Source organism: Anaerolineales bacterium, assembly GCA_019637755.1.
GTDB lineage: Bacteria > Chloroflexota > Anaerolineae > Anaerolineales > UBA11579 > JAMCZK01.
In genome coordinates this window covers 1-225895 of sequence record JAHBVC010000001.1, presented here as the reverse complement: position 1 = coordinate 225895, position 225895 = coordinate 1, and the positions used below count along the sequence as shown (strand labels likewise).

Below are 225895 nucleotides of genomic sequence, written 5' to 3'. Positions count from 1 at the left end.
GACTCCAAGCGACACACCGACGCTTACGCCCAGCGAAACGCCGACGCTGACGCCCAGCGACACGCCGACGCTGACGCCAAGCGAAACACCGACGCTGACGCCAAGCGACACGCCGACGCTGACGCCAAGCGAAACACCTACGCTGCCCGCGGCGGCCGAATTCGCCAATGCGGTGGTGAGCAGCGCCGGCACGGTGAGCAATCCGGCAGGTGCGCTGGGGGCGCCTGAGGGCCAATGTGCTAGTTTGCTCGGCACGGTGCTGTTGGATGCCACCCTGACCCTGGATATGGGCGCTGGCGAAGAAGGGCAAGGCAACCTACGCGTCTATTACCAGGGCGATGTGCTCGGCATAGGCGCGGCCTTGCTGCCCAGCGTAGAGTTTTTGGATGCGGCGCAAAACGTCTTGGCCACTGCGCCGGCGCCGCTGCTGCAATTGGTGCTGGGTGATACGCAGGCCACCTACACCTATCCCGCCGCGCCCAGCCCGTACCGCTATGTACGTCTGCGCTCCGGCTTGCTCAGCCTGCTGTGTGTGGACGCGGTGGAAGCGCTGGCCTACATCGCCCCCACGGCAACGGCTTCGCTTACGCTCTCACCGACCGCTTCGCTGACCCCCAGCCCCACGCTCACGCTAACCGCTTCGCCAACGGCCAGCCTTTCGCCGACGGCCAGCCCCTCGCCAACGGCCAGCCCCTCGCCGACGGCTACGGCCAGCGCCACGCTCACCCTGGCGCCCAGCGCTACCAGCAATCCCATTGACGTACATGCTGATTTTGTATCTAGCACGGCCGGGGTGGTGAGCAACGCCGCAGGTGCGCTCGGCGCGCCAGACGGCCAATGCGCCAGTTTGCTCGGCACGCTGTTGCTCGATGCGACGCTGACTTTGGATATGGGCGTGGGCGAGGAAGGGCAGGCAGATCTGCGCGTCTATTACCAGGGCGATGTGCTCGGGATTGGCGCAGCCCTGCTGCCCAGCGTGGAGTTTTTGGATGCGGCGCAAAACGTCTTGGCCACTGCGCCAGCGCCGCTGCTGCAATTGGTGCTGGGTGATACGCAGGCCACCTAGCCTATCCCGCCGCGCCCAGCCCGTACCGCTATGTACGTCTGCGCTCCGGCTTGCTCAGCCTGCTGTGTGTGGACGCGGTGGAAGCGCTGGCGGCGGCTGGCCCCACCGCCAGCGCCGCGCCCAGCAGCACGCTGGCCAGCACGGCTACGCATGCCGCCAGTGCCACCCCGCTGCTCAGCGCTAGCCCCAGCAGCACGAGCCTGTCCGGGCCGAGTGCCACGCCCACTGCTACGCTCAGCTCGATCCTGCTTTCCGCCTCAGCGGCGCCGCTTAACACAGCCACGCCCGTGCCGCGCCAACCCACGCTGACGCCAAACGCGTTCACTGCTACGCCCAGCACAACCGCGCTGCCCGGCGAGGGCGCGGCTACCCCCTCAGCGGCGATCGTGGTGGGCGCCCAGGCGGCGGCGCCTACCGCGATCAGTTTCCGCTTTCAGCAAGCCCGCGTGGGCCTGGCCAGTGCCAGCAGCGGCGGTTGGTTGGGCTATCTGCCCTGGCTGCTGCTCTCGCTGGTGGCGTTGGGCGCCCCAGGCTGGCTGATCGTAGCCACACCGGCGCGCTTGCGGGTCAGCCCGGTGCTGGCCAGCGAAGAGCAGGGGCTGCGCCGTCTGCAGGCGCTGGGCTTGGCGACGCGGCAGCGCCTGGCGCTGCGCATCAAGCCGCGCGGCTCGATGGGGCGCGCCGCAGCCCAGTTTGTGCGCGGCGAAAGCGATGTGCTGCTGGGCAGCCTGCACGACATTATCGATCTGGCTGAGAGCGGTACCGAGCTGCGCATCATCTATGTGCACGCTTGCTCGCCGGGGGCGCTGCGCCTGGCGCACGGCTTGCGCGTGATGGCGGTGACGCCGCAGACACTGGCAACGCGGGCGGCGCACTGCGAGCGGCTAGTGCGCGCCTGGAGCCAACTGGTCGAGCAGCCCGCGCCCGCGCACAACCTAGCGGACGAGGCGGATTGTGTCTTGCTGGGCCGCAAAGCCAACCGGGCCTTGCTGCTGGAGCAGGGCGGGGCGCGCATGCAGCGCCTGATCGCAGATGCGCTTGGGCGCCCCGTCAAGCTGGGAGATGTGCGCCGCCTGTGCGCCTACGAGCGGCTGCAGCGCGGCGCATCCTTGCCAATCTAAAAGCGAGGACTTAATGCTGTGGGCTCCCGTAAACTGCCTGTCCATCAATTTCGAGGTAAAGCAAGGCCTCGGTCGAATAAGAAAATTGGGCCGTAAAGTTACTGCGGATCATGGCCCCAAAACCATTCTGCGCGTCTACGTAGGATTGCACTGTGACAACGTCTCGCTTGCGGCCAAATCCCCACTGATCTATGGCGAACAAGCCGCTAGGGAACTCTGCAGTGGATGGGGAACGCAATGCCTGCTTGACATACTGCTCGGTGAGGTACATAAAAGTAGCTTGCTCAGTGATATCGAGGGTGTAGTTCTTGATATTGTCCAGCGGCCCACCAGCGTCAGCATCGTAGAAAACCGTGTTCACGTTGCTGATGCCAAACACTTTGTTTTGCCAGAAAGTAACGGAGAAGCTATTCGTGTAGCCAAAATCGGCAGAATAAGCTAGAAGGCCATCTCGATCCATAACAAATTCTAGGCTTGAAATCCGATCAAACCCAACACTTTTAATCGCTTCAAACGCGTCGCTAGCCTCCTCCTCGCTCAGCCCAACCACATCCATCAGGATGGATAGATTGCGATCCACTGGGGTGCTACTGGGTTCCAGTGAAGGGGTCAAGGAAGGCGCTACTATCTGCGCATTCTTGGCTTCTTGATCCTGTTCATTTTCTCCGGATTGCGAAATTACAAACAGGCACATGCACATTGCGCTTAAGAGAACAAACCCAATGGCAATTTTTCGCCAGCGCGGCAGACCCTTCTTAGGCACCGTACGGTCTTTAGTGTCTACGATTTGAGTTTCTTCTGCCAGAGGAGCAGGCAAATCACGCCCGCAGTGTTTGCACACGATCGCTGCGTCTTGGATCTCTTCTGCACAAAATGGGCAGTTTTTCATATCTTGGCCTCCCGCCTGCTACTGATAATTATTCTGAATGATTATATGGCGAAAAGATAAAACTATTGTTTCACATTCTTCTCATGCCAGATGACAAGCTGTTTGCGATTGAGCACATCAACCCCCAGAAGTGATCGGAGCAGCGCCTCGTAGCTCATACCTGCTCACGTACACGCTGTCAGCTAATCCCCGCCTGGCCCATGCGCGCCGCTTATGCGCCTACGAGCGGCTGCAGCGCGGCGTGCGGGATACTATCTAAAACTATCGAAACGGCCCGGCTCGCTTTGAGTTGGGTGGCCCTTCTGCTATAATCAGCTTGTACCAAAAATCACATTTATACGGGAATACTGCATGGCCAAGGATATTCGCTTTGGAACAGACGGTTGGCGCGGGGTGATTGCCAAGGACTATACATTTGATGCGGTGCAACGGGCCGCACAAGGCTACGCCAGCTACATCAAAAATCATGGCCTGACCGCCAAAGGGGTGGTGGTGGGGTATGACAAGCGCTTTCACTCCGAGAACTTTGCCGCGGCCGTGGCCGAGGTGCTGGCGGGCAATGGCATCAAAGCCTGGCTGACGCAGGAAGCCACGCCAACCCCGGTGATCGCCTATGCTGTGCTGACTCAGCAGGCGGGCGGGGCGATCAACATCACTGCCTCGCACAACCCGCCGACGGACAATGGCTTTAAAGTACGCGACGAAAACGGCGGCGCCATCGATCCTGAAGGTCTGGCGGAGATCGAAGAGGCCATTCCGGATACCGCGGCCGGCGTAACCCGTATAGACTTTGACGATGCCAAAGCGCAGGGCTTGATCGAGCTCTTTGATGCGGCGCCGAAATACATTGAGCACCTGCACGATCTGATCGATCTGCAACCGATCAAGGATGCGGGCTTCACCGTGATGGTGGATACGATGTGGGGCAACGGCGCGGGCTGGTTCCCGCGTCTGCTGGCCGGCGGCAAAACCCGCGTGATCGAAATTCACAACCAGCGCAACCCGATCTACCCTGAGATGCTGCGCCCTGAGCCGATCCAGCCGAATGTGGATGCTGGCCTGGCCGCCACGCTGGCCAACCAGGCGGATGTGTTGCTGATCACGGATGGCGACGCCGACCGCATGGGCCTGGGCGACGAGAAGGGCCAGTTCATTGATCAACTGCGCGCCTATGGCTTGTTAGCGTACTACCTGCTGGAAGTACGCGGCCAGCGCGGCCCGATCGTCAAGACGCTCTCCACCACTACGATGTTGAACAAGCTGGGCAAGCTCTACGATGTGCCCGTGTACGACACCGGCGTGGGCTTCAAGTATGTGGCGCCCAAGATGATGGAAGTAGACGCCATGATCGGCGGGGAAGAGTCGGGCGGGTATGCATTCCGCGGCAACGTGCCGGAGCGTGATGGCATTCTGGCCGGTTTGTACATCCTCGACTTGATGGTCAAGCTGAAAAAGAAACCCACCGAGTTGATCGATTGGCTGTTTGCTAAGGTGGGTGCGCACTATTACGACCGCATCGATAGCCTGTTTGAGGGCGATCGGGCGGCGCGCGAAGCGCTGATCCTGGCCGCCAAGCCGCAGACCATCGGTGGCTTGGGCGTGACCAGCCTGGATACGACCGATGGCTTCAAGTTCAATTTGGAAGATGGCGGCTGGCTGCTGATCCGCTTCTCCGGCACAGAGCCAAAGATCCGCGTGTACTGTGAAACCACGCACGCCGATAAAGTACAAGCCATCCTGCAGGACGGTTTAAAGGTAGCGGGCATACAATAGTTTCCGGAGCATTGCATCCAGGAACGAGGTTTTGCCATGCAAGGATTTTTGGGTACTGCTAATTGGCCACCACTGGTGAGCCTGTATCGCGTGTTATTGGCGCTGGGGATCGGCATGTTTGTGGGCCTGGAGCGCGAATGGCGCGGCAAGGAAGCCGGCTTGCGCACCTTCGGCTTCGCCGCCTTGCTGGGGGCCTTGGGCGGGCTGCTGGGCGAAGCCTATGCCATCGTCAGCATCTGCTTGCTGGGTATTTTGGTCTTCATTCTTAACTGGCAGTCGCTCAAAACGCATAACAACACGGTACTGACGACTTCGATCGCGCTGCTGGTTACCGGCGTGATCGGCGTGTTGTGTGGCGTGGGCCACACGGTCACGCCGGCCGCGGTGGGCGTGATCGCGGCAGGCCTGCTGGCCTGGAAGGAGCGCCTGGCGGTCTTCAGCCACAACCTCACCGCTGAGGAAGTGCGCTCGGGGATCTTGCTGGCCATTTTAGCTTTCGTCATCTATCCCTTGTTGCCCGCCACCCCGGTGGACCGTTGGGGTTTGGTGGTGCCCAAGACGGAGTTCGTCACCGTCATCATCATCGCCTTGATCGGGCTGATCAACTACATCCTGATGAAGATCTTTGGCCCGCGCGGGATGGAATTGACCGCCTTCTTCGGCGGGCTGGTGAACAGCCGCAAAGTGATCGTGGAATTGACCACGCGCTTGCAATCGATGGGTGATGCGTTGTTGCCCTCCGTGTACCGCGGCATTATTTTGGCCACGGGCTCGATGTTGTTGCGCAACGTCATCATCGTGGGCCTCTTCGCGCCGGATGCCTTGCTCTACAGCATCGTGCCCTTTGCGCTGATGCTGGCCTGCAGCCTGCTCCTGTGGCTGCGCGCTCCCGCGCAACCACAGGCACAGACTAACGAAGCGGCCCCCCTGGCGCTCGAATCGCCGTTTCGCCTCTCGGCGGCGCTGACCTTCGGCCTGACTTTTATGTTCTTGAACATTGCCGGTGCGCTGATGCAGCGCTATTTCGGCTCGCAGAGCTTTTATTTTGTCAGCGTCTTGGGTGGCTTGCTCTCCAGCGGGTCGAGCATTGCGTCTGCGACTACGCTGATGAACCATCACGAGCTGCCGCTGATCGTGGGCGTCACCGGGGTGATCCTCTCGAGCTTGACGAGCATCCTCATCAACATCCCGTTGATTCGTTCCATTACCAAAGAGCCGGCCTTTAAGCGCAAAACCTTTCTCTCGTTGGTTTTGATCGCGCTGGCTGGCTTGGTGGGCGTGGTGATCAATCAACTCTTCTTGCATGCGGTGTAGCGAGACGCGATGACGCTGGTGGATACGCACTGTCACTTGGATCTGGACGCCTTCGACGCGGACCGTGCGGAGGTGTTGGCGCGCGCCGAGCAAGAGGGTGTCACCACGTTGCTGATCCCCAGCATTGAGCTGAGTAGCGCGGACGGCGTGCTGGCGTTGGCGGCTGCGCACACCGGCGTGTACGCCGCAGTAGGCATGCACCCTAACAGCAGCACGCAGTGGGATGATGCCAGCGGGGCGCAGTTGCGCCAACTGGCGCAGCATGCCAAGGTGCGCGCCATCGGCGAGATTGGGTTGGATCACTACTGGGATGATGCGCCGCACGATGTGCAGCGAAAAGTCTTGCAAGCTCAGTTAGAATTGGCAGCGGAGATGGAATTGCCGGTGATCGTTCACAACCGTGAAGCCAGCGAAGAGTTGCTGGCTATTTTGCTTGAATGGCAGGCTGGGTTGGCCGCGGCGCACAGCCCGCTGGCGGCGCGGCCCGGCGTGCTGCATTCTTTCTCCGGCGATCAGGCAATGGCCGAACGCGCCCTGGCGGCGGGCTTCTTCCTCGGTTTCACTGGCCCGCTTACCTTCAAGAACGCCGCCGCGGTGCAGGCCATCGCACAACACACCCCGCTGGAGCAGATCCTGATAGAGACCGACAGCCCGTACCTCTCGCCGCACCCGCGGCGCGGCCAGCGCAACGAGCCGGCGCGTGTGCGCCTGGTGGCGGAGAAGCTGGCCGAGTTGAAGGGCTTGCCCTTCGCTGAGGTTGCCGCCGCCACTAGCGCCAACGCCCAGCGTTTATTCCGTTTTGAGGCACCGCAATGACCATGCTGGATTTTCACGCACAGGTACAAACTCAATTGCCGGAGGTGGAGGAGCGCATGCGCCGCGTGGCGGATGGCTACCACCCCGAGCTGGGCCATGCCCTGGAGCAGTTGCTCGGCTCGGGCGGCAAGCGGGTGCGCCCCACGGTGACGCTGTTGGTGGCCGGCATGCTGGATGCGCCGCACGCGCACGCCGTGACCGTGGCCGCGGCGGTGGAGATGTTGCACACCGCCACCCTGGTGCACGATGACCTCATCGACGGGGCGACGCTGCGCCGCGGTGAGCCGACGCTCAACGCGCTATGGAACTCGGCCGCCACTATTTTGGCGGGCGATTTTCTGTTCTCACAGGCGGCCTGGTTGGGCGCGCAGGCCGAATCGGTAGACGTGATGCAGATGTTCGCCAAGACGCTTTCCATCATCGTCAACGGTGAGGTCAATCAGATCTTTACGCGCAACACCTTCCCGACCCGCGCCGAGTACGACCAGCGCATCTATGCCAAGACGGCCTCGATGTTCGAGCTGGCCGCTAAAGCGCCGGCGCACCTGGCGGGCGTTTTCCCGCAGTATGGTGAGCTGCTCAATACCTATGGCAATAGCATCGGCATGGCCTTCCAGGTGGTGGATGATGTGCTCGACTTCTCGTCAGACGAGGACACGCTGGGCAAGCCGGCCGCCAGCGATCTGCGGCATGGCTTGGTAACACTGCCTACGCTGTATTATCTGGACATGCAGCCCGGCGACGCACGCGTGGCGCAACTGCTGCAAGGCGATAGCCTGCAGGAGACGGAGATCGATACACTGATCGCCGATATTCGCAGCAGCGGCGCGCTGCAACAAGCCAATGAGGAGGCGCATCGCTATGTGCGCCTGGCGCAGGACGCGCTGCAAAGCATGCCGGCCTGTGCCGAGCGCGACGGCCTGGCCGATCTGGCTGAATACGTCGTCGAGCGCTTGCATTAGCCCACACGGCAAGAATATAAAAAGACCGGCCCCTTGGCCGGTCTTTTTTGTTGGGGCATGACAAAAGGGCCAGGATTTGTGACTTTCTCGGGACATATGTATCTAGTGGGACGGCGCGGGGGCGCATACAGTAGGGGCGTAAAGGAGAATCGCCATGAACCTACCTAAAGTTGCCGAATGGATGACCACCGAACTGATCACCGTCGCGCCGGGGACGCCCTTGCCTGAGGCTGTGGCCCTGATGCGCACCAATCACATCCGCCGCTTGCCAGTGGTGGACGATGGCCGTCTCGTGGGGATTGTTACCTACGGGGATCTGCGTGAGGCCAGCCCCTCTGATGCCACCGGCCTGAGCGTGCATGAGATTTCGTATCTGCTCAACAAACTGGGCGTGGATAAGCTGATGACGCCCAAGCCCTACACCGTTGCGCCGGATACCGCACTGACCGAGGCAGCACGCCTGATGCTGCAACACAAGATCGGCGCACTGCCGGTGGTGGATCACGGAGAGTTGGTGGGCCTGATCACGGAATCCGACATCTTCCGGGCCTTCATGCGCCTGTTCGAAGAGGACAAAGTGGCGGTGGCCGCCGTTTAGCGGGCGTTGGCCTTGTGCTGGCAAAACGCGCAAGGCCGCGCCTCTGCGGCCAGGATGGCCTGGTCGCTGCTCCAAAACAGGTTCTGCTCACCGATCTCCGCCAGCAGGCCGCCGCGCACCAGCATGGCGTGCACATTCTTGTGCACGCCGGCGAACATCAGCGTGCCGCCATGCTGGCGGATGCGCGCGTTAAGGCTGCGGATGGCCTCGATGCCGGCCGTATCCATCAGCGGTACGCCGCGCATCGAAAGGATCAGCGCATGGGTGGGGCCGAGCTTGCTAAAGGCTTCATTGAAGGTGCCGGTGGCGGCGAAGAATAGCGGCCCGGTGACGAAAGCTACCTGCATGTGCTCGCAGGCGCGCTGGCTTTGCAGGCCGCGCTGGCGCAAGCGTTCCGGGTCTACCGGGCTGATCTCGACTTCAAGGCTGGCAATGCGGTTCAGGAAGATGCCGCCCGCCACCAGCGAGCCGATCAGGATCGCCTGGGTCAGATCGAGGCTGATCGTCGCCAGCATCGTGATCAGAAATGCGCCGATATCCGTTTTGAAGCGATGGCTGAACATGAAGCGAATGGCGTGCCATTCGTTCATGCGCCAGGCGGTCACCATCAGCACGCCAGCCAGTGCAGCCAGCGGGATGCGCGCCATCAGCGGCGCCAGCAGGAACATGGAGAGCAGCAAGCCCAGGGCGTGGATGATGCTGGTGAGGCGTGTTTGCCCGCCAGATTTGATGCCCACGCTGGAGCGGGCGATGGCGGCGGTGGCCGGCACGCCGCCAAAGAAGGGGATGAGCATATTACCGATGCCTTGGCCGATCAGCTCTTGATTGGCCTGCAAACGGATCCCGGTCATGTTGGCGGCAACCGCGCCGCACAGTAGGGACTCCACCGCGCCGAGGGCGGTGATGGTAAGCGTGGGCGGCAGCAATGCCGGCAGCTCGCTCCAATCGAAGCTGAGCGGGTTAAAACGCTCAGCCAGCAGCAGGGTCTGCGGGATGGCGCCGATCTGCTCGGCCTGCCAGCCCGTCAGCACGGCCACCAGCGTGGCAGCGATGATGCCCAGCAACGAAGCCGGCACCACCCGATCCCATTTCTTGGGCCACAGCAGCATCAAGCCGATCACGACCAGCGCCAGGGCGATGACTTGCCAGTTGGGGCTGAAGCCGCCGTTGAAGTAACCGAGCAACTTCTGCAGGGCGGTTTCTTTTTCAGGCGTGTGCACGCCGAGAAAATTATCAATTTGGCCGATGAAGATGATCAGGGCGATGCCGGAGGTGAAGCCGGTGATGACGGACGAAGGGATGAAGGCGATAAAGCGGCCCAGCTTGAGCACGCCGATGAGCAACAAGAGCAGGCCGGAGAGCAGCCCGGCGGCCCAGATGCCGTCCAAGCCATAGCGGCCCACGAGCACGATCAGCACGGCGCTCATTGCCCCGGTGGGGCCACTGATCTGGTAGGGCGCGCCGGAGAGCGCGCCGATCACCAGGCCAGCCAGGATGGCGGTCACCAGGCCAGCGGCTGCGGTGGCGCCAGAGGCCACGCCGAAGGCCAACGCCAGCGGCAAGGCCACTGCGGCGACGGTGATCCCGGCCAAGAGGTCTTGACGGAACTTAGTTAGGGTGTAACCGGAGAATTCGGAACGATACAGCTGAGCTAAGTTACGCCGTGGCATAATCGCAAGAGGCTGCACTATACCACGATTGCAAGGAGTGTTTGCATGCCCGCTTATGTTGCGTTGCTACGCGGCATTGCCCCGGCCAACCCGAACATGCACAACGTCAACTTGCGCGGCGTGCTGGAGCAATTGGGTTTCGAAAACGTGCGCAGCGTCCTCAGCAGCGGCAACCTGGTGTTCGAAGCGACGGGGCGCCCGGCGCTGGCGCAGTGGGAACAGCGCATGGAAGCTGCCTGGCCGCGCCAATTGGGCTTTGAAGCCAGCACGATCATCAAGAGCCAGACGCAGGTAGAAGCCTTGCTGGCCGCACAGCCGTTTGGCAAGGCGGTGCATAGTACGCGCAGCTACCTAGTGGTGACCTGTATCAAGCCTGCGCCCGCGGCCTTGGATCTGCAGCTACCTCACCAGCCTGCAGGGCAGCCATTTGAGCTGGTGTATTACGCCGATGGCATGCTGTGCAGCATTGTGGATGCATCCAAGCCCAATGGCGCCTTCAGCTATTGGCTGGAACGGCGCTATGGCAAAGCGGTCACTACGCGCACCGCGCAAACGCTGGCGCGTATTCTGCAAAAGATGGCCTGAGCGCGCCGCTACCAGCGCTCCCAGTGCACCAGCTCCTCAAAATCTTTGCGCCCACGCAGCAACTTGCTGAGGCGCAGCTTTTCTTTCTGCGCCGGATAGCCAAACGAAATCGCCATGAGCACTTGCCATTCGGGGGGCACGCCCAGCAGAGCGGCGGCTTCCTCTCCTGCGTAGATCGTGGCCAGGCAGGAGCCTACGCCGAGTTCGGTGGCGGTGAGTTGCATATAGGCCGCGGCTTGCCCGGCATCGAATAGTGCCCCGTAGAAGACATCCGGCGGCGGGGTCAGGATCAGCACGCCCAGCGCGGCCCCGGCCAGGTGCCCGGCAAACTGGCCGAGCTTGCTGAGTTGTTGCAGCGTCTGGCGCTGGCGAATGGCGAGGAAGCGCCAGGCCTGACGATTCTTCGAAGACTGCGCCCGGCGCCCGGCGCGCAGGATCGCCAGCACCACCTCTTCGGGGAGGGGCTCGGCGGTGAAGTCACGGATGGCGCGTTTGCGCCGGATGGCGGTGGATACGTTCATCGGCTCTCCTTAGTGAGTGGCAAGCTGCGGTAAGACCTGGGCGGCTAGCGCTTCCAGCCCGGCAATATCGTCCTGATCGAGCCATTGCAGCATGACCTGTTGGCAGCCAGCGGCAGCCAGTGTGCCCAGTTGCTCGACCAGGGCGTTGGCCTCGCCGACCAGTGCGCCGCGGGCGCGCCACTCCTCCAGGCTGCGGCCGCTGGCGGCCAGCCTGCTGGCCAATTCGGCCGAGGAGCGGCCAAACAGGCCGCGGGTCATCAGGCTGCGCTTGACGGCCTGCGGCGGGCGGCCGAGGGCCGCCAGGTAGCCATCCAGCAGCGGCATGCGTTCGGCGTAAGCCGCGGCGCTAAGGCCAACGCCGTTCCATTCGCTGGCATAGCGGGCGGCCAATTGCAGCGTGCGCTGCTTGCCGTTGCCGCCCACCAGGAGCGGCGGGCCACCTGGGCGCTGCGGGCGCGGTAGCAGCACAGCCTGCTGAAGTTGGTAGAAGGTGCCGGCAAAATCCAGCGGCGCTGCGTTGTGCAGCAGGCTGTGGATGACGTGCAAGCCTTCTTCGAAGCGTTGCATGCGGGCCGGCAGCTCGAGCAGCTCGAGGCCGAACATTTCGTGCTCGCGTACTTGCCAACCGGCGCCGAGGCCGAGCACCAGGCGCCCGCCGCTGAGATCATCCACGGCGGCGGCGATGCGAGCGGTCATGCTGGGGTGGCGGAAGGAGAGCGGCGAGACCAGCGGGCCGAAGTGGATGCGCTGCGTGTGGCTGGCCAGGCAGGTCAGCGAAGTCCACAGCTCGAGCGAATCTTTTTCGGGCGGGTCCATGTTCGTGTAATGGTCACTACGGTAGAGGCCGGCGAAGCCAAAGTCTTCGGCGGCGGCCGCCAGGCGTTGCCAGCGCGGCCAGGTAAGCCCGTCTTGGCCTTCGATCATGATGGAGAGTTGCATAGTGGCTCCTTATGATTATTTAACCGTAGATGTATGAAAGTTAGTCGAAATAGTTAGTTAGTCAATTAATTAATCGATTAATCGATTAGTCGATTAGTCAGTTAGTCGATTAGTCGATTAGTCGATTAGTCAATTAGTCAATTAGTCAGTTAGTCGATTAGTCGATTAGTCGATTAGTTGTTTAGTCGGTTTTATCTGCGTTCATCCGCGTTCATCTGCGGCTAAATATCCAGATGACTATATGACTAGTCAACTACTCAACTAGTCGCCTATTCTCGCGCGGCGGCCACCACGGCGCGCCAGTCTTCCCTTTCGGGGGTGGGTGCGGGGCCGAGCGCATCGCTGATCTCCTCGCCTAGCAGGGCTTGCGCCACCGCCAGGCTGCAGGCGGCCGCGGCGGGCAAGTCGTAGCCTCCTTCGAGGATCACGGCCAGCTTGCCGCCGCAATGCGCTGTGGCCCATTGGCGCAGTGCGGCCACGGCGCGGCCATAGCCGGCGGCGCTGACTTGCAGGTTGGCCAGCGGGTCGCGCCAATGGGCATCGAAGCCAAAACTCACCAGCAACATCTCCGGTTGATATGCATCCAGCAGGGCGGGGAACAGCTCACCATACACCGCGGCGAAGGCCGCGTCACCGCTGCCGGGCGGCAGGGGTAGGTTGGCGGTAAGCCCGGCGCCGGGGCCTTCGCCGCGCTCGTCCAGGTGGCCGCTGCCCGGCCATAGCGGTGCTTGATGGCTGCTGCAGAAGAGCACATCCGCGCGGGCGTAGAAAATATCCTGCGTGCCGTTGCCGTGGTGTACATCCATATCCAGAATTGCCAGGCGCCGGGCACCGCCGTGCTGCAGGAGATATTCGGCGGCCAGGGCGATATTGTTCAGCAAGCAGAAGCCCATCGGCTGCTGGCGGGTGGCATGGTGGCCGGGCGGGCGGCTGAGGGCAAAGCCCGTGTGCGCCTCGCCGCGCCACACCGCGCCCGCTACTGCCAGCGCGCCGCCGGCGGCGGCTTGTGCCAGCGGCCAACTGTGCGGCGTGGTGTAGGTGTCGGCATCCAGCGCGCGGCCGGCCTGGGCGTGCATCTGGATGGCTTGCAACATCGCCGGGCTGTGCACGCGCTCCAGCAGGCCAGCGGGCAGCGGCGCAGCGGGGAGTGGCGCTTGCCACAGGCCGTGCTGCTGCAGGGCCTGGCGAATTGTGTCCACGCGCTCGGGGCGTTCGGGGTGAGCGGCCTGGGCGTGGGCGCTATGGCCTTCGGGATAGTAGTAGGCGATGGGCGCGGTCATTGCGCTGGATTATAGAGGGCTATCGCCGCTGATTGCGGCCAGTGGGCGTTTGTGATCGCCGGCTCAAGCGTCGCCCCACAGGCGGTCAAGTGGGATGGCTTGCGCTAGAATTGATAGCACTCCCATAAGTAAGGAGCATCGCCATGCCAGAAGATAATGCACCTGAAGCGAAGAGCAAGAAAGCTGCCGCAGGCGCCCGCGCCATTTGGTCCGGGGCGATTGCCTTCGGCTTGATCAACATCCCGGTCAAATTGTTCTCAGCCACGCGCGAGAACGAGCTGTCATTCAACCAATTGCGCAAGAGCGACCATTCGCGCATTAAGTATCTGCGCGTGGCAGCCGCCGACGGCCAGGAAGTACCCTACGACCAGATTGTCAAAGGCTTTGAGGTTGAAGACGGGCGCTACGTGGTGATTGAAGACGAAGACATCAAGAACGCCAGCCCCAAGAAGACTCAAAGTATTGAAATCCTCGCCTTTGCCAACGAAGACGAGATCGACAGTGTGTATTTTGATAAGCCCTATTACCTGGGGCCGGATAAGAACGCGGCGCGGGCTTACAGCTTGCTACGCGAGGCACTGAAGCAATCCAAAAAAGTCGCTGTGGCCAAATTCATCCTGCGCACCAAGGAGAACCTGGCGATCCTCAAGCCGGAGGGTGATGTACTGATCTTGAACCAGATCCGTTACCAATCCGAGGTGCGCGAGGCGGAGGGCCTCAACCTGCCGGGAGCCGATGAAGTCAAGGCGAGCGAACTGGACCTGGCGCTCAGTCTGGTGAACCAGCTCACCCAGCCGTTCAAGCCGGAGCAATACGAAGACACGTTTACGGCCGAGATCCGGCGCATCATTGACCAGAAGGCTGAGGGTCTGACGCCTGAGGTGGTGGGCGCCGCGCCCGAGCAGACCAAGGATGATGACCTGCTGGCCTCGTTGCGTGCCAGCATCGAAGCCAGCAAAGCTCGCGTTGACGCATAGCGAGGCGAGGCGTGGCTGACCCGCAGCAGCGCTTACAGGAATACCGCGACAAGCGCGATTTTAGCAAGACCAGCGAACCTGCGCCCGCTGCCGCCGCCGCTGCGCAGGCCGCGGAACTCGGCCCGCACCAGGCGCGCTTCTGCATCCAAAAGCATGATGCCACGCGCCTGCACTATGACGTGCGCCTTGAGATCGACGGCGTATTGGTCTCGTGGGCCGTGCCGCAAGGCCCGGCGCACGACCCGGTGGTAAAACGCCTGGCGGTGCGCACCGAAGACCACCCGATGGAGTATCTGGATTTTGAAGGCGTGATTCCCAAGGGGGAGTATGGCGCCGGTCCGATCATCCTGTGGGATCAGGGAACCTATACCAATATCCGCGGCACCAAGCGCAAGCCCTTCACGATGAAAGAGTCGCTGGAGGCTGGCCTGGTTGAGGTGCGCTTCGATGGGGAGAAGCTCAAGGGCGAATTTGCGCTGGTGCGCACGCGTTACGAAGGCAAACAGGAAAACTGGCTGATGGTGAAGATGAAAGATGCCTTTGCCAACCCGGCCTATGACATCGTCAACGAGCGCCCGCTTTCGGTCAAGAGTGGCAAGAGCATCGAGGAGTTGAAAGAAGAAGGCAGCCGGGCGCAGTTGCCCGCGGCGCTGCGCAGGCTGCCGCCGGAGGCGCTTAGCAAGCTGAGCCTGGCCGAGTTCCCCGGCTGGCAGGAGCCGATGCTGGCCACGCCGGAAGAGCGCCCGGTGGAGCGCGCTGGCTGGATCTACGAACCCAAGCTGGATGGGCAACGGGTAATCGTTTACCGTAAAGGCCAACAGGTGCAGCTGCTCTCGCGCAACAAGCTGATCATCACCGAGCAGTATCCTGAATTGGCCGGCGCGCTGCGCCAACACGGCCAAGGTGACTTTGTGGCCGATGCGGAGATCGTCTCCTTTGAAAATGGCCGCCCCAGCTTTGAGCAGATGCAAAAGCGGATGCACATCCAAAAGCCTAGCGCCGAGCTGCTGCAAGAGGCGCCGGTGTTCATGTATTTGTTTGATGTGACTTATTGCGCCGGCTACGACACCACGCGCCTCAGCCAACTAGAGCGCAAGGACGTGCTGCGCGGCCTGGTGCAGTATGCTGACCCGCTGCGCTATCTGGAGCATCAGGAGCAGGGCGGGCTTGAGCTGTTCCAGCAGGCCTGCGCCAGCGGGCAAGAAGGCGTGATTGCCAAGGATGGCAATGCCAGCTACCAGCGCGGCCGCTCCAAGAGCTGGCTGAAGTGGAAGTGCGTGCGCCAGCAAGAATTTGTGATCGGCGGTTTTACCGAACCGCAGGCCGGCATGCGCGGCTTTGGCGCGCTGCTGGTGGGCTACTACCCGGAGGGGCAAGACAAACTGCAATTTGTGGGTGGGGTAGGCACCGGCTTCTCGGATGAGGCGATCCGCGCCATCCGCCAGCAATTGGATGCGCTGACCAGTGAAGAGTGCCCCTTCCTGCCGGATGATTTGTTGCCGCGCCAAGCTGTGCGCTGGGTGGCGCCTGAGCTGGTGGCCCAGGTGGGTTTTGGGGAATGGACGCGGCTGGATAAGATTCGCCACCCGCGCTTTTTGGGCTTGCGACCGGATAAGGCGGCCCGCCATGTGGTGCGCGAGGCTAGCGCGGCCAGCCCGGCACCGCCGCCGCTGACGGTGCCAGCCTCTGGCGGGCGGGCGGATGGCGAAGAGATGCGCCAGGTGGATGGGCACAAGATCAAGGTCACCAACCCGGGCAAGTTGCTCTTCCCGCAAATTCGTAAGACGCAGGTGATCGATTATTACGAGCAGATCGCCCCGGTGATGCTGCCGCATGTGCAGAACCGCCCGATCAGCATGCAGCGCTTTCCCGATGGCATTCGAGTGCAAGGCTTTTTTCATAAGGAAGCGCCGGAGTACTTTCCCAAGTTCATAAGTTTGGTGGAAGTGCGCACCAGTGCCAGCGCCGCCGAAACGCAGCTACAAGTGATGATCAACAACGCTGCCACGCTGGTGTATCTGGCGCAACTGGCCTCGTTCGTGATCCATATCTGGACCAGCCAGGCGCCGCAGCTGGAGCAGCCCGATAAGATCGTCTTCGACCTGGATCCTTCCACGGATGACAGTTGGGACGCGGTGGTGAGCGGGGCCAAGGATCTGCGCGGCCTGCTGGCGGATATGCAGTTACCCTCCTTCGTGATGACCACTGGTTCGCGCGGCCTGCATGTGGTGGTGCCGATCCAGCCAGAGCATCCCTTTGATACGGTGCTGCTGTTCGCCAAGACGGTGTGCACCACGCTGGAGCGGCGCGATGCGAAGTTCACCACGCAGATTCGTAAGGACAAGCGTAAAGGGCGGATCTTTTTGGATTATCTGCGCAACCGCTACGCCCAAACCGGGATTGCGCCATATTCGCTACGCGCCCGCCCCGAGGCGCCGCTGGCGATGCCACTACTGTGGGAAGAGTTGGACGATGCCGCGCTGCGCGCCGATCATTTCACCTTGGCCAATATCATGGCGCGCCTGGCCGACGGCGGCGACCGCTGGGCAGGCTTCTTCGCGGCACGCCAGCCGCTGCCCGATTTTGCCTTGATCGAGCAAGTGCTCAAAGCCTGACATCTTGATTAGAATCGTGCCATGACGGCACTTGATGAAACCCTTGCTATTCCTTGTTCACTAGAGTCTGAACAGGCGGGAGAAAGCCTGGCCGGCACTGCGCCGCGCGCCCAGGTGTGGTTCGCGCTGGAGTATCGCGAGCGGTGGGAGCACAAGGCCTGGGAGCAAAGCTCGATCGACGCCGCTATACGCCAGGCGGTGGACGCGCAGTTGGCCGGTATTGCGGGAGCGCGTCTGCTGTTGATCAAGCAGAAGGACCGCGCAGCTCACCTGCGTTTTTTTGCCGCCGTGCTGGGAGAACAGCCGGCACTGTATACGTTTGAACTCTCCAGTTATGCGGAGTTGGCCGAGCTGGATCTGACGGCGATCGTCGCCGGGGCGCCGCAGTATGCGGCCCAGCGCAGCCAGCAGCCGCTGCTGCTGGTGTGCACCAATGGCCAGCGGGACGCCTGCTGCGTGCTGCACGGCATCGGCGTCTACAATCGCTTGCAGCGCGAGTTTGGCGATGCGGTGTGGGAGAGCAGCCACCTGGGCGGTCACCGTTACGCGGCGAATCTGCTGGCGCTGCCCAGCGGCCGCGCCTATGGCCGCCTGCGTGCAGACAATGCGCTCGCAGTGGGGGCGGCGGTGATGGCCGGGGCGCTGCCGCTGGCTTATTGCCGCGGCTACACCGCCTGGGAGCCGGCGGCGCAAGCGGCGGAGCTGTTGCTGCGCCAGCGTTTGCAGCTGAGCACGGCGGTGGGGCCGCGCTTGCTGGCAGGCGCCGCGCTGGATGAGGCGCGCTGGCAGGGCGAGTTCGCTTTGGCGGATGGCAGCCGGCATCGTGTCAGCGTAGTGCGGGAGCTTGGCGCGCCGGTGCACGCTTCGTGCGGGGACGCGAAGACTACGCCTACGGTGGAGTTTCGGCTTGTTTAGCCGCAGATAACGCGGAAAGCTTAACCACAAAGACATAAAGAAACCTAATCCTTTAATCGCTAATCCCTAATCTCATTCGTCAGTGCAACTTCGCTGCAAAGGTGCTTAGGCTTGTTTGGCCGCAGATAAACGCGGATAGGCGCAGATAAAAGCTTGGCCACAAAGGCGCAAAGAGCACAAGGAAACCCAATCCTTTAATCGCTAATTCCTAATCCCTAATCCCTAATCGCATTCGTCAGCGCAGCACACTGCTCGCGAAGATGGCTTTTAAACCTCTGTGTTTATCTGTGTTCATCTGTGGTTAAATTTGCCTTATGAAATCACTCCTCCAAAAACTCAACATCCAAGACATTAACCCCGGCGCGTCCTACGGCAGCGATCATTGGATCGAAGACAAGAACGGCGCCGAACTGATCTCCTACAATCCGGCCACCGGCGAACCGATCGCCAAGATCATCCAGGCTACGCAGGCCTCGTATGACCAGGTGGTCGGTGCCTCGCAGGCAGCCTTCGAGAGCTGGCGCAACGTGCCGGCGCCCAAGCGTGGCCAACTGGTGCGCGATCTGGGCGAAGCCGTGCGCGAGCTCAAGGAGCCGCTGGGCGAGCTGGTCTCACTGGAGATGGGCAAGATCCGCGCCGAGGGTTTGGGTGAAGTGCAGGAGATGATCGACATCTGCGAATTTGCCCTGGGCCTCAGCCGCCAGCTCTATGGCCTCACCATGCACAGTGAGCGCCCCAGCCACCGCATGTATGAGCAGTGGCACCCGCTCGGCCCGGTGGGCGTGATCTCGGCGTTCAACTTCCCCATCGCGGTCTGGTCGTGGAACTCTACGCTGGCCAGCGTGTGCGGCGATACGGTGATCTGGAAGCCCTCGGAACTGGCGCCGCTCAGCGCGATTGCCATGCAGCACATTTGCAACCGCGTCATGGCCGACCATGGCCTGCAGGCGATTTTCAGCCTGGTGGTCGGCACCGGCCAGGAAGTGGGTGAGCGCATGATCAATGATCCGCGCCTGCCGCTGATCTCGTTCACGGGCTCCACCAAGGTGGGCCGCCACGTCAATCAGACGGTGGCCGGGCGCTTTGGCAAGACCCTGCTGGAGTTGGGCGGCAACAATGCCATCATTGTGGCGGAGGATGCCAATTTGGATCTGGCCGTGCGCGGGATTTTGTTCGGCGCAGTGGGTACGGCGGGGCAGCGTTGCACGAGCACGCGCCGCATCATTGCCCACAAGAGCGTGGTGGACGCGCTGACCGAACGCCTGGTGAAGGCGTATGGCCAGGTGAACATCGGCAACCCGTTGGAAGAAGACACGTTGATGGGCCCACTGGTCACCGAGGTGGCCGTGGAGAAGATGGAAGATGCACTGGCGCGTGCGCAGAACGAAGGCGGCCAGGTGCTCACCGGCGGCAAGCGCATTGATGGGCCGGGTAACTTCGTGCAGCCCACGATCGTGCGCATGCCGGCGCAAACCGGCGTAGTGCTGGAGGAAACCTTCGCACCGATCCTGTATATCCTCGACTATGAAACCGTGGATGAGGCGCTGCGCATGCACAACGATGTGCCGCAGGGGCTGAGCAGCGCTATCTTCACCGATAGTATGCAGACGATGGAGCGCTTCCTCTCGGCGGGCGGCAGCGACTGCGGCATTGCCAACGTCAACATCGGCACCTCCGGTGCCGAGATCGGCGGTGCCTTCGGCGGAGAGAAGGAAACCGGCGGCGGGCGCGAAAGCGGCTCGGATGCCTGGCGCGCCTACATGCGCCGCCAGACGAATACAATAAATTGGGGCAAGGAACTGCCGCTGGCGCAGGGCATCAAGTTTGGTGACTGATCGTTCGTAACGATCCGCAAATAGATAAAAAAGCCAGGCGCACCGCATGCGCCTGGCTTTTTGTGTTATTGCGATTTGTGTAACGCTGAGCGCGGCGGGCGCCCCTCATCCTTGTGTTTCTAGCTTGCTCATTAGCAAATTGTTCAAGGCTTCGCGTGCCGCGGGCAGGGCGCGCAGCGCATCCCAATTTTCAACGAATTCCTTGGCGGAGGGCTTGTCGATGATGGCGCGGAAGGGATCGCCCACCACCAGATCGCCTTTGACGCGGGCGGCACGCCAGTGCGGCTCCAGCTCAGCCGCCAGGGCGGCATAGCTGCTTTGCAGCCGTGCTTGGGCTTCAAAGAAGCGCGCCTGCTGCGCCACGGTGAGCGACTTCTGCTGGTAGATCTCGATCACCAGCGCGGTCAACAGGTCCCAGTCTGCCGCGAATGCATGCAACTGTGGATCGTTGAGCTGTCTGAGCAGGCTTTGGGTGACGGGGTTCATCTTGCAGTCAGTTTAACCACAGATAAACACAGATAAAGCTCTCTATCTAAGTGCAACTAAGATTGGAGATTCCTTTGTGTACTTTTCTGTGCCTTTATGGTTAGGTAGTTCTAGTTTTATCCGTGTTTATCTGCGTTCATCTGTGGTTAAAAAAACTGAGGCGCGCATTATAATGCCGCCTTGTGACCAACTCCTACATCCTTGCCGGCGATCTTGGCGCCACCAAAACCAATCTGGCGCTCTTCGATGCCAGTGACCTGCAGGCCGGGGCGCAGGCTGAGGCCAGCTACCTGAACGCAGACCATGCGGATCTGCCGGCGATCTTGCGCAAATACCTGGCTGACAAGGACGCGCAGGCCATCCACACAGCCTGCCTTGGCGTGGCTGGCCCGGTGATCAACAATCATGTGCGCATGGTCAACCTGGATTGGGAAGTGGATGCTGCGGCGCTGTGCGCTGAGTTTAGTTGGCAGGCGGCCTGGCTGATCAATGATCTGAAGGCGTTGGCCAACGCCGTACCGCTGCTGCAGCCGCATGAAGTGCAGACCTTGCAAGCCGGCGTGCCCGAACCCGGGGGCACGATCGCTGTGATCGCCCCGGGCACCGGCCTGGGGATTGGCTATCTCACCTCGGCGGGCGGGCAGTACCGCGCCTATGCCACCGAGGGTGGCCACGCCAGCTTTGCACCGGAGACTGTGCTGCAGCAGGAGCTGCTGGCCTGGCTGCGGCCGCGGCTGGGCCAGGTGGCGGTGGAGCATGTCTGCGCCGGGGTGGGGTTGCCCAACATCTATGCCTTCCTGAAGGCCAGCGGCCATGCCCCCGAGCCCGAGTGGCTGCGGGCGGAGCTGGACCGCCAGGGTGATGACAACAATGTGATCATTGTGCAGCATGCGCTGGCGCAGACCGCCGGCGCCGAAATTTGCGCGCTGACCTTGCAACTGTTCGTAGAAATTCTTGGGGCCACCGCCGGCAACCTGGCGCTGGGCCTGGGCGCCACCGCGGGCGTGTATCTGGGCGGCGGCATCCCGCCGCGCATCCAGGCCGCGTTGGGCCGCTATCGCTTCATGGATTTCTTTCTGGGCAAGACGGGCTACGAGGACTACTTGGCGCGCTTCCCGGTGCAATTGATCCTTGACCCGGCAGTGGCCTTGCTGGGTGCGGCGGCTTACGCGCAACAGCAACAAGCCGCCTGAGGCCGCGCGGCCCGGCAAAACGGGGGAATAGTTCCTAAGCTTGCCCTAATCTGGGTCAAACATTTCATTAATACGCCCCATGCTAGAATGACTCCTAAGTAGTTGTTTCACTCCCATACGCCAACTAAGCCTAAAACTGCATATCAGTTTGCCTGGGCTGTACCTTGCCTTGGGTGGTTTGTGGTGTGTTATTTCTCGTGATGCTGCGTTATCTGGGGCACACGGGTGTAAGGATTTGACGGTAAGCCAACTCTGAATACACGGAGGCAGAGTATCGAATGAGTACAAATACGATCGAAGCATTTGAAAACGAAGAACTCACTCTAAACGAAGATGAGGCTCTGGAGCGCCTGATTCGCCTAGGCCGCAAACAGGGCTTTGTAAGTATTGATAACGTCTTGCAGGTAGTGCCGGGCGAACAGCGCCAATCGGAGCACCTGGAAGAGATCTTTGAAGCGCTGCTCAACGAGGGCATCCCGCTGGTGGAGGATGAGGAATCCGAGGGCGCCGAGCTGCTGGATCACGACGAGGAGATCGAGGACGACGAGCCAGCCAAGACGCGCAGCAAGATCTACGCGCCGGATGATCCGCTGGCCGAGGCCGAGACGGGCGACCTGGTGCGCCTGTACTTCAACGAAGCCGCCAGCGTACCGCTGCTGACCGCCGCCGAAGAGGTGGACCTGGCCAAGAAGATGGAGCGCGGCAACAAAGCGCGCACCCAACTGGCCAAGCCCGGCCTGAGCGCGGCCAAACGGGCCGAGCTGCAAGAGGCGGTGGAGGTGGGCTGGAACGCCCGCCAGCACATCATTGTGGCTAACAGCCGCCTGGTGATCAGCATTGCCAAGAAGAACATGAACCGCGGTCTGCCGCTGATCGACCTGATCCAGGAGGGCAATATCGGCTTGATGCGGGCGGCCAAGAAGTTTGACTACCGCCGCGGCTTCAAGTTCAGTACCTACGCCACCTGGTGGATCCGCCAGGCGATCACGCGGGCGATCTCGAACAAATCGCGCACCATTCGCATTCCCGCCCACATGGGCGACAAGATTGCCAAGATGATGCGCATGAAGAACACGTTGAAGCAGGAGCTGAAGCGTGAAGCCACGCTGGCCGAGCTGGCCGAGGCGCTGGAAGTCAGCGCCGAGGAGATCGAGCTGATCACCACTGCCGGCTACCAGCCGCATTCGCTGGAAACGCCGATCGGCAGCGATGAGGATTCGGTGTTGGGCGAGTTGATCGAAGACGAGACCGCGCCTTCACCGGAGGAGAGCACCGCCCAGAGCCTGCTGGAGCAGGACTTGGCGCGCACCATCGATGAGACCCTGCCGCTGCGCGAAGCGCGCATCCTGCGCCTGCGCTTTGGCCTGGATGATGGTAAGGTGCACAGCCTGAGCGATGTGGGCCGCAAGCTGGGCGTTACGCGTGAGCGCGTGCGCCAGATTGAAGCCCAGGCGCTACGCAAGCTGCGTGATCCGCGGGTGCGTTCGCGCTTGAAGGATTACGTTAACTAAACTGACCCTGAGGTTCAAAAAGAGCGCTGTTCAGTGATGAACAGCGCTCTTTTTTTGTGTAGTAGCTGCCGGTTAGCGCTGGCGCTTTTGGTAACGCACCATCACCGGCGAGGGCTTGCTGGAGCCGCCGCGGTTGACGCCGATCTGCTCGAAGGGGGTTACCAACTCCAGATCATAGGCGCGGAACAGCAGGGCGACGATGATGGCCATCTCAGTGCGGGCAAAGTTCATGCCGGTGCACTTGTGCAGCCCGCCGCCGAAAGTCAGCAGTTCGAAGCCGCGGCCTTCGCCTTTTTCGGAGAAGCGCGTGGGGTCGTAGCGATACGGATCACTGAAGAATTCGGGTAGGAAATGCGCCGCGGCGGTTGAGGTCATGGCGAACCAGCCCGCCGGGATACGGTAGCCGTCCAGCTCGATATCTTGCTTGACCTCGCGGATCAGCGTCTCGGCCGAGGGGCGCAGGCGCCCGGTCTCCTGCACGGCGGCGTTGATGCGCTTGATCTCGCGCATGTGCACATGGTTGACTTCGTCGCTGTCACCCAGCACGCGATCGATCTCTTCGCGCACCTGGGCCTGGTAGGCCTTGTTCTCGATCAGGTGAATGACCGACCAGGCGCTCTGCCCGGCGGTGGTTTCGTGGCCGGCAAACAGCAGCGCCGAGAAGAAACTGGCCACAATGTCATCTGGCAGCGGGGCGCCGGAGCCATCCGGCTGATCGAGGAAGTATTGGAAGCCATCGGGCTTGGGGTTGGCGCGGCGCGCATCGATCAGCGGTTGCAGGATGGCGCGCATCTTTTTCTTGGCCTGATCGCGACGGTAGAACTTAGGCAACGGCAGCTTGTAGAGTAGCGGGTCGAGCGAGGCGCTCAGTGCATCGTACTGATCCCAAAAGCCGCTGGCTTCGAGGTGCTCATGTACCTCATCGCCCAGGAAGCAGCGCCCGGCCACCTCTTTCACCAGGTGGGTCATGGCTTCGGTGAGCTCGATCTCGCCGCGTTCACCCAGGCCAGCGAGCCAGTGTGTGATGGTGCGGCTCATGATCGGCAGGTAGCTGGTCATCTGATCGCGCGTGAACAGGCTGTGCAGGATCGGGCGCTGGCGCATGTAGGTTTCGTGCGGCGCCAGGAAGGCAATGCGCCCGAAGATGGCCGCCAGGAACTGGTAGGGCTTCTCCATATCCAGCTCTTTATCCGTGCTCTTGAAGAAGAAGGATTGTTCCTGCGGGCCGACCAGGATGGCCATCGGCTGGCCGAGCAGCTTTATGCCGAAGACGCTGCCGTGCTGCTGGTAGCCACGACGGAAGAAATTCTCGGGGTCACGGTAAAACTCCAACGCGTGGCCGAGGTAGGGCAGGCCGCCTTTGAGCATCGGCGGAGTGGGCAATGGCGAAGGGGTGGAGGATACGGTTTCCGTATTGATCATGCGGCCAGTATACGCCACTTGTGAAGCTTATCACTTTAACATTGGGTTAAGAGTGCCGAGCGGTTATTTGAGCTCCAGCATCACCGGGCAGTGGTCAGAGCCGGTAACCTCGCTAAAGATCGTAACGTCCTTAACCCTTTTGAGCAGGGGCTGCGAGACGAGGAAGTAATCCAGGCGCCAGCCGATGTTGTTGAGGCGTGCGCTGGGGAAGCGCGCCGTCCACCAACTGAACTGCTGCTTATCGGGATACAGGTGGCGAAAGCTATCCACCAGCCCGGCCTCAAAGTAGCTACCCAGCATGGCGCGCTCCTCGGGCATGAAGCCGGAGGTTTTTTGGTTGTCCTTGGGGCGGGCCAGGTCAATTTCGGCGTAGGCGGTGTTGAAATCGCCGGTCAGGATCAGGTTCTCACCCGCTTTGTGCAGCTTCTTGATGTGCTTGAGCAGCGCTTCGTAAAACTCCAGCTTGAACGTGACGCGCTGCATGCCGGTGGTGCCACTGGGGAAGTAGACGTTGAGCAGGGTGAAATCATCGAAGCGGGTCTGGATCACGCGGCCTTCAACATCGAACTTCGGTACGCCGAAGCCGATGATGTCTTCTTTGCTGTGCTTCGATACCATGGTGGCTACGCCACTGTAGCCGGGGCGCTCCGCGGGGTTCCAGGCGACGGTGTAGCCTTTGAACGTTTCCATCTGCGCGTCGCTGAGCTGCTCGGGCTTGCTCTTGATCTCTTGCAGGCAGATCACATCTGGCTTTTGCTTATGGATCCAGGCCCAGCTATCTTTTTTGAGGTGGGCGCGCAGGCCATTGACGTTCCAGCTGATCAGTTTCATAGGTAGATTGTAATGGGTTTGGCAAGCAGAGGATAGAGAGCGGAGATTCCGAAATCTCTATTCTCAAATCTCGTTCCTGCGTTCTCCCAGTCTTATATAATGCGCACATGCCTAACATTATTCAAGCCGTACGCGGTACGCAAGACTATTATCCCGAAGAGATGGCGGTGCGCTCCTGGCTGTATGCCAAGATGCGCCAGGTGTCGGAATCGTTCGGCTATCAAGAATACGATGGCCCGTTTTTGGAGCGCTTTGAGCTGTATGCGGCTAAATCCGGCGCCGAGTTGGTGGAGAAGCAGTCCTACGTGTTTGAGGACCGCGGCGGCGAGCGCATCACCTTGCGCCCGGAGCTGACCCCTACGCTGGCGCGCATGGTGGCCAGCCGCCAACGCCAACTGACCTATCCGCTGCGCTGGTGGTCGTTTGGCCCGTTTTGGCGTTACGAGAAACCGCAGAAGGGGCGCACGCGCGAATTCTTCCAGTGGAACATTGACATGGTGGGCGAGGATTCGCCTGAAGCTGACGCTGAGCTGGCTACCATCGCTGCCAGCTTCCTCAAGACGATCGGCCTGGGCAGCGGAGAAGCGCAGATTCTGGTCAACAATCGCCAGTTGATGCAAGCGGAGTTGGAAACGCTGGGGATCGCCGGTGCGTTGCGCAGCGAAGTGTTTGGACTGATCGACCGCCGCGACAAGCTGAGTGCGGAAGCCTGGCAAACACGCGGCAAAGAGCTGGGCCTGGATGCGGCGCAATTGCTGGGGGTTGAGAAGCTGTTGGCCAATGCTGCGCTGTGGCAAAAATCTGAATCGTTGCAGCGCTTCTTCCGTGCGGTTGAGGCGCAGGGCGTAGCGGAGTACGTGCGCTATGCCCCGCACATCATCCGCGGGCTGGATTATTACACTGGCACGGTGCTGGAAGCCTGGGACACCGCCGGGGAGTTCCGCGCCATCTTTGGCGGCGGGCGCTACAACGACTTGGTCAACGCGGTGGGCGGCGAGCCGCTGCCGGCAGTGGGCTTCGCCGTGGGCAACGTGGTGATCAGCCTGCTGTTGCAGGCGCTGGGCCACGCGCCAGATCTGAGCGGGCGGGCGCCGATCTACGTGACCGTGTTTGACGAAGCGGGGCTGGCGGAGGCCCTGGCGCTGGGCGCCGAGCTGCGCCAGGCCGGGCTGCGCGTCACCAGCCATTTGCAAGCCGATAAGTTGCAGAAGCAATTCAAGCAAGCCGACCGCAGCGGCGCCAAGCTGGTGCTGGTGCAAGGGCCGGATGAACAGGCGCAAGGCGTGGTGAGCGTTAAGGATCTGCGTAACGGCGAGCAACACAGCGTGCCGCGTGTGGGGCTGGTGGAGATGTTGCGCGGTGCGCTGAAGTAGCGCGTTCAGGTAGCCTTCGTGATAAAATAGCGCCTTCTTGGTGGATGTAGCTCAATCGGCAGAGCACCGCACTGTGGATGCGGTGGTTGCGGGTTCAAGTCCCGTCATCCACCCCAGTAAGAATGAAATCGGCCCTAGGGGCCGATTTTTGTTTGCCTAAGCGGGTGCTGACGGCCGCGTTTGTGCGCGGCCGCTTCAGTACATTTGTTGATTGACGCTGAGTGGGGAACTGGATAACGTATTTGCAACACACGCGGCCATCGCACTGGCCCGATATAGTACCTGACTGTGAATGGAGTCTGGGATTAACGATAAATCCGTTCTGGGTAGGATAGGCATTCTTTTAACAACCTTCACGGTTGTAGTTGTCATTGCTTTGCTTGGCAGAGGTTATGTGCTGAGGCCTGCTAGCCCTACGTCTTTGCCGCAGCCACCCGCTGGCCGCGAACTGGATGCAACGCACAGCGCGGCTGGCTACACTGCCGAAGTGAATGGCGTCGCCATTGAGGCCTCCAACTGGCGTAGGGAGAACGGTGCGGTGCTGGTGGATATTTGCTTTGCGCGAATCTCTGAGGACGATTGGAACCTGAGCCGTAGCTAACTTAGTATTGGTGGTAGCACGATCCAGGCCAGCTATTGGGCGTTGCTCGAGTACCGCTACGATGAGAGCGGTAAAGCTGCGCAGCGCTGTGACGCGGTGAGCTTTCCGTATGCCGTTTCTGCCGCGCCTGGGGAAGTGCGCGTGACCGTGCCGCGCCTGGAAACTTCGCGTAGCGAGAATATCGATTGCCCTGCGGCGCGCAGCAAGCTACAAGGCACGGGGATCGAGATCGAGTGCTACCAGATGGAAAATTCAGGCGGCTATGCGATCGTAGCGCAACCCGAAGGCATGCCGCTCGAAGAGGCGCAACGCTTGGCAAATGATGCCTTTGTCGGTGTTCTTGTGGGGCCGTGGGTTTTGTACGGGGAGTTGAATTAGCGCCGCGGCCGCTGCTTGATATCGACGGGGGCAAGCAGCAGGGTGCGGCCATCCTTGCCTACGCTCTCCAGGGCGCCCATTTTGCGCAGACAGTAACTCATGCGCGTGCTTTGCCATAGGGGAATGTTGCGCGCCGCGGCCAATTGCTTGTGGGTAAAAGGCGTAGCCAGCTCCTTGGGGATCAGGCGCTGAAAATCCTTCAGATCACGAAAGCGGTGGCTGCCGGTGACTTCTAGCAGGCGGCGATCGGCGATGCTCCAATGCTTGCGCGTCCAACTGCCGCGCCCGTCATCGCGCCAGATCTCCTCTTGCTGGGTGAAGACGGCCATGCAACTGAAATTGGGGTGGCTGACAAACTGGGGGATATAGAGCAGCTCGTCGAATAAGTTTTCAATGCGCCCGTGCTTGGGCGATTTGCGCCGGCTGAGCAGCTTGCCGCGTTTGTTTTCGCGCACGATCCATTTGGCCTCGGCAATTGGGTGCACCAGCACCACTTTGTGCTTCTCGAGCAGGCGCGCGAGCTTGGTTTTGAGCGCACTGAAGTTAGCGGTCTGGATCTCGATCAGCAAGCGGCCGCGCACAATATCGATCTGGTAGCCATCCATGCGTTGCTCGAAGGCATCGCCGGGCTGGGCCAGCCAGCGCTTCAGTCCAGCGTGCAGGCTTTGCTCGGTGAGCGTGCCGATGTGGGTACCCGGCTGCATCATGGCTGCGGCTTACCTTTGCGCGGCGCCAAGCCGCTGGCGCGGGTGAGGCTGGTGGCGCCAAAGCGCGCCTGCACGCTTTTGAGTGCGGCATCCAGGCGTTCCTGCTTCTCATGCTCCTTCGGGTCCCAATCCCAGAGCTTGGGCTGGAAGCTGGGCGGCGCCAGGTTGCTGGCGCGCACACCCAGCAGGCGCACTTTGCGGCCGGGCTTCCAGTGGGCCAGCCACAGTTTACGGGCAGCCTGCTCGATCAGGCTGGCATCGTCGGTAGGCTCGGGCAGGGTCAGTTGGCGGCTGATCTTTGTGAAATCTGGCCAACGGATCTTGATCGCCACGGTGTTGCATTGTAGATTTTGTTTGCGCAACTGCTTGCTGATCGAGAGACTGTGTTCGTGCAGCACCGCCAGCAGTTCGCTTTCAAGATTGGTATCACGGGCGAAAGTTTCTTCGTGGCTGATCGATTTGGTTTCGTGGCTGACGTGCACCGGGCTATCGTCAATGCCTTGGGCGCGGAAATGCAAAGAGGAGCCGGTTTGGCCGAACAGGCGCAGCATCTCATGCAGCGGATAGCGGGCGATATCGCCAACCGTGTGCATGCCGAGACGTGCCAGGCGCTCGGCGGTTTTGGGGCCGATGCCCCACAGCGCGTCGCTGGGCAGCGGCGCCAGGAAGGCGGCTTCCTCGCCGGGCGGCACCACCTGGATGGCAAAGGGATAGTTGCCAGTTTTCATGCTGGCCTTGCCAACGTTAGTGGCTACCTTGGCCACCAGTTTGTTGCTGGCCACACCCAGCGAGGAGGGTAGGTGCAAATGATCGCGAATTTGGGCCTGCAATTGGCGGGCGTAGACGATGCCAGGCTGCGGCAGGTGGCTGATATCAATGAAGGCTTCATCGATGGAGATAGGCTGTACGCTATCCGAATAGCTGCCGAGGACATCCATCACTTTGCCGGAGAGATCGCTGTAATCACGGAAGTGGTGGCGCACCACGATCAGTTGGGGGCACAGGCGCAGGGCGCGGGCCATCGGCATGGCGGAGTGAATGCCGAACTTGCGTGCCGCATAGGAGCATGAGGCTACAACGCCGCGCCCCTCGGGGCTGCCGCCCACGGCGAAGGGCTTGCCACGCAGCGTGGGGTCGCGCAGCTCTTCCACGGCGCAGAAGAACGCATCCAGGTCAAGGTGGATGATGGTGCGTTGCGGGGGGAGCGTCTCAGCGTGCATACGGCTGGATTGCGTATAGCCACTTAGGGAGAGCTTAGATGGCACCGCTGTCTTTAAGCGCAGTGATGGCTTCTTCCGCCAGGCCAAGCTCATCGTGCAGGATGGTGGTGGTGTGTTCGCCGAGCGCGGGCGGAGGATAGCGCAGCTGCATCGGGCTGGTGGGCACTTTCAGCGGTGAGGCCAGCAGATCGATAGGCTCGCCGCTGGTAAGCGCAGTGTGCCAGACCATCTCGCGGGCGAGCACCTGTGGATCCTGAAAGACCTGGTCGATCGTGTTGATTGGCCCAGCGGGGATGCCCGCTTCGGCGCACAGCGCCAGCCACGCGGCCACGGGGCGGGTAGCGAACAGCTCTTCCAAGAGGGCAATCAGCGCCTGGCGGTGCTCAACGCGCTGGGGGTTGCTGGCAAAGCGCGGGTCTGTGGCCAATTCTGGGCGGCGGGCGGCAGCGCAGAATTTTTGCCACTGGCCGTCATTGCCGCTGGCAAAGGCAAAGTAGCCATCGCTGGCTTTGAACGATTGGTAGGGCACGATGTTGGGATGGCCGTTGCCGTAGCGTTTGGGCGGCTGGCCGGAGATGAGATAGTTGCTGGCTACGTAGGAAAGCGTGCCCACTTGGGCATCGAACAGCGCAATATCGATGCGCTGCCCGGTTTTTTGGCGTTCGCGTGCGAAAAGCGCGGCGGTAATCGCATTGCACGCATAAATGCCAGAGAGCAGATCGGCGATGGCCAAGCCCACGCGCACCGGCTCGCCATCGGCCGGGCCGGTGATGCTCATCAGGCCGCCGCGGGCCTGGGCCATGAAGTCGTAGCCGGGCTGGGTGCTATCCGGCCCGGTGTAGCCGTAGCCGCTGATCGTGCAGTAGATGATGTCGGGGCGTAGGGCCTGCAGGGCGGCGTAGCTGAGCCCCAGGCGTTCCAGGGTGCCGGGCTTGAAATTCTCCACGAGCACGTCGCAGGTGGCGATGAGCTGGCGCAGGATGGCCAGGCCTTCGGCATGCTTCAGGTTCAGGGTCAGGCTGCGCTTGTTGCGATTGGCGGAGATGAAATAGGCCGACATGCCGCTGGCGGTGAAGGGCGGGCCCCATTGGCGGGTATCGTCGCCTTTATCGGGCGCCTCTACTTTGATGACATCCGCCCCCATGTCACCGAGCAGCATGGTGCAGTAGGGGCCAGCCAGCACACGGGTGAGATCGAGGATGCGGATGCCTTGTAGCAGGCCGGGTGTAGGTGAGGTCATGGCCCCATTATAGGTCAAATATTCTATGATTTTGGCGCGTAGCTTTTGGCGAATCTGTGGGTTGTAAATCTGCAGTATGTCGGACTTCTTTATCGAAAAGGAGGTGCCTGGGGGCGTTTTGCATACTGTCTTTCCTACCCGCAATCCCGCTTTTATTTTTTAGTCGATGAGGAGAGTATATGGCTGCTAATCAACGTATGGGCTACCTGCCCAATGAAACCCCACCTGTGGGGCAACTTATTCTTTTAGGTTTCCAGCACGTCCTCACCATGTTTCCGGCCACCGTTTTGGTGGCTGCTTTGTGTGGCTTCCACGTCAACACCGTCTTGTTCGCTTCCGGCGTTTCCACCATCGTGGCGCTGATCCTGTCGAAGATGGGCATCGGCAAGTTCATTCCGCTGTTCTATGGCTCCAGCTTCAGCTACATCGCCGCCTACGTGGCTGTGGTGAGCGCGATGACCGGCGCGGCGCCGGAGTTCGGCGTTGCTGCGCCCGATGCAGTGATCGGCACGATGCAGGCCGGCATCATTGTTACCGGTTTGCTCAACATCGTCATCGGTTTCATCATCCGCGCCCTCGGCAAGAGTGCGCTGGATAAGGTGTTGCCTCCGGTGGTGACGGGCTCTGTGGCCGCCATCATCGGTTTCGGTCTCGCCTTCGCTGCGCTGGATATGGCTTCTGCTAACTGGGGCGTCTCCATCGCGACACTGGTGCTTACCATCCTGTTCTCGGTCTATCTGCAGAACCGGGGCTTCCTGGGCATGCTGCCCGTGTTGCTCGGTGCAGTTGCCGGTATGCTGATCTCTGGCTTGATTGCGCCCGGCTCAGTGAACTTCGGTGGCGTGGCGGCAGCTCCGCTGTTTGATATGCCGCACCTGACCGCTCCCATTTTCAGTGGCGCGTTCGTGGCTACAGCGGTGTTTAGCATTGCTATCATGGCGATCGCTACCATTCCTGAATCCACGGCTCACCTGTATCAGATCAGCCTATATGTGGACCGCTTCGCGGCGGAGCGCAAGGCCAAGCCCTACGAGTTGGACAAGAACATTGGCTTCAACCTGGTGTTGGACGGTGTGGGCGATGCCATCAACGGTTTGTTTGGCGCTACCGCGGGTACCAACTATGGCGAGAACAACTCGCTGATGGCGATTACGCGCAACTACTCCGGCCCGGCCTTGATCGCCGCGGGTGTGCTGTCGATCCTGCTGGCCTTCGTCGGCAAGCTGGCTGCGCTGGTGAGCGCGGTGCCCCTGGCGGTGAGTGGTGGCCTGGCCATCTACCTGTTCGGTGTGATTGGTATGCAAGGCATCGCCCTGATGCAGGAGCACAAGGTCAGCATGTTTGACCCGCGCAACCTGGCCGTAGGCGCCACCATCATGGTGGTGGGTATCGGCGGCAACATCGGCTATGCGGGTGGTTTCCTGCCCATTCCGTTCCTGCAGGGAATCTTCCCCAGCGGCCTGCCCGCCATCGCCACTGCGGCGGTGCTCGGCATCCTGTTGAATGCAGTGTTCCTCATCTTCGCTCCTGAGGGGGAGAGCAAGGTCGCGGCTAGCAAGGCTACCGCAGTCAAGAAAGCGGCTGGTAAGAAGACGGCTGCCAAGAAGACGGCGGCGAAGAAAACGGCTCGCCGCTAAGCTGAGTGACTAGCAAGAAAAAAAGAGCAGCGCATCGCGCTGCTCTTTTTTTTTGCAGGTATTTTCCATAGATGAAAACTAACTGCTGTTTTAACCGCGGATAAACGCAGATGAACGCTGATAACTACAAACCTTCATTCCGACGAGGGCAAAGCCCGAGGAGGAATCCTTTAGGCCATTCTAAAAAACCTTTGTTTTGCCCTAAATGATTCCTCCCTGGTTGCATTCGGTCGGAATGACGGGGGGTGCCAGGGCTATCCGCGTTCATCGCTTGTATCAGCGGCTCAATAATCTGTGTTCATCTGTGGATTCTTAACCAGCTCGCGCTGAAGAAATTCCGTAAAGCTACTCGGTGCACGCCCTAGCAAGCTTTGCAGCGTGAAGCTGCTGGCGGCGAAGCCGTGTGCATCGTAATAGGCGAACATTGCACTCAGCGTGTCACGCGCATAGCTGGGCAGCTGCGCGTTGCTGGCCTGCCAGTTAGCCAGCGCTTGCTGCGCCGCGGCTACCGGGCGGCCGATGTGGAGCGCGGTCTGTGCGGCCATATCGGCTGAGCTCAGTACCTGTGGCCCGGCAAGCGGGTAGATGGCGCCGTGGTGGCCGGCTTCTAGCAGCACGCGGGCAGCCACGCTGGCTACGTCGTTCAAATCAACGGGAGTGAACTGTGCATCCACAGAGTAAGGCACGCGGTACTCGCCCTGCGTGCGCATGGCGGGCAAATAGGGCAGTACGTTCTGCATGTAACTGGCGGGCTGCAGGATGGTGAAATCCAAGCCTGATTGAATCAGCGCTTCTTCCACGCGCAACTTTTGCCAGTGATGCGGCATGGCGGCTATCTGCGGATACAGCACGGAGTGATATACAAAGCGGCGCAGGCCTGCGGCTTTGGCCGCCGCAATCCATGCGGCAGTGAGCGCGACTTCATCCGGGTACATGTTGGGTGCAATGAAGTACAGCGCGTCTACACCAGCCAGGGCAGCTTGCATAGCGGCAGGGTCGGCCATGTCCGCCTGCACTACTTCGTCTGCAGGCATGTCCACCTCGCGGCGTACGAGCGCCCGCGTGGCTGCGCCTTTGGTCTGCAAGGCGGCCAGGACGGCACGGCCGGTCTTGCTGTTGGCTCCGGTCACCAAGATCATGCTGTGCCACCCTGCTGCAGCACAGCCATGAAGCCTGCCAGCGCATCAGCGCCGGAGGTGTGCCCGGTGGGCAGGATGCGCAGCGCAGCAGCTTGCAGGGCTGCGCCATCGCTGCTGGCGATGGCGGCTATCAGCTGGTGCCAAGGCTGGGCCGCTTCGCCACGTGCTCCCGCAGCCAGCCAGGCCGCTGACAGGGCATGCGTGCGTTCAATCGCCACGTCTGCCATGCCCTCGGCCAGTTCGCTGGCCGCCGAGGCCGGCTGAGTGGCCCACAGCCCGTACATGGAGCCCAGCAGCAGGTCATCACCGGCGGGGGTCAGCCCGGGGCCAACGCCGGCCAGCTTGCGTGCCGCAGCCTGTATCCTGTTGGCATCTTGGCTGCGGATACCTTCAAGCAACTGGGGAATGTTCTGCTCGGCAAGCTGTTGAATGCGCACAGGCAAAGTAGAGGTGCCTGCATCCAATAATACGATGCGAGCCAGGCTATCTTCAGGCGCATACTGCTGCAACAACAGGCTGAGCTCGCCCGCTGCATGCGCCACGGTGTCTGGCATCGTGTGTAGCGCCGCCCACGCAGGCACAGGGTGCCATTGTGGGGCCGAGTCAGCATCAATCAGCCAATCGTCCAGCCACAAGCCGTTTTCAAACACCAGCAGGCGCGATTCGGCCTGAGTCCCTTGTGGAAAGTCTTCGAGCACGATGGAAAATGGGCCATCGCCAATGCGCGCATCCACCAGGGAGAGCACCTGCGCGTCTTGATTGACCAAGTTCACCACGGCCTCAAAGGCATACAGCACGCGTGCCTCCTGCGTGCTGTGCAGCCAGTGCTGGGCTGCGGGCGCAATCGAACGCGCCCGCAGTCTACGGTCAGCGTTCATTCGTGAAGCAGCACCCCGTGGCTAATCACATGTACTGGGGCGCGGTGGTAGCGCAGCGCCTCGCGCACAGTGGGAGTGTCCAGCACTACCAGATGTGCAGGCGCGCCGACCTTGAGTTCAAAATCCTGCAGGCCGATGGCTTTGGCAGCCTCAGTGGTCACCAGGCTGTACAGCGTTTCCATCTCAGCGCGTGAGGTCATCCACAGCAGGTGCGAAGCCAGGAAGGCCACCTCGAGCATGTTGTTGTGTCCGTAGGGATAGTACGCATCGGAAATATCATCCTGCCCGATGCACACGTAGGCATTCTCTTCCAGCAGCTCACGCACCCGGGCGTGCAGCGGGCCGGTTTGCGGGTCGCTGACTACATACATGCGCGCCTGCTTGAGCAAGGCAATCACTTTTTGCAAATAGGGCACAGGGTACAACGCCATGGCACGTGCGTGGTGGGCCAGGGCGCGGCCCTGCCAGCCCTGCTTGATGGCGGCCAGCGCCATCATCTCCAGCGTGCGCAAGCCAGCATCGCCGGCATCATCCACCAGCATGGAGACAGGTTTGTCAAACTCCTTGGCGATGGCGAACATGGCATCCACGTGCTGTTGCGCATCTGCATCCGTGAATTCAATCCACGGGATACCGCCCACGACGTCTGCGCCCAGTTTCATGGCTTCGCGAATGAGCTCCTCGGTGCCTGGCTCGCGCGCCACACCATCCTGCGGGAAGGCAACGACTTGCACGTCTACGATGCCCTTGAATTCGTCGCGCGCTTTGAGCAGCGCCTGCACGCCAATCAGCTTGGCTTTGCTGTCCACATCCGCAAAGGCACGGATGTGCGTGTTGCCGTTCTTGGTGGCCAATCTCAGCGCTTTGCGGACATTGGGAAGAATCCAACTCTCGTCGTACTCGGCTTTGACGCGGCTGGCCAGCTCGATGGCGTTCATCGCCTTGCCCATGCCGGCGCCCTGGTAGCTCTGCAGTGCCAGTTCATCCATGCGGTCCAGCGTGTATACCTTGTCGAGATGCAGATGGGCATTCACAAACGATTCGGTAACCAGGTTGCCGCCAGCATCCAGCTGAGTATCGGCGCTGCCCGTGATGACCTTATCAATGGCCGCTATGCGCCCGTCTTGGATCAAGATGGATACGGTTTCACCGGCGGGCTTGTTGCGCAGCTGCGCGTTGGAGATCAGGATCGAAGTGGCCATGCGCCTCCTGGTGCGAAAAACCAGCAACCACAACCCAGTAACCCAAGCGGGTTACTGGGTTGTGGCGTTCTTGTGCTCATCCGCCAGTTGCCACAGGCGCAGCGGGCTGAGCGGGATCTCGCGGATCTCAAAGCCGGGCATGTTCAGCGCATCTTCCAGCGCCTGTGCGACCAGCGGGCCTACCGGAATGGCGCCAGCTTCGCCCGCGCCCTTCACGCCCATGGGATTGAGCGGCGATGGGGTGGTGGTGTGGTCAGTGTCCATGCGTGGCACATCCTGCGCAGCAGGCAGCAAGTAATCCATGAACGAGGCGTTGAGTATCTGGCCCATGTCATCGAACACAAGCTGCTCGTAGAAGGCATTGCCCAGGCCTTGTGCCACACCGCCATGAATTTGACCGTCGAGGATGAGCGGGTTGATAACCTCGCCACAGTCATGTACTACGGCGTATTTCTGGATATCAATCACCATTGTGTCCGGGTCAACTTCCACAATCATGGCGTGCACACCGTAGGCGGTGGTGCCCATCTCCGGGCCAAAGTAGTCGGTAGCCTCGAGCCCGGGCTCGGTGCCGGGTTTGACCGCGCCTCTCATCGGGTTCGCCTTCTGCGCCAGCACGCCCAGCGGGATGGCGGTTTCCGGTGCGCCTAGGATCTGTACCTTGCCGTCTACCAACTCTAGCTTGTCAGGCGTGACTTCACCTTCGAACTCTTCTACTGCTTTGGCAAGAATCTTCTCGCGCACGCGCAGGGCGGCGGCGTGGATGGCATTGCCTGCCACCACCGCACCACGGCTGGCGAAGGTGCCCACGCCCCAGTGGAACTGGTCGGTATCGCCCGTTACCAGGTCAATCTGGTTGACCGGTACGCCGAGCTGCTCGGCCACAATCTGGGCGTAGCTGGTGTAGTGCCCCTGGCCCTGCGTGCCGATGCCGGTGGCCACACTGACGCGGCCGTTGGCCTGCACCTGGATGCGCGCCCCCTCATACGGGCCAATGCCGGTGCCTTCCACATAGCACACGATGCCCAGCCCGAGCTTCTTGCCAGCCTTCTCGGCGGCGGGCTTCAGCTCGCTATAAAACTTATCGTATTCAATCATCTTGAGCGCCTTATCCAACACCGGCTCGTAGTTGCCGCTGTCGTAGGTCAGCTCGCTGAAATCCTGATAGATGATTTGGTGCTTGACAGGAAAATCTTCGGGCGGGATGAGGTTCTTGCGCCGGATGGCTACTTTGTCCAGCCCCAGCTCTTTGGCCGCCGCGTCCAGCAGACGTTCCATCACAAACACGCCATGTTGGCGGCCTGCGCCACGGTAAGGGCTGACGATGGGCTTGTTGGTGAATACCGCGGTGAACTCGCTGTAATAATCCGGCACCTTGTACATATTGAGCAGGGTGCACTGCGTGTTGATAGGTACAGTCAACCCATACGGGTCGTAGGCGCCGTTGTCATGCCAGAAGACGTCTTTGACACCCACGATGGTGCCATCGTTCATGATGGCCAGCTCCGCTTCGTGGTGTTGCCCACGCTCCTGCGTGGTGGAGTAGAAATTCTCGGCGCGGTCTTCAATCCACTTCACCGGAATATTCAACTGCATGCTGATCCACGGCAGCAGCATCTCCTCCGGGTAGAACATCAAAATCTTGGGCCCAAAGCCGCCACCGATGAACGGCGCAATCAGGCGCACCTGATGCTCTGAGAGGCCGAGCATGCCGGCGATGCCGTTGCGGATGATGACGGGCGCCTGGGTGGTATCCCACATGGTGAGCTTGCCGGCCTTGGCATCCCACGCCGCTACGATGCCGCGGTTTTCCATCGCCGCCGCCGTACCGCGGTCATAGAAGAACTCACGCTTGATGATATGGTCAGCCTTGGCTTTGGCCTTCTCGTAGTTGCCTTTTTCCTGCACTACGTGAGCGGCGATGTTGTTCTCAAGGTCATCATGAATCAGCGCCGCGCCAGCTTCCAACGCTTTGCGCGGGTCAATGTGCACGGGCAGCGCTTCGTAATCCACCAGCACCAGCCCGGCGGCGTCTTCAGCAATGTAGCGCGTCTCAGCCACGATGCATACGATGACTTCGCCCACATGGCGCACCTTGTCCTTGGCCAGGATGGGGTGCATGCGTTCGTTGAGGTAGGCGTTCTTGATGGGTGGCAGGCCAACGTTGAGCACGCCGGTGCGCCAGAAGCTACCCAAGTCTTCGGCCGTGTACACGGCGATGACGCCGGGCAGGGCGCGTGCCGCGGTTGCATCAATGGATTTGATGCGCGCATGCGCGTACGGGCTGCGCACAAAAGCGATGTGCGCCATGCCCGGCAAATCTACATCATCAACGAAGAGCGCCCGCCCGGTGAGCAGGCGGGGGTCTTCGTTGCGTTTTATGCGTTGGCCGAAGTACCGCGTGGTCATACTACTCTTGGGTGAAAGCCACGGCGCGGCAGAAGGCAGCCTCGCCACCCTGGAACTTCCACGGGAAGGCGCCCAGGATCAGGCGCTTGTTGTGCAACGCCGGGTTGCCAATCTCGCCACCCAGGTTCTCCACATGGAAGCAGTCATGCGGGAACAGCGCATTGTGGGTGAGCTGGTAAGCCTCAGCAGGGAACATTTCGTCCACCTTCTCAGAGCCGCCTAGTTTCTTCTCCACGAGTTTGCGCACCTTGGCCCAGTGCTCCAAACCACCTTTGCCGAGGAAGCGGCCAATGGGCAGGTTCATGGGGTGGTCAGTGGAAATCATGTCCACGCCCCACAGGTGAATTTTCTTGTCCAGCAGCCACTCACAGATGCTGTGGTGCGGGCCGGGGTGGCGCTGGATGTAACGCTCTTCGTCACCCTCTGGGCTGAAGAAGGAATACTTGTGCCAGCCCGTGTGGATGAAGAGAATATCTCCGTTCTTGACCTCGGCGGTCTTCTCGATCATCTCGGGCGTGAACACATCCAGGTCGTCCAGCTGGCTGCTCAGATCCACAATCACGCCTTCGCCATACAGCCAATCCAGCGGCAACTGGTCAATCGTCTTGCCGTTGGTGACAAAGTGGCGCGGCGCATCCAAGTGGGTGCCCATATGATTGCTGGTCATGATGTACTGCGCGTTCACGCCGTGCTCGGCCTTGCGCTTGATGTACTTGACTTCAAACGGGGGGTAGAACGGCCAGAACGAGGCGTCTTGGTTGAGGGGCTGGGACAAGTCGTGGATTTTCATAAGTTCTCCTTAGTTTTTTAGCAGTCTGATAGTTGCTTAGTCATCTGGTCAATTGGTCGACCAACAGACTAGATGACTTGCTGGCTCTTTAAAGTTTGTAGCGCTCCGCGTACGCCACCAACGCATCTTCAAAAATCTTCATCGGCGGGCGTACCAAACCAGCGCCCACCTGGCCCACGCCCGCTTCGCGGTGGGCGATGCCGGTGTTGACGCGCGGCGTGATACCCAGCTCAACCACCTTGCGGATGTCGATACCGGTCGGCGTGCCGCGGAACTCCAGTTGCGGAATGGTGAAGTGGCTGTGCTCGGCGATGGTGATCTCGTACATCTCCAGCGTGGCGTTGAGCGCATCCTGCGGCGTACCGCTCACGAAGGTGACGATGGCTGGCGCTGCCGCCATGGCGAAGGCGCCGATGCCCGCTGTCTCCGTGATGGTGCTGTCGCCGATGTCTGGATTGGCATCCTTGCTGGTGAAGCTGGGGAAGTACAGGCCATCCGGCACCTCGGCGGGGGCGGTGAACCATTGCTCGCCCAGGCCGCTGACACGCATACCGAAGTCGGTGCCGTTGCGCGCCATCGTGGTCACCATCGTGCTGCCCTCGATGCCGTGTGCGCTGGCTGACATGGCTTTGCAGGCCGCCATGACGGGATTCAGTACGCTGAGTGCATTGTCACCCAGCGCCTTGAGCACCTCAGACTCCACCTCGTTGTCAGCGACCACCTTGGCAATCCACGGTGCCAGCTTGGCGGTATAGATGATGGAGCCAGCCTTGTTGCGGTTGTGGCCCTCGTCGCCCATGTGCAAGCTCTCGGACAGCAGGGCGCGGATATCAATGCCGCCGCTGGCCTCAATGGCTTTGGCCAGCAACGGCCCCATGCTTTCGTTCATCCAGCGCAGCTTGGCAATCACTTCCTCGCTGAAGGCGCCATAGCGCAGCACCTTGCCATAGCCTTCGTTGAGGTTGGAGTAGGCCTTGTTGCCGTGGGTCTCGTTCTCGATGATGTAAACCATCATGGAGGAGGAGGTCACGCCAGCCATGGGGCCAACGGTGTCGTGATGATGGCAGGGCGCAAAGTCAATCTCGCCCTTTTCCACCAGCGCCACAGCCTCTTGCTCCGTCTTGGCCAGTCCTTCAAAGATCAGCGCGCCGATGACCGCTCCGCGCAACGGGCCAGACATGCGTGCCCATTCGATGGGGGGGCCGGCGTGCAGCAGCAGATTCGGCTTCATGCCCGGGATGACGTCTTTGGCCGGCGTAACGCCTTTCAGTATCGGGCGCGCCTCCATCATGCGGGAGACGGCGGTTTGATTCGCTTTTGCAATATCTATCATTTGCACTCCAGTGTAGTGAGCAGTGATGTGTGAACAGTGATCAGGCTAGCGGGCTATGTACTGCTCACTAGTCACTCGTTACTGTTCACTAGCTACCTGCCTTTCATTTTCTCCAAAATACTGGCCAGTGCTTCGTTGCCGCCCGCGGGCGGTCGCCAATCCACTTGCACCGCGTCTGCACCCTGCGCTTTGAGGCTGTCAAAGAAGCTCTCCACGCCCACGTTGATGGCGGCCAGCGGCTCGCTAAAGGGCTGCAAAGCCTTGCCAGTGGCGCTGGGCGTGGCGGCCAAGCGCGCCGCAATGTAGTCCACCGCCATCGTCGTTTCGCGGAAGATGCGAGCGCCAGCCGCCTCCAGTTTTTGGATTTGCTCGTCCGTGTTTTGGGGGTCTTCGTCCGTGCCGACGACTAAAGCCACAAACTCAATGTCTGAGCGCGTTTTGCGGTGGCTTGCGATGGCCGCGGCCAGCTCCCCAGCGGGGTCGGCATGCGAGCCTTCACCCAGCACAACGTCCAGAAGCACCAGGCCAGTTTCGGCGTCTTCCACTTCTTGCTTCAGGCGGCGCAGGCGCAGGTCGTTGTCCATCATCGGGTGCAGACGGCCCACGGTGAAAACATCTTCGCCCAGGTCTATGATGGTGTGCGCCTGGCTGTGCAGCGGGTCGGCCATCTTCTGTGAGCTACGGATGGCTACATTCGAATAGATAGGGTGCAGGAAATTCTGCAGACCATTGAGCGCTTCGTAGGCCAAGGTACCGCCGGAGAACAGGCCGCGCAGATAACCTGTGCGCCGCTCGATGACTGGGGGGGTGATGGCTCCGGTGCTCAACCCCACAGCGATACGTGCCGCCGAATCAAGCCCTTGGGCAAAATGCACATTGCCAATCTGCTCAGCCGGGGCGGCAAAGCCAATGAAGCACACTACAACCGGCTTGCCTGCCGTCTGCGCTTCGCTCAGCAGGCGGGCCGCCGTGGCCTCGTCGGGCGGCTTAGAGATGAGCACAATCACCTGCGTAGCCTCGTCGGCGGCCAGGTAGCGCAAGCCCTGCAGCATGCTGGCCGCGCGGACCTCCGCTTTGAGGTCACGCCCGCCCGTGCCGATGGCTTGCGATACGCCGCCGCCATAGTTGTGGATGCCCACCGTCACAGCTTGCAAGCCAGTGCCGGATGCGCCCACCAGGCCAATCGGCCCGCGGCGCACGCGGTTGGCGAAGCCCAGGCCCACGCCGTTAATGATGGCGGTGCCGCAGTCTGGGCCCATTACCAGCAGGCCCAACTCGGCGCCGCGCTGTTTGAGCGCAATTTCGTCTTCCAGCTCAACGTTGTCGCTATACAGGAATACATGCTTGCCGCTGTCCAGCGCTTCGTGCGCCACCTTGGCGGCGTAGCGGCCGGGCACTGAGATCAGCACCCATTCGGCGGCGGGCAGGTTCTTGACCCCCGCAGCCAGACTGCGCGGGCGGAAGGCTTGGTTAGCGCCGCCGCTGCTGCGCTGCTTGAGCAATTCATCCACCTGTGCCAGCGCGCCGCTGGCGTCAGCCTCGCTGCCGGCGCGCACCACGATCAGCAAATCTTCTGGGCGGGCAGCTTTGCCAGCTGCTTCCAGCAGGTTGCTGTCCGCTAATAGCTCAAGATTAGCTGGCGTAGCCATCACCACACCGGCGTCTTCTACGCCGGGCAGGGCGGCCAGCTTGCGCTGCAACTGCATCAGCACCACCGAGTCGTAATAGACGCCGGGGCGCACTTCACTTTTGGTTACGCTCATCTCACTTGCTCTCTGCCAGGGCGGCTTCGATGTCCTCGCCCCAGGCCAGCAGTTGCTCGTCTTCGCCATAGGCACCAATCAGCTGCGTACCCAGCGGCAAGCCGTCTGCGTTCCAGCCGGTCGGCAGCCCCAGGGCTGGCATGCCGGCTTGCGTCCACGGCAGGTTCATCACCGGGTCGCCTGTGCTGGCCAGCCCAGCGGGCGCTGCATCCACTGCGGAAGGAGCCAGCCACAGTTGGAAGCCGTGAATGTTCATCAGCGCGCCCAGATCGTGGCGCAGCCCGCGGGCCGCCTCGAGCGCATCGTCAAGCTCAGCAGCACGGATGCTCAGGCCTTCGCGTACCAGCTCAGCCAGCTTGGGGCTGTAGAGATGCGCGTAGCGGGCAAACCAGTGCGCATGGGTTTGCACCGCTTCCGCCGCCAAGATCAGACGGTGGCGTTGTACAATGCTGGCAAAATCATTCAAGGCACGCACGCGCTTGACGTGATAACCTGCCTGGCGTAAACGCTCGGCCACGCTATCCAGATGCTCGAGCATGTCTTTGGATGCGTGGGCTAGATACTCACCAGCCGGGATGGCAATGCTGGGTTTGTCTGCCAGCGTAACTGGCAGGTACTCGTTGAGCAGAACCGTGGCGGTGTCGTGCACCAGTTCAACCGTCTGAGCGAACACGCCTACATGGTCCAGCGAGCGCGCCAGGGGGATCACACCCTCGGCTGAGATGCGGCCGTGGCTGGGCTTATAGCCCACCACGCCGCAGAACGAAGCCGGGCGAATGACGGAGCCAATTGTCTGCGTACCTAGGGCTACGTCCACCAGGCCGGCGGCTACCGCGGCGGCCGAGCCGCTGCTGCTGCCACCCGGCGTGTGGTCCGGATTGTGCGGGTTGCGTGTTGGCCCAGGGGTGAAGTATGCAAACTCAGTAGTCACCGTCTTGCCGGCTACCAACGCGCCAGCTTTTTTTAGCGCGCTCACCGCAGCAGACTCTTTGCCCTGCAATGCACGCGGCGGCAGATGGCTGCCCGCTCGCGTAGCAAAACCATCTACATGAAAAATATCCTTGACGCCGAGCAGCAGGCCGAACAAGGCCGGGCGTTTCTCTGGAGATGCAAACTTGTTGGCCAAGTGGCGTGCTTCACTGCGCAGGCGTTTAAACCGGTTCTCTTCACGTACGAAAGCGTGAACGCGCGGCTCACGGCTGGCAAATAGCGCTTCAAAGTCATCCAGCCGCGCGTTCAGCTGTGTGCTTACCGCCTGCGACGAAACTTTTTGCTTGGCCATTACTCCGCCACCTCGTTGAGCTTCTTGGCGGCCAGCAGGGTGGCATCCACAATGTGCTGATAGCCCGTGCAGCGGCACAAATTGCCAGAGATGGCTTCGCGCACTTCAGCCTCGTTGGGGTTCTTGTTTTCTTCCAGAAAAGGCACCAGGGTCATCAAGATGCCTGGTGTGCAGAAGCCACATTGCAAACCATGCGCTTCCCAGAAAGCATTTTGAATAGGGTGCAGCTTGTCTTCACTTTCAGCCAGTCCCTCTACCGTGGTGAGCTCGTGGCCATTGGCTTGCACAGCCAACATAATGCAACTGCGCACCGGCTTGCCGTCAAACAGCACCGTGCACGCGCCGCACACCCCGTGTTCGCAGCCCACGTGGGTACCGGTTAGCCCGGCCTCGTGACGAATGAAGTCAGCCAGCAGCATGCGCGGCTCTACGTTCTTCTCGAGCCTCTTGCCATTGATGGTGACAGAAATTGGGTAGGTATTGGTCATGCGCTTAAGCTGCCTTTGCTCGCTGGGTGGCGCTGGCCAGCGCACGCTCGGTTAGTACCGCCGAAAGATGGCGCTGGTATTCCGGCGTGGCGTGCACATTGCCAAAGGGGTGCATATCGTCTTGGCTAGCAATGCGGCCAGCCTCTTTGAATGCGGCTGCCTCTGCACGTTTGCCAATCAGGCTGGCCGCCGCGCCGGACGCGTCTACTGGGCCATCGCCAACGTTTAGGTACACCAACTTGGCGGCAGCAATCGTGTCGTCCCCATCCAGCTCTACGATGGCGGCCAGGCCGGCCATGGCGTAATCACCATGGCGGCGCGCTACCTCCGTGAAGCAGTAGCCAGTGCGCGTCGTCTTGGTAGGGAAGGCGATCTCCACAAGCAGCTCGTCGGGTTGCAGTGCCGTGGCGAAGAGGCCGGCAAAGAAGTCCTTGGCTTCGATCCAGCGCTCACCCTGGCTGCTCTGCGCCCGGAACTTGGCGCCGAGCGCCAAGGCCACCACGGGCAGCTCGGAAGCAGGGTCGGCGTGGGCTAGGCTGCCGCCAATGGTCCCACGGTTGCGGATCTGCGGATGGGCAATGTTGGGAATGGCTTCATGCAGCAGAGGCACATGTTCAGCAATCAGCCCATCGCGCTCGGCCGTGGATTGCAGCGTCATGCTGCCTACATGCACCGCGCCGTTGGGCTTGCTGATATGGCGCAACTCGGGAATGTGATTAAGGTCGATCAACAGGGTGGGCTGGGCCACACGGAAGTTCATGGCGGGAATCAGGCTCTGCCCGCCCGCCAGCGGCTTCCCCTCGTCTCCGTGCTCGGCTTTGAGTGCAAGCGCCGCGTCCAGAGAGGTGGGTGCATGGTACTCAAACGGAGCCGGTTTCATGCGTTTCTTTCACCATTCTCAAAAAAGTTTGGATACGAGTGGAACTTTAATCGTACTACAAACTGCAAAACTTCTCTATCGTCACAGCCTGCCAAGGTACGTTTGTCCCTTGCTGTATTGCCTAATCTTTGTCATCATGGGCTCACCATGAGACCCGTAAGTATCGTCGCTATTGCTCAACTGCCGGTGGTGAAGGCCAACCCCGATTCGCTCAGCCATATGGCCGCCACGGTCATCCGTGAGGCGATGAACAACGCCGGAGTGGCGCGCATCCAGGCCTTGTATGTTGGCAACATGCTGGCCGATGAGTTGCAGAACCAGAAGCACCTGGGCGCACTCTTTGCTGATGAGGCTGGCTTGCACGGCATCGAAGCCATGCGTGTGGGCGCTGCCACCGCAGGCGGGGCCGCCGCGCTGCGCGTAGCTTATCTAGCCGTAGCCAGCGGCGAGGTGGATGCGGCCGTGGCCGTTGGCGCTGAGAAAATGAGCGATAGCAGCGCTGTACCGGCCCTGGCCAAAGCGCTGGATGCCAAGCTAGAAGTGCCGCTGGGCGCAAATATGATCAACCGCAACGCTGAGTTGATGCGTATGTATATGGAGCGCAACAAGGTGCCGCGTGGCGGCTTCACTAATTTTTCTGTCAATGCCCATAAGAATTCAAAGACCAATCCCTACGCCATGTTCCGCAAGACGGTCTCCGCCGCGCAGGTGCGTGGCTCGCGTGTGATCTACCCGCCGCTGCGCTTATACGATAGCGCGCCTATCTGCGATGGGGCGGCAGCGGTGGTGCTGGTGCCAACCGAGCAGGCGGCTGAATATGCCAAGCGCTCTGTGCGCATCCTGGGGTCAGCCATCGCTACAGATTATTTTCGCCTGGAGGATCGTCCCAGCCCGCTGCAACTGCGCGCCGCCGAGATATCCGCCAAGAAGGCTTACGGCATGGCAGGGCTGACCCAGGAAGACATCAACGTCTTCGAAGTGCATGATGCCTTCACCATCATGTCAGCCTTGCAGCTAGAAGCGACGGGCTTTGCTGCCCCCGGCCGCGGCTGGAAGTTTGCTCACGAGAATAAGATTGGCCTGAAGGGCACCTTGCCCATCACCACTTTTGGCGGCCTGAAAGCCCGCGGCCATCCGGTGGGCGCCTCTGCGCTGTATCAAACCTGTGAACTATTCCTGCAGCTTACCGGGCAGGCCGGCAAGAACCAAGTGCGCAAAGCCAAGGTGGGCATGATGCAATCGATTGGTGGCGTAGCCTCCACGGTGGCTACGCATATTTTGGGAAGTGGAGACTAGTGAGCAGGGATTAGTGATTGGTGAGCAGGAGCGCAAGCTGCATTCAATCTGCTATCCTGATTACTGATTACTTTGTACTGTCAGTCCTATACTCCCTAATAATCTCTCCCATTATCGAGAGCGCAATCTCTTCTGGCGTCTTGGCGCCAATGGCAAGCCCGATCGGAGCGTGCAGGCGTTCCAGTTCTTGTTCAGTCAAGCCCGCTGCCAGCAGGCGCTCGCGGCGTTGTACCTGCACGCGGCGGCTGCCCAACGCGCCCACATAGAATGCCGGGCTGCGCAACGCTTGTATCAAGGCGGGCTCATCGATCTTGGGGTCGTGGCTCAAGCAGGCGATGGCCGTTGTGCTGGTAATGCCCAGCTCCTCAAAGGCGGCCTGCGGCCACACCGCTACCAGCTTGTGGGCATGCGCAAAACGCTCTTCAGTCATGAAGGCTTTGCGCGGGTCGATCACAATGGCGCGGAATTCCATCAAATGAGCAATATTGACCAACGCCGCGGTGACATGCGAGGCGCCGATGATGAGCAAAGTGGGGGAGGCAGCTAGCGGGTTGTGGAACACATCTCCGTCTGCACTGGAGCTTAGTGCGGCCACCCGCGCAGTCTGTGGGTGGGGTGCCATCCCGTGCTCTGCCAATACCGCGCCGCTATCGTCCACAAGCGTCTGGCCACCCGCATTCGGCCCGGAGATGACCGTGCTGAGCGTCATGGCCTGGTCAGCCTTCAGCCGTGGCAATAGTTCAGCAAACAACGCAGAATCCAGCGGCTGCACAAAGACGTCAATCTCGCCGCCGCAGGCCAGGCCCACTTCCCAGGCGGTGTCATCCTGCACGCCAAAGTGCAGCAGCTCAGGTTTTCCAGATTGGATGATTTGTTTGGATGCGGTGAGTACCGCGCCTTCAACACAGCCGCCGCTTACTGAGCCGACCAGGCCGCCGCTTTCGCTTACGGCCATCACTGCGCCCGCTTGGCGCGGCGCCGAGCCCCACGTAGAGATCACGGTGCACAGCGCCACCCGCTCGCCCTTGGCAAGCCAGTGCTCAAGGTCCGGCAGAAGTTCGCGCACAGGTGTCTCCGTTTAGCTGGCTTCGATTTGCTTCTTGGCGCAGTCGAAGAACTCGCCGCTCAGCTTTTGGGTCACACTGCCCATCATGCGTGAAGCCAGGGCAGCAATGGTACCCAAAACGCTGATGTCTGCGCTCCAATCTAGCTTGGTCACGCCATCGCCCGCATCGCTCAGTAGCATGGTGGCCGTGGCATCCACCGCGCTGCCGGGGGCGGCGCCATGTGCTTTTAGCGTGGCCTTGTTGGGGGCAACGATCTCGGTGAATTCGAGATCGCCGCTAAAGCGCACTTTTAGGTTGCCCAAGCCCACAGAAACCGTGCCCTTGAACTTCTTGCCTTCCTCAATGACTTCGAGCTTTTCAAGGCCAGGGGCACACTTAGATACAAACTCAGGGTTGGTGAGGTATTGGAATACTTTTTTTTGCGGAGCAGCAATGGTTGTGGAACCAGTGACATTCATTCAAACAACTCCTTGACATAACCTTAATGCGCATAGCCAAATCCGCCAATAGGCGAAAAAGCTAAGCAATTTCTTTAAGTAGCTCAGCTACCCGCGGCGAGTTTGCGTAAACACCACGGTATTTCTCGGGTAGCAGGGCAGCAATTTGCGCCATGATCTCATTGGTTTGTGCTTCAAGGAACTGAGCGCGGTTCTCTTTGGGGAGGGGCGGCAGGATGAAGGGCTTGCCCACGCTTAACACAATCTGTGAGCGTTTGAAGGCCTTGATATTTTCGCCCACCACGCGGTCCTCCGTGCCCCAAAGCGCTACGGGGATCACCGGGGCGCCGCTCTTAGCGGCCAGGTAAGCCACGCCAGGCTTGGCTTGCTGCAATGCCTCCGTCTTGCTGCGTGTACCCTCAGGCGCGATGAAGAGAATGCCGCCGCGTTCGAGCCGGCGCAGCGTCTCTTTCAGCGTGCCAAAATCAGCTTCGAAACGCTCGAGCCACAGCAGATTGAGCGTCTTGACCAGCCAGCGGAAGAAGCCGTACTTGCGATACTTCTCGGCCACCACCATGATCAGGTCGGTACGCTTGACCATGCGGAAGGCGTAGGCCGCGTCCAGCATGCCCAGGTGATTGGCAGCCACAATCGCCTTGCCGCCTTCGCTCTGGTTAATGCGATCGAGATTCTGAAGCTGAGTTTTGGTCAGCAAACGCAGCGCCGACACGATGATGCTGCGAACAAAATGAAACTTGATCGATTTCCACATCAGGCAGCAGATTTCTTCTTGCGCGCAGCCTTAGGGGTAGCACGCAACTTAACCGGTGCCTCCTTGCGTGAACGCAGGCGCAGGTTGAGGAACTCCACGAAGATCGAGAAGCCCATGGCGAAGTAGATGTAGCCCTTCGGAATGTGTTGGTGCAACCCTTCAACCAACAGGGAGAAGCCGATCAGGATCAGGAAGGACAGCGCCAGGATCTTGATCGTGGGGTGCTCTTGCACAAAGTCACTGATGAAGCCCACGGTCAGCGCCATCACGATCACCGCAATCACCACCGCGGTGATCATTACATAGACTGATTCGGCCAGGCCTACTGCCGTGATGACTGAATCGATGGAAAATACCGCGTCCAGCAAGACGATCTGCAAGACCACGCTGGAGAAGCTGACCTTGCTGCGGCCGCCCGCGGTGTGATGCTCCTCTTCGCCTTCGAGTTTGTCATGGATCTCAAAGGTGCTCTTGGCGATGAGGAATAGACCGCCAACCAGCAGGATCAGATCGCGGCCCGAGATGGTGAAGCCGGCAATCGTGAACAGCGGCGCGGTGAGCCCGATGATCCAAGAGATGGAGAGCAACAGGCCGATGCGCATGAACATCGCCAGGCCAAGGCCCAGGCGCTCTGCGTTGAGCTGCTGCTCTTTGGGGAGTTTTGTTGCCAGAATCGTGATGAAGACCAGGTTGTCAATGCCGAGCACAATTTCAAGGACGGTGAGCGTCAGCAAGGCTACCCAGGCTTCGGGAGTTGTTAGCCATTCCATAGTCGAAAAATTATAAGGCCAAAGCTAACTGGCTGCGCTGGCGAACAGGCCGGCAATCCAGGCGGCGATACTGCCCAGCGGCAAGAGCAGGTACGCGGCCGAAAGGGCCACCGTGGCCAGCACCACCCAGCGCACCCAGGCGGCGCCTTTGGCTGCTGCCATGCGGGCGCCCCAGCGCGCCCCTAGCATGCTGCCCGCGCCCAGCACCAAGCCCGCGGTCCACTCCACCTGGGCGTTGTGGGCAAACACCACTAGCGATACCAGGGTGAAGGCTAAGATCACCACGATCTTCACCGCGTTGGCGCGCACCAGGTCGTAGCCCACCGAGAGCACCAGGGCCGCCAGCAGAAATATGCCAACCCCGGCTTGGATGAAGCCGCCGTAGATGCCGATGACAAACAGGCTGAGGGCTTGCCATAACGAGAAGCCGTGCGCCGGCAGGCTTTGCAGAGTACCTTGCAGCCAACGCTCGGGGCGCAGCAGCATCACCAGCAGCATCAGCACCATGACTATGCCGATCACGCGCTGCATCAGCGCCTCATCCAGGTTCACGGCAATCTGGGCGCCCAGTAGTGCGCCCAGCACCCCAGGGATGCTTAGCCACAACGCGCCGCGTAGGTCAAGCGAGCCGCTGCGCTGGAAGCTGATGCCAGCCACCAGGTTCTGCAGCACCACCCCCACCCGGTTGGTGCCATTGGCTACATTGGCGGGCAGGCCGAGAAATATCAGTGCCGGCAGGGTGAGCAATGAGCCGCTCCCCGCCAGCGTATTGATAACTCCGGCGGCGATGCCGGTGAGCAGTAGCAGTAAGTACTTTGCTAAAAGGATCATGAGCGAAGATTATATGCCCACGCGTGTGCGAAACAGCTAGCGGAAAAGTGAAGACAGGCTCAGGCCGAGCAGCGATATTGCCAGCCAAGCCAGCAGGACAAATAGAGTTTGCCCTAAGCAGGTGCCAGCGGCGATCACCAAAATTTGCTTTAGCTCTTTCATTCTCTCTCTCCAAGTTGGTTCAGTGGGGCAGCGCATGACAATTATAAAAAACTCGTGCCATTTTTTTATATAGTCGGCCTAAGCTAACGATTTATGGCTCATCCGTGCAGAAGTAGTCAGCAGTAGGGGACTTGACAATTGCTCCCTTCCCGCTTATGATTTCGATAAGTATTATTATCGCAAATAATATAATCCCCTAAGGATGCGCCAGAAAAGTGGCCCTGACACAGATATTTCCGTGCTTTCCTGGCTAGATTGTGGTGCACGCAACACGTTTTTTGAAGGCTAGCATTTTACAAAACACTTTGCAGAGGTTTCGTATGAGCAAAATTACTATTCAAGATGCCATTGATCGCTATCTGGATAGCGTGCGGATGGCCCGCGCCCACAACACTGCCATGACCTATAAAAAGGCCATGCTAGCCTTCGTGGCCTGCCTGAATGCGGAAGGCATTGCTGCCGAGGCGCCTTTAGAACAACTTGGCGAAGAAGCCGTAGCGCATTTTGCCGCCTTCTCCAAAGACAAGTCTGCCGCCACGGAGCGCCTGCGCCTACAGGCCGCCGCGGGCTTCTACGAGTTCCTCGTGGCTGAGCGTCTGGCGGAGCCTAACCTGCCACGCGTGCGCATGCTCATCCGCCAACGCGGCCGGCGGCCCGGCCCGCGCCTGCCGCAGTTTCCACGCCAAGATATAGAACGCATGCTCGAGTATGCCGATGGGCTCGATCAACACCCCGCGGCCGATGAGCTGGAACGGCTACGCAACCAGCGTGACAAGGCGCTCATCCTCACCCTGGGCGAAACCGGCCTGCGCATCCACGAAGCCTGCAACCTACGCCGTGGCGATATGCAACTACAGGAGAACAAAGCCATCGTGATCGGCAAAGGCAACCGTGAGGCTATCGTACGCTTCTCCACGCGGGCCATGCGCGCGATCCGCAGCTACCTGCAGGCGCGTGGCAGCCTGGACGGCGCCAGCGGGCGCCAACTGGGCAGCCTGCCCGTGTTCGCCCGGCACGACAAAGGCGCCGGTAACAAGCAGGTCAAGGCGATCACGCCCAGCACCGGGCGCAACATCATCGCCCAGCATGTGGCCGCTGCCCTTGGCCCAGAGGCGGCCGGCACGATCACGCCGCACAGTTTCCGTCACTACTTTGTCACTACGGTGCTGCGCGGTACGGGAAACCTGAAGATGGCGCAAGAGCTAGCCCGGCACAAAAACATCCAGGTGACGCAACGCTACGCCCACCTGAGCGATGACGAGCTGGACCGGGGATTCTATGAAGTTTTCGAAACGGAGTGATGCGGATGAGCGCCAGCCGCCACGCCTGCCTCGGCTACTCGGCTGGCATACTTATCGCGCTTGAGGGTGTACATACGCATATCTGCTGAGCTCACCAGTTTATCGATATCGGTCTCATCATCGGGGAAGAGGCTGATGCCACAACTGGCACCAATCCTCATGATCTGACCCTCGATCTCATAGGGCTCACTGAGCGAGGCTACTAGCAGGTCGGCTACATGCTGCGCTTCTTCACGCGCACTCAGATCTTCGAGGATGATGCCAAACTCATCGCCGCCAAGGCGCGCCAGGGTGTCCGTAGTGCGGATGCCCTCCCCTAGCCGTTGGGCCACCTTGATTAGCATCAAATCGCCAGCGTGATGGCCATAGTTGTCATTGATCTTTTTGAAGCCATCCAGGTCAATGAACAGTACCGCGAGTTTGCGCAGGCTGCGCTTCACGCGTTCCACGGCGCGCCAGGCCACGGTATAGAACAAGGCGCGATTGTATAGCCCGGTCAACTCGTCATGCGTGGCGCGGTGATATAGCTCAGTTTCTTCGGCTTTGCGCGAGCGGATATCCCGGCTGATGGCTTGGTAATGCATCGGGCTGCCGTGGGTATCCGCGATCAGGCCGGCATCTATCTCGGCGATCAGGCGCTGGCCGTCCTTGGTGATAAAGGTGCGTTCATACACCGGCAGGCGCTGATCAGTATTGGTGGTGGCATCGATACGGCGTTCCAGATCGCCATACTCGTCTGGGGCAACGATATCTCGGTAAGACTTGCCCAGCAGTTCCTGGCGGCGATAGCCCAGCAAGATCAGCGCCTGATCGTTGGCATCGATAATCTTGAGATCCAGATCGAGGATAAAGACCATATCGCTGGTGCAGTCGAACAGGCCACGAAAGCGCACCTGGGCGCGCTCTGACATCTCCAGTTGTTCCGCCAAACTCTTGCGTAAATGAAACCCGTTCGCAATGAAATACGTAACCGTGCCAAAGACCGTATGAGCGATCAACATCTCCAGCACGGCGTGCTCATCCAGTGTGGCGCCCACAAAGCGGAACATGAAGTAATGCGGAACAATCAGCAAAAAGGATGCCAAACTACCGGGATTGGGCCCAAGCGAGATGCCCCAGAAGATGCTAGGCATCAGCGCCAGCACCAAGGCAATTGTGCCAACTGAGCGATAGGCTAAAAGTAGGATCGGGAAATAAAAATACAAAGGCAACAATGCAACCAGCCACTTACGTGTGCGCCACCCCCGGCGCTCGCGGCTGTTCAGCAAAATATCAATGAATTCTGCGACTTGCGTCAATAATTTCATAAATGGCTGCGAATCAAGGTATCCTATCATCGTATATTGTTTTGTGATTTTTCACAATATGCTCAAATGGCTATACGCATTTACGGAGTCAATACCTTTTGATTACTACTGAGATCATTGTTATCTTTGTCCTGGTGTTAATCAACGGCTACTTCGCCGCGGCGGAGCTGGCCTTGGTCACGGCTCGCAAGCACCGCCTTAAGATCCTTTCTGATCAGGGTGACAAGGCCGCCGGCGAAGTCATCAAGGTCAAGGAGAAGCCCGGGCATATTCTGGCCACGGTGCAGGTTGGCATCAGTCTGATCGGCTCGCTTGCCTCCGCTTATGGTGGCGCTTCGATCGCGCCGATACTGGCCGAATGGCTGGCCCAGGTCGCGATCCTCAAGCCGTATGCGCAGCAGCTTGCCTTGCTGCTGCTGGTGCTCACCATCACCTACCTCACGCTGATCCTGGGTGAGCTGGTGCCCAAGCAACTGGCGCTGCGCAATCCGGAACGCATGGCCACGCGGCTTTACCGGCCCTTGAAGTGGCTGGGGCGCATCGCCTCCCCACTGGTGAAGTTGCTCTCGATCTCCACCGATGGCATCCTGCGCTTGCTGCCGGGCGCGGCGCGCGTGCCCAGCACCAGCTCCGAAGAGATCGAGCAGTTGTTGCAACAAGGTGCGGCCGAGGGCATTTTTCAGCGCAGCGAAGAGATGTTCGTTAGCGGAGTCTTTGAGTATGGCGATCGCCAGGCACACGATGTGATGACCGCCCGCACCGAAATTGCCGCCCTGGACGCAGAAGTAAGCCCACCCGAAGCGTTGAACCAGGCCGCGCAATGGGGTTTTTCGCGCTTCCCGGTATATGAAACTAATCTCGATAACGTAATTGGCTATGCGCATATCAAAGACCTGATCTGGGCGGATGCGACGATCAAGCTGCGCGATATCGCCCGGCAAGTGATCCTGGTGCCCGAAAGCGCCACCCTGCCAAACGTCTACAAGCGCCTGACCACCGAACGCTCCCATATGGCCATCGTGCTGGATGAGCATGGCGGCACGGCAGGCCTGCTCACCCTGGAAGACGTGCTCGAAGTGATCGTGGGCGAGATCAACGATGAGTACCACATCAGCCGCGGCGACATCAGCCCCCTGGGCAAAGGTGCCTGGCTGGTGGCCGGCGCCACCCCGGTGGATGAGTTGAGCGATGTGGTTGGCGTGCTGATCGAGCCGGATGAGGTGTACTCCACCGCCGCCGGCTTGGTGATGGCGGAGCTCGGGCGCATCCCGCATGTGGGCGAAGTGGTGCACTACAAGAGTCTTATCTTCACCGTGCGCCAGATGGATAATTTGCGCATTGACCAATTACTCGTGCAGCGCACCCCCGCTGGCGCTGCGCTTGACATTGCCCCTTAGCGTAGTACCATAGTTGCAGCCAACAGTGTGGGGTCGCTGGTATGGCCGATCCCCTGCACGGCTCACTCTCGCCGCGACTTACTAACTCAGACGTATCCTTTTCGGCGAGACCCACGCTTGCTTTGACGCCCCTACCGGGCTTCAAAAATCTTTGCTGGAGGTCAAAAAGAATCGCCTTTACCACGCAACATCCCTTTCATCACTTACTCTTTGCAAAGGAGAGTCTTTTATGAAACGTTCCCAATCTTTGATGCAGCTCTTTGGCCTGCTTACCGCGCTCGCCCTGGTTTTGGCGGCCTGCGGCAGCCCCAACCCGGTGGTCACTGAGGCTCCTAGCGAGCCCAGCAGCGCCACGGAAGCTCCCACAACCGATGAAGGCACGGAGATGGACATGTGCTACGGCGCCCAACCCGGCGACGAAGTCACTTTGCTCTATCAATGGTCTGGTGCTGAGGAAGAAAGCTTCAACGCCGCCATCGCCCCGATCGTGGAAGCCTGCGGTCTGACGATCGTGCCCGAATCCTCACGTGATCAGGCGCTGCTGGAAACCCGCATCGAATCGGGTGACGCCTGGGACCTGGTGTTCTGGCCCACGGTCGGCCCGATCGGTTCGTATGGCGACAAGCTGATCGCGCTGGACACTCTGGGCGCGGATGCCGCTAACTATGCCCCGGCCTGGATGGCCAGTGGCAATGGCAATTGGCTGGGCGTGGCCGTCAAGGCCGACCCCAAGTCGATCGTTTGGTACAGCCCGGTGAACTTTGACGCCAATGGCTACAGCGTGCCCACCACCTGGGCCGACTTTGTTGCCCTGGCCGATCAAATGGTGGCCGATGGCAACGTACCGTTTGCCATGGGCTTCGAAAGCGGTGACGCCACTGGCTGGACGGCTTCCGACTTCATTCAGGACATCTTGCTCTCCACGCAAGGCAGCGCTTACGTCAATGGCATCCTGGATGGCAGCGTAGCCTACAACGATGCGGGCGTGGCCGATGCGTATGGTGTGTACGCCGGCTGGGCAACTGACCCGGCCTATGCCGTGGGTGGCGCGGAAGGCTCGTTGAGCACCAGCTTCAGCGATGCGATCCTGCAACCGTTCAGCGACCCGCCGCAGGCGATGATGGTCAAGCAGTCTGGCTTTGCGGGCGGCGCCATTGCGGCGCAGTACCCCGAGCTTGAGTTCGGCACTGACTTCAGCTTCTTCCACTTCCCCGGCGCCGATGGCGTTCAGGGTGGTGCGGACTGGATGATGGCCTTTGCCGACACGCCGGCGGTACGCGCCATCGTGGCCTACCTGACCAGCGCCGAGGGTGGCGCCCACTGGGCTGCTACCGGCTTCGGCCTCTCCCCCAACAGCGGTTCGGCCGGCAACTATGCTGACCCGATCAACGCGGCGTTGGCGGAAGTGCTGGCCGGCGCCAGCGCAGCCACGCCGGACATTGGCGACAGCATTCAGCCCAGCTTTGGCTCCGCTGAATGGCGCGCCATCGTGGACGTGGTGAGCGGTGCCTCCAGCATCGATGCCGCCCTGGCAGGCGCTGCGGATGCGCAGGCAGCTGACCAAGGCAACTAGCCCGAGGTAACCCAAGAGCCCCAGGAGCACGCTCGCACGAGCAAACTCCTGGGGCTCTTTTGGCAACGCGAGAGGAGGAGATCCTTGTGAGCGAGCGCATCCCTAACATCATGCGGCAAGGCCGCGTGGCGCCCTGGCTTTACCTGGCGCCAGCCCTCATCATTATCCTGATCTATATTGTCTATCCTGCCTTTAACACCTTCTACCTCAGCCTGCTGGACAAAGATTCGCTGCGTTGGGCCTCAAGCCTGTGCGTAGAGGGCCGCCCCTGCTGGGGCATTTTCGAGAATTACCGCTATGCCCTCACCAGTGAGTTGGATACCAGCAGCCTCACCACTATCTGGCGCACGTTCTGGATCTCTTCCTTTGGCAATAATCTCAAGTGGATCCTGGGCCTGGTGACCGGCGCGGTGAGCCTGGGCTTGCTAATGGCTGTGCTGGCTGATAAGGTCAAGTATGAGTCACTCGCTAAATCCATCATCTTTCTGCCCATGGCGATTTCGTTCGTGGGCGCTGGCGTGATCTGGAAATTTGTTTATCACTTCGGCACAGATGCAACGCAGATCGGCCTACTCAACGCCATCGTGCGCGGGCTGGGCGGTGAGCCGATTTCGTTCATGACGCGCATCCCCCTCAATACCTTTATGCTCATCGTCGTGGGCATCTGGATGTGGGCCGGCTTCTGCATGGTGATCCTCTCAGCGGGGATCAAAAGTGTGCCCTCGGAGCTGCTAGAGGCTGCGCGGATGGATGGCGCCACGGAATGGACCGCCTTTTGGAAGATCACCGTGCCGGTGATCTTGCCAACGCTCGTCGTCGTGATCACCACCATGGTGATCAATACGCTCAAGATCTTCGACATTGTGTTTGTGATGACGGGCGGCAACTACAGCACCGATGTGATCGCCAACCGCATGTATGCGGAGATGTACGTCAACCAGCAAACTGGCCGCGGCACCGCCGTGGCGATGGTGCTGGTGCTGGCAATCATTCCCTTCATGATCCTCAACATCAAGCGCTTCCGTGAACAGGAGGCGATGCGCTAGCCGCATCGATAGCGTATGAGCGAACGCATGAAACGTTTCCTCTCCAGCCTGCCATTGCACGTCCTGGTGATTGCCATGGCCGTCGCCTGGCTGCTGCCTACCCTCGGCCTGCTGGTCACCTCCTTCCGCCCCGTGCAAGATGCCAATACCAGCGGATGGTGGACGGCCTTCTCGACCCCCAAGGCGGGCGCAGAGTACACCCAATTTTGTGCCGGCTGCCACGGCCCGGCTGGCGATGCAATTGCCGCGGCGGATTTCAGCAATCCCGAATATGTGGCCCTGTTTCGCCGCTCGGTGCAGCTCGCTGCGACCTTTGATAACACCCTGCCGGATGGCAGCATCCATGTGCCCGAAGACCAGCGCCCGGATGCCCAGCAACTGGCTGACATCCTGACGCAGCTGCGCGGCTTTGCGGGTGTGGAAGCGCGCCCGCGCTTCACTTTGAGCAACTATGTGGATGCGCTGGTGGGCTACCGCGGCCGCACCAGCTACGAGCAAGACTGCGCCGCCGGCACCCAATCGGCCGATTTGACCTGTGACTTTGCCAGCGATCTTGGCAACAGCCGCGGCATGGCGCGCGCGTTTGTGAACACGCTGATCGTCACCATTCCGGCTACGATCCTGCCGCTGATCTTCGCTGCGCTGGCCGCCTATGCCTTCTCGTGGCTGCACTTCCCCGGGCGCATGTGGCTGTTTGCGCTGCTGGTGGGTTTGCAGATCGTGCCGTTGCAAATGACCCTGGTGCCGATATCCAAGCTGTACCAGCAGTTGGGGCTCAGCAGCAGTTTCCTGGGCGTTTGGCTGTTCCACACTGGCTTCGGCCTGCCCTACGCCATCTTCCTGATGCGCAACTTCATCGGCTCGCTGCCGCGCGATCTGTTCGAGTCCGCCTATCTGGACGGCGCCAGCCATTGGACCGCCTTCACGCGCTTGGCGCTACCACTCTCTATGCCGGCGCTGGCGTCGCTGGCCATCTTCCAGTTCCTGTGGGTGTGGAATGATCTGCTCGTAGCGCTGGTGTTCCTCTCCGGCCGCCAGCCGGTGCTGACCTATCAGATCAACGGCCTGGTGCAATCGCTGGGCGGCGGCTGGCATCTGCTCACGGCGTCCGCGTTCCTTTCGATGCTGCTGCCGATGCTGGTTTTCTTTGGCTTCCAACGCTTCTTCGTCCGCGGCCTGCTCTCCGGTGCGGTGAAGGGTTAATGCAGCGATTAGCTGTTAGCGGTCAGCTGTCAGCCTGCAGCGAACGACCGAAGCAAGTCTAGCCTGCCGTCTTTGCGAGGAGTGCTGGTAGTTGCATGAAGATGCAACTACCAGCCCCGTAGCAATCCCCAGTTGGAGTTTGCTTCGTGCGTGCGTTTGCCTGCGCCCCTCGCAAAGACGGGGGAGTAACTCGACCGAAGCAATAAGATTGCGACAAATCGACTAACAGACTTACAAAAACTAACAGTCAATCACAAACCACACTCGCCGTAACCACCCAACTCATGGAATAATCTAGGGCATGCAAACTCCTCTGTGGTACAAAGACGCCATTTTCTACGAACTCTATATCCGCGCCTTCAAGGATAGCAACGGCGATGGCCACGGTGATCTGCGCGGCGTCATCGAGAAGCTCGATTATTTGCAAGACCTGGGTATCAACTGCATCTGGCTGCTGCCCATGTTCCCCTCCCCACTCAAAGACGATGGCTACGATGTCGCCGATTTTTATAACATCCATACGGATTATGGCACTCTGCAGGACTTCAAAGAGCTGGTAGACCAGGCGCACGCCCGCGGCATCCGCGTGATTGCCGATCTGGTGCTGAACCACACCTCCGATCAGCATCCCTGGTTTCAGGAAGCCCGCCAGGGCAAAGACCACCCGAAACACGACTATTATGTGTGGAGCGATGCACAGGATAAGTACCGCGATACGCGCATCATCTTCCTGGATACCGAAAAATCCAATTGGAGTTGGGACGAGCAAGCCAAGCGCTTCTTCTGGCACCGCTTTTACAGTTCGCAGCCGGATCTAAACTACGACAATCCCGAAGTGCAGCAGGCGATGCTGGCAGTGGCCAAATTCTGGCTGGATATGGGCATTGACGGCTTCCGCTGCGATGCGATCCCCTACCTATTTGAGCGCGAGGGCACCAACTGCGAAAACCTGCCTGAGACGCACGCCTACCTCAAGCAATTACGCCGTGGCGTAGAGCAGCACTCGCCCGAAGCTATTTTGCTCTCTGAGGCCAACCAGTGGCCCGAGGACGTGCGCGAATACTTCGGTGAAGATGGCGATGAAATGCACATGGCCTTTCATTTTCCGGTGATGCCGCGCTTGTTTATGGCGCTGCGCAAGCAAGACACCACGCCGATACGCGAGATTCTGGCGCGCACACCACAGATCCCGGAGAAAGCGCAATGGTGTATCTTCCTACGAAATCACGATGAGCTCACCTTGGAAATGGTGACCGAGGAGGAGCGCCAGTGGATGTGGCAGCAGTACGCCCCTGAGCCACGCATGCGCCTCAACCTAGGCATCCGTCGCCGCCTGGCGCCGCTGCTGGATAACGACTTCCACAAGATTGTGCTGGCCAATTCGCTGCTGTTCACCCTGCCCGGCTCACCGATCGTGTATTACGGCGACGAGATCGGCATGGGCGATGACATCTGGCTCAAGGATCGCGACGGTGTGCGCACTCCGATGCAGTGGGACGCCAGCCCGCAGGCCGGCTTCAGCTCCGCCGCCAGCACCTATTCGCCCGTCATCAGCACCGCGCCCTACGACCCTGCCCATGTGAACGTAGCAGACCAGATGAAAGACCTGGCCTCGCTGTATTACATGACGAAGAACATGATCGCGGTGCGCAAGACGCACCGTGCCTTTGGTTGGGGTGACTTTGAATGGGCCACTAGCTCGCACCCCACCCAGGTGGCCGCGTACTTCCGGCGCTTTGAGGGCGAGGAGCTACTTATCCTGAATAACCTCAGTGCTGAGCCGATTGACCTGTGGGTGGAGTTGCCACCGCGTGATATTTTCTTCCCCCCGCCCAATTTGTTCACTGGCCGCGCCACCGGCGACCTGGTAGACGGCCGCCTGCATTTGCATTTGCCGGCACATGGCTACGAGTGGCTGAGGTTGGCTTAATAACGTTGTCTAGTCGATTAGTCGATTGCCGTTGACCAGCGGACTAATTGACTAATCGACTGAGCGACCGTTGCATAGTTTCTATCTACTCTCCAACAGCGCCGGCACTTTAGCCGCAATGTCCTTAAGCACCTGGCGGTAGATCGGCATGATCTGCTCCTCGCTGCCGCGTGCCGTAGCAGGATCCGGGAAGCCGAGATGCTGGCGCTCCCCTGCCGAGCCCAGCCAGGTTGGGCAATTCTCGTCAGCATCGGCGCACAGCGTCACCACCAGGTCAAAGTGTTGGCCTTGAAAGACATCCGGGGCTTTGGGCTCGCCCAGATGCACAATGCCGAGCTCAGCTAAGGCTTTGGTGGTATAGGGGTTAATCGCAGCGGCCGGGCTCACGCCGGCACTAAACGCCTGCCAGCGGTCACCCAGCCGGGCATTCACAATCGCTTCTGCCATCTGTGAGCGGCAGGTATTTCCAGTGCACAGAAACAGAACTCGTTTGCGTTGCATGCAGCCTCGTACGTTTATCCGAAACGGCCAGTGATGTAATCTTCCGTGATCTTCTTCTCTGGCCGCGTAAACATGGTCTTGGTGTCACCGTACTCCATCAGCATGCCGGCACGCTTGCCATCCTCAGACAGCGAGAAGAACGCCGTGCGGTCGGATACGCGGGCGGCCTGCTGCATGTTGTGGGTCACGATGATGATGGTGTACTCGGTGGCCAGGTCGCGCATCAGCTCCTCGATGCGCAAGGTGGCGATAGGGTCCAGCGCCGAGCACGGCTCATCCATCAGGATGATGTCGGGGCGCACGGCAATGGTGCGCGCAATGCACAGGCGCTGTTGCTGGCCGCCGGAGAGTGACAGGCCGCTCTGATCAAGCTTATCTTTGACTTCATCCCACAGCGCGGCCGCCTTGAGGCTGTTGTGCACCAGCTCATCCATATTGCCTTTGAAGCCATTGATGCGAGCCCCCCAGGCCACATTCTCGTACACAGACTTGGGGAACGGGTTGGGCTTTTGGAACACCATGCCGATGCGGCGGCGCACTTCTACCGGGTCCACATCGTTGGCATAGATGTTCTGGCCGCGGAACAGCACCTCGCCCTTGGTGCCTACGTTGGGGATGAGCTCGTTCATGCGGTTGAAGGCCCGCAACACCGTGCTCTTGCCGCAACCCGAAGGCCCGATGATGGCGGTGATGCGATTGGTCTGGATATCCAGATTGACATCCCGCACGGCTTGAAAATCGCCGTAGTAGATGCTGAGGTCTTTGGATTCGATTGCCGCCCCATTCAAGGCGGAGTTGTGAGCAGTTTCGGGCATGCTTATTGGCTCCTGCGGAAACGATTGCGCAAAATGATGGCCGTGGCGTTCATGCTGAGCAGCAAGCCCAGCAGCACCAGGCTGGCGCCACCGGCCAGGTTGCGAAACACCGATTGCGGGCGCGCCGTCCACTGATAGATCTGGATCGGCAGCGTAGTGAACTTAGAGAACGGGCCTTCAGGATCCACCTGGATAAAGGTTGAGGCCCCGATGACGATCAGCGGTGCGGTTTCGCCGATGGCGCGCGAGATGGCCAGGATCGTGCCAGTCATAATGCCGGGCAAGGCATTGGGCAGCACATGGTGCCACACCGTCTCCCAGCGCGTCGCGCCCAGGCCGTAGCTGGCTTGGCGCAGTGAGGTGGGCACCGCCTTGATCGCCTCCTGGGCGTTGATGATGATCAGCGGCAGTACCAGCATGCCCAGGGTCAGGCCGGCCGAGAGGATCGTGCGCCCGTTGGCGGTGGCCGGGTCACTCAGGCCAAAGGCAATCCCGCTGGTGATCTGCCCCAGGGCACGCACAAAGATCGCCAGACCGAGGATGCCATAAATGATCGAGGGCACGCCAGCCAGGTTGGTGATATTGGTTTGGATGATGCGGTTGATGAGGTTATCCGGCGCGTACTCCTGCAGATAGACTGCCGCCGCCACCCCCACCGGAAAGGCAAACAGCACCGCAATCGAGATCGTCCACAGCGAGCCAAGCACGGCGGTACGCACGCCCGCGATCTCGGGATAGCTGGATTGCGGCGCACGCAAAAAGTGCCAGTTAAGCCAGCTACGGAACTCGAGGCGTGCTTCCGGGTACTGCTCGGCTACCGTCTGGCGAATCTGCGCCGCGTTGGTAAGGCTTTGATACAGCGACCATTGCGCAACAAATTCGGGCGCAACTACACGTTCAAGGATGAGATCGTAGACTTCGCCAGCATCGCGTTCGGCAAAGGGCCGCTCAAACTCATAGCGCGCCATCAGCCCGGCAGAGACATGCGCACGCAAGATCTCGACCAGGGTGTCCTTGTCTAACTCTTCCAGTGCGACGCCGTTCACGGCTAGGCTGGCAGGGTTCACTTTGTCTTGCACAGCTACATAGCCGAAGGAACCATCAAAGATGTTGAACAGCAGCGCACACAGAGCAATGATGCCCACCACCAGCGCCACCTGAAAGACCACCAACCAGGTGCGCCCTAGGCGGTGGCGCCGCGGCAGGTTGCTGGACTGCAGCGTCTCAGCGCTCATTCGTATACCTCACGGAAGCGGCGCACGATGTACTGGCTGAAGATGTTGAGCGCCAGCGTCATCACAAATAGCATCAGGCCGATGGCAAAGATGCTGTTGTAGTCCAACGAGTCATAGCTCAGGTCACCGCCGCTGATGCGTACAATGTGCCCGGTCATGGTTTCGGCGGCCTGGAAGGGGTTGAAGGTGAAGGCTGGCCCGGCGCCAGCAGCCAGCGCCACCACCATCGTCTCACCGATGGCACGCGAGATGGCGATGATCACCGCCGCAGCAATGCCCGAAAAGGCGGCCGGCAGCACCACGCGTACCGCCGTCTCCAGCTTGGTGGCGCCCAGGCCGTAGGCCGCCTCGCGCAGCGAGCGCGGCACGGCGTTGAGCGCATCTTCACTGATCGTGCTCACCAGTGGCAGGATCAGAATGCCAATCACAATGCCCGCAGAGGCCGTGTTGTAGATCTGCACTGTATCTTGCCCAAAGATGGAACGCAGGAACGGCGTCATAAACGTGAGCGCAAAGTAGCCATACACCACCGTGGGCACCCCTGCCAGCACTTCAAGAATTGGCTTGAGTGCATTGCGCGCCTTCTGCGAGGCGTATTCACTCAGATAGATCGCCGAGGCCAAGCCCAGCGGCAGCGCCACCAGGATGGCGATGCCGGAGACCATTAGCGTGGCGTTGAGCAGCGGCAGTACGCCAAACTGCCCGGCGTGCGGCGCCCATGAGGTGCCGGTGAGGAATTCAGCGATGCTGGGGTCAATACCACGCTGCAAGATGCTGCCGGCCGCATGAGCGGCGGGCAGGCTGCCGCGGTAGCCGCGCTCAACAAAGTACGTGGCGCCTTCAACCGCATCGAGGTGCATCAGCTCGTCACCCAGGCGCAGCACATCGCCCGCTTGGGCGCTGGCACCACTGGTGCCCACTTCAAATTGCACATCACTGGCCGAAATGGCGGCCACGATGGGTTTGTTGGTCAACTCCCACTGAGTGCGCCCAAAAAAGAGCATGGATTCTTTGCCCAGCTCATAAATAATGCCAACGGTAACAAAAATGGAAAGCAAGCCACATAAAAACAAAACGGTCTGGATCACCAGCTCCACCAGACGGGGCTTGCGTTTCAACGAAGGCGTACTGAAACTTGCAGGGTTTGAATTCGGAGCCATGGAACCTGCTTCTGAGGGGAATGTAAATTTCATTATAACTGTCCCAACTCAGGCGATGAGGGCGGCCGCCAGGAACTGTGACCGCCCTCATCTGGAAGGAGAAGCCGAGTCTTAGAAGCTACTCGCCAACTGCTGCGTTGAATGCATCCCAGGCTGCCTGCAGCGCCGCATCACTGGCCGGGAAGTAGCCCACATCCACGATCTCTTCATTGACGAAAGAGAGGTAGAAGTTGATGAACGCAGCCACCTGCGGCTTTTCGTTCAGGATGTCAGCGGTGGTATACAGGAAGAGCGGGCGAGCCAAACCGTAGCTGCCGTCTTCCACCGTTACGTCATTGGCTTCCACTCCGTCCAGGCTGAGGATGCGCAGGGTGCTAGCATTCTCAGCGTAGTAGGCGTAGCCAAAGTACCCGATGGCGTAGGGGCTGCCCTGGATGCCTTGTACCAGAACGTTGTCATCTTCGCTGCGCTGGGTGTTGCCAGCAGCCAGGGTGACGGTGGCGTCACTGTCATACACGTGCTCGACGAAGTAGTCGAAGGTGCCCGAGTCGGTGCCAGGCACAAAGCGCTGGATGGGCTCGTTGGGCCACTCGGGGCGCACGTCAGACCAGTTGGTGGCTTCGCCGAAAATCAGGGCCAATTCTTCCGTGGTGACATCGGTGATGAAGTCATTGGCTTGGCTCACCACGATGGAGAGCGCATCGGTGCCGACGCGGAACTCGATTGGCTCACGGCCGATGCCCTGGCAGGAGGCAACTTCGCTCTCCTTGATGCCGCGGCTGGCATTGGCGACATCGGTGTCACCCGCCACGCAGAAGCGCTCGATACCGGCGCCCGAGCCGATGCTATCCACGGTGATGCTGCCGCTGAAGCCTTCATCGCTGAAGCGCTCCGCCATGCGCTCAGACAGCGGGAACACGGTGGAACTGCCGGCGGTGATGATGTCACCGGAAACAGCTAAGGGGCTGAAGCGATCCAGCTCAAGAGCCTGGGTGGCCTCAGCCGGAGCTTGGGTCTCGACCACGGCCGGGGCCCCAGTGGCAGCGGGGGCAGCGCCACCGCAGGCGGCCAGCAGCACGCCGGCAATCACCAGAGCGGAGAGGCCAAGGTACAGCTTGCGATTCATAGAATGTTCCTCCTTAGGGAACGAAGAAAGGGATTTGAACACGTGAGCATAGTACCCACGTCGCGTTAAGCCCCCCGCGCAGGCGTGTTATGGGATTGTTAAGGGATTGGGGAGAGATAATGAGCAGTAATGAGTGAAGAGTAAGCAGGGAACAGGGAATTAAAGACTAGGGATTCGAAGATTGGAGATTCGAGACTAAAGATACTAATTACCGATTACTGATTTACTGCTCACAGATTTTTTTCCTCCCCCACCACTCTCCTCAACGTAAAGAAGAAGCGGCTGCCCCTGCCCGGCTGGCTACTCACGCCAATATGCCCGCCGTGTGCTTCCACCACATGGCGTGCGATGGCCAGGCCCAGCCCGGTGCCGGTGCGGTTGCGCGCCGGATCGGTTTTGTAGAAGCGCTCAAAGATCCGCGCCTGATCCTCGCTTTCAATGCCCACGCCGCTATCCTGCACACTGAACTCCACCAGGCCATCCTTGGCGGCCGCGCTAACCTGAATACTCCCCCCGGCGGGAGTGAACTTGGTGGCATTGTGGATCAGGTTCACCAGCACCTGCTCAATCCGCGGCGCATCGGCCAGCACACTGGGCAGCCCGGGTGGGCAGTCCACGCGCAGTTGCAAGCCTGCCCGTTCGGCCTGCACACGCAGCCGCCCGGCGGCCGCCTGCAGCAGCGCACAGCCATCGGTAGCCGCAAGAAGCAGCTTTACATTCTGGGATTCGGTGCGCGCCAATTCGAGCAGCTCGGTCACCAGGGTGGAGAGGGCATCGAGCTCGGTTTCCATCAGGGCCAGAAAGCGCTCAGCGGCTGACGGGTCGTGAATGGCGCCACCGCGTAGGCTTTCGGTAAGCAAGCGCAGCGAAGTCAGCGGCGTGCGCAACTCGTGCGAGACATTGCTGACAAAATCTTTGCGCACCGTTTCGAGGCGGTGCAATTCGGTGACATCTTCGAAGGCAATCACACTATGCCCGCTTAATTCGCCGCCGACGGCGCCGCCCAGCGGCAGCACGCTGGCACGCAGCGTGCGCCTGCTCTGCGGCACCTCGGCCACCAACACCTGCCCCGCTCCGCTCTGCACGGCCTTGTGCCATGCCTCGATGAACTGATACTGGCGCAACAAGTGTGCCAAGGTGTCCGCAGCTTGCTCATCTTCGCTGAGTGCAAACAAGCTCTGCATACGTGTATTGCTGAGCAGCACGCGGCCATCATCGGCCACGAGCACAATGCCCGCCGGGCTGCCATCCAGCACGGCTTGCAGTGTAGCCCGCTGGCGGCGCAGCTCAGACGATTCTTGGGCGTGGGTGTCAAAGTCATGCGCGGGCTGCGGTATCCATGCCAGGGCGCAAGCCGCCAGCGCGGCAAGCAGCACGGCAAACAAGAAGCCGCGGTTGACCACCAGCAGTTGTTCTGGCTCAAGGATAAAAGGGCGAATTTGTGAATAGATAAAAATACACAGAGCGGCGAACGCCAGAAGTGCAGCCAGTAAGCGGCCCAAGCGAATATCGCGCACTTAGCCCTCGAAGCGGTAGCCTACGCCGCGCACGGTGATGATGCGCTGCGGCTGCTCCGCATCCGCCTCAATGCGCGCCCGCAGCCAACGCACGTGCACGTCCACGGTACGGCTGCCGCCGGAGAATTCCCAGCCCCACACCTGCTCCAGCAACTGCTCACGGGTATAGGCGCGGCCGCGGTTCTGCATCAGAAACAACAAGAGCTCGTATTCCTTGGGCTTGAGGTCAAGCACTGCCCCATCCAGAGTGACCTCGTGGCGGGCCAGGTCGATGGCTAGATTGCCGCTGGCCACTGTCTCTGCCACGGCCGGCCTATGCGCAGTGTGCTCCATCTCGACACGGCGCAACATGGCTTTGACGCGCGCCAGCAGCTCACGCATCGAGAAGGGCTTGGTCAGATAATCATCGGCTCCCATCTCGAGGCCTAGCACGCGGTCAATCTCGTCATCGCGCGCCGTCAACATCAGGATCGGCACATTATTATCCTTGCGCAGCGCCCGGGTGACTTCGAAGCCATCCAGGCCGGGCAGCATCAAATCCAAAATAACAACATCTGGGGCGCTTTGGCGCACGGCTGCCAAGGCGGCTGCGCCATCGGCTACCGTGTCCACCTGGTAGCCCTCGCGCCCGAGGTTGTAGCTCAGCGCTTCGCGTATGGCGGCATCGTCTTCAACCACCAGCACTTTGTGCGGCATGCAGCTTCTCCCATGCACCCACCCAGGGCGTTCCCAGGCGGTGCTTCACTGGCGCATCCACATTTTGCAAACGTTGCGCCAGGCTGGCGATGCTCTCGGCGATGGCGCCCATATCCTCGGCCAGCAGGGCGACGCGTAGCTTCTTGGCCGTGGGCTCGGTCCAGGCCCAATCCATGCGAAAGCGGTCTGCCTTGACCCAATAGCCGCGCTTCTCCCACGGCACGACGCTGCGCTCCACACTCTGGCTCACGCTATCCAGGGCAAATACCATGAAGGCCGTCAGATCGCGCGCTTGGCTATCGAAGCCCTGTTTGGCAATCAATTCGCGCATGGCGATCGCCATCGCTTTCATCAGGCGGGTACGCTCGGTGGCAACGTTTTCTGTTTTGATCACTCGCGACATGCATAAATAATAATCCACGAGGAATGCAAATATCGATTAATCGATTAATTGATTGATCGATGGGCAACAGACAGGCTTGTTATAATCGGCTCACTGGGGAAGTGTTGGAACTGGCAGACAAGCATGACTTAGGATCATGTGCCGCAAGGCGTGAGGGTTCGACTCCCTCCTTCCCCACCTGCCTAACGCTGAGCCTACTGTGATCGCCAACGAAATCAACGCCTACAACAATGCCCAGGAAGGGGCGTACAAGGCCACTTGCCGCGCCCTGGCAGCTGAGATCGATGCCGCGCTGCCCAAAGCTGAGAACAAGATGTGGCACGGTGGGCCGGTGTGGTTTCTGGAGGGCAATCCGATCGTGGGCTACTGGGTGCGTAAGAACGGTGTGCAGCTCATGTTTTGGAGCGGCCAGTCCTTCGATGAGCCTGCGCTCAACGCCAACTCAGAAAAATTCAAAAGCGCAGCGATCCGCTATAACGCCCCAAGCGAGATCAACAGCAAAGACCTCAAGCGCTGGCTGCGCAAATCCAAAACGATCCAATGGGATTACAAGAACATCGTAAAACGTAAGGGGCAGCTCGTACGTATCAAATAAGCGCGCTAACCGAAGAAGGTTGTGCGGCGAATATCATTTAGCAAGGTTGCCGTCACGGCATCCGCATCCGCCCCCAGTTGCAACTCAATATCATCCTCGGCCACCACGCCGGCCAATTCGGCGAACACGGCTTGCACCCAGCGGGCGAAGGTGCGCCCGCCCAGATCCACGGGCTGCTTGCGCAGCCACACTGGCACATAGGAATAATCCGGCTGATCCAACACGGAGACGAAAGCAGCGTCCTCCAACAGCAGGATCCAGCCAAGGTTGCGATTGAAAATACGCTCGCGGTCAAAGGTGAGCTTGCCGTCACTGCGTGCTTCTTTGGGAGCGCGGTCAATAATCAAGTCATAGTACCTGCGCGTCTCGGCCAGGCTGTAGCCACCCGAACGGCCAGCTACATAGCGCACCAATGGTTGCACCGCCACGCCCAGATCGAGCTGGCTTACCGGCACCCCGGGGGAGCTCTCAATGATCTCCAGAAATGGCTCTTCAAACGTATGCAGCGCGGCGTGAATGGCTTGGGCGGCTAGGCGGCGCTGCTCACCACGCGCCTGGGCCGTCAGCCCCTTGCCATGCGTGCGGAACGCTTCGTTGACTTCGACAGTAAAAGGGGCACCTGCCGTCTGGCGCAAAATCCCCTTACGCAGCAGCTCGAACAGCACGAGCGTGAGCGTAATGTTGATCGGCCGGCCAAGCAGCACTGCCGCCTCGGGCGGCGTGAGGCCGCGCTTGACGCCGCCGCCCTCAATGCGTGCCACCGCGGGCTGGTAGGCTGTGGCCCGCCCGCGGCGCATGGCGGCCCAGGCCAGCAGGCCCAGCAGCGGCACGAACGCCAGCAGCTGCGCCAACGGCAGGTAAGCAAACAGCCCCAGCAGGCCGCCAGCTACGATGGCAAAAAGCAATTTGCCCTGCCCACGCGCCAGTTGCAAGAACACTAGCCACAGCAAGGCGGTAAACACGGCTGCTGTGGCTATGCGCAAGATGATGTTGGCTTCGAAAGCGGAGAGCATCACAGGAGATTATAAAAGTGACGGGAGGTTTGACCGTCGATTGGTCACGTAGTCATTTAGTCAGTCTTTGACTATCAGACTAATAGACTAAACGACGGGGTGATACCGAGTAAGAATCTCCATTAGGTGACCTTACTGGCCCATCACCCCAATATCATCCAGCCCCACCAGCACAAAGTTGCCGCTGGCGCGCGTTTTGGTGCGCGTGGTGCTGGGCGAAGGCGTGAAGCCCCCGCTGGGGATGTAGCCCGCAGTGTGCACGTGGCCACGCACCTGGTGCGCCGCGCCGCCCGTGCCACAACTGCCGCTGCAGCCAGAGCACCCGCCGCCACTGCCCTCGGCGATACGCACGCCATCGCGCGCTTCGCGCTCGATACGACAGCCGCCGCCACACAGCGGCAAATCGGGGCAGGTCCAGCATTTTTCGGGCAGGCCATAGCCTTTAGGGTCCAACTCGCGGTAGCGGAAGCTGCGGAACAGCTCGCCATCCCAAATTTGCTCCCAAGGGTCGTGCAGAATGTTGCCCGCCGAAACGTAGTAGGACTGGCACGGCAGCACATCGCCATTCGGCTCAATGCACAGCGAATACTCGCCAGCATTGCAACGCTTGGCGCCAATTTCAAGTTCCACCGGCGACATACGGCAATACTCGGTGGGCGTGTACCACAGGAAGCGCATGCCGAGTTCGCGGGCCTTATCGCGCACGCGCACCAGCAAGGCGGGCATCTCTTTTTCCTCGATGGCGTTCGGGTGGGCAAAACCACCGCCGGAGTAGATCATGCCGTTCATGGCGAAGGTGCGGATGCCGAGCGAATACAGAAACTCGATGATCTCTTCCACATGGCCCATATTGGCGCGCATCAGCGTGGTGTTGGTGATGACATGCACGCGGCTGGCGATGGCATTTTCAATGCCCTGCACCGTCTGGTGCCAGGCCTTGGCGCCCATCATTGCATTGTGCACATCCGGGCGGCTCGAATCGAGCGTGAACTGCACATGGTTCAAGCCTGCCTCGGCAAGTTGCTGCATATATTCGTTGTGAGCAATATGGCGGCCGTTGGTATTGAGCCCCACCACCATGCCGAGTTGATCGGCGTAGCGGATCACCTTGGGCAGGTCCGGGTGCAGAGTCGCCTCGCCGCCGGTGAGGATCAGGTGCGGCACGCCCAGCTCGGCCAGGCGGTCAAGCACGGCATACCATTCATTCAATGGCAGCGAGGGCATCTCGAGGCGATCCGCCTCGTTATAGCAATGCGGGCACTCATTGTTGCAGCCATAGGTCAGTGCGATGTCCACTTTGTATGGCGCGTTGACCTCGACACTGAACATGGGCGACATTTCCAGCGTATCGCTCAGCTCACAGGTCGGGCAATCACCGTCCGGGTGGGCGAAGCCATCCACCATGTCGTAGATCTGCTGCAGCTCGCGCTCGATCTGCGCCAGCGGAGCATCCGGGTGCCAGGCGCCAATGCGGGCGCGGGCCTGTGCCCGCGGCACGCCGTCGAGGGCCAGCTTGGCCATCAACGCGGCGGTATGGTTCAGGTGCACCACATCGGTCACATCCACAAACAGCACGCCATTGCCACTGGGCTCGAAGCGCAGATGGATGCGCATGCTGCGGCCATTGGCCATAGCAATATCATAGGTATGTAAGCCAATGCGCGGTTTTTCAGGTTGGGAGAAGGCGGCCAGGAAGTTGTTGGTATCGCTACGTACTCCCTGCCAGAGTGACTTGACACTGCGAGTATCGAGGGCCATAGATAAAAGTATATATGATTAATCGATGGGTTGATTAATCGATTAATCTACTAATCCTGAAATGAACATAGAAGAAGCCCACTCCCGCTACCTGCACCAAGCCGCCTGGACGGCGCCAGCCCGGCGGCACTTGTTGGCCGCGGCGGGGCTGGCCAATGCGCGCCGCGTGCTGGAGGTGGGCTGCGGCACTGGTGCCGTACTGGCTGGCCTGCCCCAGCCGGTCGCCGGCTCACTGCATGGGCTGGATATCGACCGCGCCGCGCTGGCCTTGGCGCGCCAGCAGGCCGCTCAGGCGCAACTTAGCGCCGGCGATGCGCATCAGCTCCCCTACTCGTCCAATAGCTTCGATATTGCCTTCTGTCATTTTGTGCTGCTGTGGCTGCAAGACCCGGCCACCGGCTTGGCCGAGATGGCGCGCGTTGTGCGGCCCGGCGGCGCAGTGCTGGCGCTAGCCGAGCCAGATTACAGCCAGCGTAGGGATGCACCACCCGAGCTTGTGCCGCTGGGCCGTGCCCAAACCGCGGCGCTGCGCACCCGGGGAGCCAATCCGGCGATCGGTGGCCAGCTCCCAGCACTGTTTGCGCAAGCCGGCCTGCAATTGATCGATGCCGGTGCGCTGCAAGCCAGCCCGCCGGATGCAGCCGCCGAGGCCGCCATGCTGCGCCAGGATCTGCATCGCCAGCTGCCCGACGATGAGCTGGAGGCGTGGCTGGCGCAGGATGCGGCGGCGTGGGCCGCAGGTACACGCCAATTGCACGTGCCTACGTATTACGCGTTGGGGCGCGTGCCGTAGGCACGCGTATAATGGTGATGTCCGGAGGGAAACATGTTCAAAGACCAACGTAATGTCCTTGGCTTGGCACTGATCTTGGTTGGCATTTTCTTCACCCTGGAACAGTTCGGCTTGATTCCAGACAATGCCCGCGCCCTACTCACCACCGCGCTATTTGTGATTGCTTCGTTGGTCATGTTTGGCCTGTTCCTGGCCGATCGCCAACGCTGGTGGGCCTGCATGGTCGGCTTCTTTCTGGCCGGTTTGGCCGGCTCGGCCCTGCTGGGACTGGTGTCGCCACAACTGGCCGAAACCCTTAGTGGCCCGATCTTCCTCGGCTCCATGGGGCTGGGCTTCGCTTCGGTGTTCCTGCTGCAACGTGAAATGTGGTGGGCGATCATTCCGGCGGGCGTAATGTTCTCGCTGACTGCGGTTTCCTATTTAGAAGCCAGCAACCTGGCGCTGCCCTTCAATCCTTCGGGGCTGCTGTTCATTGGCTTGGGGCTCACCTTCCTACTGCTCACCCGTGTGCGCAGTAACGGCTTAGGCATGCAGTGGGGCTACTACCCCGCCGTTCCTTTGCTGGTGCTCGGCGTATTGCTCAGCCTGGGCAGCGAAGCGTACTGGTCGATCCTGGGGCCACTGCTGCTGATCGGCGCGGGCGCCTGGCTACTGCTGGGAGCACTGCGGAAGCGCGCCTAGCTCGATTCGGGTTGTATAATCCGATAATTACAATCTTCACGATAACCAAGATTAAGTTAGGAGAAGTTGATGGCAACACGAGCTGCCGCCCGCAAGGGTAACAAGACTCACCCGATCCCACTGTTTAAACGCTGGCAAACGGTGCTGAATGGTTGCAACATTCCGCAAATCGAACTCGCCGACGGGGTAACCCGCTGGCTGGTCATCTCACGGGCCTGCGTTTTCTCCATGTCGTTTACTTCGGGCATGCTGGGTTTGCTCATCGCCGCCGAGCAGGTGGGCGTGGGCAATGTGAACTGGCTGCTGGGCATCCTCGCCGTTATCGGCGTAGTGGTGGCGCATGCCTCCAACAACCTACTGAACGATTACTTTGACGTGCGCCAAGGCGTGGACACCGAAGATTATCCGCGTGCCCAATACAGCGTGCATCCCATCCTCGGCGGGCTGACCACGCCCAAGGGGCTGCTGTTGGCCGCCGGGCTGCTGAATGTGATCGATCTGGCGATCATGCTCTACCTGTTCAGCCAGCGCGGCACCCTCATCGTGGCATTCGCGGTGGCCGGGCTGCTGTTGAGCCTGCTGTATACCAGCGTGCTCAAGCGCGCCGGCCTGGGCGAGCTGACCGCTTTGGTGGTCTGGGGCCCGCTGATGATCGGTGGCACCGCCTTCGCCGCCTCTGGCGTGATTTCGCCGGCGATCTGGACGCTGACCCTGCCCTATGGCCTGATCGTGGCCTCGGTGCTGATCGGCAAGCATATCGATAAGATCAAGCCAGACAAAAAGGTAGGCGTGAACTCGGTGCCGGTGCTGCTGGGCCAGGACAATTCGCTGAAGCTCAACAAAGTCACCTTCATCGTCTTCTATATTCTGATCATCGCCATGGTGGTGTTGAAGTACACCGGGCCTTGGGTGCTGCTGACCTTCCTGGCCATTCCGCGCCTGCGCCAAACCTGGAAAGCCTACTCCGAACCGCGCCCCACCAAGCCGCCTGCGGGCTGGACGGTGTGGCCGCTGTGGTACGTAAGCTGGGCGATGTTCTTCAACCGCAAGGCTGGCGAGTTCTTCATGCTGGGCTTGATCCTGAACCTGCTCACGCCCTACGTGGTAGGCCTGTTTAGTTAGCGCGTGCTGCACTATTCTCAAACTCGCAGAACCTTCTGGGAGCGAGCCTATTCCCAAGCTAGCCGGCGGCGCCGGCTAGCTTGGGGTTACCAGCACATTCTCCAACGCCGCTATGCGGCGTTGGTGCCTAAGGGCCAGCGCGTGCTTGAGCTGGGCTGCGGCAGCGGCAATCTGCTGGCTGCCTTGCAGCCTGGGTTTGGCGTGGGCGTGGATCTCAGCGCGGCGGCACTGCACAGCGCCCGCACGCAGCACCCGCACTTGCATTGGGTGCAGGCCGATGCACAAGCCCTGCCATTCGATGGCCCGTTTGACGTCATTATTCTGTCGGATCTGGTTAACGATCTATGGGATGTGCAACTGCTGCTGGAACGGCTGCAGAAGCTCTGCCATCGCCGCACACGTATCATCCTCAATACGTATAGCCGTTTGTGGCAGTTGCCATTGGGCATTGCCGAGCTACTCGGCCTAAAACGGCGCACCCTGCCGCAAAATTGGTTCACACTCGAGGATCTAAAAAATCTGCTGCGCCTGACGGATTACGAAGCAGTGACTAGCACCGCTGAAATTTTGCTACCGCTAGAGATCCCCTTGGTCTCCGGCCTGCTCAATGGCTTCCTGGCAAAGCTGCCCTTTTTCAACATCTTTGCGCTCACCAACTTCCTGATTGCTCGCCCGCTGCGCGGCCACATGACTGTAGCCCCCAGTGTCTCGCTAGTGATCCCTGCCCGCAATGAAGCCGGCAACATTCCCGCGATTTTTGCACGCGTGCCTCAGTTGGCCGGTGACGTTGAATTCATCTTCGTTGAAGGACACTCGAAGGATGACACTTACCAGGTGATCCAACGTGAGATGCAGCAGCACCCAGAGATCAAATCCACGCTGCTGAAGCAAACTGGCGTGGGCAAAGCCAACGCCGTATGGCAAGGGTTTGCCGCGGCAACAAATGATATTTTGGTTATTCTGGATTCGGATCTCTCCGTACCGCCCGAGGACCTAAGCCGCTTTTACGAAGCGATTGCCAGTGGCAAAGGGGAATTCATCAACGGCACGCGCCTGGTCTACCCGATGGAAGCACGCGCCATGCAAACCGCCAACATCGTTGGCAACAAGGCCTTCAGCCTGATCTTCTCCTGGCTACTAGGGCAGCCGGTGAAAGATACGCTGTGCGGCACCAAAGTGCTGCTGCGCCACGATTTTGAATTGCTCAAACAAGAATACGCACTCTTCAACAAAGTAGACCCCTTCGGCGATTTTGACTTGCTGCTGGGGGCGGCCACCTTGAACCTGAAGATTGTAGACCTACCGGTTCGTTATCGCGAACGCACCTACGGCCAGACCAACATCCAGCGCTGGCGCCATGGCTTAATGCTGGCGCGCATCACGCTGGCAGCGCTACTGACCTACAAATTCATCCCTTGACCTATGAAGCCTGCTGCACGCTTTGAAAAATTTGCTGTACTGGTTAGTTGCCTGATCTTCCTCCTTGCCCAGGGATACATCACCGCCGCACCGTTCTTTGAACGCCAAGCCATCGTGGAAACAGACGATGCCTATGGCTATGTTCTCAAGGCGGAACAAATGCGCACCTGCTTCCTGCAGGATTGCCCGGCGCTCAACACACTGAAGCAGCAACTGCTCTTCCCTACCAGTGACGAGCAAATCAGTTACATGCAGATGCGCCAGTATCACCGCATTTTCATCATCTTTCACCCTTTACATTCCGTGCTACTGAATCTGATCTACTTCCTGGGGGGGAGCTACGAATTCGGTTACGCACTGCTGGCGATCGGCATGAAGCTGGTGCTCTGCCTGGGGCTGATCTATTGGTTGCGCCAGCTGTTTGGCCGGCGCGGTATGGCCTTTGCCGTGCTTCTATTGGCCCCGGTCACCTTCGTCGGCACCGGGATCCATGTGATCGTACCCAGTACGATGGCGTTGACCTTGGCCTACTGGCTTTGGGGGCTGATTGCCGCCCAGCACAAACGGGCGCTGCAACTCTTTTTTCCGTTGGCCTTGGCGATGATGTTGTTTCATCAAATTGGCAAGATCTACGCCGGCGCTGCGCTAGCCTATTATGTTCTCTACAATTTTGCCAACGTGTATCGCAACCGCAAACAGATGCTTGCGGTTGCCCTCGCCGCACTGCTGATCGGCGCGGCGCTCTTGGTGCCAGCACTGATCAGCCAGCCGGTAATGAATTTCGACCCGACTGACTTTTACCCGGCCCCTTGGGATCTCCTTTCGGAAATCCCTGCTGCCAATAGCCTTTCGGCTGAAATCGCCTATACCTGGTTCGCGGCCTTTACATTTCCCGCCTTTGGCGTGTTGCTCACCGGCTACGGTCTGTTTGCCGCCTGGCGCAACCAACGCCGCGAGGCGCTAACCATCTTGCCGATCTTTTTGGGCCTGGGGGTGCTCGGCGTTGTGTATGTGGTGCCTTGGTTCGGTGCGCTCATGTTCGAGCGGACCTGGGTGCCGCTAGCTACCTTGCTCACAGGCTTTGTGGCCTATGGCGTAATCTACGCGGCCGAGATCATATGGGCTTGGTTGCGCCAAGCGTCAAGTGCACAAAGGATGCTGTCGAGCTTGCGCTCTGCCCGCCTGCTAGCCGCAGCCGCAGCATTGCTGTTGATCGGCATGGCCTCGATCACCTACCCCGCTTTTTACCTGCGGCACTATCAATTGACGCTGCAGAATCATACACAGCGCCAAAACTTCTCCTTTTCTGCCCAGCAGCCCGCGGAGCTGCTGGCTAGCGCCTCCACGGCGCGGGTACTCTACACGCATGAGATCCCGCTCTATTACTACCTCTCGAAAGGCGCTGAGCAAATCCCGGCGGTATTTTGGCCGGCTGTGCGTAACAGCACTCAAGAGGCTAGCTGGTTGCACGGGCACACTGCGATCAGCCATGTAGTTGGCCTCAGTCCCGTTCCGGAGGGAGACGGGCTGCTCATCCAAGGCCGATTGGATGTGAGCCCCATGAAGATGCCAATCAGCTATCTTGCCCTGCAAGTAGCCAGCCTCCCCGAATCACAAACCATCACGCTCTATTGGCGGACAGATAGCTCAACAAGGGAAAGCAGCTATTCATTGCCTGCTGGCTTCTCGGGCTGGCTCGAAGTGTCTGTGCCGGCCGGGGCAAATGCTTTTAGCCTGCAGCCGGAAACCGCAGTGCACCTGCTCGGGTTACGGCTGGATGCAGCCAGCACTACACGCTGGCCGTGGGCCTCTGGCGCCATGCTCGAAAACACCGCCGACGACGGAACAACGCATCAAATCGAGATCAGCACGGCGTGGCTGGCGCAGGGAGCCCCCTTCGCCCTCGAGGTGATGGATGACCGCGGCTCGACTGTGCTGGCCAAGGTCGTTGGCGAGTTGCAACCATGAGCAGCCAATCAAGCCGCTTGCGCCAATGGCTTGCACACCCCCTGACCCAGGGGAAAGATATTGACTCGCCGGAGACCACGGCGTTGCGCCGCCAGATCATTCGCACCAAGCCCTTCCTGGAAGCAATCTATGAGGATTGGTATGCGGCGATTGCACGAGAATTGCAGCCCTTCAGCGATGCACCGATCCTTGAGCTCGGCTCTGGCGCGGGGTTTTTAGCTGAACGTATCCCTAACCTGCTGACCAGTGAAATCTTCTATCTGGACGGCATGGATGTATGCCTGGATGCTCAGCATCTTCCCTTCAGGCCGCAAAGCTTGCAAGCCATTGTGATGACCAACGTGCTGCACCATATCCCCGACCCGGCGTTGCTGTTCGCAGAGGCCCAGCGCTGCCTGGTGCCTGGCGGCAAAGTGGTGCTGATCGAACCGTGGCTCACCCGCTGGTCGCGTTTCGTTTACAAGAACCTGCACCACGAGCCAGTGGATGAAGCCAACACCAGTTGGAAGATTGACGGCGATGGCCCGCTCTCGTCCGCGAACTCTGCCCTGCCGTGGATCCTATTTCACCGGGACAAGGCGCTCTTCGCAGAGCGCTTCCCCGCGCTGCGCCTGCGCTCCGTGCAAGCGATCATGCCCTTTCGATACCTTGTCTCCGGCGGCATCTCCATGCGCAACCTCATGCCCGCCTGGAGTTATGCCCTCTGGCGCGGCTTTGAAGGGGCGCTGACCCCGCTGCGCAACACCCTGGGCATGTTTGCTAAAATTGTGCTTGAAAATCAACCTGAGGCAAATACAAAATGACAACGCGTTCACTCCATGAAATCGAACATGGCAAGTACTTGGCCAGCCAGGGTGCCGAAGCTACCTGGGGTTGGGGCACTGAAGCCGGCAAGCAGCGCGCAATGAAACGTGCCAACAAAGTGATGCAGGCGGCACGCTTAGGCCGCGGCCAGCACGCCCTGGAACTGGGCTGTGGCACGGGGATGTTCACCCAAGTGTTTGCGCAAAGTGGCGCCAAGATCACTGCGAATGATATTTCGCCTGAATTGATCGAGCTGGCCCGCGCCAAAAACCCAGACGTGGAGTTCATCTGTGCGCGCTTCGAAGATATTGACGAAAGCACGCAATACGATGCCATCATTGGCTCTTCAGTTCTCCATCACCTTGAAGTTGACGATTCACTCGCCAAGAGCTTCCGCCTACTCAAGCCCGGGGGACGGCTGGCCTTTGCGGAGCCTAACATGCTGAACCCGCAGATTTTTGCCGAACGCACGTTCCTGCGCAAGGCGTTGGCCTATGTTTCGCCAGACGAAACCGCCTTTGTGCGCTGGCCCTTAGCAGCCCAACTGCGCAAGCACGGCTTTACCGCGATCAAAATTACTCCCTTCGATTGGCTGCACCCTGCCATTCCGGCGGCGCTGATTGGCACCACCGAAGCCATCGGTGGCCTCTTTGAGGCGCTGCCCCTGATACGCGAATTCTCCGGCTCGCTGCTGATCAGCGCCGAGAAAGCTAAGTAAGCATGTCAGACCTCGATGACTTTCGTGCCAGCAAAGACGCCTTCTTCGCCACCAGCTCCCAGTCTCCGCTGACCCCTGAGCAGCGCGAGCACTTTAGCGCGCTGAGCTACTTCCCCGAGAACCCGGCGCTGCGCCTGGAAGTGGCCATTGAGCCTTTTGCCGAGCAAGCGATGGTTGAGCTGCCCACTTCAACTGGCGATGTAAAAAGCTACAGGCGCTATGGCCGCTTCGCCTTCGCGGTGGAAGGGCAAACCGCCGAGCTGACCCTGTTCTCCAGCCCACACGGCTACTTCCTGCTCTTTGTTGATGCGCTGGCCGGCACAGAGACCTACGGCGCAGGCCGCTATCTGGACCCGGAGCAGCTGGAGGATGGCAAGTTCCTGATCGATTTCAACCTGGCCTACAACCCCTATTGTGCTTACAACGAAATGTGGAACTGCCCCATCCCGCCAGCAGAGAATCGCCTCAGCGTGCCTATCCGCGCAGGCGAGAAAAATTTTGAGAAATAATCAGATAATCGGCTAATCAAATTATCGACTAGTCAACTCGTTGACAATTGATTAAGTGATTTTTGTTGATTGCATTTTCGACTAAAATCACTTAATGCAACCTTCATCTCACGTCCTCATCGTCGGCGGCGGCACCTTTGGTATCAACACCGCCTTAGAGTTGCGCAGCCGCGGCCACGCTGTCACGCTGCTTGAACCCGGCCCCGTCCCGCACCCGGACGCGGCCAGCACCGATATCAGCAAGGTGATCCGCATGGATTATGGGCGCGATGAGTTCTACATGGAGATGATGGAAGCGTCGCTGGCATTGTGGCGCCAATGGAACGAAGAGCTTGGCGAAACCGTGTTCCATGAAACCGGCGTGCTGTACTTCACGTTGGATGGCATGGGGCCGGGAGACTTCGAGTACGAGAGCTATCAGTTGCTGCTTAAGCGCGGCCACGCCATTGAGCGCCTGACCTCGGACGAAATCCGCAAGCGTTACCCGGCCTGGAACGCAGACATCTACCCCGATGGCTACCTCAACCCGCAGGGCGGCTGGTCACCTAGTGGCCGCGTGGTAACCGTGCTGGCAGCGCGGGCGCGTGCCGCTGGCGTCACCATCATCGAAGGAGCGCGCTTCACCGAGCTCATTCAAGATGGCAGCGCCGTCAAAGGCGTACGCACCGCAGACGGCAGCGAGTATCTTGCCGATACGGTGGTGGTATGCGCCGGCACCTGGACCAGTACGCTGCTGCCCTGGCTACAAAACGTGATCTGGTCCACCGCGCAGCCGGTGATGCACTTCCAGGTGCCCGCCGCCGAGCTGGCCAGCTACCAGCCGCCGCTGTTCCCGGTGTGGACCGCCGATGTGGGCAAGACCGGCTGGTACGGCTTCCCCGCCCAGCCAGATGGCACGCTCAAGCTGGCCAACCACGGCCCGGGCTGGCCGATGGACCCGACCCTGCCGCGCATCATGCCGGCCGAGACCGAGGCCATGTTCCGTAAGTTCCTGGGCGAGAGCCTGCCCGGCTTGGCCGATGCGCCGCGTATTTTTGAGCGCTTGTGCTTCTACAGCGATACGTTTGATGGTGACTTCTGGATCGACCGTGACCCAGAGCGCCCAGGCCTAGTGGTCAGCGCCGGCGGTAGCGGCCACGCCTTCAAGTTCACGCCACTGATTGGCAAAGTGACTGCGGACGTAGTGGAGGGTAAGCCCAACAAATACGCGCACCGCTTCGCCTGGCGCGAACGCGGCGAGGTAACGGCGGAAGAAGCACGGTTTGTGGAGCGGAAGTAATCCAGAGATGAGACAAAAAAGGCCGCAGCGATTGCTGCGGCCTTTTACGCTCTTGGGCTTATGGCAAGCCACACCATTTCCACTGGCCATCTTCCTTCACCATGAGAGCTCTCTCACTTACTGGCACTTGCTGAGCAAAGGCCAAAACAGCAAACTCCAGCTCACCAGTCACCTGAACTATTGCCTGCGTGTCTGTGGAGCTTACAACGTGAAACTTAAGATTGGATAGACTGCTGTTAATGTCGTCCATACCAAGATCAATGCCAAGCATCTGGGGCATCAACATGATCGCAGATACGAGTAAGCCTGCTTCTTGCACGGCAAGCTGCTGAGCCTGACAAGTGCGCGCCAGGATTGCACTTCCATTCATTTCCAAGTTGGCCTTGTACCATTCACGCGCGGCACTTGCCGGGCCAGCCGAACAACCGGCCAATACTAAGGCCACAACTATATAAAGTAGTCTAGCAGTGTGTTTCATAGTACTCTTAACCTCTGAACACAGCGAGAGGGCAGACTGGAGTGTTAAGCACAAGGCTGCCGCTCTTGCCCTACTTAGTAAATAGCAAAGCAGTAAGCAAAAGGCCGCAGCGTTATGCTACGGCCTTTTTCTTCCTGCATTTACTACTTGGTTTTTTCCTTGCTATCAGCTGGCGATTTCTTTCCAGATGGATCCGTATCCAGTGCGCCGCGCAAACGGTTGATCAGTTCGGGCAGCAACATGAGCGGGGTAAATAGCGCCCAGGCGGCAATGTCAATGACCACATAGCCGATGCGCCACAAGATATCCACCAGGAAAGCGATCACTGGGAGGATGCCGATAATGACGAAGCCGATGATGAATAGCAGCACCAACAGGCCGTTCATCGCCCAGGGGAAGCAGATCGCCGCGGCCAGGGCACTGTTGATCGGTACCAAGCCGTACAAAACAGCACTCAGCAGGATATCCAGCGTGGGGTTCGATTCCAGAATTTGGATGGCGGTGAGGCGATTGATCGCAAAGGCCACCATGACCAATACGGAGTTGAAGGAGACGAACAGTGCCAGCCCGCGCAGGAAGCGGCGCTGCGCATCGTTGAGGATATCAAGATCGATAATGTGGCTATCCCCTAGCGCCTCCATATACACCCAGACGCCGATGATCGCCGAGAGGAGTGCACCACCCAAAACCGCCAGATCAAAGCGGGTGAACACCCCCGTGAGCACCTCGGTGATCAACCCCATCACGGCCAGGGTCTGCGCCACCGAGATGGCATCGGCCACTAGGAAGAACACGAAGCCGGCCAGGAAGATTACGTAGCCTACCGTGCGAAAGGGGTGATCGCTATCAAAAATGCGTTCGCGCAGCGAGGCAAGGAAGCCCATCTTTGGCTTCTTTGTCTCTTTACCCTCGGCGGAGGTGGTTTTAGCACGGACATCATCGCTCTTGCGTTCACGCGTGCTGGACACCTGCGCAAGCTGCTCGAGCATTTCACGCGGATACAGCGGCGGCACTTTCGGCTCAGGATCCTTGGCAAAGATCCACGGCTTGGTAACCAGCTTGCCCAGGCGCTCAAATAGAGCGCGCCATCGCTTGGTCCAGAAAATATCGATGGCCACCCAGATAAAAAGCAGGATGGGGAAGAACGGGGATTGCGAAAGATCATATAAAAATTGCAACATCTTCTATCTCCTCAACATTTCATTCAACTTGAATTCGGCGCGCTCGCCGTTGAAGTAATTCACACTCAACGCGCCGTAGCGCAGTAGTTCCTGCGTCCAGTAGTCTTGCAGTTCCACACAACTAGGCTGGTTGATATCGCGGCAATCCGGCATCAGTACATAAATTTCCACGCCTTCAAAGTTGAATGGATGGCCGTTGGGGTTGTCGGTAGCCCAGGTGCGCAAATCGTCCAGAATCAGCAGAATGCAACGATCGTATTTCTTGCAATCTGCATTGAAGTCAATGTTGGCGTGCCACAAGCCGTGATACACAGACTGACGCGAATACGGCGTAGGCGTTGCCTGCATCTCTACCCCACTGCGCGTGGGGGCAACCGGCGGCTGCAGGGTCTGCGTGGCGCGCAGCTTCTCCACCTCCTGAGTAGCGGCCCACACGGTGGCGGTGTGCTTGGCCAAGGTGTCCCAGGCAACTTGCGCACAGCCATCCAATTGGCGGATCAGCTCGGCCGCCTGGGCTTGCTCGGTGGCTTGCTGCTTAGCTTCATTTGTTGCGCGAATGACATCAAGACCCTGGCTGGGGCCGTGATCAACCGTCGGATACGGCGTCACCGTCGCGAGCGGCGAGGGGGTGTCGTATAGTTCGGGGCGCTCAATCGTGGTGGAGATGCGTACGCGACGCGCTTCTTCATAAGAACGCCAGCCCAATTCAAAAACTGAAATCTGTGAAGCCATACCATCATGGAAGAGTTTGTTTGCCAGGTAATAGGCAAACTCCTCTACATTATTGGTGAGCTTCCCATCAATGGCCTCCAAGACCAAATTCTCGTTACGCATTGAGGTAGGGTCATACACAAGCACTACCAGATTGGACTGCGATTTCCATCCCTCGGGAGTTGCCAACACGAAGTTCGCATCACACGTAGCCGTAGGCGAAGGGCTGGGTGTATGCGTAGACACCGGCCCTACGCCGCCCCCCTTGCATGCGGCGAGCACCAAAACGGCGACTGAGGCCAGCCCCCACTTTAGAACTGGCCGCAACACTCTACTTACATCCATAGATACAGATTGCATCGAAATCCCTCTTCAAATCCTCGATAACTGCTAGCTCGAACCTAGGAACAACCAGGACGGCCCCGCTTGTCACATTGACGGCCCAAGAATTCAGCGAGTATACATAATGTATATTTTTTAGTCAATGAGTAACCGCAGGTGCGCAAAAAAGGCCGCAGCTTTCGCCGCGGCCTTTCTGTTGACTGTCAACTGCTTACTGTGAACTGCTCTCTACCCGCCGAGGAACTTCTCCATGGCGGCCTTGCTGATGCGGTAGCTCTCGCCCACTTTGCGGGCACTCAGCTCCTTGGCCTCGATGGCGGCCAGGATGTCGGCCTCGGCCACCTTGAGGATGTTGGCGGCTTCGGCGGTAGTCATCACATCCGGCATGCTGGCCGCGGCAGCGGCGGCGCTGGTGCCAGCACTCTTGAGCGCCTCACTCATCACCTGGCCAATACCCACACCGGCACCGATGCCAGCCGTCAGGCCGGCGCCGCCGCTGGGGTTGTTGGCCGCTTCGCGCATAGCGTCGGCTGCCTGCAGCTGCGTATAGGTGGCCGTGTCCAGCAGGCCCATACCGCGCAGCGCCTCGGCGCTGGTGGGCGAAGGCGTCATGTTAGCGATCACGAACGCCTTCAGCGTCAGGCCGCGCGCTTCAAAGTCATCCTGCGCTTTGGCGCGTACCGCGGCACCGATCTCTTCCTGGTTGCCGATGATGTCCTGCACCGTGGTGTACTTGCCCTTCATCTCACCCAGCAGGTCAGAGAAGGAGCGCAGCAAGCGCGAGCGCAGATCATTCTCAATATCCACAGTGTCGTACACGCCCTGTGTGCCCACCACCTGGGTCACGAACTGCTGCGGGTCCTCCACAGAATACGAATAGGTGCCGAAGCCCTGCAGCAGTAGCCAGCCCAGGCCCACGCCGGGGGTCTGCATCACGATGGGCTGCGGAGTGCCCCACTTGCGGTCAAGGAACTCACGGCGCGAGACAAAGTAGACCTCAGCCGTGAAGGGGCTGCGGTCGTTGAAGGCCTTGCCGATCAGGTCAATAAGATACGGGATGTTGGCCGTGGCGATGGTGTGACGGCCGGGCTTGAAGACATCCAGCGCCTTGCCGTCACGGAAGAAGACGGCGCTCTGCGATTCGCGCACGATCACCTGCGAACCGATGCGGAAATCACCCGCACCGCTCTCAGGGAAGCGATGCACGATCTCTTCCTTCATCTCATTCGGGTATTCAATTACATCAAAGATACGCGCCATGGTCTCTACTCTCCTCTTGGGTCAGCTTATTCGGCTGAATGGCCAGTAATCACTTCGCTGCGCTGCTCGAACGCCGCCACTACGTCACGGCTCTGCATCACCACATGGCGCACAGCGGCTGCCATGCCATCAGTGCCCACAGAGGCCGCCAGATTCTGCACGCCGCGCTCAATATCTTCGGCATGGGTCAGCAAGGCGAGATCGTATTCGTACACGTTAGCCAGCTCGTCGGCATTGATTTTGATCGCTTCGAAAAAACTGCTATTGCCATAGGCGGCGGTGCGGATTTTGTCCACAAAGGTTTGCAGCTTGGTAGCCGCCCCTTCGAGGTCGTCGAGATAACTTAGCTCCTGACCAGCCGCCAGGTCCTTCTGCACATCACTCAACTGCTTGCGGATGGCCTCAAATCTATCGGCCAGGCTCTCCCGCAGGATCTTGTCTGCGGCGCGGCGATTTTCGCGTTCAATATAGCCTGAAAAACCGGGCAACTTGCTGGCCAACTTGCGAAACGGGTCCTGATCTTCAGAAATCCTATCCAACATATCGCTCATTTTTAGCCTCACTCTGCACGGTTAACGTACATCAACTGAATTATACGACACCGATGTAAGCAATATATAAACAATCACAGGCAAGCAAGCCCAGGCTGGCTATAGTAAAATCAGGCCACCATGACTGCTGAAGCCCCCACTTCCATTACATCCGCCCTTGGTTCCGCCGCTGAATACCGCGAGGGAGCCATTTTTATTTCTGACGAGGCCGCAGTACGCAGCCGCATTGGCGAGCTGGTGCGCCTGGCGGGCCTCGGCAGCGAGAATGAGCAGGCCTGGGCGCGCTACCTGGTGCGCCTGATCGCCCTGGAGCTGGGCGCCGTGCCGGCCAGCATCCACGACCTGTACCTGGCGCGCGGCCGCGGCGAGGTGCCGCCTAGCTTCACCGTGCCGGCCATGAACCTGCGCGTGCTCGCCTTCGATGCCGCCCGCGCCGTGTTCCGCGTGGCGAACAAGATCAACGCAGCCGCCTTCATCTTCGAGATTGCGCGCTCCGAGATCGGTTACACCGCCCAGCGCCCGGCTGAATACGCCACCAACATCCTCGGCGCGGCCGTGGCCGAAGGCTACCGCGGCCCGGTCTTCATCCAAGGCGATCATTTCCAAATTTCCGCCTCGCGCTACAAGCAAGACGCGGACAAAGAGATCAGCGCGGTTGAGGAGCTGACCACCGAAGCCATGCAGGCTGGCTTCTACAACATTGACGTCGATACCTCTACCTTGGTGGACATTAGCCTCGCGGGTGAACGCGCCCAGCAGGCCATCAACGCTGAGCTCTCGGCACATTTCACGCAATTCATCCGCCAACATCAGCCCGCCGGCGTTACCGTTTCCGTGGGCGGCGAGATTGGCGAAGTGGGCAGCCAGAACTCTACTGAGGAAGAGCTGCGCGCCTATGTAGACGGCTATAACGAAGCGCTGGCCGCCAAAGACGGCGATTTAGTCGGCCTGAGCAAGATCAGTATTCAAACCGGCACTTCCCACGGCGGCGTTGTGCTGCCGGATGGTTCGGTGGCACAGGTGAAGGTGGACTTTGACACCTTGCTACAACTCAGCCGCGTGGCACGCAGCTACGGCTACGGCGGCGCGGTACAGCACGGCGCCAGTACCCTACCGCAGGATGCCTTCGGCAAGTTTGTGGAAGCCGAAGCCTGTGAGGTGCACCTGGCGACCAACTTCCAAAACATGGCCTTTGGGCGCCTGCCCAAGCCCATGCTGAGCGCGGTATATGCCTATGTGAACGAGCACTACAGCGGTGACCGCAAGCCCAACCACACGGATGAGCAATTCCTCTACGAGAATCGCAAACGTGCCATCGGCCCGTTCAAAGAAGCTTTCTGGGACCTGAGCCCGGCGGACAAAGCCCAAATCACCGATGCGTGGGAAGCACAGTTCGGCTTGCTCTTCGAGCTGCTGGCTCTGGCCGGCACGCGCCGCTTTGTAGAGCAGACGGTGCAGCCCGCCAAAGTAGCGCCGGTGCGCAGCTTCTACTTCGGCAAAGAAGCCGAGCAGGAAGAAGTAAAAGATCTTTCGGACTAAACCTTGCCGCAGATGTGCGTGGCTTCGCCACGCCGCAGATAAACGCTGATGCAAGTCTTTTATCTGTGTTCATCTGCGTTCATCTGTGGACTCAATGACCAATAATCCGCAAAAATTCAGCAAGACCCGCTATCAGGTCATCCCGCGCGTACTGGTGTTTCTTACGCGTGGCGATGAAGTGCTGCTGATGAAGCGCGCCGACGACCGCCCCGTTTTCCCTGGGCTGTATAACGGGTTGGGCGGCCACGTCGAGCGCAGCGAGAGCGTGCTGGCGGCTGCTTACCGCGAGATCGAAGAAGAGTCTGGCTTGCGCCCACAACGCTTGTGGCTATGCGCAGATGTGTCGATTGACACGGGTGACCCTGATGTTGGCATCCACATGAGCGTGTTCTGCGGCCCGGCCCCGCAGGATGGTGAATTGCGCCAGTCTGATGAGGGCACCTTGCAATGGGTCAAAGTGAGCGAGCTGGCTGAGTTGCAGATGGTGGAAGATATCCCCACCCTGCTGCCCAAAGTGCTGGCCGTGCCGCCGGATGGCGAGCCGCTGTGGGCGTTGTATACCTATGACGATGCTGGGACGCTCACCATGCATTTTGAGGATATTTAATCTAGGCAATCAAAACCAGTCAAAACCATCGCTTCGTTCGATTGATTTTGATTAATCTGATTATCCGATTGAAGTAAGCACTAGCCAATTCCCGAGCAGCTACCAGGTATTAAAAAATCTACGGCCCCCAGCGCGGCTGCCAATCGCAGATGTCATTCTCGGTGAGGCGGCGCGGCTCGCTGCCATCCACACGCATGATGTAAATCTCGCAGCCTAGATCCAGCCGCGGGTTATCGCGGTACGACATAAAGGTCAGCCACTCGCCATCCGGCGAGAAGCTGGGCGCCAGGTTGTTGCCGCCATCCGTGAGCTGCACAAGGTTGTCACCTTGCGTATCAAAGACATAAATATCGCGGTTCCATGAGGAGCCTAGATAGGTTGCCAACAGCCCGTGCACAGACCAGTCATTGCGGCCGCGCAGGCCGCTGAAGTCGGTCACCTGGCGCACGCCTGACCCATCTGCATTTATCACGAACAACTGCGGGTAGCCCTTAACCTCGGAAGCGAATTGGATCTGGCTGCTATCCGGCGACCATACCGGGTCCCAGCCGCCGCCCGGCCGCTGGCCGAGGCGCACGGGGTTGCTGCCATCGCGGCGCATGACCCAGATGCTATGGCTGGCCGGGTACTGCGTGCCATCTTGTGTGGCGTAGAACACAATCCAGCGCCCGTCTGGCGAAGCCGTAGGCGCGAAGGCGCTTATATCAGTGAACTCAGTGAGCTGGGTCAGCTGGTCGGTGTCCAGCGCATATTGGTAGATCTGATAGCGCCCCGTGCGGTCTGAGGCGAACAAGACGTATTCGCCATCCGAGGTAATCGACGGGAAGAAATCATCGTACGTGCCGCCCTGGGTGAGCACGCGCTGATTACTGCCATCGGCATTGATCAGGCAGATCTGGTTGCGGCCAGACAACTTGCTGTACTGGCACACATACACAATCTTGCCCTGCGGCCGGTCGCCCGGTACAAAGGTGCGCGTGGGGATGGACGGCAACTCGGTTGGTATCTGTGTGCTGAACGGGCGCGCCGTCAGTGTAGCGGCGATGGCCGTCTGCACCGGATTGCCATCCGGCGCGGCAGGCGCGCAGGCTGTTAGTAGCAAGCTGCATAGCAGCAGGCCGCACAGCAGCACGCCGCGCAGTGTGGAGGCTAGGCCGCGGCGTTGCTCCACACCCACAAGCCCCACACCAGGATCATCACGACACCAATACCAAAGCGCGCCAGGAAAGACCAGCTCCAGCCCACCGCCAGACCGCGCGTGGTCTTGAGCGCCTTATTCCAATCGCGGTGGCGATACCACTCTGAGACGGCCAGGCCAATCGGCGCACCGATGAGGCCGCCAAAGGGTGGGAAGAACAGCGTGCCCAGCACGCCGGCAGTGGCGGCCCAAAACAGGCTCCACCATGAGGCGCCGCTGCGCAGGGCTTCCTTGCCCATCAGCACGTTGTCCACCAGCGAGCAGGCCACCATCAACAAGGTGATGATGGCGAAGAACACCCATCCCCAGGTGGTGAAGCCAGCCGCCAAGCCGTAGAACAGCGTGCCGATCCAGATGATGACGCCACCGGGGAAGATGGGCACAATTAGCCCAAACAAGCCCACCAGCATCAGCGCCAGCGGCAAGCCCACTTGTAAAACGTTTGCCAGCACCTCAGAAAACTCAGTCACTCACTCTCCTATGGAGACTTACTCTCCCGCCGCGATGCGCTCAATGCCGCCCATCCACGGGCGCAGCACTTCAGGCACGATCACCGAGCCATCGGCCTGCTGGTAATTCTCCAGCACGCCAATGAGCGTACGTGGCAGACCCAGGCCGGAGCCGTTGATGGTGTGCAGGAAGCGGCTGCCCTTTTCGCCGGCGGCACGGTACTTGATACCAGCACGGCGCGCTTGGAAGTCTCCTACTTTAGATATAGACGAAACTTCGAGCCATTCGTTGCACCCGGCGGCCCAAATCTCAATGTCGTAGCTGATGTGCGCCGATTCGCTGGTATCGCCCGCCGCTTTCAGCAGCAAGCGGTACGGCAAGCCCAACGCCTGGCAGGTGACCTCGGCATCCGCCACCATCTGCTCAAATTCTGCCTCAGACTGCTCGGGAGTGGTGAACTTGTACATTTCCACTTTGTCGAACTGGTGGCCGCGCTTAATGCCGCGCACATCGCGCCCGGCGCTCATCTTCTCGCGGCGGAAGCACGGTGAATACGCCGTATAGCGCAGCGGCAACTGCTCCTCAGCCAGAATCTCGCCCATGTGCAGGCCGGTAAGAGGCACTTCAGCCGTAGGAATCATGTACAGGTCTTCCTCGGCATCCTTGTAGAGATTGTCCTTGAACTTGGGCAGCTGCCCGGCGCCGTACAGCGTGGCGCCCTTTACCATGAAGGGCGTGTATTTCTCGGTGTAGCCCTGGCGGGAGTGCAGGTCCAGCATCCACGAGATGAGGGCGCGCTGCAAGCGGGCGCCAGCACCACTGAGCACGTAGAAGCGGCTGCCGGTGACGCGCACGCCGGCCTCAAAATCAATGATGCCGAGTTGCTCACCCAGTTCCCAGTGCGGCTTGGCCTCGAAATCAAAGCTGGGTTTATCACCCCACTCCTTGGCGACGATGTTGTTCTCTTCGCCGCCAGCAGGCACGCGCTCCTCGACAATATTGGGGATAACAGAGATAGTCGCTTCAAAATCGGCATCGATTGCCGCCAATTCTGTATCCAACGCACCGATTTTGTCACCTACAGCACGCATATCTGCAATACGCGCTTCTTTAGCGGCCTTGTCTTGCATGGTGCTGATCTCTTTGGAGACGGCGTTGCGCTCGGCCTTCAGCGCCTCTACCTGCACCAGCAGCTCACGGCGGCGCGCATCCAGGCTGGCGGCAGTGTCCACCAGCGCCGGATCCATGTTGCGCTTTACCAGCCCGGCCTTGACTACATCGGGAGTTTCACGAATGAGATTGATGTCCAACATATCTGCTCCTTAACAAAAAACGCCCCATCCTTTTTGCAGGACGGGGGCGCCGTGGTGCCACCTGCATTCGTTCGCGCCGTGCATTCCGGCGCAAACCTCAAATTCGCGTTATCGGGCGAAACCCGTTGGCCAGTGCGCTCTAACCGCGCGGCGGAGTGGAAAGCTGGCGCTCTCTGCTGCCTTGCATCATCCGGCAGCTTGCTGGGAGAGAGTACGCTGGCGTAGTTCCGCAAGCCAATACTTGATTATAGCAGAGAAGATAGGCGGCGCGTTTGCCAATCGAAGTAGCTGATCGGGCATAGGCACGACTCCGTTTGGCCTAAAGGATTCCTCCCTCGCTGCACTCGGTCGGAATGACTAAAAAACTGTCATTGCGAGCGAGGCCACACAACATGCAATACTTTGCTTTTTGACTGTCATTCCGACCGAGCCGCATAGCGGCGAGGAAGAATCCTTTAGGGCATAGGCACGAACTCCGTTTGGCCTAAAGGATTCCTCCCTCGCTGCACTCGGTCGGAATGACTAAAAACTGTCATTGCGAGTGAGGCCGCATGTCAATGCGGCCGACCGAAGCAATCTTGGTTGCTCCCAAAACAAAAGACCAGACCAACCCTAAAATGGGCGGGTCTCAGACCCGCCCATTTGATTACTTAGCCCGAAACGCCAGCCCGGCGTCCTTCAACACCTTGCGCAAGGTGGGCATGGAGGCTGGCCCTATGCCGTGCAGGCCCAAAATTTCCTTCTCAGTATATTTGGCCAACTTACTGAGCGTGGTGATGCCAGCATGCTCCAGCGCACTACGCGCCGGGTTGGAGAGCTGGGCGAGAAACTCGCTACCTGCCCCACCTTGTGGCACTATTCACCCTCGCAGCGCTTGCGTAGGTGCGGAAACAAGATGACCTCGCGGATGTTGGGCTGGTCAGTGAACAACATCGTGATGCGGTCAATGCCCATGCCAAAGCCACCGTTGGGCGGCATACCGTAGCGCATGGCGCGCAGATAATCTTCGTCTACCGGGTGCAAGTCTTCGTCGTCCGCTTTCAGGCTGCGGCCCATCTCTTCGAAGCGCGCCTGCTGGTCGAGCGGGTCATTGAGCTCGCTGAAGGCGTTGCACAACTCGAAGCCGCCCACGTAGCCCTCAAAGCGCTCCACGGTCTGGGCATCCTCCGGGTGGCTCTTGGCCAGCGGCGATACCTCACGCGGATAGTCGTACAAGAAGGTGGGCTGGATCAACCGGGGCTCCACATGGTCGCCCACCAGGTCTTCGATGAGCTTGCCGCGGCTGCCGCCCACGCGCACCTTGTAGTCTTTGGCCTTCATGGCGGCGGCCAGACTGGCGGCATTAGGATGCTGATTGATGTCAATGCCGGCGAACTCGTGCACCGCATCAGCGATCGTGATGCGCGGCCAGGCATTGGCCAGATCGATCTCGTTACCCTGATAAGTGAGCTTGCTGCCACCCAACACTTGCTTGCCCACAAAGTTGATCATCTCTTCGGTGAATTCCATCACGCGGCGATAATCGGCATAGGCCATGTAAAACTCAAGCATGGTGAACTCAGGGTTGTGCGTGCGGTCTACGCCTTCATTGCGGAAGTCGCGCCCGATCTCGTACACACGCTCCATACCGCCCACCAGCAGCCGCTTGAGATATAGCTCAAACGAGATACGCAGGTACAGGTCTTGCTTGAGCTGGTTGTGGTGCGTAACGAAGGGGCGCGCCGCAGCGCCGCCATACACCGGTTGCAAGACCGGCGTTTCGACCTCTAAGAAATCGTGCTTGTCCAGAAACTCGCGCAGCGAGCGCAGGATGGCGGCGCGTGTCTTGAACACCTCGCGCACCTGCGGGTTCACGGCCAGGTCAGCATAGCGCTGGCGGTAGCGTGTCTCAGGGTCGGCCAGCGTGGCGTGGCGCACTACCTCGCCGTCTACGACTTCGTCTTTGGCCGCGGGCAGCGGTGTGAGCGCCTTGGAGATCATGCGCAGGCTGCGTACATTCAGCGAAACCTCGCCCGCTTTGGTGCGGAACATTTCGCCCTGCGCTTCTACAAAATCGCCCAGGTCAAAATAGTCTTTGAAGTGCTGCAAATTGTCGGCGCCAAAATCATCCGCGCGCAGGAACAACTGCAGGCGGCCCTGGCCATCTTCCACATGGGCGAAGGCCAGCTTGCCCATCAAGCGCATGGAGCGAATGCGCCCCACCACGGTGGCGGCCAGCGGCTGCTCGCCGCCGGCTTCAAAGGCGGCCAGCGCCTGCGCCGTGGTGTGCGTGCGCTCTACGCGTGGCGGGAAGGGATCAGTGCCCTGCTGGCGTAAGGCTTCCAGTTTGGCTAAGCGCAGGCGTTCAAGTTCAGTAAATTGTTGTTCGTCACTCATATCAACTCCGCCGGATTATTACATAAAAAGAGGCCCGGGGCATTTGCCGCCGGGCCTCTCGATTGCGTGTTTGTTCGTGGGTATTAGATTACTTTGGTAATCTTTACCGAGAAGGCACCAGACGGCGCGTCGATATCGGCCTTGTCGCCTTCCTTCTTACCCAGCAGCGCGCTCCCCAGCGGGCTCTCATGGCTGATCTTGCCTTCGCGCGGGTTAGCTTCTGCCGCTCCCACGATCATGTACTCCTCGGGCTTACGGCGGCCCTGCTGGATGGTGACCTTGCTGCCGATCTCCACTACGTCGCTCTTGCGGCGGCCCTTGTGCTCTTCGATCAGGGTCGCATTGGCGAGCAGAATTTCCAATTCTTTGATGCGGCCTTCAACAAAGGATTGCTCGTTCTTGGCGGCCTCAAACTCAGGGTCTTCAACAAACTCACCCAAGCTGTTTTCGGCCGCCTCGCGCAGGCGCTCGGCGATCTCCTTGCGGCGTACATTGCGCAGCATATCCAGCTCGTCTTGCAGTTTTTTGAAGCCTTGCTTGGTCAAATACTCAGTAGACATGGTTCCCTTTTGTTTTTTGCGTTTTAAACACATTTGCTGCAAGCAAACCAGGGGAGATTTGCTAACAGCATGCAGACTATAGCATATCCACAATCAAATGACAAGAACGAATGTTCTCTTTGTGTGTTATTGGCAGCCATCCAGTGGGAATGATATGATTGGCTGCTTATGCTTTTCAACCAAAAAGATCCGCGCCAACGCCAGCGCCTACGCTACATTTTGGCGGGCATTGTTTTGCTCACGCTGCCGTGCTACCTGGCAGGCTATGTAGCCGCCAATGTGCGCCTCAGCCAGACGCCCAGCCCCACAGCCACGCTGACCGGCGAGCCAAGCAGTACCACCAGCCCAACGGATACGCCGAGCGCCACGCCTACCGCCAGCCAGACCAGCACCCTGACGGTGACTCCCAGCCTAACCGCAACCCCAACGCTGACCTTTACCCCATCTTCAACGCCTACCGCCACCACGGCCCCTACAGAAACCCCTGTGCCCCCCAGCGCAACCGCCAGCGAAACCCCACTAGCTAGCGAAACTCCCTCCAGCCCCTAAACGGATACAATTTCCTCATGAACCGCTTCTTCCTCCGCGTGCTGCCCGCCGCTGTTGTAGCGCTGGGCCTATCGGCCTGTGCCAGCCTCACCGCCAGCCTGGTGCCCACGCCCAGCACCACTGCAGCAGCGGTGGCCGTTGTGAGCACGCTGCAACCCACCAGCCCCAGCACCGAACGCGCCCTCACGCTGACGCTGTGGCTGCCGCCCCAATACGACCCCAACGCCGGCAGCCTGGCCGCCGGCATGCTGCAAACCCGCCTGGACGAATTCACCGGCCAGCACCCGCAGGCGCTGATCAACCCGCGCCTCAAGGATGAACTGGGGACCGGTGGCCTACTCGAATCCTTGCGCCGCGCCCAAAGCGCCGCGCCGCTGGCCTTGCCGGATCTGGTGCTGCTTCCCGCCAGCCTGTTGCCACAAGCCGTGGAGGCAGGCCTGGTGCAAGCGCAGCAGCCCCTAAACGAAGACGACTGGTACGCTTTCGCTACCGCGCTGGCCAGCGTGAACGAACAAACCTATGGCCGCCCATTCATGGCCGATGCGCTGGTCGCCGCGCACCGCAGCACCGCCATCGCTCAGGTGCCGCCCAACTGGCTGCGCCTGATGGATACGCGCATCGCGCTGGGCTTTGCCGCCGCCGACCCGCAGGCGCGCTTTATCGTGTTGCAGTTGCTTTCATTGCCCACTGAGGGTGACTACACCATCAGCGAGGTCCAACTGCTGGAAGTGTTTGATTTCCTGTCCACTGGCCAGGCGCGCGGCGTGTTTCCCTTCTGGTTGACCCAATACCAGAGCAATGAGCAAACCTGGCAAGCCTTCAGCGAAGGCCGCCTGCCGATGGTGACCGCCTGGACCAGCCAGGTGTTCGCCAATCGCCAGGGCGAAGTGAGCGGCGCGCCGCTGCCCACCCAAAACGGCCAGCCCTTCACGCTGGTGCGCGGCTGGGTGTGGGTGATCACAACCCAAAACCCTGAGCGCGTGGCGTTGGCGCACGAGTTGATCGAATTCCTGACCACGCCAGAGTTCCTGGCACAATACAGTGCCGCGGCAGCGCTCTTGCCGCCGCGGCCAAGTGCCCTGGCCGCCTGGGCGCCCGATGCCAACCAGGCCCTCGCCAGCCAACTGGTGACCAATGCGCACCCCCTGCCCGACCAGCTCACCTTGGAGCGTTGGGGCAGCGCCCTCTCCGAAGCCGTGGTGGCGGTGCTCAAGCAGGAGCTGAGCGCTGCCGATGCGGTCAACCGAGTGCGCGATACCTTCATCCCCTAAGCAAGCTCTCATGCCGGGTTAATTCCAAGCGCAGCAGCGATGATAAGATTGCCACGGTGTAGTTGATGCCGAGAAAACCCAAGCCCCCCCATACGCCAGATCTGGATGCGCCGGCCGCGGCCGGTGCGGCCGCAGCTCCGCTGCCCGCCTCCAGCGCGCCAGCACAAGATGCTACGGCTGCGGCTCCGCCCGCGGATCTTACTGCCGCGCCAGCCGCAGGTAAAGCGACGCGCCTGCAAGGCGCCCTTCGCCGTTATGGCAAGATTGCCATGATCGCAGTGGTGGCACTGGGCGTGGTATTGCTAATGAACACCGTGGCGGCTGGCATGCAAGCCGGCCAGCAGGCTGATTTCCGCTCCACTGCGGTGGCGCTGGCACAAACGACGATCGATGCCGCCACCGGCGGCGAAGCCAGCGCGCTGATGCCCTCCTATGGGCTGGCCGCCGATTTCAACCAGGGTATCACCCGCCTGGCTTCGATGGATACGATCATCCCCAGCCGCGCCCGCGTGGATATCCTGCAATACACCGTGGAGCGCGGGGATACGCTGTTTGGTCTGGCCGATCTCTACGGCCTCAAACCCGAGAGCATTCTGTGGTTCAACTACGATGTGCTGCAAGACAACCCCAGCGAGATCGCGCCGGGCTTGGTGCTAAACATCCCCCCGGTGGACGGCATGCTCGTGACCTACCGCGCCGGCGAGAGCCTCAACGCCATCGCCGAAAATGCCAGCTACAGCACCACGGTCACGGCGCAAGACATCATCAATTGGCCCGGCAACAACCTCGATCCTTACGAGACGGACCCGGATAACCCGAACATTCCGGATGGCTTTCAGCTCATCATCCCCAATGGCTCGCGCCTGCTGCGTGACTGGGGCCCGCCGGCGATCACGCGTGCCAACGCCGCCACCGCGGCCTACTACGGCCCCGGCGCCTGTGGCGCTATCTACGAAGGCGCCGTGGGTAACGGCACCTTCCGCTGGCCGAGCGTCGCCACCTACCTCTCCGGCTATGACTACACGCCACCGACGCACAACGGCATCGACATCGCTGGCGCGGAAGGCAACGCGGTGTATGCCACCGATGGTGGTGTAGTGGTGTATGCCGGTTGGTCAAACTATGGCTATGGCAACTTGGTAGTCATCGACCATGGCAGCGGCTGGCAGTCCGCTTATGCTCACTTGAACAGTTACGCGGTGGGTTGTGGCCAGAGTGTCTCGCAGGGCATGGTGATTGGTGGCGTGGGCAACACCGGCAATTCCAGCGGCGCGCACTTGCACTTTGAGTTGTATAGCTCGATCTATGGCAAGGTAAATCCCTGGGATTTCTTGTTCATTCCGTAAAACGGCACCTAGTTTCTTGCCTATGAATCGGCACAGTGCTATAATGCCGCTTCTTCGGGCGCGTAGCTCAGCTGGTTAGAGCGCACGGTTCACATCCGTGAGGTCGAGGGTTCGAGTCCCCCCGCGCCCACAAAAGTACAATCAACGGCCTCACGGATAAGTAATTCTTGCATCCGTGAGGCCGTTGATTAGAGAAAAGAAAATTCCCCCTGGTAACCACAGCCCTCACGGATAAATTTCCCTCCTAGCAGCGCAAGGAGAGAAAAGTGAAGCTTTCAAAGGCGTTGCAAGGCTTTGAGCTATATCTAAATGCACGAAGATATAGCGAAGCCACCCTGTCCGATTACAGAACTGCACTGAGAAAAGCCGTCGTCTTCCTCGATGACCCTGTGGTCGAGAAGGTGACGCGACATGACCTTGAGCGCTTCATGGCCTGGTTGGCCACAGAATATCAACCAGCCAAGCGCGCCGGCACCGACTGGCGCCTAAGCAACAAGACGCTCAAAAACCATTGGATTGCTATTCGTTCTTTTTATAACTGGGCTGAGCGAGATCTCAATATAGCCCGCCCTGATGAGAAGCTGGAGCCGCCGGAGGTTTCTTCGCCCGACATCCAGCCTTTCAATGAGGATGAGATCGTAGCGATTTTGCAGAACATCGATTTCAGCAAGCAGGCGGCAACCGCCGGCAGAGCAAGCTTCCGAATGGCGCTGCCTGACGCTGCGCGCAACCGAGCCATCGTACTGACGCTCCTGGACACCGGGATGCGCGTCAGTGAACTCACCCGCCTGAACATTGAAGATGTCGATCTCGAGCAGGGGCAGATCACGCTACACCCCCATCGCAGCGGCCGCAAGACGCGCGGCCGCACTGTGTTTATTGGTCGCAAGGCACGGATGGCAAATTGGAAACTGATCAGCGAAAGCGGGGCTGCTGTAGGCCCGCTGTTTGTCAATCGCAGCACCGGCGAGCGGCTCACGCGCTCCGGCATTCAGAGCTCGCTTGACCGCATCGAGGGAGCCTCGGGTGTGGCCAATATCTATCCGCATCGGTTTCGCCACACCTTCGCGATCCAGTACTTATGAAACGGCGGCGATCCCTTCACGCTCAAGCGCCTACTCGTCCACCAATCGCTGACCATGACGCAGCGCTACCTGGCGATTGCTGACATTGATGCGCAGCGTGTACACCGGCTGGCCTCTCCGGCTGATCGCCTGGACGTCACGCGAAATACAAAACGACCCCGCTAAGGGGTCGTTTTGTTTGCGAGCCAGGTTACTAAATTCTATCGACTATTTATTGGACGATCCAGTCAATTGAGCCGTTTTTCTATGGCACCTACTTCCGGCCTTGGGTACTGGGCGGAATGCGCGAAGAAGAGAAGATGCGCGAGATCGAGGCAGAGAATAAAGGTGCGGGCGGGTAACCTCCAGCCCGCCTGCACCTTTGATTAGGCGAGTAAAAGGCCGGCGGCGAGCAATATGCCGCAGATTATGAATGGTGCGGCCACCTTTTTTTGCTCCTCTTCTCGGACGAAGATTAGCAGCGCCGCGCAAAACAACAAGACGCAAATTCCGAGCGCATTCTCTATCGACATAGATTGTATTTTAGCACACGACGAGAACACTGAATGGCTAAGAAGCGATTGAACGATTACACAGAGGCTGGATACGAGCGCATGGGGCACGAGAGTGCCCTGGAGTTGTTTGATGCGTTGCGTAAGGATTTTGTGCGCCTGGATGCCAGCTCCCAGAACTCTCTGGCCACCTTTCTGCGCGATCAACTTGGTGAAGACACCATCGCCAATGTGCGCAACAACCCCATCCAGTTTCCCTCCACAGTAAACATCGGCCAGCACCCTACGCCGCAAACCTTTGGCGAAGCGCACCGCATGCTGATGAGCTCGCTCACTCCGTCGCTGATGCCGCACTGATACTCCGGAAGAGCTGCTGCCTAGCGCCCAGCCGCTTGAGCTGCCAGCAGTTGCCTATACACAGCCTGCACCGCGTCGGCGGTGCGGCTCCAGGCGTAGCGCTGCGCCTCACGGCGGGCCGCGGCGCCCATGCGCTCCAGGCGCGCCGGATCCCCCAGCAGGCGCAGAATGCGCCCGGCCAGTTGGGGTGCATCCCCCTCGCGCACATGGTAGCCGGTGAGCCCATCCTGCACCAGGTAACGCAGCCCGCCCACGCTCGAGGCGATCACCGGGCGGGCGCAGGCCATCGCTTCCAGTGCCACCATGCCAAAGGACTCCGAGTACGACGGCATTACCAGTGCATCGGCGGCGGCATAGTACAGCGGCAGCGTATCCTGGCTGCGGCTGCCCAGGAAATCCACCTGGTCTTGCAGGCCGAGGGCGCGCGTGACGGCGCGCAGGCGGGCCAGCTCGCTATCCAAGGCATGCTGACTGCCTTCCAGATCGCCGCCTACGATGTGCACGCGTAGCGGCCAGGCCGGCGCGGCCTCGCGCACGAAGTGCAGGCTGCGGATCAAAGTATCAATGCCCTTCAGCGCTTCGATACGGCCCACAAACAGCAAATGACGCTCGGCACAATCCCAGCCCAGCAGTTTGCAGGCCGCGGCCTTCTCCAGCGGCTTGAAGCGCTGCAGATCCACGCCGGGCGGGATGACGTGCACCTTGTCGCTATGCAACTCATACAACCATTGCAGCTCTGCCCGCTCGACGGGCGTAGCGGCAATGACGGCATCGGCAGCCTGCATCGCGCGCCGCTCGCCGCGAATGCGCGCCGCACTCTCCTGCACACCTAACGCAGCAATGCGATTCTTAACCAAGCCAAGCGTATGAAACATCAAGACCAGCGGCACGCCCCACTCCTGCTTGAGGTGCATACCGATCAAGCCGGAAAGCCAGTAATGGGCGTGCACCACGTCATAGGCCTGGCGGCCAGTGGTGGCAAGCTCGTCTGCAGCAAACCGGCGCACGCCCGCCAGGAACTCAGGGATGAAAGCGGCCAGATCTTGCACAGGCATCTCTTCGTCTGGCCCTGCCGGTAGCGAGATCACCCGCGCCCGCTCACCCAGGGGGCGCTCGGCGTGCGGCCCACGCGTGAACACATCCACCGTGTGGCCGCGGGCGGCCAACTGGCGGCTCAGCTCGCCCACGTAGACGTTCATGCCGCCGCTCTTGGCGCTGCCTAACGACGCCAGCGGGCTGGCATGGTACGAAAGCATGGCAATACGCAGGGGGTGTGTTGCGCGCAGAGTCATAGTTGCAAGAGTATTACGAACAGTTATAATCTGCCTTCGTTGGTTTTAGACCATCGTCATTTCGTATAGCGTTGCCTGATTTTGGCAACGCCAAACGCAACCGAAGGTTGCGTACGCCGACGCCGTTCGGCATTTCAAGCAGTGGCGAACCTTTGGTTCGCCCGCGCAAGCGAAGCTTGCCATGGCGTTGCCTGATTTTGGCAACGCCAAACGCAACCGAAGGTTGCGTACGCCGACGCCGTTCGGCATTTCAAGCAGTGGCAAACCTTTGGTTCGCCCGCGCAGCCGAAGGCTGCGCACGCCACCGTAGCTCAGTTGGCAGAGCAGTCGCTTCGTAAGCGACGGGTCGTGGGTTCGAGTCCCACCGGTGGCTCTTCTTATCTTCCCTCAGCATCCTCCAAACGTGCCTGCAAATGCTGGCGCACATCCATATACGCATCGGCCAGCTCCATCTTATGCTGGCTGAATAGCATTGCCAAGGCCAGCTTGTACTTGCGTTCCAACCAGTGCTGGGCCAGCACAGGATCGTGCTTGCCGTGCTGCATGGCACGCGCCAACAAGCGCGCAAACAACTGGCGATAGATCTCCTGATCGTAGGGTTTCATCTTTAGTGATTATCAACCCGTCAATCCAAAATCTCAAATCAGAAATCTACAATCACACAGCCTATCCTTTATAATCACGCCCATGCCCGTTCCCCTCGTCATCGGTGTGGCCGGCGGCTCCGGCTCCGGCAAAACCACGGTAGCCCAGGCCATCGTCCAGCGAGCCACCCCGGGCAGCGTCGCCTACATCCAGCACGACTCGTATTACAAAGATCTCAGCAAGCTGGAGCCGGCCCAGCGCAAAACCACCAACTTTGACCATCCCAATTCGCTGGAAAGCGAGTTGATGGTGGAGCACATCCGCCAGCTCAAAGACGGCAACAGCGTGCAGGTGCCCAGCTATGATTTCACTACACACACCCGCCGCGCCGAGAGCCAGACCGTAGAGCCGCGCCCGATCGTGCTGGTGGAGGGCATCTTGCTGTACGTCGAGCCGGAGCTGCGGGAAATATGCGACGTCAAGCTGTTCGTGGACACCGATGCTGACCTGCGTTTCATCCGCCGCCTGCAGCGTGACATCAACGAGCGCGGCCGCACCACCGAAAGCGTCATCCAGCAGTACTTTGCCACTGTGCGCCCGATGCACTTGGAATTTGTAGAGCCCTCCAAGCGCTATGCGGATCTGATCATCCCCTATGGCGGCTTCAACCAAGTGGCCTTGGAGTTTGTGCTGGCGCGTATCGAAGCGCGTTTGCGCGAATATAAAAAAGAAGTATCTCACTAGCCCGAAAGGAATTTCTGTACATGTCCAAGCAATGGAATCAAGCCCCGGCGATGGAAATTGACCCCGCCAAGAGCTACACCGCCACCATCACCACCGACAAGGGCGATATGGTCATCAAGCTGTTTGCCACCGAGGTGCCCAACACCGTCAACAACTTTGTATTCCTGGCGCGCCAGGGCTACTATGATGGCACCACCTTTCACCGCGTGATCGGCAACTTCATGGTGCAAGGCGGCGACCCGACCGGCAGCGGTATGGGCGGCCCCGGCTACAAATTCGCCGATGAGTTCCACCCCAGCCTGCGCCACAGCAAGCGCGGCATCCTCTCGATGGCTAATGCCGGGCCTAACACCAACGGTTCGCAGTTCTTCATCACGCACGGCCCCACCCCGCACCTGGACAATCGCCACGCGGTGTTCGGTGAGCTGATCGCGGGCGAGGATGTGCTCATGGCCATCCCGGAGCGTGACCCCAGCCGCGGCGGCCCGGCCGGCCAATTGATCTCCATCACGATCCAGGAGAGCTAGCGTATGGCAGCGCGCCCCGGCGCTTTGAAGCTGTGGCGCGCCTTGGCGCTGGTGGCGGTGGTGGGCATCAGCCTGGCCATCTTCTTCCTGCCACGTGAATACACGGACAAGTTACAGGCCCTGGGTTACCCGGGCCTGTTTCTCATTACGCTGATCTCGTATGCCACCGTGTTCCTGCCCGCCCCGGCCGCGCTGATTGTGTTCTCAATGGGCGCGCACCTGCCGCCGCTGGGCGTAGCCCTGGCGGCGGGCAGCGGCGCGGCCCTCGGCGAGCTGACTGGTTACCTGGCCGGCTTTAGCGGCCAGGCCGCCATCGAGAACACCGCCGCCTACCAGCGCATGGTAGGCTGGATGCAGCGCAACGGCCCGCTGACCGTGTTTACCCTGGCGGCGGTACCCAACCCGTTGGTCGACCTCAGCGGAATTGCCGCCGGTGCGCTACGCATGCCGCTGCCCAAGTTCCTATTGTTCTGCTGGCTTGGCCAGGTGCTCAAAATGCTTGCCTTCGCCGCCGCAGGCGCAGGGCTGTTTACGCTGCCATATTTTGCGGAGTAGAAGAATGCAACTTCATAACCACAAAGACACAAAGGACACAAAGAGAAACTTTTAAATTTTTATAACTTTGTGCTCTTTTCGTCTTTGTGGTGAGGTTAAAAAATAACTATCTGTGTGCATCTGTGTTCATCTGTGGATAAAAGAATTGGAGTAGCGATGGTTGATCATAAGCAAGCAGACCAATATATAGAATCCAACCTCGACGCCAGCCTGGCTGAACTCGCCACGCTGTGCGCCGTGCCCAGCGTGGCTGCCCAGGGCATCGGTATCGACGAAGCCGTTGAAGTCGTGCAGGCCATGCTGGCCAAGCGCGGCTTCAAGACAGAGGTGATGCAAACCGGCGGCGCGCCGGTGGTGTACGCCGAACGCAAGGGCCGCAACACCGCCAAGACGCTGCTCTTCTACAATCACTATGACGTGCAGCCCGCCGAGCCGCTGGAGCTGTGGCACACGCCCCCCTTCGAAGCCACCCGCAAGGACGGCAAGGTATATGCACGCGGCGTCAGCGACGATAAGGGCCACTTCGCCAGCCGCCTGTTTGCTCTCGACAGCCTGCTGGCACAAGACAGCGAGTTGCCCTGCAACATCAAGTTCGTCGTTGAGGGCGAGGAAGAGATCGGCAGCATCCACATGCCCGCCTTCGTAAAAAAGCACGCCGAGAAACTGGCCGCCGATGCCTGCATCTGGGAATTCGGCTCGGTGGATGTACACGACAAGCCGATCCAATACATGGGCATGCGCGGCATCTGCTATGTCGAAATGACCGTCGAGCTGCTCAAGAGCGATGTGCACTCCGGCCTGGGCGGCTCGATCTTCCCCAATGCCGCCTGGCGCCTGGTGTGGGCGCTCAACAGCCTGAAAGGGCCTGATGGCCGCATCCGCATCCCCGGCCACTACGACAAGGTGGTGCCGCCCAGCGAGCTGGACCGCCAGCTGGCCGCCGCCCTGCCCTACGAAGGCGATGACTACAAAGAGCGCTACGGGGTAAAAGAGTTTTTGCGCGGCACCGAGGGCAACCCGGAGCTGGCTTTGCAAGAGTTTCTGGAACCCACAATGACGATCAGCGGCCTGACGGCTGGCTACCAGGGTCCCGGCACCAAAACCGTGCTGCCCGCGAAAGCCAGCGCCAAGATCGATTTCCGCCTGGTGCCAAACCAAACCCCGGCTGATGTAATGCAGGGGCTACGCGCCTTCCTGGATGCCGAAGGTTTCAGCGATGTGCAAGTGAAGGAACTGGGCAGTGAGCCGCCCGGCCGCACCGATCCGAACGATCCGTTCCTCAACATGGTGGTGGAGAGCGCCGCCGAGGTGTACGGCGTGCCGATGACGCGTGTGCCGATGAGCGGCGGCTCTGGCCCCAACCACGCCTTCCTGCACTATCTGAAGCTGCCCGTGGCCACTGCAGGGCTGGGCTACCCGGGAGCGTTGGTGCACGCGCCCAACGAGAACATCCGCGAGGACCTCTACGTCAAGGCTACCCAGCACGTGGCGCGCATCGTCAGCAAGTTTGCGGCCGCATGAGCTGGCAAGAGACCGTTCGCAAGGAGTTGGCTGCGGCGGATGCCGCTCGCGCCCGCGGCAACGAGGGCATGGCACGTGTGTGTGCCCGCCGCGCCGCGGGCTGGGCGCTCAAGGCGCACCTGGGCGAGGCTGGCGTGGACCTGGACACCGATTCGGTCATCGAGCACTTTCGCCATGTGCTGGCGCAGGACGATACGCAGGCCGAGCAACGTTTGCTCATCGAGCACCTGCGCATGCCTAAGCTGCGCCCGAATTTGGAGGAAGACTCGTTCTTTCCCGAGGAAATCGACCTGATCGACGATGCGCGTGCGCTGATCGGCATGCTTTTTCCGGGCGAGAATTTTTCTTAGCCAAGGAGCTAGTATGCCTCGGGGCGGCCTATGCCTAGTACCGCCTTCCGTAGGGGCGGGTGCCCCGCCCCTACCAAACGCCTGACGTTCTGCTGATACTTATCATTCCGAGCGGCGCGGATCCTCGCCGCTCGTTGCCGTCATTGCGAGGAGTACTGGTGATTGCATGTAATGCAATCACCAGACGGACGAAGCAATCTGGTTTTTGTCCTTGGAACCAAAAACAGATTGCTTCGCTGCGCTCGCAATGACAAACAGGCAAAGCCCTCGTGCATCCCGAGTGCAACGACTGAGGAATCCTTTGGGGCATAGCAGACACCTCTTGCCCTAAGGATTTCTCGGCTTTCCAAAATTCAAAACAACCTTGAGCCATATGCTCGCCTCGGAATGACTGCTCACAGTGGCAAAGCGTGCCTCGCCGCCCGCTCTGTCATTGCGAGGAGTACTGGTGATTGCATGTAATGCAATCACCAGACGGACGAAGCAATCTGGTTTTGTCCTTGAAACCAAAAGCAGATTGCTTCGCTGCGCTCCAATGACAAATCTAAAAAAAGAGAGCTGCTTACGCAGCTCTCTTTTTTGTCTTCAGCTTGCCGGCTGGCTTGCCAGGCGGCACATCCGCACGCGCCCGCTTATTGCGCCGGCCGGTAAACAAGCCAGCGACGCTGCGCACCACCGTGAAGAAAAACACCAGCACGCCAGCGATCGCCCCGCCGATGAGTAAGATCAGCTCCAGCGTGGTCAGGCTGGCCTTGGCCAGCGGGCCACGCTTGCCCACCAGCTTCTTGCGCAGATCTGCGGTGAACGAGGGGCGCGCATCCACCGGCTTGAACATCGATTCGAGCATATCCTCGACTGAATCGAGCTCACGCTGCACTTTCTTGCGTTCCCACGGCCAAATGATCCCACTCATCCCTTACTCCTCATCGGGGAACTCGCCAAAATCCTCCAGCGAGAAATGCCCTGATGTATCCTTACGAATCTCTTCACGCAACGAGAGCAGCGTGCGGTGATACAGGCTCTTGATCGCCCCTTCGGTGCGGTCCATCACCTGCCCAATTTCCGCATTGGACATGTGCTGGGTAAATTTCAAGATCAGCAACTGCTGGCGCTCCTCGGGCAGATTGCGAATGAGCTTCATCAGCGCATTCTGCTCCTCGGTCTGCATCAGCACGCTTTCCGGGTACTCCTCGCTCTTGCTCGCCCGGTAGCCATCTTCCAGCTCCACTTCCTGGCGGCGGCTGCTGTCGCGGTGCCAGTTGGCCACCAGGTTGTGCGCAATGCGATACAGCCAGGCCGAGAACGGCACGCCGCGATCGGTATAGCTGGTAATGTGGCGCATCGCCCGGAAGAAGACCCGTGAAGTCAGGTCCTCGGCGTCTTGCGGGCTGCCGGTGCGATAGTAGATGTAGTTGTAGATACGCCCGGCATACTTATCGTAGAGCATGCCAAACGCCTCACTATCGCCCTGCGTGGCCTTGGCAAGGATTTTTTCGTCCGTCACGCCAGCCACACCCGCCGCACGCGCCGTCGCAGAGCAGCGTCAATTAAATTAACCCAGGTAGTCGCAGAAGGTTGCATGTTGGTCAAAGGGGGAAACGTGCTACAAAGAGAGTATAACATGCGCTGTCTGTGATCAAAAAAAGACCCGCGTACGCGGGTCTTTTTTGTTGGCTAACTACCTCAGCCTAGCTGCGCGCCCGCTTGGCGGGCGCTTTCTTGGCCACTGTGCGCTTACGCGGCGCCGGCAACGCTGGCGCTGGCGCTACTGGCGCCACACTCACGGTGGCATCCGGGTAGCTCTGCGAGCCGAAGCGGGTCAGGATCACCGCACCCAGGCCGGCCAGGCCGATCACCACGCCAAGGATCCAACCCAGGCATGGAACCCAGGCCACCACACCGCTGGCAAAGGTCAGCGCAAAGGTGCCCAGCGGCGCTTGTAGCGCCGGCGACCAATTCGCCTTGAAGGCCTCGCCCATGCGGCGGCCGACTTCCAACCCCATGCTGATCCACCCGAAGCCCCAGGCCACTACCAGTACAAACGGCAGCAACGCGGCGACCGGGATGAGGATAATGGTGAGGCCCAGCGCGATGGTGGCAAAACCAGTCACCACCACCCCCACCAAGCCGATACCACCAGACAGTGGCGCTTGCCCCAGCAGCGTGCTGGCTACACGCTCCATCGGTTTCTGCATGAACAAGATCAGCAACAGAGCGACCGTGGCCATCGCCACGGAGCGGAACAGCAGCCACACAAAGTCACCTACGATGCCGCGGGCGAATTGGCGTGCCACGCCGGGGCCGCGGGTGTACTCGTAATCATAGGCGTAGTCATTATTCAGTGCATTGTCACCCCAGGGGAACTGCACATCATCGATGATGCGGCCGCCAACCTGTGCGGCCGGGTCAACATCCACCGTGCCGGTGGGCACCACCAGATCGCCGTCTACAATGGCGGCGGGGCTCATCGTGATCTCGCCGCCCACCACCACCAAGTCACCCTGCACATGGCCGAGAATGGTAGCGCTACCGCCAATCACCACCGCCTGGCCGCTGACCACGCTGCCTTTTTCCATGGTCAGCGAGCCACCGATCACCACCAGATCGCCGTCGATCATGCGCCCGGCCTCCAGAGTGAAATCATGGCCAAAAACAACTTCATCGAGTGCCGGGGCAGCGGACCCGGCGGCATAGGCTGCCGTGGGCAACGCCACCAAAGCGCATACCGCTAACAGGGCGGCAAACATCCATTTTGAGAACTTCATTTGGTCTCCTTGAACACTTTTACTTTATCTACCGCCAGGGCCAGCAGCAGCAAGCCGGCCAACGCCGAAGTGCAGGCCATCAGCCATAGCGTGAGAGGGATTTCGCCGAGGAACTTGCTCAGCGTAGTAACGAGCACGCCCAGGGCAACCGCCAGCTCACTGAGAAAGAGCACCAGGTTAGCCAGCAGCGAGCCCACAGGCAATTGCGCCAATGGCAACCAGCCCGCCACCAGCACCGCCAGCAGCGCCAGACTCAGCGCGGCGCCACCAGCCAGCCCCAGCCAGGCCCATACGCCCGGCCGGTAGGCCGGCGGCATGGCCGCGGCGTGGGCCAGCCAGCGCCCGGCAAAACCGGGGCGCGGGCCTACCAGCTCCGCCGTGCGCAGGCGCTGTTCCAGCGCCGGCCAACTGGCGGGCAGAGCTTCACGTTCAAAGTGCGGCTTCTTCATGTGTCTTGCTCCTTGTTTCACCAGGTTGCTCCTGGCTGTGTTCCCAGGCTTGCGCCAGGCTGCGCCGGGCGCGGTGCAGCCGGCTCTTGAGGGCACTCTCCGAAAGAGAAAGCTGCGCAGCAATCTCTTCGTAGGAGAGCTCATTCCAGTAATACAGAATGATGGCGGCCCGGTCACGTGGGTCCAGGCGCGCCAGCAAGGCTTGTAGCTCATCTTGCGTTTCCCGCTGCACCAGCCGTGCAGCAGGGCCTGCAGCCTTATCGCCCAGGCTGGCCTCGGGCGAATCCTCAAGTGAGATCAGTTGGAGCCGCCGGCGCCGGTGCTGGTCGATACAGTAGTTGGCGGCGATGCTGAGCAGCCAACTGGCAAACTTGCGCTTAGGGTCATAGCGCCCGATGGCCCGGAAGGCGCGCAGAAACGCTTCCTGCGCGGCATCCTCCGCATCCTGGGTGTTGCCTAGCATGCGGTAGCACAAGTTGTGCACCGGCCGGGCATACAGCTCCACCAGTTGTGAAAAGGCCTGCGCGTCGCCCTGTTGGGCCAGGCGCAGCCAATCCTGCTCATTTGGCTGCAATGCGGCTCCTCACTCTCTCAGCATGCTATACGCACTTCGCCAGCTTCGGTTTCACGCCTGTATACTGCCATGCCCCAACGAATTGACAAGGTGCAATTTCCACCCTAAAATTGTGATGAAACGCACAATACCCCTTATCCTTCCCGAGGAGACTGTTCATGGCAAAGACCCTGGCAAAATCCGTGATTACCTGTGATATGGAAGGCCGCATCGAAACCTTTGGTGATGGCTCCGAAAAGATGTTTGGCTATTCGAAGGCGGAGATCGTCGGCAAGAAGCGCGTCTCGGCCTTCTCGCCCGGCCAAGTGGTGCTGGAGCATGTGCCCACCTGGCTGAGCACCGCCTCGAAAGAGGGGGAATATCGTGGCCGCACGGTGTTCGTGCGCAAGAACGGCGAGCTGTTCTCCGCCGATATTCGCATCACCCCCACCTTCAAAGATGGCGTACAAAATGGCTACTGCGGTGTAACGGAAGAGATCGATCTGCCGGTGCAGCAAGCGATGCCAAAGATCAGCTTGATGACCAAGATCTTCACCTGGCTGGTGATCACGCGTGCGCCCTTCCTTACCGCGGTGATCGTGCCGATCCTGATCGGCGCGGCCTGGGTGGCCGCCAACCATATCGTTACCCCCTTCCCCACGGCGAAATTCTTCCTGGCGCTGTTCGCTGGCATCTTCCTGCACATCTCCGCCAACACGTTCAACGATTACTTTGACTGGACCAGCGGCACGGACCCGGCCAATAACGACTACTTCCTGCCCTACTCCGGCGGCAGTCGCTCGATCGAGCTGGGCCTGGTGAATGAGAAGACGCTGCTCGTGGTCGGCTCACTGGCCTTGCTGGTCTCCGCGGCGCTCGGCCTGGTGCTCACGCTGCAGAGCGGCTTCGGCATCCTGGCCTTTGGCCTGGCCGGCGCGTTCTTCGCCTACTTTTATACCGCGCCGCCGCTGCGCCTGGCTGCCCGCAAGGGCCTGGGCGAGCTGGCCGTGGGCCTGAGCTTCGGCCCGCTGGCCGTAGCGGGCACGGTGTACGCCCTCACCGGCCGCGCAACCCTGGCCGACTACCTGGCCGGCGTGCCCATCGGTCTGCTGACCGTGGCGATCCTGTGGATCAACCAATTCCCTGACGAAGAAGCCGACAAAGCCACCGGTAAAGAGAACCTGGTGGTGGTGCTGGGCAAGGAGCGCGCCCGCTATGGCTACATCTTGCTGCTGGTGGCAGCCTTCGGCCTGGCGCTGTACTGGACCCTGGTGAGTGGCCTATTCCCCATCGGCGCGCTGCTGATCCTGCTGGCGGCCCCGCTAGCCATCCAAACCAGCCGCATCATCCTGCGTGAGTACCGCGAGCGCAGCCTGGCCCGCGCCAATGCCACTACCATCCAACTGCACGCCGTCGCCGGCCTGCTCATGGCGGCGGGCATCTTCTGGAGCGATGCGCTGGCTCGTTTGCTGGGCCTGTAAATCACATACTGCACTAAAACAAAAAAGCCGCCCAACTGGGCGGCTTTTTTGTTGCTCAGCAGATTCACCTGACAATTATTGAATACACATGTAATATATTTATTACATATCAAACGATCTGGAGACCCAATGAACGACAACCCGTACGTGTATCTGATGATCATCGCCGCCATCGCCTTCAGCCTGATGTTCCTGGCCAGCGTGGTGCGCAGCAAATCCAACGAGCTCTACAAAGAAGACTTTGCCAAGCTGCACAGCAGTATTGCGGAGCTCAGCGAAGGCATGCAGGAGCTGCGCACCAAGGTAGCTGCCATTGAGAAAATGCTGCGTGAGGTGGAGTAAACTGCCCCAGGAAGGAACCCCTGAATGAGCCCCCCTGCGCGCAGTGAGCACAGCCTGGTGAGCGTCTTGGCGGCGCTGGACAACCCGCACCGCCTGCGCATCATTGCCGCCCTGCGCGGCAAGACCAACTATGTAAGCCAGCTGGCGCGTGATCTGGAACTGAGCCGCCCGCTGCTGATCATGCACCTCAAGAAGCTGGAGGACGCTGGGTTGGTCTCCAGCGATCTGGAAGTATCTGCAGATGGGAAAGCGATGCGCTGTTACCAAATAGTGGAGTTTGACATCCGCCTGACCCCGGTAGAGATTGCCAAGGCCGCAGTCAAGCTGCTCTAAGGACTAGCCTCAGAAAAAGAGCACGGCGAACGCAGTGCTCTTTTTTTACCTCTTGACATTGACGTTACGTCATAGCTTATCCTTTCGGCCATGGACGCCAAGACGTACACCGTGAAGCAGCTGGCGGAACTCGCCGGAGTAACCCCGCGTACCTTGCGCCACTACGACCGCATAGGCCTGCTGAAACCGGCCAGCGTAGGCGACAACAGCTATCGCCACTACGACGAGCACAGCGTGCTGCGCCTGCAACAGATCCTGTTCTTCCGCGAACTGGGATTCGAACTGGACAAGGTCAAAGCCATTCTAGACCAGCACAATTTTGATCTGGTGAGCGCGTTACAGACCCATCGCTACCGGCTGCAAGCCAAGCAGTTGCATATGCAGCGCTTGGTCCGCACTGTGGATGCCACAATCATGCACTTGGTTGGAGAAGTAAATATGAGCGAAAAGAAAATGTTCGAAGGCTTTGATGCAGAGAAGCAGCAAGAATACGAAAAGCAGGCCATTGAGAACTGGGGGGATGGCGCCAAAGACAGTATCAAGCTGTGGAACAGTTACAGTACAGAACAGCAGGAGCGCATCCTGGCCGAGGGTGGCAATATCTACCAGACTATCGCTGACCAGATGAAGTTCGGCCCCCGCAGCCCGGAGATACAAGCCAGCCTCGCGCAATGGCACGAACACCTGCGTAACTTCTACGAACCAACTTTCGATATCCTGCGCGGCCTGGGTGACACATACAACGAGCATGCGGACTTCAAGGCCACCTTCATCGCCATCCATCCAGACCTGCCCACATTTCTCCAGCAAGCGATTAATCACTATGTGGACATACTGGAAACCGAGTGGCTAGAGCGCGAGTTAGAGATTCTCAAAGAATGAGCACCACCCAACCCCACAGCTCTCTCGCCGGCGCGGCGACGGACGCAGTCCACCGTCAAGCGCTGTTTGAAGTAGAGACTCCGCAGCGCAAGCTGGCCGATCTAGTCCTGGATGAGGATACCCTAGCGCATATCCGCGCCTTGCTCACCAAGATCCGCCACCACCGGCTGCTGTATGAAGAGTTCGGCCTACGTGATATCGACCCCTACGGTGGGCGCACCGCGATCAACTTCTACGGGCCGCCGGGCACGGGCAAGAGCATGGCAGCCGAATCAATTGCCGGTGAGCTCGGCATGGGCATCATCCGCGCCAACTATGCCGAGATCGAGTCGAAATTTGTAGGCGAGACGCCTAAGAACATCAAGGCTGCTTTTGCCAAAGCAGAAGACGCCAACGCGGTACTCTTCTTCGATGAGGCTGATTCCATTTTAGGCAAACGGCTAAGCAGCATTACTCAAAGCACAGACCATGCTGTCAATGTAAGCCGCTCCGTAATGCTGTTGGAGCTTGATAATTTCTCCGGCGTCGTCGTCTTCGCCACCAACCTGGTCTCCAACTATGATGCCGCCTTCACACGCCGCATCCTTGGCCATGTAGCCATGCCGCTGCCAGATGAGGCCGCGCGGCTGCGGCTTTGGCGGCGCCATATCCCCAACCGGCTGCCAGTGCAGTTTGCGGAAGGCGACTGGTCTCGGCTGGTAGCCGCAACCGAGGGTCTAGCGGGCGGCGACATCCTCAATGCCGTGCTGTACGCCGCCTCGCTGGCTGTGGAGCGACACGGTGCACTGGCAATCGTAAACTTGGATGACTTTTTGATGGCTGTGAGGGCAGGAAAACAAGCGAAGCGGGAAGTCGGAAAAGCAGGCTAACAAAAGAGCACGGCCTTCGCCGTACTCTTTTAGTTTATCTGCAGTTTGGCCTGCTCACTGATTACCGCTCACTGCTTACTTACCCAACTCCACATCCCCATAGGTCCAGAAGCGGTTGACGAAGAAGTTCCAGAACAGCACAATGCCAATGGCCCCGCCCAAGGCCAGGTTGTGCGAAACCGAGTACAGGCTGAGGCCGAAGGGCATCGGGCGGCCGGCCAGGGTGCGGTCAAACAGCGTTGCCAGGGCATTGAAGATGGGCGTGCGGATGAGCAAACCGATGACATTGACCAGGCCATATTGCGCCAATTGCGTGCCGACCGTCTTGGAGCGCGAATCAGGAAAGGTCCACTTGCGGTTGAGGACGAAGTTGCTGGTGACCGCCGCAAGGAAGGAGCCTGCCTGGCTGAGCAAAGGCACCAGCCCCAGCTTGAGCAGCAGATTGAAGACAACAAAATCCACCACGGCGCCGATGGCGCCCACGGTGGAAAAGCGCGCAAAGCGCTTAAGCTCGCGGCGTTTACTGCGGCGCATCACAGACCAAGCTGCTCACGGAAATACGGGATGGTTTTGCTCAGGCCCTCGCGCAGAGAGATGGTTGGGCCCCATTGCAGCCATTCGCGCGCCCGGGCAATATCCGGCTGGCGGCGCAGCGGGTCACCGGGCAGGAACTGCTTCTTTTGGTAGACCAGCCCAGCCTGTTTCCCCACCAGGGCATCGATCTCCTTGGCAAATTGCTCAATCGTGATCTCATCCGGATTGCCGATGTTCACCGGCTCATGAATCTGCGAGGTGAGCAAGCGATAGATGCCCTCGATGAGATCATCGACATAGCAGAAGCTACGCGTCTGCTGGCCATCACCGTAAATCGTCAAAGGCTCACCGCACAAGGCCTGTTGGATGAAATTGGCCACGGCGCGGCCATCATCCACATGCATACGCGGACCATAGGTATTGAAGATGCGCACGATGCAGGTATTGACCTTGTGGAAGCGGTGATACGCCATGGTGAGCGCTTCAGCAAAGCGCTTGGCCTCGTCATAGACGGAGCGCTCGCCAATCGGATCCACATGGCCCCAGTAGCTCTCCTTCTGGGGGTGCTCTAGCGGATCCCCGTAGATCTCGCTGGTCGAGGCGAGCATGAAGCGGGCGTTGTTGGCGAGGGCTACGCCCAAGCTGTTGTGCGTACCCAGGGCGCCAGCCTTCATGGTTTGGATGGGCAGATTGGGGTAGCCGATTGGGGAATTGGGATTGGGGCTGGCCGGCGAAGCAAAATGCATCACCGCATCCAGCTTACCGGGCACGGAAATGTAGTTGGATACATCATGGCGAATGAACAAAAAGCGCTCATTCGTGCTGAGATGAGCAAGATTCTCCGGCTTGCCGGTAACAAAATTGTCCATGCCCACGACTTCGTGCCCCTCAGCCAGCAGGCGGTCACACAAATGCGAGCCCAAAAAGCCCGCCGCACCCGTTACCAGTATCCGCATGTACGCTCTCTATCGTCTTGGAGTCTTGCTAATCAAGGAGTCATTTTAACACGCTGTGAAATCATCCATAGATAAACACAGCTGGACAAAGATAGATAAAAAAACGAACCACAAAGGCATAAAGAATACAAAGAAAAAATTCCTACGAACGTCCTTGCTTTGTGTTCTTTGTGTCTTTGTGGTTAGGCTTTTGGTTTCCATCAGCGTACATCTGCGGCAGCACTCTACTGCCAGTCCAGCGCGCTTACCTGGCCATCGCCGGTAAGCTGGCGCGTCTCGCCGCTGAGCACATTCGCCACCCACAGGTTGCCCTGGTAGACGAACGCCAGCATGGCGCCGCCCTCACTGCTGGGCGCCCAGGCCAGGCGCTGCGGCTGCAACCCCGCCGCGCCCTGTGGCGGAAACAACGCGAGGCTGGCGCCACTTTCCGGTGCCAACACCATCAACTCATAGCCGCTGATATCGCTCTGGGTGGGCGTGAACGCACGCAGGTACGCTACCTGGCCGCCGCCCGGCTCCGGCACAGGGTTGGCAAACATGCCCACATTGGCGGCCAATGGGCGCAGCTCGCCCTGCGGTGAGAAAGCCACCAGGTCAAACAGGGGTGAGCGGCCCTGCTGCTCCAGGCCGCTCTGCTCGGCGTGCACCACCGTGTAGAGCCAGCCATCCGCGCCCCAGGCCAGGCTGGGCATCCAGGCCCAATCGCTGCCGGATTGGTACGGGGTCTGCGCCAGCCAGCGCTGCAGCACGGCGCGGGTCACATCCACTGCACCGATCGCGTCCGGTTGGGCATAGGCCAGCACACCGCTGGCGCTCCAGGCGTAGGTTGAGCCCCACCAACTGTACAAGCTCTCGGTGCGGCGCGGCGGCAACAGCGCCTGCGGGGCGCTGACGCTCCCGTTGGCGCTAAAGCGCACGCGCTGCACATCATTATTGGCGGACCAGCCCGGCGGGTTGACGCTGGGCTCAACGCTGGAATAGGCAATCTCACCGGTGCTATCCGTCCAGCCTGCATAATGCACCACATTACTAACGCCCAGCTCGATCTGGCGCAGATCGTTCAGGCTCAGCACCCACAAACTATTGATCTCTTCTTCGGCGCTGCCACGCCGCGAGAACAAGAGCCACTCTCCATCTGGAGAAATATCAAATATGCGCCCATCCAGATCCCCACTGGTCACCAGGGCCTGGCGCGCCCCACTGTTGGTCTCCAGCAGCCAGGCGTTGCCGCCGGCCAGAAAGGCCAGCCGCCCAGGGATTGCCAGAGCGCTGAAGGGCGACTGGGCGCCGATCATCACGATCTCTTCCACCGGGGCCAGCAGCACCTGCGATCGCACCACGGTGCGCCCCACCAGCTCGCCATCCTCGTAGAGCAGGCGATAGGTCACCTCTTCGCTGCCGTTGGCGCCATTTTGGATCAAGCGTTGCTCGCCCACGGCCATGCCTTCGTTCTGCAGGGTACGCGAAACGAAGGGCAGCGGGCGCGTCTCCACCTCGTAGCCTTCGCTCACCCGCACCACCCGGATCTCGGCGCCGTCTTCCAGTGGCGCCAGGCTGGCAGGCTCACTACGATCCAGGGCACCCAAGCGCACCCCGGCAGCTTGCAACGCGGCGGCCACATCACTGCCGGCGGACAGGCTCAGCGTATGCTGCTCACCATCCGCCAGCACACGCACCTGCAAGGCTGGAGCGCCAGCCAGCGCGCTGCAGGCGGCCAGCAGCCAACTGCACAGGGCGAACAGGACGGCTTGGCGGGCAAAGCCTGGCTGGTATAATCCGCGCTCGTTCATAAAGGAATGCAGTGCGTAACTGCTGACAAACTATAGCATGGCCGCGAAAAAGAAGACTGAAACTGCAAGCGAAGAAACCCTGCCCCTCGAAGCGCGGATTGAAGCGCTCTTGTTCGTGGCTCCTGGCCTGGTGGCGGTGGGCCAACTGGCCGCTGCGCTGGAAGTGCCTGCCAAACAGGTGGAAGCCGCATTGGCCAGCATTGACGCGCGCCTGGCAGGCAGCGGCATCCGCCTGCAACGCTACCGCGGCGAGTTGCGCCTGGTGAGTGCGCCGGAAGCGGCCGCGTTGGTGGAGCGCTTCCTGCACCTCGAAGCCACCACGCGCCTGAGCGCTGCAGCCCTGGAGTGCCTGGCGATCGTGGCCTACCAGCAGCCGATCACCCGCCCGCAGATCGACAGTGTGCGCGGCGTGAACAGCGACAGTTCGTTGCGCTCGCTGCTAACGCACAGCCTGGTGGAAGAAGCCGGGCGCGCCGAAGGGCCAGGCCGGCCGATCCTTTACGCCACGACGCCGGAGTTCCTGCAGCATTTTGGATTGGGCAAAATTGAAGACCTGCCAGCGCTGAACCTGGAACAAGTGGCCGAGCAGACCGAATTGCCGCAATTGCCCGAGCTCAAATCTTAATATTTACGCCTACTGCGTCACCCTATTTCAATTTCGGGGTTGATTCAGCACTCATTTTCCCCTTATAATTTCATTCCTGTATCCTGCACAAGCGGGTGAGCACACCATTGCACGGTGCTGCCTGCCCCTCTGTGCGGCCGAATGGCCAGACGAAACCAACCAGAAGTGAAGGAGAGTAAGCGTATGACCAAGAAGCTGTACCCGATTATGGGATTGCTGCTGGCAACGGCGGTACTGCTCGCCGCCTGTGGCGGTGGCACTGCCCCCGCGGCGCCCAGCGATTCCTCCGCCGCGGCCACTGAGCCCCCGGCGGCTGCCCCCAGCGAGCCGGTAGTGGTGGCCCCCGCTGGTTATGGCGTCACCCTGGAAGCCGTGCGTGCACGCGGTTCCCTCATCTGTGGTGTGAACTCGCAGGTGCCTGGCTTCGGCTATGTGGATGCTGACGGCAACTTCTCGGGCATTGACGTGGACTACTGCCGTGCCCTGGCGGCCGCCGTTCTCGGCGATGCCACCGCGGTTGAGTTCCGCCCCGTCACCGCTGCCGAGCGCTTCACTGCGCTGCAGTCCGGCGAGATCGATGTGCTGAGCCGCAACACCACCTGGAGCACCCTGCGTGACACCGAACTGGGTGGCAACTTCACCCACACCACCTTCTACGACGGCCAAGGCCTGATGGTGCGCACGGACAGTGGCATCACCGACATTGCCGGCTTGGAAGGCGGCACGATCTGCGTGCAGACCGGCACCACCACGGAGCTCAACCTGGCCGACGTGTTTGCGGCCGAAGGCGTGAGCTACACCCCGGCGGTCTTCGAAGACGCGGATGGCACCTTTGCTGCGTATGCCGAGGGCCGCTGTGACGCCGTCACCACCGACAAATCCGGCTTGGTGTCGCGCCGCACGGTGCTGGCCGACCCCGAAGCGCATGTGATCCTGGATGTCACCATGTCCAAAGAGCCCCTGGGCCCGATGGTACGCCACGGTGACGACCAGTGGTTTGACATTGCGCAGTGGACCGTGTTTGCGATGATCTCTGGTGAAGAGTTCGGCATCACCTCTGCCAACGTCGACAACCAGAGCGGCTCCGCCAACCCCGAAGTCCTGCGCTTGCTGGGCATCGAGGGCGAGCTGGGCGCCGCCTTGGGCTTGGACGCCAACTGGGCGTACAACATCATCAAGCAAGTCGGCAACTACGAAGAGGTCTACAACCGCAGCTTGGGTCCGGACACCCCGACCTACATCCCGCGCGGCTTGAACAGCCTCTACACCGAGGGCGGCCTGCTTTACGCCCCGCCCTTCCGCTAACCCACGCGGCGTGTAACATTCGAATGCTACGGGGGCGGGCTCAGGCCCGCCCCCGTATTCGTAACTGGAGGTATGCACATGGCAAATACCCCCAACCCATCCGCCTCCCCGCCCTTCTGGCGTGATGAACGGGTTCTCAAGATCCTGGCGCAAATTGCCTTTGCCGTCGCGGTGCTGTTCTTTGGATCGCTGCTGCTGCAAAACATGGTGACGGGTTTGCGCCAGCAAGGCACCACGCTGGGCATTGGTTTTCTCAAGAACACGGCCGGTTTTGACCTGGCCGAAACGCTCAATCACTACACGCGTAGTTCAAGCTACTGGCAAGCCTTTCTGGCAGGCCTGTATAACACCCTGCTGGTATCGATTGTAGGGATCGTACTTTCAACCATTCTTGGCATTATTCTGGGCGTTGCACGTCTTTCGGGCAATGCGCTGGTGCGTGGCCTGGCCACCCTGTATTTAGAATTAATGCGCAACTTGTCGCTGCTGGTGTTCCTCATCTTCTGGTACCTGGGGGTGTTCCTAAAATTGCCCCTGGTGAAAGAAGCCATCATCTGGCCCGGCGACATCATCCTCACCAATCGCGGCATCGGCCTGCCCTGGGGCCTCCCTACGGATACCTGGCCGGCTTATAAGCTCTTCCTGATCGGCGGGCTGGTGCTGGCTCTCGGATTGACCTTGCTCTTCCGTTGGCAGGGGAAGCGCACTGGCAAATCGCCGCTGGCGATCGTGTGGGCGCCGCTGGCCTTCCTGCTGGTGGCCGGCGTGGGCTGGCTGGTGCTGCCCAGTGCCCCGCTCAGCCTCGACCTGCCGGCGGTGCAGGGCCTGAACCTCAAAGGTGGCCGCGTGTTCACGCCGGAGTTCATGGCGCTGGTATCCGGCCTCGTGCTGTACACCGCAGCGTTCATCGGCGAGGTGGTGCGGGCCGGCATCCAGGCCGTATCCAAGGGGCAGAGCGAGGCCGCCCGCGCGCTGGGCCTCTCCAGCTTTCAAGCTCTGCGCCTGGTGATCTTCCCGCAGGCTTTACAGGTCATCGTGCCCCCTCTCACCAGCCAATACCTCAACCTGGCCAAAAACTCCTCATTGGCCATCGCGGTTGGCTACCCTGACCTGTTTTACGTGTCCAACACGATCCTCAACCAGAGCGGACGTGCCGTAGAGATGATCGCCCTAGTAATGGGCACCTATCTACTGTTGAGCCTGGTGACTTCGATCTTTATGAACTGGTACAACGCACGTGTGCGGCTGGTGGAGCGTTAAATGAGCACCACAACGATGAAACCTCCACTGTCTGAAAGCCGCACGCCGCTGGGTTGGTTGCGCCGCAACCTGTTTAACTCCATCGGCAATACCTTGCTGACCCTGGCCGCTGCCTGGCTGAGCTATGTTCTACTGCGCGGCCTCTTGACCTGGATCTTTACTGAAGCCGATTGGGAAGTTATCCATACCAACCTGCGCCTGATCCTGTTGGGGCAATATCCCATTGCCCAGGTGTGGCGGGTCTGGATCTCGGTATTGCTGCTGGCCTTTCTGGGCGGCAATTCGCTCTCGATCTGGGGCAAAGGCAAAACCTCCACGCGCTTTACCTTCTTGCTGGTGGTATGTATCGCCGCCCTGGCGGCGGTGATCAGCGACCCCAATCGCCTCTGGCTGGTGGCCACAGCGGCCCTGCTCACCGCCGGCTGGTGGCTAGGCCGCGGGGCGGGCAAGGCGATGCGCAATGTGGTTGGCATCGGTTGGGTGGTGTGGCCGCCGATCTTCATCTTGCTGCTGCGCGGCCTCACCGGGGCCGAGGGCGCTCTGCCCCAGGTGGGCACCAACCTGTGGGGCGGCTTGATGCTGACCTTTATGCTCACAGTGGTGGGCATTGTGTTCTCGTTCCCTATTGGCGTTCTGCTAGCGCTGGGCCGCCAGTCAGAGCTGCCGATCGTACGCTGGTTTTGCGTAGGCTTCATCGAAATCGTGCGCGGTGTGCCGCTGATCACGATCTTGTTCATGGCGCAACTGATGCTGCCGCTGTTTTTGCCCAGCGGCGTAACCATCGACCGCGTGCTGCGGGCGATGGTGGGCATCACGCTGTTCAGCGCCGCCTACCTGGCCGAGAATGTGCGCGGTGGCTTGCAAGCCATCCCCAAGGGGCAGTATGAGGCCGCCTATGCGCTGGGGCTCAATAGCGCCCTCTCGATGGGGTTGATCATTCTGCCGCAGGCGCTGCGCCTGATCATCCCCATCCTGGTGGGCCAGTTCATTGCCCTGTTCAAAGATACGGCGCTGGTGGCGATCGTAGGCTTGTTTGACCTGGTGGGCATTGCCAAGACCGTGTTGGCGCAGCCGGCCTTCCTGGGTACGCATCGCGAAGTGTATGCCTTTATCTCGCTGCTGTACTGGGTATTTAGCTACGCTATGTCTTACGTCAGCATTCGTTTGGAAGAATCGCTGGGCGTAGGCAAACGATAAATTGCGAGGAGAGCTATGAGCGCAAACAAGACCCCTATCATCACCGCCAAAGATGTTAACAAGTGGTACGGTGATTTTCACGCGTTGCGTGATGTGAACATGGAAGTGAAGCAAGGCGAGGTGATCGTGATCTTTGGGCCTTCGGGCTCCGGCAAGAGCACTTTCATTCGCACGATCAATCGCCTGGAAGAGCACCAGAGCGGCGACATCATTGTGGATGGCATTGAGCTGAGCCACGATGTGCGCAACATTGAGAAGATCCGCGAGGAGACCGGCATGGTCTTCCAGCAGTTCAATCTTTTTCCGCATCTGACCGTGCTGCAAAACATTACCCTGGCGCCGATCTGGGTGCGCAAGTGGGACAAGGCGCGCGCCGAAGAAAAGGCGATGGAGCTGCTGACCCGCGTCGGCATCCCGGAGCAGGCCAACAAGTACCCCGGCCAGCTCTCCGGCGGGCAGCAGCAGCGCGTGGCGATTGCGCGTGCGTTGGCGATGGAGCCCAAGATCATGCTGTTCGATGAGCCTACCAGCGCGCTGGACCCCGAGATGATCAAGGAAGTGCTGGACGCGATGATCGAGCTGGCCAAGACGGGCATGACCATGCTGGTGGTGACGCATGAGATGGGCTTTGCGCGCGCCGTGGCCGACCGCATGTTTTTCTTTGACAAGGGCGAGATTGTGGAGAGCGGCACGCCGGAGCAGATCTTCAAGCAGCCCAAGGAAGACCGCACGAAGTTGTTTTTGTCGCAGATCTTACATCACTAAAAACAGCTGTTAGCTGTTAGCGATTAGCTGTCAGCTAAACCCAAGACAAAAGAAAGAGAGCGCACTTGGTGCGCTCTCTTTCTTTTGTACCGTGCGTTCCGAGTGCAGCGAAGCAAACCATCCCACCCTCACCCGTTGACTTGCGGACTAGTCTTGAACTCCACCAGCCCTCTCCAAGTGGAGAGGGCGCGAGCAGATGAGGGGAGTGCGAATTACACCAAGCCGTCATTCCGAGCGCAGCGAGGAATCTTTTAGGGCAAAACAAGCTCACTTTTATATGCCCTAAAGGATTCCTCCTCGCCGCTACGCGGCTCGTTCGGAATGACACACCTCCGCTCATTCCGAGCGCAGCACAGCGGGCAAACCCAAAAATGAGCCTGCCTTGACAAGGCTTGCCATAATAGAACGCATGTGCGTATACTTGCAACATGGAAACGCTGCAGAAACTACGCGTCGTCGGGCGCGATATGCACCTGGAGGCCGACAGCGAAAGTGACCAGGTTTGTGCTCCCGTGGTGGGCGGGCGCCAACTGCCGGTGATCCCGATCAGCGAGGTGGCGCTGCCGGGTGGCCGCAAGATGAAGGTGGTCAAGAGCATGCTCACCACCGCCTGCGAGCGCAACTGCAACTACTGCCCTTTCCGCGCCGGCCGCAGCAAAATGCAGCGCATCACCATCAAGCCGGATGAGATGGCCAAGGTCTCGTACCAAGCCTATCGCCAGCGCTTGGTCGAGGGCCTCTTCCTCAGCTCTGGCATCATCAAAGGCGGTGTCACCACGCAGGACAAGCTCATCGACACCGCTGAGATTCTGCGCAACAAGCTCGGCTTCCGCGGCTACCTGCACCTCAAGATCATGCCCGGCGCCGACCGTGACCAGGTGCGCCGTTCGATGCAACTGGCCGACCGCATCTCCGTCAACCTGGAGGGTGCTAACGCCCAGCACCTGGCCACCCTGGCGCCGATGAAGAAGTTTGCCGACGAACTGCTCGCCCCGCTCAAATGGGCCCAAGACATCCGCACCAATGAGGCGCCTGGCAGCACCTGGAACGGGCGCTGGGCCAGCACAGTGACCCAGTTTGTCGTCGGCGGTGCCGATGAGACAGACGTGGAACTGGTCTCGACCTCAGAGTACCTCTATCATGAGCTCAAGCTCAAGCGCACCTATTACTCAGCCTTCTCACCCATCATTGACACGCCTCTGGAGAACCACCGCCCCGAGAATCCGTGGCGCGAGCATCGCCTGTACCAAGCCTCGTTCCTGCTGCGCGATTACGGCTTCGCCATGGAAGAGCTGCCCTTCAACCAAAGCGGCAATCTGCCACTCAACAAAGACCCTAAAACCGCGTGGGCGGAGCAAACCTTGCTGCACAAGCCCATCGAGGTCAATACCGCCAGCCGTGAGCAGCTCTTGCTGGTACCCGGCATCGGCCCCAAAAGCGCCGATGCCATCCTGCGTGCTCGCCGCCTGCACGCCATCACCAGCCTGGACGACTTGAAGGCGCTGGGCATCGTGCCCAAGCGCAGCGCACCCTTCGTGCTGCTCAACGGGCACCAGCCCAGCTTCCAAATGCGCCTGCTCGACATGGCCGAACCGACCCCGCAATTGCGCCCGCGCTTCCCCGGTTAGAATGGCCGTATGGTGAGCACCCTGCGCGCAGCACCACACCAAGCTCAGCCAAAACCCTGTCATTGCGAGGGAGGGCCGCATGTCAATGCGGCCGACCGTGGCAATCTGGGGTTCGCTCTCTCAGATAAACACGCACCCCGTGCGTCCGGAGCGCAGCGAGGGAGCCTCGCTGGATCGATTTCAGTTGTGCGTAAGCTCTGGCGAGCTGCCCTACAAACTTGTCTAGTTCTAAGCAGCACAGCTGCGGAGGCGGCGTAAAATGCCAGGCAGATTTACGCTAACCGCCAGCCCCGACCGTATCCGGGACACCTTTCCCTGGCTGAGCGTGCCTGACCAGCTCACTCCGCGTTACAACATCGCCCCCACCCAACCGGTTGCCGTTGTGCTCAACGATGGCAGCCACACCGTGGATTTCGTGAATTGGGGCCTCGTGCCATCCTTCAGCAGCGGCGCCAAGATGACCTCGCTGCTCATCAACGCCCGCTCCGAGGGCATCACGCGCACGCCCGCCTTCCGCGGCCCATTCCGTTACCGCCGCTGTATCGTGCTGGCGGATGGCATCTTCGAATGGGTGAAATTTCCGCGCAAACGCGAGAAGGTGCCCTACTGGGTGCACATGAAATCGCGCCGCCCGTTTGCGCTGGCCGGCGTGTGGGATAGCTGGCTCTCGATGGATGGCTCTGAAATCAAGACCTGCGCCGCCATCACTTGCGAGCCGAATACGCTCGTAAAGCAGATTCACCACCGTATGGGCGTGATCCTGCCCGCCGAGCACATCGCCACTTGGTTGCAGCCCGGCGAAAGCGATGCCAAGGCGCTGCAGGCCTTGTTGCAGCCCTACCCAGCAGACGAGATGACCTATCACCAGGTTGCGCCCATCGTGAGCAGCGCCAATAACGATGTACCCGCCTGCATCGAAGCCCTGCCCTTCGACCCGCCAAGGGAGAAAATCCTGGAGCAGAATTTTGGAGAGAAGCGCGAACGTTGAAGCCTTTCGCTGCACAGCGTTACGACCCGAATGTACGAACAGGCCGGAGATTGCTTCGTCGGGCGCAGCTATGCTGCGCACTCCTCGCAAAGACGGATAGTGGTAAATTGCGAAGAATTCCCCACTCCCTTCTGTTATTGCGAGCGTAGCGAAGCAATCCCCAAGCCAATCGACTCAGTATAGAAGACCTGCCAATAAGGATCCTTCGCTGATGTTGGTTCGGCGGTCTGGTGCGCGTTTATCTACCCGCTCAGGATGACACGTGGGTGATTTAAGGGGCGCAGCTATGCTGCGCACTCCTCGCAAAGACGGATAGTGGTGAATTGCGAAGCATTCCCCTAGCCCATCTGTCATTGCGAGCGTAGCGAAGCAATTCTCAAGCCAATCGACTCAGCATAGAAGACCTGCCAATAAGGATCCTTCGCTGATGTTGGTTCGGCGGTCTGGTGCGCGTTTATCTACCCGTTCAGGATGACACATAGGTGCTGTAGGGGGCGCAGCATGCTGGCCGACACAAGCCCGTCATTGCGAGCGCAGCGAAGCAATCCCCAACTCAAGATAAAAAGGCGGCCTGTGCTATGCACAGGCCGCCTTTTGGACTCAGACTAGCCTAACGCCTTGAGCTGCTCTTCCAGCCGCTCAATTGCCTGCGCAAAACCTTCCAGCCGCGCCTTTTCTTTGTCCACCACAGGCGGCGGAGCCTTCTTGCCAAAATCACTAGCCAGCAGCGCTTCCACGCGGCCGTGTTGCTGGCGTGCCTCAGCCAGCTCTTTCTCCAAGCGGGCACGCTCGGCCACGGGGTCTACCGCATCCGCCAGCGAGAGGAAGATCTGCACCGGGCCGGCCACCAGCGCCACGGCATCCGCCGGGCGCTCAGCGTCCTTGGCCACCACCAGCGTCTGCGCGTCCAAGCCAGATAGGGCGGCCAAGGCATGTTGGGCGCCCTGGTCACCACTGAAGATCCCGTGATAGGGGCCAGCGTCAATGGCAGCGGTCAGCTTCTGGCCGGGTTTGACGCCCTTCTCGGCGCGCAGGTTGCGGATGCTACGCACCACATCCTGGAAGATGGCGAATTCAGCGAGGATGCCGGCTTCCCAGCCCGCATCCGCCAGCGGTTGCGGCCACTGCGCCACGATCAGTGCCTCCGGCCAGTCATGGCTGCCGAAGGCGGCGCTCTCGGGCACAATGCTGCCCTGCGCCAGGGCGGCAGAGCGCAGATGGCTCCACAGCTCCTCGGTCACGAAGGGCGTGAAAGGATGCAGCAGGCGCAAGCAGATATCGAGGATGCGCGTGAGCAGATCGGCGGTCTTGTAGGCGCGGTCGCCGCCCTGCTGCAGTTGCAGCTTGGCAATCTCGATGTACCAATCCGCAAATTCGCTCCAGAAGAATTCATACACCTGGCGGCCGGCTTCGCCGTATTGGTAGTTTTCAAACAAGCGCTCGCAAGTGGCAATCACTTGCTTCATGCGTGCCCACACCCAGCCATCGGCAAAGGTCCAGTCCAGCTCAGCTTCCTGCCTGGCGGGCGCATTCTCCAGCGCACCGATCACGAAGCGCGTGGCATTCCACAGCTTATTGGCAAAGTTGCGGTTGGCGCCCACCTTCTCCAAGCTCAGATTGATGTCCTGCCCGGGCGTGCTGCCCACCAGTAGCGTAAAGCGCAGCGCATCCGTGCCATATTCGTTCATCACTTCCAGCGGGTCAATCACATTGCCGAGCGTCTTGCTCATCTTGCGGCCGTGCTCATCGCGCACCAGGCCGTGCAGATATACCGTGTGGAAGGGCACTTCGCCGGTGAACTCCAGCCCCATCATGATCATGCGCGCCACCCAGAAGAAGATGATGTCGTAACCCGTTTCCAGCACGGCGGTGGGATAGAAATACTTCAAATTCGGCGTCTGTTCCGGCCAACCCAACGTCGAGAACGGCCACAAGCCGGACGAGAACCAGGTATCGAGCACGTCCTCGTCCTGGGTCAAGGTTACATCTGCGCCCAGCTTGGCGCGGGCAGCGGCGTAAGCGTCTTCTGCCGTGCGGGCGCAGAACATGCTGCCATCCGGTGCGTACCACACCGGAATGCGGTGCCCCCACCACAGTTGGCGGCTAATGCACCAATCCTGAATGTTCTCCATCCAGTTGCGATACACCTTGGTGAAGTGCTCGGGCACGATCTGGATGCGGCCGTCGTCTACCGCTTTGAGCGCTTCTTCGGCGAGTGGCTTGATCTTCACGAACCACTGGGTCGAGATCATCGGCTCGATGATCTCGCCGCCGCGCTGCGAGCGCGGCACGCGTTGCGTGCGCTTCTCTGTCTTAATGGTCAGGCCAGCGGCTTCCATATCCGCCCATAGCTGCTTGCGCGCCGCAAAGCGTTCCAGACCGGCGTATTTGCCGCCGGTGGCGTTGATATTGGCGGCCTCGTCAAGCACAGACAGCATGGGCAGGTTATGGCGCTGACCGATGGCATAGTCATTGGGGTCATGCCCCGGCGTGATCTTGAGTGCACCGGTGCCGAACTCGCGGTCCACGTAGTCATCGGCAATCACCGGGATCTCGCGATCCAGCATAGGCACCAGCGCCGTGGCGCCGATGAACTTCTGGTAGCGCTCATCGTCTGGATGCACCGCCACGGCGGTGTCCGCCAGGATCGTCTCCGGGCGCGTGGTGGCCACCGGAATGAACTCATCGCTGTCTTTGATGCGGTAGTTGAAGTAGTAGAGCGTACCTTCTTCTTCGCTGTACTCCACTTCCACGTCAGACACGGCAGTGCGCAGCCCGGGCGACCAGTTGATGAGGCGCTGGCCGCGGTAGATCAAGCCCTTATCGTAGAGGCGCACGAAGGCTTCGCGCACGGCGACCGAGAGGCCCTCGTCCAGCGTGAAGCGCTCGCGGTTCCAGTCGCACGAGGCGCCCAGGCGGCGAATCTGCTGGGTGATCTTGCTACCGTATTTTTCCTTCCACGCCCAGGTGCGCTTGAGGAACTCCTCGCGCCCCATCTCTTCGCGCGTCATTTCTTCAGTGCGCAGGATCGATTCTTCGACTTTGAGCTGCGTGGCGATGCCGGCGTGATCGGTACCCGGCACCCACAGCGCCGGCACGCCCTTCATACGCTGGTAGCGGATCATCAAATCTTCCATGGCCACAAACAGCGCGTGGCCCAGATGCAGCTCACCGGTTACGTTGGGCGGTGGGATGCTGATGACGAACGGCTTCTTGTCCGGATCAAACCCGGGCTTGTTGGGGTCATTGCTGGGCTGAAAATAGCCGCGCTCTTCCCACCACGCATAAATGCGCTCTTCGGTGGATTTGAAATCATAGGTCTTGGGTAGCGTGTTCTTTGCTTGCATAGGTCTCCGCATCTAGTGAGCAGTGATGAGTGATTAGTGATCAGGGATTAGGGTTTAGGATTGCAATGCAAAAATACATCGCTCACACATTAGTTTTCCTGATTACTGCCCACTCCTCACTGATTACCTGACTTAAAAACAAAACGCCCTCACAACTATGAGGACGGAAGGGCTCCGCGGTACCACCTCGGTTCTATGCTTGCCAACAAGCATAGCTCTCTGTTCGCGTTATCGGGCGATCCCGTGCTGGTCTAGTAAAGCCACCCGGCTCTTAGCCGAGCAACTCGTTCTTCAGCACCCTGTAGCTGGGCGACGTTCGGCAGTGTTTGCGGCAAAGGCTCTCAGCCTATCGCCTTTGTTTCTGTTCGCATCCATCTGCGTACTCTTCCCAACAGGGACTATTTACTAAGCAGCAATTATACCCAAGCGCCGCCTGAGATGCAAATCGCGCCGCAGCGCGCCGGCGTGCTCATAGATAGTGAAATTCATCACAGATTTGACTTTGCCCCTATGCCTGTGCTATCTTGCACCTTCGCCCGCTATTGGGTTGGAGGAATTTTTACGTGCAACACGAACGCATTGCAGAAAATGTCTACTTTTTTCAAAGTGAGCTCTACGCCCAGGTCACCGCGGGCGTGATCGCCGGGCCGGATATGGCCGTGCTGATCGATACCCTCGCCCTGCCCGAAGAAACCAAGCAGATCCGCCGCTTCATCGAGCGCGAGCTACGCGTGCCGGTGCGCTACATCATCAACACCCACTACCACGCCGATCACAGTTGGGGCAATTGTTTCTTCCCCGGCGCCAAGATCATCGCTCACAGTTTGTGCCACGAATACCTCGACACGCGTGGCCGTGCTGCATTGGATGCCGAACAAAAAGACAACGCCAGCCTGCGCGAAGTAGAGCTGGTCTTGCCCAACGTGACCTTTACCGAAGGCCAGCTTAATTTACAAGTCGGCAAGAAGAATTTGAGCATCTTCCCCTTCCCCGGACATAGTGCCGATTCGATCGCCGTGCTGGTGGAGGAGGACCGCATCCTCTTCTGCGGCGATACCTTTATGGCACTACCGATCCTGGCGGATGGTGACATCAACGACACCACCGCTTCGCTCAAGAAGCTGCCCAAGATGGGCCTGGAGAACCTGGTGCCCGGCCACGGCGAGATCGTGCTGCGTGGCGAGATCGACGCAGCGGTGCGCAACAACCTCGATTACCTGGCCAAGATCACCAAGGTGGTGCGTGGCGCGGCGCGCCGCCGTTACCCGCTGGATATTTTAGAAACCGTGCATGTGGAAGATTGCGGCAAGAGCCGCGTGCTGATCGCCGGGATGGCCGAAGAGTTGCACCAGCGCAATCTGGTGGCGCTGTATCGCCAGTTGTATGGCAAGCTGCCGGAAGGCTCGGAACTCGTCGCCGATTAAGCTAGTCTAGCCGTAAGCGGCAGTGGTGATGCAGTAGGCGTAGTACGCCAGGCCTGCCGCCACATGCGCCAGGTACACCCACAGCAGTGGCCGCGCGGGCTTGTGCGCCAAGCACAGCCGCAGCGAAGCTGCCAGCCACAAAAACAAGCCGATCTGCGCACCCCAGCGGAAGTTGCCGTGCAGTAAGCGCTCGCCGCCCTCGCCCAGCAAGTACATCTGCGCCGCCCCCACCAGAAAAGCCAGCCCTGCCAGCAGCCAGGCACCGTCCTGGCGGGTGGCGCGCGGCTGCACCAGCCACACCGCCAGCGGGAAGAGAATCGACAGCAGGAACTTAGCCAGCAAGTGATCCGAGAAGGCCGCCTCCACCGCCAGCGGGGCGAACACGATGCCGCCCTCCTCGGCGCCAGGCAGCAGATACGTCACCAGCCCCTGTACCGCCAGCACCAGCACACCGGGCACAAAGTAACCCCAGGCCAGCAAGCCAAGCTCCAGCGGCTGCTGCTTCCAAAGGCGGTATGCCGCCAGCAGCGCCAACGCAGGCAGCATGATGAAAATATAGCTGGGCTTGATCAGCGCCGAGAGCACCACCAGCACAGCGGCGCCCAGTTTGAGGCCCGCTGAGCTGGGGCCGGGCCGCCAGACGCGTTCCGCCAGGATAAAGCTGGCCAGCGCCAACGGGCGCAACAAGATCACGGTAGGGTTGTGATAACTGGCCAGGCCGATGTAGCCAAAATAGTATTGCCCATCGGCCAGCACCAGCAGCATGACTGGCGCAGCCAGCCCCAGCCCAAGCGCCAGGCCGGCCGCCAGCCACTGGCCGCGGCCGGGCGTTTTGGGCAGCCACACATACAGCAGCCCGGCGGTGAGCGCGTGGCTGGCCACTTGTGAGAGCACCATACCGTCCCACAGGCTGATCACCGAGCGGCTCAACCACACCAGGCCAGCTAGGCAGAGCTGTAACAGTGGATGAGCCAGAATGTGCGCCGGGATCGGGTCGCCAAGCAAAAGTTGCTGAGCAAACAGAATATGCGAGCCGTAATCATTATCCGTAGGCGTGAGGATGCGAACGCGATAGATCGGCAGGAAGATCAACGCACTCAGCGCCATTACCAGTAATGTGATCCACACATCACGGCGAGTCAGCGGGGGCCGTTGCGAATCAAGCAGTTGTTTCATCGTGTAGATCAATCTCCGTAGGCTGCCCACCATCCAACAAAAAGGCGCGGTAGGCCCAGCCCGCCACGCCTGGCGCCCAGATCAGATGCAGCGCGCCGGGGTATAGTGCCTCGGCCACATCGCGAGGCGATGGCGTGGCCGGGCCAGCGGGGTGCGAGTGAAAGATCGCCAGTAGCTCCCAGCCTTGGGCTTGCATCGCCGTGAGGGCGGCCACCTGCTCGGCGGGCGCCATGCGGTAACGCGTCGGGCTGGCGGCGGCATTGGTTACAGGGTAGACCTGCTGGCTCAGCCCGGCGGCACCGGCTACCAGCCCGCAGGCTTCCAGTGGGGCCAGCTGGGCCACGTGCACTTGCATGCTGTGCACATGCTCAGGCTGCAGGCGCCAGCGGCCCTGGCTCACACCAGCACCGCCAGCAGCAAAAACACACCTGCGGCGATCAGCGGCTCGCGGGCCGCCTCTTTGGCCGGCTGGCCCGTATTGAGGTTCGCCATATAGTTGTTGAGTGCGAACAAGGCGCCCAGCAGCACCAGGCCATAACCCAACGCAGAGACGGGCAGATAGTGCAACACCGCGGCCACCTGTACTACTAGAAAAGTCATCCCCACTAGTTGCAAGGAATGCCAGTTCTCGACGTTGCGTAATAAGTTCAGACGCGTGCCGGCCAAAAAAGCGCCCAGGCCTACCGCCGGCAAGGCCAGGAAGAGCCGCAAGCCTAAGCCGCGTACGCTGATCGCCAGGACCAGAAAGAGGATCAGTGCCAGGGTGCTGAGCGCAGTGCTCACTAGGGCATACAATTGGCCCTCCTCGGCAACGCTGTTGTACTCCGCCAGCAGGATCGCCAGCAGCAGCAGGGCGCACACCAGGAAGGCGATCCACCAACTGGCGCTGAAGGGCAAATTGCTCAGCACCAGCGCCAGCACCCAGGCGGTCATGGCAGGCAACAGCCAGTGACTATAGGTGCTGCGCTGCCCCAGGGCCGGATGATCGCGCAGCAGCCAATCGGCCCCGGCGGCGGTGAGCCCAGCCAGCAAGACGGCCAGCAAGGTGTTGATGCCGAGTTGCAGCGGCAAATGCACGCCGAGCAACTGCCAATCTAGCACCAGCGGCGGCACCTGCACAAAGCGCACGGCCACATAGGCCAGCAGGATCACGGCCATCACCGCGCTCAGCCGCTCTCGATCCGGGAGGAAACGCTCCAGACGCATGCTGGCGATTGTACTCTGCATAGCAGGTTATACTGCCCGCATGCGTTTTAACTTCGGCAAAAATTGGCAATCCTACGCCCGCACTGCACTCAACGCACAACAGATCGAAGCCGCCCGCACTGATTTTGTACGCTTGTTTGCCCAGGTGCCGCTGGCGGGCACGCAATTCCTCGATATTGGCTTTGGCCAGGGGCTTTCGATCTGCCTGGCCGCCGAAGCCGGGGCGCATTGCTGCGGCATAGACATTGACAGTGACAATTTGGAAGCGGCGCGGCTCACCCAAACGCACTTCACGCTGGCCCAACCGCCTGTGCTCAGCATCGGCTCGATCCTCGACCCCGGCTGCGTCGCGGAGCTGGGCCAAGGCGGCGGCTTTGATGTTGTGCACTCGTGGGGCGTGTTGCACCATACCGGTAATATGGCTTTGGCGCTGCAGCACGCCGCCCAGCTCACCAAGCCGCAGGGGCATCTGGTACTAGCCATTTACCGTTCGCACTGGAGCTCGCCTTTGTGGCACACCATCAAATGGCTGTACAACGTTTCGCCGGCCTTCTTGCGGCGCGGGCTGATCGCAATCAACTATTGGGTGATCTACGTGGCCAAGTGGTTAGTGACGCGCCAGGATCCGCGCAAGAAAGAACGCGGCATGGATTTTTATCACGACGTGGTGGACTGGGTGGGCGGTTACCCCTATGAGCATGCTAGCGAAGCAGGGCTCACCGAGCACATGGCAAGCCTGGGCTTTGAGCGCGTCGATTTCATCCCCGCCAAGGTGCCTACGGGCTGCCATCAGTTCGTCTTCCACAAGACCGGCAACGCCTAGCTCAGTTATACTCACCGCATGAACGGTGAGATGATTGCATACCCCTACAACGGGACTGACGTACCCGCCTATCTCAGCCTGCCCGCCAGCGGCCACGGCCCGGCGGTGATCGCCATTCAGGAATGGTGGGGCCTGGTGGGCCACATCAAAGACGTGGCAGACCGCTTGGCCGCTGAAGGCTTTGTAGCCCTGGCGCCGGATCTGTACCACGGCGAATCAGCCAGTGAGCCGAACGAAGCCAAGAAGCTCGCCATGGCGTTGGACCGTGCCCGTGCGATCAGCGAAATCGGCGCGGCGGCCAGCTACCTCAACGGGCTGGACGCAGTGCAGCCGAAAAAAATTGGCGCACTGGGCTGGTGCATGGGCGGCGCGCTAGCGCTCTCTTCGGCCGCCGCCGACAGCCAAGCGTTCGCTGCGGTGGTGTGCTTCTACGGCCGCCCGCTCGAGGCCGGTGATGTGGCCAAACTGAGCACGCCGACCCTGGGCATCTATGGGGAGCTGGACGGCGGCATCCCGCAGAGCCTGGTGCACGCTTTCGACAACGAGTTGGAAAAGAACAACACGCCGCATCACATCCACACCTATGCCGGTGCGGAACACGCCTTTTTTAACAATGACCGCCCCGAGGTCTACCATCCTGAAGCGGCGGCAGACGCCTGGCAGCGCACGCTGGCCTGGCTGCGCCAATACCTGGCCTGAGCATGAGCACGCCGCGCCAGCAGCTCGGCCGCTGGGGCGAGCAGGCGGCCGCCAGCTACCTGCAAGCCCGCGGCTACACGATAGAAGCGCAAAACCTGCGCTCCGAGCACGGCGAGATTGACCTGCTGGCCAGCAAAGATGGCCAGCTCATCTTCGTCGAAGTGAAAGCGCGGCGTAGCACACGTTTCGGCCACCCCGAAGAAGCCGTGACGGCCGCCAAACAAGCTCACCTGATCGCCGCCGCCCAAGCCTACATGCAAAGCCAGCCTGCCGAACGCGAATGGCGTATTGACGTCATCTCCGTGTTCCAGCCGGCGGCTGGCCCACCTGACATTGTGCACATTGAGAATGCAGTCCACGGATAACGCACAGACCAAGCTGCCCCTGGTGGCCGTGCTTGGCCCCACCGCCGTGGGCAAGACCGAGACGGCCATCGCCATCGCTGAGCGTTGGAACGGCGAGATCGTCTCGGCCGATTCGCGCTTGCTGTATCGCGGCATGGACATCGGCACCGCCAAACCCTCGGCTACCGAGTTGGCGCGGGTGCCGCATAATTTGATTGACATCGCCAACCCAGACGAGACGCTGAGTTTGGCCGTGTTCCAAGAGCAGGCCGCGGCAGCCATCGCCGATATTCACTCGCGTGGCAAACTGCCGCTGCTGGTCGGCGGCACCGGGCAATACATGCAAGCCATCGTGGATGGCTGGCTGCCGCCGGAACTGCCGCCCCAGCCTGCCCTGCGCACCGCGCTAGCAGGCTGGGCCGAACAAATCGGCGGCGATGCGCTGCATGCGCGCCTGGCTGTGCTCGACCCGGCCGCGGCGGCCAACATCGACGCGCGCAATGTGCGCCGCACCCTGCGTGCGCTGGAAGTGGCCTTGGCCACCGGCCGCCGCTTTAGCGAACAGCGCCGCCAAACACCCTCACCCTACCGCGTGCTGCGCCTGGGGCTCACCCGCCCGCGCGCCGAGCTGTATGCACGCATTGACGCGCGCATCGAAGCCATGCTGGCCGCCGGCTGGCTCGACGAAGTGCGCCGCCTACTGGCGGCAGGCTACGCGCCTTCGCTACCCAGCTTGAGCGCTATTGGCTATGCGCAGTTGGCGCAACATTTGGCGGGCGCGCTTACCCTCAACGAAGCTGTGACCGAGATCAAGCGCCTGACGCGCAGTTTTGTGCGCCGCCAGTACGCCTGGTTCAAACCCGCTGACCCTACCATTGAATGGGTAGACTTAAGTGACGCTGACGCGCAGACGCATATCGATGCGGCTGTGCGCAATTTTCTCAACCAAGCAAGTTTAGAATAGGCCACAATGCAACCATCGCCCTGGCACGCCCATTACGATCCTGCCGTCCCGCCCACGCTGGACTTTCCCTCCCTCACCGTGGTGGATGTGCTGCAGCGCGCCGTGCGCGAGGTTCCGCACAAGGCCTGCACCATCTTCCAGGGTGCTACCCTCTCCTACAAGGAGATAGACGAACTCAGTGATCGCATGGCGGCTGGCCTGGCTTCGCTGGGCGTGCGCAAGGGCCAGCGCGTCGGCCTGTTCATCCCCAACACGCCACAATTCGTCATCGCCTACTTCGCCATCCTCAAACTCGGCGCGGTCGTCGTTGCCACCGATCCGCTCTACACGCCGCGTGAGCTCGAATACCAGGTCAATGACGCTGGCGTGGAGTTGATGGTGGCGATGACCAACAACTATGCCAAGGTCAAGGAAGTCCAGCCGCGCACGCGCATTCGCCAGATCATCGCCACCAACATCAAGGAATATCTGCCACCGGTCAAGAAGCTGCTATTTGGCGCGCTCAAAGAGAAGAAAGCCGGCTTCCGCGTGGAGCTGCGCGACAACGATGTGTGGATGGGTGACCTGATCGCCGCGCATACCCCCGGCCAACGGCCGCAGGTAGCGGTGGAGCCAGACGATACCGCCCTGCTGCAATACAGCGGCGGCACCACCGGCCGCTCCAAGGGCGTGGTGGCGGTGCACCGCGGCCTGGTGGCCAACACCGCGCAAATTGACGCCTGGAACCACGAGGGCGAGCAAGGCAACGAGATGGTGCTGTTGGCGATCCCGATGTATCACGCCTACGGCATGGTGGTAGGCATGCTCTACGGCATGTGGAAGGGCGGCTCCCTTGTCATGATCCCTGACCCGCGCAACGTGGACGATGTGCTCGCCAACATTCAGAAATACAAAGCCACCACTTTCCCCGGCGTGCCAGCCATGTACAACGCCATTAACAATCACCCGGATGTAAAAGCCGGCAAGTACGACCTCAGCTCGATCCGCTTCTGCATCTCTGGCTCGGCGCCATTGCTGCGCGAGACCAAGGAGCGCTTCGAAGCGCTCACCGGCGGCCACCTGCTGGAAGGTTACGGGCTCTCAGAGACGCCGGTGGCCACGCACTGCAACCCGCTCACCGGGCTGAACAAGACTGGCTCGATCGGCATGCCGCTACCCGGCGTGGATTGCCGCATCGTCAGCCTGCAGGACGGCGTGACGGTGCTGAAACAAGGCGAGATCGGCGAGCTAGTGATCAAAGGGCCGCAGGTAATGCGCGGCTACCACAACCTGCCCACCGAAACGATGGATGTACTCAAAGAAGGCTGGCTGTATACCGGTGACATTGCGCGCATGGATGAAGACGGCTACTTCTACATCATTGACCGCAAGAAGGAGCTGGTGAAAGTGGGCGGCTACCAGGTGTGGCCGCGTGAAGTGGAAGAGGTACTGCAGCAGCACCCCGCCGTGCGCGAGGTGGGCGCGGCTGGCGTGCCGGATGGTGCCAGCGGCGAAGCTATGCACGCCTGGATCGTGCTGCATGACGGGCAAGCCACCACGCCCGGCGAGCTGCGCGCCTGGTGTAAACAGCACCTCGCACCCTACAAGGTTCCCAAGGGTTTTACTTTCACTGACAAGTTGCCGCGCACCACCGTGGGCAAGCTATTGCGCCGCGAGTTGGTGCGCAGGCATAGCCTGTCTGAGCACCAGGAGCAAGCATCATGAGCAAACGCATCGTCGCTTTCTTTGACGTAGACGGTACCCTGACCACCGAGCGCGTGTGGCGCGGCATCCTCGACTACTACAAGCTGCACAAGCTACGCCGCTGGACACAGCGCTGGTACTGGGTCTATCACTTGCCGCTGTGGTTTTTGCATAAGGCACGCCTGCTCTCGCAGAGCGCCTTCCGCACGCCCTGGGCCGCCAACCTAATGTGGTTCTTGCGTGGCGACACCCCAGAGAAGGCACAACCCGTGTGGGATTGGGTGACCACCGGATACATGCAGGGGTTGTGGCGCGTGCAGGGGCTGGATAAGATCCAGGAGCACAAGGCCAAGGGCCACCTGGTGGTGCTGGTTTCCGCTGGCCCCACCCCGCTGGTGATGCGTATCGCCCAGGAAGTGGGCGCCGACCTTGCCGTGGGTACCACGCCGGCCCAAGCCCGCGGGCGCTACACCGGCAAAGTGGACGGCCTGGTATGCATCGACGAGAACAAGGCGGCCAAGGCGCAGGCCACGCTGGCCGCGGAGAAGATCGCTGTGGACTTTGCTGCCAGCTGGGCGTACGCCGACGGCGCCACCGATGTTGGACTGCTGGAGATGGTGGGCCACCCGGTGGCCTTCTTCCCCGACGAGTATCTAAAGCCGATCGCGATTGAGCGCGGCTGGCAGCTGGTGGAGTGAGCCAAGCCGTCTTCCCCCTAGTACAACCTCACCCACGCAGTTCCGCTGCGTTCCCCTCTCCCTTGAAGGGAGAGGGGCGTTTAATCATCTTGGCACAAGGTCAACCGCTTGTTTGTCATTGCGAGGATCGCGCTGCGCAGCGGCGCTGACGAAGCAATCCCCAACGTGGTCTTGCATACCAGCTTGGGGGTTGCTTCGCTCATTTCACTCGCTCGCAATGACAGACACTTCCAGTCGGGGCAGAATGACAATACGCCTGCGTACTTGTCATTGCGAGGATCGCGCTGTGCAGCAGTGCGCCGCGCAGCGGCACTGACGAAGCAACCCCCAACATGGCTTTGCATCTGGCTTGGGGATTGCTTCGCTCGTTTCACTCGCTCGCAATGACGGGTTGCGTTTCATTCCAATGACAATACGCCTGTGTGCCTGTCATTGCGGGGATTCTGCTGCGCAGCAGTGCGCCGCGCAGCGGCGCTGACGAAGCAACCCCAACTTGGCTTTGCAATACTGGCTTGGGGATTGCTCCGCTCGTTTCACTCGCTCGCAATGACAGGTTGCTTGGCAGCTACTCTGCGGCACAAAACCATGCGGCCAATTGCTGATTGCCCGCATCGATTGCCGCATCTCCGCTGAGCGGCTTGGCCGAGAAGATCTCGCAAGCCTGCCAGGCATAGTACGGTGTAGTGCCAATACGCTCGGCCAACTCAGCCGCCTGGGCCAGCTCACCTTGATAGGCGTAGGCTTGCACGAAGGGCATCCACTCGATGGCATCGGCTGGAGCCAGCTCGGCGGCGGCAGCTTGCTGGCCGTAGGCGGCCACCGCTGCCCAGTCGCCCTGCTGGCGCGCCAGATCGGCTTTTTGGTAAACGTAGCACCAATCTTGCGTCGCCTGCGCAGGGCCAAACAAGCGCGCGAACATACGCTCATCTGCCGCGCCCTCGGCCTGTACCTGGCCGATCATAGAATACGGCGCGGCCAACGCAACCAGCGGGTCATCCTGCGTCGAGAGTTCGATCTGGTCGGCATTGAGCACCCGCAAACAAGCTTGGCGCGTGGGCTGGCTAAAAACCAGGGTCTTGGAAAAATCATACACAAGATACAGAGAGCGCCGATTTTTCTCGAAGGGTACTCCAGCGCTGATGTTCTGCACCGTTTCGCTGTTCAACACCTCGGTGCTGAGCACGATCTGCCCCTGAAAGGGGCGGTAAAGCAAATTCAGTGGCGACCAGAGATAGTAGTCTTCATAGATCGGAGCCACGCGCCGCCCGGTGAGCATGGTGCCATCCTCCAGGTTGGGGATACGCCAGGTGAGCTGCTGCCAAAAGCGTTGCGTATCCTCCCACTCCTGTGCAAAGCGCACGCCATTGGCGTAATGTGTAGCCACCGAGATGAACAGCAGCAGCGCAAAGAAGGCCATCTGCACATAACGGCTGCGAAAGCTCAAGCCGATAAAAGCGAGCACGATCGCCACGGCCATCGCCGAGGGGAACGAAAAGCGATTGTAAAACAGGAAGCTCAGATCGCGGCCAGAGACGGCGATCAATGCCAAGCAAAATACACCGGCCAGGAAGGCCAGCGCCAGGAACAGCGCCCCTTGCTTACTGGCGGTCAGCTCCGCTTTGTGGGCCGCCAACGCAGGCCGCATCACCAGCACCGTGGCCCCAGCCGCCAGCGCGCCGAGCAGCAAACCCGTAGCGATCTCCAGCTCGCCCAGCCGCCCAAACAGCAGCGAAAAGGGCAGCACAAAGGCCCCCAGAAAGGTTTCGCTCACATCCACCACAAATTGCCCCGCCAACTGCGCCAACTCGAGCCATAGCCCGCTGCCCAAATGGGATTGCACAAATGCCAGGTTGGTATTAGCCCGCGCCCCCTGAAAAATGAACAAGCGCCAAATAGTGAACGCCGCCGGTGCCACCAGCAAGGGCGCCAGCAGGCCGATACTGCGCTTGCTCAGCAGGCGGCCGCGTTTGCGCATTAGATACAGCAAGAACAGGAAGCGGTAGGCTTCCATGCCGATGTAATACTCCATCAGCATATAGCCTACTAAAGCCAGGCCCACTGAAAGCAGCAGATACCCCGCACGCACGAGCCAACGCGGCGCCAATACAAAGCGAATGCTGAAGCAGATTGAGAAAATGATGGCGGTCATGGCCACTTGCTGGGCCATGAAGTCCATAGCGTTGGGTTGCTCCAGGAAGCCGGGGTAAACCAGGAACAGCGCGGCAGCCAGCACAGTGAACAAGCGTTGCTCGCGCAGTAGCAGGCGCAGCATCCAATAAAAGCCCAGCGCCCCAGCAATGCGCATGATCAATGCGGCCAAATAGTAGAGCCACACCGTGCTGCCGAACAGGCTGAACAGCACGTATTGCAGTACCCCACGCAAAGGCCGGTCAATGATGTATACATCCCAAAATTTGGCCGGGCCATAGGTGATGCCCGAAAACAACAGATACCAATCGTCAGAAAAATAGCCCATGCGCCAGGCATTGCCCAGATAGGCCAATGCCGCCAGCACAAGCAAGAATATCCACGGTCGAAAAACCTTGTTATCTTTCAAAGTAATCCTCCCTGCTTATAACGTTGAAGTGTGCATTATAAACACGCACAAAAAAGCACCAGCTTGCCTGGTGCTTTTTTAGAACAGCTAAGCGGGCTGTCTACAGCGGCAGCCCCACTTCCACCATGCCTTCACTGACCCGCGTGGGGTACGCGGGGATGTCGAGCACGGCCGGCAGGCTGAGCACGCGGCCATTGCGCACGTCGAAGCGCGCCCCGTGGCGCGGGCAAATGATCTCGTGGCCTTCCAGCTCGCCCTCGCCCAATGGCCCATTGTCATGCGAGCACAGATCGGCGATGGCAAAGTATTCGCCGGCGATGTTGAACACCACCAGGTTGTATTCGTCCACACTGACGAAGAGGCGCTTGCCGTTGGGCAACTCCGCTTCGCTAGCCACGGCCACAAAATCCACTTCCTTGGGACCGAGGGAGGTAAAAGTAAAGGTTCCGAGTTCAGGCATAGCGTCTGGCTAGGACTCCGCCAGCTCGTCGAGTGAGATCACTTCGTCGAGGCCGTACACGCCGCCCTTGAGCACCTTGAGCGAGAGCAGCGCGCACTTCAGGCGCACCGGGCCGAGCTCGATGCCGAGCAGGTCAAGAATATCCTGCTTGCCAAGCTGGCGCACTTCGGCCACCGGCATGCCAGTGATCTTTTCCATCAGCAAATCGGCCGAAGCCTGCGAGATCGAGCAGCCTTCGCCGGTGAACTTGGCTTCGGAAACGACATCGTTGGCATCCACGCGCAGGTCAATACGAATGTGGTCGCCGCACACCGGGTTGTCATCCTCATAGGAATGGGTATGCGGGTCCAGCGTGCCACTGAAGCGCGGGTTTTGGTAGCGATCGATGATTACTTCACGGTAGAGATCGTCCATGATTAACCGAAGATCTCCTTTACAGAGTAGAGGGCTTCCACCAGTTTATCAATTTCGGCGGTGGTGTTGTAGAGGTAAAAGCTGGCCCGCGTGGTGGCCGGCACGCCAAACTTCTCGTGCACCGGCATGGCGCAGTGGTGCCCGGCGCGCGTGGCCACGCCGTGGCGATTGAGGATCTCAGCCACGTCGTGCGGGTGGGCGCCCTGCAGCGTGAACGAGGCGTTCGAGCTCTTGTGCTCGATGCCCGGGCCAAAGATCCAGATGCCCGGCACCTCTTCCAAACGTTCCAGCGCATAGGCGGTCAGCTCGCGGTCATGGGCGGCGATGGCCTCCATGCCGATGGCGTTCAAATAGTCCACCGCCGCACCCAGGCCGATCACTTCGGCAATCGCCGGAGTGCCGGCTTCGAACTTGTGCGGCACGCCGGCGGTGGTGAACTCGCGCAGCTTGACGCGCTTGATCATGTCGCCGCCGCCCATGAAGGGCGGCATGCCTTCGAGGATGGCTTCTTTGCCATACAGTACGCCAATGCCGGTCGGCCCGAGCATCTTGTGGCTGGAGAAGACCAGGAAGTCAATATCCAGCGCCTGCACATCGGTGGGTAGGTGCGGCACCGATTGGGCGCCGTCTACCATCGCCAGTGCACCCGCCGCATGGGCGGCCTGCACGATCTCGGCGATCGGCGTGATCGTGCCGAGCACATTGCTCATGGCGGTGAAGCTCACCAGTTTCGGCTTGAGCTCCATCAGGCCGGGCAATGCGCTCATGTCCAGCACGCCAGCTTCGGTAACGGGGATGAATTCGAGGCGGATGCCGCGCTCAGCGGCCAGCATCTGCCAGGGCACCAGGTTGGCGTGGTGCTCCATCTCGGTGAGCACAACCACATCGCCCGCCTGCAAATTGGCGCGGCCCCAGGTTTGCGCCACCAGGTTCACCGACTCGGTCGCATTACGGGTGAAGACGATTTCTTTGCTCTTGGCGGCATTGATGAACTTGGCCACCTTGGCGCGGGCGCCTTCGTAATCCTCGGTGGCCTGCTCGGCCAGCTTGTGCACGCCGCGGTGAATGTTGGCGTTCTCGGCACGGTAGTACTGGTTCATGCGCTCGATGACTTGCACGGGCTTCTGGCTGGTGGCGCCTGAATCGAGGTAAACCAAGGGTACGCCGGGCTTGATTTCAACATCCAAAACCGGGAAATCGGCGCGGATGCGAGCGACATCAATGGTGTGATTGGCTTCGGCCATCATCCCCTACTTGTTGCTGCGCGTGGTGCGCGTGGCACGCGGTTTGCGCGTGCGCTTGCGCGCCATGCGGATCTGCTGCGAATTGGGCGGACACCACAACACGTGGTCGGGCACCATCCAGCCGTCGGTCAAGTACACCGGCTCGGCGAACTGCACCGCCACGATCTTGGGGTCTACCTGCACCACCACACCCTCCAGCCAGCCGCGTACGCGGTTGCCTTTGGGGTCTTCGTGGTCACAATAGACCTCTACGCGGTCGCCTACCTTGTACATGTCGTCGCGGTCAGGGGCGCTTGTAAAGCGAAGTTCTGCCATTCAACCTCCGAAAGCAAGTGAGCGGTGAACAGTGAGCAGTAATCAGGAAACCGAGGGACTGATCACCTACTTTCCAGTCTCAATGCTCCTGTTCACTCCTCACTGCTCACCATTCACTCTATTGATCTAATCTCTTATCTTACGCCTATTTCATCTTCTGAACAATGGCTTGTTGGAAGCGCTGGCGCACGCCCTCGAAAGGAATGCGCTCCATGATCGGGTCAAAGAAGCCCTTCACGATCAAGCGGCGCGCTTCCACCGGGGGGATGCCACGGCTGAGCAGATAGAAGTACTCATCCGGGTCAATCTTGCCTACGGTGGCGCCGTGGGTGCAGCGCACATCGTCGGCCAGGATCTCCAGGCCAGGGATGCTGTCGGCGCGGGCTTCCTTGCTCAGCACCAGGTTTCGGTTGGCTTGGTAGCCATCCGTGCGCTGGGCACCGGGGGCTACGTAAATCATGCCCTGCCATACCGAGCGGCTCTTTTCTTCCAGCGCGCCCTTGAAGAGCAGATCGCTGGTAGTGTGCGCCGCCATGTGGTTCTGCTGGGTGTCATGGTCCAGATGCTGATCGCCATCGGTGAAGTAGAAGCCAGACATGCGGCCCAGGCTGCCCTCTCCCTCGAGGTTAATCTCGGAGAAATTCTTGGTGAGGTGGCTGCCCAGGGCGCCAAAAATCCAGTCCAGGTTGCCATCTTTTTCCACTCGGGCACGCTCATGCGTAAAGTTCCACATGTGCTCGCCCCACGATTGCAGCTCGACGAAGCGCAGGTTGGCACCAGAGCCCACGTGCAGCTCCACGATGCCAGCGTGCATGCTCTGCTCGCTGATGGTGGGCGAAGCCGACTCGTGCACATAGGTGACCGAAGCGCCATCTTCCACCCACACCAGGATGTGAGAGAAGTAAGCCATGCCCGCACCCGGCCCCCACAGCAGGGAGTGCAGCGGCTCTTCCACCTGCACGCCGCGCGGCACATACAGCAGCGCACCGCGGCCGGCCAAAGCACCTGCCATAGCGGCGAACTTGCCCTCTTCTGGCTTGACCACATTGCCGAGCACCTTCTTGAGTAACTCTGGGTGCTTGGCGGCCGCCGTGGCAAAGTCGGTGAACACTACGCCTTGGTTAGCTATTTCCTGGCTCAGCATCACCGTGGTCTCGCCGGGGCCAAAGACGATCTGGCCGCCGTGGCCCTCGCCCACCAGCGGCTTGAGCAGCTGGGTAGGCGTGCTGGGCAGCGCGGCACGCTCGGCGGCCGGCAGGCTGTCTACGATTTTCATGGAGCCGCGTTTGAGCTGGCGGATGTCCGTGCGGCGCCAAGCCTCATCGTTGGTGCTGGGCAGCGGCAGGTTCTCAAAATGGCTCCACGCGCTCGCGCGGTAGCTGTGCAGGAAGGCAGCCTCTTTCACGCCGTTGGGGATCTGCTCGGCGGTGAAGGGGAAGCCGCTCTTGGTCTGCACGGCAGCCGCGCCGCCGCGGGTGATCACGCGCGGCGTCTTGCCGGCGCCGATCACTTCGGGCGCAACCGGCGCAGCGGCCACAGGCTGCGAAGCAGCCGGCTTAGCCTGCTTAGGGGCAGTTGCCTTAGGCGCCGCTTTCTTGACGGCGGCTTTGGGCTTGACCTTGGCTACGGTTTTCTTGGCAGCCACTTTAGCCGCTGTCTTCTTGACAGCAACCGTCTTTTTGGCAACCGTTTTCTTGGCAGCGGTCTTCTTAACCGCAGTCTTCTTAGTTACTTTGCTAGCCGCCTTCTTCTTCACAACAGCTTTAGGCTTGGCCTTGGGCGCAGCCTTCTTCTTGGCAACCGGCTTGGTGGCTTTTGTAGCCAGCTTCTTCTTGGCTACCGGTTTAGTAGCCTTGGCGGCCACTTTGGTCTTTTTCTTTACCGCCGCCTTCTTGGGGCGCGGGCTGGTTTTCTTTTTATCTGCCATAGCTTGCGTTTCTCATTCCATCGAGAGGTTTTTAGCCTAAGGCGCTAGCCCAGGCATTAGCCTATCGAGCCTTCCATTTGCAGCTGAATCAGGCGATTCATTTCAATCGCATATTCCATGGGCAACTCTTTGACCAACGGCTCAATGAAGCCAGACACCACCATCGTGGCGGCTTCTTCTTCCGTCATGCCGCGGCTCATCAGATAAAAGAGCTGCTCCTCGCCCACCTTGGAGACCGAGGCCTCGTGCCCGATGGTGACATCCTCAGCGTCGATCTCGATATACGGATAGGTGTCCGAGCGCGACTGGTCATCCAGTAGCAACGCATCACACACGACGTTGCTCTTGGAGCCTTCTGCGCCCGGGTGCACCTTCAGCAAGCCGCGGTACGAGGCACGCCCGCCGCTCTTACTGATCGATTTAGACGTGATCTTGCTGGTGGTGTTGGGCACAAAGTGGATCACCTTGCCGCCGGTATCCTGGTGCTGGTGGCCGCTGGCAAATGCCATCGAGAGGATCTCGCCGTGTGCACCTTCCCCCAGCAAGTAGCACGAGGGATACTTCATGGTGAGCTTGCTGCCCAGGTTGGCATCCACCCACTCCATCGTGCCGTTCTCATACACATAGGCACGCTGGGTCACCAGGTTGTACATGTTGTTCGACCAGTTCTGGATGGTGGTGTAGCGGAAGCGCGCATTCTTCTTGACGATGATCTCGATCACACCACTATGGAAAGAGTCGGTGGTGTACACGGGAGCGGTGCAACCTTCCACATAGTGCGCCTCAGCGCCTTCATCCACGATGATCAGCGTGCGCTCAAACTGGCCCTGATCGGCCTGGTTGACGCGGAAGTAGGCCTGCAACGGCATCTCGATCTTGACGCCCTTGGGCACATACACAAACGAGCCGCCCGACCATACCGCGGAGTTGAGCGCCGAGAACTTGTTGTCCTCGATGGGGATGATCGTGCCGAAATACTCGCGGAACAACTCCGGGTGGTCTTTCAGGCCCTGCTCAATGCTCTTGAACAGCACCCCCTGCTCCGCCAGGTGCTGCTGGATGTTGTGATAGACCATCTCCGATTCGTACTGGGCGCCTACGCCGGCCAGGAACTTCTGCTCGGCTTCGGGGATGCCCAACCGCTGGAAAGTCTTCTTGATATTCTCGGGCACATCGTCCCAGTTTTTGCCTTCGGCTTCCGCGGGCTTGCTGTAGAAATAGATCTCGTCGAGATTGAGCTTGTCGAGATCACCGCCCCAGGTGGGCATCGGGCGCTGGGTGAAATGCTTGTACGCCTTCAGGCGAAAATCGAGCATCCACTCCGGCTCTTCCTTCTTGGCGCTGATCTGGCGCACGATCTCTTCGTCCAGCCCTTTGCGCGTGCGAAAGACCGGCTTGACTTCATCTACAAAGTTCCAGCGGTATTCATCAATGCCAGCCAACAGCTCGGCATCATCTTTGGGTTTCTCAATTGGTTTTTCGAGTGTCATGTTTACCTCGTTTGGAGTGAATAGTGATCTGTGAGTAGTGAACCGGCGAAAAGCAAAAAATCTAAACTACTCAGCTGACCTGCTCACTGTTTACTATTCACTGATTACTGATTCACCATGCTTCTCGCGCACCCAGTCGTAGCCCTGCGCTTCCAGCTTGAGCGCCAGGTCGGGGCCACCGGTTTCCACAATGCGGCCGTTGAACATCACGTGCACCACATCCGGGTTGATGTAGTTGAGCAAGCGCTGGTAGTGCGTGATCACCAGCGCGCCGAAGTTCGGCCCGCGCAGCGCCTGCACGCCCTCGGCCACATTGCGCAACGCGTCAATATCCAGGCCTGAGTCGGTTTCGTCGAGCACAGCAAACTCCGGGTTGAGCGCGGCCATCTGCAGGATCTCGGCGCGCTTCTTCTCACCGCCGGAGAAGCCGTCGTTGAGGTAGCGGCCAGCAAAGCTGTGATCCATCTTCAGCAGGTCCATCTTCTCTTTCATCAGCGTGCGGAACTCGGGGATGGGCATGCCCTTATCCTCAGGGTCCTTGGCCTTGCGGTGCGCATTCAGCGCGGTGCGCAGGAAGTTGGCCACGCTGACGCCGGGGATGGCCACCGGATACTGGAAGGCGAGGAAGATGCCCAGATGCGAGCGCTGGTCTGGCTCCAGCTCAAGGATGTTCTGCCCCTTGAACCACACTTCACCAGCGGTGACTTCGTAGTTGGGGTGGCCCATCAGCGTGTACGCCAGGGTGCTCTTGCCGCTGCCGTTGGGGCCCATCAGGGCGTGCACCTTGCCCTTTTCGATCGTCAGGCTGAGGCCTTTAAGGATCTCATTGCCTGCTACATTAACGTGCAAATCACGAATTTCCAGTTGAGACATGCAGCACTTTTCTCCTAGAATGAATGTGAACGCCGCCAGACCGGCGGCAGTGTTCAACCAGGTTGATTTTGGCGGATTATAGCAGGTTCACTTCACAGGGTCAATATTTATGAGGAAAATCTAAAATATTGGCGCGACGAATACCTTGACAGCCAGCCCCACTAAAGAAATATGGTTTGATAATGGGGCTGCATTGCACTAAACCACTAGCCACTCCTCAGGAGGTTCTCATGAAACTGTCGATCGCACCCGAAACTTTTAGCAACCTGCTCAACGTCTTCCTGGAAGAAACCTTTGAAACGCATCACGGCATCTACCTCGACAAGAACAATGCCTTGTTCGCCACGCTGGATACGATCAGCGCCGAGGAAGCCTCGATCCCGGTGGGCGGCAAGTGCGCCTCGCTGGCCGCCCAGGTGGCGCACACCACCTTCTATATCGAATCCTTCGAACGCTATGCCTTCGAGGGCGACGACAGCCCGCGCGACTGGGGCGACATTTGGCGCCGCGTGGAGAAGGTGAACGCCGAAGAATGGCAGGAGTACAAGAACCAACTGCGCGCCGCCTACGGCCGCATGCAGAACGTGATCCGCAATAACCCCGATTGGAACGAAGACGCCATCGGCGGGGTGCTGGGCGTGATCGTGCACAGCGCCTACCACCTGGGCGAGATCCGCCAGGCGATGTGCACGCTGAAGGCGTAAGCAGCGCAATTTTGTGATAGAGCCGCCCGCCGGGCGGCTCTATACTGATGCAGTGCACTCCACGGCAACGCACCACAACGCCAGCCCGGCGAGCGAATGGGCACAGTACGGCCACCATGCCAGCCTGGGGGTCGATCTGCTGCACGCCTACTTTGTGCAGCACGCCTATCCGCTGCACAGCCATGATTACTTCGTCATCGCCGTGATCGAAGAAGGCCGCCAATCGTTCCGCCTGGGGCAGCAGCGCTACTACACCGCGGCCGGCGGCATGGTGTTCCTCAACCCGGGCGACAGCCACACCGGCGAACCGCTGCCGGGCGGCGGCTTCCGCTACCGCGCCATGTACCCGCGCCCTGCTCAGGTGCAGCGCGTGGCGGCCAGCGCCGGCCTGGGGCCGCGCTTGCCGCTGTTCAATCACCCACGCCAGGATGATCCACGCCTGGCCGCCGCCTTCCGGCGCTTGCACCGCACACCCAGCGCGGCGCACGATCCCCTGCACGCCGAGAGCGCCTTCGTCAGCACGCTGGGCAGCCTGCTGCGCGCCTTTGCCAACCAGGCGCCGCGCCACCCGGAGCGCCCGGCGCCGATCGACCGCGCCGTGGAATACCTCGACGCCAATTACGATAAACCCGTCTCGCTGGATCAGCTGGCCAAGCTGGTAGCGCTCAGCCGCTTTCACTTTCTACGCAGCTTCCATGCCCAAGTGGGCATGCCGCCACACGCCTATCTGGAGAACCGGCGCATCGCCGCGGCCCAGCGCCTCATCGCCCTCGGCGAGCCATTGGCGGCCATTGCCGCCCAGCTCGGCTTCAGCAGCCAAAGCCACTTCACGCGGCGCTTCAAGCAAACCATCGGCGTCACCCCCGGGCGCTACGCGCGCCAGGTGCGCGCATGAACCTGGCTACGCTGGGGCCGGCGCTGGCCTTCGCCCTGATCTCGATCTGCACGCCCGGCCCGAACAACATTGCCAGCGCGGCAATGGGCACGCTGTACGGCTTACGCAAAACCCTGCCCTTCCTGGTGGGCATCTGCCTCAGCTTCTTCCTGATGTGCCTGGTGAGCGCCTGGGTGGCGCGCACGCTGCTGGCACGCTTCCCCGCGCTGGAAGCCTTGCTGACCTATGCCGGCGCGGCTTACGTAATCTACCTGGCAGTGAGTATCCTCAAAACCAGCTACCAATTTGACGCCCACCCCAACGCCGCCACCCAGCCCGCCGGGTTGTGGGCCGGCTTCACCCTGCAATTACTGAACCCCAAGTTTCTGGTGTTCGCCCTCACTCTGTTCTCAACCTTCTTCGCGGCCGAGGCGCGCCAAGCCCGCAGCCTGGTGTTGATCGCGCTCGGGCTGACGCTGATCTCGGCCTTCTCGGTAAGCAGTTGGACCCTGTTCGGCAGTTGGGTGCGGCAGCACATGCACCGCCCCGCACTACGCCACACGGTCAACCTGCTGCTGGCCTTATTGCTGGCCTACTCCGCCTTGGAGATGGTGCGCTAGCATATTATTTATGAGGAAACTATAAAATATTGACGGGGCGAAATGCGGGTGATATACTGCCAACGTCATGGGCAGCACACGCAACGCCGTTCTTAAATTTCTGCTCAATCACCAGCGCAGCACGATCAATGAGTTGGCTCGGGCGGTCAAGATCAGCCCGATCTCGGTGCGCCACCACATTGCCCGCCTGGAAACGGAGGGCATGGTGGCCTCGGCCGAAGAGCGCCACGGCGTAGGCCGGCCGCGCCGCGTGTATTACCTCACCGAAGCGGGCATGGAGCACTTCCCAGGGCGCACCATTCGCTTCACCAACCGCCTACTGGATGAGCTGAAAGAGACCCTGCCGGCGGAGCAGTTCGCCCGCCTGCTGGATGGCATGGGCGATTCGGCCGCCGCCGACTTGGCCGCTGCCAGCGATCTGCCCTCGATGACCCTGGATGAGCGCCTGAAGCTGCTCAAGAACTGGCTCACCAAAGAAGGCTTCAGCGTTCAAGTGCAACGCAACGAAAACGAACTGATCATCAAAGAAACCAGCTGCCCCTACTTTTATGTGGGTCAAAACCACGGCGAAGTATGCAGCATCGATAAGGCCTTGATCGCCAAGGCGCTCTCGGCCGACCCGCAGCGCACCTCGTGCCTGCTCAGCGGCGACAGCCACTGCACCTACACCATTCCGATGGCGGCGATCAAGCCCGCTGCCAAACCCTAGAACGGAGCCACACTGAATGAGTCCCGTAGCCTCGCAAGACCCCGCAAAAACTGCCACCTGGGAAATTGAAAGCACCAACCCGGATCTGGTGCCCGCGGTGGAAGCCGCCCTGCGTGAGGTGGTTGACCCGGAGATCGGCCTGAACGTGCTGGAGCTGGGCCTGGTGCGCAACGTAGCCCTGGAAGAAGACAAGGGCAAAGTGATCATGATCATGACCACGCCCTTCTGCCCTTACGCCCCCGCCCTGCTGGAAATGACGCGCAAGAAAGCCGCCGATGCACTGCAACGCGACACCACGATCATGATGGGCACCGAAATGTGGGACCTGACCTACATGGAGGAAGGCGCCGGCGCCGACTGGGGAATCTTCTAACAACAACATGGAAATCAAAACAAATCAGAAGAATTAGAAGAAATCGAAAAGACCGTCAGTAGACGGTCTTTTTAGTCGCGGCGTAGGCCCGAACCTGCGGCTCGCGGGTGCTTTTCTAGCAACGAATGCCTTTTCCGCCGCGAGTGTTCTTCTCGCAACGAGTGCCTTTTTTCGTAGCACCCCAGGCAAGGGCGCTACCTACGCAAGGCATAGCCGTTCAGCACGAATCAAAAAGACCTTCAGTAGACGGTCGGGCGTAGGCCCGAACCTCCGACCCGCGAGTGCTCTTCTCGCAGCACTCCATGCAAGTGCGCCGCCCATGCAAGACAGACTTACTTAAATCAAAGAACTGCCTGCGGCAGTTCTTTTTAGTCGGGGCGAGAGGATTCGAACCTCCGACCCCTTGCACCCCATGCAAGTGCGCTACCGGGCTGCGCCACGCCCCGAACAGGTGCGAATTATAGCGCAAAGTTCACGTTTTTTTGTTTGTGGCAATAGGAACTTTTGTCGTATACGCATCGTTGTATCCATAGGCTTCGCAATGCTACAATCAATATCACGCGCATCCATTTTGTTATAGGGAGATCTAGTTATGCAAACCAAAGCCACTCGATTGCGCCTGCTGGCCCTGCTGCTCGCCGGCCTGCTGCTGGCAGCCTGCCGCGCCCCTGCACCGGAGAGCCACGCCCCCACGCTGGATCTGAACGCACTCTACACGCAAGTGGCCGGCACACTGATCGCCCAGGGCCAGGGGCAGGCAGAGCCCAGCGCCACCAGCGAAGCGCCTACGCAAACACCCTTCGTGGTCACCGCCACCTTCACCAACACGCCGGCCCAGCCGCTGGCCACCAGCACCAACACCCCGTTGCCCGCCACCAGCGTGCCCGCTACCGGCTGCTACCAGGCCTACTTCGTGGCCGATATCAGCGTGCCGGACAACACCCAAATGACCAAGGGCCAGACCTTTACCAAGACCTGGCGCATTCGCAATAACGGCACCTGCACCTGGACGAGCGACTTTGACATTGTCTACACCTCGGGTACCAACCTGGCCAGCGTGAGCAGCGTGGATCTCCCCAAGGAAGTCAAGCCCGGCGAAACGGTGGATATTTCCATCCCGATGACCGCACCGAGCAGCGATGGCAGCTACCGCAGCAGTTGGGTGATCAAGGCCAGCAATGGCTACAGCTTTGGCGTCAACGGCAATGCCAATAGCGCCGGCGTGCCGATCTTCGCCCTGATCCGCGTCGGCGTTGCCAGCAGCGGCATCCGCTATGACTTTGCCAGCAACTATTGCTCGGCCAGTTGGTCGAGCAACGAAGCCGGCAGCCTGCCCTGCCCGGGCGCCAACTCCGGCTCGCAGGGCTTCGTGCTGGTGCTGCAAAACCCGCAGCTCGAAACCCGCGATGAGGACGAGCCGGCGATCTGGCCGCGCCCCAACCACGCCAGCAATGGCTACATCCGCGGCGTGTATCCTGAATTTGCCGTACAAGCTGGCGACCGCTTCATTAGCCAGGTGGGCTGCCTGAAGAACAACCCCAACTGCCACCTGCAATTCACATTTAGCTATATCCGCAATGGCAGCGAGACCGTGCTTGGCACCTGGAACGAGAAATCCGAGGGCCTGGCCAAAGATGTCAACATCGATCTCTCCAGCCTGGCGGGCCAGACCGTGCGCTTCGTACTGACGGTGAAACCCAACAACAGTGATTACGCCCAGGCCAATGGCTTTTGGTTCGTGCCACGCATCATCAAGAAGTAAACAACCCTCCCCGCGCGTCAAGAGGCATCTGCGATGTGCAGATGCCTCTTTCTTTTAAAGTGACGGCAATGTACAATGGCGGCAGTTTATTCACGCACAAGGAGATTTTCACATGGCAAAAGCTAAGTTTGTCATTCAACAGGGCAAGGGTGGCTACCGCTTCAACCTGCTCAGCACCAACAGCGAGCCGATCCTGCACAGTGAGCGCTACAACACCAAAGACAGTGCCAAGCGCGGCATTCATTCGGTGATGAAGCACGCCGGCGACCTGGCCAACTTCGTGGAGAAGACCGCCAAGAACGGCCAGAGCTACTTTAACCTGCGCGCCGCTAACAACCGCGTCATCGGCACCAGCGAGATGTACTCCTCCGGCGCGGCCTGCAAGAACGGCATCAAGGCTGTGCAGCGCGTGGCCGCCAGCGCCGAAATCGAAGATCAGAGCTGATTTTTAGCCCTCCATCCCCCAAATTACCTAACAAAAGACCGAACAGAATTGCTTGTTCGGTCTTTTTATTTATAGTAGTATTTAATCGCCTGCTCATAATTGCAGAGACCTGAGGAAAGGAGACTACATTAATTATTATGAAACTCACCCCTCCCAAGCAATGGGTATTCTGGGTCGCTCTCGTTTTGGCTGTCGTGGCCTTGGTCGGCGCTTTGGGCCTTTTCGCCCCCGTCGCTGGCTTCGCCACCTGGCTTGGCATCGCCGCCTGGGCTCTTCTGGCCGCTGGCAATGCCATCAAGGGCTTCTAAGCCTTAGAGCACCAACGAAAAAGACGGCCCCTTGTGGGCCGTCTTTTTTTATCCCGTATAGCTCAGCGTACCGCTTCGGCGTGCACGCGGTTGCGCAGCTCGCCCAGGCCCTCAATACTGGTCACCAGCTCATCGCCATCCTTCAATGGCCCCACCCCGGAGGGCGTACCGGTGAGCACCACATCACCCGGCTGCAGGGTCATTACCGAGGAGACGTAGGCGATCAACTGGCGCACCGAGAAGATCATGTCACGCGTCGAGCCCATTTGGCGCAGCTCCCCGTTCACGCTGCAACTGATCACCGCGTCGGCCGGGTCAAACTCGGTTTCCACCCAGGGCCCCAGCGGGCAGAAGGTATCGAAGCCCTTGCCCCGCGTCCATTGGCCATCACGCTTCTGCAAGTCGCGCGCGGTGATGTCATTGGCGATGGTATAGCCGAGGATATGTTCCTTGACCGCATCCGGCTCGATCCAGCGGCCCGCTTTGCCGATCACCACCGCCAGCTCGGCCTCGTGCTCCACCTGCTGGCTTTGCGGTGGTAGCACGATCGTGCCGCCGGGCGCTAACACCGCCGAGGGCGGCTTAAGGAACACCATCGGCACCTCCGGCACCTCGTTGCCCAGCTCTTTGGCATGGGCAACATAGTTGCGCCCAATACAGATCACCTTGCTCGGCTCCACGGGGGGCAGCAACTGCACGCTGGCCAGCGGCAGGGTCGCTTCACCACGCTGAAAGGCGCTATAGGGCGTTCCTTCGATCGGCCCTACGCGCTGCTCCAAGACCCAGCCATAGCGGGCGGGGCCGTCATGCTCCTGATAGCGAATAATGCGCATACAGCTCCTTCTAGTTTGCCCGCGCCAGACGGCGCAGCAATTTATCGGCACGTGATTGCAGTTCTTTGTGGCGTTCGGCAAAGCGCCAACGCAGCGCCTGGCCTAGCGTGTGTACCAGCGCCGCCAGCACGATCGCCACCGCCTGATCCTGCTCCTGGCGTTGTGCCTCCAGCACCACATCCGCCTTGCGTGCCGCCTCGTAGGCGGCCGCCCCCACCAGCGCCACGGTTTGCACACCGCTGGCTTTGGCCAGTGCCACGGCTTGCGCCAGCAACGGCGTCGTGTTGTGCGCATCCAGCACCAGCAGCACATCCCCTTCGTTGGCCAGGGCCAGCGCCCCGGCCAGCTCAGGCAGCTCCGGCTGCAGTGGGTGCGCCAGGATGCCCACGGCGCGCAAGTGCGCGTGCAGCGCTTGCTGGCTGGCTGCCGCGGCCGCATCGCTGAGCAGGAAGACGCGTCTGGCCTTGCCTAGCATCGCCAGCAAAGCCTCCAGCGGAGCAGCATCCAGCAGGCGGCGGGCGCGTTCGATGCCATCGCCCAGCTCTTTATACGCCCGGTCAGCCAGGCCGCGCAAGCTATCCGCTTTGGGGGCATCGCCCTGCTGCAAGAGCAACTCGTGCAGCACGCGTGCTTTGATCTCCGCTTGCAAGGCCGGGAAGCCGGAATAATTCAGGGTTTGGGCGAAGCGCACCACGGTGGCGGTATCCACATCCACAGCATGCGCCAATTCCGATGCGGTCAACAAAGCGGCCTGCACGTAGGAATTTAATATATAATCTGCGAGCCGCTGGAAGCTCTTCGAAAGGCGCGGTTGCGCCTCACGAATGCGTTCAGCATAAGTGCCAGATGGCATACGGCAGACTATAGCACAAAGTTTTTTGCAGGCATACGCATTTTTGCAAGCTTTGTTGCGGTGGCCGGCCCATGGGCGAGTAGCTCAGTTGGTTAGAGCGCCTCCCTTACAAGGAGGATGTCGTAGGTTCGAGTCCTATCTCGCCCACTCGAAGTATTGTGCGCTACCATGCAAAAATGGGAATATCTTGAACTGAAGATTACCCACGGCGAAGTAGAGCTGGTGGATGGTGAATTGTTGCCACCGGCCGAACCGCGAAACCCTGATCCGTATAAATATGTAAAGAGCATGCTGGCGGATGGCTGGCAACTGGTCACCCGCTCGGGCACGCTGAGCGGGGAATTTTCGGTCGTGCTCAAGCGCCCACTCAACGACGAATAGCCGCGCGGGACAAATGGCCCAAACACAGGGGACATCCGCCCCATGGCCGCCTGGCCGCTTTGGCGTATCCTATGGCTGAAAGAAACGTCGGAGCAAGACCCAGCGAAATCGCCGAACTCCTCGGCGGTGGGACGGCCAGAACAGCGGCCGACAGCCGATTGACAGTAGGGCCGGTGCGGTCCTCAGTACACGGCGAAGCTGGAAGGCAAGGCAGACGGCCCGGCCAGAGGCGAACTGGTTAGGCCAAACCCAAGCCTAATTGCTCCGGCGTTTTCTTTTAACTTAAGCGCTATTTTTTAGCCACGCGCTTGGATGAGGTGCGCGCATCCTCATACATCTCGATAAACTCATCTTTGGTGTTGCGCGCCAGCGCCTCAGCGATCAACTCCAACGGTAAGTCATCCAGTTTCTTGAAATTGATGCAAGATTTACCCTTAGCCATATCCCGGCCTGTGGCGGCGTAACGCTTGGCAAACCAGGCTTCGGCTTCGGGGTCACTGTAGATGTTATTGAGATAGACGGAGTAATAGTTCTTCTGGGCGGCCAGGCCGGCATACACCAGCGGCTGCCCGTTGTAGGTTTCAGGAAAATCTTTGAGCGGGATGAAGTAGCAGATCATGCCGTAGAGCATGCCCTCTTTGAACCCCGTGGGCAGGCTGGCACGCATCACCTTGCGCACCCCCTGAATCACTTTGCGCCGCTCGGGCGGCAACTCATCCAGATATTGGCTTACGGTTGCGGCTTTGCTGCTGACCATGCGTCCTCCGTGGGTACACACTACGCCATGCCGGGGCAGCGAGTCAAGCACTGATACAATTCAGCCGCAAAAGCCCACCACTAGCCTTTCTGGAAAGCCCCATGCCCACCAAAAAAACCAAAGCCAAATCTCAAGATTTCCTCTTCCGCGGCACGCTGGCTCAACTGGACCCGGCGGTCTATGAGCTCCAGCAGTTGGAAGCCGAGCGCCAGTACCGCAAGCTAATCCTGATTGCCAGCGAGAGCACCGCCCCGCTGGCGGTGCGCGAGGCGTTGTCTTCTGCCTTCGGCAATTTGTACGCCGAGGGCTATCCCGACGAAGCCAGCCGCTGGATGAGCGAAGAGGAGATTTTGGACCATGAGACACGCCTGGCGCACTATCGCCGCAACTCCGACCCGCGCTACTACAAAGGCGTGGAGTATGCCGATACGGTGGAGGCGTTGGCGCGCCGCCGCTGCGCCGAGGCCTTTGCGGCCAACGGCGTCAGCGCTGACCAGATCTACGTAAACATCCAGGCGTTGTCTGGCGGCCCGGCCAACAATGCCGTGTATCACGCCCTGGTGCAGCCCGGCGATACCGTAATGGGCATGAACTTGCTGCACGGTGGGCATCTTTCGCATGGTGCCCCGGTCAATCGCTCTGGCAAGTATTACAACATTGTGCATTATTCCGTAGACCCCAGCACGGAGCGCATCGACTATGACCAGATGGAAGCGCTGGCCAAAGAACACAAGCCCAAGATGATCATCGGCGGTTTCTCGTCGTATCCCTGGCCGGCCGACTGGGCGCGCTTGCGCCAGATCGCCGACTCGGTGGGCGCGTACCTGCTGACCGATATAGCCCATGTGGCTGGCCTGGTGGCCGCCGGCGCCTACCCTTCCCCGATGGGCTATGCGCACGTCATCACCTCTACCACCCACAAAACGCTCAACGGGCCGCGTGGCGCCATCATACTCACCACGGACAAGAAGCTGGCTGAGCTGATTGACCGCGCCGTGTTCCCCGGTGAGCAAGGCGGCCCGCATGTGAACGTATTCGGCGGGCTGGCGCTGGCCTTCAAGATCGCCAAGAGCAAGGAATTCAAGCAGTTGCAGGCACAGGTGGTCAAGAACGCCGTAGCGCTGACCGAGCAGCTGCAAAAGCGCGGCTTCCGCATTCCCTTTGGCGGCACGCAGAGCCACCTCACCAATGTAGATTGCAAAGTCGTGGTGGGGCCGGATGGCACGGCACTCTCCGGCGATATGGCGGCGCGTATTCTGGATGTGGCTGGCATCGTGGTCAACCGCAACACCATCCCCGGTGACCGTGGCGCCATGAACCCTTCGGGTTTGCGCCTGGGCACCCCGTGGATCACGCAGCGCGGTTTCAAAGAGAAGGAAAGCCGCCAACTGGCTGACATCATCGCCGATGTGCTGCTGGCCTGCGTGCCCTACCGTGACCGCAGCGAGACCAGCCTGAGCCAACGCGCCAAGGTGGATTTCGCCGTGCTGGAGGATGCCAAGCTGCGCGTGCGGGCGCTGGCGGAGAAAGCCGGCATTGACTTCAAGCCCAGCGTCACTGGCTATCCGCACTTCTACTATATAGATGACAAGCCCAAGGCCAAAGGCGCCTGGGTGGGCATTGAAGTGCACGGCGAGCAGGCTACTGCCCTGCTGAACATGGCCATCGCCAGCGACATTGAGGCTCTCACCAAGGGAGCGGCTTTCCTTATGCACACGCCCAAGGGCGATGTGCACGGCAGCATCAAAGCGCTGCCCAAGGGCGGCTATCTGCTGGGCGTCAAACGCGCCCAGTTCGGCTTGGCAGCCACCTGGCTGCGCGCCCTCTCGGATGGATATGTCAGCATCGACGCGGCTGACCCGCAGCGCAAAGCTCCGGGGCCGGTGGCGGTGCGCGAATCCAAACTCAAAGTTACTGCTACCACGGCTAAAGCCACCGCCGCGGATAAGCCGTTCTACTACGGCATTGGTAAATCCAAAGCCAAGGCGCTGCCCAAGTTTGACTGGCACGAGCCGAGCGAGGCGGCCATCAAACGCACCGCGCTCTACGACACGCATGTAGCCCTCGGCGCCAAAATGGTGCCGTTTGCTGGCTGGGATATGCCGCTGCGCTACAGCTCCGTGCGCGAGGAGCATGCCGCCGTGCGCACGGCCGCCGGTCTGTTCGATGTCACTCACATGGGCGTGTACGATGTCAGCGGGCCGCAGGCGGCCAGCTTCCTCGACTCGGTGTGCGGCAATGACATCACCAGCCTGCCGGTGGGCATGTCCATCTATACCCACTTTATGGATGCCGACGCCAATGTGCTGGATGACCTGCTGGTCTACCGTATGGCCGATGAGCACTATCTGGTGGTCGTCAATGCAGCCAACGATGACAAGAACTGGGCCTGGCTCACCGCGGTGCAGGCAGGTGCCGTGCTTGTGGACGCGCAGCAGCCGGGAGCGCTGGCCTTTGGCCGCGGCGCACGGCTGCGCAACCTGCGCTCCGCCAGCAGCGGCAAGGCGCAGCGCGTAGACATTGCGCTGCAAGGCCCCAAGTCTCGCAAAGTCCTGCTCGGCCTCGAGGCCAACGCGGCCGACAAGCACATCATCCGCAAGCTCAAGCGCTTTGGCGTGGCCAAGGTGAAGCTGGGCGGCTTCGACCTCATCCTCTCGCGCACGGGCTACACCGGCGAGCCGGTCTCGTTCGAGCTGTTCGTACACCCTGACCAGGCCGTGGCGCTGTGGACCGCGCTAATGGCGGCAGGCGAGAAACACGGCCTGCGCCCGTGTGGCTTGGCCTCACGCGATTCGCTGCGTATTGAAGCCGGTCTGCCGCTGTATGGGCACGAGTTGGCCGGCCCGCTGAATTTGGGCATCGGCCACTCCGGCTTCCGCGCCTTCGTCAAGACCTACAAGCCGTGGTTCGTTGGCCGCAGCGCCTTCCTGATGCAGGAGGAGGAGCGCAAACGCGAAGTGGTGCGCTTCCGCCTGCCGCAGGGTGTGCGCATCGCCCACCAGGGCGATCCGGTCACCGACGCGGAGGGCAAGCGCATCGGCGAGGTGACCAGTTGCTCGCTGGATAGCGAAGGCACGCTCACCGGCCAGGCGCTGGTGAACAAGAAGCACGGCAAAGAAGGCAGCACGATTCTGGTGTACCAGGGCATGGCGGGGAAAGAGCTTGCCGGCGCCACTCCCACCGAAGCCACGGTAGTGAGCCGCATGCTGGTGCGCTAGCGCGTAGCGCAAGCGCTAGGCGCATGCTCACATGCGGTTAAGCTGCCCAAGCTATCCTAAAAGTAACATCCGGACGAGACGCGCCGTACCCGGTTAGGACAAGACGACGCAAACAAAATTCTGTTTTGTTTGGAGGCGTTATGAATACATGGGTACTTTTGATTCTTGCCGGTTTGTTTGAGGTGTGCTGGGCTGTTGGCCTCAAGTACACCGAGGGGTTCACTAAGCTTTGGCCCAGCCTGTTTGCGCTGAGCACGATGGCACTCAGCGTTTATCTGCTCTCGCTGGCTACCAAGCGGCTTGAGCTGAGCGTGGCGTATGCCGTATGGGTAGGCATTGGCACGTTGGGCGCTAGTTTGCTGGGCATCCTCTTGTTCAAAGAATCGGCCAGCCCAGCCAAGCTTGCATTTTTGGGCTTGCTGATCGCCAGTATCATCGGCCTCAAATACTCTGCATAAGATGGCGGCCCGCGCGGGCCAGCCAGAGGTGACCATGAGCAAACGTATCCTCTTGCCGCTGTGCCTGCTGTGCCTGGCCGCGCTGGCCTGCCGCTTTGGAGCCCCGCCGCCCAGCACACCCACCCCAACCGCCAACACATCCAGCGGCGGTGGTGGCGGCTCGTTTGGCGGCGGGGGCCAACCAAGCGGTGAGCTACAAGCCTGCCCGCTGCGCCCGCCAGCTTTGGGCGCGGCGGGCGGCCCCGCGCAGCCCGGCGCTCAAGGGCTGGGCGATCCCTATTTTCCCCAATTGGGTAACGGTGGCTACGATGTGCAGCATTATGACATTGAGCTCAGCGTAGATCTTGCCCTCCGCCAGCTTGACGGGCGCGTGCGCATCGAGGCGATTGCCACGCAAGCGCTCAGCCAATTCAACCTGGAGCTGGCCGGCCTGCAACTGGACCGCCTACAAGTCCAAGACCAGCCCGCGCAGTTCAGCCGCGAGGGAGTGGAGCTACGCATCACCCCGGCGCAGCCGATTGCCGCGGGCGAGGCGTTTACCGTCCTAGTCGAGTACCACGGCAGCCCGGGCGAAGGCATCGATTACAGCAACATGAACGAATTCGAAGTGGGCTGGGGCTGGTATCCGGATGGCGAAGGCGCCTATGTGGCCGCCGAGCCCAGCGGCAACTCCAGCTGGATGCCGCTCAACGACCACCCGGCGGATAAGGCCACCTACAGCTATGCCATCACGGTGGCCAAGCCCTATCTCGCCGCGGCCAACGGCGTGCTGCAGGATGCGACCGACAATGGCGATACACGCACCTTTATCTGGAACTCGGCTTATCCAATGGCGAGCTACCTGGCGACAGTGGGCATTGGCCGCTTCGATGTGGAGGGGCGCTCCGGCCCGCAGGGCCTGCTGATCCGCAATTACTTCGAGCATGACATTCCGCCCGAGACGCGCCAGAATTTCGAACGGCTGGGCGAGATGGTGGCGCTGTTCAACGATCTGGTCGGCCCCTACCCCTTTGAAGCCGCGGGGGTGATCGTGCACGATGTGGATTTTGGCTTTGCGCTGGAAACGCAAACGATGAGCGTCTTTGGTTCGGGTTTTACCGATGAGTACGTGGTTGCGCACGAGCTGGCGCACCAATGGTTTGGCGACAGCATCGGCCTGACCTGCTGGCAAGACCTGTGGCTGAACGAAGGCTTTGCCACCTATATGAGTGCACTGTGGAACGAGCATGCCTACGGCGCCCAAGCGCTGGAGGATGAAATGCGCTCCTACTACATGCAGGTGGCGCTCAGTGGCGAGTATGCTGCCGCGCCGGGCCACCCCGGCCCGGGCGACCTGTTCAACTTTGGCGTGTACTACCGCGGCGCGCTGGCGCTGCACGCGCTGCGTGAGCGCGTAGGCGACGAAGCCTTCTTCGCCATCTTGCAGAGCTACTATGAGCGCTTCCGTGATAGCAATGCCGTCACGGCGGATTTCGTAGCCATCGCCGAGGAAGTCAGCGGCGAGTCGCTGCAAGACTTCTTTGCGGCGTGGCTGTACGCTGAGGCGATGCCCGATATTCCTGAGATGGGCTTGTATCTGGCGGATTATCAGTAGCTATGTAGGGGCGCAGCATGCTGCGCCCCTACTCGGGCATTCCCAACGATCAAGGGCAATTTCAAAACGAGAACAGGGTTGCTAGTTCAACTGTCATTCCGAGCGTAGCGAGGAATACGTATTCACTAGTTTCTATTGCCACACAAATAAGTACTTAGCTACCAACCCTTAACGGATTCCTCCTCGCCGCTACGCGGCTCGTTCGGAATGACAAAGGGCGCAGCCATGCTACGCCCCTACAGAGCCAAGCCGTCATTCCGAGCGTAGCGAGGAATCCTTTAGGGCATAGCACAATAAGCCTGTTTGTAATGCCCTAAAGGATTCCTCCTCGCGGCTACGCCGCTCGTTCGGAATGACAGCCTGCACGGAGCAGTCCCAAAGCCTGTTTGTGTCCGCACTTGTGGATTGCTTCGTTGTTCAGCGGCTGTGCCGCTTCACGGCCTCGCAATGACGGGCTGTAGTTCGCTTCTATTCGTCGAAGACGAGTTCGTCTCGGCCGGAGAGCTTGGCCTCAACCGTCTTGATCACGCTAGCCAGGTGCGCGGGGTCGTTGACGTAATCGAGATCGCCTGAGGAGATGGTGAGCACAGGGCACACGTCAAAACTGTGCAGCCACTCATCGTAGTAGCCATCCAGCAGGCTGAGGTACTCGGCGGTGATACCGGCTTCCATCTCACGGCCGCGCGAGTGGATACGCTCCAGCAGCGCGGAAACCGGCGCCTTGAGCATGATAAGCAGGTCTGGCTTGGGCAGCGAGGTGATCACCAGCTTGTAGACCCGTGAATACGTATCCAGATCCTCTGCGCTCAGGTTGCCCAGAGAGTGCAGGGCACGCGCAAAGATGTAATAGTCTTCATAGATGCTGCGATCGAGGATGGCCGAGCTGGGATGGCGATGGGCCTCAATATGCAACTGTGAGCGTTGCGCCAGCAGGAAAACTTGCAAATGGAAAGCCCAGGCGCGCATATCGCCATAGAACTTCCCCAGGTACGGATTGGTCTCCACGGTTTCGAAGCCGGTGCGCCAGCCCAGTTGCTCGCCCAGCTTGGTCACCAGAGACGTTTTGCCGGCACCGATATTGCCAGCGACAAGAACAAGGTGTTTGGCTGCCATTGCGCCGAGTATACATAATCCGCCCGGCAAGGATTGCAAATGACAGGAGCTAAAAAAACTTGTAAGATAGAGCATCAGCGAAGGAGAGCTTATGCACAAGTTAAGTGCCATTGCATTGTTTGCCCTGCTGGCAGCCTGCAGCCCGGCGCCGACCACCCCTGACGCCAACGCCCTATTCACCAGTGTGGCCAGCACCCTGGCGGCGGTGAGCAGCGAGACAGCGGCCGCCGTGCCGCCTACGGAGGCGCTGCCCAGCAACACCCCCGAACCCGAAGCGACCGCCAGCGAGACGCCGGCCCCCACCCCCACGCAGGAAGAGGGCCTCATCAACTTGGCCATTGGCGCCACCACCGGCATCGTCAGCGGCCATGTAGAGCCCAACCAGCGCGTGAGCTTCACTGCCGGCGCGGCGGCCAATCAGGTCATCATCGCCAACCTGTTCACCCCGGCCAGCAATGCGATCCTGGAGATCAAAGGCGCCGATGGCAGCAGCCTGCTGGCCGACTCGCTGCGCTACACCTCGTACCGCACGCTGCTTAGCAAGACGCAGGATTATGTATTCACTGTGATCGGCGGCAACACGGCGCAGGACTTCACGCTTTCGGTGGCCTTCGCCGTACCGGTGAATTTTGCCAGCGGAACCAGCAGCAGCAGCTACACTGGCAAGACGGTGGGCGGCAACCCGGTCACCTACACGATCTATGCCTCGGCTGGGCAAAACCTGAGCGTCAAGCTCAACACCAATCCAAATGACGCCGCGCTGACCATCTGGGGCTTCAACACTGGCGAACCGTATGCGCGTGCCCAAAATGGCGTGGTCAACTTCAGCCAGAGCCTGCCGCAGACCCAGTACTACATCATCGAAGTGGTGCCGCAGGGCGGGCGCACAGTGGACTACACGCTAACGGTGTCGATACCCTAAACACAGAGATAGATTGCTGTGGTTAGCCGCATTTTTCATGCGGCAAGCGCTTCGCAATGACAGTAAAAGAAAAAACGGCCTGCAGAATTCTGCAGGCCGTTTTAGTTTAATGCGTCTGGATACTACGGGCTTACGTTGGCGATGAGAGTCCAGCGCACCGGGTTACCCTGGGTGATCTTGAGGCTAACCGTGAAGTAGTTGGTGCCAGGCGAAACCTGGTGCGACCAGTTGTTGTTGCAGATCGTGTTGTCATCCGCACCGGGAGCGCTGATCTCCACATATTCCGGGTCGCTGGTATCGCACTGGAAGGCAATATCCACTTCCACCGGGCCAGTCAGGTTATCCACGCGCACCGTGATGCGATGAGTGACATTGGCGGGCACTTCGCCGCTGATGGACTTGTTGTCGGTGTTATCGGCAGAGAGCACCAGCGTGAAGTCTTGCACGTTGCCGCTCTGGCCACCGCCACCGCCACCACCACCACCGCTACCACCGCTGCTCGGCGGCGGCGCTGCAGGCGAAGCCACGGGCAGGCCGGCGGGCACATCCCCAGTAATGAAATCGGCCGACATCCAGCCGATGGCGTTGTGGTAGCTGACCTGCAGCCAGGTGCCGGCGGCATTAACGCCGAAAACTTCGACCGTCTCGCCGCCGGGGATGACCGTCATCACGCCATAGGCGGATGAGTCGCCGGCGCGCATATTGACATCGCGCGAGGTGGTGACAGAAACGGAAGCACTGGCCGGCGTGGCCGTCTCGGCCAAGGCTTGAGTGCTGGCAGGGCCGGCGGCAGCGGTTTGCAGGCTACTGATCTGCTGGGTCTGGGCGATGCCCGTGGCGACGAGGGATTCGGTGCTAGGTCCACAGGCGGCCAATAGGCTGGCAGCCAGGGCGAGCATCACAAGCAGTTTTTTCATAACAAGCTCCTTTAGGCGAATGTACTGCAAAGAAAACGCACCCGCCGGGTATACGTTACCGCCAGGCTTTAGAGGATCGTATCCTCGCTGGCTTGCTCGCTACCCACCAAAACTTGCATCACTGAAAGGGCCTGCTGGGTCACGCCGAGTTTGAGTGCCGCAGCCAGGCCAGCCTTGGGCTCCTGCATGGTGACGGACCAGCCCCCGCGCCCGAGCATGGCAGCGAACTCACGGTCGGCACGTTCCATGGCCGCGTTGACATCCAACGTAAGGTGCTGGCGATCCTTGTAGAGGAAGTTGCCATCCACCATCACGCTTTCCACGTCAGCGCCACGCGCGCTGTAGACCAGATGGCTGGGCAGATTGTGCAGCGGGCGCAGATGCGGCTGGCGCGTGTTGATGAAAATAAGGTCTGCCTTCTTGCCCACCTCGATCGAGCCAATTTCGTCTTGCAGACCGAGCACCTTGGCGCCCTCGATGGTGGCCATGCGCAGCATCTGGCGCGCGGGCAGCAGCGTGCCGTCACGCGCTTGCAGCTTGCGCACCTCGGTAGCCAGGCGCATCTCATCGAACATATCCAGATTGTTGTTGCTGGCCGTGCCATCGGTAGCGAGGCCAACGGCCACGCCGGCGGCGGCCCACTCGTCGATGTGCGGCCAGGGCCAGCCGCCGATGTGGGCATAGGCCTGCGGGCAGTGGGCGATGCCCACGCCAAGCTCGGCGAGAATTTCGATGTCACGCGCATCGGCGTTGAGGCCGTGGGCGATGACAAAGTCAGAACGCAAAATATCCAACGCGGCCAGATGCTGGATGCTGGTAGGGCCAGCAGCCTTCTTGCCGACCAGGGTCATTTCAAAGGCACTCTCGGCCACATGCATGTGCATACCTACGCCCACACGGTCGGCGGCGGCACGCGCGGCTTGCACCAGCTCGGTGGAACAGGTGTAAAGCGCGTGCGGCCCCATGCGGGTGCGGATGCGGCCCTCGGCCTTGCCGTTCCACTCAGCGGCAAAGGCTTCACCGGTGGCGAGGTCTTTCTCGCCCTTCTTCTTGTTGCGGTTCTCGAGGATGGCGAAAGCCAGATCGGCGCGGATGCCGGTCTCTTGCACGGCGCGGGCGACCTCATCCATCATGAAGTAGTGATCGTTGAAGGTGGTGGTGCCGCTGGCAATCATCTCGGCGATGCCGAGTACGGCGCCGGCGTATACCGTCTCCGGCTTGAGGTTGGACTCCATCGCCCACACTACGGGCAGCCATTTGGCCGCCTCAATGTCATCGGCAATGGAGCGCGTCATCGTCATCGAGAGGTGGATGTGCGTGTTCACAAAACCGGGCAAGATGGCCCGGTCGGTTACGTCAACAATTTCGGCTTGAGGGTACTGATTACGCAGCTGCTCGCTGGGGCCGATGGCAGCGATGCGGCTGCCTTCCACTAGCACGGCAGCATTGGTGAGGATGGTGTCTTTAGGGTCGACGGTGTAGACGATGGCGTTGGTGAAGAGGGTCTGCTTTGTAGACACGCGGCACGCTCATGAGCGAGAGGATGAGTTGCAAAAATTGTAATCGAGGTGTTGGTTCAACTATAATTTTTTACAGTGTAAGGTCGGCAAGATAGCTCAGGTCGATTAGTAGATGTTGTCAGTGTTGTAGGTGTTGTCAGTTTTGTAGATGTTGTCAGTGTTGTAGGTGTTGTCAGTTTTGTAGATGTTGTCACTTTTGGCAGAACTGGCACAACGCGTAGCAAACATGCCAGGCTTATACACCCGAAGGAATAAGTGCAAGCGAGATCACGCTGCAAATCAAGCTGCTGGACAAACTAACTGACGGCTCGGCGAAGCCACAGGAGGCCATGATGGCAACAAACAAGACCCCCTTCATCACTTCACGCACGGCGCTGGCCGGTGTGCTGGCCGGGCTGGCGGGTTTCACCGCCTTCCTGTTCATTCACCAGGCGCTGATCCGGCCGATATGGTTCATTGCGCCGTTCGGCGCAGTGGTGGCGGCGCTGGCCGGGCTGCTGGTGGCGTGGGCCTACGATGCGCTGCGCCCGCGCCTGCCGCAGAACACCTGGCTGGCGGTGGCGGCCTTCGTTGCCCTGCTAACGCTGACGCAGCTGACCTCGTATGCGGTGAGCAGCGTGCAGCACCCCATCATTGATTACCTGTGGGGCAGCAACCGCGTGGTGCCGGGCTTTGAAGGCATCGTGTACTCACGCTTCGCCATCGACCTGTTCCTGACCTCGGCCGTGGCCGGGGCGCTGGCCGGTTGGCTGGTAGGCCGCAGCCGGCAGGCCGCCGGGCGCATGGCGCTGGCGGCGCTGGGCTTCGCCATCGGTCCAGGGCACAATACGCCTTTCTTCGCTGGCGTGGCCAGCTCGGCCGGCACGCTGTGGGCGCTGATCTTGGGGGCGATTGTGACCGCGGCTGTGGTATTCGGCGTTGTTTTAAAAAGCAAGGATGAGGGCTGAAGGCGGAGGGATGTTGCGCAGCTACGCTACGCGGGAGAAGATGCTCGGCTGACGCTGAGCGACGCTTCTCCGTATAAGTTTCGCGCTGACTCGTGCAGGGGACTCATAAACCCTTGGTCGTGAGTTTAAACTGGGACTGGGCTTTGAAGAATGGCCTGATGTAGAGAGAAGGTTGCAAGGATCCTTCGCTGCGCTCAGGATGCACGAAAGTTATGTACTATGTGCATCCCGAGCGTAGCGAGGGATCATTGTGGAGCTGGGACCGAAGTCAGGTGGGGTTGCAAAAGTGGGCAAGAAAACGACGTATGTATACATCCTCGGCAATACTACCGGCGTGCTTTACACTGGCATGACTTCTGATTTGGCTGGACGCTTGGAGCAACACCGCCAAAAGCAAGTCGAGGGCTTCACCAAGCGCTATGGCGTGAGCCGATTGCTGTTCGTGGAGGCGTTTGAGCATCCTGTGGATGCGCTGAAGGCGGAGCGCATGATTAAGGGCTGGCGCAGGCGTAAGAAGCTAGAGCTAATTAGGACGATGAACCCGACATTTAGGGATTTGAGCGAGGATTGGCTGTAGGGTCTACTGAGGCAGGGAGGATCCTTCGCTGCGCTCAGGATGCACACAATCTGTTTCTAACTGATCATGAGGATGGAAACTTGGCTTGAGTTTTAGGATTGCACCTATCTTTATTCCTGGTAACACTTTTACATAATGGTCATCAATAATTCCGAAAAATCTATCAGAGACTTTTTGTGACGACAGAAAATTTGCTACAGATTTAAACGCTAATAGAATATCTGCGTAAACCTGAAGATAGGCTAAGCCCTTATTCTCCGCAATGTATTCTGTAGCTCGATTAGTAGTTAGGTGTGAAACTTGCTTATCTGCTCTTATCTTTGTGTCCCTAAGCAGTTGCGTTACTGGCACAAGTGCCTGCAGCTGATTTGGCACAAGCAAGTAGTCCTCAACAACAACGTCAGTAGTTCGCGCTCCTCCAAACTCAGATTCCTTGTATAAAAAATCCACAAGGTTTCTAGCATGAACTAAAAATGACTCTAGAAGCGCATTGTACACCGCCTCAGAATATGGTCCTTGGAACTGATAAGCGGCCAAAAGGGCTGCGGTTTCATGCAGCATGCTCAGTTCATAAAGAACGTGCTCATCAGCGTACTGCTTCAACTCCTCGTCGGTAAATTTCTTAGCATCCCGAATCATCAACTCGTTGTTTCCCAATTCTTCATAAGAAAGTGAAGTTAAAGTTAGTTTCTAGGCAGGGCTCAGCCTAACATTCACTAAACCCGCACGAGTGGCACTTCTTGCAGCCCTCTTCGTTGACCAGGGTGCTGTGGCCGCACTCCGGGCACAGTTCGCCCTTTGGCCCGTGCTGTGCCTGCGGCACAGCTTGGGCAAAGCCTTCGGCTTTGCCGGTATCCACGTGCGCGTGGCCGTTGCCGTTCGTGTGTCCGTTGCCATTGCCGTGCGCAGCATGCGGCTCCCCGTCTTCGCGTGCCACCAGGTACTGCTCGATGGCTTGGGCGACGCCATCGGGCAGCGAGCGCACCTTGCGCGGGCCGAGGCCGAGCTGGCGGTCGCCACCGAGGCCGGCCAGCTGGGCACGGATTTCGTGCAGGCGCTGCAGCGGGGCCACCGGCGAGGACAGGCGCAGGATGTAGGATACGAGGCGGCCGATGGCCTCGGAGACGGCGGCGGTTTCGGAGCCAGCCTTGGCGCTGTTGATGAAGGCTTCGAAGGGCTGGCTTTCGCCGTTCTCGTTGATGGTAACGAAAGCAGCGCCCAGCGGGGTCTCGACCTTCATGGTGTGCCCGTGCATGACGCCGGGACGCGGCTTGCGTGATTCATTCCACAACGATTCGCCTACTGCCATCGGCTTGGCCTCAGGCGTGGCCTCTTTCGACTTGGCCGTGGCATGGGTCTCGAGCACAACCTTGTCACGCGAGCCGGTGACGTAGACGGTGATGCCCTTGGCGCCCAGCTCCCAGGCCAGCATATAAGCGGTGGCCACGTCTTCCTCCGTGGCACCGGCGGGGAAGTTGACGGTCTTCGAGAGGCTGTTGTCCACGAAGGCCTGCAACGCGCCTTGCATGCGCACATGCTCCTCGGCGCTGATGTCACCAGAGACGACGAAGGTGTTGCGGATGCTCTCGGGCAGCCCGGCCACGTTCTGGCAGGTGCCCTCGGCTACCACTTGGTCAATGATGCGCGTGCGCTCCTCGGCGCTGAGGCCAGAGGCTTCCAGCGCCTGCTCAAACAGCGGGCTGGTGTAGGTCAGCGTGAGGTCCTTGCCATTGTCATTGACGTGGCGCAGGTAGGCCAGCGCAAACACCGGCTCGCAGCCGTAGCCTTCGCAGCCGGAGATGGTGGCGATGGTGCCCGTGGGCGCAATGGTGGTCTGGCAGGCGTTGCGGATGCCGTGCTCCTTGATGCCATCCACAATGCTGCCCCACTCCACCGCCGGGCGGCCGTACTCCAAGGAGTAGGCTTCCAGCGGCGTGGGCGGCGCCCAGGTCATGTGGTTCTTGTCGTAGATGCTGCCCTCGATGGCGGTGAAGGGGCCGCGCTCTTTGGCCAGCTCAATGCTGGTCTTCATGCTGTGATAGCGCACAAACTCCATCACCTGTGCGGAGAATTCCTGCGCCTCGGGCGAGCCGTAGCGGATGCCGCAGTGGTACAGCAAATCGGCCAGCGCCATAATGCCCAGGCCGATGCGGCGGGCTTTCAAGGCCGCCTCACGCAGCTGCGGCACGGCCGGCACGTAGGCGTTCTCCTCAACCACATCATCGAGGAAGCGCGTGGCCAGCTCGGTGCTCTCCTGCAGCTTGGCCCAATCCACCGTTCCGTCCGGGCCAAAGTGCTGCGCCAGGTTGATGGAACCCAGGCAGCAATTCTCATAGGGGCCAAGCCACTGCTCGCCGCAGGGGTTGGTGGCCTCCAGCGGGTAGAGGTGCGGCACGGGGTTGCTGCGGTTGGCCGCATCCAGGAACAGCAGGCCGGGCTCACCGTTGTGGTGCGCCTGGGTGACGATCTTGTCGAACAGTTCACGGGCACGCACAGTCTTGTAAGTCTTGATGGGCAGGCCAGCCAATTCGGCTTGCTCCAGCGTGCCGTCAAAGCCCTTGCTGCGCGGGTCGGTAATGTCTACAAAGCGCAAATCCCAATCGGCATCATCCTTCACGGCTTGCATGAAGGCATCGGTGATGCCCACCGAGATATTGAAGTTGGTGATGGCGTTCTCACTGGTCTTGCTGGTGATGAACTCCTCGACATCCGGATGGTCGACGCGCAGTACGGCCATGTTGGCGCCGCGGCGCGTGCCACCCTGGGCGATCTCGCCGAAGGCCTGGTCGTACACGCGCAGGAAGCCGACCGGGCCCGTGGCGCGGCCCGCCGAGGTTTTGACGTGCGCGTTCTTGGGGCGCAGGCGGCTGAAGGCGAAGCCGTTGCCGCCGCCGGTCTGCTGGATGAGGGCGGCGTCACGCAGGGTCTGGAAGATGCCGGAGGAAGCGCGCCCCATGTCATCACTAATGGGCAGCACGAAGCAGGCGGCCAGCTGGCCGATGGGCGTGCCGGCGCCGGTGAAGGTGGGCGAGTTGGGAGTGAAACGCTGCTCCGCCAGCAGGGCGTAGAAGTCACGCGCCGTTTGCATTTCATCGGCGCCCCACTGCTGCTCCACCTTGCCCACGTGGTAGGCCACGCGCCAGTAGGTCTGCTCGGCGCTCTCGATGGGCTTGCCATCCTGGTCACGGCGCATGTAGCGGCGCTGGAAGACCTGCATGGCGTTCTCGCCCAGGGCGACCTTCTTCAGGCTCTTGGGCATGGCGGGCGTGGGTAGCAAGCCGTGGGTGGCGTCTTGCTTGGCGGCGGTGGACTTGGTTTCCTTCAACATCGTTTCCTCCATCGAACGGGGCGACAATGCGACACTGCGCCCCTCTGCGGGCAGAGTGTCGTTTGACTTAGCTTGATGCGATCAGACTGTCGACTTCTTTGCGGATGGCCTGCAGGTCATTCAGGCCCAGATAGACCAGGGCGAAGCGGATGTAGGCGATTTCGCTGAGGTCTTTGAGACCGGCCAGCACCATGTCACCCACCACACGGGATGAGACTTCAGACTTCTCCATTTGCATCAGTTTGGTTTCAATCTCACCTACCAAACGATCGATCTCGGCGACAGCGACAGGCAGTTTCACGCAAGCCAACTGCACGCTGTGCATCAGCTTCTCGCGGTCAAACTCCTCGCGGCCACCATCACTCTTGATGATCAGCGGCGCAGCCAGGATCGGGCGCTCATAGGTGCTGTAGCGCTTGCCACAGTTCTTGCATTCACGGCGGCGGCGGATGCCCCCCCGCGCGTCATGCGTGGTGTCGATCACCTTGCTGCCTTCCTGGTTGGCGTCTTTGCAATGCGGGCACAACATATTTGGCGAATTACCTCTCTTGCATGCACTATTGCCCCCATATATGGGTTACAGTACCAAAGTACCGCTATATTTCGGGGGAAAAGTTCGCCATTCTAGCACGCGGGGGTTGAGGGGCGCAAGCATTTTTGGCACGAAATTTGCTTCTGGGCAAAACTTTAAGAGACGCGCAGACCGCGCGCCTAGTTGATCCAGGCCAGCGTGGGCCAGCCGCCAAAAAAGCGCGCCGCGCCATTTTGGGCATGCACCCTTAAAAGAACACGCCGCCCGGTGAGGCGGCGTGTTCTCTATTCACGGGCTCCGTGGAGGGTCGGATCGTGCGCCCGTTGAAACGCAAAAGTCTTAGTTGCCCAGGCGATTACGCAGGAAAGTGGGAATATCCAAATCCTTGGGGTCCACGTTGGCCGGCTGGTACTCGGGTTGGCGCGGTGCAGCCTGAATTTGGCCTTCCGCCATGGTCTGCGCACCGGGCTGCGTGCGCAACATGCGGCGCGGCATGCCCTTGCGGTCAAAGCCGGTGGCGATGACGGTGATACGCACCTTGTCGCCCATGCTTTCGTCGATCACGGCACCGAAGATCAGATTGACATCCGGGTGCGCGGTTTCCTTGACGATGGCGGCGGCGGTGTTGACCTCGAAGAGGGACATGCCCGGGCCACCGGTGATGTTGAACAGGATGCCACGCGCGCCATCAATGGTGATGTCGAGCAGTTGGCTGTTGATCGCCGCTTCGGCGGCCATCTGGGCGCGGTTCTCGCCTTCGGCTTCGCCGACGGCCATCAGCGCCGCCCCACCCTCAGACATGATCGTGCGCACGTCGGCAAAGTCCAGGTTGATCAGGCCGGGCACGGTGATCAGTTCCGAGATGCCCTGCACACCCTGGCGCAGCACGTCATCGGCCAGGCGGAAGGCATCGTTGAGGCCGGCGCGCTTGTCTACCAGTTGCAGCAAGCGGTCATTGGGGATGACGATGAGGGTATCGACATGCTCTTTGAGGCGGGCAATGCCGGCCTCGGCGTTCTGCTTGCGGCGCTTGCCCTCGAATTCAAACGGGCTGGTGACCACGCCGATGGTCAGCGCGCCCACATCGCGGGCCACCTGGGCCACGATCGGCGCCGCGCCAGTGCCGGTGCCGCCGCCGATGCCGGCGGTGACGAACACCATGTCGGTGCCGCGCAATACTTCGTATAAGTCCTCGGCAGATTCTTCGCCAGACTTGCGGCCCACTTCAGGGTCCCCACCGGAACCCATGCCGCGCGTCTGCTTATCGCCGATGCGTACATGCGTGGATGCTTTGCAGAACTGCAGTGCCTGTGCGTCCGTGTTCACCGCCACGAACTCAATGCCCGGCATGCCCTGATCGATCATGCGGTTGACTGCATTGCAGCCACCGCCGCCCACGCCCACCACTTTGATGCGGGCGATGGTCTCTGTGTGATTGTTTTGTGCTTTCATAGCTCCTCCAAGCTAATTTTTTAACTGCGCATCAAACACTTAAGACTCAACTATAGATGCTTTGCTGGTTTTGCGCCCAAAAATCAGGGCAGGAAACGCTTGACCCATTCCTTCCAATCGATGCTCTTATCGCCATGGGTGCCGTTGCTGCTGGCACTGTTGGGGCTGACCTCGTTCATCAGCACGGCCCACTTGAGCAGGCCCACGCTGGTGGCATACGCCGGCGATTGCAATTTATCCACCATGCCGGTGAGCTTGTCTGGCTGGCCCACACGCACCGGCATGTGCAGCACGCGGCTGGCCAGCTCCGGCAAGCCCTTGAGCAGGCTGCTGCCACCGGTCAGCACCACGCCCGCCGGCAGCAGCTCGGCGTAGCCTGTGCGCCCGATCTCTTCGTGCAACAGGGTGAACACTTCTTCCATGCGCGCTTCGATGATCTGGCTCATCTCATGGCGGTTGATCTCCATCGCCTCACTGGCGCCGACCGCCTTGACCGCGAAGGTCTCGGTGGGGTCGATCTCGCCCGGCAGCGCGTGGCCATAGCGCAGCTTGATCTCCTCCGCCTGCGAGAAAGGCAAGCGCAGGCCGTGAGCGATATCCGAAGTGACATGGTTGCCGCCCACCCCCAGCACACTGGTGTGCAGCACATCGCCCTCCACCAGCAGAGCCATATCGGTGGTGCCACCGCCGATGTCGCACACCACCACGCCCATCTCGCGCTCCGTTGGGGTCAGCACCGCTTCGGCCGAGGCCAGTGGGTTGAGCACGAACTGGCTGACGCCAACATTCGATTCGGCCACGCATTGGCGCAGGTTATCCACCACCGAGGAGGCCGCGGTGATGATGTGCACCTGCGCCTCCAGGCGGTAGCCATGCATGCCCACCGGAATGGCAATGCCATCCTGGCCATCGACGACAAAGCCACGCTGGATGACGTGCACGACTTCGCGATTGTGTGGGATGGCTACGGCGCGCGCCACTTCCAGGGCGCGGCCCACATCCTCATGCGAGATGACCCGGTTGGCGATGCCCACCGCGCCGATATTATTGGCCGAGCTGACATGCGCACCAGCCAGGCTCACCAGGGCCGAGGTGATCTCCAGGCCGGAGCTGCGCTCGGCCTTGTCGATCGAGTGGCTGATCGCCCGCGTGACGGCATTGATGTCCACCACGGTGCCCTTGCGCACCCCCTGCGAGGGCTCGTTGCCCACGCCCAGCACGCGCACGCGGCCGTCTTGCTCCACGCGGGCCACGATGGTGCAGATCTTGGTGGTGCCAATATCAATGCCAACGACAATCGGTGCGGCCATTTAATAATCCATTCTGTAGTACGGGGCGTGCAGTTGCGCCACGCTGATCAGCGTAGGCACCAGGCGGCGCGCCTTGAGTTCATCCAGCATCTTGAGGTAGATCGCCAGACGCTGGTCAATATCCTTGCCATCCTGGCCGAAGAACACCTGCCAGCCCTGAGGATCGCTCCAGCCGAAGCCCATCTTGGGGTCGTAGACCAGCGGCGAACCTTCAGGGGCAATGCGCTGCAAGGCCTGAATGACAAAGACCATCTCAGGGCGGATGAGTTGGTGGCTCTCCGGCGTGTTGTTGCTCAGGCTGGGCGGCGCATCCAAAGCGGTCACATGGATCAGGCCACTGGCATCGCCCTGCGGCATGAACGCTACCCCGGCCGCATCCATCCACAAGCTCAGCCCGGCCTGCTCCCACACGATCAACGGCTCGCGCTCCTTGACGGTGACGGTGACGCTGCCGGGCAGCCCGACGCTGATCGAGACGCGTTCCAGCTCAGGGAACTGGGCGCGCAGCGTGGCCAACAGCTTGGCCGGTTCGATGCGGAAGATGCTCTGCCCGGCAATGCCGAGCGCATTGTTGATGGCGTTGGCATTCACACGCTCAGCGCCTTGCAGCTCGACGCGTGCCACAGTGAAGCCGGGCGAGCTGAACATGCTATACAGCAACAGCAAGCAGCCTGCCACCAGCGCCCCCGAGATCACCCGCCAGCCCACCTGCACGCTGGGCAGCGCCGGCAGGCGCAACTCGGCGCCGGCCTCGGCCAGCTTGATGTAGCGCGGGCGGCGCAGGCTGCCCTGCTCCAGCGCCTGCAAGCGGCGCTCGCTCTGCGCATTGCGCGCCACCATCCGCGGCCGGCGGGCCGCGGCTTTGGCTGCCTGGGCCGCGCTGGCCAGCCGGTTAACGATGGGCTTGTCTTCGCGGCGGTGCAAGCGGCGGGCGCGCACCTGTTCAGCACGCGTCAGGTTGTTTTCTGCTGTGGCCATTAACCACCCCTCCGGTATTCGTGCATGGTGGCGGCGCGCTCGGCGCGGCGTTGCTGGGCCAGCTCGATCAAGCGCGTGACCAGCGCCGGGCCATCCAGCCCGCTGGCTTGCCATAATTGCGGATACATGCTGATCGAGGTAAAGCCCGGCATGGTGTTGATCTCGTTCAGCACCACATCGCCACTGTCGCGATCGACAAAGAAATCCACGCGCGCCAGCCCGGCCAGATCGCAGGCCTGGTAGGCCTGCACCGCCAACTGGCGAATGCGCGCACTGGTCTCGGCGGGAATATCGGCCGGGATGTAGGTCTTGGAGCGATCATCGTGGTACTTGGCTTCGTAGCTGTAGAATTCGGCTTCGGGCGCCACTTCCCCGCACAGCGAGGCTTCGGGGGCGTCGTTGCCCAGCACTGCCACTTCGATCTCGCGCACGTTGTAGCCGCGCTGCACAACGATGCGGCGGTCGTATTGCGCCGCGTACATCAGCGCCTCGAGCAGATCGGCGCGGCTGCTGGCCTTGCTAATCCCCACCGAGGAACCGAGGTTGGCCGGTTTGATGAACAGCGGGTAGGCGCTCACCGCTTCAGCCTTGGCCAACGCGGCGTCAATATCCTCTTGAATCTCGCTGCGCAAGAGCAGCACACTCTGCGCTACCGGGATGGCGTGGGCAGCCATTACATCGGCAAACAAGGCCTTATCCATCGCCGCGGCAGAACCCAGCACGCCGGCGCCCACGTAGGCCACGCCCGCCAACTCCAGCAGGCCTTGCAGCGTGCCGTCCTCGCCATAGGTGCCGTGCAAAACCGGGAAGACCACATCCACCGCCGCCAGGGTGCGCAGTTGCGCGGCGCCGTCGAGGGCATCCAGAGCCTGCAAGCCCGGGCGCGTGGGGTCAGCCAGCAAGGTGACGGCTTGCAAGCCGGCCAGCTCTTCGGCTTCCAGCGCAGCCAGCACGCCATCGCCGCTGTACCAGGCGCCATCACGCGTAATGCCGATGGGGGTCACGGCGTAGCCGGCGGTCTGCAACATCTGCAGCACAAACTTAGCTGACATCAGCGAAACGGCGTGCTCACCGGAGCGGCCGCCGAAAATAACTGCAACGTGAGTCTTGTTTTCTGCCATAGCGTCTAATTTCACTGGGCCCATTCGCCCACTAACTGCACTTCCAACTCCAAGTCAATGCCAGCGCGGTCTTGCACCGTCTGGCGGGCCTGCTGGATCAGCGCCCATACATCGCTGGCCCGCGCCTGCCCCAAATTCAAGAAAAAATTGCCATGCAGCGGGCTGATCTGAGCATTGCCAATGCGCATGCCCTTCAACCCCGCTTGCTCGATCAGCCGCCCGGCGCTTTCGCCCGGCGGGTTCTTGAACATTGAGCCCATGCTGGCGCCAGGGGGCTGGGTGCGCCGCCGGTGCGCCAGGAACGCGTCCATCTGGGCGCGGATCTCCGCTTCGGGCTTGTGGCTCAGCGCCAACTGGGCGCTGAGCACCACCGCCTGGCCAGGATTGCGCTTCAGCCAGCTCTCGCGGTAGGCAAAAGCCAGCTCGGCGGCGCTCCAGGTCTGCTGGCCTAGTTCACGATGCAAGATTGTTGCCAATTCGAGGCAACTGGCCACATCGCCGCCGTGGGCGCCGGCATTGCCAGCCACCGCCCCGCCCAGCGTACCGGGGATGCCGGCGGCCCATTCCAGCCCGCTGAGGCCCTTGCGCGCCGCCTGGCGGGCGATGCCACCCAGCCCGGCGCCGGATTCAGCCCATACGCTGGGATCCGGCCCCTCGTGAAACTGCACCTGATTGGCCTCGTTGAGCACCACCACTTCACGCACGCCGGCATCGCTCACCAGCATGTTGGAACCGCCCCCCATCACCACGAAGGGCAACTCCAGCTGCCACAGCGTCTGGGCGGCCTGGGCCAGCTCAGCCGCCGAGCGCACCACCACCACCGCATCGGCGCGGCCGCCGATGCGGGCGGAGGTGAGCCGGCCCACCGGCTCATCCAGCCGCAGGCGTTCGGCAAACGCGGCCTGCAATGCGTCTAGCGGCAATCGGGTAGCAGCCATCACGGTCATCTAGATCTTCTTGACGCGGTGCACGATGCGGGTGAGCACTTCGCGAGTGGCTTCGTCTTTGGTGACATGATGGCCAGGGCGCTTGGGCGCCGGGGCCAGCTTGGCCTGGCGCACGTCGTACGCCTCGCCATAGCTGACGATGAAGGGCATCACTTTTTTCTGTTTCTGCTCAAGCATAATGACTCTCCTTCTCCTGCAGCGCGGCGAACAGCGCCGCGCTGAGTTGGATCGCATCGCCAGCGCTCATCACCACCAGCACGTCGCCCGGCTGCAGAGCTGCCAGCAGCGCCTGCTGAGCTTGGGCAAACGTGGGAGTGAACGCGCTATGCGCGATCTTGGTTACGAGGCTGGCCAAATCAAAATCTGCCGGCTGGCGCTCACGCGCTGCAAACACATCCAGCACGAAGACCTGATCGGCGTCTTCGAAGGCGCTGGCGTAATCCGCCGCCAGGGTGTGCGTGCGGCTATAGGTGTGCGGCTGCCACACCGCCACGATGCGCTGGCCAGGGAACTGGCCGCGCGCCGCGGCCAGCGTGGCGGCAATCTCGCGCGGGTGGTGGGCGTAATCGTCAATCACGCGCACCCCGGCGGCCTGGCCGCGCGTCTCAAAGCGGCGGCTGGTGCCGCGGAAATCGCCCAGCGCCAGCGCCGCCTCAGGCACGTTCAGGCCCAGCTTGTGCGCCACGGCCAGCGCCCCCAGCGCGTTGAGCGCATTATGCAGCCCGGGCACTTGCAGTTGCACGCGGGCCAGCTCCACCCCCGCGTGCAGCACGGCGAAGGCATAGCCGGCACCTTGGGTCGATAGCACTTGCATCTGGTACTCTGCCCCTGAGTGGCTATACGCATAGGAGCTGACTTTGTGCCCGTGCGCCACGGCGTACTCCAGCAGGGTCCGCGCGCCGGGGTCATCTGCGCAGGCGATGAGCTCGCCATCCGGCTGCAGGCGCTCTACAAAGCGCTCAAAAGCCGCCTGGAAGCTGGCTGCGCTGGGGAACATGTCCGGATGGTCGTGCTCCACATTGGTCACCAGGGCCAGCGCGGGGTGCAGGCCGAAGAACATATAGTCATACTCATCGGCCTCGATGACGAACAGGCGCCCGGCGCCTGCGGCGGCGTTGCTGCCCAGGTTGGCGGCCTGGCTGCCAATGATGTAGCCTGGCCGCTGGTTGAGGGCGCTGAGCAGCCAGGCCAGCATGGCCGTGGTGGTGGTCTTGCCGTGCGAACCCGCCACGGCAATCACCTGCTGGTCTGCCAGCAACGGCTCCAGGAATTCGGCGCGCTTGAATACCGGAATGCCGGCGGCGCGGGCGGCCTGCACTTCTACGTTGTCCTCCCCCACGGCGGAGGAGCGCACGACGCGCGCCGCACCCTGCACCTGCCCAGCCGCGTGCTGGCTGTACACCGTGGCGCCGGCTTGCTGCAACGCCGCCAACGCTACCGAATCCTGGCGGTCAGAGCCGCTGACCGCTTCGCCGCGCTCCAGCAGCACGCGGGCAATCGCCGAAAGGCCCGTGCCGCCAATCCCAATGAAGTGCGTGCGGGCGCTCATACGAACAACACCAGGATCATCAAGAGCGCTACGGCAATGGCAATGTACATCCACAAGCCCACCAGCCACTGCGGCAGCATGAAGGGCAAGAGGTTAGTGAGCTCTGGCCCCGGTGGCGTGATGAAGGCAAACGGGTAATTGAATTGGTGCAAGTAATACAGCAGTGAGCCGATCAGCAAATAGCCGTTGATGCCGCCCAGCAGCAAGCCGAGCAGATTGTTGCGCCAGCGCGCTTTGGTCAGCGCGTCGGAGATGCGCTGCAAGCGTTGGCTCTGGTAACCGGCCACGGCGCACAGCACCAGCACGGCGCCGCGCACCAGAAACTGGCGCTGGTCATCGCCGGCGATGGGCAGCATCGGCAGCACCACGGCGATGATGAATACCGCCAGGATCAGCGAAGAGGTCACCAGCACCTCTTTGCCGAAGCCGCGCATCAGCCCCATCAGGGCGAACATGGCCACCAGCATCCACAGCAGCGCCGAGAGCGAGATCATGCCGAGGCCGCAGCCTTTCCCAGTTGGCGCAGGCGCGCGGCGATCGCCGCGGCCGCATCCGGCGTGGCGATGGCGGCCATCGCCTGGCGCATGGACTGCAACTGTGCCGCATCGGCCAGCACGCGGTTCACGGTGGGCGCCAGCTCGCTGCCCAGTTGCTCATCGGCCAGCACCACGGCTGCACCGCGTTGCGCCAGCAGCGCGGCGTTATCGTGCTGGATGTGCTGCTTGAACGCGATCGGCACCAGCACCGCTGGCAGCCCAAACAGCGGCAGCTCGCCAAAGATCGATGCGCCGGCACGGCACACCGCCAGGTCGGCCGCAGCCAGCGCGGCGCCCATGTCTGCATGCAAATACGGGAAGGCGCGATAGCGCGCCGCCTGCGCGGGGGTCAAGGCGGCCTGCTGCGCCTGCAGCGCGTCCCAATTGGCTTCACCCGTTATATGGATCACCTGCTTATCTTGCAATAAGTCGGGCAATGCCGCCAGCGTAGCGCGGTTGATATTTTGGGCGCCCTTGCTGCCGCCAAAAACCAACACCGTCGGCAGATCGCTGCGCAAGCCAAAGTGTTGGCGCGCCTCCGCGCGGCGCGCGCCGGTTGCCCAGGCGGCCAGTTCCTTGCGCACCGGGTACCCGCTCACCTGCAGGCGCGCCGGGCGCGCATACCCGGCGCCGGCTTCGGGGGCGATGATGGCAATGACATCAGCAAAGCGCGCAATGAAGCGCAGCGCAAAACCGGGGCGCGCATCCGGCACGAAGGCCAGCGTAGGAATGCCCATACGGCTGCCGGCCAGCGCCACCGGCGCAGCCACGTAGCCACCGGTGAAGAATAGGGCCTGCGGCTTAAACTGGCGCAGGATGCGCCGCGCCGCAAAGTAGCCGCGGAGCAATTGCCACAGGCTGCGCGGCAACTGAGCCAGGCCTACGCCGTGCAGCCCGGCGGCAGGCAGCGTGGTGAGCTGGTAACCCGCACGCTTCACCAGTTGCTCCTCCATGCCACCCTCGCCGCCCACCCACAGCAGCTCGAGCTCAGTTTCGCCCAATTCTTGCAGCACGGCGAGCGCGGGATACACCCCACCCCCGCTCGCCCCGGCGGCCACGAGTAGTCGCATCGAGAATCCTTTCTTCGTTCTGGCTCTTCACTTTGGCCGCCCGCGAAACGCTGAGCACGATCCCCAACGCACCCAATACCGAAACCAGGCTGGAGCCGCCATAACTGATCAGCGGCAACGCATTGCCGGCGAAGGGCAACAGCCCCACCATCACGCCCATGTTGATGAATGCTTCCATCGTGACCCAAATGGTGATGCCGCCGGCGATCAACGAGCCGAGCATATCGGGTGCCTGGCGGGCGATCACCATGCCGCGCCACAGCACCACGCCATACAGCGCCGTCAGTACGGCGCTGCCCAGCAGGCCGAGCTCTTCGCCCACTACGGCGAAAATGCTATCGGTGGGCGGCACGGGCAGGCCGGTGAGCTTGGTATCGGCCAGGCCGATGCCCACACCAAACCAGCCGCCCTTCACAAAGGCTTCAAAGGAGCGCAGCACGTGGCTGTTCGCCTGGGTCAGATCCTGCAGGCTATCCAGATAGCTGCTGATACGCACCTGGCTGGTAGTGCTGACGCTGACGAACAGCGCGCCCAACACCGAAGCGGCCACCAGCATGAAGCCGATCTGCTTGACGCTACCACCGGCCAGAAAGAACATCATGCCGCCCAGCACCACCATGGTGGCCGCCGCGCTAAAGTCAGGCTGCTTCAAGATCAAACCGGCCATAATGCCGATGATGCCGCCCAGCGGCAGGATGCCGCGGCCCACGCTGGTGAGCTGCTCGCGCTTGGAGCTCAGCCACACCGAGAGATACAGGATCGTGGTGACCTTGGCCACCTCACCCGGCATGTACGAGCCGCCGCTAAGGGCGCGCGCCGAGCCGTAGCGCACTTCGTTGATCACCAGCACGATCACCAGGCTCAGCACGGTGGCGGCGATCAGCGGCACCGCATACTTGCGCCAGAAGCGATAATCGATAAAGTAGCCCGCCAAAGCGGCGATGACCCCGATGGCCATGGTGAACAATTGGCGCCGGAACATGAACGTAGGATCGTCGTACTCGCTGAGCGAGAAGTTCCAGCTCGCCGAATACACCATCAGCAGGCCGAAGACCAGCAAAGCGAAGATCGCCAGCAGCATCGGCACATCGACGTTGAGCTCGATCGCCGGCCACAGGCTGGGCTTGCGCCGCCCCGCGCTGCGCCGGCGCCGCGGCGCCAGTGGCGCCGCGGCCTCATCGGCGGTGGCAAAAGTATCGAAGGTTTCTTCGCTCATAGCTCACTCACTAACTGGCGAAAGCGTTCGCCGCGTGCTTCGAAATCTTTGAATTCGTCAAAGCTGGTGGCGCCGGGCGCCAGCAGCACCACTTCGCCCGGGCGGGCCGCCGCGGCGGCGCGCTGCACGGCCTCATCGAAGCCGGCGGCGACCTGCCGCGGCAACTGCGGCGCCAGGCGCGCAAACAATTGCGCCAACGGCGCAGCCGCCTCGCCAAACAGCACCACCTGGCTGGCGCGCTGCGCCGCCAGCTGCACCAGGCTGCTCCAATCCAAATGCTTGTCGCGCCCGCCGAGCAGCAAGACCAGCGGCTGGCCGAAGGCCTGGATGGCCGCCTCGGCGCGCTGCGGCGCAGTGGCGATCGAGTCGTTGTAATACTCCACGCCGCGCAAGCTGCGCACAAACTCCAGGCGGTGCGGTGCGCCGTGAAAGCCCTGCAAGCCCGCCAGCATCTCCGCGGCGCCGGCTCCGGCGGCGGCGGCCAGCGTGCAGGCCGCCAATACGTTGAGCACATTGTGCGCGCCGCGCAGCTCGATGGCGTTGAGCGGCAGCAGCTCGTGCTCGCCGCGCCCATCGCGCAGCCACAGGCTGGCGCCGCGCACGAACACGCCTTGCTGGCCGGCGGCCAGGCCTTCGGCGCTGAACCACAGGGTGCGGCCGTGCACGCGCTCGGCCAGCGGCCAGCTGCGCGTATCGCCGCGGTGCAGCACGGCGATGTCATCGCCGTGCTGAAACTCAAGGATGCGCGCCTTGGCGGCCACATACGCATCCATATCGGCGTGGCGATCCAAATGATTAGGCGCCAGGTTCAGAATCGCGGCGATGTGCGGAGCGCGCGTCATCCATTCAAGCTGGAAGCTGGAAAGTTCCATCACGGCAATATCATCGGCGTGCATTTCGTCCACATCGGCCAGCAAAGGGCGGCCGATGTTGCCGCCCACCCATACCTTGCGCAGCGCGCCGCCTTCCAGCCCAGCCAACATGCGCCCCACCAGGGTGGTGGTGGTGGTTTTGCCCGCCGAGCCGGTGATGCCGATGACGCGGCACGGGGCTAGCTCCAGAAACAATTGCGAATCGTTCGCGACCGGCAGGCCGCGTTGCAGGGCGGCCTGCACCAGCACATTCTCGCTGGGCACGCCACCGGAGAGGTACAAGCGCTCGGCGCCATCCAGCACGCTCAGCGGGTGGCCGCCCAGCGCCCACTCCACCGGCAAGCCGGCCAGGGCGGCCTGCGCTTCGGCCAACTCCGCCGCCGAACGCTGATCGCTCAGCACCACCTGCGCGCCGTGCCGCGCCAGATAGCCAGCCGTGGCCAGCCCCTGGCGAGCAGCGCCCAAAACCACAACTTTGCGCCCGGCCCACGGCATACTAGAGCACCGCCAACGCTACGCCTACCATGGCAAACAGCAGGCTCATCAACCAGAAACGCTGCACGATCTGCGTTTCGCTCCAACCGGAGAGTTCGAAGTGCAAATGCAGCGGCGACATTTTGAAGACGCGCCGCCCACCGGTGAGCTTGAAGAAGCTCACCTGGATCATGACGCTGAGAATTTCGCTGACCGGGATCACGGCGATCAGCGGCAGCAAGATCCACTGCCCGGTCATCAAGGCCACCACGCCCAGGCAGGCGCCCAGTGCCATCGCCCCGGTATCACCCATGATCAATTGGGCGGGGTGCACGTTGAACCACAGGAAGCCGAACAAGGCGCCCACCAGCGTGAAGCAGAACTGGGCCAGGAAACTCTGGCCCTGCAGCAAGGCGATGCAGCCGAAGGTGGCGAAGGCGGTGGCGCTGATCAGCCCGGCCAGCCCATCCAGACCATCGGTAAAGTTGACCGCGTTGGCCGAGCCCACAATGATAAAGACCGCCACGGGGTAATACAACCAGCCCAGATCAAATTCAATGCTGGCACCGGGCAAATACAGATCCGGCACATGCAGCAGCTCGCGCAGGGCAAAGGCCAGCCCGGTGGCCAGCACAATTTGCAGCAGCAGCTTGTTGCGGGCGCGCATGCCCTCGCCGATCTTGCGCTGCAGCTTGCGAATATCATCCAGACTGCCCAGCCCACCGAACATCACCATCGCCGCCAGCGGCACCAGCACCGAGAGCCCCACCCCGCTCAGCCCGATCAGTGAGACGGCATTGAGCAGCACGGTGACCAGCAGCACGGGCAGAATAAACATCACCCCGCCCATCGTCGGCGTGCCCACTTTGATGATGTGGCGCTCGGGCGCTTCGAGGCGAATGCTGTCGCCGACTTCGAGGCGGCGCAGGATACGAATCAACGGCCCACCCCAGATCACGGTGAGGATGAAGCTGACGCCAGCCAAAACCAGCGCGGTGGCGCTACCGTTCATTCTTTTCCTCCAAGTCAGGCACGATCTTATCCATATGTACCGCCCGCGAGCCCTTCACCAGCACCACATCGCCGGCGGCCAGCGCATCCTGCAAGAAGCCCAGCGCCGCCTGGCTGTCACCAAATTCGTGGATGGCCGTGCTGTTCAGCCCGGCCTGACGCGCCGTCTCGGCGATGATGTGAGCCCGCGGGCCTACCGTCACCAGCAGCTCGACCACGCGGGCGGCCAAGTTGCCCACGATGCGATGGCCCTGCTCCTCGTACTGGCCAAGCTCTAGCATATCGCCTAGCACGGCCACTTTGCGTCCTTCCAGCTCGCCCAGCAGGTTGAGCGCCGCCACGGTCGATTCAGGCGAAGCGTTATAGGTGTCATCCAGCAGCAGCGAGCCGTTGCGCCCCGGCACGGCCATCAGGCGCAGTTGGGCGTTGCCAATGCGCAGGCCGCTCAAGATCGCGCCCCAATCCATGCCCTCTACGATGCCCACTGCGGCTGCACGCAATGCGGTGTGCACCGAATGGCGCCCGATCAGCGGAATACGCACATGCAAAGTTTCGCCTTGATAGTGCAGGCGGAAGCGCACCCCATCCAGGCCGAGGCCCTCGATGTGATCGGCCCACAGATCCGCTTGCGGCTCGAGGCCATAGAAGAATACGCGCGCAGCGGTGTCTTGCGCCATGCGGCGCACATAAGGGTCATCATGGTTGAGGATCGCTACACCCTGGGCTGGCAGGCTCTTAACCAGCTCCGCCTTGCCCTGGTAGATCGCTTCCTGCGAGCCGGCCCGCGAGGCGTGCACCGTACCGACATTGGTGACCACGCCAATTTCCGGCACGGCAATATCGGCCAGCAGCGCGATCTCGCCAATGACGTAGAAGCCCATCTCGAGCACAGCGCGCTGCGTATCAGGGCGGATGGAGAGCACGCTCAGCGGCAGGCCGATCTCATTGTTGAAATTGCCCGCCGATTTGAAGGTGCGGAAGCGCTGGCTGAGCACATCCGCGGTGAGCTCCTTGGTGGTGGTTTTACCCACGCTACCCGTGATGCCCACCACGCGCAGCTCGCTCAGGCGGCGGCGCCAAAAGCGCGCCACCGTTTGCAGAGCCGGCAGGCTGTGCGGCACCACCAGGCACAGCGGCGTGCTGAAAGCCGCCGCGTCCGGCAGCGTGCCGCTGCGCAGGTCAAGGTTGGTGTAGCCGTCCAACGGGTGCTCCACCAAGGCGGCGCTGGCGCCGTTGGCAAAGGCGGCGGCCACGTAGTCGTGCCCGTCGACATGCTCACCCTGCAGGGCAACGAAGAGGCTGCCCGCGGCGGCCTGGCGCGAGTCGTGCACGGCGCCGCTCAGCGGCAGGGCCTCGGCCGCCGCCGGGCGCTGCTGGCTGAGCGCTTCGATGACATCGGCAAGAGTGAGGCTATTCACGCTCATTGCTGGCTTCCCTGCCCGGAGTTGGATACCGCTCCGGCGAATTGGTAATTGGGGGCAATGCCCTGCAGCACCACCAGGCGCTCGACGATATCGGCAAACAGCGGCGCGGCCACTTCCGAAGCCCAGGTTGAAGTCTCCGGGCGCTCCAGCCACACAAACACGATGAAGCGCGGGTTCTCCACCGGCCCCCAACCGATGAAGGAGGTATTGGTTTGATTCTGTTCGTAGCCGGTGGGCACGGGGATCTGCGCCGTGCCGGTTTTGCCCGCCAGGCGATAGCCCGCCACCATCGCCAGCGAGCTCTCGCCTTCCAGCGAGTTGGCCAGCATTTCGTTCATGGTGTGGGCCGTTTCAGCCGAGATGGGCTGGCCGGCGAACTGCGGCGGAATGTTGTACTGCGAGCCATCCTGAATGACGGATTTGACGATGTGCGGAATGACCATCTGGCCGTCGTTGATGAAGGCCGAAACCGACATGACCATTTGAATGGGCGTGACGGCAATGCCCTGCCCGAAGGTGTTGGCGCCCAGATCGGCCAGATACCAATTGGGGTCACCGGGGCGCTTCACCGTACCGTTTTGCTCACCAGCCAGATCGATGCCGGTGGGATGGCCAAAACCGAAGCGCTCAACGTACTCGTAGAACTTCTCCTGGCCGAGCTTTTCGCCCATCCACACCAGGCACACGTTGAGCGAGTGCTGCATGCAGCCTTGCACCGTCTGCAAGCCCCAGGCGCGGTTGTTCCAGTTGCGCACGGTGATGCCGCCGATGGTGTAGGCGCCCTGATCGAGGAATTCGGTTTCGGGCGTTACCACGCCTTGATCCAGCGCCGCCGCGGCGGTGATCACTTTGAAGATCGAGCCAGGCTCATAAATTTCGCCGATGGCGCGGTTGTAGGGCGTGCTATCGGTGTAGATATCGGCGTAATCGTAGTATTCGTTCAAATCCATGCGCGGCGTGGAGGCCATCGCCAACAGCTCGCCGGTTTTGGGGTCCATCACGATGGCGGTGCCCGATTCGGCGCCGGTTTTGGCAATGTGGGCATCCAGCGTATCTTCCACCATCGCCTGGATCTCGCGATCGATAGTGAGCACCAGGCTGGCGCCGGCCGGCACCTCGGGGCGCTCCTGGGCGCGGGTGGGCGCCACCGGCACCCAGATGTTCTCCGGCACGCCGGCCAGCAGGTTCTGGTATTGCTGCTCAACGCCGAAGTAGCCCAGGCTTTCGCGATTAACAAAGCCCAGGATGTTCGAGGCCAGGTCGCGCTCGGGGTAGCTGCGCGCCAGACGCGCCGTACACTGCAGCGCATACAAAGCGGGATCGTTGGAGCAGCGCGTGGAGTCCATATCCACCGGCTCGCGCGAGACATCGTAGCCCTTGAGCAAGTTGATCTTCTCAGGCAGCACATAGTTGGCCGCTACGACGTAGATCGCATTCTCGGAGGCGGGAATGCTGGCCTGGGCCAGCACGGTGTTGTAATCGGCACCGATCAACGCGCTGAGCGCCATGGCGATGGCTTGCGGATCCGTGACCGCTGCCAGGTCAATACCGATCTCGTAGACGGTGCGGTTGCCGGCCAGAATGTTGCCGTTGCGGTCATACAAGATGCCGCGCGGCGGCTGGATCTCGCTCTGCTGGCGGCTGTGCAGTTCGCCCAGGCGCAGGAAGGTTTCGGCCTGCGGGCTGTGCTGGATGCTGTAGGTTTTGTACAGGATCAGCACGCCGAACAGGGCGAAGAAGCCGGCCATCACCAGGTAGCGCCAGGTGTGCTCGCGCGGCATTTAGTAGCCCCCCAGCAGACCGAAGCCGTATTCGTCAAACAGTTGGCCGGCCCAATCGAGCAGCGATTGGGTGTACGCATCCGGCAGGCGCGGCACGCCAGCAAACTGGCCACCGGCACGCGGCGCCAACTGCAGGCTGGCGCGGCCACGGTAGCCTTCCACTGTCAGGTAGGTCACCGCGCCGGGCTGCACCGGGGCGAAGCCGCTGGCTTCGGCGCGGGCTTGCATGGCCTCGTTAGAGGTCAGCCCCGCCCACTGGCTTTCCAGGTTCTCGATCTGCTGCTGCATGCGGATGCGCTCGTTTTGCAGGTCCTGTACATAGCGCCCGGCGGTGGAGGCGCGCGCCGTGACGTTTAAATACAAACCGGCCAACAGCGCCAGAGCGACAATGGCCGCGGCAATCAAGCCGATCAATTGCATTTGTTGCCGCCATGGGGTCTGGCGGTATGCCTGTACAAAGCTTTTGTTTCGCATAATAGCTGGCCCTCCAGCCAGCGGTTTGGCCCTGGCCCCGCGGTTGCGCGGTGACCAAAGCTGCAAAACTCGGTGCAAAGCCTGTGCCTAACGGCACCTGATTTTCTTAAAGTTTCTGCGCCAGGCGCTCAGCCACGCGCAAGTGAGCGCTGCGTGCCCGCGGGTTGGCAGCTACTTCCTGCGGGCTGGCCGCAACCGGCTTGCGGGTCAGTTCCTTCAGGCTGGCGGTGTGCCCGCAGGTGCACACCGGCTGGCCGGGCGGGCAAATACAATCCCGGCTCTCCTGGCGGAAGTACTGCTTGACCAGGCGATCCTCCAGCGAATGGAAGGAGATGATCGCCAGCCGCCCGCCGGGCTTGAGCGCCGCCAGCGCCTGCGGCAGCACGGCCTGCACTGCATCCAGCTCGCCGTTGACGGCGATGCGCAGCGCCTGGAAGCTGCGCGTGGCGGGGTGGATTGCGCCGCCCCGGCCGGGGCGCTTGCCGCCAAGCGTCTTGGCTACCAGCTCGGCCAGCGCCCGGCTGCTGTGCAGCGGGCGGGCCGCCACGATAGCGCGGGCAATGCGGTGCGATTGGCGCTCTTCGCCATAGGCGTAGAGCAGGTCCGCAAGCTCGGCTTCGGGCAGCGTATTCACCAGGTCGGCGGCGCTGCGGGCGGCCGCCGGGTTGAAGCGCATGTCCAGCGGGCCATCCTTTTGGAAGGAGAAGCCGCGTGCGGCCTGGTCAAACTGCATGGAGGAGGCCCCCAGGTCGAGCAGGATGCCATCCACCGCGCCCCACCCCAGCGCCGCCAGATGCTGGGCCAGATCGGCATACGAGCCATGGCGGATGTGCGCCCGTTCACCGAAGGGCGCTAACCGCTGCGTGGCCAAGGCCAGCGCCTCGGGATCGACGTCCAATCCCAGCAGTTGGCCGTCCGGGGAGCTGCCCTCCAGCAGCCCCCCGGCATGCCCACCGGCGCCCAGCGTGCCATCGACATAGCGGCCGCCCGGCGTGGGTGACAGTGCTGCGAGTGTTTCTTTGTAAAGTACCGAAAGATGCGCCGCCGCAGCGCGCTCCTCTGCCTGCATGCCTAGCTCTTTTGGGCCAGGTCTACGCCTGAAAAGCTGGCGGGGTCTGCTTTCATCGCCTCATCGATACGGTTGCGCACGCGGGCCCACGCCTCCTGCGGCCAGATTTCAAACTGGTCACTGATGCCCACCAGCTTGACCTCGGCGCCGAGCTTGAACTCCTCGCGCAGGAACTGCGGGATGAGGATGCGGCCGCTGCCGTCAGGCTCCACACGCTCCGCCTGGCCGGTGATCACGCGGCGCAGATCGCGCACCTTGGGATCGGTGATACTCAGCGCCTCGAGGTTGCGCACCATGGCGGCGAAGGCCTCTGGCAGCATCACCACCAGATTGCCATCCAACCCGCGCGTGATGACGCCGCCCTGTGCCAGCAGTTGGCGGAAGCGGGCCGGCACGGTGAGGCGGCCCTTGTCATCGATGGAGTGAGAGTATTCGCCTAGAAACATAAGTTCTATTTATGGGTTAATGGCAGAACGCCGGGATAGTCCCGGCGCTCCACTTTATGCCACTTCGTCCCACAAGTTCCCATATTATAGGCAGGATCGACCCACAATGCAAGTATTTGCCCCACGAAAAGTTAAGTAATTAGTACTAGTGAGGGGGAAGAGTGAGCAGGGAACAGGAAGCAGGGAGCAGGGAAACCAGCGGTCAGCGATTAGCGATTAGTAGTTAGCGATTAGTAGTCAGCGGTCAGTCGTAAATACTGCTTAACCACAAAGGCACAAAGGACACGAAGACAAGCTTTTGAGATTTGGATTTTATCTGCGCCTATCTGCGTTCATCTGTGGTGATTTGCCTTTGATGTTGCCTTTGCAAGATGGCGAACGTAACTGCTTAACCACAAAGGCACAAAGGACACAAAGTTAAGCCTTTGAGATCTTGGGTTTTATCTGCGCCTATCTGCGTTCATCTATGGCGATTTGCCTTTGATATTGTCTTTGGCACAAAGCCAGCTTCGGGAGATTTTGGGTTTATCTACGTATATCTGCGTTCATCTGCGGCGATTCGCCTTTAATATGGCCAAGTGACATTGCCAAAAAAAAAAAATGGCACAAAAAGGTTTCTTTGTGCCCTTTGTGTCTTTGTGGTTGCTGTTGGCTTTAGCCTACATCGCGAGCACCAGAGCCGCGGCGCGCCGCATCCAGCAGCTCGGCCGCATAGGCATCATGCAGCAGCGCCGGCACATTCGTGCGCCGCCCCACCGTGCGCAAAGCGGCCTTCTCCGCCCAGATGCGCTGCACGATGAAGGGCACATCGCGCTGCAGATCCTGCGTATCGTAAAAGAGGCCCAGCCAGGGATGGCGCTGGCGGATATCCGCCAGCAGGGCGCGGCGCAGGCCGTTGCCGGAGTACGGGAAAGAGAGCGTGACGCGCGCCTGCCCGGTGATGGCCTGCACCGCACGGCCCGACTCCACGATCTCCGCTTCGATCTCGGCATCGCTCAGCGTGGCCAGCTTGGCATGGCGCACAGTATGCGCGCCGATGGTGAAGCCATCCGCGTGCAGGGTACGCACCTGCTCACGGGTCAGATACGGCGTGCGTTCCTGCAAATAGGCCTTCACGTCCACGCCGAGCATTTTGGCGGTCATATCGATCACGCCTTCTTCGGCAGCCTGCTGGGTCTTGATCCAGCGCTCAAAGCTGGCCGCATCCGAAAGGCTGAGCCCTAGCGCATGGTTCAGGCTGGTGAGCACCATTTTCACCGCATCACGCTCGAGCGTACGCACCTGCTCGATGCACAGCGAGGTTTTGTTGCGATAGAACATGCTGGCATTGTCCAGCCAACTGGTCGTGACGTAAAACGTGCAGGGGATGCGGTACTTGAGCAGCAACGGGCGCACCACACTGTAGCACTCGCTGAAGCCATCATCGAATGACAGGTGCACGGCGCGCCGCGGCAAGGGCTTGCCTTCCACACGGTGCGCCTCGATCTCAGCATCGCTGACGGGATGAAAGTGACGCTGCAGGTATTGCAGCGCAGCCTCAAAACGCGCCACGGGCTCCGGGGCGTAAAGGTGCTGCACATGCGGCAGATACGCGTCGGAGACGGAGTGATAAAAGAACCCGATCACATCGCGAGCAAAGACCGCGCGGTACACGCTCAGCGGCAGTATGCGCCCCACCCCACGCAGCAGTTTCCCAGCCAGTGCCCTCATTTAAGTAAACACCATATCACCATCGGTATAGTGCTGCACGAAGCTGCCCGCCGCCATGGCTTGCGCCAAGGGGCTATCGGCGTGGTGCGGGTGTAGTTGCAGCGTGCGCTGCAGGCGGCGCACCAGCAGCGGCCGCAGCCAGCCGGGCAAGGCCGCCGCCAAGGCCGCCTCGCCCTCGATGATGTGGGCGCGGCGCGCGCGGGCGGCCTGCACGGCGGCGGCCAGCCAGGGGCGCGGCGGCAAAGTAGCATCCAGCGCCTTGAGCACCCCACGGCCGCGGATCTGCGAGAACTGGAATAGCGCATAGTGCTGCGCGTCCCCCACGGCGAAGATGGTGAAACCGGGGCGCCAATCGGTGAATTCATAATCCAAGTAGGCGCTCGCAGAGCGCCTACTTGGTAACACCCAGGGCTGCTGCAGCGTCCAGTTCAGCACCGCCGCGTCGCGGTAAAAGTGCGTGCCCTGCGGCGCGGGCACGGCGAAGGCCTGGGGCGCTGGCAAAGCGGCCGCGGCCGAAGGCCCAACCGCGGCCTGCGCCAGCGCCAAGAACAGCGGGCGCAGCAGCCAGCCGAACAGCGTTTCAAAGAGGCGATGGAAGACGGCTTGCACAGGCTCGATCGTCAGCTTCAGCCCAACCAGGCTGGCGAGCTTGCGCAGGCCGCGCAGCAACAAACCAAGCGGGTTATAACGTCCGGCGACCTCAAAATCGAGGCGTATATACGATAGTGGGGCAACTTCCTGAAAGCCAAACTTGGCGCTGACGCGGCGCGCCGGGGCGCTGCCCACGATGGCGAGGTCAACGTCGAGGTCAATGGCCGCCTGCATGAGCTGTGAGCCCAACCCTTTGCCGAGCATATCTTTGCTCACCGCCCAGGTGGTGAGCCAGTGCACGCGGTGCAGTTGGCCCGCATGGGCCAATTGCACCGCAGCCAGGCCGAAGTAGCCCACCGGGCGCTCCCCCTGTAGGGCCAGCAGCAAGGCCACATCGTCTGGCGTGGCGTGCGGATTGTGCGCCATGGCGCCGGCGCGGTGCTTGGTGATGGGAATAAAGCTGCCCGGCGCGGCACCGTCTACATAGCGGGCGGCAACAGTGGCCAGGTCTTTGAGCTTGATGCGCTCAATGCGAATGGAGTCCATAAGGATATGGGGATGATACCAAGGATGAACGCAAAGGTCGGTTAGTCAGGTGGCCGGTTAGTTGTTAATCGTTAATCAAAGGCAATCATCGACGCTAGAAATAGCCGCAAATGCCAAGCCGGGCCAATAATCTACCCATCTGTCATTCCGAACCGAGCGCAGCGAGGGAGGAATCCTTTAGGGCATGAAAAAAAACCGCACATCTTCTGAGAACTGAGCGCAGACCGCGCAGCTAGGCCAATCTACCCATTTGTCATTCCGAACCGAGCGCAGCGAGGGAGGAATCCATTAGGGCATGAAAAATCCACACATCTTCTTGAGAACTGAGCGCAGACCGCGAAGCCGGGCCAATCTTCCCATTTGTCATTCCGAACCGAGCGCAGCGAGGGAGGAATCCATTAGGGCATGAAAAATCCACACATCTTCTTGAGAACTGAGCGCAGACCGCGCAGCCGGGCCAATCTGCCCATCTGTCATTCCGAACCGAGCGGCAAAGCGCAGGAGGAACTTTTAGGCATGAAAACCCGCACATCTTCTGAGAACTGAGCAAGACCCAGCTAGGCCAATCTACCCATTTGTCATTCCGAACCGAGCGCAGCGAGGGAGGAATCCATTAGGGCATGAAAACCCACACATCTTCTTGAGAACTGAGCGCAGACCGCGAAGCTAGGCCAATCTTCCCATTTGTCATTCCGAACCGAGCGCAGCGAGGGAGGAATCCTTTAGGGCATGAAAAAAAACCGCACATCTTCTGAGAACTGAGCGCAGACCGCGCAGCTAGGCCAATCTACCCATTTGTCATTCCGAACCGAGCGCAGCGAGGGAGGAATCCTTTAGGGCACAAAATAATTTGCGGAAAGGCGTGGGGATTACTTACGGCTTAGAGCTTACGGCTTAGAGCTTACGGCTTAGAGCTGAACGCTGATAGCTAACCGCTAATAGCTAACCGCTCTCCGCTACCCATACCTCTCCACCACCGCCATCACCTGCGCATAATAGCCGCCACCGAATAGATTCAAATGATTGAGCAAGTGATAGAGGTTGTACACATCAAAGCGCTCGCGCCAGCCCAGCTCCAGTGCACGCACTTCGGTGTAGGCGGAGTAGAACTCCCCCGGAAATTGGCCGAACAGCGCAGTCATCGCCAGATCGGCTTCCGCCCAGCCGAAGTACGCCGCCGGGTCGATGAGCGCAGGCGCGCCCGTGGCACCAGCGAGCACATTGCCGGCCCACAGATCGCCATGCAGCAAGCTAGCTGGCTGCGGCGGCACAAGCTGCGGCAGCCGGGCGGCCAGGCGCTCAACCGCGGCAACTTGATCAGCACTCAACAGAGAGTGGCTATGCGCAAGATGGGCCTGGTGGTGTAGACGCCGTTCGGCGAAGAACACATAGCCATCGGCCAGCCAGCCGTTGGGCTGTGGCGTGAGGCCGATGTAATTGTCGTGCGCAAAGCCAAAATGCGCCTGGGTGTGGGCGTGCAGCTGCGCCAGGCCGCGCCCCAGCTGCGGCCAGTAGCCTGCCGTCCGAGCGGCCGGCTGCAGATCCTCGAGCAGCAGGAATCCCTCGTCCACCAGGACAACCGCGGGCACGCGCAGCGTGCGCGTGCCCGCCAGTGCCTCTAAGCCCTCAGCCTCACGCGCGAACAGATCGGCGGGTGCGTTGGCGTTGGTCTTTAAAAAGAAATGCGCACCACTCTCCGTCACCAGGTGGGCGCCGTTGTTGATGCAGCCGCCCGCCGCGGGAGAGCTGGCAACCACGCCGCCGTAGCCCTGTTGCTGCAGCCAATTGGCGACGCCCTGAGGAATCATTGCGGCGCAGAAGCGTCATCCGGCGCAGCCGGATGTCTTCTGCCAGGCTGCGCAGCAGCTCCTGCTTCAAGCCAGCGCAGCAGGCCGCGCACGCTGCGCTCCACGATGTCGTACACATGCTCGAACCCCTGCGGGCCGTCGTACCAGGGGTCGGGCACGGCCACAGCGCCATCGGCCTCAGGGTCAAAACTACGCATCAAGTGCACCTTGGCGGCCTGCTCCTCGCTGCGCGCCAGGGCGAGCAGGTTGTTCATGTTCTCCAGGTCCATGGCGATGACCAGATCGAAGTCTTCCAAATCTTGCGCGTTTACCTGGCGGGCGCGGCCATCGTAGACAAAGCCGCGGCGCTGCGCCGTGCGGCGCATGCGCTCATCCGGCCGCTCGCCGATGTGATAGGCCGAGGTGCCGGCAGAGTCCACCGCGTACTTCTCCCCCACTCCCGCTTCGTTGGCCACATACTCGAAGAGCTTCTCCCCCAGCGGGCTGCGAATGATGTTGCCGAGGCAGACGAAGAGGATGCGTGTTTTAGCCATGCGGCGATGATACCAAAGTGAGATTAATCGGTTAGTCAGTTGGTCGATTAGTCGATTAGCCGATTAATCAGTTAGTCGATTAATCAATTAGTCGATTAGTCGATTAGTCAATTAGTCGACTTAGCCCTCTTCGTCTTTGCGAGGAGTGCGCGGCTGCGCGTAGCGCGCAGCGCCGACGAAGCAATCTCCAAGCCAGATGCGAAGTCAGGTGAGTTTGCAACGCCCTAAAGGATTCCTCCGCACCGCTAGCGCGGCTCGTTCGGAATGACACGTATCTTCTACGCGCGATAGCAAAAAGGGGCGGGTCCTAAACCCGCCCCTTTTTGAAAAGGCTGAGCAAGCAGCTACCAGCCTCTTTCAACTGACTAACAGACCAGGTGACTATCCGACACCCGCGTATCGGTCAGCCTTGCTTACGCTTATCGGCATCCAGCACGGCCACGGCAGTCATGTTGACGATGTCTTGCACCTGGTCACCGGTTTGCAGCACCTGGATCGGGGCGCCCAAACCCAGCAGGATCGGCCCGATGGTGTGGGCATTGCCCAAACGGTTAAGCAGCTTGTAGCTCACGTTGGCCGCCTCCAACGAAGGGAAGACCAGCACATTGGCATGCTTCACTTTGCTGAACGGGTAGCGCTGCTCCACGATCTCGGCCACCACGGCGGTATCCGCCTGCATCTCACCGTCGATCACCAGCTCGGGCGCCCGCGCCTGGGCCAGCTCCACCGCCTTGCGCACCTTAAAGGATTGCGGGTGCGGCGTGGCGCCAAAGTTCGAGAACGACAGCATCGCCACCTGCGGCTCGAGGCCGATCTGGCGGGCAAAATCCGCCGCCTGGATGGCAATATCGGCCAGATCTTCGGCGCTCGGGTCAATGTTCACCGTAGCATCCGTAAATAGATACACGCGCTGCTCCACGATCACGATGTACACGCCACAGGCTTTGGCCACTCCCGGCGCGGTGTGATGAATTTGCAGTGCCGGGCGAATCACTTCAGGGTACTCAAAGGTACGGCCCGAGATCATTGCATCGGCATCGCCCATCTTCACCATCATGGCGCCAAAGGCATTGCGATCGCGCAACATCTTCTCGGCACTGACGCGGGTAACGCCATTGCGCTGGCGCAGTTCGTAGTAGGCCTGATGATAGGCCTCCATCTTCTCGAAGTGACGCAGGTCGACAAGCTCCGGCGTGTAATCCAGGCCAAGATCGGCCAGCTGCTGCTCGATCACTTCGGGCCGGGCGATGAGGATGGGATGGGCAATGCCCTCCTCCTCCACCTGCGCCGCGGCCCGGATGATCTTGCTGTCCTCGCCCTCAGGGAAGACCACGCGGGCGCGCTGCTTAAGCTGCTTAGCCTTATTGATGAAGTATTGGCGCACTTGCTGGCCGCGGCCCTGGCGCAGCGCCAGCTCATCGCGGTAGGCGTCCAAATCCACCGGGTGCTGGGCTACGCCGGTTTGCATCGCCGCCTCGGCTACCGCCGGGGCCACCCACAGCAGCACACGCGGATCAAACGGCTTGGGGATTATGTAATCAGCGCCATACTTAAGGCTTTCGATGCCGTAAGCACGCAGCACGCTATCGGGCACGTCTTCACGCGCCAGCTCAGCCAGCGCACGCGCCGCGGCGATCTTCATTTCGTCGTTGATCGTGCGAGCGCGTACATCCAGCGCCCCGCGGAAAATGTAGGGGAAGCCGAGCACGTTATTGATCTGGTTCGGGTAATCAGAGCGCCCCGTGGCCACGATCGCATCCGGCCGGGCCTGCTTGGCGTCCTCATAGGTGATCTCAGGGTCTGGGTTGGCCATGGCGAAGATCAGCGGGTTCTTCGCCATCGTGGCCACCATCTCGGGCGTGAGCAAGCCGCCCACGGAGAGGCCGTAGAACACATCGGCGCCACTCACCGCATCCGCCAGGCTGCGCGCCGCGGTTTCCACGGCGAGCTCCTGCTTGTATTGGTTCATGCCCTCGCTGCGGCCCTTGTACACCACGCCCTTGCTATCCACCAGCAACACATTCTCCGGCTTGGCGCCGAGCTTGATCGCCATGCGCGCGCAGGTGAGCGCCGAAGCGCCCGCTCCGGAGACGACGAAGCGCGCCGTCTCGATCTTCTTGCCCACCAAGTCTAGGCCGTTGAGCAAGCCGGCGCTGGCGATGATGGCGGTACCGTGCTGGTCATCATGGAAGACGGGAATATCGAGCATCTCGATCAGGCGCCGCTCGACCTCGAAGCATTCGGGGGCCTTGATGTCCTCCAGGTTGATGCCGCCGAAAGTGGGCGCGATGCCCGCCACGATCTTGACTAGCTCATCGATATCGGTGGCGTTTACCTCGATATCGAAGACGTCAATATCGGCAAACTTCTTGAACAGCACGCCCTTGCCTTCCATGACTGGCTTGGAGGCCAGCGCGCCACGGTCACCCAGGCCCAGAATGGCGGTGCCGTTAGAGATCACCCCAACCAGGTTGCCCTTGGCGGTGTATTGGTACGCCAGGCTGGGATCTTTCTCGATCTCGAGCACCGGCTCGGCCACGCCGGGCGAATAGGCCAACGCCAGATCACGCTGGGTATCCAGCGGCTTGGTGGGCACCACGGCGATCTTGCCCGGCTTGTTGTTGAGATGGTGGTAATCCAGCGCATCCTGTCGTAAATCTGCCATGAAGCTATTTCTCCGTTTCGAAGTTCATAGGCCGGGAAAACAGCGACTGGCAGTGCCAGGGCGAATGCGCGTCTTCTGTGGTCTTGGCCCTTATGATACTACCAACCCCATTTAGAGGAATTCGACGCGGTTGCGCCCACGCTGCTTGGCCAGCAGCAAGGCATTATCGGCGCGTTGCAAAGTAGCCGACATATCCGCATCCTCAGGCAACAGCACCGTGCAGCCAATGCTCACGGTAACCACCACCGAATGCGCATCGATCGCAAACGGGTTGGCGCCCACTCCCTTCAACACGCGCCGCATGATCTGCAAAGCCTGCGTGCGGCTGGTCTCCGGCAGCAGGACGGCAAATTCTTCGCCGCCGTAGCGTGCCACCGTGTCGGAGGTGCGCAACGCGGCGCTGATCTTGCCGGCGCAGCCTTTGAGCACCTCGTCACCCCAGATGTGGCCGATGCTGTCATTGATCTGCTTGAAATGGTCCAGATCCAGCATCACGATGGCAAACGGCGTGCCTGCTCGGCGGCTGCGGTTGAATTCTTTCGTGGCCAGCTCAAAGAAGACGCGCCGGTTGTGCACGCCGGTGAGCGCATCGGTGGTCGCCTGGCGGCGCAGCAGGCGGTTGGCGCGGCGCAGCTCCCGCGTGCGCGCCGAAACCGTCTTCACCAGCACCTGATTGGCTTCATTCAATTGGCACTGCTGCGCCCGGTATTCGCGCATCAAGATCGAAAGCCCTACTGTGGTCACACTGATCGCCAGCAACGATTCTTGCAGCAACATGGCTTGATCGGCAGCCGACATATCGCCAAACAAGCTCTCCACTTGCACCAAACGCACCACATAAAGCAACGAAAGGCCGGCATTGGCCAGTAGCACCCAGCGCACTTCGAGGCGCGAGGCAAAGTACAGGGCGATCGGCAGCAGCAAGCCCGGGGTAATGAAGGGCAATTGCCAACGATCATCAATTAGGTTGAGGCTGCGCGCCAACAACACAGCCTGTAGCAGGAGCAATCCATAGTCGTACCACTGCAGTGGCGGGCGCGGCATGGCCTGCTTGCTACGCCCGGGCCAAAAGCCCATCAGCAGTGGTGCGAAAATGATCAATCCGGTGGCATCGCCCATCCACCAAATGCGCACAAACTCCAGGTAGGAGGTGGCGGTGGCATTGAATATGGAATACACATAGCCACCCACCAACGCGGCGCAGAAGGCGCCCAGCAGCGGCCCGGCCATCAGAAATTTGCCAAAGCTACTGAACGAACTCAGGAATTCACTCACTCCCCAACGGCGCAGCAACCAAAAAGCCACCACACACTCGAGCACGTTGGCGCTGGTGTAGGCCAGCGTCGCCTCCAACGGCACCACGGCCAGCGAGAGGCTCACCTCAACAAAATAGACGATCAGAATAAAAATGTAGGCTTTGCGCCCGCGGAACAACAGCAAGGGAACCAGCAGGGCGGCATTGGCTGCCCAGATCTGGGCAATGCCCTCTTCTAAAACGCCGAAATCAATCCCGATGCGAACCCCCAGGTAATACAGCAGCCCACAAAGAAAATAATCCAGCAGATTTGGCTCACGTTGCATTTTTCCTCCCAGCAAGAGCACGACAGATATGCAAGCCAACGATGGGCAGGAAGGCACATTATGCGCCTCAGCATTTCTGCACGCGCTCCCAAAAACTCCGCGCGCCGGGCGGCGAAACCAGCCGCTCGGCGCGCCCACCCCACCGGCGCGAAACTGGTACACTCCCTGAGGATTGTATAGACGAGAGACGATGAGCAAAGAAAAAGATAACGCCCTGCAAAACGCACTGGAGCAGATCACCAAACGTTGGGGTGAAGGCAGCATCATGCGCCTCGGTGAAACCGAGAGCATGGCGGTGGAATCCATCCCCACCGGCTCGCTCTCGCTCGACCTCGCCTTAGGCGTGGGCGGCGTGCCGCGTGGCCGCGTCTCCGAGATCTACGGCCCGGAATCCTCCGGCAAAACCACCATCTGCCAGCACATCGTGGCCGAGGTGCAGAAGCGCGGCGGCACCGCCGCCTACGTGGATATGGAGCACGCCCTCGACCCCAACTACGCCGCGCGCTGCGGAGTAGACGTGGAAAAGCTGCTGGTCTCGCAGCCGGATACCGGCGAGCAGGCCCTGGAGATTGCCGAGGCGCTGGTGCGCTCCGGCGCGGTGGACGTGGTCATCGTCGATTCGGTGGCCGCCCTGGTGCCGCGCTCCGAGATCGAGGGCGATATGGGCGATGCTACGATGGGCATGCAGGCGCGCCTGATGTCGCAGGCGCTGCGCAAGCTCTCCGGTGTCATTCGTCAGACGAATACGGCCGTGGTCTTCACCAACCAGTTGCGCCAGAAGATCGGCGTGATGTTCGGCAACCCCGAAACCACCACCGGCGGCATGGCGCTCAAGTTCTATGCCTCGGTGCGCATGGATGTACGCCGCATCCAATCCATCAAAGATGGGCAGGAGATCGTGGGCAGCCGCACGCGGGTGCGCGTGGTGAAAAACAAGGTTTCGGCCCCCTTCCGCACCGCCGAATTTGACATCATGTATAATGAAGGCATCTCCAAGGCTGGCGATCTGCTGGACTTGGCGAGCCAAATGGATATCATCACCAAGCGCGGTTCGCACTATCTCTATGGAGAAGAGCGCTTGGGGCAAGGCCGTGAGAATGCGAAAGCCTTCTTGCGGGAAAACACAAACCTGGCCAGCGAGATCGAAGGCAAAGTCCGGGCCCAGGCAGACCCCAACATGTTGTTGGGCGGCGCCGAACCCGAAGACGAAGAGTAGACCTCCCAGGCCGGGCCGGCACATGGCCGGGCTGGATTTTTGACCTGATTCTGGACGATGTTGCCGCACTGCCAAGCGTGGCGACGGGCTGATACCGAAACGCTACACATATGACCTCTTCTGCGCACCCCTATACAAAGGAACACGGGCTTCGGCTCGGTTTGCGCCGTTAGTTGGCCGCGTGGCGCGGCGCCCCTGGCGCTGCCGCCGCGCTGTAGCACTTCATCTTCAGTACTTTTGTGGCCCCCCACAAAGCCAGACCAAGCCAAAACAGCCAGGCATGGAGCGCATGGCTGTTTTTTGTTTTGGTTATGGCAACGATTACTGCACTCACCCAACAGAAGCGCAACCCCAACCGGGTCAATGTTTACCTGGATGGGGAATACGCCTTCCCGCTGGCCAAGATCGTGGCCGCCTGGCTTAAGCTCGGCCAGGAGCTCAGCCCAGAAAAGATTGCCGAACTGCAAGCCAAAGACGGGCATGAGACCGCCTTGCAGCGTGCGGCTAACTTCATTAGCTATCGCCCGCGCTCGATCGCCGAAGTAGAACGCAACCTCAAGAAGTTCGAAGTGCCCGCAGACATCATCGCCAGCGTGATCGAGCGCCTGCAGGCCAACGGCCTGCTGGATGATGCCGATTTCGCCCGCCGCTGGGTAGAGGACCGCGCCGCCTTCAAGCCACGCGGCGCGCGTGCCCTGCGTATGGAGCTACGCCTCAAGGGCATGCAGGATGCGCTGATCGACGAGGCCCTGCAGGATATTGATGAATACCAACTGGCCAGCCAGGCGGCTGAGCGCAAACTGCGCCAGCTCAGCGGGCTGGATTGGGACACCTTTCGCAACAAGCTTGGCGCGCACCTGGCCCGCCGCGGCTTCGGCTATGAGATTGCTGCCGATGTCTGCCGTGAGGCCTGGCAACGCACCCACTCACCAGAAACGAGGGAACACTAAAACACATGGACACGATTAGCATCCTCATCGCACTTGTGGCCGCCGCCGCCGGCTATGGGCTACGCCACCTGCAAGTGCAAAGCGCCAAACGGCGCAACCAGGAAGACGCAGAACGCATCCTCAACCAGGCGCGCGAGGAAGCCAAGAGCGTGGAGCTCAAGGCCAAGAACGAAGCGCTGGAACTGCGCCAGCAGGCCGAAGCCGATATTGAACGCAAGCGCAAAGACCTCAGCCGCGAAGATGACCGCCTGCGCAACCGTCGCTCTGAGCTGGACAATCGCACCGAAAAGCTGGAAGAGCGCGAGCAAGGCCTCAACAAGCGCCAAAGCAATCTTGACCGGCGCACCAACGAGATCGAACAGCAGCGCACCGAGATCGTCAAGCGCCTGGAGAGCGTCTCCTCGATGACGCGCGACGAAGCCCGCAAAGTGCTGATGGACGAGGTCGAGAAGGAATCACGCGGCGATATGGCGCGCATCATCCGCCAGATCGAAGCGGAAGCCAAGGAAGAGGGCGAGACGCGCGCCCGCAACCTGGTGGCGATGGCGGTACAGCGCGTGGCTTCCGATTACGTTTCGGAGAACACGACCTCGGTCGTCACCCTGCCCTCCGACGACATGAAGGGCCGCATCATCGGCCGCAACGGCCGTAACATCCGCTCCTTTGAGCAGGCCGCCGGCGTTGACGTCATCGTCGACGATACACCCGAAGCGGTCACCATTTCCAGCTTCGACCCGGTGCGCCGTGAAGTCGCCCGCCGCACGCTGCAGAAGTTGGTGCAAGACGGGCGTATTCACCCGGCCAGCATCGAGAAACTGCTCAAGAAGGAGCAGGACGAAGTAGACAAGGCCATGCAAGAAGCCGGCGAGAATGCTGTCTACGAAGCCGGTGTACCGCACCTGCACAAAGAAATCGTCAAGATGCTCGGACGCCTCAAGTACCGCACCTCATATGGCCAGAACCAACTCGCCCACGCCGTGGAAGCGGCCGGCCTGGCGGGCGTGATCGCTACTGAGCTGGGCGCAGATGTGGAGCTGGCCAAGATGGGCGGCCTGCTGCACGATCTGGGCAAAGCCATGGATCACAACGTGGAAGGCACGCACGCCGCCATCGGCGCCGAGTTTGCCAAACGCTACGGCGTCAACCCGCTGGTGGTCAACGCCATCGCCGCCCACCACCATGAGGTGGAGCAGGAGAGTGTGGAAGCGGTGATCGTGGAAGCCGCGGATGCCATCTCCGGCGCCCGCCCCGGCGCCCGCCGTGAGAGCCTGGAGCAGTACATCAAGCGCATCAAGGCGCTGGAAGACCTGGCCAACTCCTACAAGGGTGTGACGCAGAGCTACGCGCTGCAAGCCGGCCGCGAGGTGCGCATCATTGTGCGCCCCGAAGATGTAGACGACCTGGAAGCAGCACGCATGGCCCGCGATATCGCCAAGCAGATCGAAGACACCATGCAATACCCCGGCCAGATCAAGGTCACCGTACTGCGCGAGACGCGTGCCAGCGAATTTGCGAAGTAACGTAAACAGCCACAAGGCATAAAAGAGGCAGCTTGCGCCTTGCGCAAGCTGCCTCTTTTTTTAAACCACAGATACACGCAGATAAAACCGCACCCAGTCATTGCGAGCGTAGCAAAACAATCTACTTGCATCAATCCGCACCGCACCCACCGTCATTGCTTCCGTACAACCCTCATCATCCCGTGCTTCCGAGCGCAGCGAACCCAATCTACCCACACAACCCACCGCCCCATTCTGTCATTGCGAGCGTAGCGAAGCAATCTGCCTTGCATCAATCCGCACCGCACCCAGCGTCATTGCGAGGAGCACGCCAGCGCACAGCGTTGGCAGCGCACGAAGCAATCCCCAACATTGCCTCCGTACAACCCACATCATCCCGTGCATCCCGAGCGCAGCGAACCCAATCTACCCACACAACCGACTGCCCCCTTCTGTCATTGCGAGCGTAGCGAAGCAATCTGCCTTGCATCAATCCGCACCGCACCCAGCGTCAATGCCAGGAGCACGCCAGCGCTGTGCTCGCCGTCACCCCACGCTGTGCATCCCGAACGTAGTGAGGGATCCTTAATGCCCAAGACACCCATCGTCGCCCCGACGCCAGCTCAACCTGTCATCGCGAGGAGTATGCTGCTTTGCAGCAAACGGACGAAGCAATCTAGCTTCCGCGAGAAAAAGAGCGCAGGCATTCGGCTGCCTCTTTGCGTTACTTTTAGAAACTTATGAGTCGCGACTTCACGCTTTTTCCGAAAAATACTTCCAGATATTGTGATCAACATGAGTTGCGTCGAGCCCCATAAGCTTTGAGGCATCCTCTAGCAGGTACCCCTGGGGTTAGGTCAGGTTCCTGCTCACCCATCACTACCCACTGCTCACTGGTTTTACCCACTGCTCACTGGTTTTCTGTCCAACAGCTTGATTTTCCTTTCAGTTTGCTCTGCCCAGTGACAAACGTGGCATAACCTACTCCTGCAGCCGTGCAAGGGCTGTCAGGCTAGCCAGCCGCCAAAGCAAAGCTACAACAGCTACAACAACGACACAACCGACACAACCGACACAACTTACAACAGCTACAACACGCATTTTGGCCAGTACAGGCAGCCAGCTGCAGATGGCCGCCTGCTGAGCCCCACGGAGGCAATTAGCAAACGGACAGGCTACTTAAACCAAAACAGGCTGCGGGGCGGGCGCTGCTAACGCTCGCCACCGCAGCCTGTAGGGGCGCTCATGGCAGTATTGCTTGGCATCTAGCCAAAAATTCGGCCTAGGCCTGCTTGTGCATGGCAAACAAGGTGTAGTCAATATTGCCCGGCGAGTAGCCAAACTCAGTGAGCATTTGGGCCAACTCAGCGCGGTGCTGCATACTATGGAAGAAGAGCTGCTTGATGAGCAGAATACGTGTCCGGGTGATCTCGCCTTGCGGGGTGCTATAGGTCACAGCCTCGTTCAGCTCGGCTTCGCTCACCTGGGCCAGGTAGGCACGCATCTTCTCCTGCTCCACCTGCCAGCGCGCCTGCAGGCTGGCCACATCGGAGAAATCCGTCTCGGGCAGGCCGCTATGCGGCTGGCCCACGCAGCGCGCATAGTAGCCGCTCTCGGCCGAGAGCGTGTGGGCCAGCGTGGCACGCACACTCTTGATCGGGAAACGCGTCTCCTGCACAAACTGCTCCGGCGTAAGTTTGGCCGCCTGCTCCAGGATCAGCTCACGCCCCCAGCAGGTAAAGTCGTACATATCCAGTAAAAGCTCGTTCAGCATGCTTGCTCCTTGAAAGGCTGCTCGGTGAGAAATAGTTGACACGTAATATCCAGAGAGTCAAAGTTGCACGGTCAGTTTCTGATTACTCGTAACTGATTACTGATCATTGATCACTGATCACTGCCTTCGTTAGTCTTGCAGAAATGGGTTGTACTCGCGCTCCTGCCCCACCGTAGTCTCCGGGCCGTGGCCGGGCAGCAAGCGCACCGCATCCGGCAGCGGCAACACCTCGCGGGCAATGCTATCTAGCAAGGTCTGGTGGTCGGCGCCAGGCAGATCAGTGCGGCCAATGCTCATCTGGAAGATCACATCGCCACAAAACATCAATTGCTCGGCGGCGCAATAGAACATCACACTGCCGCGCGAATGGCCCGGTGCAAAGCGCACTTCCAGCGCAGTCTTGCCGATGTATAGGGTTTGCCCGCCGGCCAGATCGATCGTAGGCTCCGGGCCAGGGTCAAAGCTCAGTCCGTAGTTGCGCGCCCCGCCACCGGCGCGCCACAACACATAATCAGCGGGGTGTAGCGCCACCTGCGGCGGCGTGGGCGTGCCGTCGGCCAGGGCCGCCGCCCCGCCGAAGTGATCGAAGTGGGCATGCGTCAGCCAGATCGCCGCGGTGCGCCAGCCGCGTTGCTGCAACTGCTCCAGGATCAGGTGTCCATCCCAGGCCGGGTCGATCACCACCGCATCTTGACTGCCCTGCTCAGCCACGATGTAGCAGTTGGTCTGGGCAGGTCCCAATGTCATCTTTACGATTTCAAGTGCCAAATGCCATCACTCCTTCAGGAGTTTGCGCAGCAAACTCCAACGCGAACGGCACCAGCCGTTCGCAAGTCATCTTTACAATTTCAAGTGCCAAATACCATCACTCCCTCAGGAGTTTGCGCAGCAAACTCCAACGCGAACGGCGTCAGCCGTTCGCAAGTCATCTTTACAATTTCAAGCGTCATATCAAGCGGGATTATACTTTGCACACACATGGCGCCTTTTCGTGCGCCGCCCCACTACCCAGGAGATGCAATGCCCAAGTACCTGCCCGAGCCGTTCCGCATTAAGGTGACCGAGCCTATTCGACTGATCAGCCGTGCCGAGCGCGAACAGGCGCTCAAGGCCGCCGGCTATAACGTCTTCGGCCTGCGGGCGGAAGACGTCTACATCGACTTTATGACGGATTCGGGCACCGGCGCAATGAGCCAGGCGCAATGGTCGGCGATCATGTCCGGCGATGAATCCTACGCCGGGGCACGCTCCTACTATCGCCTCAAAGAAGTGATGGAAGAGATCTTTGGCTTCAAGCACTTTGTCCCTACCCATCAAGGGCGCGCCGCCGAAAACATTCTGGCCGCCACGCTGCTGAAGCCGGGGCAGTTTGTGCCCTCGAACATGCACTTCGACACCACGGAGGGCAACATCCTCGCCCGCGGCGGTGTGCCCGCCAATTTGGTCAAGCAGGTGGCTTACGAGCCGCAGACCGTGGTGGATTTCAAGGGCGATATGGATGTGGACGCACTGAAAGCCTGGATCGAAGCCAAGGGCCCCGCCAACATCCCCTTCGGCATGATGACCATCACCAACAACGCCGGCGGCGGCCAACCGGTTTCGCTGGCCAACATCCGCGCAGTATCCGAGCTATATCACAGCTACAACATTCCCTTCTTCATTGATGCCTGCCGCTACGCAGAGAACGCGTATTTCATTAAGCTGCGTGAGCCAGGCTACGCCGATAAGACCCCCTTGCAAATCGCTCAGGAGATCTTTGCCCTGGCGGATGGCGCCACGATGAGCTCCAAGAAAGACGGCATGGTGAACATCGGTGGCTTCCTGGCGATGAACGACGACAAGCTGTTCGAGCGTGTGCGCGCCGAGCTGATCCTGCGTGAGGGCTTCCCCACCTATGGTGGCCTGGCCGGCCGCGATCTGGATGCGCTCGCCGTGGGCCTGCGCGAGGGCCTGCAGGAAGATTACCTGGCCTACCGCTTGGCGCAAACCGCCTACGCCGCCGATCGCATTCGCCAGGCCGGCGTACCAATGATCGAGCCGACCGGGGCGCACGCCATCTATCTGGATGCGGCCACGCTGCTGCCACACCTCAGCCGTGAGCAATTGCCCGGCCAGGCGCTTTCGGTGGCGCTGTATCTGTATGGCGCTATCCGCGCCGTTGAAATTGGCACAGTGGCCTTTGGCCAACTGGTGGACGGCCAATGGAGCTTCCCCGCGCTGGAGTTGGTGCGTCTGGCCATCCCGCGCCGCAGCTATACGCAGAGCCATTTTGACTACGTGGCCGAAGTGATGGCCGAGATCAAGGCGGATGCGAGCAAGATCAAAGGCCTGCGCATGACCTATGCCCCGGAGCTGTTGCGCCACTTCACGGCTCAATTTGAGATCGCCTAACAACGGGTTCTGTCGCTTAGTCGTTTGGTCAAACCGTTAGACCAGCCGACTAAGCAACTAAGTAGATACGATGAACACAGACTATCTTTCAACTCTATCCGCCTGGCGCGACGAAATGAGCGCTGGCTTGCGCAAACCCTATAGTTGGCTGGCGCTGGCGGGTTTGTTCTGGCTGGCGGAAGGCGAAAACAGCCTGGGCAGTGCGGCTGGCTGCGCCGTGCAACTGCCGGCGCGTGCCCCCGCCGCACTCGGCAGCCTATGGCTGGCCGGCAGCCAGGTCACCCTGCGCCCGGCGCCCGGTGCGCAGTTGCGCATTAGCGCTGCCCCCGTGGATGGCGAAACCCGGCTCTATGATGATCATGCCGAGCAACCCAGCCTGCTCTTTTGGGAAGACGTGCGTATGGTGGTGCTCAAGCGCGGTGCGCGCTATGCCGTGCGCCTGTGGGACCCCCAGCGCCCGGAGCGCAGCCAGGCGCCAGACCGCACCTGGCACCCAGCAGACCCGGCCGCACGCGTGCAAGCACGCATTGAGCGCCACACGCCGCCACGAGTGGTACCCAGCGTAGATATCGTCGGCACGCCACGCGAGCTGAAGATTGCCGCAACCTTGCACTTTGAGTACGCGGGCGTGGCCTGCGCACCGGATGCCGAGTTGCTGGCGGATGGGCGCTACTCACTGATGCTCAAAGATGCGCCCGGCAGCGGCAACTATGGCGGCGGCCGCTTTGTGGAAAGCGAGCTACCGGCGGGCGATACCGTGGTGCTCGATCTCAACCGGCTGTATAACCCACCCTGCGCGTTCACACCGTATGCCACCTGCCCGGTGCCCACGCCCAACAGCGTGCTACCGGTGGCGATTCTAGCGGGCGAGCGCTACCCGGCTGATGGCTGATCTGGCAACCGCGATCCAGGTGGCGCTGACGTCACACGCCGGCCAGCAAGACAAGGCTGGCCAGCCCTACATCCTGCACCCACTGCGGCTCATGCTACGCATGAGCACGCCCGAAGACATGATCGTGGCCGTGCTGCACGATGTAGTGGAAGACTCACAAATTACGCGGGCCGACCTGGAGCGCATGGGCTTCGCCGAGCCGATCCTCGATGCGCTGGATGTGCTTACTCACCGTGAAGAGCAAAGCTACGAAGACTACATTGCGGCGATCAAGCAAGTGCCACTGGCCCGCCGTGTCAAGCTGGCCGACCTCGAAGATAACAGCAATATCCTACGTCTTAGTGAAGTAACGCAAGCATCCTTGGAGAGGCTGCAAAAATACCATACCGCCTGGCAAACGCTAAAAGAAGAATAAATAAGGCCGCTCGATGAGCGGCTTTTTTTTCGTACGGTCTGCCCACTCGCTGGCTATGAGCGGACACTACATCGCCCTACCCTGGCCATAGCTTTAGCCCGTAGCGCAGGCCGTGAGCCAGCGGCACTTCACAACCCGCCAAAGACAAGTACAGCCCTGGTTCCGCTTCACATATAGCCCCGGCTGCAAGCTTGCCAAGATGAGTGTCTCAACCCCTTGACATTTCAATTTTTATATTTTACCATTTGGTTAATTAGCAAACCATGCACAGCAAAGCCGATACCCTCAGCCTGACCTTTGGCGCCCTGTCTGACCCCACCCGCCGTGCCATGCTGTCGCGCCTGGCGCAAGGGCCAGCTACCGTGAAGGAGCTGGCGGCGCCCTTTAGCATCAGCCTGCCGGCAATCACCAAGCACCTCAAAGTGCTGGAGCGGGCCGGGCTGATAGAACGCGGGCGTGAGGCACAGTGGCGCCCGGCGCAATTGCAGGCTGCGCCGCTCAAGGATGCGGATCAATGGCTAAGCAACTACCGCCAACATTGGGAAGAGAATTTTGACCGCCTGGGCGATTACCTAGCGCAAATACAAAAAGGAGATGTACGATGACTGAAGAGAGCAAAGACCGAGAGATCGTTACCTCGCGCGAGTTTGACGCGCCGCGCGAGCTGCTGTTTGATGCGTTCACCGACCGCACCCACGTCGAGGGCTGGTGGCTGCCCAAAGGCGGCACCACCTTGGATTGGGATAGCCAACCCGGCGGGGTATGGCGCTACCAGGCACCGACCTATGGCGACAACCAGATGATCTTCCGCATCACTTTTGTGGAGCTAGACAAGCCTAACAAATTGGTCTATGACTACAGCCCAGACGTGGCCAACGAAGAAAACACTGTGCGCACCCACGTATTCTTTGAAGAAGCCGGTGCCAAAACCAAAGTCACGCTGCAACTGGTCTTCCCCAGCAAACAAGCCCATGCGCAGGCGGTGAAGTACGGTGCCATCGTGGGCGCGATGCAGGCGCTGGAAGGCCTGGCTGACTACCTGGAAAATATCGCATGAGCGCACAAAAGAAAGCAACCCGCGCAAAAACGGATACAGGCTTCAGCGCCGCAGAAAAAGCGGCAATGAAGGAACGCGCCCGCGAGCTTAAGGCGCTGGAGCGCATTGGCAAAGACCGCGCCAAAGGCGAAGAAGCGCTGCTGGAGGTGGTGAACAAGCTGCCGGGCGCAGAAGGCAAGATGTGTGCGCGCCTGCACGCCCTGATCAGCAGTGCCGCTCCGGCGCTGCTGCCACGCACCTCGTACGGCATGCCCGCCTACGCCAACGAAGACGGCAAAGTAGTGCTCTTCTTCCAGCCGGCCAGCAAGTTTGAAGCGCGATACACCACGCTAGGCTTCAACGATTCGGCCAAGCTGGACGATGGCAACATGTGGCCAGCCTCACTTGCAGTGGTAAAGCTCACCACAAGTGAAAAAGCCAAGATCACTAAGCTGGTCAAGAAAGCCGTAGGCTAAGGTGCCTGCTACGCAAGCGGCCAGCAAAGAGATTGATGCCATCATCAAGGCGGCTGAGCCCTGGAAAGGCCAAAAGATGGCCGAGCTACGTGAGCTGATCCTGGCGGCAGGCAGCACGATCAGCGAAGACGTGAAATGGAAGAAGCCCTCGAAACCTGAGGGCGTGGCGGTATGGGTAGAAAATGGCAACCTATGCCATATCGACCTGCTCAAGAGCGCGGTGCGGCTAAACTTCCATAAGGGGGCACAGATCAAGGATCCCAAAAAGCTGTTCAATACGCGGCTGGATAGCAGCACCGTGCGGGCGATTGACTTTGGGCCACAAGACATAATTGACAAAGCGGGGATCAAGGCGCTGGTTCAAGCCGCAGTGAAACTGAACAAAGCATAGCCAGCAAGGCGCCGAAGGAGGCCGCAGGAATCTGTGACCTCCTTCGGATGCCAGTTTGCGGTAGACTCACTGCCCCATTCGCCCAAACAACAGGACAGGTAGCCCATGGCTGAGGCAAAGCAAGAATTCATTGAAATCCGCGGCGCACGCGAGAACAACCTGAAGAATGTAAGCCTGCGTATCCCTAAGCGCAAAGTGACGATCTTCACCGGCGTATCCGGCTCGGGCAAATCTTCGATTGTGTTCGACACCATCGCCACCGAGGCGCAGCGCCAGTTGTACGAAACCTTCAGCCTGTACGTGCGCAACTTCCTGCCGCACTACACCCAGCCAGATGCCGATGGCATCGAGAACCTGGGGATGGCGGTGGTGGTGGATCAAAAGCGCCTGGGCGGCGGCTCGCACTCCACCATGGGCACGATCACCGACACCTACACTGTGCTGCGCATGCTGTTCTCGCGCATCGGGCAACCGTTCGTAGGCCACCCGAACGTATTCTCATTCAATGAGCCGTTTGGCATGTGCCCGGAATGCAACGGCTTCGGGCGCAAGCTGCAGGCGGATACCAGCAAGATCCTGGATATGAGCCGCTCGCTCAACGAAGGTGCGATTTTGGTGCCGGGCTTTAGCAGCTGGGCGGGCCTGTATCAGGCCAGCGGCTTCTTTGATAACGACAAGCCGCTCTCCAAGTACAACAAGGATGAGCTGGAGCTGCTGCTGCATGGCAAAGACCGCAAAGTGAAGCTAACTGGCTTTGGCGACAAGGGCTTCAACGCCACCTACGAAGGCATCATCCGCAAGTTCGAAAATTCCTACATCAAGCGTGACCTCAAGGCATTGTCTGAGCGCACGCAGAAGCAAATTGCGCCCTATTTAGTAGAAGGCCCCTGCCCCTCATGCAAGGGGGCGCGCCTCAATAAGTCTGTGCTGATGTGCAAGATTGACGGCTACAACATTGCCGAGCTCTCGGCGATGGAAGTGAGCGCACTGCTGCCGATCATCAAAGCCATCAAGAGCCCCGAAGCCAAACCTATGCTGGACGATCTGGCGGCGCGGCTGCAATACCTGATCGATATTGGATTGGATTATTTGACGCTCAGCCGCGAGACGGACACGCTCTCCGGCGGCGAATCACAGCGCGTCAAGCTGGTGAAGCAACTGAGCAGCAGCCTGATCGACATGCTGTACATCTTCGATGAGCCCAGCGTGGGCCTGCACCCGCGTGATGTGCACCGCCTGAACGAGATGCTGCAAAAGATTCGTGACAAGGGCAACACGGTGCTGGTGGTGGAACACGACCCGCAGGTGATTGAGATTGCCGACCACATTGTGGATGTAGGCCCGCGGGCCGGCAGCCAGGGCGGCCAAATTGTGTACGAGGGCAGCTACGCCGGCCTGCTGAAAGCGAACACGCTCACCGGCACGCACATGAAGACGGCTATGCCGCTCAAGAAGGAGTTCCGCCCTGCCAAGGGTCAGCTCAAGCTGAGCAAGGTGAGCATCAACAACCTCAAGAACGTCAGCGTTAGTATCCCGCAGGGCGTGCTGACGGTGGTCACCGGTGTGGCTGGCTCTGGCAAGAGCTCGCTGATCAATCAAGCCTTCGTGGCCCAGTATCCCGAAGCCATCGTGGTGGACCAATCGGCGGTGGGCGCCAACTCGCGCTCCAACCCGGCCACCTACACGGGGATGATGGACGACATCCGCAAGGCCTTCGCCAAGATCAACAAAGTTAACGCCGGCTTGTTCAGCTACAACTCCAAAGGCGCCTGTGAGAACTGCCAGGGGTTAGGCGTTGTATATACCGAGCTGTCCTTCTTTGATACGGTGAAGTCACCCTGTGAGGTGTGTGGCGGCAAGCGTTTCAAAGACGAAGTGCTCGGCTACCTACTGAACGGCAAGTCGATTGCCGATGTGCTGGACATGACCGTGCTGGAAGCGCTCGAGCACTTTGAGCAGCCCGAGATCAAGCGCAAACTGCAAGCGATGGCCGATGTTGGCCTGACCTACCTGAAGCTGGGCCAGCCGCTCAACACCCTCTCCGGCGGCGAGTGCCAGCGCATCAAGCTAGCCAGCGAGCTGCACAAAGAAGGCAGCATTTACGTGCTAGATGAGCCGACCACGGGTTTGCATATGTCTGACACCGACCACCTGATGGGCATCATCAACCGCCTGGTGGATGGCGGCAACACGGTGGTGGTGATCGAGCACAACATGGATGTGGTGCGCAATGCGGACTGGGTGATCGATATGGGGCCGGAGGGTGGCAGCCGCGGCGGCCAGGTGGTGTTTGAGGGCACGCCAGCCGAGCTTAAGAAGGCGAAGGGCTCGATTACGAGCAAGTATATTTAGGCGACGTAGTGAGTAGTGAACCGTGAGCAGGACGGCTTCTGCTTACGATTGATCACTACGATTAAGACGAACTTGTGCAGTCTTCATAAAAAGGGGCGTGCGCAGCGAAGCTGTGCACGCCCTTTTATACAACCCAGAGCTTAACTTGGTGGTAAGCCTAAACTTTGTGTCATTCCGAGCGCAGCGAGGAATCCGTGTTGCGCTCGTTCATCTGCCACCTGATATGCATTAAGAATCAATAACCGCACTTATGCCAGATGCCGACTATATAGACCAAACCCATAACGGATCCCTCCTCGGCCTACGGCCTCGTTCGGGATGACAAAATTGCCCTACTCGCCTTGTTTGCTCTGCTCCCACAGCGCGTTCATCTCATCCAGCGTGAGCTCGCTCAGCGGGCGATTTTGCGCGCGTGCCTCCGCTTCCACTAACGCGAAGCGTTTGCGGAAGCGCGCGTTGGCCGCACGCAGGGCCGCCTCAGCGTCAATCTTGAGCCAGCGGGATAAGTTGACCAAGGCGAACAAGATGTCGCCAAACTCAGCTTCCTGCTCGGGGGTACCGGCGGCCTCGGCGCGAAACTCCGCGATCTCCTCCGCAACATCCCCAAGTACGCCCTCGATATTGGGCCACTCAAAGCCCACCCGGGCGGCGCGGCTGGTGTAGGCTTCGGCCTGGCTGAGCGCCGGCAGCGCCGCCGAGACGCCATCCAGCAGGCCTTTCTCAGTGCCCTGCTGCTTGCGCTCGGCGGCTTTCAGGTTCTCCCAGTTGGCAATAACCGCATCAGCAGTCTCCAGCTCCACTTCGCCGAAGACATGTGGGTGGCGGGCGATGAGCTTGGTGATGATGCCGTGCAGTACATCCGCCATGCGAAACTCGCCGGCCTCGTTGGCGATCTGGGCGTGCAGAGCCACCTGCACCATCAGATCGCCAAACTCTTCCTGCATGCCCGCGGTGTCGGCGGCATCCAGCGCGGCCACCACCTCGTAGGTCTCTTCGATCAGGTTGCGGCGCAGGCTTTGGTGGGTTTGCTCGCGATCCCAGGGGCAGCCATCCGGCGCCCGCAGGTGGGCGATGAGCTCCTGAAACTCCTCTAGGGAGGTATTGGCGCCAAGCGGCGGGACGTAGAGGCTGGATGGATAGTCGCTGGGTTGGCTAGTGGCCAGGTCGGCCAGTACGGTAGCCTTGTCATTTACTTGAATGGCATGCGTAGATGGATATACGAGCAATAGCAGTGCAAGGACCTTGGCAAGCTGCTCAGGGGATTGGATGCCATGAATCAGCGCGGGCATGTGCGGCGGAAAGGTTGGATGGTAGTGCGCCATCATGCTGGGCGCATGCACTACGGTGAGCGTATCGGTAGTGGGTATCTGGTTGAGCAAGGGTGCGATGTCAGTCATGGACACGATGATACACCGTGTAGGTGCAAGCACTGTCACAAATGTATTCCGACTGGTTCTACTGCCAATTGATTAATCGACCAATCGATTAATCAATTGGCCAAACTGGGGCTTAACTCTAGCTGCATCCAATAACAAAAAAACCGCAGCTTTCGCTGCGGTTTTGATTTGTACTAGGCCACGAGGCTTTAGCGCTTCGTGTAGGTAGGCGCCTTGCGGGCACGCTTGAGACCGGGTTTCTTACGTTCCTTGGCACGTGCATCGCGGCGCAGGTGCTGGTTCTTGGCCATGGCCGGATGGTAATCCGGGTTCATTTTGACCAAAGCACGCGCCAAGCCCATGCGCACCGCGCCGGCTTGGCCGGTGCGGCCACCGCCGTTGACAACCACGCTGACATCCACCGTGCCGTTGGCGCTAGCATCCTGCAGCACCGTCTGAATCAGGGCGGCATCACCGATGCGCGGGAAGTATTCCTCGAGCGGCTTGCCATTCACCATAAAGGCACCGGCGCCACTCATCACGCGCACACGCGCGCTGCTGGTCTTGCGGCGGCCAACGCCTTCGTAAAATTGTTCTGCCATCGTAACTCTCCTGCCTTATTTCACAGCCAGCGGCTGGGGTTTCTGGGCGGTGTGCGGGTGCTGATCGCCAGCGTAGATCTTCAGCTTGCGAAGCAACTGGCGGCCCAGTTTGTTGTGCGGCAACATGCCCCACACCGCTTCCTGGATCACACGATCCGGGTGGGTCTCCAGCATGCGGCGCAGGGTGGTTTCTTTCAAACCGCTCTGGTAACCGCTATAGCGGTAATAGATCTTGTCAGTCATTTTGGTGCCGGTAACCGAGACCTTGCCACAGTTGGTCACAATCACCGCGTCACCCAGGTCAACGCCGGGGGTGTATTCCGGGCGGTGTTTGCCCAGAAGAATGGTGGCGATGCGCGAAGCCAAACGGCCCAAGTTCTGACCGGTGGCATCCACAATATACCATTCGCCTTCAACGTCACCCGGTTTGGGGTAATAGCTTTTTTGTTGCATCCTAATCCTCAGTTCCTCATTTCATCTTCTAGCAAGATGATCGCTGCCTTACTCTACTCGCCGGCGGCATGTGTTCCGCCTGCGCTCGTATTCTACTTTTACCAGCGTCAGCCCGTGGGCCGGCGCCACTTCGCGCACACGCTGCGGGCTACGCAGGGTGTGCGGCACTACGTCTGGCTCCACCTGCCCCTGCCCCACTTTGATCTGCAACCCTACCATGCGGCGCACCATATGGTAGAGAAAGGCATTGGCGCTGACCTCAAAAACAAACTCGTCACCCACCGCCTGCCAGCGGGCCTGATGCACGCGGCGTACGGTGTGGCCGCCCTTCTGCGGGGCGCTGCCAAAGGCAGCGAAATCATGCTCGCCACGCAAATGGCGGGCGGCGGATTGCAGGCGGCGCAGTTGCGGCACCGGCCACACCCGCCAGGCAAAGGGCTCGCGCAGCGGGTCACGCTGGGGCTGGCAGTAGATGCGGTAGCGGTAGCTGCGCCGCCGGGCATCGTAGCGAGGATGAAAATCATCCGCTACGCGGCTGGCGGAGTGCACGGCTACATCGGCGGGCAACTGCGCATTCAACGCCTTGAGCAAGCTCTCGCTGGAGTGTTGCCACTCCAGGTCAAAGGCGGCTACCTGCCCGCTGGCATGTACGCCCGCATCCGTGCGGCCGGCGAACAGCACCGCCCGCCCGGGCCAGCCCAGCGCGCGCAGCGCGTCTTCCAAGACGGCTTGTACGCTGCGCTGGCGAGCCTGGCGCTGCATGCCGTGGAAGCTGCCGCCGTGATAAGCCAGAATAATTTTGTAACGTGCCATATCCACCAATGCAGGCCGGTGGATGTACCAAACCTAGTCGACCAGCTCCAAGAGAACCATCGGAGCACGGTCACCCTCACGCTGGCCCAGCTTGGTCAGGCGGGTATAGCCGCCCTTGCGGGTGGCGAAGCGCGGCGCAATGTCATCAAACAGCTTCTTGACGATCTTGGCGTCGCTGAGGCGCGCCGCCGCCAAACGGCGGGCGTGCACCTTGGCGGCGGGCAGCTCGGCAGCATTGCCCTTCTTGGCCAGGGTGATCAGGCGCTCGGCCTGGCCACGGATGGCCTCGGCCTTGGCGCGCGTGGTGGTGATGCGCTCGTGCTCAAACAGTTGCTTGACCAGGATGCGGCGCAGGGCCGTGCGGGCCCCGACGTGGCGGCTGAGTTTTTTGCCGGCTACTTTGTGACGCATGCTTTATTCACCTTCTCCATCAGTCGCAGAGGGGGCCTTGGCGTCTTGCGGCATGTAGCCCTTCTCCTGCATCTTTTCTACCAGTTCATCCATGCTCTTATCGCCAAAGTTGCGGATCGACATCACCGCATCCAGGCCCTTATCGAGCAGTTCCATCACCTCGCCGACGGTGGTGATGCCGGCGCGCTTCAGGGAGTTGAACACACGCACCGAGAGATCCAGATTCTCGATAGGCGTGTCGTATACCTCGCTGGAGAGACGGTTGTCGGTCACGACCTTCTCCGGTGCGGGGCTCAGCGCAATTTCTTTGACGCCAGCGATGTGGCGCAGGTGCTCGATCAAAATGCCGGCCGAGGTGCTCATCGCCTCCTCGGGACGCACCGTGCCATCGGTCCAGATCTCCATGACCAGCTTGTCATAGTTGGTGTTCTGGCCGACGCGGGCGTATTCCACTTCCCAATTGACGCGGCGCACGGGGGTGTAGATCGCATCCACCGGCAGCTCGCCAATCGGCAGCTTGCCGCTGCGATCATTGGCCGGCGAGTAGCCGCGGCCACGTTCTACCGTCAGCTCGATCTGCAGCTTGGTCTTGCTGCTGTCAGAGGTGAACAGGTACAGATCCGGATTGACGATCTCAACCTCGGCGGGGGCGATGATGTCGGCGGCGGTTACCGTGCCTTCACCCTTGACTTCCAGGTGCATGCGGCTGGTTTCGCCTTCGTGCAGGATCAGGCGCACTTGCTTGAGCTGCAGCATGATCTGGATGACATCCTCGCGGATGCCAGGAATCTGGCTGTACTCGTGCTGTGCATCCGTCACACGGATGGACGTGATGGCCGCGCCCTCCAACGAGGAGAGCAAGACACGGCGCAGCGAGTTGCCAAGCGTGTGGCCATAGCCGCGCTCCAGCGGGGCAATGACAAACTTCCCATAATTGCGGGCCTCCGCTTCACGCTCAATGCGGGGGGTCACCATATTGCTTAGTACGATCACAGTTTCATTCCTTCCCCAACCCGGCGCCTGCCCAAGGCAGGTTTGCTGGATGAGTGTTTACCCGGTTTACCAATTACATTCTGCGGCGCTTCGGCGGGCGGCAGCCGTTGTGCGGCAGCGGGGTCACATCCGAGATGGAGCGCACACGCATGCCCATGGTCTGCACGGCACGCACAGCCGATTCGCGGCCGGGGCCGGGGCCTTTGACGAACAGCTCCACTTCCTGCATGCCCATATCCTGCGCGGCCTTGACGGCGCGCTCCGTAGCCAGGCGGGAAGCGAAGGGCGTGCTCTTGCGCGAGCCCTTGAAACCTACCAGGCCAGCGCTGGCCCAGGAGATGGTGTTGCCCTGACCATCAGTAACTGTGACGATGGTATTGTTGAAGGTGGCAAAAATATGGATCTGGCCAGTGAGTACGCTGCGCTTGCCGGTCTTCTTGGGAGCACGCGTGCTTTTGGCTTTGCCGTCGCCTTGCGACTTTGAGTTCTTTTCGTCAGCCATGCTATCTCCTGAATACGCTTACTTCTTGGTGGCGCCACGGCGGCGGCCACGGCCGGCAACCGTCTTGGCGGGGCCCTTGCGGGTGCGCGAGTTGGTGCGGGTGCGCTGGCCACGCACCGGCAGGCCACGGCGATGGCGCAGGCCACGGTAGCTGCCGATTTCCATCAGGCGCTTGATGTTGAGCTGCACCTCACGGCGCAGATCACCCTCCACCTTCAGGTTCTTGGTGATGTATTCACGCAACTTGCTGACCTCAGCTTCAGAGAGGTCTTTCACGCGCGTGTCGGGATTGATTTCCAACTCAGCCAAGATGCGCTGAGAGGTGGTGAGGCCGATGCCATAGATATAGGTCAGCCCGTATTCAACGCGCTTGTCGCGCGGCAGATCTACGCCTTCAATGCGTGCCATCATTCACCTTAACCTTGTCGCTGCTTATGCTTTGGGTTGCTGCAAATGACATACAGCTTGCCCTTGCGCTTCACTACCTTGCAGTTGGCGCAGCGTTTTTTGATCGATGCAGTTACTTTCATTGCAATTACTCCTGTTGCCGCGGCCGGCGGGAATCTACCCCCGCGGGCTTGGGCGAACGCGTGATTATATCCTTGCTTTGCCTATCCGTCTAGCGTGTGCTACGCACGCTAGAGGGCAGTCAACACCAATGGACCATCCTCCGTGATGGCGACGCTGTGCTCAAAATGAGCGGTCAGCGAGCCATCGGCAGACACCACCGTCCACTGGTCGGCTAGGACGCGAGTGCGGTGAGTGCCTACTAACACCATCGGCTCCAGGGCGATCGTCATGCCCGTGCGTAGCGGTGCGCCCTGGCCGGGCACACCGTAGTTGGGCACTTGGGGGCCTTCGTGCATCTTGCGCCCCACCCCGTGGCCGGTGTATTCGCGCGGCACATGGTAGCCGTGCGCTTCCACATAGTTTTGCACCGCTGCAGAAACATCCCCCACATGTTTGCCGGGCAGCATTTCCTGAATGCCCAGGCGCAGCGATTCCTGCGTTACTTCGATCAGCGTCTGGGCTTGCGGCGTGATTTCGCCGATGCCCATGGTGAACGCAGAGTCACCTACAAAACCTTCAAATACCGTGCCGCAATCTACGGAGAGGATGTCACCCTCGCGTAGCTCGCGTGCCCCCGGCAGGCCGTGCACCATCTCCTCGTTCACGCTGGTGTTCAGCGTGGCCGGGTATGGGTACGGCCCCGGGTAATTCAGAAAGGCCGGCGTGGCACCGTGATCACGGATCAGCTGCTCGGCAATTTTGTCGAGCTGGCCGGTGGTGATCCCGGGCCGCGCCTGCTTACGTACTTCGTTAAGCGCCATGGCATTGATACGGCCAGCCTGGCGCATCACTTCAATCTCCGCCGGGGTCTTGAGGACGATGTTGCGTTCCCAGCTCACTGCACCTGCTCCGGCAATGCCTTCAGCAGATCCTGCGTTACCTGCGGGATCTCCTGCGCGCCATTGATCTCGACCAGGCGGCCTTCGCCGCGGTAGTGCTCGATCAACGGTGCGGTCTGTTCAAAGTACACGCGGATGCGATTCTCGACGGTCTCGCGTTTATCGTCTGAGCGCTGGTACAGCTCAGAGCCATCCACATCGCACACCCCGGATACTTTGGGGGGATTGAACGTTGCGTGGTAGACGTGGCCGTGGGCGCGGCACACCCAGCGCCCCGAAAGGCGGTTGATCAGCTCAGCCTGCTCTACTTGAATGTAGGGCACCACATCTACCTTGCCACCAAATTCCGCCAGCATACCGTTGAGCGCCTCGGCTTGCGCCGGAGTACGCGGGAAGCCATCCAACACGGCGCCATTGGCGCAGTCTGGCTGCTTCAAGCGCTCACGGATCATGGCGATGGTGACATCATCAGGCACCAGGTCACCGCGCTTCAAAATCGCGTCTACCTGCTGCCCTAACTCCGTCTGATTTTTAATGTGCTCGCGGAACAAATCTCCAGAGGAGATATGCGCCAACCCCGTGGCCTTGGCCACGATCCCCGCCTGGGTGCCTTTTCCTGCACCCGGCGGCCCCAGCAAGACTACATAAACTGGCACAACAGCCCTCGCTAACGCGTAGGAACGCCTAGCTAACGAACCAGCAGAGACTCTTCGTACCCGTGCAGCTTCAACTCCGCATCCACGTTGAAGAAGGCTTCACGGATGGTGCCGACCATGATGAGCAAGCCGGAAGCGCTCACCAGGAACATGCCCTGGCCGCCACTGGCCGCCATGAAGGGCATGGCCAGGGTGAGCAGGAAAGGCAGAATGGCGACCACACCGAGGAACAGCGCCCCCGGCAGGGTGATGCGCCGCAACACAGAGGTGAGGTAACGCTGGGTGGGAGCCCCGCGGTTGACACCGGGGATCTGGGCGCCGACGCGCTTCAGGTTCTCACCATAGTTCTGCTGGGCAAAAAGTACATCCGTATAGAAGAAGGCAAAGCCTACGACCATGATGAAGTACATCGTCCAGTAGCCCGCCCCAGCGGGGTTGAAGAAGGTAGCCATCCAATTCGCCAGGCTGGCGATCCACGGGGTGGTGGAGCTGGCCAGGAAGCTGGCGAGGATGGAGGGCAACTGCAGGATGGCCTGGGCGAAGATCAACGGGATCATGCCCGACATGTTGACCATCAGCGGCAGGGTGCCGCGCACCGGCATGGACATGCGATTGCCCATGCGCCGCCCGGGGTACATCACGGGCACATTGCGGCGCCCCTGCTGCACGTAGACAATGACGAAGATCGTCACGATCATGATCAAGACGATCGCCAGGATGGAGATCCAGCCGGCGGCCTGGTTATTGAGCAGCGCGGCAAAGTTGCCGGGCATACGCGCAATGATGCCTGCGAAGATGATCAGCGAGAGGCCCTGGTTGCGGATGCCATACTCGGAGATCAGCTCACCCAGCCAAATGGCGAACATGGTGCCGGCGGTCATGCTGACGATGATGGTGACCGAGCGCAGCAACTGCCCAGGCCCAAGACCGAAGTTCTCGATCACCTGGCCACCGGCCAGGGTGGAGAAGATGTTGATCTGGCCAATCGCACTGAGGATCGCCATCGGCACGGCCAGGTAATAGGTCCAGCGTTCCATCCACTTGCGGCCCTCACGCGGGTCTTCTTCCATGCGCTTCTGCAAGGAAGGGATCAGCGGCAGCAAGAGCTGCAAGATGATCTGGGCGGTGATGTAGGGATAGACGCCCATCGCCAGTACCGAGAATTGCAGCAAGGTACCACCGGAGATAAGGTCGATCAGGCCAACCAGCGTGCTGGCTGCCCCACCCTGGTTCATCAGCGCGGCGATCAAGTCGCGATCTACGCCCGGCACAGGGATGTGCGAGACGAAGCGATACAGGATCAGAATCCCAAGCGTAATCAGCAGCTTGCGGCGGATGTCTGGAGCGGTCCAGAGATAACGCCAGGCGCTACGCTTCATTTAGCACTCCCCTCAGCATCCGGCTCGGCCTTGAGCGGCAAAATCGTCACGCTGCCGCCGGCCTTCTCGATCTTGGCCTTGGCGGAGGCGGTGGCGCGATGCACGCTGACTTTGAGGGCGGCTTTGACTTCGCCGCGGCCCAGCAGCACGATCGGGCGGCTGGTTTTGGGCAGCAAGCGCGCCGCACGCAAGGTGTCAGGCGAGACTTCGCTGTTGTCTTTGAAGCTGGCCAACTGATCCAGGTTGATCTCGTTGTAGATCACCTGGAAGGGCTTATTGAAACCGCGCTTGAACGGCAAGCGGCGGAAGAACGGCAGATTACCGCCCTGGTGGTAAGGACCCGCCCCACCACCGGTGCGCGCACCCTGGCCCTTGGTGCCGCGGCCCGAGGTCTTGCCGCTGCCGGAACCCGTACCGCGCCCTACGCGGGTGCGGCGGGTGATTTTGCCCGGGTTGGGCTTAAGTTCATGAAGCTTCATCGCTTACGCCTCTTCCACTTTCAACAAATGCGTAACGCTGTTGACCATGCCACGCACCGTCGGGCTGTCTTCGGCCACGATGCTGTGGTTGAGCTTGCGCAGGCCCAGCGCCTTGACGGTGCGCTTGTGGCGCTCCGTGGCGCCGATCGGGCTGCGCACCAGCGTGATCTTGATCTTCTTGCCAGTCGCTTTAGCTGCCATTCTTCTTGCCTCGGTCCCAGAAGGGTTTGAGTTCCTTCACGTCTTTGCCGCGCAGGCGAGCCTGCTCGTCCACAGACTTGAGTTGGTCGAGCGCGTCGAGGGTAGCCATCACCACGTTGTGGATATTGTTGCTGCCCATCGATTTGGTGAGGATGTCACGCACGCCGACGGCCTGCATCACCGCACGCACACCACCACCGGCGATCACACCGGTACCCGGAGAGGCGGGCTTGAGCAGCACTTCGGCGCCACCCATGCGGCCGATCACGGCATGCGGGATGGTGCCACCGTATACATTCATGCGGCGCAGCGCTTTGCGGGCGCGCGTGGTGGCTTTGCGGATCGCTTCGGGCACCGTGGTGGCCTTACCCACCCCAGCGCTCACCTGGCCGCTGTGGTCACCCACAACGACGGTGACGCGGAAGGCGAAACGGCGGCCACCCTGTACCACTTTGGATACACGGCGAATCTCGATCGTCTTTTCTTCCAGCTCGAAGGCCGCTTCGTAGGCAGGCGCTTCGCTCTTGCGGTCTTTTCTGGTGCGTTGTTTCGTATCAGCCATAGGTTTCTTCTCCTACTTGAATTCGTGTTTGCGCCAGCAAACTAGAATTCAAGTCCTTCCTGGCGGGCGCCATCGGCCAGGGCCTTGATGCGGCCGGCATAGCGGAAGCCGCCACGGTCCATCACAACGTGCTTGATGCCCTTGGCCTGGGCACGCTTGGCCACCGCCTCGCCCACCATGCGGGCTTGCTCGGTCTTGTTCTTGCCCTGCATGCTGCCACGCAGCTCGGCGTCAATGCTGGACGCCGAAAGCAGCGTGCGGCCGGCGACATCATCGATCAGCTGAACGTAGATGCCGCTCAGACTGCGGAAGACGTTGAGGCGGGGGCGCTGGGCCGTGCCGCTGATCTTGCCGCGCACACGGGTATGGCGCTTCTGACGAGCTTGTGCTCTAGTTTTCGTTGCCATTGTCTCTCAACCTTTACCCTGCCGCCTTGGCAGCCTTACCGGCCTTGAGGCGAACCACTTCACCCTTGTAGCGAATACCCTTGCCTTTGTACGGCTCGGGCGGGCGCACCTTGCGCACGCGTGCGGCAGTTTCACCCACCAGCACTTTATCGTGGCCACTGATCACAATCTGGCCGCCTTCGGCAGTGGCATAGCTGATGCCCGCTGGCGGCTCGAGCTCGACAGGGTTGGAGTAGCCAACGTGCAGGATCAAGTTCTTGCCTTTGATCTCGGCGCGATAGCCCACACCCTGTACTTCGAGAATTTTATTGAAGCCCTCGCTGGTGCCGGTGACCATGTTGCGCACCACAGCACGCGCGGTGCCATGGATGCTGCGGCTGAACTTTTCATCGTCCACGCGCTTGACCAACAGGTTGGCGCCATCCTTCTCGAAGCTGATTTCCGCCGGGAAGGTGTGCGAAAGCTCGCCCTTGGGGCCTTTCACTTTAATCGTAGAGCCGTTGATGCTCACTTCCACACCGGAAGGAATTTCAACTGGCAAACGTCCTACTCTAGACACTTAGTACCTCCAAACACTGCGAGCGGCTGGCATGGCCAGCGGCGAAGCTGTTTACCATACCTTGCACAAGATCTCGCCGCCCACGCCCATCTGGCGGGCACGGCGGCCGCTCATCACACCCTTGGGGGTGGAGAGAATCGCAGTGCCGAGGCCGGAGAGCACCCAGGGAATTTCACTGCGTTTGGCGTATACACGGCGGCCTGGGCTGCTGACGCGCTCGAGGCCGGAAATCACCGGGCGGCGCTGGCGGCGGTCACCCACGTACTTCAGCTGAATGCGCAGCACCTTGAAGGCGCCGTCTTCTACGACTTCATAATCCTCAATGAAACCTTCTTCTTTGAGGATGGCCGCAATCGCCGCCTTGAGGCGCGAGCTGGGCATACCCACCAGGGCATGGCCCGCCATCACGCCATTGCGGATGCGGGTGAGCATATCGGAGATCGGGTCAGTCATTGCCATGATCGTTCCTCCGCGCCTACCAAGACGCTTTCACCACGCCGGGGATTTTGCCTTCCAGCGCATACTGGCGGAAGCAAATGCGGCACAGGCCAAACCGGCGCATGTAGCCGCGCGGGCGGCCGCAGACTTTGCAGCGGTTGCGCACCTGGTTGGAAAACTGGCGGCGCGTTTCACGCGTAATGATTGATTTTTTGGCCATGGATTAGCCTTCCTTCTTGAAGGGCATGCCCATCAACTGCAGCAGGGCGCGGCCCTCGTCATCGTTGCGGGCGCTGGTTACGATGGTGACTTCCAGGCCACGCACTTGTTCGATGTTGTCATACTGGATCTCAGGGAAGATCAACTGCTCCGAGAGGCCCAAGGTGTAGTTGCCACGGCCGTCGAACGCATCGGCGGGCACGCCACGAAAGTCACGCATGCGCGGCAAGGCGATGTTGACCAGGCGGTCATAGAACGACCACATTTTGTCGCCCCGCAGGGTGACTTTGACACCGATCGGGCGGCCGGCGCGCAAGGCGAAGTTCGCAATGTCTTTGCGGGCACGCGTAATCATCGGCTTCTGGCCGGTGATGATGGTGAGGTCATTCACCGCGCCATCAAAGGCCTTCGATTCGTCTTTGGCCTTGCCCAAGCCAACGTTCAAGACAATTTTCTGGATGCGGGGTACTTGCATCACATTGGCCAAGCCGAGTGCCTTCATCAAGGCCGGGCTGACTTCCTGCGTGTACCGCTCTTTCAAATAATGAGCCATTAATTTCACTCCTAGATCAAACTATGCCCTTGGGCTTAGTCGATATCCTTGCCACAGTTCTTGCACACACGCTGAGAGCCCTGCTCGCTGCGCTTGAAGCCCACACGAACGGGCTTGCTGCACGAGGGGCACACCAGCATGACGTTGGAGATCGAGAGCGGGCCCTCAAATTCCACGATGCCGGCATTCACCTGGCGGCCATCCTGCTGGCTGGCGCGCTGGTGACGCTTGCGCATGTTTACACCTTGAACGACCAGACGGTTGGTCTTGGGCAGCACGCGAATCACTTCGGCACGCTTGCCCTTATCCACCTCTTTGCCGGTGACCACTTCCACCGTGTCGCCCTTGCGAATTTTCAGCTTAACCTTCACGATCACTCCTACAGCACTTCAGGCGCCAGGGAAACAATGCGCATGAAGCCCTTATCGCGTAATTCACGGGCCACCGGCCCAAAAATGCGGGTGCCCTTGGGGTTGGTGGTCGTGCCTTCCAAAATGACGGCAGCGTTGTCGTCAAAGCGAATGTAGGAGCCGTCTTCACGGCGCCATTCTTTGGAGATGCGCACGATGACGGCGCGCACCACTTCGCTCTTCTTCACCGCACCGGCCGGGATGGCACTCTTGACGGTGCCGACCACGATGTCACCAATGCTGGCGTAGCGGCGGCGGGTGCTGCCGACCACATGCATGACGAGCAGTTCGCGCGCGCCGCTGTTATCGGCAACACGCACACGAGTTTCGTGCTGGATCATCTAGGCCACCTCTTCCTTGACCGAGCTGTTGATGATTTCCACCACCACCCAGCGCTTGGTCTTGGAGATGGGACGGCTCTCCACGATGCGCACGGTATCGCCAATCTTGCAGCCCAATTCATCATGGGCCACCAGCTTGTGCTGCGCCTCAACCACTTTGCCGTAGACCGGGTGGCGGAAGCTGCGGGTAGTGCGTACGACGACCGTCTTGTCCATCTTATTGCTGGTTACAACGGCTTCAATTTGGCGGCGCTTGTTCATGCTTCACCTTCTGTTTTCTTGTCCGCGGCGGCCTTGGCAGGCACACCGCCCGCCTCTACGGCGCCCTTTTCCTTCAAGATCGTCATCAGTTGGGCGATCTTGCGGCGCTGGGCACGCGGGGCATTCTGGTCGGTCAGTTCGCCGGTGGCCTTTTGGAAGCGCATGCGCATGAGCTGCTCACGGGCTTCGTCAATCTGCTCGACGATCTGCTGACTGGTCAATTTGCGCAGGTCTGCTGCTTTGGTTGCTTTAGCCATCTCGGTTACTCGCTCAGGAACTCAATGCGCTTGATGATCTTGGTGCGAATGGGCAGCTTGGCCGCGGCCAGCTCCAGGCCGCGCTGAGCGACCTCGGGCGGCATACCGGCTACCTCGAACAGCACCGTCCCCGGGCGCACGACGGCGGCGTAGTACTCCACGCTACCCTTACCCTTACCCATGCGGGTTTCGGCGGCACGCTTGGTGATCGGCTTGTCGGGGAAGACGCGGATCCATACTTTCCCGCGGCGGCGTGCCTCACGCACAATGGCGCGGCGGCAGGCTTCCAACTGGCGGCCGGAGATCCAATGTGGCTCCAGCGCCTGCAGGCCATACTCGCCAAAATGCACTTCGGCGCCACGCTGCGCTTTGCCACGCATGCGGCCGCGGTGCATCTTGGGGAACTTGAAACGTTTTGGTTGCAACATATGCTTGTCCTAATTCCTTGTCATCAGCTTATTCGCTGACGTACACGCCTTCGCTGGTTTCCGGCTCGGCCTCAGTTTCGGCCTTGCCCTCGCCACGGTACACCCACACCTTGATACCGATCGAGCTGTACTGGGTGTGCGCTTCGGCAATGGCGTAGTCAATGTCGGCACGCAGGGTGTGCAGGGGCACGCGGCCCTCGCGCATCCAAATGCGGCGAGACATATCGGAGCCGCCCAGGCGGCCGGCGACTTCTACCTTGATGCCACCGGCGCCGGCACGCATGGTCTGCTGCAGGGCGCGGTTGATGGCACGGCGGTAGCTGATGCGGCGCTCGAGCTGATCGGCGATGTTGACCGCAACCAGCTTGGCATCCAGATCGGGATCCTTGATCTCCTTGATGTCGAGCTCGATCTTCATACCCACCAGGGCTTCGAGCGAACGGCGCAATTCTTTGACGTTCTCGCCCTTCTTGCCGATGAGGATGCCCGGCTTGGCGGTGTGCACGGAGATCTTGACGCTGCCAGGGAAGCGCTCCACTTCAACCTTGGAGATGCCGGCCCGCGGCGCCTTGTCTTGCACCATCTTGCGAATGGCAAAATCCTGGTGCAGGCGGTCTACGTAGTCTTTGCCTTCGGCAAACCAGCGGCCATCCCAGGTCTTATTAATCTTGAGGCGAAAGCCTCGCGGATCTACTTTACGACCCATGATCTTCTCCTACTTCTCGGCCTTGGCCGCAGTTGCCTTGCTGGCCGGGGCAGTGGTCTGGGCAGCGGCACGCTGGCGCAGGGTCACGGTGACGTGCGAGCTGCGGCGGAACATGGGCTTGAAGCGCCCACGCGCTCCGAAGCGGCGCCATTTGCGTGTCGGCGCTTCGTCTGCGGTGATGGCGTGCACATACAACTCTTCGATCCCAACACCCTGGTTCTGCGCGGCACTGGCAATCGCAGATTTCACCAGCTTGAGCAGCGGCTGGGCCGCCTTGCTGGGGGTGAAGGTGAGGATGGTAACGGCCTGCTGGGCGCTCTTACCACGCACCAGGTCTACCACCAGGCGCATCTTCTGCGCCGAGATGGAGGCGTTGCTCAGGGTCGCTTGAAAGTCAGCCATGCCTTATCGTCCCTTCGCGTCCGAGGCCTTTTCATTCACGTGGCCTCGGAAGGTGCGCGTGGGCGCAAATTCGCCCAGGCGGTGCCCCACCATATTTTCAGTGATGTAGATCGGCACATGGCGGCGGCCATCATGCACCGCGATGGTGTGGCCCACCATCTGCGGGAAGATCTGGCTGGCACGGCTCCAGGTGCGGATAACTTTTTTCTCTTTGCGCTCGTTCATCGCCTCGATCTTCTTCAGAAGCTTCGGCTCTACAAACGGCCCTTTTTTAAGTGAACGTCCCATAATTTAAATCTCCAGCCGTTAGCCTAGCGCTTCTTGCTCGCGCGGCCACGCAAAATGAACTTGTCCGTGCGCTTGTTGCGCCGGGTCTTCTTGCCGAGGGTCGGCTTGCCCCACGGGCTCTTCGGGCCAGCCATACCGATCGGCTGGCGACCCTCACCACCACCGTGCGGATGGTCGCGCGGGGTCATCGCCGAGCCACGCACCGTCGGGCGGATGCCACGATGGCGGGTGCGGCCGGCTTTGCCGAGCTTGATGTTGCCGTGATCTACATTGCCGAGCTGGCCAATGGTGGCATAGCAGTTCTGGCCGATCAGGCGCACTTCGCCCGAGGGCATACGAATCTGGGCATATTCGCCCTCTTTGGCAGCGATCTGCGCACCTGAGCCGGCCGAGCGCACGAGCTGGCCGCCCTTGCCCTCTTTGAGCTCAATGTTGTGCACCACCGTACCGGTGGGGATATTGGCCAGCGGCAACGCATTGCCCACGCGAATTTCCGCTCCGGGGCCAGTGACAACCGTGTCACCGGTCTTCAGGCCGAGCGGCGCCAGGATGTAGCGCTTCTCGCCATCGGCGTAGTGCAGCAGCGCCAGGTAGGCGGTGCGGTTCGGGTCATACTCGATGCCGGCTACCTTAGCGGGGATATCATGCTTGTCCCGGCGAAAGTCAACGATGCGCAGGCGCTGGCGGTGGCCGCCACCACGATGACGTACGGTGATCTTGCCGCGCACGTTGCGCCCACCGCTCTTGACCTTCTTGGCCAGCAGCGAACGCTCCGGGGTGGACTTGGTGACTTCGTCAAATGTGTACCCACTGGCCCCACGGCGCCCGGGGGTTGTCGGCTTGTAATTTTTAACAGCCATTACTTCACACCTTCAAAAATATCGATGGTCTCACCAGGCATCAGTGTGACCAGGGCCTTTTTGTAGCCGCTTTTGCGAATGCGCATCTGGCGGCTGCGGGCATGGCGGCCACGCTTGGGCGCCACCTGGATCACATTGACGCGCTGCACCTTGACGCCAAACACCAATTCGATGGCGTCCTTGATCATGGCCTTGTTGGCATCTTTGTGCACTTCAAAAGTAACCTGGCGCAATTTGCCGGTCTGGTAATTGGTTTTTTCCGTTACCAGCGGGCGCACCAGAATGTCGTAAACGGTCGTCATATCAGCACCTACTCCGCTTATCCCAGCGCACTTTCGATGGCCTTGATGGCATCCAGCGGCAGAATGAGCTTGTCGTAACCCAGCAGGTCACGCACGTTCAGATAGTTGGCCAGCAGGGTCTTGCAGCTCTGCAGGTTGCGGCCGGCGCGTACGACGCGCACGTAATCTTCATCCTTGCTGGGCAGCACCAACAGTGCGGTGCTTTCGCCCACCAGCTTGGTCAGCGCCTCGGCCACGATCTTGGTCTTGGCCTCATCCAGAGCGAGGTTCTCCACCAGCACGATGTCCTGGTCAGCCGCCTTGGAGGAGAGCGCCGAGCGCAGCGCGGCCTGGCGCATCTTCTGCGGCATGTCCTGCTCGAAGCTCTTGGGGCGCGGGGTGTGCACCTTGCCACCACCCACCCACTGCGGCGAGCGGATGGAGCCTTGGCGGGCGCGGCCGGTACCCTTCTGCTTCCAGGGCTTGCGGCCACCACCGCTCACTTCGGCGCGGGTCTTGGTCTTACGCGTGCCCAGGTGCGCATTGGCCATCTGGCGCGTGTACGCCTGGTGCATCAGGTCTACGTTGATCGGCGCTTCAAACACGCTGGCCGGCAGTTCTGCCTGCTGGTCGAGCTTGGTGCCTTTGAGAGTGTATACGTCTAATTTCATCTTGAATATCTCGCAGGCTTACGCCTTGCGCGCCTCACGAATGGTCACGATCGCGCCTTTGCCGCCAGAGACGGCGCCATGCAGGCCGATCAGGTTCTTCTCAGTGTCCACGAAGGCAACCTTGAGGTTGAGCGTAGTTACCTGGCGCACACCCATGTGGCCGGGCAACTTCTTGCCCTTCCATACGCGGCCGGGGCTGGTGCCCGAACCGATCGAGCCGACAGCACGCTGGCGGTCCGACTGGCCGTGGCTCATGGGGCCACCACCAAAGCCGTGGCGCTTCATGGCGCCGGCAAAGCCTTTACCCTTGCTGACGCTGATCACATCCACCGCGTCGCCCACAGCAAAGCTCTCCACCGTGACGGTGTCGCCTTCTTTGACTTCAAGTTGTTTGGTGCGGAATTCACGCAGATAGCGCAAGGTAGGCGCCTTGACGCGATTGAGGTGGCCGAGCTGACCACCGCTGAGGTGCTTGGCCTTGGTTTCGCCAAAACCCAGCTGCACCGCACTGTAGCCTTCTACATCCGGGCGGCGGATCTGGGTGACAAAGCAAGGCCCAGCCTCGAGGAGCGTAACCGGCACAGCGCGGCCTTGCTCGTCGAAAATCTGGGTCATACCGATTTTCTTGCCAATAAGCCCTTTGAACATCTCGTTTGTCTCCTACGTACTTAATTGTCTGGGACTGTCAGTCTGGGCAAGACCGCATCATCCCGCAGCAGTGTAGTCAGTTGCCGGCACGTGGGTGGCACTTTGGGCCACCCCGGCTGGCAGCTCTTACGCTGCCCCTACTCAGAATATCTGCCTGCCCGCCTTGCGGCGGGCAGGCTTGTTCACACAGCCTACAACTATACCAAACAGTCGTTACTCTGTCCAGTGCCGATCAGCGGCCAAGCCGCCGGCTTACGCAACCTAGATCTTGATCTCGATGTCCACGCCGGCCGGCAGGTTGAGGCGCATGAGCATATCGATGGTCTTGGAGTCAGGCTCCATTACATCGATGATGCGGTTGTGCGTGCGGATCTCAAAGTGCTCGTGCGAGTCCTTATCGATGAACGGGGAACGGCGCACGGTGAACAGCTCACGCTTGGTGGGCAGCGGCACGGGGCCAACCACGCGCGCCCCGGTGCGCTCCGCCGTTTCGACGATGCGTTTGGCCGACTGATCGATCACGCGGTGATCGTAAGCCTTGAGGCGGATACGAATCTTCTGCTTGGTAGTTGCCATATTCC

General features: G+C 60.6%; 229 protein-coding genes and 6 tRNA genes (1 of these 235 cut by a window edge). 97 read left to right on the top strand and 138 right to left on the bottom strand.

Going from position 1 to position 225895, the window contains the following annotated elements; genetic code table 11:
• On the top strand, positions 1-1066 hold the 3' portion of the coding sequence (locus tag KF821_01175) for a hypothetical protein (protein ID MBX3004421.1). 890 nt of this gene lie to the left of the window's left edge; only the last 1066 of its 1956 coding nucleotides appear in the window; the start codon falls outside the window, past its left edge; the stop codon is at positions 1064-1066.
• Between the two features lie 50 nt (positions 1067-1116).
• Complete coding sequence (locus KF821_01170) at positions 1117-2187, top strand: hypothetical protein (protein MBX3004420.1); 1071 nt, start codon at positions 1117-1119, stop codon at positions 2185-2187.
• 10 nt (positions 2188-2197) lie between these two features.
• On the opposite strand, the gene KF821_01165 is transcribed toward KF821_01170, so the two are convergent.
• Entirely contained in the window at positions 2198-3076 is an 879-nt protein-coding gene (locus KF821_01165) for a hypothetical protein (GenBank protein ID MBX3004419.1), read from the bottom strand.
• 351 nt (positions 3077-3427) lie between these two features.
• Here KF821_01165 and KF821_01160 point away from each other — a divergent pair, with 351 nt between their 5' ends.
• The 5 genes from KF821_01160 to KF821_01140 all read left to right on the top strand — a co-directional run bounded on the left by KF821_01160 (position 3428) and on the right by KF821_01140 (position 8539).
• Positions 3428-4849, top strand: coding sequence for a phosphoglucomutase/phosphomannomutase family protein (locus tag KF821_01160; GenBank protein ID MBX3004418.1), 1422 nt, complete (start codon positions 3428-3430; stop codon positions 4847-4849).
• A gap of 75 nt (positions 4850-4924) precedes the next feature.
• Positions 4925-6163, top strand: coding sequence for an MgtC/SapB family protein (locus KF821_01155; GenBank protein MBX3004417.1), 1239 nt, complete (start codon positions 4925-4927; stop codon positions 6161-6163).
• 9 nt (positions 6164-6172) lie between these two features.
• On the top strand, positions 6173-6979 hold the full coding sequence (locus KF821_01150; GenBank protein ID MBX3004416.1) for a TatD family hydrolase: 807 nt from the start codon (positions 6173-6175) through the stop codon (positions 6977-6979).
• Positions 6976-7941 carry a polyprenyl synthetase family protein gene (locus tag KF821_01145; GenBank protein MBX3004415.1) on the top strand — a complete coding sequence of 322 codons (966 nt, stop codon included), beginning with the start codon at positions 6976-6978 and terminating at the stop codon, positions 7939-7941. Before KF821_01150 ends, KF821_01145 begins: the two co-directional genes overlap by 4 nt.
• A 154-nt stretch (positions 7942-8095) precedes the next feature.
• Positions 8096-8539: a CBS domain-containing protein gene (locus tag KF821_01140; protein ID MBX3004414.1), complete on the top strand. Its 444-nt coding sequence runs from the start codon at positions 8096-8098 to the stop codon at positions 8537-8539.
• On the opposite strand, the gene KF821_01135 is transcribed toward KF821_01140, so the two are convergent.
• Entirely contained in the window at positions 8536-10209 is a 1674-nt protein-coding gene (locus tag KF821_01135; protein ID MBX3004413.1) for a SulP family inorganic anion transporter, read from the bottom strand. The two genes, KF821_01140 and KF821_01135, sit on opposite strands and share 4 nt — an antisense overlap.
• Positions 10210-10254: 45 nt before the next feature.
• Between KF821_01135 and KF821_01130 the strand changes: the two genes are divergently transcribed.
• On the top strand, positions 10255-10794 hold the full coding sequence (locus KF821_01130) for a DUF1697 domain-containing protein (protein ID MBX3004412.1): 540 nt from the start codon (positions 10255-10257) through the stop codon (positions 10792-10794).
• A gap of 8 nt (positions 10795-10802) precedes the next feature.
• Here the strand turns inward: KF821_01130 and KF821_01125 are convergent, their stop codons facing one another.
• From KF821_01125 to KF821_01115, 3 genes are all read right to left on the bottom strand, one after another.
• A complete protein-coding gene (locus tag KF821_01125) occupies positions 10803-11315 on the bottom strand; it encodes a nitroreductase family protein (protein MBX3004411.1) in 513 nt (170 codons plus the stop codon).
• A gap of 9 nt (positions 11316-11324) precedes the next feature.
• Positions 11325-12254: a TIGR03560 family F420-dependent LLM class oxidoreductase gene (locus tag KF821_01120; protein MBX3004410.1), complete on the bottom strand. Its 930-nt coding sequence runs from the start codon at positions 12252-12254 to the stop codon at positions 11325-11327.
• A gap of 269 nt (positions 12255-12523) precedes the next feature.
• Positions 12524-13534 (bottom strand): histone deacetylase, encoded by a 1011-nt coding sequence (locus KF821_01115; protein ID MBX3004409.1) that lies wholly within the window; start codon positions 13532-13534, stop codon positions 12524-12526.
• Positions 13535-13677: 143 nt separating this feature from the next.
• Between KF821_01115 and KF821_01110 the strand changes: the two genes are divergently transcribed.
• From KF821_01110 to KF821_01095, 4 genes are all read left to right on the top strand, one after another.
• Complete coding sequence (locus KF821_01110; protein ID MBX3004408.1) at positions 13678-14511, top strand: Ku protein; 834 nt, start codon at positions 13678-13680, stop codon at positions 14509-14511.
• A gap of 11 nt (positions 14512-14522) precedes the next feature.
• The gene (gene ligD / locus KF821_01105) at positions 14523-17126 is read left to right on the top strand and encodes a DNA ligase D (protein MBX3004407.1); all 2604 of its coding nucleotides are present in this window, start codon (positions 14523-14525) and stop codon (positions 17124-17126) included.
• 21 nt (positions 17127-17147) lie between these two features.
• On the top strand, positions 17148-18041 hold the full coding sequence (locus tag KF821_01100; protein MBX3004406.1) for a hypothetical protein: 894 nt from the start codon (positions 17148-17150) through the stop codon (positions 18039-18041).
• Positions 18042-18355: 314 nt separating this feature from the next.
• A complete protein-coding gene (locus KF821_01095; protein MBX3004405.1) occupies positions 18356-19876 on the top strand; it encodes an aldehyde dehydrogenase family protein in 1521 nt (506 codons plus the stop codon).
• 105 nt (positions 19877-19981) lie between these two features.
• On the opposite strand, the gene KF821_01090 is transcribed toward KF821_01095, so the two are convergent.
• A complete protein-coding gene (locus KF821_01090; protein ID MBX3004404.1) occupies positions 19982-20362 on the bottom strand; it encodes a hypothetical protein in 381 nt (126 codons plus the stop codon).
• A gap of 182 nt (positions 20363-20544) precedes the next feature.
• Here KF821_01090 and KF821_01085 point away from each other — a divergent pair, with 182 nt between their 5' ends.
• A complete protein-coding gene (locus tag KF821_01085; GenBank protein MBX3004403.1) occupies positions 20545-21555 on the top strand; it encodes a glucokinase in 1011 nt (336 codons plus the stop codon).
• 278 nt (positions 21556-21833) lie between these two features.
• A complete protein-coding gene (locus KF821_01080) occupies positions 21834-23066 on the top strand; it encodes a sigma-70 family RNA polymerase sigma factor (protein ID MBX3004402.1) in 1233 nt (410 codons plus the stop codon).
• Positions 23067-23138: 72 nt separating this feature from the next.
• Here the strand turns inward: KF821_01080 and KF821_01075 are convergent, their stop codons facing one another.
• Both KF821_01075 and xth read right to left on the bottom strand, forming a co-directional pair.
• On the bottom strand, positions 23139-24488 hold the full coding sequence (locus KF821_01075; protein ID MBX3004401.1) for a cytochrome P450: 1350 nt from the start codon (positions 24486-24488) through the stop codon (positions 23139-23141).
• A 63-nt stretch (positions 24489-24551) separates the two neighbouring features.
• The gene (gene xth, locus KF821_01070; protein MBX3004400.1) at positions 24552-25319 is read right to left on the bottom strand and encodes an exodeoxyribonuclease III; all 768 of its coding nucleotides are present in this window, start codon (positions 25317-25319) and stop codon (positions 24552-24554) included.
• A gap of 107 nt (positions 25320-25426) precedes the next feature.
• Between xth and hisS the strand changes: the two genes are divergently transcribed.
• The 4 genes from hisS (at position 25427) to KF821_01050 (ending at position 27671) form a co-directional block, all read left to right on the top strand.
• Positions 25427-26692 (top strand): histidine--tRNA ligase, encoded by a 1266-nt coding sequence (gene hisS / locus KF821_01065; protein MBX3004399.1) that lies wholly within the window; start codon positions 25427-25429, stop codon positions 26690-26692.
• Positions 26693-26732: 40 nt separating this feature from the next.
• Positions 26733-26808 (top strand) — tRNA-His (locus KF821_01060).
• Between the two features lie 305 nt (positions 26809-27113).
• Complete coding sequence (locus KF821_01055; protein MBX3004398.1) at positions 27114-27293, top strand: hypothetical protein; 180 nt, start codon at positions 27114-27116, stop codon at positions 27291-27293.
• Between the two features lie 42 nt (positions 27294-27335).
• Entirely contained in the window at positions 27336-27671 is a 336-nt protein-coding gene (locus tag KF821_01050; GenBank protein MBX3004397.1) for a hypothetical protein, read from the top strand.
• On the opposite strand, the gene KF821_01045 is transcribed toward KF821_01050, so the two are convergent.
• The 3 genes from KF821_01045 to KF821_01035 are packed head-to-tail and all read right to left on the bottom strand — an operon-like array spanning position 27668 to position 30838.
• Positions 27668-28378: a hypothetical protein gene (locus tag KF821_01045; protein ID MBX3004396.1), complete on the bottom strand. Its 711-nt coding sequence runs from the start codon at positions 28376-28378 to the stop codon at positions 27668-27670. The two genes, KF821_01050 and KF821_01045, sit on opposite strands and share 4 nt — an antisense overlap.
• Positions 28375-29598, bottom strand: a complete 1224-nt coding sequence (dinB, locus tag KF821_01040; protein ID MBX3004395.1) for a DNA polymerase IV — start codon at positions 29596-29598, stop codon at positions 28375-28377. Before dinB ends, KF821_01045 begins: the two co-directional genes overlap by 4 nt.
• Before the next feature lie 34 nt (positions 29599-29632).
• Complete coding sequence (locus KF821_01035; protein ID MBX3004394.1) at positions 29633-30838, bottom strand: CoA transferase; 1206 nt, start codon at positions 30836-30838, stop codon at positions 29633-29635.
• Positions 30839-31017: 179 nt separating this feature from the next.
• Here KF821_01035 and KF821_01030 point away from each other — a divergent pair, with 179 nt between their 5' ends.
• Positions 31018-32475 (top strand): xanthine permease, encoded by a 1458-nt coding sequence (locus tag KF821_01030; protein MBX3004393.1) that lies wholly within the window; start codon positions 31018-31020, stop codon positions 32473-32475.
• Between the two features lie 284 nt (positions 32476-32759).
• Here the strand turns inward: KF821_01030 and KF821_01025 are convergent, their stop codons facing one another.
• The 10 genes from KF821_01025 to KF821_00980 all read right to left on the bottom strand — a co-directional run bounded on the left by KF821_01025 (position 32760) and on the right by KF821_00980 (position 44639).
• Positions 32760-33614: an NmrA family NAD(P)-binding protein gene (locus KF821_01025; protein MBX3004392.1), complete on the bottom strand. Its 855-nt coding sequence runs from the start codon at positions 33612-33614 to the stop codon at positions 32760-32762.
• Positions 33611-34492 carry a DUF2877 domain-containing protein gene (locus KF821_01020; GenBank protein MBX3004391.1) on the bottom strand — a complete coding sequence of 294 codons (882 nt, stop codon included), beginning with the start codon at positions 34490-34492 and terminating at the stop codon, positions 33611-33613. Before KF821_01020 ends, KF821_01025 begins: the two co-directional genes overlap by 4 nt.
• The gene (locus tag KF821_01015) at positions 34489-35694 is read right to left on the bottom strand and encodes an amidohydrolase family protein (GenBank protein MBX3004390.1); all 1206 of its coding nucleotides are present in this window, start codon (positions 35692-35694) and stop codon (positions 34489-34491) included. Before KF821_01015 ends, KF821_01020 begins: the two co-directional genes overlap by 4 nt.
• A gap of 51 nt (positions 35695-35745) precedes the next feature.
• Positions 35746-38103 (bottom strand): xanthine dehydrogenase family protein molybdopterin-binding subunit, encoded by a 2358-nt coding sequence (locus KF821_01010; GenBank protein MBX3004389.1) that lies wholly within the window; start codon positions 38101-38103, stop codon positions 35746-35748.
• A gap of 1 nt (position 38104) precedes the next feature.
• On the bottom strand, positions 38105-38893 hold the full coding sequence (locus tag KF821_01005) for a cyclase family protein (protein MBX3004388.1): 789 nt from the start codon (positions 38891-38893) through the stop codon (positions 38105-38107).
• A gap of 88 nt (positions 38894-38981) precedes the next feature.
• Entirely contained in the window at positions 38982-40226 is a 1245-nt protein-coding gene (locus tag KF821_01000) for a DUF1116 domain-containing protein (protein MBX3004387.1), read from the bottom strand.
• A gap of 92 nt (positions 40227-40318) precedes the next feature.
• Complete coding sequence (gene fdrA / locus KF821_00995; GenBank protein ID MBX3004386.1) at positions 40319-41989, bottom strand: acyl-CoA synthetase FdrA; 1671 nt, start codon at positions 41987-41989, stop codon at positions 40319-40321.
• A 1-nt stretch (position 41990) separates the two neighbouring features.
• Positions 41991-43271, bottom strand: a complete 1281-nt coding sequence (locus KF821_00990; protein ID MBX3004385.1) for an amidase — start codon at positions 43269-43271, stop codon at positions 41991-41993.
• Positions 43271-43759, bottom strand: a complete 489-nt coding sequence (locus KF821_00985) for a (2Fe-2S)-binding protein (protein MBX3004384.1) — start codon at positions 43757-43759, stop codon at positions 43271-43273. Before KF821_00985 ends, KF821_00990 begins: the two co-directional genes overlap by 1 nt.
• 4 nt (positions 43760-43763) lie before the next feature.
• The gene (locus tag KF821_00980; protein ID MBX3004383.1) at positions 43764-44639 is read right to left on the bottom strand and encodes a xanthine dehydrogenase family protein subunit M; all 876 of its coding nucleotides are present in this window, start codon (positions 44637-44639) and stop codon (positions 43764-43766) included.
• Positions 44640-44786: 147 nt separating this feature from the next.
• Between KF821_00980 and KF821_00975 the strand changes: the two genes are divergently transcribed.
• Positions 44787-45935: a thiolase domain-containing protein gene (locus KF821_00975; GenBank protein MBX3004382.1), complete on the top strand. Its 1149-nt coding sequence runs from the start codon at positions 44787-44789 to the stop codon at positions 45933-45935.
• Between the two features lie 67 nt (positions 45936-46002).
• On the opposite strand, the gene KF821_00970 is transcribed toward KF821_00975, so the two are convergent.
• The 5 genes from KF821_00970 to KF821_00950 form a co-directional block, all read right to left on the bottom strand.
• On the bottom strand, positions 46003-47001 hold the full coding sequence (locus tag KF821_00970; protein ID MBX3004381.1) for an XdhC family protein: 999 nt from the start codon (positions 46999-47001) through the stop codon (positions 46003-46005).
• A 12-nt stretch (positions 47002-47013) separates the two neighbouring features.
• Positions 47014-47460, bottom strand: coding sequence for a carbon monoxide dehydrogenase subunit G (locus tag KF821_00965; protein MBX3004380.1), 447 nt, complete (start codon positions 47458-47460; stop codon positions 47014-47016).
• Between the two features lie 61 nt (positions 47461-47521).
• Positions 47522-48211 carry a 1-acyl-sn-glycerol-3-phosphate acyltransferase gene (locus KF821_00960; protein ID MBX3004379.1) on the bottom strand — a complete coding sequence of 230 codons (690 nt, stop codon included), beginning with the start codon at positions 48209-48211 and terminating at the stop codon, positions 47522-47524.
• Positions 48211-48981 (bottom strand): TerC family protein, encoded by a 771-nt coding sequence (locus KF821_00955; protein MBX3004378.1) that lies wholly within the window; start codon positions 48979-48981, stop codon positions 48211-48213. Before KF821_00955 ends, KF821_00960 begins: the two co-directional genes overlap by 1 nt.
• 24 nt (positions 48982-49005) lie before the next feature.
• Entirely contained in the window at positions 49006-49812 is an 807-nt protein-coding gene (locus tag KF821_00950; protein ID MBX3004377.1) for a sulfite exporter TauE/SafE family protein, read from the bottom strand.
• A 482-nt stretch (positions 49813-50294) separates the two neighbouring features.
• On the opposite strand from KF821_00950, the gene KF821_00945 reads away from it, so the two are divergent.
• A complete protein-coding gene (locus KF821_00945) occupies positions 50295-51275 on the top strand; it encodes a tyrosine-type recombinase/integrase (protein MBX3004376.1) in 981 nt (326 codons plus the stop codon).
• Here the strand turns inward: KF821_00945 and KF821_00940 are convergent.
• Complete coding sequence (locus tag KF821_00940) at positions 51251-52408, bottom strand: GGDEF domain-containing protein (GenBank protein MBX3004375.1); 1158 nt, start codon at positions 52406-52408, stop codon at positions 51251-51253. The two genes, KF821_00945 and KF821_00940, sit on opposite strands and share 25 nt — an antisense overlap.
• A 272-nt stretch (positions 52409-52680) precedes the next feature.
• On the opposite strand from KF821_00940, the gene KF821_00935 reads away from it, so the two are divergent.
• The 5 genes from KF821_00935 to treS all read left to right on the top strand — a co-directional run bounded on the left by KF821_00935 (position 52681) and on the right by treS (position 59731).
• Positions 52681-53979 (top strand): HlyC/CorC family transporter, encoded by a 1299-nt coding sequence (locus tag KF821_00935; GenBank protein MBX3004374.1) that lies wholly within the window; start codon positions 52681-52683, stop codon positions 53977-53979.
• A gap of 229 nt (positions 53980-54208) precedes the next feature.
• Positions 54209-55552, top strand: coding sequence for a carbohydrate ABC transporter substrate-binding protein (locus KF821_00930; GenBank protein ID MBX3004373.1), 1344 nt, complete (start codon positions 54209-54211; stop codon positions 55550-55552).
• Positions 55553-55638: 86 nt separating this feature from the next.
• A complete protein-coding gene (locus KF821_00925) occupies positions 55639-56598 on the top strand; it encodes a sugar ABC transporter permease (GenBank protein ID MBX3004372.1) in 960 nt (319 codons plus the stop codon).
• 15 nt (positions 56599-56613) lie between these two features.
• The gene (locus tag KF821_00920; GenBank protein MBX3004371.1) at positions 56614-57801 is read left to right on the top strand and encodes a carbohydrate ABC transporter permease; all 1188 of its coding nucleotides are present in this window, start codon (positions 56614-56616) and stop codon (positions 57799-57801) included.
• 301 nt (positions 57802-58102) lie between these two features.
• Positions 58103-59731: a maltose alpha-D-glucosyltransferase gene (gene treS, locus KF821_00915; GenBank protein ID MBX3004370.1), complete on the top strand. Its 1629-nt coding sequence runs from the start codon at positions 58103-58105 to the stop codon at positions 59729-59731.
• Between the two features lie 81 nt (positions 59732-59812).
• Here the strand turns inward: treS and KF821_00910 are convergent, their stop codons facing one another.
• The 8 genes from KF821_00910 to KF821_00875 form a co-directional block, all read right to left on the bottom strand.
• The gene (locus tag KF821_00910) at positions 59813-60232 is read right to left on the bottom strand and encodes an arsenate reductase ArsC (GenBank protein ID MBX3004369.1); all 420 of its coding nucleotides are present in this window, start codon (positions 60230-60232) and stop codon (positions 59813-59815) included.
• A gap of 14 nt (positions 60233-60246) precedes the next feature.
• The gene (gene pstB / locus KF821_00905) at positions 60247-61047 is read right to left on the bottom strand and encodes a phosphate ABC transporter ATP-binding protein (GenBank protein MBX3004368.1); all 801 of its coding nucleotides are present in this window, start codon (positions 61045-61047) and stop codon (positions 60247-60249) included.
• 2 nt (positions 61048-61049) lie between these two features.
• The gene (pstA, locus tag KF821_00900; GenBank protein ID MBX3004367.1) at positions 61050-62282 is read right to left on the bottom strand and encodes a phosphate ABC transporter permease PstA; all 1233 of its coding nucleotides are present in this window, start codon (positions 62280-62282) and stop codon (positions 61050-61052) included.
• Complete coding sequence (gene pstC / locus KF821_00895; protein MBX3004366.1) at positions 62279-63142, bottom strand: phosphate ABC transporter permease subunit PstC; 864 nt, start codon at positions 63140-63142, stop codon at positions 62279-62281. Before pstC ends, pstA begins: the two co-directional genes overlap by 4 nt.
• 418 nt (positions 63143-63560) lie before the next feature.
• Positions 63561-64568, bottom strand: coding sequence for a PstS family phosphate ABC transporter substrate-binding protein (locus KF821_00890; protein MBX3004365.1), 1008 nt, complete (start codon positions 64566-64568; stop codon positions 63561-63563).
• 230 nt (positions 64569-64798) lie between these two features.
• Complete coding sequence (locus tag KF821_00885; GenBank protein ID MBX3004364.1) at positions 64799-66085, bottom strand: PAS domain-containing protein; 1287 nt, start codon at positions 66083-66085, stop codon at positions 64799-64801.
• Positions 66086-66781 carry a response regulator transcription factor gene (locus KF821_00880; protein ID MBX3004363.1) on the bottom strand — a complete coding sequence of 232 codons (696 nt, stop codon included), beginning with the start codon at positions 66779-66781 and terminating at the stop codon, positions 66086-66088.
• Positions 66756-67184: a hypothetical protein gene (locus KF821_00875; GenBank protein MBX3004362.1), complete on the bottom strand. Its 429-nt coding sequence runs from the start codon at positions 67182-67184 to the stop codon at positions 66756-66758. Before KF821_00875 ends, KF821_00880 begins: the two co-directional genes overlap by 26 nt.
• Positions 67185-67279: 95 nt before the next feature.
• On the opposite strand from KF821_00875, the gene KF821_00870 reads away from it, so the two are divergent.
• Together KF821_00870 and KF821_00865 are read left to right on the top strand one after the other, a co-directional pair.
• Positions 67280-67361, top strand: a tRNA-Leu gene (locus KF821_00870).
• A 22-nt stretch (positions 67362-67383) separates the two neighbouring features.
• Complete coding sequence (locus KF821_00865; GenBank protein MBX3004361.1) at positions 67384-67779, top strand: DUF1801 domain-containing protein; 396 nt, start codon at positions 67384-67386, stop codon at positions 67777-67779.
• Positions 67780-67784: 5 nt separating this feature from the next.
• Here KF821_00865 and KF821_00860 read toward each other — a convergent pair whose 3' ends face one another.
• On the bottom strand, positions 67785-68792 hold the full coding sequence (locus KF821_00860) for a hypothetical protein (GenBank protein ID MBX3004360.1): 1008 nt from the start codon (positions 68790-68792) through the stop codon (positions 67785-67787).
• A 132-nt stretch (positions 68793-68924) separates the two neighbouring features.
• Positions 68925-70550: a radical SAM protein gene (locus KF821_00855; GenBank protein ID MBX3004359.1), complete on the bottom strand. Its 1626-nt coding sequence runs from the start codon at positions 70548-70550 to the stop codon at positions 68925-68927.
• 61 nt (positions 70551-70611) lie between these two features.
• Here KF821_00855 and KF821_00850 point away from each other — a divergent pair, with 61 nt between their 5' ends.
• From KF821_00850 to KF821_00810, 9 genes are all read left to right on the top strand, one after another.
• Positions 70612-71343 carry a class I SAM-dependent methyltransferase gene (locus tag KF821_00850; protein ID MBX3004358.1) on the top strand — a complete coding sequence of 244 codons (732 nt, stop codon included), beginning with the start codon at positions 70612-70614 and terminating at the stop codon, positions 71341-71343.
• A gap of 33 nt (positions 71344-71376) precedes the next feature.
• Complete coding sequence (locus tag KF821_00845; protein ID MBX3004357.1) at positions 71377-72024, top strand: hypothetical protein; 648 nt, start codon at positions 71377-71379, stop codon at positions 72022-72024.
• A gap of 69 nt (positions 72025-72093) precedes the next feature.
• Positions 72094-73146, top strand: coding sequence for a prenyltransferase (locus KF821_00840; protein ID MBX3004356.1), 1053 nt, complete (start codon positions 72094-72096; stop codon positions 73144-73146).
• Positions 73147-73149: 3 nt separating this feature from the next.
• The gene (locus tag KF821_00835; protein ID MBX3004355.1) at positions 73150-74565 is read left to right on the top strand and encodes a glycosyltransferase; all 1416 of its coding nucleotides are present in this window, start codon (positions 73150-73152) and stop codon (positions 74563-74565) included.
• Positions 74566-74568: 3 nt separating this feature from the next.
• Entirely contained in the window at positions 74569-76533 is a 1965-nt protein-coding gene (locus tag KF821_00830; GenBank protein MBX3004354.1) for a hypothetical protein, read from the top strand.
• Positions 76530-77336: a methyltransferase domain-containing protein gene (locus KF821_00825; protein MBX3004353.1), complete on the top strand. Its 807-nt coding sequence runs from the start codon at positions 76530-76532 to the stop codon at positions 77334-77336. Before KF821_00830 ends, KF821_00825 begins: the two co-directional genes overlap by 4 nt.
• Positions 77333-78055 carry a methyltransferase domain-containing protein gene (locus KF821_00820; GenBank protein MBX3004352.1) on the top strand — a complete coding sequence of 241 codons (723 nt, stop codon included), beginning with the start codon at positions 77333-77335 and terminating at the stop codon, positions 78053-78055. Before KF821_00825 ends, KF821_00820 begins: the two co-directional genes overlap by 4 nt.
• Positions 78056-78057: 2 nt before the next feature.
• A complete protein-coding gene (locus KF821_00815; GenBank protein MBX3004351.1) occupies positions 78058-78564 on the top strand; it encodes a DUF1684 domain-containing protein in 507 nt (168 codons plus the stop codon).
• Between the two features lie 94 nt (positions 78565-78658).
• Positions 78659-79843 (top strand): FAD-dependent oxidoreductase, encoded by a 1185-nt coding sequence (locus KF821_00810; GenBank protein MBX3004350.1) that lies wholly within the window; start codon positions 78659-78661, stop codon positions 79841-79843.
• A gap of 58 nt (positions 79844-79901) precedes the next feature.
• Here KF821_00810 and KF821_00805 read toward each other — a convergent pair whose 3' ends face one another.
• From KF821_00805 to KF821_00785, 5 genes are all read right to left on the bottom strand, one after another.
• Positions 79902-80321, bottom strand: coding sequence for a hypothetical protein (locus tag KF821_00805; protein MBX3004349.1), 420 nt, complete (start codon positions 80319-80321; stop codon positions 79902-79904).
• A 143-nt stretch (positions 80322-80464) separates the two neighbouring features.
• Positions 80465-81502, bottom strand: a complete 1038-nt coding sequence (locus KF821_00800; GenBank protein ID MBX3004348.1) for a hypothetical protein — start codon at positions 81500-81502, stop codon at positions 80465-80467.
• Positions 81503-81505: 3 nt separating this feature from the next.
• Positions 81506-82336, bottom strand: a complete 831-nt coding sequence (locus tag KF821_00795) for a hypothetical protein (protein MBX3004347.1) — start codon at positions 82334-82336, stop codon at positions 81506-81508.
• A 447-nt stretch (positions 82337-82783) separates the two neighbouring features.
• Positions 82784-83815, bottom strand: a complete 1032-nt coding sequence (locus tag KF821_00790; GenBank protein ID MBX3004346.1) for an SPFH domain-containing protein — start codon at positions 83813-83815, stop codon at positions 82784-82786.
• A gap of 26 nt (positions 83816-83841) precedes the next feature.
• Positions 83842-84357 (bottom strand): hypothetical protein, encoded by a 516-nt coding sequence (locus KF821_00785; protein MBX3004345.1) that lies wholly within the window; start codon positions 84355-84357, stop codon positions 83842-83844.
• Positions 84358-84486: 129 nt separating this feature from the next.
• On the opposite strand from KF821_00785, the gene KF821_00780 reads away from it, so the two are divergent.
• Both KF821_00780 and KF821_00775 read left to right on the top strand, forming a co-directional pair.
• Complete coding sequence (locus tag KF821_00780; GenBank protein ID MBX3004344.1) at positions 84487-85905, top strand: class II fructose-bisphosphate aldolase; 1419 nt, start codon at positions 84487-84489, stop codon at positions 85903-85905.
• A gap of 94 nt (positions 85906-85999) precedes the next feature.
• Complete coding sequence (locus tag KF821_00775; GenBank protein ID MBX3004343.1) at positions 86000-86512, top strand: NUDIX domain-containing protein; 513 nt, start codon at positions 86000-86002, stop codon at positions 86510-86512.
• Positions 86513-86630: 118 nt separating this feature from the next.
• Here the strand turns inward: KF821_00775 and KF821_00770 are convergent, their stop codons facing one another.
• The 6 genes from KF821_00770 to greA form a co-directional block, all read right to left on the bottom strand.
• Positions 86631-87689 carry a PD40 domain-containing protein gene (locus tag KF821_00770; GenBank protein ID MBX3004342.1) on the bottom strand — a complete coding sequence of 353 codons (1059 nt, stop codon included), beginning with the start codon at positions 87687-87689 and terminating at the stop codon, positions 86631-86633.
• Positions 87662-88180: a DUF456 domain-containing protein gene (locus tag KF821_00765; GenBank protein ID MBX3004341.1), complete on the bottom strand. Its 519-nt coding sequence runs from the start codon at positions 88178-88180 to the stop codon at positions 87662-87664. Before KF821_00765 ends, KF821_00770 begins: the two co-directional genes overlap by 28 nt.
• Before the next feature lie 18 nt (positions 88181-88198).
• On the bottom strand, positions 88199-89473 hold the full coding sequence (gene serS / locus KF821_00760) for a serine--tRNA ligase (protein ID MBX3004340.1): 1275 nt from the start codon (positions 89471-89473) through the stop codon (positions 88199-88201).
• A gap of 646 nt (positions 89474-90119) precedes the next feature.
• Entirely contained in the window at positions 90120-90329 is a 210-nt protein-coding gene (locus tag KF821_00755; protein ID MBX3004339.1) for a hypothetical protein, read from the bottom strand.
• Positions 90329-91849 (bottom strand): lysine--tRNA ligase, encoded by a 1521-nt coding sequence (gene lysS / locus KF821_00750; protein ID MBX3004338.1) that lies wholly within the window; start codon positions 91847-91849, stop codon positions 90329-90331. Before lysS ends, KF821_00755 begins: the two co-directional genes overlap by 1 nt.
• Positions 91850-91932: 83 nt before the next feature.
• On the bottom strand, positions 91933-92409 hold the full coding sequence (gene greA / locus KF821_00745) for a transcription elongation factor GreA (protein ID MBX3004337.1): 477 nt from the start codon (positions 92407-92409) through the stop codon (positions 91933-91935).
• A gap of 168 nt (positions 92410-92577) precedes the next feature.
• On the opposite strand from greA, the gene KF821_00740 reads away from it, so the two are divergent.
• From KF821_00740 to KF821_00715, 6 genes are all read left to right on the top strand, one after another.
• Positions 92578-92958: a hypothetical protein gene (locus tag KF821_00740; protein ID MBX3004336.1), complete on the top strand. Its 381-nt coding sequence runs from the start codon at positions 92578-92580 to the stop codon at positions 92956-92958.
• A 17-nt stretch (positions 92959-92975) separates the two neighbouring features.
• Positions 92976-94229, top strand: a complete 1254-nt coding sequence (locus KF821_00735) for an extracellular solute-binding protein (GenBank protein ID MBX3004335.1) — start codon at positions 92976-92978, stop codon at positions 94227-94229.
• Positions 94230-94294: 65 nt separating this feature from the next.
• On the top strand, positions 94295-95575 hold the full coding sequence (locus KF821_00730) for a peptidoglycan DD-metalloendopeptidase family protein (GenBank protein MBX3004334.1): 1281 nt from the start codon (positions 94295-94297) through the stop codon (positions 95573-95575).
• A gap of 56 nt (positions 95576-95631) precedes the next feature.
• A tRNA-Val gene (locus KF821_00725) sits at positions 95632-95705 on the top strand.
• A 136-nt stretch (positions 95706-95841) separates the two neighbouring features.
• Positions 95842-96660 carry a tyrosine-type recombinase/integrase gene (locus KF821_00720; GenBank protein ID MBX3004333.1) on the top strand — a complete coding sequence of 273 codons (819 nt, stop codon included), beginning with the start codon at positions 95842-95844 and terminating at the stop codon, positions 96658-96660.
• Between the two features lie 545 nt (positions 96661-97205).
• Entirely contained in the window at positions 97206-97508 is a 303-nt protein-coding gene (locus KF821_00715) for a hypothetical protein (protein MBX3004332.1), read from the top strand.
• A 20-nt stretch (positions 97509-97528) separates the two neighbouring features.
• Here the strand turns inward: KF821_00715 and KF821_00710 are convergent, their stop codons facing one another.
• The gene (locus KF821_00710; GenBank protein ID MBX3004331.1) at positions 97529-98776 is read right to left on the bottom strand and encodes a glycosyltransferase; all 1248 of its coding nucleotides are present in this window, start codon (positions 98774-98776) and stop codon (positions 97529-97531) included.
• A gap of 324 nt (positions 98777-99100) precedes the next feature.
• Here KF821_00710 and KF821_00705 point away from each other — a divergent pair.
• A tRNA-Thr gene (locus KF821_00705) sits at positions 99101-99173 on the top strand.
• A 4-nt stretch (positions 99174-99177) separates the two neighbouring features.
• Here KF821_00705 and KF821_00700 read toward each other — a convergent pair.
• On the bottom strand, positions 99178-99405 hold the full coding sequence (locus tag KF821_00700; protein MBX3004330.1) for a hypothetical protein: 228 nt from the start codon (positions 99403-99405) through the stop codon (positions 99178-99180).
• A gap of 82 nt (positions 99406-99487) precedes the next feature.
• Between KF821_00700 and udk the strand changes: the two genes are divergently transcribed.
• The 5 genes from udk (at position 99488) to KF821_00675 (ending at position 103082) form a co-directional block, all read left to right on the top strand.
• Complete coding sequence (udk, locus tag KF821_00695; GenBank protein MBX3004329.1) at positions 99488-100129, top strand: uridine kinase; 642 nt, start codon at positions 99488-99490, stop codon at positions 100127-100129.
• Positions 100130-100179: 50 nt separating this feature from the next.
• A complete protein-coding gene (locus KF821_00690) occupies positions 100180-100656 on the top strand; it encodes a peptidylprolyl isomerase (protein MBX3004328.1) in 477 nt (158 codons plus the stop codon).
• 3 nt (positions 100657-100659) lie between these two features.
• On the top strand, positions 100660-101211 hold the full coding sequence (locus tag KF821_00685; GenBank protein MBX3004327.1) for a VTT domain-containing protein: 552 nt from the start codon (positions 100660-100662) through the stop codon (positions 101209-101211).
• Between the two features lie 156 nt (positions 101212-101367).
• Positions 101368-102732 carry a M20/M25/M40 family metallo-hydrolase gene (locus KF821_00680; protein ID MBX3004326.1) on the top strand — a complete coding sequence of 455 codons (1365 nt, stop codon included), beginning with the start codon at positions 101368-101370 and terminating at the stop codon, positions 102730-102732.
• Positions 102729-103082 (top strand): hypothetical protein, encoded by a 354-nt coding sequence (locus KF821_00675; protein MBX3004325.1) that lies wholly within the window; start codon positions 102729-102731, stop codon positions 103080-103082. Before KF821_00680 ends, KF821_00675 begins: the two co-directional genes overlap by 4 nt.
• A gap of 562 nt (positions 103083-103644) precedes the next feature.
• On the opposite strand, the gene KF821_00670 is transcribed toward KF821_00675, so the two are convergent.
• From KF821_00670 to KF821_00650, 5 genes are all read right to left on the bottom strand, one after another.
• Positions 103645-103995 (bottom strand): hypothetical protein, encoded by a 351-nt coding sequence (locus KF821_00670; protein MBX3004324.1) that lies wholly within the window; start codon positions 103993-103995, stop codon positions 103645-103647.
• A 3-nt stretch (positions 103996-103998) separates the two neighbouring features.
• Positions 103999-104586 (bottom strand): sigma-70 family RNA polymerase sigma factor, encoded by a 588-nt coding sequence (locus tag KF821_00665; GenBank protein ID MBX3004323.1) that lies wholly within the window; start codon positions 104584-104586, stop codon positions 103999-104001.
• 184 nt (positions 104587-104770) lie between these two features.
• A complete protein-coding gene (locus KF821_00660; protein MBX3004322.1) occupies positions 104771-105847 on the bottom strand; it encodes a polymer-forming cytoskeletal protein in 1077 nt (358 codons plus the stop codon).
• Positions 105844-106296: a hypothetical protein gene (locus tag KF821_00655; GenBank protein ID MBX3004321.1), complete on the bottom strand. Its 453-nt coding sequence runs from the start codon at positions 106294-106296 to the stop codon at positions 105844-105846. Before KF821_00655 ends, KF821_00660 begins: the two co-directional genes overlap by 4 nt.
• Positions 106277-106870 carry a sigma-70 family RNA polymerase sigma factor gene (locus tag KF821_00650; protein ID MBX3004320.1) on the bottom strand — a complete coding sequence of 198 codons (594 nt, stop codon included), beginning with the start codon at positions 106868-106870 and terminating at the stop codon, positions 106277-106279. The genes KF821_00655 and KF821_00650 overlap by 20 nt, the downstream gene beginning before the upstream one ends.
• A gap of 158 nt (positions 106871-107028) precedes the next feature.
• On the opposite strand from KF821_00650, the gene KF821_00645 reads away from it, so the two are divergent.
• From KF821_00645 to KF821_00625, 5 genes are all read left to right on the top strand, one after another.
• Positions 107029-108330 carry a UbiA family prenyltransferase gene (locus KF821_00645; GenBank protein MBX3004319.1) on the top strand — a complete coding sequence of 434 codons (1302 nt, stop codon included), beginning with the start codon at positions 107029-107031 and terminating at the stop codon, positions 108328-108330.
• Between the two features lie 129 nt (positions 108331-108459).
• Complete coding sequence (locus KF821_00640) at positions 108460-108672, top strand: hypothetical protein (GenBank protein ID MBX3004318.1); 213 nt, start codon at positions 108460-108462, stop codon at positions 108670-108672.
• 24 nt (positions 108673-108696) lie between these two features.
• A complete protein-coding gene (locus tag KF821_00635; protein MBX3004317.1) occupies positions 108697-109005 on the top strand; it encodes a winged helix-turn-helix transcriptional regulator in 309 nt (102 codons plus the stop codon).
• A 90-nt stretch (positions 109006-109095) separates the two neighbouring features.
• Positions 109096-109887, top strand: coding sequence for a MerR family transcriptional regulator (locus tag KF821_00630; protein MBX3004316.1), 792 nt, complete (start codon positions 109096-109098; stop codon positions 109885-109887).
• On the top strand, positions 109884-110756 hold the full coding sequence (locus KF821_00625) for an ATP-binding protein (protein MBX3004315.1): 873 nt from the start codon (positions 109884-109886) through the stop codon (positions 110754-110756). Before KF821_00630 ends, KF821_00625 begins: the two co-directional genes overlap by 4 nt.
• A gap of 75 nt (positions 110757-110831) precedes the next feature.
• Here KF821_00625 and KF821_00620 read toward each other — a convergent pair whose 3' ends face one another.
• From KF821_00620 to KF821_00610, 3 genes are all read right to left on the bottom strand, one after another.
• Positions 110832-111290 (bottom strand): GtrA family protein, encoded by a 459-nt coding sequence (locus KF821_00620; protein MBX3004314.1) that lies wholly within the window; start codon positions 111288-111290, stop codon positions 110832-110834.
• A complete protein-coding gene (locus tag KF821_00615; protein ID MBX3004313.1) occupies positions 111290-112246 on the bottom strand; it encodes an SDR family oxidoreductase in 957 nt (318 codons plus the stop codon). Before KF821_00615 ends, KF821_00620 begins: the two co-directional genes overlap by 1 nt.
• Before the next feature lie 224 nt (positions 112247-112470).
• Positions 112471-114036 (bottom strand): G5 domain-containing protein, encoded by a 1566-nt coding sequence (locus KF821_00610; GenBank protein MBX3004312.1) that lies wholly within the window; start codon positions 114034-114036, stop codon positions 112471-112473.
• 37 nt (positions 114037-114073) lie between these two features.
• On the opposite strand from KF821_00610, the gene scpB reads away from it, so the two are divergent.
• From scpB to KF821_00575, 7 genes are all read left to right on the top strand, one after another.
• Positions 114074-114661, top strand: a complete 588-nt coding sequence (gene scpB / locus KF821_00605) for an SMC-Scp complex subunit ScpB (protein MBX3004311.1) — start codon at positions 114074-114076, stop codon at positions 114659-114661.
• Positions 114662-114844: 183 nt separating this feature from the next.
• The gene (locus KF821_00600; protein ID MBX3004310.1) at positions 114845-115966 is read left to right on the top strand and encodes an amino acid ABC transporter substrate-binding protein; all 1122 of its coding nucleotides are present in this window, start codon (positions 114845-114847) and stop codon (positions 115964-115966) included.
• A 78-nt stretch (positions 115967-116044) separates the two neighbouring features.
• The gene (locus tag KF821_00595) at positions 116045-117226 is read left to right on the top strand and encodes an ABC transporter permease subunit (GenBank protein ID MBX3004309.1); all 1182 of its coding nucleotides are present in this window, start codon (positions 116045-116047) and stop codon (positions 117224-117226) included.
• On the top strand, positions 117227-118423 hold the full coding sequence (locus KF821_00590; protein MBX3004308.1) for an amino acid ABC transporter permease: 1197 nt from the start codon (positions 117227-117229) through the stop codon (positions 118421-118423).
• A gap of 15 nt (positions 118424-118438) precedes the next feature.
• On the top strand, positions 118439-119188 hold the full coding sequence (locus KF821_00585) for an amino acid ABC transporter ATP-binding protein (GenBank protein ID MBX3004307.1): 750 nt from the start codon (positions 118439-118441) through the stop codon (positions 119186-119188).
• A gap of 428 nt (positions 119189-119616) precedes the next feature.
• Complete coding sequence (locus tag KF821_00580) at positions 119617-120816, top strand: helix-hairpin-helix domain-containing protein (GenBank protein MBX3004306.1); 1200 nt, start codon at positions 119617-119619, stop codon at positions 120814-120816.
• 259 nt (positions 120817-121075) lie between these two features.
• Positions 121076-121804 carry an SOS response-associated peptidase gene (locus tag KF821_00575; GenBank protein MBX3004305.1) on the top strand — a complete coding sequence of 243 codons (729 nt, stop codon included), beginning with the start codon at positions 121076-121078 and terminating at the stop codon, positions 121802-121804.
• Between the two features lie 605 nt (positions 121805-122409).
• On the opposite strand, the gene KF821_00570 is transcribed toward KF821_00575, so the two are convergent.
• Complete coding sequence (locus KF821_00570; protein ID MBX3004304.1) at positions 122410-125151, bottom strand: valine--tRNA ligase; 2742 nt, start codon at positions 125149-125151, stop codon at positions 122410-122412.
• Positions 125152-125714: 563 nt separating this feature from the next.
• Here KF821_00570 and KF821_00565 point away from each other — a divergent pair.
• Positions 125715-126575, top strand: a complete 861-nt coding sequence (locus tag KF821_00565; GenBank protein MBX3004303.1) for an MBL fold metallo-hydrolase — start codon at positions 125715-125717, stop codon at positions 126573-126575.
• Between the two features lie 6 nt (positions 126576-126581).
• Here the strand turns inward: KF821_00565 and KF821_00560 are convergent, their stop codons facing one another.
• Genes KF821_00560 through KF821_00550 form a run of 3 tightly spaced genes read right to left on the bottom strand, consistent with a single transcriptional unit; the run spans position 126582 to position 128978 of the window.
• The gene (locus tag KF821_00560; GenBank protein ID MBX3004302.1) at positions 126582-127751 is read right to left on the bottom strand and encodes a hypothetical protein; all 1170 of its coding nucleotides are present in this window, start codon (positions 127749-127751) and stop codon (positions 126582-126584) included.
• Positions 127735-128151 (bottom strand): M67 family metallopeptidase, encoded by a 417-nt coding sequence (locus KF821_00555; protein ID MBX3004301.1) that lies wholly within the window; start codon positions 128149-128151, stop codon positions 127735-127737. Before KF821_00555 ends, KF821_00560 begins: the two co-directional genes overlap by 17 nt.
• Positions 128148-128978, bottom strand: a complete 831-nt coding sequence (locus KF821_00550) for a hypothetical protein (protein MBX3004300.1) — start codon at positions 128976-128978, stop codon at positions 128148-128150. Before KF821_00550 ends, KF821_00555 begins: the two co-directional genes overlap by 4 nt.
• A 19-nt stretch (positions 128979-128997) precedes the next feature.
• Here KF821_00550 and KF821_00545 point away from each other — a divergent pair, with 19 nt between their 5' ends.
• From KF821_00545 to KF821_00520, 6 genes are read left to right on the top strand one after another with little or no spacing between them, the layout of a single operon-like run.
• Positions 128998-129780, top strand: a complete 783-nt coding sequence (locus KF821_00545) for a methyltransferase domain-containing protein (GenBank protein ID MBX3004299.1) — start codon at positions 128998-129000, stop codon at positions 129778-129780.
• A gap of 18 nt (positions 129781-129798) precedes the next feature.
• Positions 129799-130479: a dienelactone hydrolase family protein gene (locus tag KF821_00540; protein ID MBX3004298.1), complete on the top strand. Its 681-nt coding sequence runs from the start codon at positions 129799-129801 to the stop codon at positions 130477-130479.
• Between the two features lie 2 nt (positions 130480-130481).
• Entirely contained in the window at positions 130482-130844 is a 363-nt protein-coding gene (locus KF821_00535) for a YraN family protein (protein MBX3004297.1), read from the top strand.
• Positions 130828-131787 (top strand): tRNA (adenosine(37)-N6)-dimethylallyltransferase MiaA, encoded by a 960-nt coding sequence (miaA, locus tag KF821_00530; GenBank protein ID MBX3004296.1) that lies wholly within the window; start codon positions 130828-130830, stop codon positions 131785-131787. The genes KF821_00535 and miaA overlap by 17 nt, the downstream gene beginning before the upstream one ends.
• A gap of 6 nt (positions 131788-131793) precedes the next feature.
• Positions 131794-133491: a long-chain fatty acid--CoA ligase gene (locus KF821_00525; GenBank protein MBX3004295.1), complete on the top strand. Its 1698-nt coding sequence runs from the start codon at positions 131794-131796 to the stop codon at positions 133489-133491.
• The gene (locus KF821_00520; GenBank protein ID MBX3004294.1) at positions 133488-134168 is read left to right on the top strand and encodes an HAD-IB family hydrolase; all 681 of its coding nucleotides are present in this window, start codon (positions 133488-133490) and stop codon (positions 134166-134168) included. Before KF821_00525 ends, KF821_00520 begins: the two co-directional genes overlap by 4 nt.
• Before the next feature lie 565 nt (positions 134169-134733).
• On the opposite strand, the gene KF821_00515 is transcribed toward KF821_00520, so the two are convergent.
• The 8 genes from KF821_00515 to sufC all read right to left on the bottom strand — a co-directional run bounded on the left by KF821_00515 (position 134734) and on the right by sufC (position 143448).
• On the bottom strand, positions 134734-136683 hold the full coding sequence (locus KF821_00515; GenBank protein ID MBX3004293.1) for a hypothetical protein: 1950 nt from the start codon (positions 136681-136683) through the stop codon (positions 134734-134736).
• A 142-nt stretch (positions 136684-136825) separates the two neighbouring features.
• A complete protein-coding gene (locus KF821_00510) occupies positions 136826-137185 on the bottom strand; it encodes a non-heme iron oxygenase ferredoxin subunit (GenBank protein ID MBX3004292.1) in 360 nt (119 codons plus the stop codon).
• A gap of 9 nt (positions 137186-137194) precedes the next feature.
• On the bottom strand, positions 137195-137599 hold the full coding sequence (locus KF821_00505) for an SUF system NifU family Fe-S cluster assembly protein (protein MBX3004291.1): 405 nt from the start codon (positions 137597-137599) through the stop codon (positions 137195-137197).
• A 2-nt stretch (positions 137600-137601) separates the two neighbouring features.
• Positions 137602-138822, bottom strand: a complete 1221-nt coding sequence (locus KF821_00500) for a cysteine desulfurase (GenBank protein ID MBX3004290.1) — start codon at positions 138820-138822, stop codon at positions 137602-137604.
• 27 nt (positions 138823-138849) lie between these two features.
• The gene (locus KF821_00495; protein ID MBX3004289.1) at positions 138850-139158 is read right to left on the bottom strand and encodes a hypothetical protein; all 309 of its coding nucleotides are present in this window, start codon (positions 139156-139158) and stop codon (positions 138850-138852) included.
• Between the two features lie 145 nt (positions 139159-139303).
• Entirely contained in the window at positions 139304-141085 is a 1782-nt protein-coding gene (gene sufD / locus KF821_00490; protein MBX3004288.1) for a Fe-S cluster assembly protein SufD, read from the bottom strand.
• Positions 141086-141141: 56 nt separating this feature from the next.
• Positions 141142-142575 (bottom strand): Fe-S cluster assembly protein SufB, encoded by a 1434-nt coding sequence (sufB, locus tag KF821_00485; GenBank protein ID MBX3004287.1) that lies wholly within the window; start codon positions 142573-142575, stop codon positions 141142-141144.
• Positions 142576-142668: 93 nt separating this feature from the next.
• Positions 142669-143448 (bottom strand): Fe-S cluster assembly ATPase SufC, encoded by a 780-nt coding sequence (sufC, locus tag KF821_00480; GenBank protein ID MBX3004286.1) that lies wholly within the window; start codon positions 143446-143448, stop codon positions 142669-142671.
• Between the two features lie 230 nt (positions 143449-143678).
• On the opposite strand from sufC, the gene KF821_00475 reads away from it, so the two are divergent.
• The 5 genes from KF821_00475 (at position 143679) to KF821_00455 (ending at position 146728) form a co-directional block, all read left to right on the top strand.
• Positions 143679-144152, top strand: coding sequence for a DinB family protein (locus tag KF821_00475; protein MBX3004285.1), 474 nt, complete (start codon positions 143679-143681; stop codon positions 144150-144152).
• Between the two features lie 52 nt (positions 144153-144204).
• A complete protein-coding gene (locus KF821_00470) occupies positions 144205-145047 on the top strand; it encodes an AraC family transcriptional regulator (GenBank protein ID MBX3004284.1) in 843 nt (280 codons plus the stop codon).
• Positions 145044-145646 (top strand): LysE family transporter, encoded by a 603-nt coding sequence (locus tag KF821_00465; GenBank protein MBX3004283.1) that lies wholly within the window; start codon positions 145044-145046, stop codon positions 145644-145646. The genes KF821_00470 and KF821_00465 overlap by 4 nt, the downstream gene beginning before the upstream one ends.
• 67 nt (positions 145647-145713) lie before the next feature.
• Positions 145714-146355: a winged helix-turn-helix transcriptional regulator gene (locus KF821_00460; GenBank protein ID MBX3004282.1), complete on the top strand. Its 642-nt coding sequence runs from the start codon at positions 145714-145716 to the stop codon at positions 146353-146355.
• A gap of 16 nt (positions 146356-146371) precedes the next feature.
• Entirely contained in the window at positions 146372-146728 is a 357-nt protein-coding gene (locus KF821_00455; GenBank protein ID MBX3004281.1) for an iron-sulfur cluster assembly protein, read from the top strand.
• Positions 146729-147100: 372 nt separating this feature from the next.
• On the opposite strand, the gene KF821_00450 is transcribed toward KF821_00455, so the two are convergent.
• Positions 147101-147174 (bottom strand) — tRNA-Pro (locus KF821_00450).
• A 146-nt stretch (positions 147175-147320) separates the two neighbouring features.
• On the opposite strand from KF821_00450, the gene KF821_00445 reads away from it, so the two are divergent.
• The 3 genes from KF821_00445 (at position 147321) to KF821_00435 (ending at position 149243) form a co-directional block, all read left to right on the top strand.
• Positions 147321-148490, top strand: a complete 1170-nt coding sequence (locus KF821_00445; GenBank protein MBX3004280.1) for a hypothetical protein — start codon at positions 147321-147323, stop codon at positions 148488-148490.
• A 112-nt stretch (positions 148491-148602) separates the two neighbouring features.
• Positions 148603-148935, top strand: a complete 333-nt coding sequence (locus tag KF821_00440; protein ID MBX3004279.1) for a YegP family protein — start codon at positions 148603-148605, stop codon at positions 148933-148935.
• Between the two features lie 137 nt (positions 148936-149072).
• Positions 149073-149243 (top strand): hypothetical protein, encoded by a 171-nt coding sequence (locus tag KF821_00435; GenBank protein ID MBX3004278.1) that lies wholly within the window; start codon positions 149073-149075, stop codon positions 149241-149243.
• A 62-nt stretch (positions 149244-149305) separates the two neighbouring features.
• Here the strand turns inward: KF821_00435 and KF821_00430 are convergent, their stop codons facing one another.
• Complete coding sequence (locus KF821_00430) at positions 149306-150076, bottom strand: fumarylacetoacetate hydrolase family protein (GenBank protein ID MBX3004277.1); 771 nt, start codon at positions 150074-150076, stop codon at positions 149306-149308.
• 10 nt (positions 150077-150086) lie between these two features.
• The gene (locus tag KF821_00425; GenBank protein ID MBX3004276.1) at positions 150087-150929 is read right to left on the bottom strand and encodes a MurR/RpiR family transcriptional regulator; all 843 of its coding nucleotides are present in this window, start codon (positions 150927-150929) and stop codon (positions 150087-150089) included.
• Between the two features lie 73 nt (positions 150930-151002).
• Here KF821_00425 and KF821_00420 point away from each other — a divergent pair.
• Together KF821_00420 and KF821_00415 are read left to right on the top strand one after the other, a co-directional pair.
• Positions 151003-151076: transfer RNA gene (locus KF821_00420), tRNA-Val, on the top strand.
• A 21-nt stretch (positions 151077-151097) separates the two neighbouring features.
• Complete coding sequence (locus KF821_00415; protein MBX3004275.1) at positions 151098-151310, top strand: hypothetical protein; 213 nt, start codon at positions 151098-151100, stop codon at positions 151308-151310.
• Between the two features lie 289 nt (positions 151311-151599).
• Here KF821_00415 and KF821_00410 read toward each other — a convergent pair whose 3' ends face one another.
• The gene (locus tag KF821_00410) at positions 151600-152067 is read right to left on the bottom strand and encodes a DUF1801 domain-containing protein (protein MBX3004274.1); all 468 of its coding nucleotides are present in this window, start codon (positions 152065-152067) and stop codon (positions 151600-151602) included.
• A 101-nt stretch (positions 152068-152168) separates the two neighbouring features.
• Here KF821_00410 and gcvT point away from each other — a divergent pair, with 101 nt between their 5' ends.
• The 3 genes from gcvT to KF821_00395 all read left to right on the top strand — a co-directional run bounded on the left by gcvT (position 152169) and on the right by KF821_00395 (position 157337).
• Positions 152169-155285, top strand: a complete 3117-nt coding sequence (gene gcvT / locus KF821_00405) for a glycine cleavage system aminomethyltransferase GcvT (protein ID MBX3004273.1) — start codon at positions 152169-152171, stop codon at positions 155283-155285.
• 140 nt (positions 155286-155425) lie between these two features.
• Positions 155426-155743 (top strand): multidrug efflux SMR transporter, encoded by a 318-nt coding sequence (locus KF821_00400; GenBank protein ID MBX3004272.1) that lies wholly within the window; start codon positions 155426-155428, stop codon positions 155741-155743.
• 34 nt (positions 155744-155777) lie between these two features.
• Complete coding sequence (locus KF821_00395) at positions 155778-157337, top strand: M1 family metallopeptidase (protein ID MBX3004271.1); 1560 nt, start codon at positions 155778-155780, stop codon at positions 157335-157337.
• 468 nt (positions 157338-157805) lie between these two features.
• Here KF821_00395 and KF821_00390 read toward each other — a convergent pair whose 3' ends face one another.
• Entirely contained in the window at positions 157806-158450 is a 645-nt protein-coding gene (locus KF821_00390) for a deoxynucleoside kinase (protein ID MBX3004270.1), read from the bottom strand.
• Positions 158451-158541: 91 nt separating this feature from the next.
• On the opposite strand from KF821_00390, the gene KF821_00385 reads away from it, so the two are divergent.
• Complete coding sequence (locus KF821_00385; protein MBX3004269.1) at positions 158542-159372, top strand: hypothetical protein; 831 nt, start codon at positions 158542-158544, stop codon at positions 159370-159372.
• Positions 159373-159494: 122 nt separating this feature from the next.
• Here the strand turns inward: KF821_00385 and KF821_00380 are convergent, their stop codons facing one another.
• Complete coding sequence (locus KF821_00380; GenBank protein MBX3004268.1) at positions 159495-160289, bottom strand: SH3 domain-containing protein; 795 nt, start codon at positions 160287-160289, stop codon at positions 159495-159497.
• Between the two features lie 68 nt (positions 160290-160357).
• Entirely contained in the window at positions 160358-161809 is a 1452-nt protein-coding gene (locus KF821_00375; GenBank protein MBX3004267.1) for an amidohydrolase, read from the bottom strand.
• Positions 161810-162138: 329 nt separating this feature from the next.
• On the opposite strand from KF821_00375, the gene KF821_00370 reads away from it, so the two are divergent.
• Together KF821_00370 and KF821_00365 are read left to right on the top strand one after the other, a co-directional pair.
• Positions 162139-162756, top strand: coding sequence for a hypothetical protein (locus KF821_00370; GenBank protein MBX3004266.1), 618 nt, complete (start codon positions 162139-162141; stop codon positions 162754-162756).
• A gap of 286 nt (positions 162757-163042) precedes the next feature.
• The gene (locus KF821_00365) at positions 163043-163333 is read left to right on the top strand and encodes a GIY-YIG nuclease family protein (GenBank protein MBX3004265.1); all 291 of its coding nucleotides are present in this window, start codon (positions 163043-163045) and stop codon (positions 163331-163333) included.
• A gap of 3 nt (positions 163334-163336) precedes the next feature.
• Here the strand turns inward: KF821_00365 and KF821_00360 are convergent, their stop codons facing one another.
• The 26 genes from KF821_00360 to KF821_00235 all read right to left on the bottom strand — a co-directional run bounded on the left by KF821_00360 (position 163337) and on the right by KF821_00235 (position 194357).
• The gene (locus tag KF821_00360) at positions 163337-163990 is read right to left on the bottom strand and encodes a hypothetical protein (protein ID MBX3004264.1); all 654 of its coding nucleotides are present in this window, start codon (positions 163988-163990) and stop codon (positions 163337-163339) included.
• A 49-nt stretch (positions 163991-164039) separates the two neighbouring features.
• Complete coding sequence (locus KF821_00355) at positions 164040-166661, bottom strand: adenosylcobalamin-dependent ribonucleoside-diphosphate reductase (protein ID MBX3004263.1); 2622 nt, start codon at positions 166659-166661, stop codon at positions 164040-164042.
• A gap of 67 nt (positions 166662-166728) precedes the next feature.
• The gene (nrdR, locus tag KF821_00350) at positions 166729-167190 is read right to left on the bottom strand and encodes a transcriptional regulator NrdR (protein MBX3004262.1); all 462 of its coding nucleotides are present in this window, start codon (positions 167188-167190) and stop codon (positions 166729-166731) included.
• Positions 167191-167532: 342 nt separating this feature from the next.
• Positions 167533-168645, bottom strand: a complete 1113-nt coding sequence (gene ftsZ, locus KF821_00345) for a cell division protein FtsZ (protein ID MBX3004261.1) — start codon at positions 168643-168645, stop codon at positions 167533-167535.
• Positions 168646-168728: 83 nt separating this feature from the next.
• Positions 168729-169955: a cell division protein FtsA gene (gene ftsA / locus KF821_00340; GenBank protein MBX3004260.1), complete on the bottom strand. Its 1227-nt coding sequence runs from the start codon at positions 169953-169955 to the stop codon at positions 168729-168731.
• Positions 169956-170933, bottom strand: coding sequence for an FtsQ-type POTRA domain-containing protein (locus tag KF821_00335; protein ID MBX3004259.1), 978 nt, complete (start codon positions 170931-170933; stop codon positions 169956-169958).
• Positions 170933-172054, bottom strand: a complete 1122-nt coding sequence (locus tag KF821_00330; protein ID MBX3004258.1) for a D-alanine--D-alanine ligase — start codon at positions 172052-172054, stop codon at positions 170933-170935. Before KF821_00330 ends, KF821_00335 begins: the two co-directional genes overlap by 1 nt.
• A gap of 11 nt (positions 172055-172065) precedes the next feature.
• On the bottom strand, positions 172066-172992 hold the full coding sequence (murB, locus tag KF821_00325) for a UDP-N-acetylmuramate dehydrogenase (protein MBX3004257.1): 927 nt from the start codon (positions 172990-172992) through the stop codon (positions 172066-172068).
• Positions 172993-173001: 9 nt separating this feature from the next.
• Positions 173002-173178, bottom strand: coding sequence for a hypothetical protein (locus tag KF821_00320; GenBank protein ID MBX3004256.1), 177 nt, complete (start codon positions 173176-173178; stop codon positions 173002-173004).
• Positions 173171-174550 (bottom strand): UDP-N-acetylmuramate--L-alanine ligase, encoded by a 1380-nt coding sequence (gene murC / locus KF821_00315; protein ID MBX3004255.1) that lies wholly within the window; start codon positions 174548-174550, stop codon positions 173171-173173. Before murC ends, KF821_00320 begins: the two co-directional genes overlap by 8 nt.
• Positions 174547-175044, bottom strand: a complete 498-nt coding sequence (locus KF821_00310) for a CvpA family protein (protein MBX3004254.1) — start codon at positions 175042-175044, stop codon at positions 174547-174549. The genes murC and KF821_00310 overlap by 4 nt, the downstream gene beginning before the upstream one ends.
• The gene (gene murG, locus KF821_00305; protein MBX3004253.1) at positions 175041-176156 is read right to left on the bottom strand and encodes an undecaprenyldiphospho-muramoylpentapeptide beta-N-acetylglucosaminyltransferase; all 1116 of its coding nucleotides are present in this window, start codon (positions 176154-176156) and stop codon (positions 175041-175043) included. Before murG ends, KF821_00310 begins: the two co-directional genes overlap by 4 nt.
• The gene (locus tag KF821_00300) at positions 176074-177372 is read right to left on the bottom strand and encodes a cell division protein FtsW (protein ID MBX3004252.1); all 1299 of its coding nucleotides are present in this window, start codon (positions 177370-177372) and stop codon (positions 176074-176076) included. Before KF821_00300 ends, murG begins: the two co-directional genes overlap by 83 nt.
• Complete coding sequence (gene murD, locus KF821_00295) at positions 177369-178739, bottom strand: UDP-N-acetylmuramoyl-L-alanine--D-glutamate ligase (GenBank protein ID MBX3004251.1); 1371 nt, start codon at positions 178737-178739, stop codon at positions 177369-177371. The genes KF821_00300 and murD overlap by 4 nt, the downstream gene beginning before the upstream one ends.
• Position 178740: 1 nt before the next feature.
• Entirely contained in the window at positions 178741-179730 is a 990-nt protein-coding gene (gene mraY / locus KF821_00290; protein ID MBX3004250.1) for a phospho-N-acetylmuramoyl-pentapeptide-transferase, read from the bottom strand.
• Positions 179720-181153 carry a UDP-N-acetylmuramoyl-tripeptide--D-alanyl-D-alanine ligase gene (locus tag KF821_00285; protein MBX3004249.1) on the bottom strand — a complete coding sequence of 478 codons (1434 nt, stop codon included), beginning with the start codon at positions 181151-181153 and terminating at the stop codon, positions 179720-179722. Before KF821_00285 ends, mraY begins: the two co-directional genes overlap by 11 nt.
• Positions 181150-182934, bottom strand: coding sequence for a penicillin-binding protein 2 (locus KF821_00280; GenBank protein MBX3004248.1), 1785 nt, complete (start codon positions 182932-182934; stop codon positions 181150-181152). The genes KF821_00285 and KF821_00280 overlap by 4 nt, the downstream gene beginning before the upstream one ends.
• Positions 182935-183408 (bottom strand): hypothetical protein, encoded by a 474-nt coding sequence (locus KF821_00275; GenBank protein ID MBX3004247.1) that lies wholly within the window; start codon positions 183406-183408, stop codon positions 182935-182937. It abuts the gene before it with no gap.
• Positions 183409-183514: 106 nt separating this feature from the next.
• On the bottom strand, positions 183515-184477 hold the full coding sequence (gene rsmH / locus KF821_00270) for a 16S rRNA (cytosine(1402)-N(4))-methyltransferase RsmH (GenBank protein ID MBX3004246.1): 963 nt from the start codon (positions 184475-184477) through the stop codon (positions 183515-183517).
• A 2-nt stretch (positions 184478-184479) separates the two neighbouring features.
• Positions 184480-184923, bottom strand: a complete 444-nt coding sequence (gene mraZ / locus KF821_00265; protein ID MBX3004245.1) for a division/cell wall cluster transcriptional repressor MraZ — start codon at positions 184921-184923, stop codon at positions 184480-184482.
• 654 nt (positions 184924-185577) lie between these two features.
• The gene (locus KF821_00260; GenBank protein ID MBX3004244.1) at positions 185578-186633 is read right to left on the bottom strand and encodes a polysaccharide deacetylase family protein; all 1056 of its coding nucleotides are present in this window, start codon (positions 186631-186633) and stop codon (positions 185578-185580) included.
• Entirely contained in the window at positions 186634-187770 is a 1137-nt protein-coding gene (locus KF821_00255) for a GNAT family N-acetyltransferase (protein MBX3004243.1), read from the bottom strand.
• A 956-nt stretch (positions 187771-188726) separates the two neighbouring features.
• Entirely contained in the window at positions 188727-189578 is an 852-nt protein-coding gene (locus KF821_00250) for a fructosamine kinase family protein (protein ID MBX3004242.1), read from the bottom strand.
• Positions 189575-190111, bottom strand: a complete 537-nt coding sequence (locus tag KF821_00245; protein ID MBX3004241.1) for a low molecular weight phosphotyrosine protein phosphatase — start codon at positions 190109-190111, stop codon at positions 189575-189577. Before KF821_00245 ends, KF821_00250 begins: the two co-directional genes overlap by 4 nt.
• 403 nt (positions 190112-190514) lie before the next feature.
• A complete protein-coding gene (locus KF821_00240) occupies positions 190515-192776 on the bottom strand; it encodes an NADP-dependent malic enzyme (GenBank protein MBX3004240.1) in 2262 nt (753 codons plus the stop codon).
• A 111-nt stretch (positions 192777-192887) separates the two neighbouring features.
• Positions 192888-194357 carry a sensor domain-containing diguanylate cyclase gene (locus tag KF821_00235; GenBank protein ID MBX3004239.1) on the bottom strand — a complete coding sequence of 490 codons (1470 nt, stop codon included), beginning with the start codon at positions 194355-194357 and terminating at the stop codon, positions 192888-192890.
• A gap of 190 nt (positions 194358-194547) precedes the next feature.
• On the opposite strand from KF821_00235, the gene recA reads away from it, so the two are divergent.
• The 3 genes from recA to rny all read left to right on the top strand — a co-directional run bounded on the left by recA (position 194548) and on the right by rny (position 198043).
• Positions 194548-195573, top strand: a complete 1026-nt coding sequence (recA, locus tag KF821_00230; GenBank protein MBX3004238.1) for a recombinase RecA — start codon at positions 194548-194550, stop codon at positions 195571-195573.
• Between the two features lie 311 nt (positions 195574-195884).
• The gene (locus KF821_00225; GenBank protein ID MBX3004237.1) at positions 195885-196523 is read left to right on the top strand and encodes a RecX family transcriptional regulator; all 639 of its coding nucleotides are present in this window, start codon (positions 195885-195887) and stop codon (positions 196521-196523) included.
• 5 nt (positions 196524-196528) lie between these two features.
• Positions 196529-198043, top strand: a complete 1515-nt coding sequence (rny, locus tag KF821_00220) for a ribonuclease Y (protein MBX3004236.1) — start codon at positions 196529-196531, stop codon at positions 198041-198043.
• 1261 nt (positions 198044-199304) lie between these two features.
• On the opposite strand, the gene KF821_00215 is transcribed toward rny, so the two are convergent.
• On the bottom strand, positions 199305-199796 hold the full coding sequence (locus KF821_00215) for a DinB family protein (protein MBX3004235.1): 492 nt from the start codon (positions 199794-199796) through the stop codon (positions 199305-199307).
• A gap of 129 nt (positions 199797-199925) precedes the next feature.
• On the bottom strand, positions 199926-200543 hold the full coding sequence (locus KF821_00210; protein ID MBX3004234.1) for an MBL fold metallo-hydrolase: 618 nt from the start codon (positions 200541-200543) through the stop codon (positions 199926-199928).
• Positions 200544-200816: 273 nt separating this feature from the next.
• Here KF821_00210 and KF821_00205 point away from each other — a divergent pair, with 273 nt between their 5' ends.
• The 8 genes from KF821_00205 (at position 200817) to KF821_00170 (ending at position 207749) form a co-directional block, all read left to right on the top strand.
• Positions 200817-202187: a tryptophanase gene (locus KF821_00205; protein ID MBX3004233.1), complete on the top strand. Its 1371-nt coding sequence runs from the start codon at positions 200817-200819 to the stop codon at positions 202185-202187.
• Positions 202188-202257: 70 nt separating this feature from the next.
• Positions 202258-203079, top strand: coding sequence for a DUF1684 domain-containing protein (locus tag KF821_00200; GenBank protein ID MBX3004232.1), 822 nt, complete (start codon positions 202258-202260; stop codon positions 203077-203079).
• A complete protein-coding gene (locus KF821_00195) occupies positions 203072-203494 on the top strand; it encodes a phosphohydrolase (protein ID MBX3004231.1) in 423 nt (140 codons plus the stop codon). Before KF821_00200 ends, KF821_00195 begins: the two co-directional genes overlap by 8 nt.
• Positions 203495-203757: 263 nt before the next feature.
• The gene (locus tag KF821_00190) at positions 203758-204099 is read left to right on the top strand and encodes a winged helix-turn-helix transcriptional regulator (GenBank protein ID MBX3004230.1); all 342 of its coding nucleotides are present in this window, start codon (positions 203758-203760) and stop codon (positions 204097-204099) included.
• On the top strand, positions 204096-204551 hold the full coding sequence (locus KF821_00185; GenBank protein ID MBX3004229.1) for an SRPBCC domain-containing protein: 456 nt from the start codon (positions 204096-204098) through the stop codon (positions 204549-204551). Before KF821_00190 ends, KF821_00185 begins: the two co-directional genes overlap by 4 nt.
• Positions 204548-205006, top strand: a complete 459-nt coding sequence (locus KF821_00180; protein ID MBX3004228.1) for a DUF1801 domain-containing protein — start codon at positions 204548-204550, stop codon at positions 205004-205006. Before KF821_00185 ends, KF821_00180 begins: the two co-directional genes overlap by 4 nt.
• A gap of 1 nt (position 205007) precedes the next feature.
• Complete coding sequence (locus KF821_00175) at positions 205008-205397, top strand: DUF1801 domain-containing protein (protein ID MBX3004227.1); 390 nt, start codon at positions 205008-205010, stop codon at positions 205395-205397.
• A gap of 105 nt (positions 205398-205502) precedes the next feature.
• Positions 205503-207749 (top strand): excinuclease ABC subunit UvrA, encoded by a 2247-nt coding sequence (locus KF821_00170; GenBank protein ID MBX3004226.1) that lies wholly within the window; start codon positions 205503-205505, stop codon positions 207747-207749.
• A gap of 332 nt (positions 207750-208081) precedes the next feature.
• Here KF821_00170 and mazG read toward each other — a convergent pair whose 3' ends face one another.
• From mazG to rpsJ, 33 genes are all read right to left on the bottom strand, one after another.
• Positions 208082-209146: a nucleoside triphosphate pyrophosphohydrolase gene (gene mazG, locus KF821_00165; GenBank protein MBX3004225.1), complete on the bottom strand. Its 1065-nt coding sequence runs from the start codon at positions 209144-209146 to the stop codon at positions 208082-208084.
• A gap of 188 nt (positions 209147-209334) precedes the next feature.
• Positions 209335-209727, bottom strand: a complete 393-nt coding sequence (gene rpsI, locus KF821_00160) for a 30S ribosomal protein S9 (protein MBX3004224.1) — start codon at positions 209725-209727, stop codon at positions 209335-209337.
• Positions 209728-209742: 15 nt separating this feature from the next.
• Positions 209743-210180, bottom strand: coding sequence for a 50S ribosomal protein L13 (gene rplM, locus KF821_00155; GenBank protein MBX3004223.1), 438 nt, complete (start codon positions 210178-210180; stop codon positions 209743-209745).
• A 48-nt stretch (positions 210181-210228) separates the two neighbouring features.
• Positions 210229-210993: a tRNA pseudouridine(38-40) synthase TruA gene (gene truA / locus KF821_00150; protein MBX3004222.1), complete on the bottom strand. Its 765-nt coding sequence runs from the start codon at positions 210991-210993 to the stop codon at positions 210229-210231.
• 33 nt (positions 210994-211026) lie between these two features.
• A complete protein-coding gene (gene rplQ / locus KF821_00145; GenBank protein ID MBX3004221.1) occupies positions 211027-211404 on the bottom strand; it encodes a 50S ribosomal protein L17 in 378 nt (125 codons plus the stop codon).
• Positions 211405-211407: 3 nt separating this feature from the next.
• On the bottom strand, positions 211408-212379 hold the full coding sequence (locus KF821_00140; GenBank protein ID MBX3004220.1) for a DNA-directed RNA polymerase subunit alpha: 972 nt from the start codon (positions 212377-212379) through the stop codon (positions 211408-211410).
• 91 nt (positions 212380-212470) lie between these two features.
• Positions 212471-212899, bottom strand: a complete 429-nt coding sequence (gene rpsK, locus KF821_00135) for a 30S ribosomal protein S11 (GenBank protein ID MBX3004219.1) — start codon at positions 212897-212899, stop codon at positions 212471-212473.
• A gap of 18 nt (positions 212900-212917) precedes the next feature.
• Positions 212918-213307 (bottom strand): 30S ribosomal protein S13, encoded by a 390-nt coding sequence (gene rpsM / locus KF821_00130; protein MBX3004218.1) that lies wholly within the window; start codon positions 213305-213307, stop codon positions 212918-212920.
• An 8-nt stretch (positions 213308-213315) separates the two neighbouring features.
• Positions 213316-213429, bottom strand: a complete 114-nt coding sequence (gene rpmJ, locus KF821_00125; GenBank protein ID MBX3004217.1) for a 50S ribosomal protein L36 — start codon at positions 213427-213429, stop codon at positions 213316-213318.
• A gap of 108 nt (positions 213430-213537) precedes the next feature.
• On the bottom strand, positions 213538-214308 hold the full coding sequence (map, locus tag KF821_00120) for a type I methionyl aminopeptidase (GenBank protein ID MBX3004216.1): 771 nt from the start codon (positions 214306-214308) through the stop codon (positions 213538-213540).
• Positions 214305-214964 (bottom strand): adenylate kinase, encoded by a 660-nt coding sequence (locus KF821_00115; GenBank protein MBX3004215.1) that lies wholly within the window; start codon positions 214962-214964, stop codon positions 214305-214307. Before KF821_00115 ends, map begins: the two co-directional genes overlap by 4 nt.
• Before the next feature lie 32 nt (positions 214965-214996).
• A complete protein-coding gene (gene secY / locus KF821_00110; protein ID MBX3004214.1) occupies positions 214997-216343 on the bottom strand; it encodes a preprotein translocase subunit SecY in 1347 nt (448 codons plus the stop codon).
• On the bottom strand, positions 216340-216822 hold the full coding sequence (rplO, locus tag KF821_00105) for a 50S ribosomal protein L15 (protein ID MBX3004213.1): 483 nt from the start codon (positions 216820-216822) through the stop codon (positions 216340-216342). The genes secY and rplO overlap by 4 nt, the downstream gene beginning before the upstream one ends.
• A 3-nt stretch (positions 216823-216825) precedes the next feature.
• Positions 216826-217023: a 50S ribosomal protein L30 gene (rpmD, locus tag KF821_00100; GenBank protein ID MBX3004212.1), complete on the bottom strand. Its 198-nt coding sequence runs from the start codon at positions 217021-217023 to the stop codon at positions 216826-216828.
• Positions 217013-217585 (bottom strand): 30S ribosomal protein S5, encoded by a 573-nt coding sequence (rpsE, locus tag KF821_00095; protein ID MBX3004211.1) that lies wholly within the window; start codon positions 217583-217585, stop codon positions 217013-217015. Before rpsE ends, rpmD begins: the two co-directional genes overlap by 11 nt.
• A 41-nt stretch (positions 217586-217626) precedes the next feature.
• Complete coding sequence (gene rplR / locus KF821_00090) at positions 217627-217992, bottom strand: 50S ribosomal protein L18 (GenBank protein MBX3004210.1); 366 nt, start codon at positions 217990-217992, stop codon at positions 217627-217629.
• 13 nt (positions 217993-218005) lie between these two features.
• Positions 218006-218551 carry a 50S ribosomal protein L6 gene (gene rplF / locus KF821_00085; GenBank protein MBX3004209.1) on the bottom strand — a complete coding sequence of 182 codons (546 nt, stop codon included), beginning with the start codon at positions 218549-218551 and terminating at the stop codon, positions 218006-218008.
• Positions 218552-218602: 51 nt separating this feature from the next.
• The gene (gene rpsH / locus KF821_00080; GenBank protein MBX3004208.1) at positions 218603-219010 is read right to left on the bottom strand and encodes a 30S ribosomal protein S8; all 408 of its coding nucleotides are present in this window, start codon (positions 219008-219010) and stop codon (positions 218603-218605) included.
• 16 nt (positions 219011-219026) lie between these two features.
• Positions 219027-219209 (bottom strand): type Z 30S ribosomal protein S14, encoded by a 183-nt coding sequence (locus KF821_00075; protein ID MBX3004207.1) that lies wholly within the window; start codon positions 219207-219209, stop codon positions 219027-219029.
• A 3-nt stretch (positions 219210-219212) separates the two neighbouring features.
• A complete protein-coding gene (gene rplE, locus KF821_00070) occupies positions 219213-219761 on the bottom strand; it encodes a 50S ribosomal protein L5 (GenBank protein ID MBX3004206.1) in 549 nt (182 codons plus the stop codon).
• Between the two features lie 35 nt (positions 219762-219796).
• Positions 219797-220132 (bottom strand): 50S ribosomal protein L24, encoded by a 336-nt coding sequence (gene rplX, locus KF821_00065; protein MBX3004205.1) that lies wholly within the window; start codon positions 220130-220132, stop codon positions 219797-219799.
• An 8-nt stretch (positions 220133-220140) separates the two neighbouring features.
• The gene (gene rplN, locus KF821_00060) at positions 220141-220512 is read right to left on the bottom strand and encodes a 50S ribosomal protein L14 (protein MBX3004204.1); all 372 of its coding nucleotides are present in this window, start codon (positions 220510-220512) and stop codon (positions 220141-220143) included.
• Positions 220513-220773, bottom strand: coding sequence for a 30S ribosomal protein S17 (gene rpsQ, locus KF821_00055; protein MBX3004203.1), 261 nt, complete (start codon positions 220771-220773; stop codon positions 220513-220515).
• A complete protein-coding gene (gene rpmC, locus KF821_00050; GenBank protein MBX3004202.1) occupies positions 220770-221030 on the bottom strand; it encodes a 50S ribosomal protein L29 in 261 nt (86 codons plus the stop codon). Before rpmC ends, rpsQ begins: the two co-directional genes overlap by 4 nt.
• 5 nt (positions 221031-221035) lie before the next feature.
• A complete protein-coding gene (gene rplP / locus KF821_00045; protein ID MBX3004201.1) occupies positions 221036-221458 on the bottom strand; it encodes a 50S ribosomal protein L16 in 423 nt (140 codons plus the stop codon).
• A gap of 28 nt (positions 221459-221486) precedes the next feature.
• Positions 221487-222164 (bottom strand): 30S ribosomal protein S3, encoded by a 678-nt coding sequence (gene rpsC / locus KF821_00040; protein ID MBX3004200.1) that lies wholly within the window; start codon positions 222162-222164, stop codon positions 221487-221489.
• Positions 222165-222173: 9 nt separating this feature from the next.
• A complete protein-coding gene (rplV, locus tag KF821_00035) occupies positions 222174-222566 on the bottom strand; it encodes a 50S ribosomal protein L22 (GenBank protein ID MBX3004199.1) in 393 nt (130 codons plus the stop codon).
• A gap of 3 nt (positions 222567-222569) precedes the next feature.
• The gene (rpsS, locus tag KF821_00030) at positions 222570-222854 is read right to left on the bottom strand and encodes a 30S ribosomal protein S19 (protein MBX3004198.1); all 285 of its coding nucleotides are present in this window, start codon (positions 222852-222854) and stop codon (positions 222570-222572) included.
• A 23-nt stretch (positions 222855-222877) separates the two neighbouring features.
• Positions 222878-223714, bottom strand: coding sequence for a 50S ribosomal protein L2 (gene rplB / locus KF821_00025; protein MBX3004197.1), 837 nt, complete (start codon positions 223712-223714; stop codon positions 222878-222880).
• Positions 223714-224016: a 50S ribosomal protein L23 gene (gene rplW / locus KF821_00020; GenBank protein ID MBX3004196.1), complete on the bottom strand. Its 303-nt coding sequence runs from the start codon at positions 224014-224016 to the stop codon at positions 223714-223716. The genes rplB and rplW overlap by 1 nt, the downstream gene beginning before the upstream one ends.
• Positions 224017-224033: 17 nt before the next feature.
• Complete coding sequence (gene rplD, locus KF821_00015; GenBank protein ID MBX3004195.1) at positions 224034-224666, bottom strand: 50S ribosomal protein L4; 633 nt, start codon at positions 224664-224666, stop codon at positions 224034-224036.
• Between the two features lie 18 nt (positions 224667-224684).
• Positions 224685-225314 carry a 50S ribosomal protein L3 gene (rplC, locus tag KF821_00010; protein MBX3004194.1) on the bottom strand — a complete coding sequence of 210 codons (630 nt, stop codon included), beginning with the start codon at positions 225312-225314 and terminating at the stop codon, positions 224685-224687.
• Positions 225315-225575: 261 nt separating this feature from the next.
• Positions 225576-225890, bottom strand: coding sequence for a 30S ribosomal protein S10 (rpsJ, locus tag KF821_00005; GenBank protein MBX3004193.1), 315 nt, complete (start codon positions 225888-225890; stop codon positions 225576-225578).
• Positions 225891-225895 lie beyond the last annotated feature (5 nt).

What these genes read in the sequence shown, in the direction of transcription:
- KF821_01165 (MBX3004419.1), bottom strand. Translation starts at nt 3,076, where the DNA reads ATGAAAAACTGCCCATTTTGTGCAGAAGAGATCCAAGACGCAGCGATC.
- KF821_01160 (MBX3004418.1), top strand. Translation starts at nt 3,428, where the DNA reads ATGGCCAAGGATATTCGCTTTGGAACAGACGGTTGGCGCGGGGTGATT.
- KF821_01150 (MBX3004416.1), top strand. Translation starts at nt 6,173, where the DNA reads ATGACGCTGGTGGATACGCACTGTCACTTGGATCTGGACGCCTTCGAC.
- KF821_01145 (MBX3004415.1), top strand. Translation starts at nt 6,976, where the DNA reads ATGACCATGCTGGATTTTCACGCACAGGTACAAACTCAATTGCCGGAG.
- KF821_01140 (MBX3004414.1), top strand. Translation starts at nt 8,096, where the DNA reads ATGAACCTACCTAAAGTTGCCGAATGGATGACCACCGAACTGATCACC.
- KF821_01135 (MBX3004413.1), bottom strand. Translation starts at nt 10,209, where the DNA reads ATGCCACGGCGTAACTTAGCTCAGCTGTATCGTTCCGAATTCTCCGGT.
- KF821_01130 (MBX3004412.1), top strand. Translation starts at nt 10,255, where the DNA reads ATGCCCGCTTATGTTGCGTTGCTACGCGGCATTGCCCCGGCCAACCCG.
- KF821_01125 (MBX3004411.1), bottom strand. Translation starts at nt 11,315, where the DNA reads ATGAACGTATCCACCGCCATCCGGCGCAAACGCGCCATCCGTGACTTC.
- KF821_01120 (MBX3004410.1), bottom strand. Translation starts at nt 12,254, where the DNA reads ATGCAACTCTCCATCATGATCGAAGGCCAAGACGGGCTTACCTGGCCG.
- KF821_01115 (MBX3004409.1), bottom strand. Translation starts at nt 13,534, where the DNA reads ATGACCGCGCCCATCGCCTACTACTATCCCGAAGGCCATAGCGCCCAC.
- KF821_01110 (MBX3004408.1), top strand. Translation starts at nt 13,678, where the DNA reads ATGCCAGAAGATAATGCACCTGAAGCGAAGAGCAAGAAAGCTGCCGCA.
- KF821_01100 (MBX3004406.1), top strand. Translation starts at nt 17,148, where the DNA reads ATGACGGCACTTGATGAAACCCTTGCTATTCCTTGTTCACTAGAGTCT.
- KF821_01095 (MBX3004405.1), top strand. Translation starts at nt 18,356, where the DNA reads ATGAAATCACTCCTCCAAAAACTCAACATCCAAGACATTAACCCCGGC.
- KF821_01090 (MBX3004404.1), bottom strand. Translation starts at nt 20,362, where the DNA reads ATGAACCCCGTCACCCAAAGCCTGCTCAGACAGCTCAACGATCCACAG.
- KF821_01080 (MBX3004402.1), top strand. Translation starts at nt 21,834, where the DNA reads ATGAGTACAAATACGATCGAAGCATTTGAAAACGAAGAACTCACTCTA.
- KF821_01075 (MBX3004401.1), bottom strand. Translation starts at nt 24,488, where the DNA reads ATGATCAATACGGAAACCGTATCCTCCACCCCTTCGCCATTGCCCACT.
- xth (MBX3004400.1), bottom strand. Translation starts at nt 25,319, where the DNA reads ATGAAACTGATCAGCTGGAACGTCAATGGCCTGCGCGCCCACCTCAAA.
- hisS (MBX3004399.1), top strand. Translation starts at nt 25,427, where the DNA reads ATGCCTAACATTATTCAAGCCGTACGCGGTACGCAAGACTATTATCCC.
- KF821_01045 (MBX3004396.1), bottom strand. Translation starts at nt 28,378, where the DNA reads ATGATGCAGCCGGGTACCCACATCGGCACGCTCACCGAGCAAAGCCTG.
- dinB (MBX3004395.1), bottom strand. Translation starts at nt 29,598, where the DNA reads ATGCACGCTGAGACGCTCCCCCCGCAACGCACCATCATCCACCTTGAC.
- KF821_01035 (MBX3004394.1), bottom strand. Translation starts at nt 30,838, where the DNA reads ATGACCTCACCTACACCCGGCCTGCTACAAGGCATCCGCATCCTCGAT.
- KF821_01030 (MBX3004393.1), top strand. Translation starts at nt 31,018, where the DNA reads ATGGCTGCTAATCAACGTATGGGCTACCTGCCCAATGAAACCCCACCT.
- KF821_01025 (MBX3004392.1), bottom strand. Translation starts at nt 33,614, where the DNA reads ATGATCTTGGTGACCGGAGCCAACAGCAAGACCGGCCGTGCCGTCCTG.
- KF821_01020 (MBX3004391.1), bottom strand. Translation starts at nt 34,492, where the DNA reads ATGAACGCTGACCGTAGACTGCGGGCGCGTTCGATTGCGCCCGCAGCC.
- KF821_01015 (MBX3004390.1), bottom strand. Translation starts at nt 35,694, where the DNA reads ATGGCCACTTCGATCCTGATCTCCAACGCGCAGCTGCGCAACAAGCCC.
- KF821_01010 (MBX3004389.1), bottom strand. Translation starts at nt 38,103, where the DNA reads ATGACCACGCGGTACTTCGGCCAACGCATAAAACGCAACGAAGACCCC.
- KF821_01005 (MBX3004388.1), bottom strand. Translation starts at nt 38,893, where the DNA reads ATGAAAATCCACGACTTGTCCCAGCCCCTCAACCAAGACGCCTCGTTC.
- KF821_01000 (MBX3004387.1), bottom strand. Translation starts at nt 40,226, where the DNA reads ATGATAGATATTGCAAAAGCGAATCAAACCGCCGTCTCCCGCATGATG.
- fdrA (MBX3004386.1), bottom strand. Translation starts at nt 41,989, where the DNA reads ATGAGCGTAACCAAAAGTGAAGTGCGCCCCGGCGTCTATTACGACTCG.
- KF821_00990 (MBX3004385.1), bottom strand. Translation starts at nt 43,271, where the DNA reads ATGGCCAAGCAAAAAGTTTCGTCGCAGGCGGTAAGCACACAGCTGAAC.
- KF821_00985 (MBX3004384.1), bottom strand. Translation starts at nt 43,759, where the DNA reads ATGACCAATACCTACCCAATTTCTGTCACCATCAATGGCAAGAGGCTC.
- KF821_00980 (MBX3004383.1), bottom strand. Translation starts at nt 44,639, where the DNA reads ATGAAACCGGCTCCGTTTGAGTACCATGCACCCACCTCTCTGGACGCG.
- KF821_00975 (MBX3004382.1), top strand. Translation starts at nt 44,787, where the DNA reads ATGAGACCCGTAAGTATCGTCGCTATTGCTCAACTGCCGGTGGTGAAG.
- KF821_00965 (MBX3004380.1), bottom strand. Translation starts at nt 47,460, where the DNA reads ATGAATGTCACTGGTTCCACAACCATTGCTGCTCCGCAAAAAAAAGTA.
- KF821_00960 (MBX3004379.1), bottom strand. Translation starts at nt 48,211, where the DNA reads ATGTGGAAATCGATCAAGTTTCATTTTGTTCGCAGCATCATCGTGTCG.
- KF821_00955 (MBX3004378.1), bottom strand. Translation starts at nt 48,981, where the DNA reads ATGGAATGGCTAACAACTCCCGAAGCCTGGGTAGCCTTGCTGACGCTC.
- KF821_00950 (MBX3004377.1), bottom strand. Translation starts at nt 49,812, where the DNA reads ATGATCCTTTTAGCAAAGTACTTACTGCTACTGCTCACCGGCATCGCC.
- KF821_00945 (MBX3004376.1), top strand. Translation starts at nt 50,295, where the DNA reads ATGAGCAAAATTACTATTCAAGATGCCATTGATCGCTATCTGGATAGC.
- KF821_00940 (MBX3004375.1), bottom strand. Translation starts at nt 52,408, where the DNA reads ATGCCTAGCATCTTCTGGGGCATCTCGCTTGGGCCCAATCCCGGTAGT.
- KF821_00930 (MBX3004373.1), top strand. Translation starts at nt 54,209, where the DNA reads ATGAAACGTTCCCAATCTTTGATGCAGCTCTTTGGCCTGCTTACCGCG.
- KF821_00920 (MBX3004371.1), top strand. Translation starts at nt 56,614, where the DNA reads ATGAGCGAACGCATGAAACGTTTCCTCTCCAGCCTGCCATTGCACGTC.
- treS (MBX3004370.1), top strand. Translation starts at nt 58,103, where the DNA reads ATGCAAACTCCTCTGTGGTACAAAGACGCCATTTTCTACGAACTCTAT.
- KF821_00910 (MBX3004369.1), bottom strand. Translation starts at nt 60,232, where the DNA reads ATGCAACGCAAACGAGTTCTGTTTCTGTGCACTGGAAATACCTGCCGC.
- pstB (MBX3004368.1), bottom strand. Translation starts at nt 61,047, where the DNA reads ATGCCCGAAACTGCTCACAACTCCGCCTTGAATGGGGCGGCAATCGAA.
- pstA (MBX3004367.1), bottom strand. Translation starts at nt 62,282, where the DNA reads ATGAGCGCTGAGACGCTGCAGTCCAGCAACCTGCCGCGGCGCCACCGC.
- pstC (MBX3004366.1), bottom strand. Translation starts at nt 63,142, where the DNA reads ATGCACCTCGATGCGGTTGAAGGCGCCACGTACTTTGTTGAGCGCGGC.
- KF821_00890 (MBX3004365.1), bottom strand. Translation starts at nt 64,568, where the DNA reads ATGAATCGCAAGCTGTACCTTGGCCTCTCCGCTCTGGTGATTGCCGGC.
- KF821_00880 (MBX3004363.1), bottom strand. Translation starts at nt 66,781, where the DNA reads ATGCCGCACAAAGTGCTGGTGGTTGAAGACGATGCCGCCATACGCGAA.
- KF821_00875 (MBX3004362.1), bottom strand. Translation starts at nt 67,184, where the DNA reads ATGTCGCGAGTGATCAAAACAGAAAACGTTGCCACCGAGCGTACCCGC.
- KF821_00860 (MBX3004360.1), bottom strand. Translation starts at nt 68,792, where the DNA reads ATGCTCTCCGCTTTCGAAGCCAACATCATCTTGCGCATAGCCACAGCA.
- KF821_00855 (MBX3004359.1), bottom strand. Translation starts at nt 70,550, where the DNA reads ATGGCCCTCGATACTCGCAGTGTCAAGTCACTCTGGCAGGGAGTACGT.
- KF821_00850 (MBX3004358.1), top strand. Translation starts at nt 70,612, where the DNA reads ATGAACATAGAAGAAGCCCACTCCCGCTACCTGCACCAAGCCGCCTGG.
- KF821_00845 (MBX3004357.1), top strand. Translation starts at nt 71,377, where the DNA reads ATGTTCAAAGACCAACGTAATGTCCTTGGCTTGGCACTGATCTTGGTT.
- KF821_00840 (MBX3004356.1), top strand. Translation starts at nt 72,094, where the DNA reads ATGGCAACACGAGCTGCCGCCCGCAAGGGTAACAAGACTCACCCGATC.
- KF821_00830 (MBX3004354.1), top strand. Translation starts at nt 74,569, where the DNA reads ATGAAGCCTGCTGCACGCTTTGAAAAATTTGCTGTACTGGTTAGTTGC.
- KF821_00825 (MBX3004353.1), top strand. Translation starts at nt 76,530, where the DNA reads ATGAGCAGCCAATCAAGCCGCTTGCGCCAATGGCTTGCACACCCCCTG.
- KF821_00820 (MBX3004352.1), top strand. Translation starts at nt 77,333, where the DNA reads ATGACAACGCGTTCACTCCATGAAATCGAACATGGCAAGTACTTGGCC.
- KF821_00815 (MBX3004351.1), top strand. Translation starts at nt 78,058, where the DNA reads ATGTCAGACCTCGATGACTTTCGTGCCAGCAAAGACGCCTTCTTCGCC.
- KF821_00810 (MBX3004350.1), top strand. Translation starts at nt 78,659, where the DNA reads ATGCAACCTTCATCTCACGTCCTCATCGTCGGCGGCGGCACCTTTGGT.
- KF821_00805 (MBX3004349.1), bottom strand. Translation starts at nt 80,321, where the DNA reads ATGAAACACACTGCTAGACTACTTTATATAGTTGTGGCCTTAGTATTG.
- KF821_00800 (MBX3004348.1), bottom strand. Translation starts at nt 81,502, where the DNA reads ATGTTGCAATTTTTATATGATCTTTCGCAATCCCCGTTCTTCCCCATC.
- KF821_00795 (MBX3004347.1), bottom strand. Translation starts at nt 82,336, where the DNA reads ATGCGTAACGAGAATTTGGTCTTGGAGGCCATTGATGGGAAGCTCACC.
- KF821_00790 (MBX3004346.1), bottom strand. Translation starts at nt 83,815, where the DNA reads ATGGCGCGTATCTTTGATGTAATTGAATACCCGAATGAGATGAAGGAA.
- KF821_00785 (MBX3004345.1), bottom strand. Translation starts at nt 84,357, where the DNA reads ATGTTGGATAGGATTTCTGAAGATCAGGACCCGTTTCGCAAGTTGGCC.
- KF821_00780 (MBX3004344.1), top strand. Translation starts at nt 84,487, where the DNA reads ATGACTGCTGAAGCCCCCACTTCCATTACATCCGCCCTTGGTTCCGCC.
- KF821_00775 (MBX3004343.1), top strand. Translation starts at nt 86,000, where the DNA reads ATGACCAATAATCCGCAAAAATTCAGCAAGACCCGCTATCAGGTCATC.
- serS (MBX3004340.1), bottom strand. Translation starts at nt 89,473, where the DNA reads ATGTTGGACATCAATCTCATTCGTGAAACTCCCGATGTAGTCAAGGCC.
- lysS (MBX3004338.1), bottom strand. Translation starts at nt 91,849, where the DNA reads ATGAGTGACGAACAACAATTTACTGAACTTGAACGCCTGCGCTTAGCC.
- greA (MBX3004337.1), bottom strand. Translation starts at nt 92,409, where the DNA reads ATGTCTACTGAGTATTTGACCAAGCAAGGCTTCAAAAAACTGCAAGAC.
- KF821_00740 (MBX3004336.1), top strand. Translation starts at nt 92,578, where the DNA reads ATGCTTTTCAACCAAAAAGATCCGCGCCAACGCCAGCGCCTACGCTAC.
- KF821_00735 (MBX3004335.1), top strand. Translation starts at nt 92,976, where the DNA reads ATGAACCGCTTCTTCCTCCGCGTGCTGCCCGCCGCTGTTGTAGCGCTG.
- KF821_00730 (MBX3004334.1), top strand. Translation starts at nt 94,295, where the DNA reads ATGCCGAGAAAACCCAAGCCCCCCCATACGCCAGATCTGGATGCGCCG.
- KF821_00715 (MBX3004332.1), top strand. Translation starts at nt 97,206, where the DNA reads ATGGCTAAGAAGCGATTGAACGATTACACAGAGGCTGGATACGAGCGC.
- KF821_00700 (MBX3004330.1), bottom strand. Translation starts at nt 99,405, where the DNA reads ATGAAACCCTACGATCAGGAGATCTATCGCCAGTTGTTTGCGCGCTTG.
- udk (MBX3004329.1), top strand. Translation starts at nt 99,488, where the DNA reads ATGCCCGTTCCCCTCGTCATCGGTGTGGCCGGCGGCTCCGGCTCCGGC.
- KF821_00690 (MBX3004328.1), top strand. Translation starts at nt 100,180, where the DNA reads ATGGAAATTGACCCCGCCAAGAGCTACACCGCCACCATCACCACCGAC.
- KF821_00685 (MBX3004327.1), top strand. Translation starts at nt 100,660, where the DNA reads ATGGCAGCGCGCCCCGGCGCTTTGAAGCTGTGGCGCGCCTTGGCGCTG.
- KF821_00680 (MBX3004326.1), top strand. Translation starts at nt 101,368, where the DNA reads ATGGTTGATCATAAGCAAGCAGACCAATATATAGAATCCAACCTCGAC.
- KF821_00675 (MBX3004325.1), top strand. Translation starts at nt 102,729, where the DNA reads ATGAGCTGGCAAGAGACCGTTCGCAAGGAGTTGGCTGCGGCGGATGCC.
- KF821_00670 (MBX3004324.1), bottom strand. Translation starts at nt 103,995, where the DNA reads ATGAGTGGGATCATTTGGCCGTGGGAACGCAAGAAAGTGCAGCGTGAG.
- KF821_00660 (MBX3004322.1), bottom strand. Translation starts at nt 105,847, where the DNA reads ATGAAGTTCTCAAAATGGATGTTTGCCGCCCTGTTAGCGGTATGCGCT.
- KF821_00655 (MBX3004321.1), bottom strand. Translation starts at nt 106,296, where the DNA reads ATGAAGAAGCCGCACTTTGAACGTGAAGCTCTGCCCGCCAGTTGGCCG.
- KF821_00645 (MBX3004319.1), top strand. Translation starts at nt 107,029, where the DNA reads ATGGCAAAGACCCTGGCAAAATCCGTGATTACCTGTGATATGGAAGGC.
- KF821_00640 (MBX3004318.1), top strand. Translation starts at nt 108,460, where the DNA reads ATGAACGACAACCCGTACGTGTATCTGATGATCATCGCCGCCATCGCC.
- KF821_00635 (MBX3004317.1), top strand. Translation starts at nt 108,697, where the DNA reads ATGAGCCCCCCTGCGCGCAGTGAGCACAGCCTGGTGAGCGTCTTGGCG.
- KF821_00630 (MBX3004316.1), top strand. Translation starts at nt 109,096, where the DNA reads ATGGACGCCAAGACGTACACCGTGAAGCAGCTGGCGGAACTCGCCGGA.
- KF821_00625 (MBX3004315.1), top strand. Translation starts at nt 109,884, where the DNA reads ATGAGCACCACCCAACCCCACAGCTCTCTCGCCGGCGCGGCGACGGAC.
- KF821_00620 (MBX3004314.1), bottom strand. Translation starts at nt 111,290, where the DNA reads ATGCGCCGCAGTAAACGCCGCGAGCTTAAGCGCTTTGCGCGCTTTTCC.
- KF821_00615 (MBX3004313.1), bottom strand. Translation starts at nt 112,246, where the DNA reads ATGCGGATACTGGTAACGGGTGCGGCGGGCTTTTTGGGCTCGCATTTG.
- KF821_00610 (MBX3004312.1), bottom strand. Translation starts at nt 114,036, where the DNA reads ATGAACGAGCGCGGATTATACCAGCCAGGCTTTGCCCGCCAAGCCGTC.
- scpB (MBX3004311.1), top strand. Translation starts at nt 114,074, where the DNA reads ATGGCCGCGAAAAAGAAGACTGAAACTGCAAGCGAAGAAACCCTGCCC.
- KF821_00600 (MBX3004310.1), top strand. Translation starts at nt 114,845, where the DNA reads ATGACCAAGAAGCTGTACCCGATTATGGGATTGCTGCTGGCAACGGCG.
- KF821_00595 (MBX3004309.1), top strand. Translation starts at nt 116,045, where the DNA reads ATGGCAAATACCCCCAACCCATCCGCCTCCCCGCCCTTCTGGCGTGAT.
- KF821_00590 (MBX3004308.1), top strand. Translation starts at nt 117,227, where the DNA reads ATGAGCACCACAACGATGAAACCTCCACTGTCTGAAAGCCGCACGCCG.
- KF821_00585 (MBX3004307.1), top strand. Translation starts at nt 118,439, where the DNA reads ATGAGCGCAAACAAGACCCCTATCATCACCGCCAAAGATGTTAACAAG.
- KF821_00580 (MBX3004306.1), top strand. Translation starts at nt 119,617, where the DNA reads ATGGAAACGCTGCAGAAACTACGCGTCGTCGGGCGCGATATGCACCTG.
- KF821_00575 (MBX3004305.1), top strand. Translation starts at nt 121,076, where the DNA reads ATGCCAGGCAGATTTACGCTAACCGCCAGCCCCGACCGTATCCGGGAC.
- KF821_00570 (MBX3004304.1), bottom strand. Translation starts at nt 125,151, where the DNA reads ATGCAAGCAAAGAACACGCTACCCAAGACCTATGATTTCAAATCCACC.
- KF821_00560 (MBX3004302.1), bottom strand. Translation starts at nt 127,751, where the DNA reads ATGAAACAACTGCTTGATTCGCAACGGCCCCCGCTGACTCGCCGTGAT.
- KF821_00550 (MBX3004300.1), bottom strand. Translation starts at nt 128,978, where the DNA reads ATGCAGAGTACAATCGCCAGCATGCGTCTGGAGCGTTTCCTCCCGGAT.
- KF821_00545 (MBX3004299.1), top strand. Translation starts at nt 128,998, where the DNA reads ATGCGTTTTAACTTCGGCAAAAATTGGCAATCCTACGCCCGCACTGCA.
- KF821_00540 (MBX3004298.1), top strand. Translation starts at nt 129,799, where the DNA reads ATGAACGGTGAGATGATTGCATACCCCTACAACGGGACTGACGTACCC.
- KF821_00535 (MBX3004297.1), top strand. Translation starts at nt 130,482, where the DNA reads ATGAGCACGCCGCGCCAGCAGCTCGGCCGCTGGGGCGAGCAGGCGGCC.
- miaA (MBX3004296.1), top strand. Translation starts at nt 130,828, where the DNA reads ATGCAGTCCACGGATAACGCACAGACCAAGCTGCCCCTGGTGGCCGTG.
- KF821_00525 (MBX3004295.1), top strand. Translation starts at nt 131,794, where the DNA reads ATGCAACCATCGCCCTGGCACGCCCATTACGATCCTGCCGTCCCGCCC.
- KF821_00520 (MBX3004294.1), top strand. Translation starts at nt 133,488, where the DNA reads ATGAGCAAACGCATCGTCGCTTTCTTTGACGTAGACGGTACCCTGACC.
- KF821_00510 (MBX3004292.1), bottom strand. Translation starts at nt 137,185, where the DNA reads ATGCCTGAACTCGGAACCTTTACTTTTACCTCCCTCGGTCCCAAGGAA.
- KF821_00505 (MBX3004291.1), bottom strand. Translation starts at nt 137,599, where the DNA reads ATGGACGATCTCTACCGTGAAGTAATCATCGATCGCTACCAAAACCCG.
- KF821_00495 (MBX3004289.1), bottom strand. Translation starts at nt 139,158, where the DNA reads ATGGCAGAACTTCGCTTTACAAGCGCCCCTGACCGCGACGACATGTAC.
- sufD (MBX3004288.1), bottom strand. Translation starts at nt 141,085, where the DNA reads ATGGCAGATAAAAAGAAAACCAGCCCGCGCCCCAAGAAGGCGGCGGTA.
- sufB (MBX3004287.1), bottom strand. Translation starts at nt 142,575, where the DNA reads ATGACACTCGAAAAACCAATTGAGAAACCCAAAGATGATGCCGAGCTG.
- sufC (MBX3004286.1), bottom strand. Translation starts at nt 143,448, where the DNA reads ATGTCTCAACTGGAAATTCGTGATTTGCACGTTAATGTAGCAGGCAAT.
- KF821_00475 (MBX3004285.1), top strand. Translation starts at nt 143,679, where the DNA reads ATGAAACTGTCGATCGCACCCGAAACTTTTAGCAACCTGCTCAACGTC.
- KF821_00465 (MBX3004283.1), top strand. Translation starts at nt 145,044, where the DNA reads ATGAACCTGGCTACGCTGGGGCCGGCGCTGGCCTTCGCCCTGATCTCG.
- KF821_00460 (MBX3004282.1), top strand. Translation starts at nt 145,714, where the DNA reads ATGGGCAGCACACGCAACGCCGTTCTTAAATTTCTGCTCAATCACCAG.
- KF821_00455 (MBX3004281.1), top strand. Translation starts at nt 146,372, where the DNA reads ATGAGTCCCGTAGCCTCGCAAGACCCCGCAAAAACTGCCACCTGGGAA.
- KF821_00445 (MBX3004280.1), top strand. Translation starts at nt 147,321, where the DNA reads ATGCAAACCAAAGCCACTCGATTGCGCCTGCTGGCCCTGCTGCTCGCC.
- KF821_00440 (MBX3004279.1), top strand. Translation starts at nt 148,603, where the DNA reads ATGGCAAAAGCTAAGTTTGTCATTCAACAGGGCAAGGGTGGCTACCGC.
- KF821_00435 (MBX3004278.1), top strand. Translation starts at nt 149,073, where the DNA reads ATGAAACTCACCCCTCCCAAGCAATGGGTATTCTGGGTCGCTCTCGTT.
- KF821_00430 (MBX3004277.1), bottom strand. Translation starts at nt 150,076, where the DNA reads ATGCGCATTATTCGCTATCAGGAGCATGACGGCCCCGCCCGCTATGGC.
- KF821_00425 (MBX3004276.1), bottom strand. Translation starts at nt 150,929, where the DNA reads ATGCCATCTGGCACTTATGCTGAACGCATTCGTGAGGCGCAACCGCGC.
- KF821_00415 (MBX3004275.1), top strand. Translation starts at nt 151,098, where the DNA reads ATGCAAAAATGGGAATATCTTGAACTGAAGATTACCCACGGCGAAGTA.
- KF821_00410 (MBX3004274.1), bottom strand. Translation starts at nt 152,067, where the DNA reads ATGGTCAGCAGCAAAGCCGCAACCGTAAGCCAATATCTGGATGAGTTG.
- gcvT (MBX3004273.1), top strand. Translation starts at nt 152,169, where the DNA reads ATGCCCACCAAAAAAACCAAAGCCAAATCTCAAGATTTCCTCTTCCGC.
- KF821_00400 (MBX3004272.1), top strand. Translation starts at nt 155,426, where the DNA reads ATGAATACATGGGTACTTTTGATTCTTGCCGGTTTGTTTGAGGTGTGC.
- KF821_00395 (MBX3004271.1), top strand. Translation starts at nt 155,778, where the DNA reads ATGAGCAAACGTATCCTCTTGCCGCTGTGCCTGCTGTGCCTGGCCGCG.
- KF821_00390 (MBX3004270.1), bottom strand. Translation starts at nt 158,450, where the DNA reads ATGGCAGCCAAACACCTTGTTCTTGTCGCTGGCAATATCGGTGCCGGC.
- KF821_00385 (MBX3004269.1), top strand. Translation starts at nt 158,542, where the DNA reads ATGCACAAGTTAAGTGCCATTGCATTGTTTGCCCTGCTGGCAGCCTGC.
- KF821_00380 (MBX3004268.1), bottom strand. Translation starts at nt 160,289, where the DNA reads ATGAAAAAACTGCTTGTGATGCTCGCCCTGGCTGCCAGCCTATTGGCC.
- KF821_00370 (MBX3004266.1), top strand. Translation starts at nt 162,139, where the DNA reads ATGATGGCAACAAACAAGACCCCCTTCATCACTTCACGCACGGCGCTG.
- KF821_00355 (MBX3004263.1), bottom strand. Translation starts at nt 166,661, where the DNA reads ATGTTGAAGGAAACCAAGTCCACCGCCGCCAAGCAAGACGCCACCCAC.
- nrdR (MBX3004262.1), bottom strand. Translation starts at nt 167,190, where the DNA reads ATGTTGTGCCCGCATTGCAAAGACGCCAACCAGGAAGGCAGCAAGGTG.
- ftsZ (MBX3004261.1), bottom strand. Translation starts at nt 168,645, where the DNA reads ATGAAAGCACAAAACAATCACACAGAGACCATCGCCCGCATCAAAGTG.
- ftsA (MBX3004260.1), bottom strand. Translation starts at nt 169,955, where the DNA reads ATGGCCGCACCGATTGTCGTTGGCATTGATATTGGCACCACCAAGATC.
- KF821_00335 (MBX3004259.1), bottom strand. Translation starts at nt 170,933, where the DNA reads ATGGCCACAGCAGAAAACAACCTGACGCGTGCTGAACAGGTGCGCGCC.
- KF821_00330 (MBX3004258.1), bottom strand. Translation starts at nt 172,054, where the DNA reads ATGGCAGAAAACAAGACTCACGTTGCAGTTATTTTCGGCGGCCGCTCC.
- murB (MBX3004257.1), bottom strand. Translation starts at nt 172,992, where the DNA reads ATGGCTGCTACCCGATTGCCGCTAGACGCATTGCAGGCCGCGTTTGCC.
- KF821_00320 (MBX3004256.1), bottom strand. Translation starts at nt 173,178, where the DNA reads ATGCTTGAGCAGAAACAGAAAAAAGTGATGCCCTTCATCGTCAGCTAT.
- murC (MBX3004255.1), bottom strand. Translation starts at nt 174,550, where the DNA reads ATGAGCGCCCGCACGCACTTCATTGGGATTGGCGGCACGGGCCTTTCG.
- KF821_00310 (MBX3004254.1), bottom strand. Translation starts at nt 175,044, where the DNA reads ATGATCTCGCTCTCGGCGCTGCTGTGGATGCTGGTGGCCATGTTCGCC.
- murG (MBX3004253.1), bottom strand. Translation starts at nt 176,156, where the DNA reads ATGCGACTACTCGTGGCCGCCGGGGCGAGCGGGGGTGGGGTGTATCCC.
- KF821_00300 (MBX3004252.1), bottom strand. Translation starts at nt 177,372, where the DNA reads ATGAGCGAAGAAACCTTCGATACTTTTGCCACCGCCGATGAGGCCGCG.
- murD (MBX3004251.1), bottom strand. Translation starts at nt 178,739, where the DNA reads ATGCCGTGGGCCGGGCGCAAAGTTGTGGTTTTGGGCGCTGCTCGCCAG.
- mraY (MBX3004250.1), bottom strand. Translation starts at nt 179,730, where the DNA reads ATGAACGGTAGCGCCACCGCGCTGGTTTTGGCTGGCGTCAGCTTCATC.
- KF821_00285 (MBX3004249.1), bottom strand. Translation starts at nt 181,153, where the DNA reads ATGAGCGTGAATAGCCTCACTCTTGCCGATGTCATCGAAGCGCTCAGC.
- KF821_00280 (MBX3004248.1), bottom strand. Translation starts at nt 182,934, where the DNA reads ATGCCGCGCGAGCACACCTGGCGCTACCTGGTGATGGCCGGCTTCTTC.
- KF821_00275 (MBX3004247.1), bottom strand. Translation starts at nt 183,408, where the DNA reads ATGCGAAACAAAAGCTTTGTACAGGCATACCGCCAGACCCCATGGCGG.
- rsmH (MBX3004246.1), bottom strand. Translation starts at nt 184,477, where the DNA reads ATGCAGGCAGAGGAGCGCGCTGCGGCGGCGCATCTTTCGGTACTTTAC.
- mraZ (MBX3004245.1), bottom strand. Translation starts at nt 184,923, where the DNA reads ATGTTTCTAGGCGAATACTCTCACTCCATCGATGACAAGGGCCGCCTC.
- KF821_00260 (MBX3004244.1), bottom strand. Translation starts at nt 186,633, where the DNA reads ATGAGGGCACTGGCTGGGAAACTGCTGCGTGGGGTGGGGCGCATACTG.
- KF821_00255 (MBX3004243.1), bottom strand. Translation starts at nt 187,770, where the DNA reads ATGGACTCCATTCGCATTGAGCGCATCAAGCTCAAAGACCTGGCCACT.
- KF821_00250 (MBX3004242.1), bottom strand. Translation starts at nt 189,578, where the DNA reads ATGATTCCTCAGGGCGTCGCCAATTGGCTGCAGCAACAGGGCTACGGC.
- KF821_00245 (MBX3004241.1), bottom strand. Translation starts at nt 190,111, where the DNA reads ATGGCTAAAACACGCATCCTCTTCGTCTGCCTCGGCAACATCATTCGC.
- KF821_00240 (MBX3004240.1), bottom strand. Translation starts at nt 192,776, where the DNA reads ATGGCAGATTTACGACAGGATGCGCTGGATTACCACCATCTCAACAAC.
- KF821_00235 (MBX3004239.1), bottom strand. Translation starts at nt 194,357, where the DNA reads ATGCAACGTGAGCCAAATCTGCTGGATTATTTTCTTTGTGGGCTGCTG.
- recA (MBX3004238.1), top strand. Translation starts at nt 194,548, where the DNA reads ATGAGCAAAGAAAAAGATAACGCCCTGCAAAACGCACTGGAGCAGATC.
- KF821_00225 (MBX3004237.1), top strand. Translation starts at nt 195,885, where the DNA reads ATGGCAACGATTACTGCACTCACCCAACAGAAGCGCAACCCCAACCGG.
- rny (MBX3004236.1), top strand. Translation starts at nt 196,529, where the DNA reads ATGGACACGATTAGCATCCTCATCGCACTTGTGGCCGCCGCCGCCGGC.
- KF821_00215 (MBX3004235.1), bottom strand. Translation starts at nt 199,796, where the DNA reads ATGCTGAACGAGCTTTTACTGGATATGTACGACTTTACCTGCTGGGGG.
- KF821_00210 (MBX3004234.1), bottom strand. Translation starts at nt 200,543, where the DNA reads ATGACATTGGGACCTGCCCAGACCAACTGCTACATCGTGGCTGAGCAG.
- KF821_00205 (MBX3004233.1), top strand. Translation starts at nt 200,817, where the DNA reads ATGCCCAAGTACCTGCCCGAGCCGTTCCGCATTAAGGTGACCGAGCCT.
- KF821_00200 (MBX3004232.1), top strand. Translation starts at nt 202,258, where the DNA reads ATGAACACAGACTATCTTTCAACTCTATCCGCCTGGCGCGACGAAATG.
- KF821_00195 (MBX3004231.1), top strand. Translation starts at nt 203,072, where the DNA reads ATGGCTGATCTGGCAACCGCGATCCAGGTGGCGCTGACGTCACACGCC.
- KF821_00190 (MBX3004230.1), top strand. Translation starts at nt 203,758, where the DNA reads ATGCACAGCAAAGCCGATACCCTCAGCCTGACCTTTGGCGCCCTGTCT.
- KF821_00185 (MBX3004229.1), top strand. Translation starts at nt 204,096, where the DNA reads ATGACTGAAGAGAGCAAAGACCGAGAGATCGTTACCTCGCGCGAGTTT.
- KF821_00180 (MBX3004228.1), top strand. Translation starts at nt 204,548, where the DNA reads ATGAGCGCACAAAAGAAAGCAACCCGCGCAAAAACGGATACAGGCTTC.
- KF821_00170 (MBX3004226.1), top strand. Translation starts at nt 205,503, where the DNA reads ATGGCTGAGGCAAAGCAAGAATTCATTGAAATCCGCGGCGCACGCGAG.
- mazG (MBX3004225.1), bottom strand. Translation starts at nt 209,146, where the DNA reads ATGACTGACATCGCACCCTTGCTCAACCAGATACCCACTACCGATACG.
- rpsI (MBX3004224.1), bottom strand. Translation starts at nt 209,727, where the DNA reads ATGGCAGAACAATTTTACGAAGGCGTTGGCCGCCGCAAGACCAGCAGC.
- rplM (MBX3004223.1), bottom strand. Translation starts at nt 210,180, where the DNA reads ATGCAACAAAAAAGCTATTACCCCAAACCGGGTGACGTTGAAGGCGAA.
- truA (MBX3004222.1), bottom strand. Translation starts at nt 210,993, where the DNA reads ATGGCACGTTACAAAATTATTCTGGCTTATCACGGCGGCAGCTTCCAC.
- rplQ (MBX3004221.1), bottom strand. Translation starts at nt 211,404, where the DNA reads ATGCGTCACAAAGTAGCCGGCAAAAAACTCAGCCGCCACGTCGGGGCC.
- KF821_00140 (MBX3004220.1), bottom strand. Translation starts at nt 212,379, where the DNA reads ATGGTGACCCCCCGCATTGAGCGTGAAGCGGAGGCCCGCAATTATGGG.
- rpsK (MBX3004219.1), bottom strand. Translation starts at nt 212,899, where the DNA reads ATGGCTGACGAAAAGAACTCAAAGTCGCAAGGCGACGGCAAAGCCAAA.
- rpsM (MBX3004218.1), bottom strand. Translation starts at nt 213,307, where the DNA reads ATGGCACGCATTGAAGGCGTAGATCTGCCGCGCGACAAGCGCGTTGAA.
- rpmJ (MBX3004217.1), bottom strand. Translation starts at nt 213,429, where the DNA reads ATGAAAGTAACTGCATCGATCAAAAAACGCTGCGCCAACTGCAAGGTA.
- secY (MBX3004214.1), bottom strand. Translation starts at nt 216,343, where the DNA reads ATGAAGCGTAGCGCCTGGCGTTATCTCTGGACCGCTCCAGACATCCGC.
- rplO (MBX3004213.1), bottom strand. Translation starts at nt 216,822, where the DNA reads ATGAAGCTTCATGAACTTAAGCCCAACCCGGGCAAAATCACCCGCCGC.
- rpmD (MBX3004212.1), bottom strand. Translation starts at nt 217,023, where the DNA reads ATGGCAGCTAAAGCGACTGGCAAGAAGATCAAGATCACGCTGGTGCGC.
- rpsE (MBX3004211.1), bottom strand. Translation starts at nt 217,585, where the DNA reads ATGGCTGATACGAAACAACGCACCAGAAAAGACCGCAAGAGCGAAGCG.
- rplR (MBX3004210.1), bottom strand. Translation starts at nt 217,992, where the DNA reads ATGGCAACGAAAACTAGAGCACAAGCTCGTCAGAAGCGCCATACCCGT.
- rpsH (MBX3004208.1), bottom strand. Translation starts at nt 219,010, where the DNA reads ATGGCAATGACTGACCCGATCTCCGATATGCTCACCCGCATCCGCAAT.
- KF821_00075 (MBX3004207.1), bottom strand. Translation starts at nt 219,209, where the DNA reads ATGGCCAAAAAATCAATCATTACGCGTGAAACGCGCCGCCAGTTTTCC.
- rplE (MBX3004206.1), bottom strand. Translation starts at nt 219,761, where the DNA reads ATGGCTCATTATTTGAAAGAGCGGTACACGCAGGAAGTCAGCCCGGCC.
- rplN (MBX3004204.1), bottom strand. Translation starts at nt 220,512, where the DNA reads ATGATCCAGCACGAAACTCGTGTGCGTGTTGCCGATAACAGCGGCGCG.
- rpsQ (MBX3004203.1), bottom strand. Translation starts at nt 220,773, where the DNA reads ATGAACAAGCGCCGCCAAATTGAAGCCGTTGTAACCAGCAATAAGATG.
- rpmC (MBX3004202.1), bottom strand. Translation starts at nt 221,030, where the DNA reads ATGGCTAAAGCAACCAAAGCAGCAGACCTGCGCAAATTGACCAGTCAG.
- rplP (MBX3004201.1), bottom strand. Translation starts at nt 221,458, where the DNA reads ATGTTGCAACCAAAACGTTTCAAGTTCCCCAAGATGCACCGCGGCCGC.
- rpsC (MBX3004200.1), bottom strand. Translation starts at nt 222,164, where the DNA reads ATGGGTCGTAAAGTAGATCCGCGAGGCTTTCGCCTCAAGATTAATAAG.
- rplV (MBX3004199.1), bottom strand. Translation starts at nt 222,566, where the DNA reads ATGGCTGACTTTCAAGCGACCCTGAGCAACGCCTCCATCTCGGCGCAG.
- rpsS (MBX3004198.1), bottom strand. Translation starts at nt 222,854, where the DNA reads ATGGGACGTTCACTTAAAAAAGGGCCGTTTGTAGAGCCGAAGCTTCTG.
- rplB (MBX3004197.1), bottom strand. Translation starts at nt 223,714, where the DNA reads ATGGCTGTTAAAAATTACAAGCCGACAACCCCCGGGCGCCGTGGGGCC.
- rplW (MBX3004196.1), bottom strand. Translation starts at nt 224,016, where the DNA reads ATGACGACCGTTTACGACATTCTGGTGCGCCCGCTGGTAACGGAAAAA.
- rplD (MBX3004195.1), bottom strand. Translation starts at nt 224,666, where the DNA reads ATGAAATTAGACGTATACACTCTCAAAGGCACCAAGCTCGACCAGCAG.
- rplC (MBX3004194.1), bottom strand. Translation starts at nt 225,314, where the DNA reads ATGTTCAAAGGGCTTATTGGCAAGAAAATCGGTATGACCCAGATTTTC.
- rpsJ (MBX3004193.1), bottom strand. Translation starts at nt 225,890, where the DNA reads ATGGCAACTACCAAGCAGAAGATTCGTATCCGCCTCAAGGCTTACGAT.